Annotated in this window: 202 protein-coding genes, 1 tRNA gene, 10 pseudogenes, 1 riboswitch and 2 other annotated features; of the genes and pseudogenes, 97 read left to right on the top strand and 116 right to left on the bottom strand. The window is 60.6% G+C overall.

Annotated features, from left to right (window positions below):
• Nucleotides 1-893: 893 nt before the first annotated feature.
• The 7 genes from FBX97_RS28915 to FBX97_RS28885 all read left to right on the top strand — a co-directional run bounded on the left by FBX97_RS28915 (nt 894) and on the right by FBX97_RS28885 (nt 7,441).
• A complete protein-coding gene (locus tag FBX97_RS28915) occupies nt 894-1,316 on the top strand; it encodes a hypothetical protein (protein ID WP_141839315.1) in 423 nt (140 codons plus the stop codon).
• Nucleotides 1,271-2,041, top strand: coding sequence for a conjugal transfer protein TraL (locus tag FBX97_RS28910; RefSeq protein WP_185748799.1), 771 nt, complete (start codon nt 1,271-1,273; stop codon nt 2,039-2,041). The genes FBX97_RS28915 and FBX97_RS28910 overlap by 46 nt, the downstream gene beginning before the upstream one ends.
• Before the next feature lies 1 nt (nt 2,042).
• The gene (locus FBX97_RS28905) at nt 2,043-2,618 is read left to right on the top strand and encodes a hypothetical protein (protein WP_141839311.1); all 576 of its coding nucleotides are present in this window, start codon (nt 2,043-2,045) and stop codon (nt 2,616-2,618) included.
• Nucleotides 2,619-3,296: 678 nt separating this feature from the next.
• Nucleotides 3,297-3,725, top strand: coding sequence for a hypothetical protein (locus FBX97_RS28900; RefSeq protein WP_141839309.1), 429 nt, complete (start codon nt 3,297-3,299; stop codon nt 3,723-3,725).
• A 322-nt stretch (nt 3,726-4,047) separates the two neighbouring features.
• Nucleotides 4,048-4,638 carry a hypothetical protein gene (locus FBX97_RS28895; RefSeq protein WP_141839307.1) on the top strand — a complete coding sequence of 197 codons (591 nt, stop codon included), beginning with the start codon at nt 4,048-4,050 and terminating at the stop codon, nt 4,636-4,638.
• 219 nt (nt 4,639-4,857) lie between these two features.
• Entirely contained in the window at nt 4,858-6,933 is a 2,076-nt protein-coding gene (locus FBX97_RS28890) for a DUF2325 domain-containing protein (RefSeq protein ID WP_141839304.1), read from the top strand.
• A 262-nt stretch (nt 6,934-7,195) separates the two neighbouring features.
• On the top strand, nt 7,196-7,441 hold the full coding sequence (locus FBX97_RS28885) for a hypothetical protein (protein WP_141839302.1): 246 nt from the start codon (nt 7,196-7,198) through the stop codon (nt 7,439-7,441).
• 399 nt (nt 7,442-7,840) lie between these two features.
• On the opposite strand, the gene FBX97_RS29790 is transcribed toward FBX97_RS28885, so the two are convergent.
• Together FBX97_RS29790 and FBX97_RS28880 are read right to left on the bottom strand one after the other, a co-directional pair.
• The gene (locus FBX97_RS29790) at nt 7,841-8,008 is read right to left on the bottom strand and encodes a hypothetical protein (RefSeq protein ID WP_185748798.1); all 168 of its coding nucleotides are present in this window, start codon (nt 8,006-8,008) and stop codon (nt 7,841-7,843) included.
• A gap of 266 nt (nt 8,009-8,274) precedes the next feature.
• Entirely contained in the window at nt 8,275-8,955 is a 681-nt protein-coding gene (locus FBX97_RS28880; protein WP_141839300.1) for a hypothetical protein, read from the bottom strand.
• Nucleotides 8,956-9,320: 365 nt separating this feature from the next.
• On the opposite strand from FBX97_RS28880, the gene FBX97_RS29910 reads away from it, so the two are divergent.
• Nucleotides 9,321-11,252: a cold-shock protein gene (locus FBX97_RS29910; RefSeq protein WP_221631894.1), complete on the top strand. Its 1,932-nt coding sequence runs from the start codon at nt 9,321-9,323 to the stop codon at nt 11,250-11,252.
• Nucleotides 11,253-11,677: 425 nt separating this feature from the next.
• Here the strand turns inward: FBX97_RS29910 and FBX97_RS30330 are convergent, their stop codons facing one another.
• On the bottom strand, nt 11,678-11,800 hold the full coding sequence (locus FBX97_RS30330; RefSeq protein WP_255517673.1) for a hypothetical protein: 123 nt from the start codon (nt 11,798-11,800) through the stop codon (nt 11,678-11,680).
• Nucleotides 11,801-12,851: 1,051 nt separating this feature from the next.
• Here FBX97_RS30330 and FBX97_RS28870 point away from each other — a divergent pair.
• Complete coding sequence (locus tag FBX97_RS28870; RefSeq protein WP_185748797.1) at nt 12,852-13,871, top strand: tyrosine-type recombinase/integrase; 1,020 nt, start codon at nt 12,852-12,854, stop codon at nt 13,869-13,871.
• Nucleotides 13,858-14,718, top strand: coding sequence for a hypothetical protein (locus FBX97_RS28865; RefSeq protein WP_141839295.1), 861 nt, complete (start codon nt 13,858-13,860; stop codon nt 14,716-14,718). Before FBX97_RS28870 ends, FBX97_RS28865 begins: the two co-directional genes overlap by 14 nt.
• Before the next feature lie 147 nt (nt 14,719-14,865).
• On the opposite strand, the gene FBX97_RS28860 is transcribed toward FBX97_RS28865, so the two are convergent.
• Complete coding sequence (locus FBX97_RS28860) at nt 14,866-16,206, bottom strand: replication initiation protein (RefSeq protein ID WP_185748796.1); 1,341 nt, start codon at nt 16,204-16,206, stop codon at nt 14,866-14,868.
• A gap of 3,111 nt (nt 16,207-19,317) precedes the next feature.
• On the opposite strand from FBX97_RS28860, the gene FBX97_RS28855 reads away from it, so the two are divergent.
• From FBX97_RS28855 to FBX97_RS28795, 12 genes and pseudogenes are all read left to right on the top strand, one after another.
• Entirely contained in the window at nt 19,318-20,433 is a 1,116-nt protein-coding gene (locus tag FBX97_RS28855; RefSeq protein ID WP_141839291.1) for an AAA family ATPase, read from the top strand.
• Between the two features lie 35 nt (nt 20,434-20,468).
• Nucleotides 20,469-21,524 carry a ParB/RepB/Spo0J family partition protein gene (locus FBX97_RS28850; protein ID WP_141839289.1) on the top strand — a complete coding sequence of 352 codons (1,056 nt, stop codon included), beginning with the start codon at nt 20,469-20,471 and terminating at the stop codon, nt 21,522-21,524.
• Between the two features lie 1,193 nt (nt 21,525-22,717).
• Nucleotides 22,718-23,182, top strand: a complete 465-nt coding sequence (locus tag FBX97_RS28845; protein ID WP_370457379.1) for an exonuclease domain-containing protein — start codon at nt 22,718-22,720, stop codon at nt 23,180-23,182.
• Between the two features lie 8 nt (nt 23,183-23,190).
• The gene (locus FBX97_RS28840) at nt 23,191-23,373 is read left to right on the top strand and encodes a hypothetical protein (RefSeq protein ID WP_141839285.1); all 183 of its coding nucleotides are present in this window, start codon (nt 23,191-23,193) and stop codon (nt 23,371-23,373) included.
• 27 nt (nt 23,374-23,400) lie between these two features.
• Nucleotides 23,401-23,973 (top strand): annotated as a pseudogene (locus FBX97_RS28830) (hypothetical protein).
• A 745-nt stretch (nt 23,974-24,718) separates the two neighbouring features.
• The gene (locus FBX97_RS28825) at nt 24,719-25,147 is read left to right on the top strand and encodes a hypothetical protein (protein WP_141839279.1); all 429 of its coding nucleotides are present in this window, start codon (nt 24,719-24,721) and stop codon (nt 25,145-25,147) included.
• Between the two features lie 3,501 nt (nt 25,148-28,648).
• Nucleotides 28,649-29,989 carry a TolC family protein gene (locus FBX97_RS28820; RefSeq protein WP_255517672.1) on the top strand — a complete coding sequence of 447 codons (1,341 nt, stop codon included), beginning with the start codon at nt 28,649-28,651 and terminating at the stop codon, nt 29,987-29,989.
• Nucleotides 29,986-31,521, top strand: coding sequence for an efflux RND transporter periplasmic adaptor subunit (locus tag FBX97_RS28815; RefSeq protein WP_141839276.1), 1,536 nt, complete (start codon nt 29,986-29,988; stop codon nt 31,519-31,521). Before FBX97_RS28820 ends, FBX97_RS28815 begins: the two co-directional genes overlap by 4 nt.
• The gene (locus FBX97_RS28810) at nt 31,518-34,685 is read left to right on the top strand and encodes an efflux RND transporter permease subunit (RefSeq protein WP_141839274.1); all 3,168 of its coding nucleotides are present in this window, start codon (nt 31,518-31,520) and stop codon (nt 34,683-34,685) included. Before FBX97_RS28815 ends, FBX97_RS28810 begins: the two co-directional genes overlap by 4 nt.
• A gap of 78 nt (nt 34,686-34,763) precedes the next feature.
• On the top strand, nt 34,764-34,997 hold the full coding sequence (locus FBX97_RS28805) for a heavy-metal-associated domain-containing protein (protein ID WP_141839272.1): 234 nt from the start codon (nt 34,764-34,766) through the stop codon (nt 34,995-34,997).
• Nucleotides 34,998-35,055: 58 nt separating this feature from the next.
• A complete protein-coding gene (locus FBX97_RS28800) occupies nt 35,056-35,262 on the top strand; it encodes a heavy-metal-associated domain-containing protein (protein WP_141839270.1) in 207 nt (68 codons plus the stop codon).
• Nucleotides 35,263-35,353: 91 nt separating this feature from the next.
• Nucleotides 35,354-37,726 carry a heavy metal translocating P-type ATPase gene (locus FBX97_RS28795; protein ID WP_141839268.1) on the top strand — a complete coding sequence of 791 codons (2,373 nt, stop codon included), beginning with the start codon at nt 35,354-35,356 and terminating at the stop codon, nt 37,724-37,726.
• Between the two features lie 75 nt (nt 37,727-37,801).
• Here FBX97_RS28795 and FBX97_RS28790 read toward each other — a convergent pair whose 3' ends face one another.
• The 5 genes from FBX97_RS28790 to FBX97_RS28770 all read right to left on the bottom strand — a co-directional run bounded on the left by FBX97_RS28790 (nt 37,802) and on the right by FBX97_RS28770 (nt 40,652).
• Nucleotides 37,802-38,245, bottom strand: a complete 444-nt coding sequence (locus FBX97_RS28790) for a DUF411 domain-containing protein (RefSeq protein WP_141839266.1) — start codon at nt 38,243-38,245, stop codon at nt 37,802-37,804.
• 80 nt (nt 38,246-38,325) lie between these two features.
• A complete protein-coding gene (locus tag FBX97_RS28785; RefSeq protein ID WP_141839264.1) occupies nt 38,326-39,264 on the bottom strand; it encodes a copper resistance D family protein in 939 nt (312 codons plus the stop codon).
• Entirely contained in the window at nt 39,264-39,629 is a 366-nt protein-coding gene (gene copC / locus FBX97_RS28780) for a copper homeostasis periplasmic binding protein CopC (RefSeq protein WP_141839262.1), read from the bottom strand. The genes FBX97_RS28785 and copC overlap by 1 nt, the downstream gene beginning before the upstream one ends.
• 80 nt (nt 39,630-39,709) lie before the next feature.
• Entirely contained in the window at nt 39,710-40,075 is a 366-nt protein-coding gene (locus FBX97_RS28775; RefSeq protein WP_370457378.1) for a copper-binding protein, read from the bottom strand.
• Between the two features lie 181 nt (nt 40,076-40,256).
• The gene (locus tag FBX97_RS28770) at nt 40,257-40,652 is read right to left on the bottom strand and encodes a DUF2946 family protein (RefSeq protein WP_141839260.1); all 396 of its coding nucleotides are present in this window, start codon (nt 40,650-40,652) and stop codon (nt 40,257-40,259) included.
• A gap of 808 nt (nt 40,653-41,460) precedes the next feature.
• Here FBX97_RS28770 and FBX97_RS28765 point away from each other — a divergent pair.
• The 6 genes from FBX97_RS28765 (at nt 41,461) to FBX97_RS28740 (ending at nt 46,936) form a co-directional block, all read left to right on the top strand.
• Nucleotides 41,461-43,347: a copper resistance system multicopper oxidase gene (locus FBX97_RS28765; protein WP_141839258.1), complete on the top strand. Its 1,887-nt coding sequence runs from the start codon at nt 41,461-41,463 to the stop codon at nt 43,345-43,347.
• Nucleotides 43,344-44,432, top strand: a complete 1,089-nt coding sequence (locus FBX97_RS28760; RefSeq protein ID WP_255517671.1) for a copper resistance protein B — start codon at nt 43,344-43,346, stop codon at nt 44,430-44,432. Before FBX97_RS28765 ends, FBX97_RS28760 begins: the two co-directional genes overlap by 4 nt.
• A gap of 85 nt (nt 44,433-44,517) precedes the next feature.
• Nucleotides 44,518-44,856, top strand: coding sequence for a four-helix bundle copper-binding protein (locus FBX97_RS28755; RefSeq protein ID WP_141839256.1), 339 nt, complete (start codon nt 44,518-44,520; stop codon nt 44,854-44,856).
• Nucleotides 44,857-44,925: 69 nt separating this feature from the next.
• Nucleotides 44,926-45,597 (top strand): PEP-CTERM sorting domain-containing protein, encoded by a 672-nt coding sequence (locus FBX97_RS28750; RefSeq protein WP_255517670.1) that lies wholly within the window; start codon nt 44,926-44,928, stop codon nt 45,595-45,597.
• Between the two features lie 31 nt (nt 45,598-45,628).
• Nucleotides 45,629-46,351 (top strand): DUF305 domain-containing protein, encoded by a 723-nt coding sequence (locus tag FBX97_RS28745; RefSeq protein WP_075796147.1) that lies wholly within the window; start codon nt 45,629-45,631, stop codon nt 46,349-46,351.
• Between the two features lie 90 nt (nt 46,352-46,441).
• Nucleotides 46,442-46,936 (top strand): DUF305 domain-containing protein, encoded by a 495-nt coding sequence (locus tag FBX97_RS28740; RefSeq protein WP_255517669.1) that lies wholly within the window; start codon nt 46,442-46,444, stop codon nt 46,934-46,936.
• A gap of 74 nt (nt 46,937-47,010) precedes the next feature.
• Here the strand turns inward: FBX97_RS28740 and FBX97_RS28735 are convergent, their stop codons facing one another.
• From FBX97_RS28735 to FBX97_RS28725, 3 genes are read right to left on the bottom strand one after another with little or no spacing between them, the layout of a single operon-like run.
• Nucleotides 47,011-48,402: a copper oxidase gene (locus tag FBX97_RS28735; protein ID WP_141839252.1), complete on the bottom strand. Its 1,392-nt coding sequence runs from the start codon at nt 48,400-48,402 to the stop codon at nt 47,011-47,013.
• Nucleotides 48,399-49,769: a TolC family protein gene (locus FBX97_RS28730; protein ID WP_141839250.1), complete on the bottom strand. Its 1,371-nt coding sequence runs from the start codon at nt 49,767-49,769 to the stop codon at nt 48,399-48,401. The genes FBX97_RS28735 and FBX97_RS28730 overlap by 4 nt, the downstream gene beginning before the upstream one ends.
• On the bottom strand, nt 49,766-50,089 hold the full coding sequence (locus FBX97_RS28725) for a hypothetical protein (RefSeq protein WP_141839248.1): 324 nt from the start codon (nt 50,087-50,089) through the stop codon (nt 49,766-49,768). Before FBX97_RS28725 ends, FBX97_RS28730 begins: the two co-directional genes overlap by 4 nt.
• A gap of 623 nt (nt 50,090-50,712) precedes the next feature.
• On the opposite strand from FBX97_RS28725, the gene FBX97_RS28720 reads away from it, so the two are divergent.
• Nucleotides 50,713-51,870, top strand: a complete 1,158-nt coding sequence (locus tag FBX97_RS28720; protein WP_141839246.1) for an acyltransferase family protein — start codon at nt 50,713-50,715, stop codon at nt 51,868-51,870.
• Between the two features lie 122 nt (nt 51,871-51,992).
• Entirely contained in the window at nt 51,993-52,421 is a 429-nt protein-coding gene (locus tag FBX97_RS28715) for a DUF4440 domain-containing protein (RefSeq protein ID WP_075796154.1), read from the top strand.
• A 61-nt stretch (nt 52,422-52,482) separates the two neighbouring features.
• Here FBX97_RS28715 and cadR (FBX97_RS28710) read toward each other — a convergent pair whose 3' ends face one another.
• From cadR (FBX97_RS28710) to FBX97_RS28645, 14 genes are all read right to left on the bottom strand, one after another.
• On the bottom strand, nt 52,483-52,923 hold the full coding sequence (cadR, locus tag FBX97_RS28710; protein ID WP_075796155.1) for a Cd(II)/Pb(II)-responsive transcriptional regulator: 441 nt from the start codon (nt 52,921-52,923) through the stop codon (nt 52,483-52,485).
• Between the two features lie 92 nt (nt 52,924-53,015).
• Nucleotides 53,016-54,074 carry a cation transporter gene (locus FBX97_RS28705; RefSeq protein ID WP_075796717.1) on the bottom strand — a complete coding sequence of 353 codons (1,059 nt, stop codon included), beginning with the start codon at nt 54,072-54,074 and terminating at the stop codon, nt 53,016-53,018.
• A gap of 96 nt (nt 54,075-54,170) precedes the next feature.
• Complete coding sequence (locus FBX97_RS28700) at nt 54,171-57,377, bottom strand: efflux RND transporter permease subunit (protein ID WP_141839244.1); 3,207 nt, start codon at nt 57,375-57,377, stop codon at nt 54,171-54,173.
• Between the two features lie 36 nt (nt 57,378-57,413).
• A complete protein-coding gene (locus FBX97_RS28695) occupies nt 57,414-58,637 on the bottom strand; it encodes an efflux RND transporter periplasmic adaptor subunit (RefSeq protein WP_075796157.1) in 1,224 nt (407 codons plus the stop codon).
• Between the two features lie 3 nt (nt 58,638-58,640).
• Complete coding sequence (locus tag FBX97_RS28690) at nt 58,641-59,915, bottom strand: TolC family protein (protein WP_141839242.1); 1,275 nt, start codon at nt 59,913-59,915, stop codon at nt 58,641-58,643.
• A 56-nt stretch (nt 59,916-59,971) separates the two neighbouring features.
• Nucleotides 59,972-61,903, bottom strand: coding sequence for a cytochrome c/FTR1 family iron permease (locus tag FBX97_RS28685; RefSeq protein WP_075791031.1), 1,932 nt, complete (start codon nt 61,901-61,903; stop codon nt 59,972-59,974).
• Nucleotides 61,904-61,926: 23 nt separating this feature from the next.
• Entirely contained in the window at nt 61,927-63,165 is a 1,239-nt protein-coding gene (locus FBX97_RS28680; RefSeq protein ID WP_075791032.1) for a sodium:proton exchanger, read from the bottom strand.
• Between the two features lie 100 nt (nt 63,166-63,265).
• Nucleotides 63,266-63,694, bottom strand: coding sequence for a hypothetical protein (locus FBX97_RS28675; protein WP_141839240.1), 429 nt, complete (start codon nt 63,692-63,694; stop codon nt 63,266-63,268).
• A 648-nt stretch (nt 63,695-64,342) separates the two neighbouring features.
• Complete coding sequence (locus FBX97_RS28670) at nt 64,343-67,309, bottom strand: Tn3 family transposase (protein WP_141839238.1); 2,967 nt, start codon at nt 67,307-67,309, stop codon at nt 64,343-64,345.
• A 90-nt stretch (nt 67,310-67,399) separates the two neighbouring features.
• Nucleotides 67,400-67,963 carry a recombinase family protein gene (locus FBX97_RS28665; RefSeq protein ID WP_075791073.1) on the bottom strand — a complete coding sequence of 188 codons (564 nt, stop codon included), beginning with the start codon at nt 67,961-67,963 and terminating at the stop codon, nt 67,400-67,402.
• 255 nt (nt 67,964-68,218) lie between these two features.
• The gene (locus FBX97_RS28660) at nt 68,219-69,013 is read right to left on the bottom strand and encodes a sulfite exporter TauE/SafE family protein (protein WP_053821759.1); all 795 of its coding nucleotides are present in this window, start codon (nt 69,011-69,013) and stop codon (nt 68,219-68,221) included.
• A gap of 11 nt (nt 69,014-69,024) precedes the next feature.
• Complete coding sequence (locus tag FBX97_RS28655) at nt 69,025-69,462, bottom strand: DUF6691 family protein (protein ID WP_053821758.1); 438 nt, start codon at nt 69,460-69,462, stop codon at nt 69,025-69,027.
• 10 nt (nt 69,463-69,472) lie between these two features.
• Nucleotides 69,473-69,904: a YeeE/YedE family protein gene (locus FBX97_RS28650; protein WP_053821757.1), complete on the bottom strand. Its 432-nt coding sequence runs from the start codon at nt 69,902-69,904 to the stop codon at nt 69,473-69,475.
• Nucleotides 69,905-69,916: 12 nt separating this feature from the next.
• The gene (locus FBX97_RS28645; RefSeq protein ID WP_053821756.1) at nt 69,917-70,225 is read right to left on the bottom strand and encodes a metalloregulator ArsR/SmtB family transcription factor; all 309 of its coding nucleotides are present in this window, start codon (nt 70,223-70,225) and stop codon (nt 69,917-69,919) included.
• A 124-nt stretch (nt 70,226-70,349) separates the two neighbouring features.
• Here FBX97_RS28645 and FBX97_RS28640 point away from each other — a divergent pair, with 124 nt between their 5' ends.
• The 4 genes from FBX97_RS28640 to FBX97_RS28625 all read left to right on the top strand — a co-directional run bounded on the left by FBX97_RS28640 (nt 70,350) and on the right by FBX97_RS28625 (nt 73,673).
• The gene (locus tag FBX97_RS28640; protein WP_053821755.1) at nt 70,350-71,099 is read left to right on the top strand and encodes an MBL fold metallo-hydrolase; all 750 of its coding nucleotides are present in this window, start codon (nt 70,350-70,352) and stop codon (nt 71,097-71,099) included.
• Nucleotides 71,100-71,127: 28 nt separating this feature from the next.
• The gene (locus FBX97_RS28635) at nt 71,128-71,556 is read left to right on the top strand and encodes a beta-lactamase hydrolase domain-containing protein (protein WP_053821754.1); all 429 of its coding nucleotides are present in this window, start codon (nt 71,128-71,130) and stop codon (nt 71,554-71,556) included.
• Between the two features lie 478 nt (nt 71,557-72,034).
• A protein-coding gene (locus tag FBX97_RS28630) for an IS3 family transposase (protein WP_141839235.1) occupies nt 72,035-73,179 on the top strand; the annotation gives its coding sequence in 2 pieces (ribosomal slippage) (nt 72,035-72,293 and nt 72,293-73,179; 1,146 coding nt in all).
• Nucleotides 73,180-73,196: 17 nt separating this feature from the next.
• Nucleotides 73,197-73,673, top strand: a complete 477-nt coding sequence (locus FBX97_RS28625) for a TlpA disulfide reductase family protein (protein WP_255517676.1) — start codon at nt 73,197-73,199, stop codon at nt 73,671-73,673.
• A 342-nt stretch (nt 73,674-74,015) separates the two neighbouring features.
• Here the strand turns inward: FBX97_RS28625 and FBX97_RS28620 are convergent.
• A protein-coding gene (locus tag FBX97_RS28620; RefSeq protein WP_141839230.1) for an IS3 family transposase occupies nt 74,016-75,238 on the bottom strand; the annotation gives its coding sequence in 2 pieces (ribosomal slippage) (nt 74,016-74,950 and nt 74,950-75,238; 1,224 coding nt in all).
• Nucleotides 74,844-74,960: a sequence feature (AL1L pseudoknot), on the bottom strand. It overlaps the preceding gene by 117 nt.
• A gap of 92 nt (nt 75,239-75,330) precedes the next feature.
• Between FBX97_RS28620 and FBX97_RS28615 the strand changes: the two genes are divergently transcribed.
• From FBX97_RS28615 to FBX97_RS28560, 12 genes are all read left to right on the top strand, one after another.
• Nucleotides 75,331-75,921 carry a hypothetical protein gene (locus FBX97_RS28615; RefSeq protein WP_141839228.1) on the top strand — a complete coding sequence of 197 codons (591 nt, stop codon included), beginning with the start codon at nt 75,331-75,333 and terminating at the stop codon, nt 75,919-75,921.
• Complete coding sequence (locus tag FBX97_RS28610; protein WP_185748794.1) at nt 75,921-77,450, top strand: hypothetical protein; 1,530 nt, start codon at nt 75,921-75,923, stop codon at nt 77,448-77,450. The genes FBX97_RS28615 and FBX97_RS28610 overlap by 1 nt, the downstream gene beginning before the upstream one ends.
• Nucleotides 77,451-78,510: 1,060 nt before the next feature.
• Nucleotides 78,511-79,089 carry a DUF6328 family protein gene (locus tag FBX97_RS28605; RefSeq protein ID WP_185748793.1) on the top strand — a complete coding sequence of 193 codons (579 nt, stop codon included), beginning with the start codon at nt 78,511-78,513 and terminating at the stop codon, nt 79,087-79,089.
• Nucleotides 79,086-79,517, top strand: coding sequence for a flagellar basal body rod protein FlgB (gene flgB / locus FBX97_RS28600; RefSeq protein WP_141839225.1), 432 nt, complete (start codon nt 79,086-79,088; stop codon nt 79,515-79,517). The genes FBX97_RS28605 and flgB overlap by 4 nt, the downstream gene beginning before the upstream one ends.
• Nucleotides 79,517-80,974 (top strand): heavy metal sensor histidine kinase, encoded by a 1,458-nt coding sequence (locus FBX97_RS28595; RefSeq protein ID WP_255517675.1) that lies wholly within the window; start codon nt 79,517-79,519, stop codon nt 80,972-80,974. The genes flgB and FBX97_RS28595 overlap by 1 nt, the downstream gene beginning before the upstream one ends.
• A gap of 67 nt (nt 80,975-81,041) precedes the next feature.
• Nucleotides 81,042-81,407, top strand: a complete 366-nt coding sequence (locus FBX97_RS28590; protein ID WP_141839220.1) for a hypothetical protein — start codon at nt 81,042-81,044, stop codon at nt 81,405-81,407.
• Nucleotides 81,408-81,525: 118 nt separating this feature from the next.
• Nucleotides 81,526-82,836: a TolC family protein gene (locus FBX97_RS28585; protein ID WP_141839217.1), complete on the top strand. Its 1,311-nt coding sequence runs from the start codon at nt 81,526-81,528 to the stop codon at nt 82,834-82,836.
• On the top strand, nt 82,833-84,065 hold the full coding sequence (locus tag FBX97_RS28580; protein ID WP_141839215.1) for an efflux RND transporter periplasmic adaptor subunit: 1,233 nt from the start codon (nt 82,833-82,835) through the stop codon (nt 84,063-84,065). Before FBX97_RS28585 ends, FBX97_RS28580 begins: the two co-directional genes overlap by 4 nt.
• A 14-nt stretch (nt 84,066-84,079) precedes the next feature.
• On the top strand, nt 84,080-87,271 hold the full coding sequence (locus tag FBX97_RS28575) for a CusA/CzcA family heavy metal efflux RND transporter (protein WP_141839212.1): 3,192 nt from the start codon (nt 84,080-84,082) through the stop codon (nt 87,269-87,271).
• A 332-nt stretch (nt 87,272-87,603) separates the two neighbouring features.
• Nucleotides 87,604-88,533 carry a cation diffusion facilitator family transporter gene (locus FBX97_RS28570; RefSeq protein WP_141839210.1) on the top strand — a complete coding sequence of 310 codons (930 nt, stop codon included), beginning with the start codon at nt 87,604-87,606 and terminating at the stop codon, nt 88,531-88,533.
• Between the two features lie 20 nt (nt 88,534-88,553).
• Nucleotides 88,554-91,202, top strand: a complete 2,649-nt coding sequence (locus FBX97_RS28565) for a heavy metal translocating P-type ATPase (protein ID WP_141839208.1) — start codon at nt 88,554-88,556, stop codon at nt 91,200-91,202.
• Complete coding sequence (locus FBX97_RS28560; protein ID WP_141839206.1) at nt 91,199-91,918, top strand: ZIP family metal transporter; 720 nt, start codon at nt 91,199-91,201, stop codon at nt 91,916-91,918. Before FBX97_RS28565 ends, FBX97_RS28560 begins: the two co-directional genes overlap by 4 nt.
• A gap of 21 nt (nt 91,919-91,939) precedes the next feature.
• On the opposite strand, the gene FBX97_RS28555 is transcribed toward FBX97_RS28560, so the two are convergent.
• The 3 genes from FBX97_RS28555 to cadR (FBX97_RS28545) all read right to left on the bottom strand — a co-directional run bounded on the left by FBX97_RS28555 (nt 91,940) and on the right by cadR (FBX97_RS28545) (nt 93,314).
• Nucleotides 91,940-92,182, bottom strand: a complete 243-nt coding sequence (locus FBX97_RS28555; protein WP_141839203.1) for a hypothetical protein — start codon at nt 92,180-92,182, stop codon at nt 91,940-91,942.
• Nucleotides 92,183-92,203: 21 nt separating this feature from the next.
• A complete protein-coding gene (locus FBX97_RS28550; RefSeq protein ID WP_141839201.1) occupies nt 92,204-92,803 on the bottom strand; it encodes an SIS domain-containing protein in 600 nt (199 codons plus the stop codon).
• A 94-nt stretch (nt 92,804-92,897) separates the two neighbouring features.
• Nucleotides 92,898-93,314 (bottom strand): Cd(II)/Pb(II)-responsive transcriptional regulator, encoded by a 417-nt coding sequence (gene cadR / locus FBX97_RS28545; protein ID WP_141839199.1) that lies wholly within the window; start codon nt 93,312-93,314, stop codon nt 92,898-92,900.
• A gap of 128 nt (nt 93,315-93,442) precedes the next feature.
• Between cadR (FBX97_RS28545) and FBX97_RS28540 the strand changes: the two genes are divergently transcribed.
• On the top strand, nt 93,443-95,701 hold the full coding sequence (locus tag FBX97_RS28540; RefSeq protein WP_255517668.1) for a cation-translocating P-type ATPase: 2,259 nt from the start codon (nt 93,443-93,445) through the stop codon (nt 95,699-95,701).
• A gap of 605 nt (nt 95,702-96,306) precedes the next feature.
• Nucleotides 96,307-97,541: pseudogene (locus FBX97_RS28530) on the top strand (IS3 family transposase).
• Nucleotides 96,588-96,704 (top strand) — a sequence feature (AL1L pseudoknot). Its footprint overlaps the pseudogene before it by 117 nt.
• 1,692 nt (nt 97,542-99,233) lie before the next feature.
• Here the strand turns inward: FBX97_RS28530 and FBX97_RS28525 are convergent.
• Nucleotides 99,234-99,590, bottom strand: a pseudogene (locus FBX97_RS28525) (transposase); the annotation flags it as partial.
• A 213-nt stretch (nt 99,591-99,803) separates the two neighbouring features.
• On the opposite strand from FBX97_RS28525, the gene FBX97_RS28520 reads away from it, so the two are divergent.
• From FBX97_RS28520 to FBX97_RS28500, 4 genes and pseudogenes are all read left to right on the top strand, one after another.
• Nucleotides 99,804-100,106: a putative quinol monooxygenase gene (locus FBX97_RS28520; protein ID WP_066419950.1), complete on the top strand. Its 303-nt coding sequence runs from the start codon at nt 99,804-99,806 to the stop codon at nt 100,104-100,106.
• A 247-nt stretch (nt 100,107-100,353) separates the two neighbouring features.
• Nucleotides 100,354-100,527, top strand: coding sequence for a hypothetical protein (locus tag FBX97_RS28515; protein ID WP_185748792.1), 174 nt, complete (start codon nt 100,354-100,356; stop codon nt 100,525-100,527).
• A 13-nt stretch (nt 100,528-100,540) separates the two neighbouring features.
• Nucleotides 100,541-101,635: pseudogene (locus tag FBX97_RS28510) on the top strand (IS3 family transposase).
• Between the two features lie 202 nt (nt 101,636-101,837).
• The gene (locus FBX97_RS28500) at nt 101,838-102,842 is read left to right on the top strand and encodes an LLM class oxidoreductase (protein WP_141839197.1); all 1,005 of its coding nucleotides are present in this window, start codon (nt 101,838-101,840) and stop codon (nt 102,840-102,842) included.
• 91 nt (nt 102,843-102,933) lie between these two features.
• Here FBX97_RS28500 and FBX97_RS28495 read toward each other — a convergent pair whose 3' ends face one another.
• Both FBX97_RS28495 and FBX97_RS28490 read right to left on the bottom strand, forming a co-directional pair.
• Nucleotides 102,934-103,926: a zinc-dependent alcohol dehydrogenase family protein gene (locus tag FBX97_RS28495; protein WP_221631893.1), complete on the bottom strand. Its 993-nt coding sequence runs from the start codon at nt 103,924-103,926 to the stop codon at nt 102,934-102,936.
• Between the two features lie 9 nt (nt 103,927-103,935).
• Complete coding sequence (locus FBX97_RS28490) at nt 103,936-104,940, bottom strand: zinc-dependent alcohol dehydrogenase family protein (RefSeq protein ID WP_141839195.1); 1,005 nt, start codon at nt 104,938-104,940, stop codon at nt 103,936-103,938.
• 119 nt (nt 104,941-105,059) lie between these two features.
• Between FBX97_RS28490 and FBX97_RS28485 the strand changes: the two genes are divergently transcribed.
• Both FBX97_RS28485 and FBX97_RS28480 read left to right on the top strand, forming a co-directional pair.
• Complete coding sequence (locus tag FBX97_RS28485; RefSeq protein ID WP_141839193.1) at nt 105,060-105,485, top strand: helix-turn-helix domain-containing protein; 426 nt, start codon at nt 105,060-105,062, stop codon at nt 105,483-105,485.
• Between the two features lie 114 nt (nt 105,486-105,599).
• Complete coding sequence (locus tag FBX97_RS28480; protein ID WP_141839191.1) at nt 105,600-105,947, top strand: LysR family transcriptional regulator; 348 nt, start codon at nt 105,600-105,602, stop codon at nt 105,945-105,947.
• 277 nt (nt 105,948-106,224) lie between these two features.
• On the opposite strand, the gene FBX97_RS28475 is transcribed toward FBX97_RS28480, so the two are convergent.
• From FBX97_RS28475 to FBX97_RS28465, 3 genes are all read right to left on the bottom strand, one after another.
• Complete coding sequence (locus FBX97_RS28475; RefSeq protein ID WP_091877584.1) at nt 106,225-107,364, bottom strand: glutathione-independent formaldehyde dehydrogenase; 1,140 nt, start codon at nt 107,362-107,364, stop codon at nt 106,225-106,227.
• 175 nt (nt 107,365-107,539) lie between these two features.
• The gene (locus FBX97_RS28470) at nt 107,540-108,469 is read right to left on the bottom strand and encodes an IS5 family transposase (protein WP_141839189.1); all 930 of its coding nucleotides are present in this window, start codon (nt 108,467-108,469) and stop codon (nt 107,540-107,542) included.
• Nucleotides 108,470-108,704: 235 nt separating this feature from the next.
• A complete protein-coding gene (locus FBX97_RS28465; protein WP_185748791.1) occupies nt 108,705-109,079 on the bottom strand; it encodes an STAS/SEC14 domain-containing protein in 375 nt (124 codons plus the stop codon).
• 957 nt (nt 109,080-110,036) lie between these two features.
• Here FBX97_RS28465 and FBX97_RS28460 point away from each other — a divergent pair.
• The 3 genes from FBX97_RS28460 (at nt 110,037) to FBX97_RS28450 (ending at nt 112,462) form a co-directional block, all read left to right on the top strand.
• On the top strand, nt 110,037-110,351 hold the full coding sequence (locus tag FBX97_RS28460) for an autorepressor SdpR family transcription factor (protein ID WP_141839185.1): 315 nt from the start codon (nt 110,037-110,039) through the stop codon (nt 110,349-110,351).
• On the top strand, nt 110,348-110,917 hold the full coding sequence (locus tag FBX97_RS28455; protein ID WP_141839183.1) for a hypothetical protein: 570 nt from the start codon (nt 110,348-110,350) through the stop codon (nt 110,915-110,917). The genes FBX97_RS28460 and FBX97_RS28455 overlap by 4 nt, the downstream gene beginning before the upstream one ends.
• Before the next feature lie 135 nt (nt 110,918-111,052).
• Nucleotides 111,053-112,462 carry a S9 family peptidase gene (locus tag FBX97_RS28450; RefSeq protein ID WP_141839181.1) on the top strand — a complete coding sequence of 470 codons (1,410 nt, stop codon included), beginning with the start codon at nt 111,053-111,055 and terminating at the stop codon, nt 112,460-112,462.
• A gap of 180 nt (nt 112,463-112,642) precedes the next feature.
• Here FBX97_RS28450 and FBX97_RS28445 read toward each other — a convergent pair whose 3' ends face one another.
• Complete coding sequence (locus FBX97_RS28445; protein ID WP_141839179.1) at nt 112,643-113,089, bottom strand: hypothetical protein; 447 nt, start codon at nt 113,087-113,089, stop codon at nt 112,643-112,645.
• Nucleotides 113,090-113,176: 87 nt separating this feature from the next.
• On the opposite strand from FBX97_RS28445, the gene FBX97_RS28440 reads away from it, so the two are divergent.
• From FBX97_RS28440 to FBX97_RS30325, 3 genes and pseudogenes are all read left to right on the top strand, one after another.
• The gene (locus FBX97_RS28440; protein WP_141839177.1) at nt 113,177-113,536 is read left to right on the top strand and encodes a MerR family transcriptional regulator; all 360 of its coding nucleotides are present in this window, start codon (nt 113,177-113,179) and stop codon (nt 113,534-113,536) included.
• Nucleotides 113,537-113,706: 170 nt separating this feature from the next.
• Nucleotides 113,707-114,510, top strand: a complete 804-nt coding sequence (locus FBX97_RS28435; RefSeq protein ID WP_141839175.1) for an IS5 family transposase — start codon at nt 113,707-113,709, stop codon at nt 114,508-114,510.
• A pseudogene (locus tag FBX97_RS30325) lies at nt 114,468-114,650 on the top strand (hypothetical protein); the annotation flags it as partial. The gene FBX97_RS28435 and the pseudogene FBX97_RS30325, both read left to right, overlap by 43 nt.
• 100 nt (nt 114,651-114,750) lie before the next feature.
• Here FBX97_RS30325 and FBX97_RS29785 read toward each other — a convergent pair.
• The gene (locus FBX97_RS29785; RefSeq protein WP_185748790.1) at nt 114,751-115,056 is read right to left on the bottom strand and encodes a hypothetical protein; all 306 of its coding nucleotides are present in this window, start codon (nt 115,054-115,056) and stop codon (nt 114,751-114,753) included.
• A 307-nt stretch (nt 115,057-115,363) separates the two neighbouring features.
• Here FBX97_RS29785 and FBX97_RS28425 point away from each other — a divergent pair.
• Nucleotides 115,364-115,795 (top strand): annotated as a pseudogene (locus FBX97_RS28425) (NAD(P)H-dependent oxidoreductase); the annotation flags it as partial.
• A 117-nt stretch (nt 115,796-115,912) separates the two neighbouring features.
• Here FBX97_RS28425 and FBX97_RS28420 read toward each other — a convergent pair.
• The 4 genes from FBX97_RS28420 to FBX97_RS28405 all read right to left on the bottom strand — a co-directional run bounded on the left by FBX97_RS28420 (nt 115,913) and on the right by FBX97_RS28405 (nt 120,025).
• A complete protein-coding gene (locus FBX97_RS28420) occupies nt 115,913-116,863 on the bottom strand; it encodes a LysR family transcriptional regulator (protein WP_141839173.1) in 951 nt (316 codons plus the stop codon).
• A 76-nt stretch (nt 116,864-116,939) separates the two neighbouring features.
• Entirely contained in the window at nt 116,940-117,584 is a 645-nt protein-coding gene (locus tag FBX97_RS28415) for a c-type cytochrome (RefSeq protein WP_141839171.1), read from the bottom strand.
• Between the two features lie 10 nt (nt 117,585-117,594).
• Nucleotides 117,595-118,881, bottom strand: a complete 1,287-nt coding sequence (locus tag FBX97_RS28410; RefSeq protein WP_141839169.1) for a molybdopterin-dependent oxidoreductase — start codon at nt 118,879-118,881, stop codon at nt 117,595-117,597.
• 163 nt (nt 118,882-119,044) lie between these two features.
• Nucleotides 119,045-120,025, bottom strand: coding sequence for a malate dehydrogenase (locus FBX97_RS28405; protein WP_141839167.1), 981 nt, complete (start codon nt 120,023-120,025; stop codon nt 119,045-119,047).
• A gap of 202 nt (nt 120,026-120,227) precedes the next feature.
• Here FBX97_RS28405 and FBX97_RS28400 point away from each other — a divergent pair, with 202 nt between their 5' ends.
• On the top strand, nt 120,228-121,388 hold the full coding sequence (locus FBX97_RS28400; protein WP_141839166.1) for a TDT family transporter: 1,161 nt from the start codon (nt 120,228-120,230) through the stop codon (nt 121,386-121,388).
• A gap of 2 nt (nt 121,389-121,390) precedes the next feature.
• On the opposite strand, the gene FBX97_RS28395 is transcribed toward FBX97_RS28400, so the two are convergent.
• The 3 genes from FBX97_RS28395 to FBX97_RS28385 form a co-directional block, all read right to left on the bottom strand.
• The gene (locus tag FBX97_RS28395; RefSeq protein WP_141839164.1) at nt 121,391-122,017 is read right to left on the bottom strand and encodes a uracil-DNA glycosylase; all 627 of its coding nucleotides are present in this window, start codon (nt 122,015-122,017) and stop codon (nt 121,391-121,393) included.
• 16 nt (nt 122,018-122,033) lie between these two features.
• Entirely contained in the window at nt 122,034-122,759 is a 726-nt protein-coding gene (locus FBX97_RS28390) for a substrate-binding domain-containing protein (RefSeq protein WP_229473719.1), read from the bottom strand.
• Between the two features lie 107 nt (nt 122,760-122,866).
• Nucleotides 122,867-123,877 (bottom strand): YeiH family protein, encoded by a 1,011-nt coding sequence (locus FBX97_RS28385; RefSeq protein WP_141839160.1) that lies wholly within the window; start codon nt 123,875-123,877, stop codon nt 122,867-122,869.
• A gap of 102 nt (nt 123,878-123,979) precedes the next feature.
• Here FBX97_RS28385 and FBX97_RS28380 point away from each other — a divergent pair, with 102 nt between their 5' ends.
• Nucleotides 123,980-124,876, top strand: coding sequence for a LysR family transcriptional regulator (locus FBX97_RS28380; RefSeq protein WP_141839158.1), 897 nt, complete (start codon nt 123,980-123,982; stop codon nt 124,874-124,876).
• On the opposite strand, the gene fetB is transcribed toward FBX97_RS28380, so the two are convergent.
• Together fetB and FBX97_RS28370 are read right to left on the bottom strand one after the other, a co-directional pair.
• Entirely contained in the window at nt 124,873-125,664 is a 792-nt protein-coding gene (gene fetB / locus FBX97_RS28375) for an iron export ABC transporter permease subunit FetB (protein ID WP_141839156.1), read from the bottom strand. The two genes, FBX97_RS28380 and fetB, sit on opposite strands and share 4 nt — an antisense overlap.
• Nucleotides 125,661-126,302 carry an ATP-binding cassette domain-containing protein gene (locus FBX97_RS28370; RefSeq protein WP_229217788.1) on the bottom strand — a complete coding sequence of 214 codons (642 nt, stop codon included), beginning with the start codon at nt 126,300-126,302 and terminating at the stop codon, nt 125,661-125,663. Before FBX97_RS28370 ends, fetB begins: the two co-directional genes overlap by 4 nt.
• A gap of 71 nt (nt 126,303-126,373) precedes the next feature.
• On the opposite strand from FBX97_RS28370, the gene crcB reads away from it, so the two are divergent.
• On the top strand, nt 126,374-126,760 hold the full coding sequence (crcB, locus tag FBX97_RS28365) for a fluoride efflux transporter CrcB (protein ID WP_141839154.1): 387 nt from the start codon (nt 126,374-126,376) through the stop codon (nt 126,758-126,760).
• On the opposite strand, the gene FBX97_RS28360 is transcribed toward crcB, so the two are convergent.
• The 4 genes from FBX97_RS28360 to eno form a co-directional block, all read right to left on the bottom strand.
• Nucleotides 126,757-127,131: a DUF190 domain-containing protein gene (locus tag FBX97_RS28360; RefSeq protein WP_141839152.1), complete on the bottom strand. Its 375-nt coding sequence runs from the start codon at nt 127,129-127,131 to the stop codon at nt 126,757-126,759. The two genes, crcB and FBX97_RS28360, sit on opposite strands and share 4 nt — an antisense overlap.
• 8 nt (nt 127,132-127,139) lie before the next feature.
• Nucleotides 127,140-128,456, bottom strand: a complete 1,317-nt coding sequence (locus FBX97_RS28355) for a voltage-gated chloride channel family protein (protein WP_141839151.1) — start codon at nt 128,454-128,456, stop codon at nt 127,140-127,142.
• 59 nt (nt 128,457-128,515) lie between these two features.
• A riboswitch (Fluoride riboswitch) is annotated at nt 128,516-128,581 on the bottom strand.
• Nucleotides 128,582-128,709: 128 nt separating this feature from the next.
• Nucleotides 128,710-129,336 carry a histidine phosphatase family protein gene (locus FBX97_RS28350; protein WP_141839150.1) on the bottom strand — a complete coding sequence of 209 codons (627 nt, stop codon included), beginning with the start codon at nt 129,334-129,336 and terminating at the stop codon, nt 128,710-128,712.
• Between the two features lie 20 nt (nt 129,337-129,356).
• Entirely contained in the window at nt 129,357-130,643 is a 1,287-nt protein-coding gene (gene eno / locus FBX97_RS28345) for a phosphopyruvate hydratase (RefSeq protein WP_141839149.1), read from the bottom strand.
• 128 nt (nt 130,644-130,771) lie between these two features.
• Between eno and FBX97_RS28340 the strand changes: the two genes are divergently transcribed.
• On the top strand, nt 130,772-131,494 hold the full coding sequence (locus FBX97_RS28340) for a 2,3-diphosphoglycerate-dependent phosphoglycerate mutase (protein WP_141839148.1): 723 nt from the start codon (nt 130,772-130,774) through the stop codon (nt 131,492-131,494).
• 25 nt (nt 131,495-131,519) lie between these two features.
• Here the strand turns inward: FBX97_RS28340 and FBX97_RS28335 are convergent, their stop codons facing one another.
• From FBX97_RS28335 to FBX97_RS28315, 5 genes are read right to left on the bottom strand one after another with little or no spacing between them, the layout of a single operon-like run.
• Entirely contained in the window at nt 131,520-132,935 is a 1,416-nt protein-coding gene (locus FBX97_RS28335; RefSeq protein ID WP_141839147.1) for a cytochrome D1 domain-containing protein, read from the bottom strand.
• The gene (locus tag FBX97_RS28330; protein WP_370457380.1) at nt 132,922-133,305 is read right to left on the bottom strand and encodes a DUF305 domain-containing protein; all 384 of its coding nucleotides are present in this window, start codon (nt 133,303-133,305) and stop codon (nt 132,922-132,924) included. The genes FBX97_RS28335 and FBX97_RS28330 overlap by 14 nt, the downstream gene beginning before the upstream one ends.
• 56 nt (nt 133,306-133,361) lie before the next feature.
• Nucleotides 133,362-134,183: an anti-sigma factor gene (locus tag FBX97_RS28325; RefSeq protein WP_141839146.1), complete on the bottom strand. Its 822-nt coding sequence runs from the start codon at nt 134,181-134,183 to the stop codon at nt 133,362-133,364.
• Nucleotides 134,180-134,698, bottom strand: a complete 519-nt coding sequence (locus FBX97_RS28320; RefSeq protein WP_141839144.1) for an RNA polymerase sigma factor — start codon at nt 134,696-134,698, stop codon at nt 134,180-134,182. Before FBX97_RS28320 ends, FBX97_RS28325 begins: the two co-directional genes overlap by 4 nt.
• A gap of 12 nt (nt 134,699-134,710) precedes the next feature.
• Nucleotides 134,711-135,142, bottom strand: coding sequence for a nuclear transport factor 2 family protein (locus tag FBX97_RS28315; RefSeq protein WP_141839142.1), 432 nt, complete (start codon nt 135,140-135,142; stop codon nt 134,711-134,713).
• Nucleotides 135,143-137,616: 2,474 nt separating this feature from the next.
• On the opposite strand from FBX97_RS28315, the gene FBX97_RS28305 reads away from it, so the two are divergent.
• Together FBX97_RS28305 and FBX97_RS28300 are read left to right on the top strand one after the other, a co-directional pair.
• The gene (locus FBX97_RS28305; protein WP_141839140.1) at nt 137,617-138,378 is read left to right on the top strand and encodes a hypothetical protein; all 762 of its coding nucleotides are present in this window, start codon (nt 137,617-137,619) and stop codon (nt 138,376-138,378) included.
• Complete coding sequence (locus FBX97_RS28300) at nt 138,375-139,640, top strand: tyrosine-type recombinase/integrase (protein ID WP_141839138.1); 1,266 nt, start codon at nt 138,375-138,377, stop codon at nt 139,638-139,640. The genes FBX97_RS28305 and FBX97_RS28300 overlap by 4 nt, the downstream gene beginning before the upstream one ends.
• A 403-nt stretch (nt 139,641-140,043) precedes the next feature.
• Here the strand turns inward: FBX97_RS28300 and FBX97_RS30505 are convergent, their stop codons facing one another.
• Together FBX97_RS30505 and FBX97_RS28290 are read right to left on the bottom strand one after the other, a co-directional pair.
• Complete coding sequence (locus tag FBX97_RS30505; RefSeq protein ID WP_141839136.1) at nt 140,044-142,320, bottom strand: VIT and VWA domain-containing protein; 2,277 nt, start codon at nt 142,318-142,320, stop codon at nt 140,044-140,046.
• A complete protein-coding gene (locus FBX97_RS28290; RefSeq protein ID WP_141839133.1) occupies nt 142,317-142,790 on the bottom strand; it encodes a helix-turn-helix domain-containing protein in 474 nt (157 codons plus the stop codon). Before FBX97_RS28290 ends, FBX97_RS30505 begins: the two co-directional genes overlap by 4 nt.
• Before the next feature lie 192 nt (nt 142,791-142,982).
• On the opposite strand from FBX97_RS28290, the gene FBX97_RS28285 reads away from it, so the two are divergent.
• From FBX97_RS28285 to FBX97_RS28270, 4 genes are all read left to right on the top strand, one after another.
• On the top strand, nt 142,983-143,489 hold the full coding sequence (locus FBX97_RS28285) for a hypothetical protein (protein WP_141839131.1): 507 nt from the start codon (nt 142,983-142,985) through the stop codon (nt 143,487-143,489).
• Nucleotides 143,486-143,860, top strand: a complete 375-nt coding sequence (locus FBX97_RS28280; protein ID WP_141839129.1) for a hypothetical protein — start codon at nt 143,486-143,488, stop codon at nt 143,858-143,860. The genes FBX97_RS28285 and FBX97_RS28280 overlap by 4 nt, the downstream gene beginning before the upstream one ends.
• Nucleotides 143,861-143,900: 40 nt before the next feature.
• Nucleotides 143,901-144,557: a hypothetical protein gene (locus tag FBX97_RS28275; protein ID WP_141839126.1), complete on the top strand. Its 657-nt coding sequence runs from the start codon at nt 143,901-143,903 to the stop codon at nt 144,555-144,557.
• 326 nt (nt 144,558-144,883) lie between these two features.
• Entirely contained in the window at nt 144,884-145,963 is a 1,080-nt protein-coding gene (locus tag FBX97_RS28270; RefSeq protein ID WP_141839124.1) for a hypothetical protein, read from the top strand.
• Between the two features lie 386 nt (nt 145,964-146,349).
• On the opposite strand, the gene FBX97_RS28265 is transcribed toward FBX97_RS28270, so the two are convergent.
• On the bottom strand, nt 146,350-147,006 hold the full coding sequence (locus FBX97_RS28265; protein WP_185748789.1) for an SGNH/GDSL hydrolase family protein: 657 nt from the start codon (nt 147,004-147,006) through the stop codon (nt 146,350-146,352).
• A gap of 109 nt (nt 147,007-147,115) precedes the next feature.
• On the opposite strand from FBX97_RS28265, the gene FBX97_RS28260 reads away from it, so the two are divergent.
• A complete protein-coding gene (locus tag FBX97_RS28260; protein WP_141839120.1) occupies nt 147,116-147,316 on the top strand; it encodes a hypothetical protein in 201 nt (66 codons plus the stop codon).
• A gap of 70 nt (nt 147,317-147,386) precedes the next feature.
• Here the strand turns inward: FBX97_RS28260 and FBX97_RS28255 are convergent, their stop codons facing one another.
• From FBX97_RS28255 to FBX97_RS28245, 3 genes are read right to left on the bottom strand one after another with little or no spacing between them, the layout of a single operon-like run.
• Nucleotides 147,387-148,196: an NADAR domain-containing protein gene (locus FBX97_RS28255; protein WP_185748788.1), complete on the bottom strand. Its 810-nt coding sequence runs from the start codon at nt 148,194-148,196 to the stop codon at nt 147,387-147,389.
• Nucleotides 148,197-148,253: 57 nt separating this feature from the next.
• Nucleotides 148,254-149,168 (bottom strand): hypothetical protein, encoded by a 915-nt coding sequence (locus FBX97_RS28250; RefSeq protein WP_141839116.1) that lies wholly within the window; start codon nt 149,166-149,168, stop codon nt 148,254-148,256.
• Nucleotides 149,169-149,226: 58 nt separating this feature from the next.
• The gene (locus FBX97_RS28245; RefSeq protein WP_141839113.1) at nt 149,227-149,541 is read right to left on the bottom strand and encodes a hypothetical protein; all 315 of its coding nucleotides are present in this window, start codon (nt 149,539-149,541) and stop codon (nt 149,227-149,229) included.
• 339 nt (nt 149,542-149,880) lie between these two features.
• On the opposite strand from FBX97_RS28245, the gene FBX97_RS28240 reads away from it, so the two are divergent.
• The 3 genes from FBX97_RS28240 to FBX97_RS29780 all read left to right on the top strand — a co-directional run bounded on the left by FBX97_RS28240 (nt 149,881) and on the right by FBX97_RS29780 (nt 153,649).
• Nucleotides 149,881-151,986, top strand: coding sequence for an AAA family ATPase (locus tag FBX97_RS28240; protein WP_141839110.1), 2,106 nt, complete (start codon nt 149,881-149,883; stop codon nt 151,984-151,986).
• 260 nt (nt 151,987-152,246) lie between these two features.
• On the top strand, nt 152,247-153,371 hold the full coding sequence (locus FBX97_RS28235; protein WP_141839108.1) for a hypothetical protein: 1,125 nt from the start codon (nt 152,247-152,249) through the stop codon (nt 153,369-153,371).
• A 107-nt stretch (nt 153,372-153,478) separates the two neighbouring features.
• Nucleotides 153,479-153,649, top strand: coding sequence for a hypothetical protein (locus FBX97_RS29780; protein WP_185748787.1), 171 nt, complete (start codon nt 153,479-153,481; stop codon nt 153,647-153,649).
• Nucleotides 153,650-153,890: 241 nt separating this feature from the next.
• On the opposite strand, the gene FBX97_RS28230 is transcribed toward FBX97_RS29780, so the two are convergent.
• From FBX97_RS28230 to FBX97_RS28210, 5 genes are all read right to left on the bottom strand, one after another.
• Complete coding sequence (locus FBX97_RS28230) at nt 153,891-154,466, bottom strand: hypothetical protein (protein WP_141839106.1); 576 nt, start codon at nt 154,464-154,466, stop codon at nt 153,891-153,893.
• A 129-nt stretch (nt 154,467-154,595) separates the two neighbouring features.
• Nucleotides 154,596-155,102 (bottom strand): YqiA/YcfP family alpha/beta fold hydrolase, encoded by a 507-nt coding sequence (locus FBX97_RS28225; protein ID WP_141839104.1) that lies wholly within the window; start codon nt 155,100-155,102, stop codon nt 154,596-154,598.
• Nucleotides 155,103-155,488: 386 nt separating this feature from the next.
• On the bottom strand, nt 155,489-156,493 hold the full coding sequence (locus FBX97_RS28220; protein ID WP_255517667.1) for a YafY family protein: 1,005 nt from the start codon (nt 156,491-156,493) through the stop codon (nt 155,489-155,491).
• Nucleotides 156,494-156,579: 86 nt separating this feature from the next.
• Entirely contained in the window at nt 156,580-156,768 is a 189-nt protein-coding gene (locus FBX97_RS28215) for a hypothetical protein (RefSeq protein ID WP_141839102.1), read from the bottom strand.
• Between the two features lie 5 nt (nt 156,769-156,773).
• A complete protein-coding gene (locus FBX97_RS28210; protein ID WP_141839100.1) occupies nt 156,774-157,151 on the bottom strand; it encodes a hypothetical protein in 378 nt (125 codons plus the stop codon).
• Nucleotides 157,152-157,967: 816 nt separating this feature from the next.
• On the opposite strand from FBX97_RS28210, the gene FBX97_RS29775 reads away from it, so the two are divergent.
• Nucleotides 157,968-158,546: a hypothetical protein gene (locus FBX97_RS29775; protein ID WP_185748786.1), complete on the top strand. Its 579-nt coding sequence runs from the start codon at nt 157,968-157,970 to the stop codon at nt 158,544-158,546.
• Between the two features lie 508 nt (nt 158,547-159,054).
• Here FBX97_RS29775 and FBX97_RS28195 read toward each other — a convergent pair.
• Nucleotides 159,055-159,324 carry a hypothetical protein gene (locus tag FBX97_RS28195; protein WP_141839096.1) on the bottom strand — a complete coding sequence of 90 codons (270 nt, stop codon included), beginning with the start codon at nt 159,322-159,324 and terminating at the stop codon, nt 159,055-159,057.
• A 735-nt stretch (nt 159,325-160,059) separates the two neighbouring features.
• Between FBX97_RS28195 and FBX97_RS28190 the strand changes: the two genes are divergently transcribed.
• From FBX97_RS28190 to FBX97_RS30495, 3 genes are all read left to right on the top strand, one after another.
• Nucleotides 160,060-161,253, top strand: a complete 1,194-nt coding sequence (locus FBX97_RS28190; protein WP_141839094.1) for a hypothetical protein — start codon at nt 160,060-160,062, stop codon at nt 161,251-161,253.
• A gap of 49 nt (nt 161,254-161,302) precedes the next feature.
• Nucleotides 161,303-161,515, top strand: a complete 213-nt coding sequence (locus FBX97_RS30500; protein ID WP_141839092.1) for a helix-turn-helix domain-containing protein — start codon at nt 161,303-161,305, stop codon at nt 161,513-161,515.
• A 180-nt stretch (nt 161,516-161,695) separates the two neighbouring features.
• Nucleotides 161,696-161,863, top strand: coding sequence for a 5'-nucleotidase (locus tag FBX97_RS30495; protein ID WP_141839361.1), 168 nt, complete (start codon nt 161,696-161,698; stop codon nt 161,861-161,863).
• A gap of 156 nt (nt 161,864-162,019) precedes the next feature.
• Here FBX97_RS30495 and FBX97_RS28175 read toward each other — a convergent pair whose 3' ends face one another.
• Nucleotides 162,020-164,821: a hypothetical protein gene (locus FBX97_RS28175; protein WP_141839090.1), complete on the bottom strand. Its 2,802-nt coding sequence runs from the start codon at nt 164,819-164,821 to the stop codon at nt 162,020-162,022.
• A gap of 160 nt (nt 164,822-164,981) precedes the next feature.
• Here FBX97_RS28175 and FBX97_RS28170 point away from each other — a divergent pair, with 160 nt between their 5' ends.
• From FBX97_RS28170 to FBX97_RS28160, 3 genes and pseudogenes are all read left to right on the top strand, one after another.
• The gene (locus FBX97_RS28170; protein ID WP_141839088.1) at nt 164,982-166,244 is read left to right on the top strand and encodes a hypothetical protein; all 1,263 of its coding nucleotides are present in this window, start codon (nt 164,982-164,984) and stop codon (nt 166,242-166,244) included.
• The gene (locus FBX97_RS28165) at nt 166,241-167,425 is read left to right on the top strand and encodes a M15 family metallopeptidase (protein ID WP_141839086.1); all 1,185 of its coding nucleotides are present in this window, start codon (nt 166,241-166,243) and stop codon (nt 167,423-167,425) included. The genes FBX97_RS28170 and FBX97_RS28165 overlap by 4 nt, the downstream gene beginning before the upstream one ends.
• A 228-nt stretch (nt 167,426-167,653) precedes the next feature.
• Nucleotides 167,654-168,130 (top strand): annotated as a pseudogene (locus FBX97_RS28160) (IS5 family transposase); the annotation flags it as partial.
• Here FBX97_RS28160 and FBX97_RS28155 read toward each other — a convergent pair.
• The 15 genes from FBX97_RS28155 to FBX97_RS28085 all read right to left on the bottom strand — a co-directional run bounded on the left by FBX97_RS28155 (nt 168,117) and on the right by FBX97_RS28085 (nt 186,821).
• Nucleotides 168,117-169,267, bottom strand: a protein-coding gene (locus FBX97_RS28155) for an IS3 family transposase (RefSeq protein WP_141839084.1) whose coding sequence is annotated in 2 segments (ribosomal slippage) — nt 168,117-169,030 and nt 169,030-169,267 — 1,152 coding nt in all. Because the reading frame shifts where the segments join, the coding sequence is not laid out codon by codon here. The pseudogene FBX97_RS28160 and the gene FBX97_RS28155 overlap by 14 nt on opposite strands.
• 596 nt (nt 169,268-169,863) lie before the next feature.
• A complete protein-coding gene (locus tag FBX97_RS28150; RefSeq protein ID WP_255517674.1) occupies nt 169,864-171,165 on the bottom strand; it encodes an MFS transporter in 1,302 nt (433 codons plus the stop codon).
• Nucleotides 171,166-171,949: 784 nt separating this feature from the next.
• Entirely contained in the window at nt 171,950-173,008 is a 1,059-nt protein-coding gene (locus tag FBX97_RS28145; protein WP_141839082.1) for a porin, read from the bottom strand.
• A 147-nt stretch (nt 173,009-173,155) separates the two neighbouring features.
• Nucleotides 173,156-174,115: a DMT family transporter gene (locus FBX97_RS28140; protein ID WP_141839081.1), complete on the bottom strand. Its 960-nt coding sequence runs from the start codon at nt 174,113-174,115 to the stop codon at nt 173,156-173,158.
• Complete coding sequence (locus FBX97_RS28135; protein WP_141839079.1) at nt 174,112-175,302, bottom strand: Gfo/Idh/MocA family protein; 1,191 nt, start codon at nt 175,300-175,302, stop codon at nt 174,112-174,114. Before FBX97_RS28135 ends, FBX97_RS28140 begins: the two co-directional genes overlap by 4 nt.
• Before the next feature lie 10 nt (nt 175,303-175,312).
• The gene (locus tag FBX97_RS28130) at nt 175,313-176,275 is read right to left on the bottom strand and encodes a PDR/VanB family oxidoreductase (RefSeq protein ID WP_141839077.1); all 963 of its coding nucleotides are present in this window, start codon (nt 176,273-176,275) and stop codon (nt 175,313-175,315) included.
• A 56-nt stretch (nt 176,276-176,331) separates the two neighbouring features.
• Nucleotides 176,332-177,189 carry a carboxylating nicotinate-nucleotide diphosphorylase gene (gene nadC / locus FBX97_RS28125; RefSeq protein ID WP_141839075.1) on the bottom strand — a complete coding sequence of 286 codons (858 nt, stop codon included), beginning with the start codon at nt 177,187-177,189 and terminating at the stop codon, nt 176,332-176,334.
• Between the two features lie 48 nt (nt 177,190-177,237).
• Nucleotides 177,238-178,227 (bottom strand): ABC transporter substrate-binding protein, encoded by a 990-nt coding sequence (locus tag FBX97_RS28120; protein WP_141839073.1) that lies wholly within the window; start codon nt 178,225-178,227, stop codon nt 177,238-177,240.
• Between the two features lie 34 nt (nt 178,228-178,261).
• A complete protein-coding gene (locus FBX97_RS28115) occupies nt 178,262-179,584 on the bottom strand; it encodes a Rieske 2Fe-2S domain-containing protein (RefSeq protein WP_141839071.1) in 1,323 nt (440 codons plus the stop codon).
• 337 nt (nt 179,585-179,921) lie between these two features.
• Complete coding sequence (locus FBX97_RS28110; RefSeq protein ID WP_141839069.1) at nt 179,922-180,497, bottom strand: MarR family winged helix-turn-helix transcriptional regulator; 576 nt, start codon at nt 180,495-180,497, stop codon at nt 179,922-179,924.
• A 107-nt stretch (nt 180,498-180,604) separates the two neighbouring features.
• The gene (locus tag FBX97_RS28105; RefSeq protein WP_141839068.1) at nt 180,605-181,375 is read right to left on the bottom strand and encodes an ABC transporter ATP-binding protein; all 771 of its coding nucleotides are present in this window, start codon (nt 181,373-181,375) and stop codon (nt 180,605-180,607) included.
• A 17-nt stretch (nt 181,376-181,392) separates the two neighbouring features.
• Nucleotides 181,393-182,220: an ABC transporter permease gene (locus tag FBX97_RS28100; RefSeq protein ID WP_255517666.1), complete on the bottom strand. Its 828-nt coding sequence runs from the start codon at nt 182,218-182,220 to the stop codon at nt 181,393-181,395.
• A gap of 17 nt (nt 182,221-182,237) precedes the next feature.
• Nucleotides 182,238-183,164, bottom strand: coding sequence for an ABC transporter substrate-binding protein (locus tag FBX97_RS28095; protein WP_185748784.1), 927 nt, complete (start codon nt 183,162-183,164; stop codon nt 182,238-182,240).
• Between the two features lie 341 nt (nt 183,165-183,505).
• Nucleotides 183,506-185,308, bottom strand: a complete 1,803-nt coding sequence (locus tag FBX97_RS28090) for a thiamine pyrophosphate-binding protein (RefSeq protein WP_141839064.1) — start codon at nt 185,306-185,308, stop codon at nt 183,506-183,508.
• A 43-nt stretch (nt 185,309-185,351) separates the two neighbouring features.
• Nucleotides 185,352-186,821 (bottom strand): aldehyde dehydrogenase family protein, encoded by a 1,470-nt coding sequence (locus tag FBX97_RS28085; protein ID WP_141839062.1) that lies wholly within the window; start codon nt 186,819-186,821, stop codon nt 185,352-185,354.
• A gap of 215 nt (nt 186,822-187,036) precedes the next feature.
• Between FBX97_RS28085 and FBX97_RS28080 the strand changes: the two genes are divergently transcribed.
• Nucleotides 187,037-188,257, top strand: a complete 1,221-nt coding sequence (locus tag FBX97_RS28080; RefSeq protein WP_255517665.1) for a citrate/2-methylcitrate synthase — start codon at nt 187,037-187,039, stop codon at nt 188,255-188,257.
• A gap of 201 nt (nt 188,258-188,458) precedes the next feature.
• Here FBX97_RS28080 and FBX97_RS28075 read toward each other — a convergent pair whose 3' ends face one another.
• From FBX97_RS28075 to FBX97_RS28060, 4 genes are all read right to left on the bottom strand, one after another.
• The gene (locus FBX97_RS28075) at nt 188,459-189,388 is read right to left on the bottom strand and encodes an IS5 family transposase (RefSeq protein WP_141839060.1); all 930 of its coding nucleotides are present in this window, start codon (nt 189,386-189,388) and stop codon (nt 188,459-188,461) included.
• 345 nt (nt 189,389-189,733) lie between these two features.
• On the bottom strand, nt 189,734-190,774 hold the full coding sequence (locus FBX97_RS28070) for an IS110 family transposase (protein ID WP_141839058.1): 1,041 nt from the start codon (nt 190,772-190,774) through the stop codon (nt 189,734-189,736).
• 112 nt (nt 190,775-190,886) lie between these two features.
• Nucleotides 190,887-191,537, bottom strand: a complete 651-nt coding sequence (locus FBX97_RS28065) for an SGNH/GDSL hydrolase family protein (protein WP_141839057.1) — start codon at nt 191,535-191,537, stop codon at nt 190,887-190,889.
• A gap of 82 nt (nt 191,538-191,619) precedes the next feature.
• On the bottom strand, nt 191,620-192,111 hold the full coding sequence (locus FBX97_RS28060; RefSeq protein WP_141839055.1) for a putative molybdenum carrier protein: 492 nt from the start codon (nt 192,109-192,111) through the stop codon (nt 191,620-191,622).
• Between the two features lie 133 nt (nt 192,112-192,244).
• On the opposite strand from FBX97_RS28060, the gene FBX97_RS28055 reads away from it, so the two are divergent.
• The 4 genes from FBX97_RS28055 to FBX97_RS28040 all read left to right on the top strand — a co-directional run bounded on the left by FBX97_RS28055 (nt 192,245) and on the right by FBX97_RS28040 (nt 193,871).
• Nucleotides 192,245-192,445 carry a hypothetical protein gene (locus FBX97_RS28055; RefSeq protein WP_141839053.1) on the top strand — a complete coding sequence of 67 codons (201 nt, stop codon included), beginning with the start codon at nt 192,245-192,247 and terminating at the stop codon, nt 192,443-192,445.
• 14 nt (nt 192,446-192,459) lie between these two features.
• Complete coding sequence (locus tag FBX97_RS28050) at nt 192,460-192,978, top strand: YqiA/YcfP family alpha/beta fold hydrolase (protein WP_141839051.1); 519 nt, start codon at nt 192,460-192,462, stop codon at nt 192,976-192,978.
• Nucleotides 192,979-193,089: 111 nt separating this feature from the next.
• Nucleotides 193,090-193,350, top strand: coding sequence for a hypothetical protein (locus FBX97_RS28045; RefSeq protein ID WP_141839049.1), 261 nt, complete (start codon nt 193,090-193,092; stop codon nt 193,348-193,350).
• The gene (locus FBX97_RS28040; protein ID WP_141839047.1) at nt 193,347-193,871 is read left to right on the top strand and encodes a Sir2 family NAD-dependent protein deacetylase; all 525 of its coding nucleotides are present in this window, start codon (nt 193,347-193,349) and stop codon (nt 193,869-193,871) included. Before FBX97_RS28045 ends, FBX97_RS28040 begins: the two co-directional genes overlap by 4 nt.
• A 343-nt stretch (nt 193,872-194,214) precedes the next feature.
• Here FBX97_RS28040 and FBX97_RS28035 read toward each other — a convergent pair.
• The 5 genes and pseudogenes from FBX97_RS28035 to FBX97_RS28015 all read right to left on the bottom strand — a co-directional run.
• A pseudogene (locus tag FBX97_RS28035) lies at nt 194,215-195,272 on the bottom strand (IS3 family transposase); the annotation flags it as partial.
• A gap of 218 nt (nt 195,273-195,490) precedes the next feature.
• Entirely contained in the window at nt 195,491-196,387 is an 897-nt protein-coding gene (locus FBX97_RS28030; protein WP_141839045.1) for a transporter, read from the bottom strand.
• Nucleotides 196,388-196,699: 312 nt separating this feature from the next.
• Nucleotides 196,700-197,002, bottom strand: a complete 303-nt coding sequence (locus FBX97_RS28025) for a 2Fe-2S iron-sulfur cluster-binding protein (protein WP_141839043.1) — start codon at nt 197,000-197,002, stop codon at nt 196,700-196,702.
• Nucleotides 197,003-197,073: 71 nt separating this feature from the next.
• The gene (locus FBX97_RS28020; protein ID WP_141839041.1) at nt 197,074-197,829 is read right to left on the bottom strand and encodes an alpha/beta fold hydrolase; all 756 of its coding nucleotides are present in this window, start codon (nt 197,827-197,829) and stop codon (nt 197,074-197,076) included.
• Nucleotides 197,830-197,922: 93 nt separating this feature from the next.
• Nucleotides 197,923-198,861 carry a catechol 2,3-dioxygenase gene (locus FBX97_RS28015; RefSeq protein WP_141839039.1) on the bottom strand — a complete coding sequence of 313 codons (939 nt, stop codon included), beginning with the start codon at nt 198,859-198,861 and terminating at the stop codon, nt 197,923-197,925.
• Between the two features lie 159 nt (nt 198,862-199,020).
• Here FBX97_RS28015 and FBX97_RS28010 point away from each other — a divergent pair, with 159 nt between their 5' ends.
• From FBX97_RS28010 to FBX97_RS27995, 4 genes and pseudogenes are all read left to right on the top strand, one after another.
• On the top strand, nt 199,021-199,887 hold the full coding sequence (locus FBX97_RS28010) for an FCD domain-containing protein (RefSeq protein WP_221631891.1): 867 nt from the start codon (nt 199,021-199,023) through the stop codon (nt 199,885-199,887).
• Between the two features lie 44 nt (nt 199,888-199,931).
• Nucleotides 199,932-200,228 (top strand): annotated as a pseudogene (locus FBX97_RS30310) (DDE-type integrase/transposase/recombinase); the annotation flags it as partial.
• Nucleotides 200,229-200,369: 141 nt separating this feature from the next.
• Entirely contained in the window at nt 200,370-205,433 is a 5,064-nt protein-coding gene (locus tag FBX97_RS28000) for a diguanylate cyclase domain-containing protein (protein ID WP_141839037.1), read from the top strand.
• A gap of 69 nt (nt 205,434-205,502) precedes the next feature.
• A pseudogene (locus FBX97_RS27995) lies at nt 205,503-206,512 on the top strand (IS3 family transposase).
• A gap of 42 nt (nt 206,513-206,554) precedes the next feature.
• Here FBX97_RS27995 and FBX97_RS27990 read toward each other — a convergent pair.
• Nucleotides 206,555-207,034 (bottom strand): hypothetical protein, encoded by a 480-nt coding sequence (locus tag FBX97_RS27990; protein WP_141839035.1) that lies wholly within the window; start codon nt 207,032-207,034, stop codon nt 206,555-206,557.
• Nucleotides 207,035-207,099: 65 nt separating this feature from the next.
• Between FBX97_RS27990 and FBX97_RS27985 the strand changes: the two genes are divergently transcribed.
• From FBX97_RS27985 to FBX97_RS30440, 3 genes are all read left to right on the top strand, one after another.
• Nucleotides 207,100-207,612 (top strand): hypothetical protein, encoded by a 513-nt coding sequence (locus FBX97_RS27985; protein ID WP_141839033.1) that lies wholly within the window; start codon nt 207,100-207,102, stop codon nt 207,610-207,612.
• Between the two features lie 80 nt (nt 207,613-207,692).
• A complete protein-coding gene (locus FBX97_RS27980; RefSeq protein WP_141839031.1) occupies nt 207,693-208,364 on the top strand; it encodes a hypothetical protein in 672 nt (223 codons plus the stop codon).
• On the top strand, nt 208,354-208,623 hold the full coding sequence (locus FBX97_RS30440; protein ID WP_304599203.1) for an HGGxSTG domain-containing protein: 270 nt from the start codon (nt 208,354-208,356) through the stop codon (nt 208,621-208,623). Before FBX97_RS27980 ends, FBX97_RS30440 begins: the two co-directional genes overlap by 11 nt.
• Before the next feature lie 49 nt (nt 208,624-208,672).
• Here FBX97_RS30440 and FBX97_RS27970 read toward each other — a convergent pair whose 3' ends face one another.
• From FBX97_RS27970 to FBX97_RS27925, 11 genes are all read right to left on the bottom strand, one after another.
• On the bottom strand, nt 208,673-209,692 hold the full coding sequence (locus FBX97_RS27970; protein WP_185748783.1) for a hypothetical protein: 1,020 nt from the start codon (nt 209,690-209,692) through the stop codon (nt 208,673-208,675).
• Nucleotides 209,693-209,749: 57 nt separating this feature from the next.
• A tRNA-OTHER gene (locus tag FBX97_RS29770) sits at nt 209,750-209,852 on the bottom strand.
• Complete coding sequence (locus FBX97_RS27965; RefSeq protein ID WP_255517664.1) at nt 209,841-211,016, bottom strand: MFS transporter; 1,176 nt, start codon at nt 211,014-211,016, stop codon at nt 209,841-209,843. The genes FBX97_RS29770 and FBX97_RS27965 overlap by 12 nt, the downstream gene beginning before the upstream one ends.
• 47 nt (nt 211,017-211,063) lie before the next feature.
• Nucleotides 211,064-211,900, bottom strand: a complete 837-nt coding sequence (locus FBX97_RS27960) for an alpha/beta fold hydrolase (protein WP_034303221.1) — start codon at nt 211,898-211,900, stop codon at nt 211,064-211,066.
• A 2-nt stretch (nt 211,901-211,902) separates the two neighbouring features.
• A complete protein-coding gene (locus tag FBX97_RS27955; protein ID WP_034303223.1) occupies nt 211,903-212,094 on the bottom strand; it encodes a 2-hydroxymuconate tautomerase in 192 nt (63 codons plus the stop codon).
• A gap of 23 nt (nt 212,095-212,117) precedes the next feature.
• The gene (gene dmpH / locus FBX97_RS27950) at nt 212,118-212,906 is read right to left on the bottom strand and encodes a 2-oxo-3-hexenedioate decarboxylase (RefSeq protein WP_141839029.1); all 789 of its coding nucleotides are present in this window, start codon (nt 212,904-212,906) and stop codon (nt 212,118-212,120) included.
• On the bottom strand, nt 212,903-213,934 hold the full coding sequence (dmpG, locus tag FBX97_RS27945) for a 4-hydroxy-2-oxovalerate aldolase (protein ID WP_034303227.1): 1,032 nt from the start codon (nt 213,932-213,934) through the stop codon (nt 212,903-212,905). Before dmpG ends, dmpH begins: the two co-directional genes overlap by 4 nt.
• Before the next feature lie 16 nt (nt 213,935-213,950).
• Nucleotides 213,951-214,862, bottom strand: coding sequence for an acetaldehyde dehydrogenase (acetylating) (locus FBX97_RS27940; RefSeq protein ID WP_050469171.1), 912 nt, complete (start codon nt 214,860-214,862; stop codon nt 213,951-213,953).
• A gap of 46 nt (nt 214,863-214,908) precedes the next feature.
• Nucleotides 214,909-215,691 carry a 2-oxopent-4-enoate hydratase gene (dmpE, locus tag FBX97_RS27935; RefSeq protein WP_141839027.1) on the bottom strand — a complete coding sequence of 261 codons (783 nt, stop codon included), beginning with the start codon at nt 215,689-215,691 and terminating at the stop codon, nt 214,909-214,911.
• A gap of 2 nt (nt 215,692-215,693) precedes the next feature.
• Nucleotides 215,694-217,148, bottom strand: a complete 1,455-nt coding sequence (locus FBX97_RS27930; protein ID WP_141839025.1) for a 2-hydroxymuconic semialdehyde dehydrogenase — start codon at nt 217,146-217,148, stop codon at nt 215,694-215,696.
• A gap of 23 nt (nt 217,149-217,171) precedes the next feature.
• Complete coding sequence (locus tag FBX97_RS27925; RefSeq protein ID WP_034303235.1) at nt 217,172-217,603, bottom strand: heme-binding protein; 432 nt, start codon at nt 217,601-217,603, stop codon at nt 217,172-217,174.
• Nucleotides 217,604-217,755: 152 nt separating this feature from the next.
• Here FBX97_RS27925 and FBX97_RS27920 point away from each other — a divergent pair, with 152 nt between their 5' ends.
• Entirely contained in the window at nt 217,756-218,661 is a 906-nt protein-coding gene (locus FBX97_RS27920) for a LysR family transcriptional regulator (RefSeq protein ID WP_050469173.1), read from the top strand.
• 48 nt (nt 218,662-218,709) lie between these two features.
• Here FBX97_RS27920 and FBX97_RS27915 read toward each other — a convergent pair whose 3' ends face one another.
• The 10 genes from FBX97_RS27915 to FBX97_RS27870 all read right to left on the bottom strand — a co-directional run bounded on the left by FBX97_RS27915 (nt 218,710) and on the right by FBX97_RS27870 (nt 226,831).
• The gene (locus FBX97_RS27915; protein WP_141839022.1) at nt 218,710-219,654 is read right to left on the bottom strand and encodes a catechol 2,3-dioxygenase; all 945 of its coding nucleotides are present in this window, start codon (nt 219,652-219,654) and stop codon (nt 218,710-218,712) included.
• Between the two features lie 30 nt (nt 219,655-219,684).
• Complete coding sequence (locus FBX97_RS27910; protein ID WP_221631890.1) at nt 219,685-220,734, bottom strand: aromatic ring-hydroxylating dioxygenase subunit alpha; 1,050 nt, start codon at nt 220,732-220,734, stop codon at nt 219,685-219,687.
• Nucleotides 220,735-220,890: 156 nt separating this feature from the next.
• A complete protein-coding gene (locus tag FBX97_RS27905; protein WP_034303239.1) occupies nt 220,891-221,835 on the bottom strand; it encodes a catechol 2,3-dioxygenase in 945 nt (314 codons plus the stop codon).
• A gap of 28 nt (nt 221,836-221,863) precedes the next feature.
• Nucleotides 221,864-222,241, bottom strand: coding sequence for a 2Fe-2S iron-sulfur cluster-binding protein (locus tag FBX97_RS27900; RefSeq protein ID WP_141839018.1), 378 nt, complete (start codon nt 222,239-222,241; stop codon nt 221,864-221,866).
• A 1-nt stretch (nt 222,242) separates the two neighbouring features.
• Nucleotides 222,243-223,307, bottom strand: a complete 1,065-nt coding sequence (locus tag FBX97_RS27895; protein WP_141839016.1) for an NADH:ubiquinone reductase (Na(+)-transporting) subunit F — start codon at nt 223,305-223,307, stop codon at nt 222,243-222,245.
• A gap of 9 nt (nt 223,308-223,316) precedes the next feature.
• Nucleotides 223,317-223,679 (bottom strand): phenol hydroxylase subunit P4, encoded by a 363-nt coding sequence (locus FBX97_RS27890; protein WP_050469175.1) that lies wholly within the window; start codon nt 223,677-223,679, stop codon nt 223,317-223,319.
• Nucleotides 223,680-223,736: 57 nt separating this feature from the next.
• Entirely contained in the window at nt 223,737-225,254 is a 1,518-nt protein-coding gene (locus FBX97_RS27885; RefSeq protein ID WP_141839014.1) for an aromatic/alkene/methane monooxygenase hydroxylase/oxygenase subunit alpha, read from the bottom strand.
• Between the two features lie 36 nt (nt 225,255-225,290).
• Complete coding sequence (locus tag FBX97_RS27880) at nt 225,291-225,563, bottom strand: MmoB/DmpM family protein (RefSeq protein WP_034303245.1); 273 nt, start codon at nt 225,561-225,563, stop codon at nt 225,291-225,293.
• Nucleotides 225,564-225,585: 22 nt separating this feature from the next.
• Complete coding sequence (locus tag FBX97_RS27875) at nt 225,586-226,578, bottom strand: aromatic/alkene monooxygenase hydroxylase subunit beta (RefSeq protein WP_141839012.1); 993 nt, start codon at nt 226,576-226,578, stop codon at nt 225,586-225,588.
• A gap of 19 nt (nt 226,579-226,597) precedes the next feature.
• Nucleotides 226,598-226,831, bottom strand: coding sequence for a phenol hydroxylase subunit (locus FBX97_RS27870; protein WP_034303249.1), 234 nt, complete (start codon nt 226,829-226,831; stop codon nt 226,598-226,600).
• A gap of 288 nt (nt 226,832-227,119) precedes the next feature.
• Here FBX97_RS27870 and FBX97_RS27865 point away from each other — a divergent pair, with 288 nt between their 5' ends.
• Complete coding sequence (locus tag FBX97_RS27865; protein WP_141839010.1) at nt 227,120-228,931, top strand: sigma-54-dependent Fis family transcriptional regulator; 1,812 nt, start codon at nt 227,120-227,122, stop codon at nt 228,929-228,931.
• Between the two features lie 253 nt (nt 228,932-229,184).
• On the opposite strand, the gene FBX97_RS27860 is transcribed toward FBX97_RS27865, so the two are convergent.
• Entirely contained in the window at nt 229,185-229,463 is a 279-nt protein-coding gene (locus FBX97_RS27860) for a hypothetical protein (protein ID WP_141839008.1), read from the bottom strand.
• A gap of 143 nt (nt 229,464-229,606) precedes the next feature.
• Between FBX97_RS27860 and FBX97_RS27855 the strand changes: the two genes are divergently transcribed.
• Entirely contained in the window at nt 229,607-230,647 is a 1,041-nt protein-coding gene (locus FBX97_RS27855; RefSeq protein WP_141839006.1) for an IS110 family transposase, read from the top strand.
• Nucleotides 230,648-230,686: the final 39 nt, after the last annotated feature.

Genomic DNA, 230,686 nt, shown 5'->3' with positions numbered 1-230,686 from the left:
CCGCAGGCGGACATGTCAGCACATGCCGGGGCGATCATCGCTACGTCAGCTGGTGGCGGCTATTGTGTGAGTGGCTCTGGACGCCACAGTCTTGCGATAGGCCGTACGGCCGTGCAGATCAATTCCGCAGAAGTGGGAAGAAATCGTGACAGAAAGCTCTTTCGCCAGTCTGGTCCGGCGAAAAAGATGGAATTTTAAAATTTTTTGCGCTTCTCTTACCTACTGGTTTCCTGAGCTCGGCGGGGCTTGGAATCCAGGCTCTGCCTGGGTTGTGGGGGTAGCGCTCAGCTATCACGTCTGTAGAGAGGCATCAAAGTAGCTGCACGCGGTAAAGCGCTTCTTTCGTAGCTTCTGTCGTATGGCAGGCAGGACCGCTGTATGGCTGACCTGCTTCCGGGCCGTCGAGACAGAAATAGTCGCGTACCACAGCGTTCCAGAAGGATGACTAAAACTTGGCTCGCCGTAGCTGCGGCCGAGAAGACTTGCGCAAAACTCTCCACTCCCAAAGCGGCGGAAAAGTTTGATGGATAAGCTGCCGCTTAAGCGACGACCAAATATAAACCATCTGCTTTCGGCCGTCAAATCGAATGCTAGCGAATATACATGAGCATTTGCCGATTTTCGTCATGAAACGCGTTGTACGATCACTCCGTGTACACAGAACACACAACAAACAGACACCAAGCAGACATGGAATGAACATAAGACGGACACGTTTTGCCGCAATAGACAAACTATAAACATGGGTTGGACAGGAAATAGACAAATTTTAGACATGCAATGCTCGGCCCCCGGGACTGGGCGCGGTGCGACAACTTCAACCACAATCCAGGCGCCGCATGCTGTGTATTGGTGAACGAAGTTGGCGCGTAAATATGACTCGGACAGTATCTATGATAAATATGATAACAAAAGGCATTCCATCCGAAAAGCGATCAGTGCTGCGGCGTTTGCAAGAAGTGCTGCCGCAGATTGAGGATGGCTTGGCCAATGGGTATTCACATAAAGACATGCATGCGGCGCTGGGGCAGCTTGGAATTTCCATCTCGCTCACGTATTACCACCGTGTCCTAGCGATGCTCAGGAAAGAGAAGAGAGAAAGCACGGCTGTTGTCCCGGAGACAAGACAACGCGTCAAGGAAAACCGACGTTTGACTGGCAGTACTGGAGCTGATCTGAAAGCTCCTGATTTATCTGTAGCATTCAACGAAGAATCGGTTGCGGCTACCAGTAGTATCGTCGAACAGCCAAGTGAACCTAGGGAATTCAAATGGGACGCCAAGGCTGCAGAAAAGGTAAATTGGAACGATTTATAGGGAGTGATATGAAGCAATGTAATTTTGTCTGCATGGGGAAAGGCGGGGTTGGCAAGTCGTTCGTCGCTTGGGTTTTGGCCCAGTATGGGATCCATATGCGACGAGACGGATATTTTGCCGATACCGATCCAACTAATGCGACCTTTGCCGGATACGGTGGTTTGAACGTTCAGCACATCAATATTTTGAACAGCGAGATGAAGATTGATGAGTCGAAATTCGATGGATTGATGGATCAACTTTTGCAGCGCGAGGGTTATAGCGTCGTGGATACGGGCTCACCTTCTTTCCTTCCGATGATGAACTACGTGGTCGAAAGTGGTGTTTTCGACGTAATGAAAGAGGCAGGCCATCAAGTCGTCATCCATACACCGCTGGTTGGCGGACCTGCAATGCAGGAAACGGTACTTGGTCTTAAGTCGATTTTTGAGTCCACGAATACTGACGTTGTCGTCTGGGAAAACGATTATTTTGGTCCAGTCGAGCAAGATGGGCAGCGCTTCAGCGACTCCAAGATTTACGCGAAATATCGCTCCAGAATCCTGGGCGTAGTCCGCATCAGGCAGCGCTCAGCGGATACCTTCGGCAAAGATATCCGCTCGCTGCTGTCTCAGCGTCTGATCTTCAATGATATGGATACGGCCGATTTCTACATCATGCAGAAGCAGCGGCTGACGATGATTCGGCGCGAGCTTTTCGAACAACTTGAAGCTATCGGCCTTTAGCATGATTGAGGTTCGAGAGCGAAAGCGGCTTGCGCAAGATGTTTTTTCGCTTACCGGGCAGAGGCTCGACGAGGATGATCCGGTTACCGTCGCCGCCTTGTTTTATGCTCAGCTGCTCCGGGAGGCCAGCGAGTCAGCAGTGGAGCAGACACAGTCCGTTAATCGTGAGGCGGCCGCTGCAGTCCAAGAGGCCATGGCGCTATGCCGGAATTTCGAAGCTGAACGTAACGCTTTTGCGACCGAGATGGCTAAAGAACGTACGCGGCGTGAAGTCGAATACGCTATAGAACGACGGAAGCTCGTGGCGGAACTCGACGGGAAAATCCAGCGATGTGTGAAGATTGCCAGTCGTAATAACGCGGCCGGGGCACAGTCAGACTGGCTGCCATGGCCGGTTTCGCTCGCGTTCACGCTAGGGATGTTTGTATTCGCGGCCATGGTAACGGTTGCTTGTGATTTCAACTTCTCATGGGTTCAGGACGCCAAGATCGGGCGGGCGTTCATTCGCGCAACACCTGACCTTGACCCAGGGACGCGGGCCAAGTTGCTTGGTCGGCTCGAGAAACACCGTAAATGATCTTTATCCGTGGCTTGAACTGGGTCCGTCCGTTACTTACTCGAGTTCGACGTGCGTAAGTTCCTGGTATGTGGTGCAGGTATCAGCCTGCACCACTCCTGAAGCTGCGGAATGTCTGCAAACCAAAGGTTCGATAACCGAGACCCTGGGATTTGTGCGTCAGCTTTCGTGGCTACTTGGCCCGAAGGGCCTTGGAATCAACATGTTAACGATGCGAATGTCGAGGTCACCGATTCGAGCTGAGCCCTTAGACACGTGTCCATGCGGCCTGCGTGTTGGCAACTGCCACGAAACACGCTAGTCGCTGACCTGACACTGCCAGGTTGTCCCGGTCCTCCCGGCAGGGCTCGATAGAACATTTCGAAGACGCTCACGCTGCGAAAACAGAAGGCCGGAGGTTGCCGCTGACGCCGGGGACATATGTCCCCGCGCTGCCCGCTTTTGATGAACGTTGAGCATGCCGCAGCCTTGAACAAGCGCGCAGCCGATTCCGATCCAGACCGATGAATGGAAGGACGTTTAAACGTAATTGACGATCATAGCCGTGATGCTCGGCGGCACCCTGCCTTGCGCGGCGATTTTTCCTTGGTACCTTCTGTACATGAATGAGCACGCAACACGTGTGCAGAACCCAGTCGGAGGGATGTGCCCTCCAGCTAACGTAAAACGAGGAAAGCCATGCAATTTGAGAACGCAGATCACGCTCGGATCATTGGAACAGACTGGGCAACCCAGGAGCGCCAAAGCACATTGCGGACGCTTCACCGCGCCAAGCTGCCGCCAAGAACCGCGGAATCGAGCGGCTGGAGTAACGATATGGCCGGCCGCGACCGGCGCTCGGTCCGCGCGTGGCTACGCGGGCATGGCGACCTCCGAGCCGCTTGGTGGGGCCTGTATAGCCGGGTCTTCCTCGCCGTAGTACCAGATGCCGACCTTGAGCGAGCGATGTACTCCTTTCACCGGAGGCACCACGCGCTTACGCTGTCTTGGCTCGGCTACCTGGCCGCCGTTCGGCAAATGAGAGTAGATATCCAGGAAAAGGGCGTGCTGGCAGCATTGAAAACGCTGTCGAAGACAGATAACTATATAGGGGAAACGCTGCGTTGATTGCCCTCAAGCTTACCTAAGGTGCGAGCTGCTTCGGCCGGACTACAGCGCCCCTATTATCGATTCGAGCAGGAACTGGGCTGTCGAAATGCCTGCAGGGAAGCGACCGATCGAGCTCCCGCTGCAGAATTGCGAATCCTCACGAAAATGGCATCGCTTTTGAAGCAACTGATCACGCCCAGGAGCGTATTGTGGATGACATCGCAGTGCGATGAAAACGAGCGCGAGTGAGTAAAGGGCGACTGCGTCATATGTGCCGCTCACTTCGCTTTGGGTTAGAGAAGGCGATGTTGAATGAATTTTTCGATGACAGGAGAACAGATTGCCTAGCAATGAATTCGACCAACTGGATGGTGTCACCATAGGTCTTCTGATGCGCGGACTCGCCACGAAGCCGGATATACCCGTAAAGTTTATAAAAAGTCTTTCCAGAGAGTACGCAGAAATTCCGGGCTACCGGTTTTCTTGGGGTGCAGTAAGCGAAGTGTCGAGTCCAAGCGACCCGGACGATGACGAAAGCCCGCTTGTCTTGCGGTTTGAGTTCATGCCGATAAGCCTACTGCTTGTATTCCCGGAAAGTGGGCAACTTGAAGACTTGTTCATGTGGATGTACGAAAATCACCCTCTGTATGACCCTGATTTTGACTGTGATGAGGGAAATAACCATTGGTCGGTTATTTCGTTCGCAAGTGGCGGGGGCGAGGGCGAAGCTCTCCGGGACTGGGTTGCGGATGCGTTCATTCCATTGATCTGGCCCGACCTTCTGGCGGAGGCAACAAAGATTGTCGAGAAAAAGATTGAAGCTGCAATCTCTCAGTCTCCGGACGGTACGTTTGAAGAGTTACTTGTAGAGCGACATCGTTACCAGCTGTGTGATGATCCAGCTAAGCTTTCGTTTAACTTGGATAAGTAATCGTATCCGCAAATTCGATATCAAAGCTCTGCAGACTTTCGGGATCCTGTCCCGAAAGCCAATCGTTATTCTAAAGACAGCCCCCTCCAAAGCCCAACGGCCTGATTCGGTAATGTCGAGACATCACGGTCTTTTGGGCCGACCTACGGCAAAACCTGACTTGCGTCAAAAAAGAGTGATTGTCTAACGGGGGTGTACCAACTACCTTGAGATCGCAACATGAGCTTTGAATTCAACAGTAACGACACTCTGCTCAATGATTTTCCGAACCCCATCCGGTTCGAAAATTTTTTCCTTCTCCTCGCTTCGGCTCCCACGGCGGCTGGCGGCATCAATGCCTTGGTGACGGCCAAGGCATTATTCGCGGCGCATGACGACAAGACCGCCGCGCTGACGGTCGCCGTTGCGGCGCTTGTTCTAGGCATCGCCGGCAAGCTGCTGGTCCAGGTTCTTTCGCAGATGCGGTTCTACCTGGGTCGCAAGTTCCCGCTCGGACTGGCAGTGAAACTCCCGCTGACCGAGGTCGGGATCGCCCACGGTGCGGAAGCGATCATGGAGACCATGCGCACGGCGCGCTCGATGACTTCAGGGGAATACTTGGGCTGCTTCTTCATAACTCCATTTTCTCAAATAATGAAGCCTCTACAAACCCGGGGCGGTTCACATCCTGAACCTGAGCAGCGATGTCCACGCCCGAGGGCATCGATCGCTACAGCTGACTGTGGCAAGTTTTTTGCGACCGAAATAAAGGAGATTCTTGTGGTATCGATATGCAAGGTACGTCACGTTCGTGGCATGGGCGCCGCCATTCAAGCTCAAGGCATGCGTCTAGGGACATTCATAAGCACCAAGGAAGAGCTGGCCGCTCGCAAGGCGTGCGTAAAAGCGTTGTGGAATGAGATGGATGAGGCTAGCGATGACCCCGCATTGGATGGGCGTGGAAACGATGGCCGTGCGATCCGATCGCTTCAATCGTACTATACCGCGCTCAACGGCGAACGGCCCGACTTGGAACGAAGCGTTCGCGCAAGCGCCCGATGGGAGGAATATAACGCTGAATTAAGAGCGTGCCAGGAGCAGGACGAGCGGTTGCGCACACGGCTGCCAGGACTTGCATGGCAAGCGGCGAAAGAGTGTGTCTCATCGATTTCGACAGATGCCGTTCGATGGCTGCAAGTTGGCGACAAGGAGTTTGTGTCGGAAACCGTGTATCACATCGTTGAAATCGGGTTGGCGAATCGGTTCAGAAACCCGGCAGATTTGCGCATAAGCTCGGACATGGACCTAACTTCGGACCGATTCTGGCGCCAACTCATCCGCAGTGGCGGCGGTGCGAAGTATTTCGTGTGTCATGCCGTGGCCACTGCTATGGTTTATCACTTTTCAGAGGTAGCCAATACGGTCCAAAGCCGGGGCGGCGATCTTGACGTGTTCGTAAACCCGTTGTTGATCAAACTGCTGAAAAATCCATGCAATGTGTGGACAGACCGGTATCAGCCGATCGTGATCGCCCTTGCTCATACGCCGGAACCCCATCGAGAAAATCTTGTGGTACGACTGAATGAGCGACACAGAGCGATGCACGGTATCTACGAGTACGCGCAGGAGCAATGCGACGCTGCCGGACACGAAGTGAGTTTGCTCGAAAAGCAGACGGCTACCCTGCGCAAGCGCGTGACTACGGCAGAAGCGGCCTTCGCCCAGGTCCAGGCAAGTAATCGGGCGTTGCAGGAAAGCTTAAAGCGCGCAGCGTCCAAAACTGCAGCTTCCGCAACACCGGAGGGACAAGAGCGCGCAGTCGAAAGCTACGCCAGGTCGTTACGTGAAAAAAGCACTCATCTCGAAAAACTCCGGAATGCTCTCGCCAATACGACTGATGAATTGGCGCGTACGCGCGAATTCCTTAGCGTTGTGCTGGAGCCGCCGTCCGGTGTGACGTTGGCGCCGGTCGAGGTTCGTCCTAACACGCATCCGGAAAAATGGCGCATTGTATTCGTTGGCGGACACGAGCGCTTGCACTCCAAGCTGCGCAAGCAAATGCGCAATGCCGTCTTTCTGCATCCTGACCAAAGTCACTTTTCGCCAGAGGTATTCAACGGTGCCGATGCAGTCGTGTTCTCGATTGGCTACTGTAGTCACGCGCTGACGTACCGTTCCGCGAACGAGGTTCGCCGGCGCGGCCTACGGGCAGGCTACAGCAATTTCTCGAACGTCGAAATTGTGCTTGAAGAGATACGTGCGATCTTGTTCCCAGGCGACGGCCCTGGTCAGCTTGAAGGTGGCGTAACAGCATGAATTCGCACTAGTTGGTCAACTGCAAAACCTACCGCGGCGCTTGAAAAGAAGTTCACTTCTCGGCGACGCTCAAGGTGGGAGTCTGGCAATGGTTGAAGTTCGCATTGATACCTCCAGACGGCGACGTAAGGCCCCAGATGACAGAGTGCCAATGTTCGCATATGAACAGGTCAATAGCTGCCGATAAAGGTGAGCGAAGGTCGACTTGCGTGAGGAAGATCCAATTCTACAATGGAGTGGTTATGTTCCTATTGGGGGTTTTATGACTGACTTCAACAATTTGACCGATGCGGACTTTGATGAATGGCTGCGTCGGCAGGCCGACGATATGGCGATACCGGACGACGAATTGCTGGCAGAAACGGTCAGCAAGGCGATCAGGGAAGATATGCCAGAGGCGAAGGCACAATGGCTACTCGACGTCGCTAACTTGTGTATGGCCATGGCGGAGAGAGCCCTGGGATGTCAGGCCCCGATCGTTACGTGTCTTACTTTGACGCGCCATTGAACTTCCCTCAGCAGGGTCATACAACGCTCAAAATGCAGCTTCGGTGATCAGCTTGCGTAGCCGAGAAGAGACTGCAAGACAGCAATGATTGTGATGAGCTACCCATGACATGTAATGATGCACCGGCCTCAGAAACCTGCTTTGCTTCAAGAGAAGCACGATATCCCGAATCGGGCAACATCTTAGGACGTTCGGGGACACGTGTCCCCCAAAGGAAACGAGTCGATGATGTTTGCCCACGCGGCCCCCTGAACGCGGCACATCGGGCACATCGATCAGGTCATTTTCAGCCGCATTTCCGTTTCAGTACCGTTTTAATACGGCGCTTCCACAATTGACATTAACAAACATACACCTCATAAATACCAACCCTTCAGATACGCCGCGGGCTATGCAAACTCAGCCATTCGCGCCGGTCTTGTCGATGTGGTACATGCAATCCGGGGTAAGGATTCCGTACAGGCCGGGGCGTTCGCTCGGCAGGACTTTCTCGATTGGCGCGTTGTTCAGCAAAGGGCTGACGTTCTGAATGATGTCGTTCTCGCCTGTGCTGCCTGCGTTGGCCAAGCTGGCTGCCAAGACGGTGACGGACAAAGCTGCGTGGATGACGGTGCGGCCTTTTATGGGAACTCCAATTCTGGGTTTGATAGAGCGCGTCGGCGGCGATCTTGACCTTCTGGGGGCCGCGTGGCTCCCAAATTCACGAGCATCGCGCGCGGTGGCGCTGCTTGGCGGGTTGCCGGTTCGTTGGCATGTGGGCGGAGATTTTCGGGGCCGCGTGGCCCCCAAATGAAAAATGCCCACACCCGAGGGCATGGGCTGCGTGGTGGCGATTACTGGACCGTGACCATGATGTTGACTGCGGTGCCGTTCGCATCGTGCACCGTGATCGTCGCCAGGCCTGCGGCGACGCCGGTCGCGGTGAAGGTCGTACCGGTCTGGCTCACCGTGATCACATTCACGTTGCTGCTGGTGACGGTGTACGGCGACGCGCCACCTGCGATCGTGTAAGTGGGCGATGCGCCGACCGCTACCCTAATCGAATCGGGGGAGGTAGTGTAGAGCAGTACCGTCGCGGCGCCGCGCTGTACGGTTGCGGAGACCTTCACCGATGCGCCAGTCGAGTCGAAGGTCACGACGTCGGCCACGCCGGCGCTCAGGCCAGTCACGCTCAACGTGTTGCCGCTGGCGCTTGCCTTTGCCACGCTGCAGTTACTGCTCGTTGCAGTGAACGGGCGGCCGACACCGCGCTGGATTGTGTAGTTCGGCGCTTCGCCCAGTCCAATCGAAATAGAGGACGGTGCAGTCATGTAGAGAGGCACGGCCGCGTTATCGCTGACGTTCGCCGTGACGACGACAAGCGAACCCTTCGCATCACGAATGTTCAAGACCGCTTTGCCGGCGACGCCTTTCGAACGAACCGTCATCACCCCGCCGCTTACCGACGCGTCGACGATATCGGCGTTCGCGCTGGTGATGTCGTAGGGAGGCGATGGTGTACGTTGCCGTCGCATTCGTCGGCATGAAGAACGCTTACGGCGCGGTCGTGTAGAGGCTGGCCGCTCGATCGCTTCCCGAGACGGTCAGGTCGTACTCGGCCGAGACGCCGAGCGAGTCGTAGACGACGATAGTCGCGAAGTGCCGGGATTCGCCGCCGTGACGGAGACTGCGCGCGCACCGGCGGAGACGGCCACCCCGTTCGGATTACTGGATACGGCAGTGAGCGGGCCGATGCCGCCATTGATTTTTATTGCGCCGTAGTGCCCAGTTCGCGGCCCAAGGTTGTAGCTGAGCTTCAACGAAAGATTGCCCGCACTTAGGTTGCGCTTGAGAAATTGAATGGTCTACTAAAGTATTACCTCACCAGAAAGACCATACGATGAGCTTTGAATACAACCAGGACGACGCCCTGCTGAATCAGTTTAAAAACCCGTTCCGCTTCGAGAATTTTTTCCTCTTCTTTGCGGCCCTTGCTTCTACCGCCGGCGGCATGACCGCGCTGATGACCGCCAAAGCGCTTTTCCAGAACCACAACGACAAAGTGGCGGCAGTTGCCGTTGCTGTCGCTACACTGGTGCTGGGCGTCGCCGTCAAAATGTTGATTCAGGCGCTCTCTCAAGTACGGTTCTACCTTGGGCGCCGCTACCCCCGCGGTCTTGCTGGCGAGCTTCTGGTAACTGAAACCGGCGTCGGCCACGGTACCGAGGAAATCCTTGATCTGCTGCGCCACCGCGCGATCGACTTTCCGGAGCCACACGGTGCGCTCAATGGCGTACTGTATTCGATGGTGAAAAGCCTGGTGACGTCGCCCACGGAGGTGCAGGCGGCGGCCGTGCAGCACTTCCATTCACTTATTGGAATGATCGCCCTGTTCGCTTCCCTGGTCGTTTCCTTCTTTGCTTTTGAAGGCACGGCTTACGAAGGTGTGGCGTCGTGGATTTTCCTGCCCATGAGCGGCCTGTCCTTGGTCATGCCATTCCTCAATCCAGGCCGTCTGAACGTCCAGTCCACCGAGAGCACTGCGCCGGTCGAGACTGGCGACAAGGCACTCTGGAAGCTCATGGCGCTCGTGATCTTCTCGATCATGGCCCCGGTGATGATCCCGCGTGTTGCGCCGCATATCGAGATTGCCCCTATGTGGATCGCCCCTGCCCTGCTACTGGTCGGTTCCATGGTCGCGTCCTGCCTGTTCTTCTTCGCTATCGTGTCGCGTCTCGATAGCGCGGCCCGCACCAGCGTGTCTTGTGAGCAGACGACCATCGCCATGAACTGCCCGCCGGCGCAGCTGTGGACCGAAATGAGCCGCAACTTTCAGGATTCGTGGGAGCGCGGTATTCCGAATCGGGCCTATGCGAACATCCCGCCCGATGTGTCCGAAGATGAGCGCGGTTCGTTCGGCGGGTTTGTGCTGGAAGAGACGCAGCCGGTCCCGACGTCGACGCTGCAGTTCTCGGGCTGGGCTGACGCATTTGCGATGCGTTACTCTCGCTTTCTGATTCTGCTCGGCGCGTGGGGCGTTGCGATGGCTGGCGCATGCGGTTGGGCTGCAGCCTACTTCACGGCGCAGTTCGCCAGCATGGCGCGCATGGAAATCAGCCGTAGCGTTCTGATCGTGATGGCGCTTGGTATGGTCGCGGTCCTGAGTTTCCGCATCGGTCACCTGTTGTGGTCGCGCATGCAGTTCAAGTCGCGTATCTTTTGGGTCGAAACGTCCGGCACCTACCAGACCTCGACCATCAGCGTGGGCAACCAGTTCCGGGGTTCGGCCTCGTCCAGTTCGACCCTGACTCGCGTGCAAGATGCAACGCTGCGCGTATGGGTCACCGATATCGTGTCGGTCGTGTTCGGCAAGGACGGCAAGCGCAGCATCATTGCGATGGCGCCGGCGGACAGCGTCGCAAAGAGCCTTGCTGATCGCCTGATCAACTTTGCCGCGCAGCAGAGCGCCATCGCCACCCCAACGGCCAGCGCTGACTTGGCACGCGCCGCGTCCATCGGCGGGCTTGATGCGGCCGTTCGCTCGGCAACTGCGAGGGCAATGACCGGCCGTCAGCCGGAAGCGCTGTCGACCGCTGGGGCGGGTCTGCAAGGCGTGATCGGTGCCGTTACGCGACAGGACGGCCGTGTGAAGTTCTTCGATAGCGCAAAGGGCTATGGGTATATCTTGGCCGACAGCGGCGAGGAATACCTCTTCAACAAGAACAGCTTCCGCGGCGCTGCGCCGCAAAAAGGCGACCGGGTTGAGTTCCAGGCTGAGCACGGACCGAAGAGCATGATGGCGAAGCGTATGCAGGTGACTGCCAGCGTCTAAATTTAGCCCGTACAGACGAAAACAAACGGCCAGCTCGAGTGAGCAGGCCGTTTGTTTTTGTGCGGTCTGATAACAGGTCGCCAGGTTGTTTCAACGCCACTTCCGAACCAGCGGCGTCACCCTCCACGACAGCCCATTGAGGGAACTGGCCGTGGCGAAGGGAACGCGCTTAGAACCGCGCTTGACCCTCTGCGAGCCGTCCTATCGGAATCTTAGCCGGACAAGCTCACTCGTGCCCAAGGTGCGCGAAAGCGTCGCGTGGATTACGGGCTCGCGCTCACGCATCTGCCTGCGTGACGGCTGCCCCTCGCGGCGCGACCAGGATTGCCCTGGGAAGCCGGTAGCGGAGAAAAGCAAACGGCCCTGTCTATCGAGAGGGCCGTTGTCGTTGCACTGCCAGGGCGTTACCCTGGAGACTTGTAGGGTTAATCCGCCGAGCTACCGTAGGCGTTGCGAATGATGATGTTGCGGATCGCCAGGATCGGCGCAAGCTGCGCGCGGAAATCGCGGGCAAGCATTTCTTTTGTGTACAGTAAAAATTCTTTCATTTTTTCACTCCCTCGATCACTCTATGTTTTGATCGGAATGTAGCACTGAACATCTACAGTGTCAAATGAGAAAGAGATACACAAAGCCTGATCGACGCGGCGAACAAGTGTATGGTCATAGACGACAAGACCTTGGGTTTTCAAGTTCCCGTCGCCACGTGTCCGACCCTAGCTCGCCATTGATTAAGCGAGCAAGGTCATGCGTGCAGTGCTACGGACCGCGCCGCCATGCGTTCGCGTAGGCAGCGAGGGTGACAACCGCCACGACCGCGATCGCGTCGGCTCACCCTGCAGCTACCGCCTTCGCTCGCAAAGCGTCGACCTGTCGTTGAAGGCGGTGACGCGCAGTTCATTGGTGTTGCCGACGTCCTCTTATCTGACCAGAATTCACTCCAGCTCGGTCAACTGCACACTGTTCACTCATACGTTTTCGATTGTGTCTTTTCTGTTGACGGCGGTGCACGCTCACCTGGTGGCTGAATCGTTCAAGCTTAGCCACGGCGTTTTCCGGCTCGTATGCGAATGCACCAGCGTATGCGATCGTATTCGTTCTGATCGCGTCCTCTGGGGTGCGGCCGGCGCCCCAGAGGACTGCAAAGCGGGCCAGAAAAGCCAGTCTTTTCGACGGCCCACTGTACAGGGCATGACATGATTTTTAGGTCTACGGCCTTCCCACATATCCGCTGTCGAGGCCGTCTCCCGAATGGTTCAGCTAGCGTCAAAAATGAAACTAACGCACAAATAAGATCAAACAGAGACGACCCTCCAGATACGCAGCTAGCTAATCACACTTTGCTCTCCACCTACTCGCTCGCCATCGAGTGCTAAAAAAGCAAAGAAAACAAAAAGAACAAAGCGAGCAGAAAGAACCCTCAAGTCCGGTACCGGCGGCCACCAGCAGCAGCGTCACCTTCGGCTACGGTAAGTAGCATGTTCGTTAGTTTCATTTATGGTATCATCGTGGTATTCTCCCTTTCAAAAAGCTCTGCTAGATAGCGCCTTCGGTGCCGGCCACCTGGCCACAACTTTCGGCGCAAAACACGAGGTGATCATGCTCGATGCGAAACAGTGGGACGCTGACCCGGTGACCTCGTTTGCCGCCTTCGTCCGGAGTACCGAATTTACGCGCACCAGCCATCGCCTGGGCAAAGCCGACCCAGCGCCAGTGTCCGTGAAGTCGGCCGCCATCTATGGCTTCATGTTCAGCAAGTTCGTGAAGTGGCTGGCCGCTGAGAAAAGACCCTTCTCCCACGTGGGCGAGCAGGACTTGGTGCGCTTCGTCAGCCAGCTGCGGCGCCGCGGCGAACAAAACAGCGACATCACCGAGCGTTACCTACGCCTCCTTGAACGATGCTACGCCCATTTGAAGATTGCACCGAACCCGGCAACGTCGGCGATCAAGCTGGCCAGCGAAAATCGGTACTTGGCCAAGAACCAAGGGACCGAAGCGCTGGAGCAGGAGCAGATCGACGCGTTCGTTGCCGCCCTGCCCTCCTTCGAGCCGTCTGGCCCGAACCGGGCCGGCCGCCCGCCCAAAGCATGGAAGCGCCGACGCGACCACGCCGTCCAGGCCACGATGCTGTTCGGTGGCCTGCGTGTGGCCGAGGCGATCGGCCTGCACATTGACGAGGTTGATGATGCCTTCAACCACGGCCCGATCCGCCTGAAGATCAATCCAGAAGACAAACACGACACCAGCTATGAGCATGAGACTGTGGTCTGCGAATATGGCGCCGACGCTCTGCGCCGGTGGCTGGTGGAGCGGATGGCGGAGGATGCAGAGGGCTACCGTATCCTGCAGGGCGACCTGGTATTCCCGGGCGATCACACTGGCAAGCCCATGTCGAAAGTGACGCTCTGGCGCCAGGTGAAGGCGACGTTCGCCCGCGCCGAGATCGACGTCAACCGCAGCGGTGGCCGGACCTTGCGCAATACATTCGCGTCACGAGAATTGAAGAACGGGCGCACGAAGGCCGACGTGAAGGAATACCTCGGTCTAGCCCTTGAGCGGTCCGCCGAGATCTATGAAACCGCGAAACCGAGAAAGAAGAAGTCCGATGAAGGTGTCTGAAATCACGAGCATCCTCGCCCAGGCTGCGCTTCCAGCTCTCTCGCGGGACCAGCTGCTCGAGCTGGCCGGGACTGAAGCCGGTAAGCGGTTTCAAGCCGTGCTGGTGGCGTTCGGCGCCGGCGATCGCCACCAGCGCGACGAGCTCGAGGCGACGGTACACGTTCTCGCCCCAGCACTGCGGGCTACGCTACGCCGGCTCGGCAGTACGGCCACTGTCGACCAGCTGGTAACGACAGCGTGCCGTGAACAATGGCGCTTCTTCGATGCCATCGACGCGATCGCGCAGCAGACGCCGCGCGCCGCCGGCGCCCGGCAGTACTTGGCCGAGCAGGGAACCATCCCTACGGCGCAAACCACGCGGTCGATACCTGTCGCCCCGCCCTACTACTCTTTCAAGGTATTCGGCACCGCGGCCGCACTGTGCATCGCCGAGGCGCAGACGCAGGCCACAAGCCAACACACGGTGAACATCGAGGGCGCCCTCGCGCTCGCTGGCGCTGGGCCGAGGACTTTCGACTGGCCGAACAAGATCGTGGTGCAGCTGACCGTCCAGGAGGCCTACCAGGTGCTGGGACTGTTCGAGAACAGGATCCGCTCGCTCAAATTCGATGGTCACGGCCGGGCGCACGACAAGTCCCTGGGGATCGAATTTCAGGAGTCGCACTACTTCGTGCGTCTCATCCAGCGCGGCCGGCCTGCGGTTGCGGTGCCGGTGCGTCCGGTGGACGCGATTCCCATAATCTCTCTGCTCTACAAGCAGCTACTTCGAAATGAACCTCATCTTCGTATTGAGGACATTCGCTGTATGGTCGAACGGATGGCAGAGATGACAGCGTTGAAGCGCTGAGGATGCGCTCAGAATCTATGCTCAGAAGCGGTTGCAATTCGACGCCTTGATCGGACGTCTGTATTCACTGTTAAGTCCATGTGCCACTTCTAGGTCCGTCAGACTCCAGTCCACCGCAACGAGCGCTTTGCAAGCACCTATCGATGCCTAGCGATTGATGCTGATTGCCCCGGACGTGACAGCAAACTCGAAGATCTCCTGTGCGGTCGGCTCACCCCAGTACTTCTTGGCCAACCAGCCGTAGAAGGGCACCATGAGACGCGCGGTGCGCTTGCTGGCAGTGGCAGGAATCAGCGCAACACTCACCTCCTGCAGCGCGTTGTATTCCGCGACCGCGGCTTCCCGATCCTCATCCGGCATCTCCACGAACATCGCGGCGGCGTCGTCATGGCGCTTTTTGCTAAACCGTGCCTGGATGTCCTTCATCGCCTCGATCTCGCCTCCGCCGCCGGCGATCGGCTTCTGCGCCGGCGCCTCGGGCGCGTACTTGCCTTCGAGGGCGCGCTTCAGGTAGGCCGCAGGGCTCTTGATCGCCGGCTTGGTCTTGTCGTTCACGCGCTCGGTTGTGAACTGCCAGCCCGCCTCGACGTCCTCGAGAGAGTAGGAATCGAGAATCTTCTTGCGGTCGCGCGGCGACACGCCCAGGTTTTCAAGGCGCTTGTCCCACTCGGCCCGGCCCCCGCTGCTGGCGTCCTTGTCCCCATCCTGCTCCAGCTTGAAGATGTCCTTTTCCTCGACCGTGAACTGCAGGTACTTCACGCTGCGGCCACCGTCGCGGTTCTCGTGCAGCGTGATCGCGAGATCCGACTTCTCGTTGATCTCGAGGATCGCTGGCTTAAGCTTTTCACGCTTGAAAATCTTGTACTCGTTGAGCACCGACTTCTCGTTCACTTCACCATAGATCACCCAGCGCCACTCCTCCCAGCCCATCTCGTTGGTCAGCTTCGAGGGATTGGTGCGAAAGCGGTTCACCCACTCGTACAGCGCCGCCGACGCATCGAGCCGGAACGCGCGCTGGATGCGCAGATCCAGCCGCGCATAGATCTTCGGCTCCAGCAGCATGGGCTTGATCTGCGGGGAATACGAATAGTAGATCTTGTCGCGGTCGAACCCGACGAAGGGCAGCAACACGCACGAGCCCCAGATCGAGTCCCCGTCCTGCCGAAGGTAGTCCCACTGCACCGTCAGCTTTTGCATGGCGGTGAGCGTATCCTTCAGGTGCTTTCGGTTGGGGGACGTATAGTTGATGGTACGCATGAGCTCGACGCGCGAGATCGAATAGGTATCGACCTTCTCGCCCGGATTGCGCGCCTGCTCCTCGAGCGCGTGCTTGAGCATCGCGTTAAAAGCCAAGCGCTGCGTCTTGCTCTGAATTCCGCCCGTGATCGCCATGTGCACCGCCTGCACCGGCTTTTTGAGGATCTCGGGCTTCTGCTCGAACAGCAGGGCCAGCGCCATCTGCGAGTTGTTGGGGTCGTCTCGGCTCATCGACATCATAAGGTGAACTATGATCACGTATTGTTCACCTTGGCATGTTCTACGTCAAATTTTTATTTTGTCAATGGTCGCATTGGCGCATCAACGCAGGCGGTACGGGCCGCCCACGCAAACGCGCGCGAAAGGTGAACCCGCGCGATATGCAAAGGGACCTCCTATCAAAACAGGACACCTTGGACGCCCCCGCCCGAGGCCCCCCCTGGCGCTTTATTATCCCTGGCCCCGTGCCCGCACACACTCCGCCACGGCACCGCCTCCTATCAGAAAGGATCACCTGAGCTCCCACAGGGCCTCGCCGGCGCAACCTGAATATCAAAAACCTTCACCCATGTGGGCGTTTCGCATGGAGCGGCAATCGTATATGCGGGGTGCCGTGCTGGAGCGGGTACGGTGCGGTCGACCGCGCGCCGTCCATCTATCAAAATCATTCACCAGTAAGCGTCTCGTTCACCGAATGAATGCCTAGGGAGGCGATCGCGATCAAATCGGCCAACGTCCTATCAAAATCGTTCACCTCTCTGACGACAACGCTACGTGCGGTCGAACAATCCTCCCATGCCATCATCCTTGCCCATCAAAAACCGTCGCCTATGCGCCTACGATCCCTACAAGGCGGCAACACGGCTCGAACGTGGCGCCGATGGCAGGGAATAGTCGCGCGAACACCCGGACCTCGGATCGCCGCGGGACACCGATGGACTGCCAAAAAAGTTCACCCGAACCCGGATGCACACTGGACACCCGCCCCCCAGTGAGCGCCCGCTCTCAGGCTGAACCGCCTCCTTGCTTGGTCGGCAAAGTTTGGCCCCTAGCCGTGGCGCGGTGCGAGAAGACGACGCTGAAGATAAAAGTCCGAAGCGGCGCCGACTAGGGCGCGTCACAGGTGAACTGTAAACCTATCAAAAATCTTCACCCCAGAGTGAATCCACCACACGTTGGCAAGGTGGCACCTGGAATCTAGCTGGCTGTCATGGGTATTTATGGCGGTCCAGGTGGCTCGCCGGCGCATTCGGTGACCGGGTGGGAGTACTATCAATAAGGTGCACCTTGTATCGATGCTGGCAACCAGCTGGCACCGCCTATCAAATTAGATCACCCAAGCCTAAGGGTCGATTATGTGAGCCTCCCATCGATAGCGAGCACTTACGTCGTGATGCCAGACACGATAACGTACAGCGAGGATCGTCGAACAGCCCTATCAAAATAGCTCACCCGGCCATGCGCACGGCACCCGTCAAGCGACGAGTCCGGGTATTCGGTGGCCCATCCAACGTCCACCCGGCCATCAAAATCCTTCACCTTTACCAGCACGCGGGCATAGCGCGCTGCAACCGCGTCGGGAAAGCCACGTCGGATCGTGCGCCAGTCCGGTGATGGGCCGGGCCAGCCTATCAAAAAACAGCACCTTCGATCGCTGGAACACGACTTTGGCCAGTTCTCCGGGAGCGTGACGTTTGCTGCGGGTGCACATGCCTATCAAAAGCGCCGCCTATCAAGTCCTCCCCCATGACAACCGGGCAACCCTATCACGAAAGTTCACCTCTCTTGCCCCTGTCCAAACTGGACGGCCACCGACTACATGTCGTTACCGGACCGTTGCTGCCATCTATCAGAAAGATTCACCTGACAGAACTGTTTTTTACCCGAGCGCGCAGCGGTACCGATTAAGGTGCCCCCTGAACAGGAACCCGGTCATCCAGGCCACGGCGACCGGATGACCTATCAACAATCATCAACCTCGTCACCGGCAGCAACGGATGCAAACCATCGAAGCCGTGTTACCGCCACCGTTCTCCAGCATCGCGCACTTCACATGGGATGGGCTGCCGGTGCCATCAAAAGCCTTCACGACGCGTCATCAGGCGCGGCCAAGATGACGCAGCGCGGTCGCAAAGGTGGTGAGGCTCCTGCGGAGACGGAAGCGTGCGCAACACGTACATCCAGACTATCAAAATCCATCACGTCGTCGACTCCAACGGTCCGCAAGGCCTCGCGACAGGTGTGGAATGGACAAGGACTATCACAGACCTTCACCTTTAACCACAAGCAATCCATGCCCCGCACAGCGAGCTCCTGTAATGGCGAACCAAATGGGTATCAAGGACGTTCACCTTAAGCAGCGGATGGAGAGCAGCCTGCCGGGCCGAATGGGCCGCATATATAGCCAGGTTGTCCAAATACACGGTTTGCGACGTGAACGCCCTGGTCGTGCAGCGTGCGATTCGTGCGCCGACTGCTCCCCTGGCGCCGGGCCGACGTGGTCCGGCTTGCTCCTCGGTGGTGAAGTATTTTGATAGCGGAAGCCCGCCATGGCGAGGAAAAGCGTGGCCCAGCTGGTTTCGGCCAGGTGAAACCTATCAAAAAGGTGCACTTCGAGATCACTTCGCATGCCTCGACGAGTCGATCCCCCCCGGGAACCTCGTCCGCAGAGTTTGCAACGAGGCAGAAAGGGGCGACGCGGTCAGAAGCTATCAAAAACACGCACCTCGACGCTACAATTCCAGTCGAGACTATCAAAAAAGCACACTGTCCAGGCTTCGACCATTAAAAGCATACCCGCTGGCAGCGCGACGAGCACCTGACGGCCGGCTAAAGGAGAGGTAGACTTGAGCGACACGGATCCAAACAAGATCGTTTCGGGCCGCCCGGGCACGGGATTTACCGCGTATAGAGGGGACAAGCGCGTGCTCGAGGGCGCGCCGCGTACTAGAGGGGAATAAATAGACGCTTATCCACAGGATTTATCAAAAACATTGCCCTCTTGAACATGTTCACATCCCTTGCCTATCAAAAGCCACCCCGGCCGCACATATTCACATCCCCCAGATATCAGGACAGTTCACCTCGTATACAAATCCACACCCGTATTCCGGCTAAAACCCGCATGCAACGCGCCCTTACCCGGAATGAATGTATACAAAAAGTTTTGTAAGTCATTATTAATTACCTGAACCGCCCACTCTTCGCGATCGTGCGTGGCTACGCTTACGTCCCCGTAAGACAAACTTCGCTGCGAGGTTTTTTACTATAATCTAGTATTTTTCCTTGCACAAAGGCTGAGATTTTGTAAAAATTAGCATATCGAAATTTAGGAGAAGCCTCATGAAGCGCAAAACCTTCAAAGTCCAGGCGGTCGCAAAGCTGTTGGGTATCAGTGTCGATTCCGTTCGCCGCGACTCGGACGAGGCAGGCCTTGAAATCGAACGACAGGGCGGTGTAGGACCGAAAACGCGCCTGTTCACCATCGAAAACGTCTACGACCTGGCAGCCTATCGAGCCAGGAAATACGGCGTCACCGCCAAAGTCAAACGCATTCTCTCGATCTACGCACCCAAGGGCGGCGTCGGCAAGACAACCCTGTCATCGAATATAGCCTGCATCCTTGCGCTGCTTGGTTTGCGCGTCCTGATCATCGACCTCGACTTTCAGGCCAATCTCACCATCTCGTTCGGCTATGACCCCGAGCTAACTCCAGAGGAAGCGACAGCCAGCGGCCTGCCGGTCGACACCTGCGTGAACTATCATTTTGGACACCTGCTGCCACAATGGCAGCAGAATGGACCTACGCAACCCCTGTCCGCGGTGATCAAGAAACCATTCGGGGAAAACGGTCCACACCTGATTCCGTCCGAGGTCACGCTGGATCGCCTGGAAGCCCTGTTCACGGTCGATGCCATCCTGGGCAAGAAGCCGGAACTGGCGATCGCGCGCTGGCTCGCCGAAGGCCGTTCTGGCAAGAACAAGGACCTCGACCTGTCGCAGTACGACGTCATCATGTTCGACGCGCCACCTGCAAAGAACCAGACCACGCGCGGAGCCCTGCTGGCCAGCGACCTGGTGGTGGCCCCGGTGTCGATGGAAAAATACAGTACCAAGTCGGTGTCCTACCTGGCCGGCGTGCTGGGAGAGATGCAGGAAGAGTATGGCAAGTACCCGCAGCTGGCGATCCTTGGCAATTTCTTCGACGACTCCAGGGTGCGCGTCGCGGCCCAGGTGATCGCGCTAACCAGCAAGTATCCTGACGCCTGGATGAATAAGACGGTACGTACCAGCGAGGAATTCAAGAAGGTGCTCGACGACGACGACGGCCTGCCGCTGGCACTGTCGCGCCCAAGCAGCACTCCGGCTGACGAACTGCGTGCCAGCACCAAGGAGCTGGTCGACAAGTTGGGCATCTTCGGCGCCAACCCGAAGACCGATACCTTGCGCGCCGCGTGAGGGATGGCAACCCTGTCTGACCATCAGGAGAATCCGTGAGCAAAGCACACCAATCCGAATCCGCATTCAACGCCACCCTCAAGGACAGGCTCCTCTCAGCGACGACGAGTTCGCAAACGATGCACATGACGTCGCCGCCAACCGGCGCATCGAAGTCCTTGGAAGACCTTCTGCGCGACGATGCTCCAGAGACGCCGGCCGCCGTGCCCGCGCCCGCGCTTGCCGCGCTAACGAGCGTCCCGGCACCTGTTGCCGATGAATCGAACCTTGTGCGGAAGATCGCGCTGCAGGACATCGTCGATTCGCCTTACCAGCCGCGCAAGCGCTACGACGAGACCAGGATCCAGCTGCTGGGGGAGACGTTGAAGGCCCGTGGCCAGGACGAGGCCATCGTGGTCCGTCGCCTGCCGTCGGGGAAGTACGAACTGATCTCCGGCCACCGGCGCACCCGCGCCGCGCGCCTCATCGGCTGGTCCGATATCGACGCCCGGGTGCGGCCGTTGAGCGACCGCGAGGCCGAGCTGGCGACGCTCACCAGCAACGAGAGCAACGAGGAACTCAGTACCTACGAGCGCGCCAAGGCTTACCAGGAGGCGCTCGACCGCGGATTCGCGACCGACCAGAAAGGCGTCGCCAGCCTGTTCGGCTGCTCCCAGGGCCGCGTGTCTCAATGCCTGAGCTTGTTGCAGTTCCCGACCCCGATCATCGACCTGCTCGAGAAGTACCCCGGGTTGCTCAAGACGCGTCACGCCCGCGTGGTTAAGGAGGTTCTGGCCAGGCACCCCCTGGCGGTCGATACGATCGCGGCCAGCGTGGAAGTGTTGATCGACAAGCCAGAGATGGATGTCGACGAACTGCGGACCGCACTGTCGAAACCGTTCGAGAAGAAGCGTGTCCGGACCAAGCCGCCCGAGCCTAGGATGATCACGGACAAGAACGGCGTCTCCGCGTTTAAGGTGCAGATCACGGAGCACGAGATCGTGATCAAGGTCGAGAACGGGGTGGATGTCGAGCTCGCGTCAAAGCGTGCGATGGCCGCGCTGCGCGAGTTTGCCGGGACGCTCGAGATCGCAAAAAAGAAAACCGTTTAAAAACAATAACTTAGCTTCTTAAAAAAGCGGCCTCGAAAGAATATTATCTAGTAAAATCAAGCACTTACGAACAAATATTAACGGTTAATATGTGGGCGCCTCCGTGGCGCCCTATGTTTTTTATCGACACACCAACACGTTTGGATTTCGCGGCCGCGGTCCGCGCCCGACGGCGCACAAATTTCAGTGTCGGCGTGTATCACACCGATACACGGTACCTACGCCGGTCAGTCGAACGGTCGGCGTAGCCTTGGCGACCGAATACCACAGGGATCTGTTGAGCGCTTATCACAGTGTCATCGCCAAGGACCAGCCAGTCCGTCTGACGTGAGGCCGTTGGCCCACACCGATCGCACGGAGTGAAGGCGACAACGACGGCATCCGCGATTCTGCTGGCCGTTCCGCTGCGGGTGACAAAAACTCGGCATAAGGATTGTTCGCTGGCCCACCCTCGATTTGAGCTGTAGGCAAACGCTGATTCCTGATCTGCATGAACGCTTGCTGGCAAACGAATAGAACAAGTGCTGGCTTGATGTCCGGGTCTTCCTCCACACCCGGGACGACAACGCTTCAATCCTTATGAGTATCGCGACACGGAGACAAGCTTCCGCGTTCACATCGGACGCCAGAGAAAGCACCTCATATGCACCATGTTGCGAAGTCGCTTCTTCGTTTGCCCGGGAGCCTCCCGTCGAGCCCTCGGTACTCCTCTTTGATAGATGCATAGATGCGCTTCATCCTGCCGTTCATGACGACACTGCTTCGGAAAACAAATCCCGTGGAGGTTACTCATCGAGACATGTTTGAGGCTCGTGGCGGGAAAAGGATGTGCTTCCGGCCTACTGCATCACGGGTCCGTTGGCGCCGCATCGAAAACTAGGTAACGTGAGCCTCCATCGCGGAAGGAAAATACATCAGGTCTGAATGCGGCTGATACACGCGTCGCCTAAAAGAGTTCATCGCTAACATTGCCTTGCGGCTGACTCTACCAGTCCTGTTGCCATCACCGGTGCCCCATCCGAACGGGCACTTAACGGTGGCTTATCGTGAAAAAATGAATTCCTTTAATAATCAATGACTTAGTGTTTTATATTTCAGTATATTTCGACAAATATCCTTACAAATCAAAGACTTATTAAAAAATATTAACTGTTAATATTTCATCGGCTGTTCAACATGTACCCACAGCCCACGTGCCTCACTCTGGTGTGTGCGAAGACACGGTGTCGCCGGCCTATAATGTCCAGGTGCCCAGCCCCAAAGGCTCACATGAACACTTTGCTAGTCATGATTATGAGACGACTGGCACGGATCCCATCCGCGACCGTCCAGTCCAGTTCGCCAGCGTCCGTACGGATATGGACCTGAACATCACCGGCAAGCCAACCACGTTCTATTGCAGGTCGTCTCCCGACCATCTGCCGGATCTGTTCGCCTGCCTTGTCGCCGGTATCACGACCCAGTTCTGCCAGCAGGTCGGTTCGCCCGAGCTGCAATTTGTCGACCAGGTTCATCGCCAGCTCGGCACTCCGGGAACCATCGCTTTTGGCTACAACTCGATCGTGTTCGACGATGAAGTCACCCGCGTCATGCTTGACGAAACCTCATTGATCCCTGCGCCCGCGAATGGAAGGCTGGTTACGGAAGATGGGACCTGATTCATCTGGTGCGCGCCACCTATGCGCTGCTCCCGGATACCCTGGAGCGGCCCCTCGACGTCCACGGCAGGATATCCTTCAAGCTGGAGCATCTCGCTGCAGCGAACGAATTACTCCACGAATCCGCGCAAGACGCACTGTCGGACGTATATGCCACCATTGCGCTCGCGCGGGTCATCAAGGATCGCTAGCCCTAGCTGTATGCGCACTGCTTTTCGATGCTGGACAAGAACCAGGCCATGCGGGAAATGGATGTGATGCTTAAAAGACCGTTTATCTACGTCTGTCGCAGTGTCATGAAGGCGGCAGGCATGCGCATCATGCTTCCCGCCGCCCTGCATCCGACCAACCGGAGCGAGGTAATTGCCTGGGACTTGTCGCAAGAGCCGCGCTAGCTGCTGGAAATCGAGGCCGAAACCATTCGTCGGCGCCTCGTCACCAAGCGCAAGGACCGCCCCGAAGGGTTCGATCCCATGCCGATCCATTGCGTCGCTGCGAATAATTGCGTCGCTGCGAATAAAGCGCCAGCGGTATTTAGCGACCTGAGCGCCTTGTCGCGCGCGAGTGCTGCCGCACTCGGCCTTGATTTGGACCAGGCCTTGGCGAATGTGCCCGTCATGCAGGGTGTACTGGATGAGGTCGACCTGCCCAGGCTGCTGCAGGTCGTCCTCGATCGTGACGCTCCCGCCTGCGACCCGGAGGACGCGCTCTATGCCGACTTTATCACCAGTGGTGACCGGCGCATGCTCGATCAGCTTCGGGCGATGGATCCGGTCAACTGTCCTCGATAAGATCCGTCTTCGCCGATTACAGGCTCGATGTGGTATTCCTGCGCTATAAGACGCTCCACTATCCCTAGTCCCTCTCGCAACGCGAACAGGACAGGTGGGAGGAGCATCGCTTCCGCAAGCTGATCACAGGCGATTGCGGCAACCGCGCGGTGTCGATGGTCCGTGCGTCGGCCGCCCGGTGTCGGCGTGAGCTGTTCGAATCGACCGACCCTGTCGATCCCGTGAAGTACGGGGTTCTGGACGATGTATTAGCTTTCACGAGCAATCTGGCTGCGGCGATCGACCCTTTCGGAAACGTCGCGCCGGTTCCGGTAGCCGAATCCCGGATAGAAAGCGCGGAGACCACTCCACTGGCGCCGAGGCCACTGCAGCCCGACCTCTTCGGTGGCCAGGACGCGACCCCGGGTTCACGTCGGACCCGAGGTCGCCGCCGTTGATCGGACGCTCGGCGACAATGGCAGGATCGCTCCTGCTTCGAAGGAGGGCGATCCTCGGCGGCGTTATGTATCCCTCCGCTTTCCGTGGCATGCCCACATTGTCGACGGCCCTGGTCTCGGATGAACCTCCGCGGACTCAGGACATCAGGCGCGGCACGGCGCAGCGCGGCAAGGACGCCTGTCGTTGTCGGCCCACCTTATGCTGACGTGTCACCTAATCCGACGAGCCTCGCATCGGCGCAGTAGACAGCGGTAAGTCTTTCCGCAAGCTTCTCCACGATGAACCTGCCTGCGTATCGGCTACCGGCGTGCATCTGGAACTTGATGTAGAGGCGGCCCTGGTCGCTGGCATCCAGCAAAAAGTCATCGGCCATGCTCTCGTCCCCGTGCGGATGTCGAACGTCGAGGCCACCGATAAGACTTTTCAGCTCGTCCGTCGCCTGGACTCGCACCGAATAGTTGTTCGCGAGTACTTTCGGATCGTCCGCATCGAGACCCATGCTCCGGCGCGCGAGCGCACGTATCGCTTCCCCGAGACGCAGCGTCAGCTCACCAGGAGCATGTGCGACAACGCCTGTCGCATAGCGTACTGCCCCTGTGCCGTCCCGATCCGGCAAAGTAATGGAATCGAACAGATTCGTGATATCCCTTTCGCGAAGGACGGTTCAGTAACGTGGATCCAGCGCGCCCAGGCCGACACCATCGGCCGCATTATCGATGAGACTGCGCTTTTGTAGCTCACGATAGGCGGGGTCTGCTTCGAGTTCCGTACTTGGAAACCGTAGTTCCCGGTCGAGCCGCTGGCTGTCGTAATCCTGAATGCGCGGCGCCATGAACTCGTCACGGGACGAGTCCACAGTCGGCCACCGTTTGTGGTACCCCGCAAATACCTTGCACAAGCTGATGTAGTAAGACAGGTCCTTTGTCGCACCTTGTTGGCCCAGCGGGATTTCAAGTTGTGACGACGAGACCCGCGCCGGACTTGCTTCCCGCTTCACGGCCGCTCGCCCTCGGACGATTCCTTGATGTCGATAACGAAACACGAAAGTTTTGAGGCCGGTCGCCCGGTCGAGACACCCACTGGCACGCCTTGTCATGGACCCGTGACGTCCCGGCGTACCAGTGGCATGCGACATCCGAGGCTGGATCGGGACAATGCCAGCTTGCCTACGTTTATGCGACTTGCATGGATTGACGACAGATGCCTGAATAGCCCCGGGGCCCGCGATCTTGAATTGGATCGTGCGGACGATGTACGACCTAAAGCCGCTGTCCAAGGCGATGACAGGCCACTCGAGCTGGTCACGCCGGCAATTGCAAGCGACGTCACCGATATTCCTTAACACGAGCAGGTCAGCCAGCAATTGGGCGGGACCAGCGGCGTGCACTTCGCCTCGGTCGTCCTGTATCTATCCATCCGCCGGCACAGTACGATACCTGTCCAGCGGTTTGTGGTGCTATATGTGCGGCGGCGCGGCGTCCGTGCTGCACGCGCTACATCTTGACGACCTCACCCGGATCTATGGCTGGACTCATCCGCGTCTAGTAGAAGAGTTGCACCGCTTTGACGCATTGGCCGGTGACCGCGTGGAGTTGTTCGGACGCATGGTGTTCAATGGCGCCCGCGGGAACGACGATAACCACATGCCAATCACGCCGTCAGCTATTGTTCCGATGAGCGGCGCCGGCATCTGGCGCCGGCCTTCGATGTCGTTCCCAATCCGGTGAAATCGTCGCGGCACCTCCAGACAATGATCGGGGAGGCGGTCTGGCGTCTCCCATAAGTCCGTGCTTGCCTGCGCCCACCGATTCGGTTTCTTCAGCCAGACCAATGCCGCTTACTATCCTGACACACGACTGCAACGCATCCTGGGCGGTTTCGATAGCGTCGCGGCGTGGCTCGACGACAGTGAAGACGCCACGGCGCCTCTATATGCAACTGTCGACGAGGCGGTTTGACATCTCCCGCGAGGCCGTCCTTTCTGACGCCCATCGATTCGGTTTCTCCAGGCCGATGCCGCTCATCTCGACACGCTACTGAAGCGCATCCTGGCCGGCTTCGATAGCGTCGCGGCATGGCCCGACGACGGGGGCAGGTCGAGATGGCCGAACGCCTCAGGCATAACATCGCGATCCTGCGCGACGAGGTAAGGTATTCCAGTTCGCAGGAAGGTCAAGAATAAACTTTCGGTATGCCCACCGGGTCAGCTATCCACAATTTCTGTGGAAAACTCGCTTCCGTAGGGGAAGAAAGCCAGTTCCCAGGCCAGTTTCGCTGGGATGCCTACAGAATGGGCAGAAAATTGCCGGAGCAGTGCTTGATCGTTCAACTTGAGCCATGTGACCGACGCTGCCTTGGTGTCGCAATAGTTCAGGGGTGCGTATCTGCACTTCAGGACCGGTCCGTCGGGCATCGAAAAATTCGATTAGGCGACTGCCTGGCATCGCGCTATGTGAGTCCGCGGCACCCGCTTGTCGGGTATGAAGCCCGCCAGGCTCGCCCCAGCTTGCGTATCCACGTGTGGTGTGCGGCCGATGCCATCCATGGGCATTAGGACTCGATACGGCGTGCAAAACGCAAAGCCGCGTAAATGGGTTCGACTCCCGCGCTCGCCTCCAGCGGATCAGCAAACTCGACATTAGAAAATGTAATGTCGAGTTTGTGGTAGAGCTTTATGAGATATGGGTTCGGCGCATTTCAAGTATCACGAACTGTCATTAGACAGTTCTTGTGCGGCGCAGCATGATGCTCACGTTTTCTCTATCTTCCTCCAAGAAAATGGATTCAACCCGCCTCCCGGTGGGTATTTTTTTGCCCGCTTCTATCGTGCTTCAAGACCGCGGCGTCCAGTGTTGTCGATTCGCTTTGGCGCTAAGCGTACTGGACTTGCACAGCTCTAGGGAGAACGCCAGCGCTTGGCCAAGCCGACTCGGTCGTTCTCGCATTGACGTGTGTTTGCTGTTGGTCTCTCGACAAATTTTCGGGGCCGTCGGGTCTGCGCGGCTCGTAGTTTAGTTCTTCCGACAGAGTCCAGCCAGAATGTATTGGAATGCCACCATCGGGTATGAGCATTCTTCCACGACAGCGATCGGCTTTGATGCCGTGATGTGTCACGGAAAATCCGTTGATTCCAGTCGTCGGTTTCTGCGCCTGCGGAACTAATCCTTGACCTGTCCAAGCCATCGTCAACGATCTCGCCCAGTCACCTGTGGCTCCAAGTTTGACGTCACTCGGTCGCTGCGCAAAATCTGCTGCGTCAGCCGGCTTACGGTTCAGCCCTGCTCCATCCGAAAAATTATTGCCATTATGCAATCAATTTCTTCCGGCAGCTGGTCATTTCCTGCCCACCCGCCGGCGCCGTCCGATGAAGTAAAAGTGGGACTGTTCATTAAGTAAAAATGAGACTTCTTGAACAAATGAAGTAAAAGTGGAACTGTTGACGCATTGCATGTAGGCGTTCGTTAAGGCAGATGCGTCGCTGGTTCATCGCTGCGGCAAGCGTGTCTTATCGCGCAGCTCGACGGAGCGTCAGTTCAATTCGAACTTCTCTGTCATTAAGCGAACTGAGAGTTAGAACAACAAACCGGCGTCGGCTCCCCCTGCTGGCTTAGCCGGGGAAGGCCGTCTGCCTATCAGGCATGGATTTGACATTATGGGAATAATGTCTACGGCGAGCGCAGTTGCCAGTGACGTCGTTTGGACACCTTGCAGCGCCCGCTAGCACAACCCCGATTGCGCTCATATAATGTGACGAATCTGTTATCAACCAATGCGCTATCCTCGCCGAATCCGCCTCCTGAGCGCCGTTGTCGCGCTGTTGAGCCTCCTGTTCATGCAGGTGGCCCTGGCGGCCTACGCCTGTCCAACTCTGATTCCGGCACAAAGCACACCGATGCTGGACAGGTCCGGCCAGCCGATGGTGGATTGCCCGGAGGCCGACAAGCAAAGTCCCACACTGTGCTACGCTGACACGCACAAACAGACCGTCTCGCTCGAGAAGCCGACTAGTCCTTCGGTGATGCCTTTCGTCGCGACCGGGTTTGCGCTGTCCGTTCTGTGGCCAGAGGATAGGGGCGCGATGCCGACGCCTCCTTTAGTCTTCCTGCACGCCTCCGGCACATCGCCACCGATAGCGATACGCCACTGCTGTTTCCGTCTATAGCCTTCAGTTGCCGAGTCATCGTTCCGCCGCGTTAAGTACGCGGCGGTGCCGTTCTTCGCACTCTGGAGCTATTACATGCATTTCCTTCACCTCACAAGGAGGCGCACCCCGTGTCGCCCCGACGTGTTCGGCTCGACGCTTGCGCTCGCAATGCTGTTGTGCCTTGCCTTACCCAATGAACAGGCCGCGGCCGCCAGCGCAGGCCTGACGCTGGTCGAGGCGCAGCAGCGCGCACTCGAGCGCTCGCGCACCTTGCCTACACAGGACGCCGCCATCGCCGCCGCTCGTGAGCTGGCGGTAGCGGCCGGCCGCCTGCCCGACCCCGTGCTGCGCGCCGGCATCGACAACCTCCCCGTCAGCGGTTCCGACCGCTTCAATATCGGTTCCGACTTCATGACCATGCGCAGGATCGGCGTCATGCAGGAACTGACCGCGTCCGACAAACGACGCCTGCGCGCCGCCCAGCTGGAGCGGACGGCCGACAAGGCCTCCGCCGAAAAGGAAGTGGCGATCGCGCGCGTCGAGCGGGAGACCGCACAGGCCTGGATCGACCTATATTTTGCGAAGCAGATGGCCGACCTCGTCCATCAGCAGGTCAGCCAGGCGCAGCTCGATCTCGAGGCGGCAGAAGCCGCATACCGGGCCGGGAAGGGCAGCCAGGGCGATGTGTTCGCGGCCCGAGGCCGTATCGGCGCCGCCCAGGACAAGGTAAGCGAATTCGACACCCGCGTGAGAACAGCGCAGAGCACCTTGGCGCGCTGGACCGGGCCCGATGTCGACGTCGCGCCCGAGAGTCTTCCAAGTATCGACCAGGTCCGGCTCGATCCGGAGTCCATCGACAGCCAGCTCGCGCACCACCCCGAAATCGCTGTGCTCGACCGCCAGGAAGAGATCGCACGCACGGGAGTGCAGCTCGCCGAGGCGAATCGACATCCTGACTGGTCGGTCGAGGTGTCGCTGCAGCACCGGGGGCAGGGTTACTCGAACATGCTATCCGTGGGGGTGTCGGTACCGCTTCAGTGGGACAGGAAGAACCGCCAGGACCGCGAACTAGCAGCAAAGATCATGCAAGCCGACCAGGTCAGGGACGAGCGCGAGGAGATGCTGCGCACCCATGCTGCGGAAGTGCGGGTGATGCTGGACGAGTGGCGCAGCGGCCGTGAGCGCCTTGCCCGCTACAAACGCGAGCTCGAGCCCCTTGCTCTTGAGCAGAGCGCGGCCGTTCTCGCCGCCTACCGTGGCGGCAAGGCAGCCTTGGCCGAGGTATTGGCCGCGCGCCGCAACGAACTCGAGGTCCGTCTTCAGGCTTTACAGCTCGCGGCCGAGACAGCGAAACGCTGGGCGCAGCTGAACTTCCTTTATCCATCGGGCCGCAGCATGCCGCCTTCCATGAACCAGTCGGAGGCCAGGCCATGAACCGCCGCGTCATCATTTCACTCATCGGCGCGCTGCTTGTGCTCGGGTTGACCGGCGCCGGCGCCTATCGCCTCGGGATTCGGGCGGGCGCACACGGCGCAGCCCCGGCAGCGGCCGCCGTCCCCGGAACCGATAAAACGGGGCGTAAAATCCTGTACTGGCACGATCCCATGGTCCCCGGCCAGAAGTTCGACAAGCCCGGCAAATCGCCCTTCATGGACATGGACCTGGTGCCCGTCTATGCGGACGAAGCCCAGGCGGAAGGCGGCGTGGCCATCAGCCCGGGCATCCAGCAGAATCTCGGCATGCGCATTGTCGAGGTCCGGAAGGGCTCCCAGGCCAGTACCCTGGACGCGGTCGGCAATGTCGCGTTCAACGAGCGCGATCTCGTGCTGCTGCAGGCGCGCAGCAACGGCTACGTGGAAAAGCTGTTCGTGCGCGCGCCGCTCGATCCGGTGCGCAAGGGCCAGGCCTTGCTCCAGCTGTACGTGCCCGACTGGGTGGCCGCGCAGGAGGAATACCTGGCTATCAAGCGCATGCCGCCTGGCGCCGATACCGCCGGCCTGCTCGATGCGGCCCTGCAACGGATGCGGCTGACGGGCATGACTGAGGCACAGGTCAGGCAGGTGAGTGCGCGGTCGCAGGTCATCACCCGTATCACTGTCACGGCACCGATCGACGGCGTCGTCAGCGAGCTGGCGGTACGTGAAGGGATGGCGGTTACGCTGGGGGCGCCGCTGTTCCGGATTAACGGCCTACGTACAGTCTGGGTCAATGCCGAGGTGCCGGAGAGCGCGGCGGCGCTGGTCCAGCCCGGGATGGCCGTCAAGGCAACTAGCCCGGCTTTTCCTGGTACGGAGTTCAGCGGCAAGGTCGAGGCGCTGCTGCCGGAAGTGACCGCGTCGACGCGCACCCTGAAGGCGCGGATCGAGCTGGCGAACCCCGGAGGGGAGCTGGTGCCGGGCATGTTCGCGACCATTCACATGGCGCCGGCGCAAGGCCGTGAAACGCTGCTGGTGCCGTCAGAAGCCGTGATCCAGACCGGCACCCGCACCGTCGTGATCACGGTGTCCGATCAAGGGAGGTTCGCGCCAGTGGAGGTCGCCACGGGTGCCGAGGCGAATGGGCAGACCGAGGTCGTGAAAGGCCTGAGTGCAGGCCAGAAGGTGGTGGCCTCGGGCCAGTTCCTGATCGACTCCGAGGCGAGCCTGCGCGGTACCCTGCAGCGCCTTGGCGGAGTCGCCCCCGCGGAGCCCATGCCCACCATGCCGACGAAAACCCCCACGCATCGCGCCACCGGCAAGGTGGAACAGATAGCCAAGGACGAGGTGACGATTTCGCATGGACCGGTTCCCACCCTGAAGTGGCCGCCGATGACCATGGGCTTCGTGCCACTGGCCGGCGGTCTACCGAAGGACATCAAGGTCGGGGATACCGTGCAGTTCGAATTCCAGGCCTCGGATGACGGGACGTTCAAGGTCGTCTCGATCTCCCGCGCCACACGCGCCGCCGCACCTGGAGACGGCAAATGATCGCGCGCCTGATCCGCTGGTCGATCGCCAATCGCTTCCTGGTGCTGCTGGCCACCGTCGGACTCGTGGCTTGGGGCATCTGGTCGGTGCAGCGCACGCCGGTCGATGCGCTGCCGGACCTGTCGGACGTGCAGGTGATCATCCGCACGACCTATCCAGGCCAGGCGCCGCAGATCGTCGAGAACCAGGTAACCTACCCGCTGACCACGACGATGCTCTCGGTGCCGGGTGCCCGCAGCGTACGCGGCTACTCGTTCTTCGGCGATTCCTTTGTCTACATCCTGTTCCAGGACGGGACCGACCCCTACTGGGCGCGCTCGCGGGTGCTGGAATACCTGAACCAGATCCAGTCGCGCCTGCCGCCGCAGGCCAAGCCGGCGCTTGGGCCGGATGCGACCGGTATCGGTTGGGTCTACGAATATGCGCTGGTCGACCGCACCGGCAAGCACGACCTGTCGCAGCTGCGCGCCCTGCAGGACTGGTTCCTGAAGTATGAACTGAAGACGGTACCGAACGTGTCCGAAGTCGCGAGCATCGGCGGCATGGTGCGCCAGTACCAGATCCAGCTCGACCCTGACAAGCTGCGCGCCTACGGGATTACACACGCTACCGTGGTCGATGCGGTACAGAAGGCCAACCAGGAAGCCGGCGGCTCGGTGCTGGAACTGGGCGAGGCCGAGTACATGGTCCGCGCTTCCGGTTACCTAGCCTCGCTCGACGACTTCCGGCACATCCCTCTACGGACCGGCGCCGGCGGCGTGCCGGTGACGCTCGGGGACGTCGCGCGCGTGCAGGTCGGCCCGGAGATGCGGCGCGGGATTGCGGAGCTGAACGGGGAGGGCGAGGTTGCCGGCGGCATCATCGTCATGCGCTCCGGGAAGAACGCGCTCGAGACCATCGGTGCCGTAAAGGCGAAGCTTGCCCAGCTCAAGGCCAGCCTGCCGGCGGGCGTGGAAGTTGTTCCGACCTACGACCGCTCTGGCCTGATCACGCGCGCGGTGACGAACCTGGAGCACAAGCTGGTCGAGGAGTTCGTCGTCGTCGCCGTGGTCTGTGCGCTGTTCCTGTTCCACCTGCGCTCGGCACTGGTGGCCATCGTCTCTTTGCCGCTGGGGATTCTCGCAGCCTATACGATCATGTATTACCAGGGCGTGAACGCCAATATCATGTCGCTGGGCGGCATCGCGATCGCGATCGGCGCGATGGTCGACGCGGCCGTGGTCATGATCGAGAACGCGCACAAGCACCTGGAGGCCTGGAGCCACCAGCATCCCGGCAAGAAGCTCGAAGGCGCTGCGCACTGGCAGGTGATCGAGCAGGCGGCCGCCGAGGTCGGGCCGGCGCTGTTCTTCTCGCTGCTCATCATCGTGTTGTCGTTCATTCCCGTGTTCGCGCTGGAGGCCCAGGAAGGAAAGCTGTTCGCGCCCCTGGCATACACCAAGACCTACGCGATGGCAGCAAGCGCCGGCCTGGCGGTGACGCTGATTCCGGTCCTGATGGGTTACCTCATCCGCGGAAAGATTCCGCGGGAGGATGCGAACCCGCTCAACCGCTTCCTGATCCGCGCGTACCGGCCGCTGCTCGATGCCGTGCTGCGCCACCCGAAGGGCACGTTGGCGGTCGCTGCCTTGATCGCCATCGCGACGATCTGGCCGGTCAGCCGGCTAGGCGGCGAGTTCATGCCACCGCTGGACGAAGGCGACCTGCTGTACATGCCGTCGGCCCTGCCGGGTATCGGCGTCGGCAAGGCCGCCGAACTGCTGCAGCTGACAGACCGCCTGATCAAGACGGTTCCCGAGGTCCAGACCGTGTTCGGAAAAGCCGGCAGAGCGGAAACCGCGACCGATCCCGCCCCGCTCGAGATGTTCGAGACGACCATTCAGTTCAAGCCGCGCGACCAGTGGCGCGCCGGGATGACGCCGGATAAGCTGGTCGAAGAGCTCGACCGGGTCGTCAAGGTGCCGGGGCTGTCCAATGTCTGGGTGCCGCCGATTCGCAACCGCATCGACATGCTGGCGACTGGCGTGAAGAGCCCGGTCGGGATAAAGGTTGCGGGAAGCAGCCTGCAGGAGATTGACAAGGTCACGGGAGCGATTGAGGCTGCGGTGCGCAAGGTCCATGGCGTCTCGTCGGCACTGGCCGAGCGCTTAAACGGCGGGCGCTACATCGACGTGCAGATCGACCGCGCTGCTGCGGCCCGCTTCGGCATGAACGTGGCGGACGTGCAAAGCGTGATTTCCGCTGCGGTCGGCGGCGAGAATATCGGCGAAACGGTCGAGGGCTTGCAGCGCTTCCCGATCAATGTGCGTTATCCGCGCGAGGTGCGCGATTCGCTGGAGAAGCTGCGCGAGCTGCCCGTGCTCACCGGAGCGGGGGCCCAGATCCGGCTCGGCGACGTGGCCGTCATCCGCATCAACGATGGCCCGCCCATGCTCAAGAGCGAGAACGCTCGCCTGTCCGGTTGGGTATATGTCGACGTGCGGGGACGTGACTTGAGGTCGGCGGTACGGGAAATGCAGCAGGCCGTCGCGAAGGAGGTGCGGCTGCCGGCCGGGTATTCGGTGTCCTGGTCCGGACAGTTCGAATACCTCGAGCGCGCAGTTGCGAAGCTGAAGGTGGTCGTGCCGGCGACGCTGGCCATCATCCTTGTGCTGCTGTACCTGACCTTCGGCCGCTTCGACGAGGCTGTGCTGATCATGGCGACCCTGCCGTTCGCGCTGGCCGGCGGAGCCTGGCTGTTGTGGCTGCTCGGGCACAACTTGTCGGTGGCGGGCGGGGTGGGCTTCATCGCGCTTGCGGGCGTCTCGGCCGAGTTCGGCGTGATCATGCTGCTGTACCTGAAGCATGCCTGGGAGGCGCGCCTAGCGGAAGGGAAGGGGAGCGAGGCCGATCTGGTCGACGCGATCCGCGAGGGCGCCGTGCTGCGCGTACGGCCGAAGGCGATGACGGTCGCGGTGATCATCGCCGGCCTGGTGCCGGCCATGATCGGCGATGGGGCCGGGTCGGAGATCATGCAGCGGATCGCGGCGCCGATGGTGGGGGGAATGATTACTGCACCGCTGCTGTCGATGTTCGTCGTGCCAGTAGTCTACTTGCTGCTTCGGCGCCGAGGCTTGCGTCAACAGTCCGGGCATAAAAACGCCGCGTGGGAGCGAGCAACTTAGTAGGTAGGTCTCGGAGTCCTTGACCCTGACATCGTTGGAAGGTTTACGCTTCCTTGAACTTAAATATCAGGAGGCTATATGGTCGAATTTCGCGTGAATGGCATGCGTTGCATGTTCTGTGCCTACCGGCTGAAAGGGGCAATTCGGACAATCGATCCCTGTCTACGGGTTGGCATCGATTTGAGAACGAGCATGCTAAGTGTCGAACAGCCGGCGGATGTCACGACAGTCGAGCGAGCATTGAAACGCCTTGGGCAGCTTGCCGAAACAGCTTTGGCCGGACAGGGCGGAATCACCGCGAATCAGGCTTGACCTTCCCATCATGGGAAGGTCTAAAGTGCAGTCAGAGCAATCAAACAGGAGGAATGCCATGTATGCGCTCAAGGTAGAAAAGATGTCCTGTGGCGGCTGCGCCAACCGGGTTACCCGAACCGTGCAAGCCCTGGATCCGGAAGCCAAAGTCGAGGTCGTGTTAGAAGACAGGCTGGTCCGCGTGGAAAGCGTGAAAACCTTGGATGCGATTGCCGCCGCGATCACCGCTGCAGGGTTTCCTGCGAGCGATATGACGGCGGCCTGAGGCCTGGAGCGTGCCGGATGAATGCCGGCACGCTCCAGCCTCGCGTTTGTCCAATGTAACTACCAACAACTCGACCGGGAGAGGTTTTGGTATGAACGATCAGTCACATCACCAGTACCACGGCCGCGAGCATCATCATGATCGCGGACATGACCACGGTGTTCACCATGCAGACGGAACTGGCGACAAGCCGTTCACCGATCCGGTCTGCGGAATGAAAGTCGGCGCCGATCCTGTCAAGAAGATTCGGCACGAAGGGCAGACCTATCATTTCTGCAGCACCAAATGCATGGACAAGTTCCGTGTATCACCCCAGCAAGACATAGACCCCGCTCCCCATGAACCGGCCGCTGCCGCTCCGGAAGGCACGATTTACACCTGTCCGATGCACCCAGAAATCCGGCAGCCGCAACCGGGGAATTGCCCGATTTGCGGCATGACGCTCGAGCCAATGCTGCCTTCGCTGGAAGAAGAGGAGAATCCGGAACTCGTGGATTTCAAGCGGCGCCTCTGGTGGACCCTGCCTTTGACTGTCATCGTGACCGTCCTTGCGATGGCGGGACATCGAATATTTAACGGCGGCCTGCCCGGGCAAAGCTGGATAGAGTTCGTGCTGAGCACCCCGGTGGTGCTGTGGGCTGGGTGGCCATTCTTTACGCGTGGGGTGCAATCCATCAGGAATCGCAGCCCCAACATGTGGACGCTGATCGGACTTGGCGTAGGCGCAGCCTACGGCTATAGCGTGGTGGCAACCGTCGCGCCCGGCTTGTTTCCGCAAACCTTCGCCATGCATGGCCGCATCGGCGTGTACTACGAGGCGGCCGCGGTCATCATTTCGCTGACTCTCCTGGGCCAGATACTGGAATTGCGCGCGCGCTCACAGACATCCGCCGCAATCAAATCGCTGCTGGGCCTGGCGCCAAAGACGGCGCGCCGCATCAATGCGGACGGCACGGAAGAAGACATTCCGCTGACCCATGTCCACGTCGGCGATGCGCTCCGTGTGCGTCCCGGTGAAAAGGTCCCGGTCGACGGCATCGTCTTTGAGGGCGAGGGCGCAGTCGACGAGTCCATGCTGACCGGCGAGCCGGTGCCTGTGACCAAGCGACCTGGCGACCAGGTGATCGGCGCCACTATCAACGCCAGTGGCAGCCTGATCGTCCGGTCGGAAAAAGTGGGCTCGCAGACCATGCTGTCCCAAATCGTCCAGATGGTTGCCCAGGCACAGCGATCGCGTGCACCGATGCAGCGGCTGGCCGATGTGGTAGCCGGCTATTTCGTGTTGGTTGTGGTCACGGTCGCCTTGCTGACGCTGGTAGGTTGGGGGATCTTCGGTCCGGAGCCAAGCTGGGTGTATGGCTTCGTCAATGCCGTCTCGGTCCTGATCATTGCTTGCCCGTGCGCACTCGGGCTGGCGACGCCGATGTCCATCATGGCGGCCACCGGGCGCGGCGCCACACAGGGCATCCTGTTCCGCGATGCAGCGGCCATCGAGGGCATGCGCAAGATCGACACCCTCATCGTCGACAAGACTGGCACGCTTACCGAAGGCAAACCCGCGTTCCAGGCGGCCGCCCCGGCGCCCGGCGAGGATGAACAAGAGGTGTTGCGGATCGCCGCCAGCATTGACCAGATCAGCGAACACCCGCTGGCGCACGCAATTGTCGCCGAGGCGCGCAGCCGCGGACTAGCTCTGGCAAAGCCAGAGAGCTTCGAATCGTCGAGCGGCATCGGCGTGCGAGGGCTGGTGGAGGGCAAGCGTATTGCTTTGGGCAATACAGCCCTCATGGATATCGAAAAGGTCGATTGGAAGCCGCTCGCCGCCCAGGCGGAACGCTGGCGTCTCGAAGGCGCAAGCGTCATGTACCTGGCGGCCGATCGGCGGCTCCTAGGGCTCGTCGCGGTATCCGACCCGGTCAAGCAGACCACGCCGGAAGCGCTGGCAACGCTCAAGGACGCCGGCATCACGGTTGTCATGGCAACCGGCGACGGCCTCACTACTGCGAAATCGGTCGGTGCAAAACTCGGCATCGCGGAAGTGTATGGCGAAGTCAAGCCGCAGGACAAGCTGGCACTCGTTGAACGCCTGCAGGCGCAAGGCAAGACGGTCGCGATGGCCGGCGACGGTATCAATGACTCCCCGGCCCTGGCCAAGGCCAATGTCGGTATCGCGATGGGGACCGGAACCGACGTCGCGATCAACTCAGCACACGTCACCCTGGTCAAAGGCGACCTGCGCGGCATCGCACGGGCGCGCCTGCTGTCGCTGGACACGGTGCGGAACATGCGCCAAAACCTGGCCTTCGCCTTCGTGTACAACGCGCTCGGGATTCCCTTGGCTGCAGGTCTGCTTTATCCGTTTACCGGCCACCTCTTGTCGCCGATGATTGCGGCGCTCGCGATGAGTCTGAGCTCGGTATCGGTCATTAGCAATGCGCTTCGCCTGCGCGGCACAGGGAATTAACTGCAGGTGAGAGACGCATTGTCCGCGACTGGCTGGTCCATACACTGTGCTTGAGCTGACGAGGCTAAGGATGCCTTACTCGTAATGCTTGTAGACAGTCGTACTTCCGTCATTGCGAACTAGTAGCACGTCATACGGCATGTGCGTCGGCCCCTCCATTCCCGGAGAGCCAGGCGGCATGGCCGGGACCGCCAGCCCCTTCGCTTTTGGCTTTGCAGCGAGCAGCCGCTTGATCTCGGCGGCTGGCACATGCCCTTCGATCGCATACCCACCAACGACTGCGGTGTGGCATGAGCCGAGCCGATCGGGAATGCCCATTTTCTCGCGGGTATCGGATGGATTGGCGACGTCGTGCGCATTGACCTTGAAGCCGTTGGCCCGCAGGTGCTTGACCCATGCTTCACAGCAGCCACAGGTTGCGGACTTGTAGACCTCGACAGCTTGCGTCGCTGCGCTGGCTGCCATCGGAAGACCGATCAGGGCGGCGACCGCAAGATTCTTGAATTTTTCGATAAACATAATTTTTCTCCAGAGTGCCGGCAACCGACGGATGCGATCGGCTGCCGGCGTGAAAACAACCACCAGTCAGCTGGAAGTTCTTACATTTGTTCACCCGGGGGCGATGTCGATGCAAGCCAGGCTGCCAGAACGACGACTGCAAGCAAGACAAGCGCTTCGATCCACAATATGCGCTTGAAGCGCATCGGTAAAACTTCAGGGGCGGCATTTCCTGATGACTCAGGTGCGAGCCATGGCGGCATCACGAAAAAGCGATTGATCCCACCCAGCATCGCCGCAACGCCAACGAGCAGCAGCTTCGCGACGAGCGTGTTGCCATACGAGTTGCCGACCAGGTTGTCGAAGCCGCCCAGGTTGCGCCAGCTTGCATACAGGCCTGTAACGAAAATGCCGGACAGGGCAAAGGTCGCCGAACTGGACAGGGACGCCACGTACTCTGCGCGTGCACGCCTGTCGGCCTCAGTCATGTTTTCGGTTGCTCTCAACATGACTCCGCCAGCAAGGAACACTTCGCCGACCCACAAGCTGATCAGGCCCAAGTGAATCCAATCCGCCAGCAGGGGCAGGCTGAAGTCCCCTTCGCTGGCGGCGTGGCTGACCATGCTCCGCGTGTACCAGAACACAGCGAGCGACGCCAAAGTCAGTAGTGCAGAACTCTGGCTCCGATCGCCGCACATGCAAGTCCCAACGGTAGCCATGGCCAATCCGAACATCCCAATGGACCATGCAAGGCCAAGGTGTGTCGAGGTCAGCATCGACCAGGTGGCGCCAGCCGCTTCAGAAACGGGGACTTCGGCCATGGTTGCCGATTCCAGCCACAACAGCACGGCGTTCGCGGCCAGAGCGACCACGACACCGGCCAACGCAGCCTTGCAGACGGACTGGCGGCGCGCGTCGGCCCATCTGGATACGTCACGGCCAATCCACAAGCGGGAAACGCTCGCTCCCGTGACGAGGGCTACTGCGAGGTTCAGAAGGGCAGTGACGAGGTGCTGGACAGCTTGCAGATCCAGCCCCATCACTTGACCTTGAACGTGACTTCGCCCTTTGCCTTATGGCCGTCGTGGGTCATCGTCGACCATTGGATGTGATACTCACCCGAGGACAGCGCTGGCAGCGGCGCCGTCATGACGGTCGGATCAGCCTTATCGACGGTGGGCGCGGTGACCGGAATCTCGTTATTTTGAGGACCCGTCACTTTAATTTTGCTGAACGCCGGCTCGAGTGCCTCGTTGAACTTGAGGCGCACTTGCTTCGGTGTACCCGCGAGTGTGCTGCCGGCCTGGGGATCCGAAGATTGCAATTTGGCGTGCGCGAATGCGGACGAAGTTACGGTACTCGCGAGAGCGAAGGTGGCCAAAGCCAGAATACGTTTGGTGGACATGTTTTGCTCCTGATTTTTTAGGTCGAGGTATCGATGTGCGGCGTCCGGCCGCCGGTAGTGACGGCAGGACGCCGGCAGCTTCAGTTGGCCGTTTCCAGTTTGGTCACCGTGAAGGCGCCGTTGATGCGCTCGACACGCAGCCGGATTTTGTCTCCAGCTTTCACTTGGTCAAGCATCGCCGGATCCTGCACCTTGAAGGACATGGTCATGCCAGGCATGTTGAGATTGGTCAGCGGCCCATGTTGCACCGTCAGCTTGCCGGTGTCTTTGTCGACTTTCTTGATCTCACCATCGGTCAGCGCATTCGCATCATTCGGCGAAGCGGTAGCCGTAGCGTTATGCTGACTGTGGTCTTGCATCTGCATTTGTGCCGAAGCGTTGGCGGTTGCCAGTGCGAGGCCGGCGGAAACCATGAGGGTGCTGAACAGGGAAGACAAACGAGTCATTTAATACTCCAAAACAGTCAAAATTTAATTGCAGTGGACGCGCGACGGCGTTTGCCGGTCTGACGCAGTCCGTTTCAGTTACAGATAAAGAAGGGCTGTGTACGCTGAAGTGCCGGCGACGAAGGCGTAGCCAGGTATGTCCGTGCCTTGACACGAACGAAGCGTTCAGCAGCGCGAAAGGTCAGACGCGTGGAGGTCGCTCTAGGAGCGCAAGGTAGACCGATGGCAAGAGATGCCGGTCAAATGGAATGGTCGTTGACGAAGAAGCAGTTGCCGGCAGCACGGCAAGAAACGAAGGCGCCATCGACAAGCAGGAGCCGCATGTCGCACAGGTAGCACATTTGCCGGCCTGATGATGAGACGCGGGATGATGGTCGGCCTGCATGTCCGGACCTGCATGCTCAGCATGGACGTGAGCACTGGACATGTCGGCGTCGTCGGTCATCGATTCGTGGTCGTGACTGTCCTGTGCCGCCACTGGCGCCACACAGAAGGACATCGTCGCGGAAGCGAAGCCTTGGAGCGGCACCGCCAGCAACGTCATCCAGACGATCAAGACTTTCAGTATGGCTTTCACACGTCGATTCTAGCATATGCGAAAGTATCGGCAATCCCATCGGCAGGTAAGCTTCGAACGTTGCGATGCCGTATCGTGCGGACATGTCATTTTTGCATGTGCTAGATTGATTACATGCGCCCATTCGTTCGAGTCCTCATGCTATGGATACTGATCGTGTCGCTGCCCATGCAGGGCATCGCCGCCACGATCACATCGCCATGCAGAATGGCGCATACCACGTCGGCAAGCTCGGAAGCTGCGGTCATGGATGACTGCGACGAGCATGAGATGGCGATGTCGATGACCCAGTCGACCGCACAAGCGCACGCCAGCGTCGCCGCAGATCATGATATGCCCTGCGATAGTGGCGCCCACCAAAAGCATTCTTCCTGCCGGGCGTGCAGTGCCGGCTATATCGGCGCCTCGGCGCCCCCGCCGTTCGCAGTTGCTGGGTTGCCAGCAGAGCAGTTTGCAACTGACTCCGTTTCCCCAATCTCCTCCTTCACGGGCTGGATCCCATCCCGCATAGAGCGACCGCCACGCGGTTGACTTCCCAGGTGGGCTGAACGCTCTCCCGGCATCCGTCGGAGACGTCGCGCATGCGGGATGCACGCGACATGCCATCGACCGATGCCTGCCAGCCATTCATCTTCATTCGAATTTCGATATCGACGAAACACGCGCGGAGCCCGCACGCTTTGGGAGTGCGCGCAGGCCGCATCCGCCACGTAGCTGCGCAGCGAGGTTTGCTGCGAGTGCGCCTGCGTGCGCGACGCGGGCCCGTACTGCGGCAATTGTTTCATCACTTCATCTAGGGGAATACTTCATGCAGCAACGTGTTTTTGAGGAGAGCGCCGTGAACCGGTGGCGACGACGGCTCCTGCAGGGCGCAGGGGCCGCCGCCCTCGCCGGGCTGGTCCCAGCCAGACTGCTGGCAGCCGGTCAGGCCGCGCAGCCGATCTTGCGCGGCACCGAATTCGACCTGGAGATCGTGCCGGCGCCGGTCAACTTCACTGGCGCACCGCAGGTCGCCACCGCGGTCAACGGCCAGGTTCCTGGGCCGGTCCTGTACTGGCGCGAGGGCGACACCGTGACGCTGCGCGTGACCAACCGGCTGCCGGTCACGAGTTCCATTCACTGGCACGGCATCCTGGTGCCGGCGGAGATGGACGGCGTGCCCGGCATCAGTTTCACCGGGATTCCTCCGGGCCAGACCTTCACCTATCGCTTCCAGGTAAAGCAGAGCGGGACCTACTGGTACCACAGCCATTCCGAATTCCAGGAGCAGAGCGGCCTGGCCGGTTCGATCGTGATCGAGCCGAAGAACGGCGAACGGGTGAAGGCGGACCGTGACTACGTCGTCATGCTGTCGGACTGGGTCGATGGCGATCCTGCCAAGGTCTTTGCCAAGCTCAAGAAAATGAGCGACTTCTTCAACACCAACCAGCCGACCATCGGCCAGTTCCTGGACGACATACGGAAGAACGGCCTCGGGGCCGCGCTCGACAAGCGCAAGATGTGGAACCAGATGCGCATGTTGCCGACCGACTTCAGCGACGTGACCGCCAGCCGCAACCTGGGCGTGAGGATGGCCTACCTGATCAATGGTACGCCTACGGACAGGAACTGGACCGGCTTGTTCCGTCCGGGTGAGAAAGTCAGGCTGCGCTTCATCAACGGCTCGGCGACGACGATCTTCGACGTTCGCATTCCGGGTCTGAAAATGATGGTAATCGCCGCGGACGGACAGGACGTCGAGCCCGTGCCGGTCGACGAATTCCGGATTTCCGTTGCCGAAACCTATGACGTGCTGGTCGAGCCAACCGGCGACCAGGCCTACACCATCTTCGCGCAGTCGATCGGGCGTTCCGGTTTTGTGCGCGCGACGCTGGCGCCTCGCGCGGGCATGTCTGCCCCGGTGCCCGATATGGATCCGCCCCAGTGGCTGGCCATGCAGGACATGATGGGCGCGATGGCAATGGGGAGCATGGGCGGCATGTCGGGAATGGGCCAGGCGGCGCCGGGCAAGGAAGGGAAGGCGCCGCACGACATGCACACGATGGAGGGCATGCACGACATGCCGGGCATGTCCCATGGCGGAATGGCGGGGGGCCACGGGCAGATGCAGATGCCGATGCAGCACGCCGGCCATGGCGGCGGCCACACGACGCCAATGGCCCAGGGCACGCCTCCGAAAGTCACCCACGCCCGCACCGAGTATGGCCCGGGTGTCGACATGCACGTCGACATGCCTCGCACCAATCTCGACGACCCCGGTATCAATCTGCGCAACAACGGGAGGCGCGTGCTGACCTATGCCGACCTTCACACGATCGGCGGACCGGTCGACGACCGTGAGCCGACCCGCGAGATCGAATTGCACCTGACCGGCAACATGGAGCGCTTCATGTGGTCCTTCGACGGCCAGAAGTTTTCGGAGTCCAAGCCCGTCCACTTCAGGCACGGCGAGCGGTTGCGCATCGTACTGGTGAACGACACCATGATGAACCATCCGATCCACCTACATGGCATGTGGAGCGAGCTCGAGTCGCCGAGCGGGGAGTTCCTGGTCCGCAAGCACACGATTAACGTGCAGCCGGCCCAGCGCGTCACTTACCGGGTGACGGCCGACGCCCCAGGCCATTGGGCTTACCACTGCCATCTTCTTTATCACATGGAAGCAGGCATGTTCAGGGAGGTGGTCGTTTCATGAAAACCGCAACGACGAAAACCGGTGCAGCGGTCGCGCTGCTGATCTTTGGCCTCGTGGCGGCGGACGCGGCATCGGCTCAGACGACCGAGCCGCCGAAGGAGGGCGGCACCGGCCAGGCATCCGGCACGGGCCAGTCCAAAACGATGGAAGGAATGGATCATTCCCGGATGGACCACACGCAGATGGAAAAATCGCAGATGGACCAGCCCGGGATGGATCACTCGCAGATGAATCATGCGGGTGACGACCGGGTGCAGGACGCCAAGCCGGCGCCGCAACAGGGCAAACCAAGCATGGACCACAGCATGGGACAAGCGATGGGCGGCATGGGCGGAATGGGCCACGACATGAAGATGGGCCCGATGCAGGGCGGCAGTCCACCGCCCGACGCCCGCGATCCGGACGCCTATGCCGAAGGCACGAGCTTCGCGCACCTGCCAGGCAACGAGATGAACGACGAAATGCGCTTCGGCCGGATCCTGCTCGACAAGTTCGAATACGCGAAGGGTGACGGCGAACATGGCCAGAATCTAGACGCCGAAGCATGGTACGGGAACGACTACAACAAGGCCTGGTTCAAGGCCGAGGGTGAGCGGCGCGGAGGGCACCTGCAGTCCCTGCGTACGGAAGCCTTGTGGGACCGCACCTTCGCGACCTTCTGGAGTACCCAACTCGGCGTACGCCACGACAGCGGTGGCGGCGATTCGCGCAACTGGCTGGCCTTCGGCGTGCGCGGCCTGGCGCCGTACTGGTTCGATACGGAAGCGACCGCCTACTGGTCTGGTGGAAGGCTTGCCGTGCGTTTCAACGTGCGTTACGAACTGCTGTTCACGCAGCAGCTGATCCTCGAACCCGAAGTCGAGGCCAACCTGTACAGCCGCTCCGATCCGGCCAGGGGCGTGGGCAGCGGACTGTCCGATCTCGAACTTGGCCTGCGCCTGCGCTACGAGATCCGGCGCCAGTTCGCCCCTTATGTCGGCGTGACCTGGGCGCGCAACTTCGGCGACACCGCCGACTATGCGCGGGTGAGGGGAGATCGAAACAAGAGCACGCAGATCGTTGCCGGCGTGCGGATCTGGTTCTGACCACGAAGCGGGGTGGCCATGACCATCCCGCACTATCCATAGGGACGTTTTGAAGAGGTATTTTCAACCATTCAAGGAGAACGTCATGCAACAACAGTATCAATCATGTATCGATGCCTGCAACGCCTGCGCTGACGCCTGCGACATGTGTTCGACGGCCTGCCTGCAGGAAGACGACGTCAAGATGATGGCGCGCTGCATCGCACTCGACATGGACTGCGCACAAATCTGCCGGCTGGCTGCCGGCTTCATGGCCCGTGGCAGCGAATTTGCCGGAGCGCTCTGCCAGCTTTGCGCCCAGATCTGCCAGGCGTGCGGTGACGAGTGCGCCAAGCACCAGATGCAGCATTGCCAGGATTGCGCGGCCGCTTGCCGACGATGCGCCGAGGAGTGCCGCCGGATGGGATCGGCCGCGGCGGCTTGAGGGTTTGCGTTCGCGATAACAATGCCTTCCTGCAGGAAGCGGGAAGGCGCATACGAAAGGAACCGCAAAATGAAATCCAGTCTGTCCCTCACACGGAAGCTGCTTGCCGCATGCGCCGTGACGATGGCGGCTTCCGCCGCACATGCAGACATCACGGTCTTCACCGACCGCGCTGCCTTTCTCAATGCGGTGTCCGGCTCGGCCACCGACACCTTCGACGACCTGGCCATGGTAGAAACCGGCAGCCCCCTGAGCCGCCTGGCCGGCGCCTACACCTATCAGGTAAGTGCAGGACCTGGCGACGGCGGCTTTTACCCGTCGGGAAGCGGGGGCGATATCTGGCTGAGTGGAACGATGTCCAGCGACGTCATCACGTTCAACGCGTTCTCGTCCGGGGTATTCGGCTTCGGTGGAAACTTCTTCGGAACCGATTCATTCGGCGCCTTCATGCCGGACCGCACCATCGTGCTAAGCGCGGTGTCCGGTGCGGACAGCGAGACATTCACGCTGTCGAATGCTTCACAGGACGCGTTTGTCGCGTTCCTGTCGGATCGTCCGCTCACCTCTGTGTATTTCCAGAACATGGAGGACGACGGCACCGTGTACTGGGCAGCGGCGAACAATGTCGTTATGGCCGTGCCCGAGCCGGCGACGTGGTCGATGCTGTTGGGCGGACTCGGCGTTGCTGCTCTGGCTCGCCGGCGCAGCCTCACATCGAAGCAGGCAAAGACTGTGGCTTGAACCTCGCATCACAACCATACGGGAGAGAAAGATGAAACGCACTAATCTGTATTTCACGCACGCTGCAACGCCGGTATCGCGTTGCCGCACCTTGGCCACGCGTGCACTCGCGGGTTTGGCGCTCGTGGCGATCACGGGAACGGCGTCCGCGGACGGCCCGGGTCGCGGCTCGACTGCGACGTTCGAGAAGAACTATCTCGTCTTTATCATCGACCACCATTACTCGGCATTGCGGATGACCGAGCTGGCAGCCGGCACGGACACGCAGCGCAATGCGCCTGTCAGCAATCCTGGCGAAGGGACGTCGCCGACACCTGGCTACGGCGCCACCGTGGCCAAGGCGAGCGATGATCAAATTCGCTCCATGTCTCGCCAGGCTAATCGTACGCAGCGGGAAGAAATCATGCGGGCCCAGCGCTTCTTGCGCGACTGGTACGGAATGCAGCACACGCCCCAGCTTACCGCCGACGGCCAAAGGATGATCGCTACCCTCGAGAGTACGCCGGCCGGCGCACAGTTCAACCAGACCTTCCTGCGCACCTTCAGTAACCATCATCTCAGCGCACTCGCGCCCAGCCTGCACTGCCAGGTCAAGAGCGACATCGACCACGACTCCCTCCATCGCTACTGCGAGAACATCGTCGTGACGCAGAAGAACCAGATCAACGAGATGCGGCACATGCTGTGCGAGCAATTCCGCGATTGCGGATTCATGCCCGCTACCGGCGACAAGAGAAAGGATCAGGACTTCTGAAAGGCTTGCTCGCGCTAACCGGCAGCATCGGGCGCCGGGTCATGTTAACCCGGCGCTGTTTTACGTCGATTCGTTTTAAAGGAGAAATCAATGCAAGATTCGCCTGCACCCCACCGCAGCAATACGATGGCAACAATGAAATACACAACCTTCGCTCAGATGATCGCGGCTGGAACAATCATCATGTTCGGGCTGATGTATCTGAATGTCTATTCAGTCGACCACATATTCTTCAGCGAAACAAGAGCGTTCATGGCACTCATCATGGGCGCCACGATGGCGATCGTGATGCTTGCTTTCATGTGGAAGATGTATCCGAACAAAGGCGTCAACGTAGGAATCCTTATCGGAAGCCTGGTGGTATTCCTTGGTGCGCTATGGCTGGTGCGCAGCCAGGCGACGGTGGGCGACGTGGCCTATATGCGCGCCATGATCCCCCACCACTCCATTGCTATCCTGACCAGCGAACGCGCCAACATTACCGACCCGCGGGTTCGCAAGCTCGCCGACGGGATCATCGCTGCACAGAAAAAGGAAATTGGCGAAATGAAGGAATACATCCGGGATCTGGAGCGAAAGAACTGAGAGGCCAGGCGTGGTGCAGTGTGCCGACACGATGTTCATGCCGGCATTCCGTCATGCTGCTAGTGTGCTTTGCCTTAATGCTCCGCATGCCCCGAGGGTTTGCGCACCTGCAGCTCGACGTCGGGCTTGCTGGTGGCCGGCATCAGGCTGCGTCCAGCATCGCTGCTGCGTGCAGGCTCAGGCAACTGACCAGTCCATTCGTAGGCGACCGTACCCGCCGGATGCTTGTACCAGCCCGGGTCGCTGTAGTCGCCACGCTTCTGGTCCTTGCGCACCTTCAGCACGGTGAACATGCCGCCCATCTCGACGCCGCCGAATGGCCCGTCGCCAGTCATCATCGGCAGAGTGTTTTCCGGGATCGGCATTTCCATGCCTCCCATCGAGCCGCCCTTGTCGCCCATGACCATGTAATCCGGCACGATCTTGTTGATCTTCTCGGCAATGCCTCGGTGGTCAACGCCAATCAGCGTCGGCACGTTGTGGCCCATCGCATTCATTGTGTGATGTGACTTGTGGCAGTGGAAGGCCCAGTCACCCGGGTCGGTGGCGATGAACTCGATCGCCCGCATCTGGCCGACGGCGACGTCCGTGGTCACCTCCGGCCAGCGCGAGCCGGGCGGGGTCCAGCCGCCATCGGTGCCGGTCACCTCGAACTCATGACCGTGAACATGGATCGGGTGGTTCGTCATCGTCAGGTTGCCGACACGGATGCGCACACGGTCGCCTTGCCGTACCGGCATCGTGTCGATACCCGGAAAGACCCGGCTGTTAAAGGTCCAGAGGTTATGGTCCAGCATCGTGTTGACCTTCGGGGTATAGCTGCCCGGTTCGATGTCGTAGGCGCTGAGCAGGAAGACGAAGTCGCGGTCGACGGCAAACCGCCCGATGTCCTTCGGGTGCGTCACCCAGAAGCCCATCATGCCCATCGCCATCTGGGTCATCTCGTCGGCATGGGGGTGGTACATGAAGGTACCCGGGCGCTTCGCCACGAACTCGTAGACGAAGGTCTTACCCGGCGAGATACCCGGCTGGGTGAGACCGGTCACGCCATCCATGCCGTTCGGCAGGCGCTGGCCGTGCCAGTGCACGCTGGTGTGCTCGGGGAGTTTATTGGTCACGAAAATACGCACCCGGTCACCCTCGACGACCTCGATGGTCGGGCCCGGGGACTGGCCGTTGTAGCCCCACAAGTTGACCTTCATGCCGGGAGCGAACTCGCGCACCACCGGTTCGGCAACCAGGTGGAACTCTTTCACGCCGTTGTTCATCCGCCAGGGCAGGGACCAGCCGTTCAGGGTCACGACCGGGTTGAACGGACGCCCGGTGGCGGGTGGCGGCGGCACATGGGTCTTTGCATTGTCCATGACCATCGCTTCGGGCAGCGATGCTGCGCCCACACGGCTGACTGCGGCAGTGCTTACCGCGACGGCGCCGGCGCCTTTGAAAAAATCTCGACGGGAAATCATTGTGCTGTCCTTGAATCAGTATTGCCGCCTGCATTCATGGCGGTCTGAAGATTGGTGTCGGCGATCCAGAAATCGCGCTGCGCCGCGATGGAGGCGTTGACGGCCGCAAGCTGTTCGCGCGATTCGGCAAGCAATTCGAAGGTGCTCGCCAACATGTCGTTGTAGCGGAGCAGCACCTCATCCGCGATCTGCTTGCGCAGGGGAACGACCTCGTCGCGGTAATGGCGGGCGATGTCATAGGTGGTGCGATAGCTCGCATAGGCCTGGCGCACTTCGGAGCGCGCTTTCACGGCGATGTCGCCGGTACGGTAGACCGCCTGCATGTACGTTGCCTGTGCCCGCGCCACGCGCGCGCCGCCCCAGTCGAACAGCGGCAACTCGAGCGATACCTCGTAGCCGTTCTCGCGGGGCGCGCCGGTCGTGCTCTTGTTGGCGTAACCCGCATCGAACACGTTGATGAAACCGGTCGCTTTGGTCAGGCCGAGCGCCTGTGCCGTCGCCTGCGCATCCTGGCGCGCGATGAGGACGTCGAGCCGCTGCGACAGCGCGGTCGCTTCGGCATTGGCCGGCTGGTCTGGCTGCGCGGGCAGCTCAGGCAGCCGGTCAGGCAGGGTGAATGCGAGGGAAGGGCCCCACAGGCCCAGCAGGCGGACCAGTTCCTCGCGTGCGGTCGTGGCCTGCAGGCGCGCTTGTGCCTGCTGGGTCAACGCGTCCTGGTAGAAGGCGCGCTCGCGCGCGGCGTCGAGGGTGCTCCAGTTGCCTGTGGCGCGCATGCGCGCGGCAAGCTCGGCGGCCGCCTCGGCCGATCCACGTACCGTGTCCGCGAAGCCCGCTGCCTGCGCCGCAGCCACGGCCGAGTAATACGCCTTGCGCGTGTCGGCCGCCAGGTTCACAGCCTGCATTGCCGCCTGCAGCTTGGCTTGTTCGAAGCGCCGACGTTCGATGCGGGTGCGGGCCGGCAGGGTCACGAGCGCTGCCAGGTCGAAGGACAGCCCCCGGTCGATTTCGGTCTCGCCACCCCCGCGTACCCGACCAAAGCTGAAGCCCGGGTTCGGCAGACGCCCAGCCTGGACGAAGTCCGCTTCGGCGATCGCGAGCGCGGCGAAGGACGCCTGCAGGCCCTGGTTGTTGAGCAGGGCAATGCGCACCGCAGCGTCGGCGGTGAGCGGCTTGGCGAGCAGGGCGGTCACTTCGGCCCGCGAGTCTTGGTCCCGCTTCAACGGTGCCGGCTGGGCGATGCGTTCCTGCGTCATCCGGGCGACATCATCGAGTCCGCCGTCTTGGGAAAAGCTCGCGCAGCCTGTGAGCAGCGCGGCACTGACCGCTACAGCCAATCGACGCAGGCCAGGTCGTACAGGTGAGTTCATTGGTGCGCTCCTTCGTGTTCGTGCTTGCCGTGCATGTGTTCTGGCGTGGAGACCTTCTGGGATACGCCAGCAGTGGACTGTTCGCCCGATACGGAAGCTTCTGCTTCCTCGCCGAGGACGACGCGGTTAGCGCGAGCCCAGCGTTTATCGGGCGCTTGCGGCGCTTCCTTCGACGCGACGACATTGGCGAAGACGGATTGGTACTGCAGGGGCGCGACAGGCGCATTCGCGTCGGCGGCGGACGGCAAGGTCTGCTGCGCTTGCGCGCAAGCGAGCAGCGGCACGCCAGCTGCGAACAGCAGCAGGGGTGAAAATTTCATGGTTTGTTTCGTGTTGATTGAGGGCTGCACCAGGCAGCCCGGATGCGCGCCGTCAGCGCGCGCGGAAAAATCAAACGAGATCGAGGCGTGGTGGTCGCTCGAGGGCGGGAGGGACGAAGGACGTCATCGCGGCTTCCGCAAGAGCGTGCAGCGAGGAAGAGAACGGCGGTGCGTGGAAGGTGGGCAGTAGTCCTGGAGGCGCGCAGGCGCCAACGCAGCAACTTGCGCAAGCGGCGCACTTGGCGTGTGACGAAACCACTGTCTTGGAGTCAGCCTCGGTGCAGTGCCCTCCGTCCGCTTGCGCGGCGGCCCGATGGTGTTGGTGGCCGGTCATGACCACTGTTTCGTGCACGGCCTGTTCAGGCTGCCCGACCGCCATCGCAGCGCCGCCCTGCAGGGACAGCACCGTGATCGAAAGCCACAGCAGAAGGCGAAAGATCGTGCGCATCATCCAAACATGGTACCGCAAATCAAGAGAATGCATCAAGGCAGCGCTTTTGGCGCTTCGGACCGGATAAGACCAGCAAGGCCCTGCAGGCGTCAACTGCACTTGGGACTAGTCAGGACATCAACAATGGTTGGGTTATATCGTTATTCGGGTTTGTTCACACAGCGAGGCTGTCATGCCGAAAATCACCATTCTCGAAAAGACGAATCTGCAGGAAGACTGTTGGCACTCGATGTTGATCTCCCTGTTGAGGGGCCTCGCAGCGCTGGTGGTGGCCGCAGCACATTTGCGTGCCCAGATGTATCCCGGCTTCGGCACAGTAACGAACCCGCCGTTGCTGTTTCAGGGCTTGGCGTTCGGCGCCGGATTCGCTTACCTTGCCGTGATCGTCTTTTTCGTGCTCAGTGGCTGGCTGGTCGGCGGAAGCTTTCTCAATAAGCTGGACTCGGACCGCGCGTTCCAGAATTACACGATCGACCGGGTCTCGCGCCTGTGGGTCGTGCTTGTGCCGACTTTCCTCGTCGTGTTGCTTGCAGGTTCTGCCATCGGCGCCCTCGATACGGCGCGCGTGTCGTTTTCGACGTCCGAGGCGTACTCGATGAGCGCGTTTTTCGGGAACATGATTGGCCTGCAAACGCTCATCGTCCCCCCGTTCGGCGGCAACTTCCCATTATGGAGCCTCGCCAATGAAACCTGGTACTACCTGCTGTTCCCGCTTCTGGTGCTGGTGTTTCGCGGCAGGACAATCGCGACACGGGCCGCGGCGGTGTTGGCGATCGGCGCCATCTTCCAGTTGGTGCATGGCAGCATATTGATTTATTTTTCGATATGGCTGTTAGGCGCTGCGTTCTCACGGGTGAAGATCGAGGCGGGTCCGCTCTGGCGCTGGGCCTTGCTGTTCCTGTTTGTCGGCAGCGCCATCGTCATCCGGCTGGAGGGTAAAACCGACATCACGCCGGAAGGCTTTCCGCAGTACCTACTTTTCAGCCTGCTGTTCGTACTGTTCCTGTCGAGCATGCAGTTCAAGCGCCGCCTGGGGCCCAAGCTGGACTGGCTGGACCGGACGGGACGGTTCTTCGCGAACTTTTCATTCACCTTGTACGTGCTGCACGTGCCAGTGATCCTCTTGATGGGGCATCTGCTCGCTTCGATGTTGGGTCTCGGCCAGCTCTCGCCCTACCGGTTGTCCCATTACCTCATGTACGCCGGCATGTATCTGGTGCTCGTTGTCGGCGCTTACCTGTTCTATCTGCCTTTTGAGTCGAACACGCCGCGTGTGCGTCAGTGGCTGAAGATGCAGCTATTTGGACGTGTTCGTGCAGTTCGGACGTGATCGGGAATCCAATTGCCGCCGAGGACGACAAAGTATGGAGGTAGGACTGGCGAAAATCTTGAGCTGCTTACCCGTCTCTGGTGTAATGTCAGGCTTGTAATTTCCGTCCATAAGGAGCCTCGATGCGCCGACTGTTTTGCCTCGCCTTTTTTGCCGTGACATCACTTCCCGTCTTCGCCGCCAGTCCGACCGAGGTCGTTGGGGAGTACCATGCAGCGGTCGCCAGCGGTGATACCGCAAAGGCGCTGTCGCTACTCAGTCCCGCAGTCCAGATCTTCGAGAGTGGCCATGTCGAGCAGTCCAAGGACGAATACGCAGGGCACCATCTTCCCGCCGATGTCGCTTTCGCAAAGAACACAAGCCGGAAGGTGGTGAAAGGAAGCGAGCGGATAGGTGGCGACATGGCCGTCGTCATCCAGGAAACCGAGACGCAAGGCACGTATAAAGGTTCGGCGGTTCGCCTAATCGGGACCGAAACCGCAGTCTTGGAAAAGAAAGGTGAGGGATGGGTCGTTACGCATTTCCACTGGTCGTCCCGGAAAGTGAAGTAGAAGAGTTGCTGCAACGGCACGGGTAGCTTTCGCGTTACCTTTCATGGTGCTCGAGCTTGCTTCAACGCTCAGCGACGTGTTCACTTCTGGGACCGTCTGACGAAGAGGTTTCGCCCAGTTGTTTGAGGATTTCACACCGCGCAGCGGGACGCGCAGAATCGCATTGCCTACGCAGTTCGGAAAGCTCGGCATGCAGGGTACGAAGGTCTGCAATCTGCCGGTCGATCTCAAGAATATGCTGGTCGACCAAATCGTTCACTCCGCCGCATGTCATGTCCGGCCGATCCTGAAAACCTAGCAGAGTCTGCACTTCATCCAACGATATTCCTAGCGCGCGACAACGGCGGATGAAGTGCAAACGATCAGCATGGCTGGCGTCGTACAAGCGGTAGTTCGCATGCGACCTGATCGGCGCCGGCATTAGCCCCTTTTGCTCATAGAATCGAATCGTCTCGGGTTGGCAGGCCGCGAGCTTCGCCAGTTCGCCAATTCGCATGTTCATTTTACACCTCATGTTAGGCCCTCGAGTAGCCATAAGGATTCGAGTTCGTTCTTTCGCCTTCCTGCCACAGGAAGCAATCACGGCTTACGAATTCAGCGCAGTTGGAGGATCCTACGCGCCCCATTGAGGACCACCAAGCCGATGATAATACCGATGACCAGGTCCGGATAAGGCGAACCGGTCCAATTCACCAGTACACCGGCCACGATCACTCCAAGGTTGGCCACAACGTCGTTCGCGGAGAAAATATAGCTTGCCTTCATGTGGGCGCCGCTGTCGCGCTTTTTGGTAATAAGTACAAGACAGCTCACGTTTGCCGCCAGGGCGAGCAGGCCAATACCCACCATCAGGAGCGATTGCGGTTCGCTGCCGTACACGAAGCGCCGGACGACCTCGCTGAGCGCTCCGATCGCCAAAGCCATCTGCAACCACCCGGCAATATGAGCGGACCGCGTCTTCAGATGCGCCGCACGGCCGACTGCATACAGCGCCAGTCCATAGACTGCAGCGTCGGCGAACATATCTAACGAGTCGGCAACCAGGCCCGCCGACTGTGCGATCCACCCGACGAGCAGCTCGACAAAAAACATGACGCCGTTGATCGCCAGGAGCAGGCGCAGAGTCCGCGCCTCCGCCCCATCCTCGTCGCTTGAATGCCGTGAGTGATCCGGATCGGTGGTCGCCGCGCTCGAACTGCGCAGGCTGGCGCCCAGCCTGAGGGGCAGGAGCAGTTCGAGCACGTGCTCGGCCGATCCGGTATGCATCACCTTCAGCTCCCTGTTCGGCAAATCGAACGACATCGACAGTACGTGGAGGTCATCGTTGCACGCCATCCTGATGAGGTTCTCTTCGGATGCGCAGTCCATCTTGGGAATGGTGAACACGCTTTCCCATCGTGGCCCTTCCGAGGACGAACTTTCAGGAGTCAAAGCTGGTTGTGAAGCCTTGAGTACAGCGCCCAGGTTCAGCGGGCGCAGCCGACTCAATATCGTTTCCGCTTCACCCAGATGTACCACCGTAAGTTCCTGTTTGGATAGATCGAACATTAACGATCGAATGCCAGAACGGTTGCCAAGTGCCATGCGGATCAAGTTTTCTTCGGATGGGCAATCCATCTTGGGAATGGAAAAAGTGCTTTCCAAGTAGGTCATCGTAACGCTGGACATAGCTTGCTATTGATTCATGTAGGTTATCTGGATGTCGAGCTTACGTGATTGCAGATTCCGAGTGCGTGCACGAAGCCGTCCTCATTTTTTCGAGACTGACGTTCTACCTCTCTCCGTCATGGCAGACGTGTTCGTCGGCCGTGCGAAGCGAGCACAAAGGGCAGGAAGGACGAACAGAGTCAGCAAGGTGGCCGAAATCAACCCGCCAATGACCACTGTTGCCAGCGGACGTTGAACCTCCGCTCCAGCGCCTGTCGCCAGGGCCATCGGTACGAATCCCAAGGACGCTACCAGGGCAGTCATCATGACCGGACGCAGGCGCCGCACCGCGCCTTCGCGTACTGCGCGCTCCCAAGGCATGCGTGTCGCGAGATCGTCGATCGCGCTCACCATCACCAAGCCGTTGAGCACTGCCACACCCGACAGGGCAATGAAACCCACGGCCGCAGTGATAGAGAACGGAAGTCCACGCAGCCATAGGGCAGCCACACCGCCGACCAGGGCCAACGGTACTCCAGTGAAAATGATCGCGGTCTTGCGCCAGGAGCCCACCGCCGAGTACAACAGCGACAGGATCAAGACGAAACAAAGCGGCACGACGATCGCGAGGCGGGATCGTGCGCGCTCCAGGTTCTCGAACTGGCCACCCCATTCGAGCCAGGTACCGGCCGGTAACCGCACCTGCGACGCGATGCGCGCCTGCGCTTCCTGCACCACGCCGGCGATGTCACGACCGCGAACGTTGGCTTGCACAACCACGCGGCGCTTGCCGTTCTCGCGGCTGATCTGATTGGGTCCCTTGGCTGCAACCAGCGAAGCCACCGACCCCAAGGGGACGAAGCCGCCCGCCGGGGTAGGAACAGGCAATTGCCGCAGACCGTTGATGTCCTGCCTTACCGCATCGGGAAGTTTCACGACGACCTCGAAGCGGCGATCGCCTTCATACACGATACCTGCTTCCTGTCCGGCGAGCGCCGCAGCCAGTGTGCCGTACACATCCTGGGCCGTCAGTCCGACACGGGCCATGGCGTCCCGGTCGAGCCTTGCATCGAGAAGGGGAAGTCCTGCCACCTGTTCGACCCGCACATCGGCCGCTCCCTCGGTCTCACGCAACTGGGCGGCAATCCGTTCGGCCGTCTGGGTCATCGTCGTGAAGTCGTCACCGTAGACCTTGACCGCGATGTCTCCTCGAACGCCGGCCAGCAACTCGTTGAAACGCATCTGGATAGGCTGTGTCAGCTCATACGTTTGACCGGGAAGAACGGCGACAGCGCGCTCAATCTTCTCGACCACCTCGGCTTTCGACATGCCTGGTTCTGGCCACTCGGAGCGCTCTTTCAGGATGATGAAGGTATCGGTACCGTTGGGCGGCATGGGGTCGGACGCGAGTTCGGCGGTGCCGGTGCGGGAAAAGACCAGTTTGACCTCTGGAAGCTTCGCCACGGCTTTCTCGATCGCGAACTGCATCGACTGGCTTTGGTCCACCGAGGTTCCCGGAATACGCCAGGCTTGCAGCAGAACGTCTTTTTCGTCGAGTGTTGGCAGGAATTCCTGGCCCAGCGTCGTAAACAGCAGCAGTGCCAGACCCAGGGCGCCAACACCGATGCCACCTGTCAGCTTTGGCCGTGCCACGGCACGGTCGAGCCAGGTGGCGTAGCGCCTTGTCGTTCCCGCCACGAACCGGTTCTCCTGTTCCTCGACGTGTTTCGACAGCCAGAGGGCGATCATTGCAGGCACAAAGGTCAGCGACAGGACGAATGCGAACGCGAGCGCCAGAATGACCGTTACGGCCATCGGCATAAACATCCTTCCTTCGACCCCTTGGAACGTCAGCAGGGGAACATACACCAGCATGATGATGCCCTGACCATAGACACTAGGCCGGATCATCTCCCGCGCGGCGGTCGCTACCACTTCAAGGCGTTCAGCCTTGGTCAGTACGCGGCCGGCGTCGTGCTGCCGATCAGCGAGACGTCGCAAGGCATTCTCGACGATGATCACGGCGCCATCAACAATCAGCCCGAAGTCGAGCGCACCGAGGCTCATGAGATTTGCGGTCACGCCGGCCCGCAGCATGCCGGCCGAGGTCAGCAACATCGTTATGGGAATGACCGCAGCCGCGATCAGCGCGGCCCGGATATTGCCGAGCAGTGCGAACAGCACCACAATGACCAGCAGCGCACCTTCTATCAGGTTTTTGGCGACAGTGTGGATCGTTGCGTCGACGAGCCGGGTTCGATCGAGTACCGGCTTGACGATAACGTCAGCTGGTAACGAGCGGGCAATTTCCTTCAATCGTGCATCGACCGCGGCGGCAACGGTCCGGCTATTTTCTCCTATCCGCATGACGGCGGTACCGAGTACGACTTCGTGGCCGGACTCCGACGCAGAACCAAAGCGCACTGCATGGCCAACGGTAACCTGTGCGACTTGCGAAACGAGGATAGGTGTGCCGTTACGCGTGGCGACGACGATCTTGCTGAGATCGTCCACCGTGGTGACGCGTGCATCGGCCCGCACCGTGAGCGCTTCACCGTTACGTTCAACGATTCCGGCGCCTGCGCTGGTATTGTTGCGTTCCAGCCCCTCGGCCAGGGCGGTCATGGTCAAGCCTGCCGCCGCGAGTCGTTGCGGATCGGGCATGACCACGTACTGCTTGACGTATCCCCCCAGGACATCGATACCGGCAAGCCCTTTCGTTGTCTTGAGCTGCGGTGCTACGATCCAGTCCTGGATCGTACGCAGATACGTCGTTTTCTCGACCTCGTTATGCAGCCGGGTGCCTTCTGGCGTCACGTAGCTGCCGTCCGGTTGCAGGCCGGTCTTCGCCCCGGATTCGTGTCGGCCGGAAAACTCCACTGTCCACATGTAAACGTCGCCCAGACCGGTGGCGACAGGCCCCATGGCAGGAGCGACACCTGTAGGCAGATCGCGTTCGGCGGAGCGCAGGCGCTCAGCCACCTGCTGGCGGGCGAAGTAAATATCCGTGTCTTCCGAGAACACAGCCGTGACCTGAGCAAAACCGTGCCGGGTCAGCGAACGCGTGGATTGCAGCCCCGGAATTCCTGCCAACGCTGTCTCGATAGGAAAAGTTACTTGCCGCTCGACGTCGGCCGGTGACAAGGCGGGAGCCGACGTATTGATTTGTACCTGGACGTTGGTAATGTCGGGCACGGCGTCGATGGGAAGGCGCGACAGAGCGACGGCACCGGCCAGGGCCGCCAACAAGCTTGTGAACAGTACCAGCCAACGACGGGCTACCGCGAAGGTGACGATGCGAGCAATCATTTCAGGCCCCGTCCTCGCATCCGTGGAAGCGTCATGTTAATCATCATCACCACCTTCGCCTTTGCCCAGCTCGGCTTTCAGTACATAGCTGTTGGTCACGGCGACGCGCTCGTCACCCGTCAAGCCAGAGACGACCGTGACATAATTGCCATTGGACGGGCCGAGCGTGACAGGCCTGACTGCAAAGCCGTCATTCGTACGAACGAAGACGGAAGGCTTGTCCTCGACCGTCTGCAGCGCGTTCTGAGGGACAGCCAGGACAGTCTTTCCGTTCGGATGCTCCAGCAGGACGGCAGCGCGAACTGTTTCACCCACCCGCCAGAGACCTTGGGCATTCGGCAGGGTCGCCAAGGCCTGCACCTGACGCGTGTTTGCGTCGATCACCCGCGATACGAAGGCGATATGTGCAGTGCCATTGCGGGTCGGCGTGGAGACGTCCACCGCGGCGCCCACATGCACACGACTGGCATCCTCGGGGGCCAAAGCCAGCGCGACCGACACTTCGGACAAGTCGGCGATACGGAAAAGCTCAGTGTTGGGTCCAACGACGTTGCCCAATACCGCTTGGCGCGCAACCACGTAGCCTTTGATGGGGGAGCGCACCACAAGACGGTTCAAGGGGCCACTCCCGCTGCCTCCGGCAGCAGCCAGTCGCTGCTCGGCGAGCCGGTAACGTGTCTGCCCTTCAGCTGCGGCAGCCTTGGCAGCGATATAGTCTTGTTCGGCTGACACTTTTTCTTTGAACAGCCGCTCTTCGCGCTGCAAGGTGCCCCGCGCGAGTTCGCGGTCTCGCCGTGCCGCTTCCAAATCCGCTCTCAGCTGAGCCGCCTCGCCACTTTCGACGACCGCGAGCACATCACCACGATTTACTGGCTCTCCTAAATTACGGTGCAGGGCGGTAATCCGACCACCAACGGCGACCGCAACCACTTCGGAGCGTGAAGGACTCGCATCGATCATCCCTGGCGCTTCGACCGAGTCGGTGGCGATCTGACGTACTGGTGCTACCTCGATGCTCGATGCGACAAGTTGTGCATTCGTCATGCGAATGGTGTCGGCTTTACCCTTCTCGGAGGCTTCACCTTTCTCAGCCGACTCCCGTTTCTCTGCCTCTTCAGTTTTGTCATTCTTGCGCTGTTCGCCCGTGTGTTCCACATGCGGTTGTTCGGCAGCTGGTTCCCTGCCAGCCTGCGGTGATTTGGAGCACGCTGCCAGCCATAACAAGCACGCGTAGATGAGGGGACGGTAAAACTTGGGCATCAATCAGTCCTTATAAATTGGGTCGAGGTGTCCGAGCAGTCGCGCCAGACGAGCGCGGGCGTCGTGAAACGTGGCCAAGGCGTCGATGGCAGCTTCCTGCGTCTGTGACAGAGAGCGTTCGGCCTCAATCAGATCGAGTTGCGAAAACTTGCCCTCGGCGTAGCCGATACGCGCGATACGCGCCGCCTCCTGGGCCGCAGCTAGCTCGGGACCGCTCGCAGATATGGCGCTCGCCCTAGCGTCAGTGACGTCGGCCCGGGCAGATGCAAGGGCTTCAGCGAGGTCTAGTGCGGCAGCGTTGCGTTCTGCTTCCGCCTTGTCCAGTTCGGCCCTCGCACGGGCCACCTCTGCATCGCCCCGGTTGAACAGGGGAAGTGGAATCGATAGCGCGACGACTGCTGCGGTGTCGCTTGTTTCCTTTATCCGGCGCGTACCTGCGCTGACGGTCAGGTCTGGGATGCGGGCGCGACGCGCGCTATCTACGCGCGCACGGGCAGCCGCCACCTGGGCCTCGGCGGCCGCGCGTGACAGCGAGCTTTCTGGCGCATCGATCCCGGCTTCTGCACTCGTATCGTCGAACCACGGCGCCACGATTGCCAATGGTTGTGTTGCCCCGATTAATCGGGCCAGGTTTGCTCGCGCCACTTCTGTCGCACGCGCGGCACGACCTGCGTCGACATCCGCTCTGAGACGCTGGGCGGACGCTCTCTGTTCGTCGATAGGGGAGACCTTGCCGGCACCAACGCGAAGGTGTGCGACGCGTTCAGTCTGCACTGCCAGTTCCCGCCGTTGATCCGCTATCCTGAGACGCCGTTCGCTTGCCGCGACGGCAATGAACGCCTGGGTTATTTTTAACGTCAGGTCTGCTTTGGCGACGGCAACACCAATTTGTGCCGCCGACTGCTCGGCTTGTGCGACCCGAGTGCGGGAACTACGTTTCCCGCCAAGTTCCAGCGGCATCGCGACAGAGTAGGTCGTTTCGCTTCCGCCGAACCGTGCATAACGACCTGTGCCAAGAATGTTTTCAGCTTCCACGGATAATGTCGGGTTTGGAAGCAATCGTGCGGCCTGCACTGCAGCGTCGGCACTATCGACCGCGGCCTTGGCGCCCTGAACCCCAGGTGCACTTTCCTGAGCGCGTGCAACAGCTTCCCGCAATGTGAATGCCTGTCCAGTCGCAAATACTGTTTCAGCATGAAGCGGCTGTGCCGTCGACAAGACATTGGATAGTATCGCTATGAAGAGGAATTTCGATATGTTATGAGAGCAGTTCGCCATGCAGAACCTTTACGTACGGATATTCGCTATTTATAAACTCTGCAGTTACTGGAGGGTCAAGCACTTTCTGCGTTCAAGTTTTTTCTAGAGCGCAGATTGTATGTAACGGAAATAATTACGACGGCGACGAGCAGCAGTTGGGCTGTCAAGGTCTGCAAAGACGGGTAAATACCAAGAATCTCGATGTGCGGAGCGCTAACCGCCGTGTTCTCGAATATCCCCACTTTTTGCAGAGCGGCCACTCCCTTTCCGATCAATACCGTGGCGAGCACCGCAACCAGGGCTGAGCTGAATGCGAAGAACTGGCTTATCGGCAGACGCGCAGACGACCGCAGCAGGACGACTGCGATCGCGCTTAAAATCGCGATTCCGCACCCCAGACCTGCGAGCATGTACGGACCGTTCCCATCGCTCCACAGAGCCGCGTAGAACAGTACTGTTTCGAAGACTTCACGATAGACGGTCACAAAAGACAAGGTAAACAGCATTAATGCCGAGCTCTTTGTCAGTGCCGAAGATAGCTTGTCGCGCACATACGCCTGCCAGCGGCCGGCAAGACTCTTCTGGTGCATCCAGATTCCCACCGTGAGCAGGACAATAGCGGCAAACACGGCGGAGAAGCCCTCTGTCATTTCGCGGCTGGCGCCAGACACATCTACAAGATAGGTGGCCACTCCCCAGGTCGCGGCGCCGGCAGTCAATGCGGCGACCCAGCCCGCGTGAATGTACGGCAGAACATCGCGACGATCAGCCTTCTTCAGGAAAGCGATCATTGCAACTACCACCAGCAACGCTTCTATGCCCTCCCGCAGCAGGATCGTCAGTGCACCGATGAAGGTCGAGAGTGGATCGCTGGCTCCGCCAAGCGCCGCCTGGGCTTCGGTCAACAGGTCCTGAAGGCGCTGCTCGATAACCCGCGCTTCGGCTGGTTTTCCCGACGTGATAGCGCTTCGAAACGCGCCCATCGTCGTTTCGATGTGGTTGAACAAAGATTCATCCTTTGCCGCAAGTGCAGGTTCTACCGGCTCGAATCCATCGAGATAGGCAGACAGTGCCAGCCGCGATGCGCCTTGCATATCGCCTTTGTCGATAGCCGCCACGCTCTCTCGCAGCTTCGCCTTCGCCAATGGCAAGGTGTCTACGGTAGCGGCGCCTGCCGACGCCGGGGTTGACCGCAGGTACGCTACTAGCGGGCGAGCCACGTCAGCGCCAACGGTCGACACGAGGTTCGCTTCGGAGAGTTGGCTTAGCTTGGCTAAATCCGGCACGGCGGCGTGTAGATTCGGGCGCGACGCCCAAAGCGCTGCACCGGCCTGGCGGTCGTTGTCGCTGTACGAAAGTGATGAAGCGAAGTAGGCGAGTGCCCATCGGTCGTCATCGGACAGTTGGGCAAAACTGGGCATGGACGTACCTTGCACCCCATGCGTGATGATCTGCTGTAGTGCGAAGACACTTCGTTCCCGCGCCCTCGTATGGTCGGCGAGGACAATCGGCGGTGGACTCAGTGTCACTGACAGCGGCCCGTCGGAACGGCCAGACACGCCATGACATGCCGCACAGTTCGACTGATACAGTTCTGCGCCACGCTTCAGGTCGGGCAGCCGAACCGGGGCCATTGGGATTGGATAGATTGTGACGAGAGCAGCGGCTAAGGCGCGTGCTTGCGCCGAAACCACCTCGGCACTTGCTTTCTGGTCAATAGCGAGTCGAAGCTTATGAGCATTGGCAACCAGATCCTGCGACGGTGGCGGAGCCAATTCACCTAGTTGGCGCTCGGCGGCAGTGGCGAACTCCTGCATCTCGGCATACTCGGCGGCGCTCGAAACCGTGCCATCCTTAACCGCCTTTCTATAGTCGACGGCTAGATAGTCCAGTAGTTGCCAGATCTGCTTGGCCTTCGTCTGTGTCGACTGTTCGTCGGCATTGGCCATCGAAACGGATAAGAACAGCCAGGAGACGGCAATAACAAAATTACGAATCAAGTACATAAAATTTACGAAAAAATTGCTGCTTATTGGATGGGGGCGGGACCGCGGACAACTGATCTGATCACTGAAGCGAGACCAGGAAGTTGCTTAAGGAATAAGGGGACAGACAAGCCTAGATATACCCAGGCCAATATGGTCAATGAAGCGATAACCTTTCCTTCGTCGTGCTGAAACACGAACGCGATCGCAATCTGAGCGGCAAACAGCAGGATCAGAACCATCCCGCTCCATAGCGAGAAGCGAAGGCGTAAAAGCAGTGAAAGCGCAAAAATTGACTGCGCAGCGGTCAAGAAAAACTCCTCGTGCTGTCGCCCGTCCAGGCGCAACCCGATGACATCGCCGGCACCGAAGCTCATAGCAAGGGGAAGCATCCCAACCAAGAGGGTCCACTGATTAATTTTGTCGCTGATCATGGTTGTCAGCGCATTGGCAGCACGTCGGGAAAGCACAAAGAGGATGGCGATTGAAATCGATGGGGCCTCACTGGCGATCGGCGCGATCCATTGAATGAGCAAAAACTCGTCGATGCCGATTTGCCGTCCGGATGCGACAATAGCTTCGGCGAAGGGTTCAGCTGACATCAGGATGGCGAATGCCGCGAACAACCCGAGGCCTGCCATCCAGGCCCACTGGGCGCAAAGCGGCAGTGCCGACAGCGCAGCGGCGGGTCCTGGCTCCTCATCCTCTTCGGCCGCTTCGCTGTTCTCTGCTTTTGGAATGCGGCCCACCTGCCATATATAGCATGCGAACACGGCGAACAAGACGGCAAAATCGATCAGATCGATCCGGTTTTTGAAAAGGATTACAAATCCATACACGCTTGCGAGCAGCAGGAAACCAATTTCGAGCCTGTTCGCGGAGCCGAGCACGATGTGCCGCTCTCGATTACGCCACCAGTGCAGCAACATGATCGTAGGCCAGGCAAGACCGACGAGCATGCGATTGGCCCCGGTCATATTGGCGGCAGCATAATGGACGTAACTGGACTCTGGAGCTTTACCCGCCTGAAACGCGTAGTACATATCGACAGCGTATTCGGGCAACACGGTGACCAGAGCAACTGCCGCGAGAATCAAGCCTTGGGAAATGTGCTTCTCAGCCGTCTCCGCTCCCCACGAGAGCATGAACCCGGCGGCTACCACTGCAATACCGAAAGTCGAGGCAGCAGCAAGAGGTGACAGCTTCCACCCTGTCATTCGGACGAAAAGCGCGGGAACAATAGCGGCGAACGCGATGCCAACAAGCATCAAAAATCGTTTCATCTGTGAACTCCTGTCTTGCCACATGCGGGGTAACGACACAATTTGGTAAGTGCCTGACCAGACTCGTCGGCGTTGCCGAAGTAACTGATGCTGCGACCGTTCACGAAGCGGGCTTCAATATCTGGATTACTTGTGGCACCGTGCCATCCTTGCAGAATGGCGGTGAGATCTCGACCTTGTCGTGGACATGGAGTTTTATCGAAGCAGGGACCAACGCACTTACATATCGATAAGAGCGAAAGTGAGACACCGAAATTTCGGCATATCGGTTTTCTGCTATTTGCTCGGCGCTGAGCCCGGCAAGACACTTGGGGCGATCTTGCTGCAGTTTCTCCACAGTATAAAACTCGGTTACCCACCCGGTTTTACTGTTTGGCCCCAGTCGTGGATCAGCACACCCCGCCAAACCAATCAGCGTAACCAGTCCAAGGGCGTGAATTGTTATGTTTGTCATCATTGTTCCTTCATCGATCGGCGTTCCACCGTGCGTCATGTACAAACGCACGGCAGTACAGGTGATGTCACGCATGGTGACAACCTGACGGTACCTAGCAAGGAATTAAAACGACTAGGTCAGCGAGATCTCTCGCACGAGCCTTGAAAGAGCGTAGAAGAAGGCACGCCGTCAGCTCAGCTGACGTGACGCCACTGGGGCCGGATTGGCCCGTCTGGAATGTATGATCGATACTCGAGGAACGTCGATGGGAGGAGTATCGATACCTGAGCAGGCGAAGGTGCGACACCGAGCGTGCTCACCGGAAGCGGTGCGGCAAAGTGACAGAACACGTGGCATCCGGCACAGCAGCCCATCTTGTACTTGCTATCCTCACCCGTGAATGACGCAGGTAACTCAGACGCCGTCGAGGCACTCAGCGCTGGGGACGATGCAGTGCTGAACTCAGCCAGTTCACGCACGCCTGCCACCGCTGCCCACGTAGTGTGAAGCGGTATCAATGCCATCAGCAGGATGAGTAAAAGGCGTTTCATACAAAGCGATTATACACAAGCACACCCAAGATGCCCGGAGTGGACTTCCGCCCACTGCGCTAAACATTCCTTGCCCCTAGCAAAATTTCGCCGAGCCAACAATCTTCATAACTTCGCCGATTTTCCTTGACTCTGAGGTCGCTACAGGGGGCGAACAGGGAAAACGGAAAAAATCGGGCGCTAAGCCCTATCACCGCTCCTTGAAGTCCCGCAGCGGCCGGTATTTCCCCTCATCGACCTTCCGGTTCTGCCTCCAGACGTAATCCCCGGTCAGGTTGATGTGCTCCCAGCCCAAGGGCGACAAGAATTGCAGCAGGCGGGCATCGGGGAGCTTGCCCGACTCGCGCAAGGCCTGCGTTGCCCTCTCCAGATAGACCGTATTCCACAGCACGATGGCGGCTGTCACCAGGTTCAGGCCGCTGGCGCGGTACCGTTGTTGCTCGAATGTCCGGTCGCGGATTTCGCCCAACCGATGAATGAAGACCGCCCTGGCCAGCGCGTTGCGCGCCTCCCCTTTGTTCAAACCGGCGTGCACGCGGCGGCGCAGCTCGACGTTCTGGAGCCAGTCCAAGATGAACAACGTGCGTTCGATCCTGCCCAGCTCGCGCAGCGCGATCGCCAAGCCATTTTGCCGCGGGTAGCTGCCGAGCTTGCGCAGCATGAGGGAGGCCGTGACGGTCCCATGCTTGATCGAGGCGGCCAGGCGCAGCACGTCGTCCCAATGAGCGCGCAGGTGCTTGATGTTCAAACTACCGCCGATCATGGAGCGGAGTGCCGGGTGGTCCGCTACCTTGCCGGGCACGTACAGCTTGGTGTCGCCCAGGTCGCGGATGCGTGGCGCGAAGCGGAACCCGAGCAAGTGCATCAGCGCGAACACGTGGTCCGTGAACCCGGCAGTGTCAGTGTAGTGCTCCTCAATGCGCAGATCCGATTCATGGTACAGCAGGCCGTCCAGCACATAGGTTGAATCGCGAACGCCGACGTTGACCACCCTGGTGCTGAAAGGGGCGTATTGGTCCGAGATGTGGGTGTAGAACAGCTTGCCCGGCTCGGCGCCGTATTTCGGGTTGATGCGGCCCGTACTCTCCGCCCGTCCGCCGGCGCGGAAGCGCTGGCCGTCCGACGAGGACGTCGTGCCGTCGCCCCAGTTCTCAGCGAACGCATGCTTGAACTGGGCGTTGACGAGATCGGCCAGGCCCGCCGAATATGTCTCGTCCCGGATGTGCCAGGCCTGCAACCAGGACAGCTTCGCATAGGTCGCCCCCGGGCTGGATTCCGCCATCTTGGTCAGGCCGAGATTGATCGCGTCGGCCAGGATCGCCGACAACAGCAGCGTGCGGTCTTTGGCCTGTTCGCCGCTCTTGAGGTGGACGAAATGGCGGGTGAATCCGGTCCAGTCGTCCACGTCCATCAGCAGCTCCGTGATCTTGATACGAGGCAGCAGGCCGCCGGTGATGTCGATCAGCGCCTGGGCCTCTTCCGGAACCACGGCATCCTGCGGGCTGATCCGCAGTCCGGTTTCGGTGATAATCGCGTCGGGCAGTTCATTGGTCAGCGCCAGGTGGTTGACCTTGGCCAGTTGCTGTTCGAGCAGCAACAAGCGGTTATGCAGGTATTGGTCACAGTCCTGGTTGACCGCGATCGGCAGTTCGCACGCTGTCTTCATGGCACCGAATTTCGCCGTCGGCAGCAGGTATTCCTCGAAGTCGCGGAACTGGCGCGATCCCTGGACCCAGATATCGCCGGACCGCAGCGAATTCTTCAACTCCGACAGCACGCAGATTTCGTAGAAACGGCGGTCAAGCCCCTCGTCGGTAATGACGAGCGGCTTCCAGCGCGCCTTGACGAAAGTGATTGGTGCGTCGTCGGGCACCTTGCGCGCGCCGGTCATATTCATTTCGCGCAGCACGTCGATTGCGTCGAGCACCGCTTGCGCGGCCGGCGCCGCCTTCAGCTTGAGCCCATCCAGGAACTCGGGTGTATAGCGGCGCAGCGTGCTGTATTGGTCGCCGACCAGCGACAGGTGGTCGAACGACTCGGGCTGCGCCAGCTGGCCGGCCTCGGTGACGCTCAGCGCGAACTCAGACCATGGAAGGATCGCCTCGATCGCGGCGTATGGGTCGCCGCCCGATTCCTTGGCTTCAACCAGTGCTCGGCCGACCTTCGAATACAGCCGCACCTTGTCGTTGATCGCCTTGCCCTGCTTCTGGAAGTCCTGCTGATGCTTGTTCTTGGCGGCGCTGAACAGCTTGATCATGATTCGGTCGTGCAGGTCGACCAGTTCGTCCGTCACGGTGGCCATGCCCTCGATGGCCAGCGCCGCCAGCGTCGCGTAGCGTCGCTCATCCTCGAACTTGGCCAGGTCGCGCGGCGTCATCTGCGCGCCTTCGCGGGCCATCTTCAGCAGCCGGTTCTGGTGGATTTGGCGGCCCAGCCCGTCCGGCAGGGCGAGCGACTGGAACACTTTGAGGCGTTCGATGTGCTCGCGCATGTAGCGGGAATTGGGCTTGAGCGGCGACTGGCGGAGCCACACGAGCCAGGTAATGCTCATGTCAGGCGCGACGTTGAGCAGGTTGTCCAGGGAGCGCTTGTGGTGGCGCTCCAGCGGCTCGATCAACGTGCGATAGAGCCGCCGGTTCGCCCTCGTCACGGCCTCGGCGCAGGCGCGCTCGATGACGGTCAACGCCGGCAGAATGATGCGCTTCTGGCGCAGCGTTTCGAGGGAATGCGCAGCCAGGATCATGGCCTTGTCGGTCTGCATGGCGAGGTCAGCCAGGCTGTGTACCAGCTTGCGGAAATCAGGCAGGCCAAACACGGACAGCCCGAGGTAAGCGCGCAGCTCGTGCAGGTGCTCGTTGCGCGTTTTCTCCCGTCCGCCATATTCCGGCCAGGCGCCGGCGTCGCCGCGCACCTGCTTGGCAACCCAATGGATCACAGGATCTGGCAGCATGGTGTCGCTGGCCAACGCGTAGCCAGGGTAGCGCAGCAGGCACATCTGCACGGCGAAGCCGAGGCGGTTTGCGGCGCCACGGCGTTGCCGGATCAACGCCAGGTCGGCGTCCGTGAAGCTATATTGTTGGATCAGATCATCCTGACTTTCGGGCAACACGAGCAGGCTGTCGCGTTCAGTATCGGAAAGCAGTGAGCGGCGTGGCATTTGTTCGATTTCTTGGAAATCTGATGAAAGAGAAGCACATGGAGCAGAGAATCCGGGCTCAGGGCTGTCCGATCATGAGTGCATGAACGTTCATACGGTGCGCGTTTTTAGGTACTGGTAGAGGGTTTCTCGACTGATGCCAAGGTCGCGGGCCACGACCGCTTTCGGCTCGCCGGCGGCGACCCGAGTGCGTAGCTCAGTCACACGCTCGGGCGCGAGCGCTTTTTTGCGGCCACGGTAGGCCCCACGTTGCTTGGCCAGCGCGATCCCCTCGCGCTGCCGTTCACGGATCAGGGCGCGCTCGAACTCGGCAAAGGCGCCCATGACCGACAGCATCAGGTTCGCCATTGGCGAGTCCTCACCGGTAAAGGCCAAACACTCCTTGGCGAACTCGATGCGTACGCCGCGCCTGGTCAGGCTCTGCACAAGGCGCCGGAGGTCATCCAGGTTGCGGGCCAAGCGGTCCATACTGTGCACGACCACGGTATCCCCCTCGCGCACGAAGCCCAGCAGCGCTTCCAGCTGCGGCCGTTGAGTGTCTTTGCCCGATGCCTTGTCGGTGAATACCCTGTCGACTTGTGCATGTTCGAGCTGCCGGTCCGGGTTCTGGTCGAAACTACTGACCCTGACGTAACCGATTCGTTGGCCCTTCAAGGAACCTCCTTGTTGTGAATGTCAGGCTGAAATCTATGAGCCTTCCGGTCAGGTGTCAATAAAATGTTTATATGACTCTATCCTGACGCATTTTGCAGGGCCCTCCTGACGCCTAATTGGGGTGTAGCCTAAGCTCACATGCTTAGGTGACGGCGAAAATGCGAACGGGGTTTCTTAATGCTGTTCTACGAACGAGTGATTCTCTGGCCAAGAGAGCCAGCAGGAGCATATGGGTTGTGTTATCGATCGTTTCCTCTACAGTGATTTAAAAGTCATCATTGCAGCGACCCCGAGACATATCACCCCGAAAGCAGCTTTCAGATACTTTTGCGGAAGCCGCGAGGTGAGCACACTGCCGACTCCCATCCCGACTATGCTTCCTGCTGCGAACGGGAGCGCGACACCAAGGGGAAATTTTCCTGTAGATAGGCTGGCCGCTACGCCAGTTAGCGAAACAAGTGCGATAACACCGAGCGAGGTAGCGACGACCGATTGCACCGCTAAATCCGTGAAACGCTGCAAGGCCGGCACCATGACGAACCCGCCGCCTACCCCGAGCAAACCGGACAGAATGCCCGCAATGGCACCTGCGATCGATAAGGCGCCGGCGCACTTGCTCGTCCAGATAAACCGTCCACTCATGTCGTCCCGAATGCAGGGTCGATCCAGAGTAAGAGAGGTGGACTCGACACTGCGGCCGACGATTTCACGGAAGGTTTTATATGCGACCCAGGCGAGAATAGCGGCAAACAACAGGCTGAGCAGTCGCGTGTCCAAACGGTGAGCCAACCATACACCGAGTGGCGCGAGCAGGATGCCAGTGCCGGCAATGAGCACGGTCGCGCGGTAGCGCACAATCCCAGCCTTTAAGCCCATCAAAGCACCTGCTGCGGCAGAAACACCGACGGCGAGCAGGCCAACGGGGCCGGCTTCGGCGATCGTTAAGTGCATGCCGAAGACAAGAAGTGGGACCGCGAGAATGCCTCCCCCAGCTCCTGTCAGACCCATGACAATACCTACCACCGCCCCCAAGAGAAGACCCGTAATCATCACAGCCCCGGTTACGCGGCCGGTGATGCGGCTTTGGCTTTTGCTCGTTCGAGCAGTTCAAACAACGCCATTCCGACCAGCATGGCGATGAAGAACAGCAAGGGTTTGGCGCCGCCTTGTGCGAGCGATGCGAGCGCAGGACCGGGACAATAGCCGGCCAGGCCCCAGCCGACGCCGAACGCGAGTCCGCCGAGCACGAGACGGCGGTCAATTTGCGTAGCCGTCGGCAAGCGCATGGCGTCGCCCAGGATCGATCTCGGACGTTTGGCCGCGAACGGAAACACCAGCGCGCCGACGACTACAGCGCCGCCCATCACGAACGCAAGCGACGGGTCCCAGTTTCCGGCCAGGTCCAAAAAGCCGAGCACCTTCGCGGGGTCGCTCATGCCGGACAAAATAAGCCCCAAGCCGAACAACAGGCCGACCAACAGCGACATGAAGATTTTCATTTTTGCTCCCTTAGCCGACAAGATGGCGAACAACGTAGACGGTCACGAATCCGGCGGACATAAAGGCTACGGTAGCCACCATCGAACGCGGGGAGCGACGCGACAGCCCGCACACGCCATGTCCGCTAGTGCAGCCCGAACCGTAACGGGTACCGATCCCTACCAGCAGTCCGGCCAGGATCAAGACCGGGTAACCGGCCTCGATGTGCACTTGGGGCAGGGGAGCGATGCTTGAAAACACGAGAGGAGAAAGCACTAGGCCGCCCACGAACGCAAGACGCCAGGCGATATCGCCCCTTGCGGGCGTTAACAGGCCACCCACGATGCCACTGATGCCCGCAATTCTTCCGTTAAATACCAAGAACAGTGCCGTGGCTATTCCGATCATCAGCCCACCCGCCAGCGACGTCCAGGGCGTGAAATTGTTCCAGTCAATCATCATTACAGCCTCCTATTACGTTGGGCAGTAAAGTTGGTACAACACCTGTAGCACTGCCAGTGCCTCACTACTGGAGATGCTGTAGAAGATCTGCTTGCCCTCACGGCGCGTATTCACTAGTCGCTCTTCGCGGAGCACGGTCAGCTGCTGTGAAAGCGTAGGCTGCAAGATCCCAGTGATGGTTTCCAGCTCTTTGACCGAGAACTCGCCCTGCGTCATCTGGCATAGCAAGAGCATACGGTCGGGGTTGGACAGTACCTTCAGAAGCTTGCTAGCCTCCCCAGCTGCGGCATGCAGTTTCACTAAATCAATTTGCTTTGGCATGGCCACGTAGATCCGTTTAAAAGTAACACTTTACACGAACATTATACCATAACATAATATATTAAACGTAGAGACGATGATCCATGTGTCGAACTCTGATCACGACGACTATTAAGGAGCGCCCATGATTTTTAGACAACTGTACGAACCCCTGTCGAGCACTTATACCTATCTGCTGGGGGACGAGGACACGGGACAGGCAGTCCTCATCGATCCCGTGATTGCGACCATGGATCGGGATCTGGCCGAGGTGCACAGGTTAGGTCTGACCTTGGCTTACACGGTCGATACCCATATCCATGCCGACCACATCACCGCAGCTTTGGAAATGAAGCGTGCCGTGGGTAGCAAGATTGCCGCGCCTGCCTACGATCAGTTGTCATGTGCCGATGTCGGCATCGAAGAAGGCAGGCCATTTCAGGTCGGGGGTATTACTTTGCAGCCCCTGCATACCCCCGGCCATACCGACGGGCACTTTGCCTATCTTTTAAATGACCGCGTATTCACAGGCGACGCCTTACTTATCGAGGGGTGTGGCAGGACTGACTTTCAAAACGGTGATGCCGATGCGCTCTACAAAAGCGTGCGAGAGAAGCTGTTTGCTTTGCCCGACGAAACCTTGGTCTACCCGGCGCACGACTACCAGCAGCGTTTTGTCTCCTCGATCGCGCAGGAAAAGAAGCGTAATCCCCGCCTGGGCGGGGAAAAGACGCTCGAAGAGTTCAGGGACATCATGGCCAAGCTGAACCTTCCATACCCTAAGTTCATTGACTACGCTGTCCCGGGGAATAAGCAATGTGGCGTCTGTCCCCCAGACCTGCCAGAGAACTTGGCCAGCTATTGCCGCCAGATGACCCAGAGCCCGCAGGGCTGACGTGCCGCTAACCAACGGAGAAATTGAAATGACAAACTTCAAGCAAATAGGGGATGGCCTGTTCATCGGTCCCCAGCCTTCGGGGCAGGATTTGGTGGAGGCGAAGCAGCAAGGCATTCACACCGTAATTGACATGCGTACGCCTGGGGAAACGGCCACCTCGAACGCCGAGTTGGTCAGGAACAGTGGACTGGATTACTTCAATGTACCAGTCAACAAGACAGCCCTGTCAGAGCAGCAGATTGACGAGTTAAGTCAAGTAATGCAGAGAACACAAGGGCCGCATTTACTGCATTGCGCCACTGGCACGAGGGCCGCGTTGCTGCTCGCGCTTAGTCGTGCAAAGCAGAATGGGTGGACAGCGGAACGCACGTTCGAGGAAGCGCAAACCATGGGGTTCAACCTTCAGGGTTCCGCTGATTTCGCCAGCTTCGTCAGGCAAGTCACGGCCAAATAGATGTTCATTCGCAACTAGAACTGCAAGTTAAAGTTCACAAATTTCGATTCAGGGAGCCACTTTTTGGATGCTGTACGATTTGGGCCGCTCGTCGTCCCTGTACAAGTAGCACTACTCTTAGCAGGCATAACGCTTGCCCATTCTGTTGCCGCGTGGTTCCGCACGAGGCGCGGTGTCGATCCGGGCCCCGTTCTTTGGAAGATGATCGTGTTCGGTTTCCTCGCCGGACGCTCGATCTTCGTATTAAGACATCATGAGATTTATTCCAATGCTCCATTGTCGATCATCGACTTTCGTGATGGAGGCTTCGACAACCTGGCCGGTTTCGCGACGGCCGTTTTGGTTGGCATGGAATTGTCACGGCGCTCGACGACACTACGTAGGCCGCTTCTGACTGCAACCTTGACGGGTTGCTTTGGCCTTCCCCCACCACGACGGACACTTTCGATAGGTATGATGTCCCTATCGGAGGTATTACATGGCACGTGAAAGACGGGTGTTTTCAGAAGAGTTTAAGCGCGAAGCAGTCAAGCTGGTAGGCCAGCCCGGCGCGAGCAAGGCGGCGATAGCCCGTGACCTTGGCATCGGTGCCAATTTGCTGGGACGGTGGTGCAGAGATGCCAATGTCGATGCAGAGGTCGCAGTCGGGCGCGAGAAGGTATCGGCCCAAGAATATGAGCGCATGCGGCGTGAGCTGGCGAAGGTCAAGACGGAGCGCGACATACTAAAAAAGGCGCTCGGCTACTTCGCAGCCGACCTCAAGTGAAGTACGGCTTCATCGCCAAATATCGAACCATCTGGCCTACGCGAATGATGTGCCGTCTACTCGGCGTATCGAGCAGCGGCTTTTACGACTGGCTTGGGCGGCCGGCAAGTGCGCATGAACGCGAGAACGCCCAGCTCCTCAAGGCAATCAAGCACAGCTACGAAGCCAGCGATGGCACATATGGTTCGCCGCGCGTAGTGCGAGACCTTATCGACGCTGGTTTTTCCTGCAGTGAGAACCGCGTGGCACGACTGATGAAAGCCGCGGGTATCAAGGCTCGCCACAAGCGGCGTCGGGCACCAGGACAACTTGACGCACCTATTCACGCGATTGCGCCGAATCTGCTGGACCGGCAGTTTGCAGCCACTGGACCGAATCAGAAATGGGCCGCGGACTTTACCTACGTTTGGACCGGCGATGGCTGGCTATTCGTCGCTGTCGTCCTCGACCTGTACTCACGGCGTGTGGTGGGCTGGTCGATGCAACCGACGATGACGGCGCAACTGGTAATGGATGCACTGCTGATGGCTATTTTCCGTCGCGGCCGTCCCCGTGCAGTGCTGCATCATTCGGACCAGGGCTCGCAATACACGAGCGAGGACTTCCAGCGCCTGCTCGAGTCCCACGGCATCGTTTGCAGCATGAGCCGTCGCGGTAACTGCTGGGACAACGCCGCAATGGAAAGCTTCTTCTCAACGCTCAAGACTGAACGTCTGAGCAAAAAGCATTACCGGACCAGGGATGATTTACGCGCTGATGTGTTCGACTACATTGAAAGGTTCTACAATCCACGCCGGCGTCATTCCACGCTCGGCTATATCAGCCCAGTACAGTTTGAAAATCTAAAATGCGCCTAACGGAAGTGTCCGTGACGATGGGGGAAGGCCACTTTGTCTTTTTCGGAGGAAGTGCGCTGAATCATGCCCTTACGCCGGTGGGTGTGCCTGTCCCGACAATTGAGGTACGCCGCCTCGACAACACAACTGTGCCGCTCAGTGCCTTTGTGGGCCGCCCCTTGATTATCAATCTTTGGGCAACTTGGTGTCCGCCGTGCCGACGTGAGATGCCTGTATTAAAGGCTGCACAGCTAGCCCATCCAGAAATCCACTTCGTGTTTGCGAATCAAGGAGAATCAGCAGCAACCGTACAAAGCTACCTCGACGCGAATGGGTTACAAATGCCAAATATCGTTCTCGATCCGGCCAAGCAGGTAAGTGCCCGAACTGGTTCGTCTGGTTACCCCACAACGCTGTTCTATGATGCTCAAGGCCGGCTATACAAGCGGCATATGGGTGAGCTTTCGCGCGCAACACTAACCGAGAAAATCGACAGCTTCTTCGGCTCTCGCTGAGCACTGGGATACCGCTGCTGTTTTATGTCAGCTCTGATGTTCGAGATGATGACATGGCCAGGCTGCCGCCGTTACTGCATGAGCACATCAACATGCTTGGCCAGTATTCCTACTCTGTGTTGGAAGCAGTAGCCAAGGGCTGGCTGCGGCCACTGCATAACCCAGCAAGCAACGAAAAAGTCAGGAGTGGCCTTAACCTGGTTTGCCGTTCCGCTGCACCTCGACCCCTCATTATGTCTTAGCGCCTGATTTTTTCCGTTTTCCCTCTTCACCCCTTAGAAAAGCATCCGGAACGAGAGGATTTGAATCGCCCCGGCTTTCGTGGAGGCCGGTTAGTGTGAGTCAGACCGGGAGGGCCTGACTGCTCAACTGCTTGTAATAGTTTGCCTCAGCTTCTGCCGGCGGTATATAGCCGAGTGGTTCAAGCAGACGGTGGTGGTTGAACCAGGAAACCCATTCCAACGTAGCCAGTTCGACGGCCTCACGCGTTTTCCAAGGAGCGCGGCGGTGGATCAGCTCAGCCTTGTAGAGCCCATTGATGGTTTCGGCCAAGGCGTTATCGTAACTGTCGCCCTTGCTGCCCACAGACGGCTCAATACCTGCTTCCGCCAGGCGCTCGCTGTACTTTATCGACACATATTGCGAGCCCCTGTCGCTATGGTGGACCAGCTCGTTCCGTTCGGGCTGACGCGCGTACAGCGCCTGCTCCAAGGCGTCGAGGACGAAGTCGGTCCGCATCGAGCTGCTGACGCGCCAGCCCACGATGCGCCGGGCGAAGACGTCGATCACGAAAGCGACATAGACGAAACCCTGCCAGGTCGAGACGTACGTAAAATCGCTGACCCACAGTTGGTTTGGCCGCTGCGCCTTGAACTGGCGGTTGACCCGATCAAGCGGGCACGGCGCCTTTGCATCGGCAACCGTCGTGCGCACAACCTTGCCACGCATGACGCCACGCAGGCCAGCCTTGCGCATCAAGCGCTCCACCGTGCAGCGAGCCACTTCGGTTCCCTCACGTCGCAGTTGGCGCCACACTTTGTCGGCACCGTAGACTTGCATGTTCGCCTGCCAGACCCGCTCGATGTCGACACTCAGCACGTCATCACGCTGAACACGGGCACAGCGCAACGCCGGGTTGCGTTGCCGCGCCGCGTAACGCCAGTAGCCCGACGGCGCGACCTGCATCACCTTGCAGATCGGCTCGACACCGTAGGCATGGCGGTACTGGTCGATAAATGCCCTCACGGTTTGAAGTGGCGGCCGAGCTCCGCCTGGGCGAAAAATGCACTCGCCAGACGCAGGATCTCGTTTGCCTTGCGCAGCTCGCGCACCTCTCGCTCCAGCGCCTTGATGCGTTCCTCTTCGGCCGTGGTCGGCCCTGGACGCTGGCCGGTATAACGCTCTTGCTGGCGTACCCAGCGACGCAGCGTCTCAGGTGTGCAGCCGATCTTGGCCGCGATGGATTCGATTGCCGCCCACTGCGAGCTGTACTCGCTCGCGGCCTCGCTGACCATGCGCACGGCGCGCTCGATGACTTCGGGGGAATACTTGGGTTGCTTCTTCATAGCTCCATTTTCTCAAACAATGGAGCCTCTACAAAATCCGGGGCGGTTCACACATCTGCGTGCTTGCGGATCGCTCTAGGAAAGACTGGATTGTGTTTTTCGCGGACGAGGCGCAGAAGCTGCAGGTGATCGAGTACGAGTGGTTGCGGGACTTGCACGATGCACTGGAACTCAAGGGTATCCGGATGATTACGATCCTTGTGGGCCAGCCGCAGTTGCTTGACCAGAAGTCGGCACTCAGAAAGTCCATGAACACGCAGATCGTCCTGCGATTCATGGTTACGGAAATTCGCTTTGGCGGCATCGTATCGGCCGAGGACGTAGCGACATGTCTGGCCGCCTACGATGAATCATGCTATCCGCCAGAGAGCGCATGGACCTTCACAAGATTTTTCTACCCGCGGGCCTTCGCCGCGGGCATGCGTCTGAGTACATACGCTCACGCACTGTGGAAGGCGTTCGAACGCGCACACAAGGCAGCCAACCTGGGAGAGCGAATCGAGATCCCGATGGCCTATTTTGCCAGGGCCGTCGAGCATGCGCTGTCTGAACATTCGGCGGGCGATTCGGACGGTTTTGGTTTCTCGCCGGCGATCTGGGACGAAGCGGTCCTGGAATCGAACTATGTCCTCGCATGCGAGGAAATCCGCCTCGGGTTGCCGTTACCGGATTGGCGGTCGTGATGAGGATCTACGAGGATACGCCACCTCGAAATCCTAAGGAATGGTGCTGGCACCGCAGCTGGTTGACTGGCCACGACTCTGCATATGCTCTGCTGATGAAGTTCGCGTTCCTCAATGCGCTGACTGCACGTGAACTGGCCCAACTCTTCGCCTCACGCGAGCGCGGTAAGCGCACCCAGCTTCTACGAACTCTGCATTTTGATTTGCGCAACAGTGAGAATTTCGATCTTGCCGCCATGGCACGGGCATTTGGCACCGATATGAAGACAGTGGAGGGCGCGTTTCTGGACCGTCGCTTTACCAACCCGCTCGCATCCGATGGAGACCTCAAGTGGTGCGAGGAGTGCCTGGCCTACGGGATGCATTTTCCGGGATTGCAGATGGACTCGATTACCCGATGCCCGCATCACAACGTCCTCCTACGAAAAACCTGCCTGGAATGCGAACAAGCAATCCCGTACACGTTCGCACCAGCCAACTTCAATAAACCGTTCTGCTGTCCCAACTGCCAGGCCGAGATGGGATCACATTTGAAGGTAGCGCGGTCCAAACTTCCAGCATTGCCGCCAGAGTCGGCCACCAACATCGAGCGAATGAACCGGTTCATCGAAGCCTACTCGGCGAGAGTCGAGCGACAGCCTGCATTCCCTCATCCGGATATGCTAACTCTTCCCTGTGCCGAACCCGGAGAGACCGGCGCCTTTCGAGTCTTCGTCGAGCTAGTGGTCGAGGCGTTGCGGACTACAAACAGCCGACATCGGGCAAATGATGGTCTGATCGTCGCGAAATGTGGTTGCGGCGGCCGCCGTCCGTACGAACAGATGCATGAACACTTCAAGTTGGTTGACGATGCTGCGTTTCCGTTCGGAGCGGAGGCCGAACTGACTGTTGCCATACAGGTGTATCGTGCGCTTCGGCGCCGGCACTGGATAGCGTTACGCAACCACCGCGAGTGCGTGCGATCTGCCTGCCGACATTTGTGGTGGGACATGCGAGGGCAGAGGACCACAAGCTTCTGCGCGAAAGCTGGGACCTATATCCGGTGGCGCATGCTTTGGGAGGGGTGCGGCTCTCCACGATATCTGCAGGCCCGACGGAAAACGCCATATTTCGGCATTCTTGGATGGCTACAAGCTAGACCTGCCCCTTATCCTGATGCATGGGAGGACGATCAAAAAGCCTGGATGCTGTCCCACATCTTTGCCAGCGTCTGCTTGGCAAGTTACGACGCGATCGACCGGGCGGCCGAGGAAACGCGTGAATCAATGTGCTGGAGCACAGCGGCCGAAGCCCCGTTTGCTACAACGCACTGGGCTTTACGTGATGGCGAAGCCGGCATACCAACGACTTTGTTTTTACCGGCACGGCGCCCGAAGGGTACCGATGATGCATCGGCCACTTCATCGGCGCAGCACCATGCATGGCATTGCGCCCGGGTTCGGCAAATTGCAGAATCCAAAGCAAAACATCCGACTACCCGGGCCGACGCCATTATTACGAATAACCGTTTCGAAGTTAGACCGACGTAATCAGAACCTGACTCTGTCCGACGCAACATGAGCGGGCAAGTCACGCGTCCACTACTCACTGCGTCAGCCGACGGGCGGAAACGCGAGGTGACAAAGCAGGGCTCGGCAAATCGACATGTACCGTCGCCCGGTCGCGAGGTGTGACGCGCGCTCCTGAAGCGACGTCGCCGTTTCGCCTGTTTGATATCGGGTCGGCTGTTGGGGCGTATGGAGACCCTGAGAGACGCACGCGTCACATTTATTGCAGCAGCCAAGAACTTCCCTTACGTGATTATTGTTCTTATCACGTAAGCGTCCTCTAAAACTCCTTTACAATCAGTCTTGCCGAGGTACTGGCACTAACTCACCAATGCCACAAATTTTGGTCGCAATGTTCAAGTACTACCTTCGCAAAGCGGTGAACCGACCAGATTGGCACGTGAAGGGGGTACGATCCCATGTGCTAAACTCAAAGGATGGTTCGTCACATACTTTACTCGTTGCTTGTAGTGATAGCGCTTCAGCTAAGCTGGAGTGTCGTCACCGTATACTGCATGCACGAGACTGGGATTTCGGCGAACCACTTGGGTCACCATGAGCACAATTCCAGTACGGAGGAGTTGTCGCTGGCGGCCAAGGACGGACAATCTACTGTCAAGAAAAGTGCTGTGCACGATGCGCATTGCGCGTCATATGCGAATCTTGCGCTCGCCGCGCCCGATTCACTTGAGGCGCCTCCCATCACATTGACCTGTGCGAATGCTGCGATCGGAGCAATCGTTCCACCCACGTCCATCTTCCCCTCTCCCCCAGAACGTCCTCAGTGGATCAGTCTCGCCTGATCCAGCGGCTGCTCCTTTTTTGTTCCTTCTTTGACAAGCCCAACCTTGCATCTTTGACTGTGCAATAGGGATGCCGCTGGCTATTTCTCATCAATAGCCCAAGGAGTTCCTATGCAATTCATTGAAACCGTGCAGGGCGAATTGTCTCTGCACGTAAGAGTGCCCTGCGCTCTAACCAAAACGCTTTTACGAAACTGGTTTGACGCTGCTCTGACTTTTCCCAAAAAAGGAGAACAGCCATGAGCATCAAGCAAGTCGAATATTCGGAGCAGTTGTCGAACGTTGAGCGGTGCAATGTCGCTGCTGGCGACCACGATGAAGCGGACATGACCGAAATGCTCAACGAACTGCGCGTCCTGCTGCCGGGTGCCCAGCTTCTAACCGGCTTCCTCATTACCTTGCCCTTCAATTCGGGCTTCAAGGAAATCGTTCAGTCCGAAAAATGGATGTTCATTGCGGCTTTCCTGTGTTCCCTGTCTAGCCTCATTTTATTCACAGCGCCTGCCGTGCAGCATCGGATGCTGAGGCCGCTAATCGATCGCATTCACTTCAAGGATGTCGCCAGCAGGCAGATGCTGGCGGGAGCTGCGTTCCTTTCACTAGCGTTGGTCCTGTGTGCGAATCTCGTTACTGCAGAAGTCCTGGGGCATCCGCTTGGTGGTGCTGTAGCAGCCCTAGTGACTTCGCTGATCCTGGTGATATGGTGGATTTACCCTTTGTGGCTGCGTGTTTTTCGCAGGCCGCGAGTTCCAGGAGCGCGCGGAATCTCACCAGACGATTCGTCCTTTGAACGCCCCGCTTCGCAGGAGGAGAAATGAGCAATGCGAAGAGCGAGGGCTTGGGAAGGATTTTTGCCCCATTAAACAATAAGGACGAGTTCTGGGAGCAGGCGCTCAGGATATCTGAACAACGATTGACTGTCCTGGCGTCGAATATTGCAAACGCTGACACGCCGAACTACAAAGCACGGGATATCGACTTTAGATCGGCACTCCAGCAGGCTCTTGCTGCCAGCGAAGCCACGGCCGATGCCACTGAGTCGGGCAGCATGCTTCCCGCGAAGTCCGAGTTTGTCGTGCCGGTCGTCTATCGCGTACCGGTACAAGGAGCTATCGATGGAAACACCGTCGATATGGATGTAGAGCGTACGGCATTTGCGGAACAGGCTTTAAAACACGAGTTCTTCTTGCAGAAGGCGATAGATCAATACAAGGAAATCGCCACATTGTTCAAGGGGATGACGTGATGGTGCGTTCTATTTTTGACCGTCATAACAAGACGCCCGGCAGTTGGTCGCTGACTCTGCGCATGAGCGTTTTCGCAAGCCTCGCTCTCACCATCATCGTGCTCGCCGTTTCCGCGATGATGTATTCGGAACTGGTGCGCCAATTGCAGAGCAAGGAAGAAGCCGAATTGCTCGACAACATGCAGATTCAGCGCGACACGCTCGAACATCTGCTTGGCCGCAAATTCCCGCCGACTCAATGGCAGTACGAGTGGCGCGAATACCAGGAACAGTCTCACAAATTCGCTTGGCAGCTGTTGGCGCCGAATCGATTCGTGCGCAACGAGTCCCCACACCTTTCGGCGTTCGTTACAGCGCTGGCTGCGCCGGTGCGGCCCGGGCAATACGTTCGTATCGACGGACCACGGCAAACTTGGCTCGTGTTCGATATGGCGGTAGAGACGCGCGGTCCCGAAGCACTGGAGATTCATGGCCCATCCCTTGGTCCGAAAGGCACTGTTCTGCGAGGGATAATCGACATCACGCAAGATCGCCTGTTACTAGCGGCCTACCGGAACAAACTGGTGGCTGTCATTGGCGCTGCCATACTGGTATCGACCTGGCTCGGGTGGCTGCTTGCACGCCGCAGTCTGGCGCCAGTGCGGGCCATGTCGAAGGAAGTCGGACGCATCAGCGCCGAAAAGCTCGACGCGCGCATTGCCCAGCAAGGCTGGCCTATCGAGCTGCAGCTTCTCGCTGAAAGCTTCGACAACACGCTGGCGCGACTTGCAGGTTCGTTCGAGCAGTTGAGCCGCTTTTCTTCGGACATCGCGCACGAGTTCAGGTCCCCGGTCAACAATCTCGTCGCTGCAGCCAGCGTGACACTGGCGCGCGCGCGGACCCCGGCGGAATACCAGAAGACACTCGAAGTCGTTGTAGAGGAGGGCAGCCGGCTGTCGCACATGGTCTCCAGCATGTTGTTCCTGGCCCGCACGGACAACGCCGAACAGCACATCCACCCGGAGATACTTTCAATTGGTCGGGAGTTCTACAAGCTAACCGAGTTTTATGGTGTGGTAGCAGAAGAGCAAAATGTGAGGCTTGAAGCGCAGGGCGATGGCGAACTGGTGGCGGATCCGCAGTTATTTCGCCGGGCTTTATCCAACCTGTTGTCGAACGCATTGCGCTACACGCCACCAGGAGGCACCGTGCGCTTGAGCGCTGTTTGCGCAGGTGACCGCGTGACGATTTCGGTCAGCGACAATGGTGCCGGTATCGCACCGGAGCATCTTCCCTTCCTCTTCGACCGCTTTTATCGTGTTGATGCCGCACGCAGTACGACGGACAGTACAGGACTTGGACTGGCGGTAGTACGCTCGATCGCGCTGCTGCACGGTGGCGCGGCAGGCGTCGAGAGTACAGTGGGAGAAGGAAGTACCTTCTCCCTGCACCTCCCGCGCCCGCGGCCGGCACCGTAGATTTTTCGAGATATATATCGCGCGACTGAAAAACGCTTCGTGTTCACCGTGTTATACTGATTTGATCATGGCCCGTAAAATCTTTCACATGTTTATGTTCGTAGTGGCATTCCAGCTCAGCTGGAACGTCATCACGTCGTATTGCATGCACGAGACGGGCAGGGCTGCCAACCACCTCGGACACCACCAGCACGAATCCACCTTGGAAGAGCTGGCAGCGGCAGCCAAAGACAAGCCGGATTCGTCGAAGAAGGTGAATGTGCACGATGCGCACTGCGTCTCTTGCGCCCACCTTTCACTTGCTGCGTCTGATCTTGTTGAATTGCCGTTCGGCGTTAATGACGTCGAACGTACCCTTGCAGGCACGGTCCTCGCACCTGCATCCGCATTCTCTTCTCCTCCCGAACGTCCTCAATGGGCTGGTCGCGCTTGATCCGCGGCTGACCCGACCATTGCACTTCTCTTTTAGATAGTAAGCATCTCCACGTAGCGCTACGCCTGCGTGGCCGGGCTGCCGTCGGCTATTTTCCTTCATAGTCTTCGGAGTCATTATGCAATCCAGGCACTTTGTGCTGGGAGCGGCACTGCTGTTGCAGGCCGTCTTCCCTGCTGCCCATGCAATGGGGCAGCAAGCTTTATCAGTTTTACCGGCAAGCGTCGGGCAAACCAACGTATCCGCACCGGCGCTCACGCTCGAGCAGGCCATCGGTCTTGCGTTCTCCAGCAATCCGTCGCTGCGTTCCGCAACACGGGCAATCGGCATTGCGGATGGCGCCGTGCTGCAAGCCGGCACACGTCCAAATCCCGAGCTGTCAATCTCAAGCGAGGGAACCAACCGGAATACGCGCACGGAAACCGCGCAGCTGAGCCAGGTGTTCGAACTCGGCGGGAAACGTTCAGCCCGCATCGCGGTCGCGCAGCAGGAGCGCAGTATCGCCCTAGGCCAGCTTGCCATCCGGCGCGCCGACTTGCGTGCTGACGTTATCACCGCCTACATGGACGCCCTGACGGCGCAGGAGCGTGTGACCTTGGCCCAGGCCTCGGTCGACCTTGCGCACAAGTCGACGGATGCTACCAGCCGGCGCGTCGCCGCCGGCAAGATATCGCCGGTAGAGCAGACGCGCTCGACCGTTGCCGAGGCCGCGGCCCAGCTCGAGCTGAACCAGGCGAATGCCGACCTGGCGCTGGCCAAGCGCCGCCTGACTGCCTTATGGGGCACGACGGAACCGCTCAAGCAGGACTTGCAGGAACCTCAAGCCGCTTTCGTACAGCTGCCGCCGTGGAGCGAACTGCAATCCAGGCTTGATAGCGCACCTCAACTGCGCGTCGCGCAATCGCTGGTGACGGGCCGCGAAGCGCAGGTGACGCTCGAGCGTGCACAGCGTATCCCGGACCTCACGCTCAGCCTCGGTTCCCAGCGCGAGCGTGAACTCGGACGCACGCAGGGCGTGGTCGGTATCTCGGTGCCGATCCCGCTGTTCAACCGCAACCAGGGCAATCTATTGTCCGCATTGCGCCGCGCCGACCAGGCGCGTGACGACCTGGAAGCCGAGCGGCTTGGCTTGAACCAGGCCCTGGCCGACGCCTACCAGCGCGCGGAAGTGGCCAGTACGCAGGTGACGTCGCTGCGCGAGCAAATCGTACCAGCAGCGCAAAGTGCATACGACGCCGCCGCTACCGGCTTTGCACTGGGCAAGTTCGCATTCACTGACGTGCTTGATGCCCAGCGCACGCTATTCCAGTCCCGTACTCAATACCTGCGCGCGTTGGCAGATCGTTATCGCTCGATCGCCGACGTGCAGCGCTACGTGCCGCCTGAAGCTGGCGCGAGCATCAATCCTATCGAGGGAAAATCCCAATGAAGTCCATTACCGAAACCAAATCCTGGAAACCCGTGATGCTTGTCGTCATCATCGGCGTCGTTCTGGCTGTCGCCATCATGTTTTGGAAAAGAGACGCTGGCACGGGTGCTAGCGAAGGCGCAGAACGCGCCGAAGCGCAGGCGTCTGCCAAGGAAGGCAAGGGCGGGCAGGCTGCGGAAGAAGGCGGCCACGAAAGCGAAGAGGGACTGGTCCGGCTGACCGCGCCGCAGATTGAGCAGGCCGGGATCAAGACCATGACGGCAGCCGCGGCGACAGTCGCGACGACCGTTCAGCTTCCGGGCGAAGTCCGTTTCAACGAGGACCGCACGGCGCACGTCGTGCCGCGCCTGCCCGGCGTGGCCGAGGCGGTTCCTGCGGAACTGGGTCAGACCGTCAAGAAGGGCCAGGTACTGGCCGTGATCTCCAGCCCTGAGTTGGCGGAGATGCGCAGCACCTTGAATGCGGCACGCACGCGCCTCGACCTGACGCGTACTACCTACGAGCGTGAAAAAAAGCTGTGGCAGGACAAGATCTCGGCCGAGCAGGATTACCTGCAGGCGCAGCAAGCCTATCAGGAAGCTCAGATCGCAGAACGTAATGCCCAGTCGAAGCTGACCGCGCTGGGTGTCACGCCGGCGAGTGGTGGTCTGAACCGCTACGAACTGCGCGCCCCCTTCGACGGCGTGATCGTGGAAAAGCACATCAGCCTGGGCGAAGCCGTCAAGGAGGACGCCAACGTCTTTCTGCTGTCGGATCTGTCGCGCGTGTGGGTGAACGTGATCGTGACACCGAAAGATCTCGGCTTCGTGAGGGTCGGCGAAACCGCGACTGTGAAAGCCGCCGCGGCCGACCTGGTCGCATCTGGCAAGGTCACCTATGTTGGCGCGCTGGTCGGTGAGCAGACCCGCTCGGCAACCGCTCGCGTCGAACTGGCCAATCCATCGATGGCATGGCGTCCGGGCCTGTTCGTCAACGTGGAACTCGTCCAGGGTTCGAAACACGCTGCCGTGGCGGTCAGCAATGACGCCTTGCAGACCGTCGAGGAAAAGCAGGTTGTGTTCGTCAAGGTCGACGAGGGTTTCAAGGCGCAGCCCGTCACCGTGGGTGCCAACGACGGCAAGTTCGTGGAAATCCGCGAGGGCCTACGTGCCGGCGCCGTGTATGCCGACAAGGGCAGTTTCGTCCTCAAGGCGGAGCAGGGCAAGGACGGCGCCGAGCATGGCCATTGATAGGGAGAATAGCCATGTTTGAACGAATCATCCGATCAGCCATCGAGAACCGATGGATCGTCATGCTCGCCGTCCTGACGATGGCAGCCATTGGCGTGTATAACTATCAGCGCCTGCCGATCGACGCCGTGCCGGACATCACCAATGTCCAAGTGCAGATCAATACCTCGGCCCAGGGTTATTCGCCGCTCGAGGTCGAACAGCGCATCACGTTCCCGATCGAGACAGTCATGTCAGGCCTTCCCGGCCTCGAACAAACCCGCTCGCTGTCGCGCTATGGATTGTCGCAAGTCACCGTGATCTTCAAGGACGGAACGGACGTCTATTTTGCACGCCAACTGGTCAATCAGCGCATCCAGGAAGCGCGCGACGGCCTGCCGCAGGGCGTCTCGCCGACCATGGGACCGATCTCGACCGGCCTCGGCGAAATCTATCTGTGGACCGTCGAGAGCGAGCCGGGCGCCAAAAAGCCTGACGGTACGCCCTACACGCCGACTGACCTGCGCGAGGTGCAGGACTGGATCATCAAGCCACAACTGCGCCAGGTCCCGGGTGTCACGGAGATCAACTCGATCGGCGGCTACTCGAAGGAGTACCACATTACACCGGACCCGGCGAAGATTAGCTCGTACAACCTGACGCTGGCTGCAGTCACAGAAGCGATCGAACGCAACAACGGCAACGTCGGCGCCGGCTACGTCGAACGCCGGGGCGAGCAGTTCCTGGTGCGGGCACCAGGTCAGGTGCAGACCTTGGACGACATCCGCAACACCATCGTCAGCAATGTGCGCGGCGTGCCGGTGCGCGTGCGCGATGTGGCGACCGTGGGTCTGGGGCGCGAACTACGCACCGGCGCAGCCACCGAGAACGGCAAGGAAGTCGTGCTCGGCACCGTGTTCATGCTGATTGGCGAGAACAGCCGTGTGGTGGCGCAGGCGGCCGCGGAGAAGATGGCCGCCATCAACAAGACCTTGCCGCCCGGCGTCAAGGCCGTCCCAGTCTACGACCGCACGGCGCTGGTGGACAAGGCGATCGCCACGGTGAAGAAGAACCTGCTCGAAGGCGCGGTGCTGGTCATCGTGATCCTGTTCCTCTTCCTCGGTAATATACGCGCCGCCATCATTACGGCGATGGTGATCCCGCTGGCGATGCTGTTCACCTTCACCGGCATGGTGACCTACAAGATCAGCGCCAACCTGATGAGCCTCGGCGCACTCGACTTCGGCATCATCATCGACGGCGCCGTCGTCATCGTCGAGAACTGCGTGCGGCGGCTGGCGCACGCGCAGGAACACCACAAGCGCGAGCTTACGCTGCGCGAACGCTTCCATGAAGTGTTCGAGGCCGCGCGTGAAGCACGCCGACCGCTGCTGTTTGGCCAGCTGATCATCATGGTCGTGTACCTGCCGATCTTCGCCCTATCCGGTGTGGAGGGCAAGATGTTCCACCCGATGGCATTCGCCGTCGTGCTAGCACTGGCCGGCGCGATGATCCTGTCGATGACCTTTGTGCCTGCAGCCGTTGCGCTATTCATCGGCAAGCGCGTCTCCGAGAAGGAAAACCGCATGATGACGATGGCGCGCAACGCCTATGCGCCCATGCTGGACAAGGTCCTGGCCAACGGGCCAGTGGTGGTCGCCTCGAGTGTGGTTCTGGTGGTCCTTTCCGGCTTGCTGGTGTCGCGCCTGGGCAGTGAATTCATCCCGAACCTGAACGAGGGCGACGTCGCGATTCAGGCACTGCGCATCCCGGCTACCAGCCTGACCGAATCGCTGGAAATGCAGAAGAAGCTGGAGGCCGGTCTGAAAGCGAAATTCCCTGAAATCGACCGGGTATTCGCGCGCACAGGTACGGCGGAAATCGCATCCGATCCGATGCCGCAGAATATCTCGGACGGCTACATCATGCTCAAGCCGGAATCGGCCTGGCCGGCGCCGAAAAAGACCCATGCGGAACTGGTCGAGGCGATCCAGAAGGAGGCTGAGAAGTACGTCGGCAATGCCTTCGAATTCTCCCAGCCGATCCAGCTGCGTTTCAATGAGCTGATCTCGGGCGTACGCAGCGATGTCGCGGTCAAGGTGTACGGCGACGACATGGACGTGCTGGCACGCACCGGTGCGGAGATTGCAGCAGTCATGCAGCGCATCCCGGGCGCATCCGAAGTCAAGGTCGAGCAGACCGGCGGCCTGCCGATGCTGTCAGTGAATATTGACCGCGAGAAGACGGCCCGTTACGGCCTGAACATCGCCGACGTGCAGGACGCCATCGCCACCGCGACGGGTGGGCGCCAGGCCGGCACCATGTTCGAAGGTGATCGTCGCTTCGATATCCTCGTACGCCTGCCCGAAGAACTGCGCAGCGATATAGACTCGCTGCGCCGCTTGCCTATCGCGCTGCCAGCCGGCGAGACGAACGTCGGCGCTGCGGGTACCAGCACCGGCAGCGCCTCCTATGTACCGCTTTCGGAAGTCGCCACGCTGTCGTTTGCGCCGGGGCCGAACCAGGTCAGCCGCGAAAACGGTAAGCGCCGCATTGTCGTCAGCGCCAACGTGCGCGGACGCGATGTCGGCAGCTTCGTGCCGGAGGCGCAGGCCGCAATCGAACGTTCGGTGAAGATCCCGGCGGGCTACTGGACTAGCTGGGGCGGCACCTTCGAGCAGCTGCAGTCGGCGACCCAGCGTCTGAAGCTAGTGGTGCCGCTGGCCTTGTTCCTCGTGCTGACACTGTTGTTCGTCATGTTCGGCAACCTGAAGGATGGCCTGCTGGTGTTCACCGGCATCCCGTTCGCACTGACCGGTGGCATCGTCGCATTGTCCCTGCGCGGCATTCCATTGTCGATCACGGCGGCGGTCGGATTCATTGCGCTGTCTGGTGTCGCGGTGCTGAACGGCCTGGTCATGATTTCGTTTATCCGTACCTTGCGCGAGCAGGGCATGGGACTTGACGAGGCGATCGTGCAAGGAGCGCTGACGCGTCTGCGGCCAGTGCTGATGACGGCACTGGTGGCATCCCTCGGCTTCGTGCCGATGGCGCTTGCGACCGGTACAGGCGCGGAAGTGCAGCGCCCACTGGCCACGGTGGTCATCGGCGGCATCCTGTCGTCGACGGCGCTCACCCTCCTGGTACTGCCGCTGTTGTATCGCATGGTCCACCGCCGCGCCGAGGAGGCTGAGATCGCCGAACTGGCGCAACCGGTGCCTCAGTGAATCCAGCCGGATGGCGCACGTTGGCAAACGTCGCCATCCGGCCATGTCCAGACAAGAGTAAGAAGGCATGAACATGTCTGACCGTCATGAAGTCCCACCCGATGTCTTGTGGGTCGTTCTTGGAACTTCCGTGCTCACGATGGTGACCGTGTTGCTCTGGCTTGCGGTGCTGGATTACCTGGAACGGAAAAAGCGACCCCGGAATTCAAGTACAAAAAACAAAAAGGGAAGCGTCCTGAAAAAGTCGCACAAGACCGGCCGGCGTCGCTAGCGTGTTCGACGAAACGCCTACGGTCATCTGACGATAGCTCGTATTCACGCAAGGAGGTAATGTGGCAGCAGGACATTCTCATTCTCACGCTGGTAGCAATACCAACGAACGGTCGCTGTGGCTGGCTCTGGGCCTGACATCGACATTTCTCGTCATCGAAGTCATCGCCGGCATATGGAGCAACAGCCTCGCGTTGCTATCGGATGCCGCGCATATGTTCACCGATACGACTGCGCTAGCGATCTCTCTCGCGGCCATTCGAATCGGCCGACGCGCGGCCGACAAACGGCGTACCTTCGGCTATTACCGCTTCGAGATCCTGGCGGCGGCATTCAATGCGCTGCTGCTGTTCGGCGTTGCAGGCTACATTTTGTACGAAGCTTACATGCGCCTTAAGAATCCCCCCGAAATCGCTTCCGGGACGATGTTGATCGTCGCCATCGCCGGTTTAGTCATTAACCTGATGAGCATGAAGCTGCTTGCCGGAGGCAAGGAAGGCAGTCTGAATGTGAAAGGCGCCTATCTCGAGGTCTGGAGCGACATGCTCGGTTCCGTCGGCGTCATCGTCGGTGCGTTGTTGATCCGCTGGACCGAAGCCCAGTGGATCGATTCCGCTATCGCCGTCCTGATCGGGCTATGGGTGATTCCGCGCACCTGGATTCTGCTGAAGGCAAGCCTCAATGTACTGCTTGAAGGTGTGCCAGACGGGATCGATCTCTCCGAAGTCGACAAGGAGATCAGGAGTATTCCAGGAGTCGACAACTTGCACGATCTGCACGTCTGGGCCATCACGAGCGACAAGATCAGCTTGTCTGTCCACGTGGTATGCGATGGAGACGCACGCGACTTCCAAGACTTGCTGCAAAGCGTGCGTCGGCGCCTGGCGGACAAGTTCGAGATTCATCATTCGACGGTACAAGTGGAGCGCACGCCCTGCGAGCAGGCCGGCGAGTCGGATAACCACGTCTTCGCCGAAGGCGCCAAGGATTGAGTCACGAGAAAGGAAAGCAAATGGAAAAGTCGAAAAAAGTGCGGCTCGAACTGCCGCTGGTTCTTCCCGACGTCGATGATCCGCGTGACCCGTGCATAGGACGGCTGATCGGGCTGCTGAACGGACGCCCCGGACTGGAACACGTCCATGTGAAAACGTTGGAAGGAGAGCCGGCGTCGTTATGCCTGCATTACGATCCGGCGGTCGTGAGCGTCGCACGGCTGCGCGAACTCGTTACCGCCGCCGGCGCCCAGATCACCGAAAAGTATGCGCACTATGTTGGCATCGTACCGACAGCCTTGCATCCGCGCGGCGCGCGTCTGTTCGCGGAACGCCTGCGGTGTATTCCCGGTGTGCTGGAAGCGGAAGTATCCGGAGCCGGCAGGATCCGAATCGAATACGAACGCGCGGCGGTGCCGCGGGCGCAGCTCGAAGGGCTGGTGCGCTCGCTCGGCGCCGAGATGACGGATGGAGAAGCGTCGGTCACCGCATCCGGGCACGCGGGCGAACATGCGCACGACGGACAAGCGGACCATGGGCATGGACATGAGCATGAGCATGACGGCAAGGAGCATCGTGCGGACCACCAGCACGCACATGCCGGCAAGGACGGTCACGCTGGTCACGACCACGCTCACGGGGGGATTTTCGGTGAGCATACGGAATTGATCTTCGCGGTCCTGGCAGGCGTTTGTGTGCTGGCAGGCTGGCTGGTCGAGCGCAGCGATTCCGCGCCGGACTGGGCATCGCTGGCATTGTTTATCGGTGCATACCTCTTCGGCGGATTCTTCACTACGAAGGAAGCCATCGAAAACCTGCGCGCACGCCGCTTCGAGATCGATACGCTGATGTTGGTGGCAGCCGTCGGCGCCGCGGCGCTGGGCAACTGGGCCGAAGGCGGCCTCCTGCTGTTCCTGTTCAGCCTCGGCCACTCGCTTGAACATTTCGCAATGGGCCGCGCGCGCCGGGCAATTGAAGCACTGGCCAAGCTGGCACCGGAGACGGCGTTGCGCAAACGCGGCGACTCGACCGAGGAAGTGCCGGTCGAGTCGCTCGCACCGGGCGATGTCGTCCTGGTCAAGCCGAACGAAAGGCTCCCGGCCGATGGCGTCGTAGTAAAGGGCACGTCCAGCGTGAACCAGGCGCCGGTCACGGGCGAAAGCGTCCCAGTCGACAAGTCACCGGTCCAGGACGGCAAAGCCGCCATCGGTGCATTCGACCGGGTCGATGCCGCCAACCGCGTCTTTGCCGGCACCATCAATGGCGCCGGCGCGATGGAAGTGATGGTCGCAAGGCTTGCTTCACAATCGACCATGGCTCGCGTGGTGCAGATGGTGGCGGAAGCAGAAGCGCAGCGCTCGCCCACTCAACAGTTCACCGACAAGTTCGAACGCGTATTCGTTCCGGTCGTCCTGGCGCTGGTGGGCCTCTTGATGCTCGCCTTCCTGGTGGTGGATGAGCCGTTCTCCGCTAGCTTCTACCGCGCGATGGCGGTGCTGGTGGCCGCAAGCCCTTGCGCGCTGGCGATTTCGGTGCCGAGCGCGGTGCTTTCCGGCGTTGCGCGGGCAGGACGCAGCGGTGTCCTGGTGAAAGGCGGCGGGCCGCTGGAAAACCTGGGTAGCCTCGATGCGATCGCCTTTGACAAGACCGGCACCTTGACGGAGGGGCGACCGAAACTGACCGACGTGATTCCGGCCGAGGGCGTGAGCGAAGCGGAATTGCTGGCCGTGGTCGTTGCGGTCGAAGCGCATAGCGATCATCCGCTGGCGGCCGCCCTGGTCAAGGGTGGCACTGAACGGCTGGGCAAGGGTGGAGCTGGCGTACAGGCGGACGACGTACGCGGACTGATCGGGCGCGGTGTCCAGGCCAGCGTCGATGGCGAAACCACCTATATCGCCAAGCCGGTATTGTTCGATGAACTGGACGACAACCGCCTGCCTCCCGACCTGGTACAAGCCAATACCGGGCTGGTGGCGTCCGGCAGGACGACGATGGTCGTGCGCAAGGGGCAGCGCTACCTGGGCGTCATCGGCGTGATGGATACGCCGCGGCCGGCGGCGCAGGCGGTGATGGCGCGGCTGCGCGAAATCGGTATCGAACGCCTGGTCATGCTTTCGGGCGACAACCAGCAGGTCGCCGATGCGGTGGCGCGCACCGTCGGCCTGACCGAGGCCCGGGGCGACCTTATGCCGGAGCAGAAAGTCGAGACGGTCAAGATGCTGCGCGAGCGCCAGGGCAAGGTGGCGATGGTCGGAGACGGCGTCAACGACGCGCCGGCCATGGCCAACGCGACGGTCGGCATTGCGATGGGCGCGGCCGGATCAGACGTGGCGCTGGAGGCCGCGGACGTGGCCCTGATGAGCGACGATCTCAGTCAGCTACCGTTCGCTGTCGGCCTGTCGCGCCGCACGCGGCGCGTGATCAAGCAGAACCTCTGGGTCAGCCTCGGCGTCGTAGCTGTCCTGATCCCGGCCACGATCTTCGGGTTGAATATCGGCACCGCTGTCCTTTTCCACGAGGGCTCTACGCTGCTCGTGGTGATCAATGCCCTGCGCTTGCTTGCGTATTCGGACGAAGGCCTAGCGAACACAGGCAGCAGCGCCGCAACGGCCGGTGCGTCGCTCTCCGCAAGCGTGCAAGCGGTGGATTCATCGAAGGCATCATCGTGACCGCGGACCTGTCGACCGTCCTGAAGTACGCGGCGATGCCGGCAATCGCCGTCGTACTTGGTGCACTGGCATCGCTGGTCAGGCAGCCGAGCGCCGGCCTGCGCAGTGCGATCCAGCACTTCGCAGCCGGTACCGTGTTCAGTGTGCTGGCCGTCGAACTGCTGCCCGACTTGATGCACCGACGCCTGCCATGGCCAACCTTCATCGGATTCACCGTCGGTGTTGCTTTCATGCTGGCGCTGAAGTGGTTCGGTGAAAAAGGAGAGAGCGAGAACGCCGGACGCAATACCCGCAGCCTGGTGACTGCCATGGGCGTCGATACCAGCCTCGATGGCGCGTTGATCGGACTGTCGTTCGCCGCAGGCGCAAAGCAGGGTCTGTTATTGACCATTGGCCTGGTACTGGAACTGCTGTTCCTCGGGGTCTCGTGCGGGACATCGCTGCGTGGCTCAGGCCAGTCGGGATTTAAGGTCGCCGGTACCGCGGGGCTGCTCGGTCTGACAGTGTTGGCCGGTGCTGGCCTCGGAGCGCTAGCCCTGAATGCGGTCGCGCCAGTCTATGTCGACGCGCTGCTGTCCTTCGGCGTGGCCGCGCTGCTTTATCTGGTCACGGAGGAATTGCTGGTGGAAGCGCATGAAGAGCGGGAGACGCCCGTGCAAACTGCGATGTTCTTTCTAGGCTTTATCCTGCTTTTTATGATCGATATGCTCGTCTGAACTGATCCTGTACCTGCAAGTTCAGGCCGGGCCGCGTTCGACATCACCGGCATTTCTTTCTTCGCCGCTCTCGATGTTGACGCGGCCGGTCGGCGCGTCCTGGCTTTCGACGCTGCCGATCGCAGGTTGCGCACTACTGTCGGTATGCTCAACATCCGTATCGACGTTCATGCTGCCCGTCGTCTCGACGTCGGTTTCGCTCTCCGGACTGGTGTCGTCTTCGGGAGCAGGGGCTGGAATCGTGGTGCGTTTTTTCGTCGCCATGATGTTCTCCGAAATTCAGGTTTAACGCTGTTGGCTTGCGTAATTCTCGGGGAAGAGTTCGCGTTCCACCAGTTCGATCAGGATATGAATGACCTTGATGTGAAGCTCCTGCGTACGGTCCGCGTAGGCGCCCCCCGGACAGCAAATGCAGACGTCGCACAGGTCTTGCAAAGGGGATCCGGGCTTTCCTGTCAGGCCGATGACGCGAATGCCTCGTTCACGCGCAGCCTGTGCGGCCAGCAGGATCGAAGGACTCTTGCCGCTGGTGCTGATCGCCAGTAACACGTCGTCGCGGCGGCCATGCGCCTCGATATAGCGTGCGAATACCTGGTCGTAACCGAAGTCGTTTGCAACACAGCTCATGTGCGTCGGATCGCTGATGGCGATGGCTGCGACGGCAGGGCGGTTGCGTCTGAATCGACCGGTGAATTCCTCGGCAAAATGCATCGCATCGCACATCGAGCCGCCGTTCCCGCATGAAAAAGCCTTGCCCGATTGACGGAACGTGGCCACCAGTAACTTGGCGGCATCGGCCACATTGTCGAGATTGCGCTCGTCCTGCACAAAGCTGTCGAGTGCCGACCGTGCCTCGATGAGATTGTTCCTGATTTGCTCGATCATAGGTATCCCGTTCATGTGCATTGATTTTACTCGGACATCGGACAGTCCCCGGTCCCAGTAGAGCAACGCGAATAACGCTGTTCGCCTCGATTGGCTAAAGCTGGTTCGCCGCTCTGGCGGATGGATGGGCCAGATCGTGAAGAATGGCGCAGTCGCGGATGGAAGCGGGCAGGTTGCATTTGCAGCGAAGCTCGACGAGTTTGGCTTTCAGGGTCGTCAACGACGTCATCTGTTCCTGGATGCGCTGGATATGATGATCGAGGAGATCGTTGATTTCGTTGCATTCCTGTGCCGGTTGTGCCTGCAGAGAAAGCAGCGTGCCGATCTCAGCCAGCGGCATTTGAAGGGTCCGGCAGTGTCGGATGAATTGCAGCCGCTCGAGATGCTGTGTGCCATAGGTGCGATAGCCTGACGGTGTTCGTTCCGGCTCGGGCAGCAAACCGATCCGTTCGTAGTATCGAACCGTTTCGACATCGCAACCCGCTTCCTTGCTCAATTCCCCAATACGCATCGCTCCTCCGAATTCGCTTAACCCTGTAGCCGCTACAGACTGGGAGGAGCATACGATAGATCAGGCATTGATGCATCTCACACTTGACCCTGTAGCCGCTACATGGTTTTGAATATGCAGGAGTCCACATGAAAGTAGAGGAAACAATGCAAAACGCGCCAGAGCAAAATTCGGATTTATGCATGGGAGCATGCTCGAACTCGCCGGATGCAGGCCTTTCCTCAGCCATGGATTCTGGCTTGAAGGACAGCGCACTGCCGCAGTTACTGCAATGCCATATCGCGAATATGTGCTGCCCGACGGAAGAGCGTCTCATCCGAAACAAATTGGAGGCAATGCCGGGAGTGGACCGGCTCAACTTCAACATGATGCGCCGCATCCTTAGCGTGCATCACCGCCTTGACAGTGAGGATTCGCTGCTGCGTGCACTCGATGCGATCGGGATGCATGCCACGCTGGTGCAAGCCGATGCCAAGGCAAGTCCGAGCGCGGTAGAGGATGCGCCGCTCGATACCTTGCAAAAAGCGTTGCTGGGCGTTTCCGGTCTGGCGGCGTCAACTGCCGAAGTGCGTGCATGGACCGGACATTCCGACGCCTCACCGCTGGTGATCGCCCTGGCCACCATCTCGATCCTGAGCGGCGGCGTGCCGACCCTGCGCAAGGGCTGGATCGCCCTCAAAACCCTCACGCTGAACATCAACTTCCTGATGAGTCTCGCCGTGTTCGGCGCCATCGTGCTGGGCCAGTGGCCGGAAGCGGCGATGGTCATCTTCCTGTTTGCCGTTGCCGAGATGATCGAGTCGATGTCCTTGAATCGCGCGCGCAATGCGGTACACCAGCTGCTGACGATCGCGCCCGACACGGCCAGCGTGCTGGGCCCGGACGGCAGCGTGGAGATGCGGCCGTCGGACCAGATCGAGGTCGGCGCGCTTATCCGTGTGAGGCCCGGCGAGCGCATCGCCCTGGATGGGGTGGTCGACGATGGCATGTCGGCCGTGAACCAGGCGCCGATCACGGGCGAAAGCATGCCGGTCGAAAAGCAGCGTGGCGATGTCGTATTCGCCGGGACGATCAACGAACACGGCGTGCTGGATGTACGGGTGAGCGCCAACAGCGGCGACAGCACCCTGGCGCGGATTGTTCGTGTGATCGAGGAGGCACAGGGCCGTCAGGCGCCCACCCAGCGCTTCATCGATCGCTTCGCGCGCTGGTACACGCCGGCCGTCGTAGTAGCCGCACTTTGCATAGCCGCCGTGCCGCCGCTGGCATTCGGGTTGCCTGCCGGCGTCTGGCTGTATAAGGCGCTGGTGATGCTGGTGATTGCCTGTCCGTGCGCGCTTGTGATCTCGACACCGGTGACTGTGGTCAGCGGTCTGACGGCTGCGGCACGGCGTGGCATCCTGGTCAAGGGTGGAGAATTCCTTGAGGCGGGCGGCAAGATCGCCGCGATCGCACTGGACAAGACCGGCACGCTCACCCAGGGCAAGCCGGTAGTAATGACGGTCGAGGTCCTGGCGGCGGCCCGGCCGGACGATGTCCTGCTACTGGCCGCAAGCCTGAATGCCAACTCCACCCATCCGCTGGCGCATGCCATGCTGGAAGCGCGGCCGAAGGGGCGCATGATGCGTCAGGTGCGCGGCTTTACCGTGATCCCTGGGCGCGGTGTACGGGGCGAGATCGGCGGCAAGACCTATTACCTGGGCAACCAGCGGCTGTTGGACGAGCAGGGCGCCGATAACGCTCATGTCTCGTCCGTGCTTGAAGGTATCGAGAGCCGTGGACAGACGGGAGTGGTGCTTTTTAACGCAGAGGAAACGCTGGGGGTGATTGCGATGGCGGATACGCTGCGACCTGAGGCGGCGCAAGCCATTACTGAACTAGCGGCACTTGGTGTGAAGACGGTGATGCTGACCGGCGACAATGCCCGCACCGCAGAGGCGATTGCTCACGCGGCCGGCATCATGGAAGCACGTTCCCAGCTTCTGCCGGAAGACAAACTTGGTGAAATCGAGCGTCTACAGACGTCATTCGGCGTGGTCGGCATGCTCGGCGACGGCATCAATGATGCGCCGGCACTAGCCCAAGCCAATGTCGGCTTCGCGATGGGGGCTGCTGGCAGCGACACTGCAATCGAGACCGCAGACGTGGCGTTGATGGATGACAATCTACGTAAGCTGCCACAATTCATTCGCCTGAGCCGTAGTACGCGGCGCATCCTGGTGCAGAACATTGCTGCGGCGCTGGCTATCAAAGCGGTATTTTTTGTCATGGCGCTCAGCGGCATAGCAACATTGTGGATGGCAGTGTTCGCGGATGTCGGAGCGAGCTTGTTAGTTGTGGCCAACGGACTGCGGCTCCTAGGAATGTCGACAGAGCGAGACAAATAAGCTGACTTCGAACAAATATCCTGTGTACTTACCGATTATCTTTCGCTGCATTAGATCTGAAAGAAAATCTGCTGTTAGATGTGAAGTAACTCAAGATTGAAATATTGTTGCAGCAGTAAAGGCTTCTCGCGATATCACATGCCATTAGGGATGTGGCATGGCCTCGTCGACTGAGAAACCGTCTTCGAAACATTCTTTTCGAAGCCACCCCGTAGTTGGCATTTTTTCTACCAAGAAAGCTGTCGGCTTGATAATATATTCCCTTAACTTTTGCAGTCTGCATTCAGGGGAATACTGTGTCTTCGAAAAGTGACTTTGAGCGGTTTACTGCTTGGCTACATGAACCGGAAACTCAAGCGTCGCCAGACGTTCGGCGGTTGGCTAATCTTGTCCTTGCTAACTTTGACGAACTCGCACTCACTTCCCGCCATCGAAGCCAGCGTTCTATCTACTTGGCTGATCTTGCGCGCAGGTCACTCGCACAGACGCCTGACGGCGCACCTGAAATGCAAGCCGTAGCAGCCAATATAACTTGGCCTTGGTGGCGACTACGACTGAACCGCCCCGGATTTGATGGAGGCTCCAACTCTTGAGAGAATGGAGCTATGAACAAGAAGCCAAGCAAATTTTCGCCGGAAGTCCTGGAACGTGCAGTCCGTCTGGTACGTGAGCAGCGTAACGAGCATCCGTCGCTCTGGGCGGCAGTCGAGTCAATTGCAGCGATGATCGGCTGCACGCCGCAAACGCTGCATGAGTGGGTCAAGCGCGACCAGGTTGACCAAGGTGAGCGCGCAGGCGTGACGACAGACGAGCGCGAGCGAATCAAAGCCCTGGAGCGTGAGAACAAGGAGCTGCGGCGGGCCAACGAAATCCTGAAGCTGGCGAGCGCGTTTTTCGCCCAGGCGGAGCTCGACCGCCGTTTGAAATCCTGAAGGCCTTTATCGATCAGCATCGCGACACCTTCGGGGTCGAGCCGATCTGCAAGGTCTTGCGGATTGCCCCGTCGGGTTATCGGCGCCATGCCGCACAGCTTCGTGATCCGTCGAAGTTATGCTCTCGGACGAAGCGAGATGAGATCCTGTGCCCGGAAATCAGCCGCGTCTGGCAAGCCAACATGCAGGTTTATGGTGCCGTCAAAGTCTGGAAGCAGATGAACCGGGAACGCATCGTCATTGCTCGCTGCACGGTGGAGCGCTTGATGAAGCGGCTGGGGTTGCAAGGTGCTGTACGCGGCAAGCGAATCCGGACAACGATTCCAGATGCTGCCGCCCTGCGTCCGCTGGATCGGGTCAATCGGCAATTCTCTGCTGATCGGCCAAATCAGCTGTGGGTGTCGGATTTCACATACGTCTCGACGTGGCAGGGCTGGCTGTACGTGGCCTTCGTGGTGGACGTGTTCGCCCGGCGCATTGTCGGCTGGCGGGTTAGTTCGTCGATGACCACTGATTTCGTTCTGGATGCGCTTGAACAGGCACTGTATGCTCGTTAGCCCGGTAACGATGGAACTTTGATCCATCACTCCGATAGAGGCTCGCAATATCTAAGCATCCGCTACACCGAACGCCTGAGCGAAGCCGGTATCGAACCGTCAGTTGGTAGTCGGGGCGACAGTTACGATAACGCGCTGGCTGAAACGATCAACGGCTTATACAAGACAGAATTGATTCATCGTCGGACCTGGAAGACTCGGGAATCCGTGGAGTTGGCGACCCTGGAATGGGTGGCCTGGTTCAACCACCATCGACTGATGGAACCAATCGGCTATATCCCGCCCGCCGAAGCTGAGGCAAACTACTATCGGCAGCTCAAAATCGTCGCCGATGAAACCGCATTAACTTAAACCAACCAGCCTCCACGATTTCCGGGGCGGTTCAGGGTGGCACGCTCCAGTCAATTATATTGATTGCCTGGTCTGGAAGGCCAAGAAGCAATTATGGCGCGACAGGCGTTCTCATCGCATGCCAAAATTAATCTCAGCCATGTTCTTGAGGTCCAGACGATCTGCTTTTTGTTTTTACACGGTCTGGGCCGAACTCGGACCTTTGCTCGGAGTAGTGTAGAAGTACCATTAGCTATTCGGCAAGCAACTTGGCAAGGAAGCGCCAAATTGTTATGGGATTAGAAGATGACTGTGTCATGTCGATATCCACATTTTCTGGGGATAACCTTTGTTCATCAAGTGCGTGAGCCGCTCCCCAGGCGGATGTACTCGGTATGCCTGCTGAACGGGCAGGGCGGTATCGCTAGTGGCTCTTGAATCAAATTGCACGGTTTCCAGATACAGAAGCTGTAATGGGCCATGTCTGCCTGGCGCAATCGCAGGGTGTTAGATTGTCAGTCCGGCAGAGTAAAAAGTGGGAGCGGTCCAAAACTTAGTTTTTGATCTTGCGCCTGTTATTGATGCCATAAGCGTAAGCGTCTCGTCCGGAACGATTGCTTCGTTCTAGCTCGACATTAGAAAATATAATGTCGAGTTTGTAGTTACGAACGTGAGAGATGGGGTTGGTTGATCACGGATATCACAAATCGTCATTGGACAATTGTTGTGCAATGCAGCATGATGAACATGTCTCCTCTATCTTCTTCCAAGAAAATAGATTCAACCCGCCTCCCGGCGGGTATTTTTTTGCCCGTTTCTCTCCTGTCTCAAGACTGCAGTGTGCAGTGTTCTTGATTAGCTTTGGCGCTAGGGATGCTGAAATTGCACGACCCTAGGGGATTGCTTGCGCTAGGCCAGGCCGAACTCGCTCGATCACACATCGCCTTGCGTTTGCTGTTGGTCTCTCGACAATTTTTTGAAGCCGTCGGGTTTGCGCGGCCCGCCATTTAGTTCTTCCAATAGAGCCCAGCCAGGAAGTATTGGAATGCCAGCCTCCGGCTGAGCATTCTTCCACGACAGCGATCGCATGCGATGCCGTGATGTGTCACGGAAAATCTGCCGATTCGAATCGCTGGTCTCGGTACCTGCGGAACTTATCCTTCGCCTGTCAATTCATCATCAACAATCTCGCCCGGCCGCCTGGATCCGAGTGTGACGTCACTCGCTCGCGACGCAAAGTCTGCTGCGTCAGCTCGCTTACGGATCGGTCCCATTCATTCGAAAAATATTGCCGTTATGCAATCCTTTGCCCTGGCCGTTGGCCATTTTCCGTCCCTAAACCCCGTCGTCCGTTGAAGCAAAAATGCCGCACTTTGTGAAGGAAAAATGCCACTTCGCGGGTTGAGCCGGTCGCGCCCGCTGTAGCCAACGTCTGGCTCAAGGCGAACGGCCGAGATCGACCCAGAGCAGACGTTAACGTGTTCGCGATTCTGCGGGACGGCGTAGCCAACGTAACATGACACCGAGCAGCCACGCTTGAAGCAGACCACACAGCGCCATGCAGAAGATGGGAATATACGGTGCCGACAGAAGTTGGGGCCAAACTAGAAATAAAATCTCAAGAAATTGCGACAAGGGAAGAGTCAAAAGCATTAGAGGGGCTTTGTTGCGTAAATCGAGCGAAGGCCGAGCTAACGCCATTTGTAGTTCGTTTTATAACACTGGGACCGTAACTGGAGTACCCAGCCGAGTGAACCGGTTCAGCACGGCAGCCCGCACTTGTAACTCGGCAACCTGACGGTCAAAGTCGCGCGCCATGACACGCTCGCCCAGCAGCTTGAAGCAGCGCATCTTGGTTTCAACAAGGCTGCGCCGGTGGTAGCCGCTCCATCTCTTCCATATTGCCCGTCCCACCCTTGTTGTCGTCCGCAGAATGTCGTTACGTGCATCGGCACCGCAGCGGTTTGCCTTCCAGGGCTTGGCGTTCTTACGGGTCGGGATAATGGCATGCGCGGCGCGCAACGCGATGGCTTCATGACAGTCCTTCGTATCGTAAGCGCCGTCGCTTGCCCTGTGAGCAACATCGCCATATACTATACTGAAACGCTTTTACCATACGGTATTGGCTGCGCATTCAATCGGTATCGGTCCTTCGCTAGCGAACTGCTTTCGGGCACGTGAAGAAAGTCGCTTCGCCGCAAGTGGTGGCGGTCCGGTCATCATTGCATTCGGCTCGCTGGAAAATGCGTGAATTGCTGTCTGTTTAATAATAGGAGATATGTCATGGTCAAACTCGCGTTGTTCGTTCGTCTTGAAGCCAAGCCAGGTAAGGAGAAAGACGTAGAAAGCTTTCTGTTAAGTGGTCTTCCCCTCGTTCAGGCAGAGCCAGCTACTACAGCTTGGTTCGGCATCCGCCTGGGGCCGTCAACCTTTGGCATCTTTGACGCGTTTCCAGATGAGGCTGGGCGGCAAGCTCATCTTTCCGGCGAAGTCGCGGCCGCGCTCATGGAAAAAGCGGGTGAGTTATTCGCCCAGCCGCCGTCAATCGAAAAGGTTGACGTTCTTGCGGCAAAGCTGCCGGGCTGAGCAAGCCCGACAAGTCGCTCAAGTCGACGGCTCACTGGCGGCGCCAGCGAGTCGTAGCTTGGCGCGGGCGTTGAACGACCGCTTCATGGAATCGGCAAGGACTGCTTGCGGGTCGATAGTGGTCGGTCTCAACACTTTTGATGAAAGGCGTCTTTGACGCGGTCATGCTCTCGAAGGAGCTGTTCAAAACGGTATCCGAGCAATCTAAGTTAAGCTTGCCAAGCCTCTTAACTTTGCAAAAGAACCGATGGATGCCGTACCTGTTCGCCGCCTGCATGCGCAGCGCTGGCGCCCCCTTACCGCAGGCGAGATCGCCATGGCATCGCTGCTGTTCCGCGACGCCATCGATTACATGCGCGTGCGCATCCACGGTAATCCCCCCACAAAAAGAGCGCGTTTAGAAGTAGAATTTTCTACTTAACAGAAAGCTCTAAATGAAGACGTGCCGCTTTACCGACAGCCAGATCATCGCCATCCTCAAGCAAGCCGAAGCCGGCAGCCCCGTACCCGAGCTGTGCCGCGAGCACGGCATCAGCAACGCCACGTTCTACAAGTGGCGCGCCAAGTACGGCGGTATGGATGCGTCGCTGATGGCACGCATGAAGGAACTCGAGGACGAGAATCGGCGCCTGAAGAAGATGTATGCCGAGGAGCGCCTAAAGGCCGAGATTGTCGCAGAGGCGTTGACAAAAGTAGTGCCATCTCAGCGGCGAGAGATGGCGCAGTGAGCCGTGACACAGCGGTCAGCCACGATTAACCTGGCGTGCCGGGCGTTTGGCATCAGCCAGACCTGCTACCGATACAAGGCCAAGCTGGACGCGAAAAACAGCGTCATCGCTGATTGGCTGGTGCGATTGACGAACAACCAGCGCAACTGGGGTTTCGGGCTGTGCTTTCTGTACCTGCGCAACGTCAAAGGCTTCAAATGGAACCACAAAAGGGTTTACCGGATTTATCGTGAGCTCGAGCTGAACCTGCGCATCAAGCCGCGCCACCGACTAGTGCGCGAGAAGCCGCTGCCATTGGCCGTGCCGACCGCGATCAACCAGAGCTGGTCCATGGACCTCATGCATGACCAGCTTGCCGACGGACGCAGCATCCGCCTGTTCAACGTCATCGATGACTTCAACCGCGAAGGCTTGGGTATCGAGGTCGACTTCTCGCTGCCATCCGAACGTGTCATCAGGTCGCTGGACCGAATTATCAAATGGCGCAGCACACCGGATGCGATCCGTTGTGACAACGGTCCAGAGTACATCAGCGCCGTGACCTTGGCTTGGGCAGCCAGACGTGGAATCCGCATCGATTTTATTCAGCCCGGCCAGCCTCAGCAAAACGCTTATGTCGAGCGCTACAACCTGACCGTGCGATATGACCGGCTGGCTCACCACCTCTTTGAAACGCTCGACCAAATCCAGGAATTTGCCACTCGCTGGCTGTGGACCTACAATCACGACCGGCCCAACATGGCACTCGGCGGCATTACACCACAACGAAACTTGCTCTTGCCGCTTAACCTCTACTTTTAGCTCGCTCTAAAAACGGGGAGATTACCATCAAGCCAGTGATCGACAAGGTCTAAGCCTTCCAGGACACGGTGCAGGCCTACGAGCACCTGGCGCGCGGTGCGTTTGGCAAGGTCGTGATCAAGGTAGCCGACTGATTTTGGCCCCCAGCCGGCCGGAAGCCCTGGCCGGCGATACGGCCAAATCCACGCACAAGGAGCAAACAATGGACGACACTACAGTACCGCGCGAGTGGCCCTTTTCCGAGTACGTCGAGCATCATGCTGGTTTCCGGCGAATGTTCGCGCCCGGCCGGCTGACACTCGGATTCATCTTGCCACTGGAGGCATACCCCGATATGCCGGCGCCGACGATGCGCGATCATGTCACCGTCATGCGCTACGCCGACCAGGCAGGCTTTGCAGGTGTATGGGCGCGTGACGTCCCACTATTCGATCCGATGTTCGGTGACACCGGACAGCTGTACGAACCGTTCACCTATTTAGGCTTCCTCGCCGCCAGCACCCAGAGCATCGCACTGGCCACAGGCAGCGCGGTAATCACCCTGCGCCATCCGCTGCTGCTGGCGAAACAGGCTGCATCGGTCGACCAGCTTTCCGGCGGCCGCATGGTACTTGGCATTTCGTCAGGCGATCGCCCGAGCGAGTACCCCGCATTTGGCATAGAAGGCGATTTCGAGACGCGCGGCGAGCGATTCCGCGATGCGTTCGGGATGTTCCGGGCCAGTTTGCAGGAAGCGTTCGCCGTGCACGACTCCGAACGTTTTGGCAGGTTGGATGGGAGTCTGGACTTGCTCCCAAAGCCGCCCCACGGACGAATTCCGGCCATCGTCACTGGACGCAGCCGCCAGGATCTGGAGTGGATTGCGCGGCATGCGGATGGCTGGCTTTACTACTTCGTCAATCCCGAACACTTGGCACCGATCGTGTCGACATGGCGCGACGTTGTGCAGCGGGAGACGCAGTCGGGCATCTTCAAGCCGTTTGCCCAAGGCCTGTTCTTCGACCTGGCTGACGACGCAAATCACCCCTTGATGCGCATCCATTCCGGCCTGCGGGTCGGGCGCAACAGGCTGATCGACTACCTCGGCGGCTTGCAGCAGCTGGGCGTCAACCATGTCGCCTTCAATCTGAAAGCATCGCGCCGGCCGGCTACCGAGGTGCTGCAGGAGCTTGCCGAATTCGTCCTGTCGGCGTTTCCGTCGAACTGATCATCAACAGCGATCGCCCCGTCCAGTAATGCTGTCGGACGGGGCGAAGTCTTGCCGCGCTTCCACGCTGAGCAAATACGTTGCAGCGCTCTCAAACTGTCATCACGATCTTGCCGAACTGCTGGTTCGATTCGAGGTATTCGTGCGCTGCCACGACGTCACTCAGCGAGAAGACCCTGTCCACGAGCGGCCGGAGGATACCGGCTTCGATTCCTGCCGAGATAAAAGTCCGGACGCGCTGCAGCGCTGCTGCATCCTCGGTCACTTCCGTGTACACGAAACCACGCACAGAAAGACTGCGCTTCAAAGCCAGCTTTAGCGGAAACGGCGTCGCATCGGGACTGAGTGCGCCGTGCACGACAATCGTTCCGCGCTTGGCCATGGCCCCTGCGAGCTGGTTCACTTGCGGACCGCCGACCGCGTCGAACGCGCACTGGATCCCGTACGGCGCCAGTTCGCGCAGGCGGCTCTCCAACGGCTCGTCTGACGTGCTGATGACGGCTTCGGCCCCAGCAGCCAACAGTGCATCGCGCTTTGTGCTGGTCAGTGTCACCGCGATGGGCCGCGCACCTACCTGGCGTGCAACCTGTATCGCAGCCAAGCCTACGCTGCTTGATGCAGCGGTGATGGCAATCCAGTCTCCTTTGCCAAGTCCTCCGGCCTCCACGAGACCGCCGTATGCGGTCAGATAGGCCATCCACAGGCCAGCTCCCTCCACCGCGGACAAGCCGGCCGGTTGCGGGACAAGGTGGGTAGCGGGAATCAACGCATGCTCGGCATAGGTGCCATATCTGCCGAGCTCGAACCCGGGCAGGACGCCGACCATGTCGCCGACCGCGAATCCTTGCACCGACGGGCCAAGTGCAGCGATCATGCCAACCGCCTCCAAGCCCAGCATGGATGGCAGTTGCGCCGTCTCGAGATACTGGCCCATGCGGAACATCTTGTCCGCCCGATTCAAGCCGATCGCCTGCACCTCGATGAGTACTTCGCCATCTGCGGCCTCAGGGACACTGCGCTGCTCCAACCGCAATACACCCGGGCCGCCAAGTTCATGAAATCGAACCACCTGCGACATGGTCATACCCATCCTTCAGGAAGCGACGTCGATCACGATCTTGCCAAGGGCCTTGCCGGCCTCCTGAGCGTCATGCGCGGCATGCGTGTCGGCCAAAGTGTAGCGCCGTTCGTCGACCAAGGGTTTCAGTTTGCCCTGCTCCGCCAGGCGGGTCGCCTCGCGCAGGATGTCGCCATGGTGGGCTCGTCCTTCACCGCTCAGCATGGGGAGCAGCACGAAGATACCGGACAATGTCACGCAGCGCAGAGAGCTTGGCGCCAGATTGTGCTCCGCGAAAGCGTAGCAGCTGAGAACGTGTCCATAAGGCCTGGCCGCAACAAGTGAGTCGTCCAGTGTCTGTCCGCCGACGGTGTCATAGACCACGTCGAAGCCAACGCCATTTGCATACTTCTCGACGTAGTCCACGACCTTGGCGTCGCGATAATCGATGGGCGTAGCGCTGTAGCCTTTGATGACGGCGTGCTTAGCCGCCGAGGCAGTCGCATACACGTCGGCGCCGAGCGCACGGGCGATCTGCACTGCCACGTGACCAACACCACCCGCGCCGCCCTGGATCAGCACGCGCTGGCCAGCATGTACGCCGGCACGGTCGACCAGACCTTCCCAAGCGGTCAGAAACACCAGCGGCAACGCAGCCGCTTCGCGCATACTAAGGTTCTTTGGCTTCGGTGCCAACAGGCGAGCGTCGACGGCCGCATATTCGGCGAGCGTTCCCGGAATGCCACGCACGCCGCCAGCCAATCCGTACACCTCGTCGCCGACCTTGAAGTCGCTCACGTCTTCACCGACCTCGACGACCGTGCCTGCCAGATCGGTGCCGAGAATCGCAGGCAGTTCGGGCATGGCATACGGCGCTGCACCGGTGCGGATCTTGTAGTCGATCGGATTGACGCCGCTGGCAGCGATCTGTACCAGCACTTCGCCCGCTTTCGGTGCTGGCCGGGTCACCTGGGTATCGATGAATTTGCCGTCGGCGTAGTCGTTCAGGACGAGTGCGCGCATGGTGGCTTGGGTAGTCATGTATTGGTTCCTTGTGAATGTGGCCCTTGGGGGCAAACTGAATGTGGGGTAATATTGATCCATAAGGCCCCGCCTGTAAATTAGGCACTTTTTAGGATCATAGGCACCTATAGGTAACCATGGCTTCCACCGTTCGTCATCCTCCCGGTCCACTGGTCATCAGTGAAACCTGTCCACCGCGGCGTATCCACATGCTATTGACGCCCAAATGGACGTCCATGGTGATCTACGTCCTTAGTTTCGGTCCGCTACGGACTGGCCATTTACAGCGCAGCATGCCGGGAATTTCGAAGAAGATGCTCACCCAGACCTTGCGCGAGCTCGAAGCCGACCAGCTGTTGTCGAGGAAGGTGCACCAGGTGGTTCCACCCGCAGTCGAATATTCGCTGACGGAGCTTGGACAGAAGTTCGTCGAGCCTTTGCTGGCACTTTACGATTGGGCCGAAGCCAATTCCGTACTGCTCGATACGGTAGAACGCAACAGAGCAGCTTCCGGCCAAGCCGAGATCGTCGAAGATGAAAGCGAAGCCTTGCCGCTTTCCTGAATCGCCGAGCTGATTGTTGTATTCGACGATAACAATTCGGACTCTATAATCGGCTTTTGCCGGCGCCTGGCCGCACGCGGCCAGGCCGTACCCACTACCAAGAAAGATGTGTCGATGGAGCCGCTTCAATCGATGCGCCTGTTTTCCAGGCTTGCTGAACTCCAGAGTTCTACGAAGGTCGCTGAAGCGCTGCAGATGGGCCGCCCCCAAGTGACACTGGCCATCAATCAATTAGAAGCATCGCTCGGCGTGCGTCTGTTCCAGCGCACGACGCGCAAGGTGAGCCTCACCGCGGAGGGCGAGGCGTTCCTGGTCAGGGTCGCAGGGATTCTGGGCGAGGTCGATGAAGCGGTGACCATGTTCGGCGCGCCGGGCGACATCGTACGCGGGCGTCTCCGGATCGATATTCCTTCCACCCTGGCGGTGGAATCCTTCATGGATTCATTGAAAGCTATGGAGTGATGGAATTTACAGCGGGTCGGGTAACTGACCTGATATGGTAAAAATACCGCGTGCCTTGTTAGATTGACTTATTGAAGTCGTCTGCTACGCGGGATCATTGGAAAAAGTCGAGCTTTGAGACGATTTAGGAAGTAGCAAACTGCTTCCGCGCAATCTTCTTTCCTTAACTTCCCGAAATGAAAGAAAATTGCGCGAAATAACCATTTATTGTAAAACCTATCGCCTGCTTTAATTTTGTGAATCGTCTTTTAGCATGCGCCAATAAATAATATTTTCTTTATTTATTAGGTTTCAGCACGACTTTGGTCCACCCTTCGGCACGTTTATCAAAATTCCGATAGCCAGTCGGTGCATCCTCCAGTGCAAGCTCGTGTGAAATGATCTGCGAGGGCGCCGCTTTACCTTTATGAATCAATTTTGCCAAGTAACGGTTGTAATGCTTGACGTTGGCTTGGCCGGTGCCAATCTTCTGACCCTTGAACCAAAAATTGCCGAAATCGAAGGCAATCTTGCCTTCCTTTTCCAGCGCGTCTGGACCTTTCGGATCCTGCGGGAGGAATACACCAACCACGCCGATGCCGCCAGTGGCCTTAACCGTCTGCACCAAGTTATTCATTGTCAGATTTGGGACTTCCTTACCGTGCTTGTCGCAACACTGGTAACCAACGCATTCGCAGCCGCAGTCGGCGCCCTTGCCGTTGGTAAGGTTCAAGATCTTCTCGACGCCGGCGCCTTCGGTATCGTCGATCGCCACCGCGCCCAGCTTTTCGGCCAGTGCCAAGCGGTCCTTGTGCGTGTCCACGACGAAAACTTCGCTTGCGCCTTTAATGAACGCAGACATGGTCGCCATTAGGCCGACCGGGCCGGCGCCGTAGATCACGACCGATTCGCCCGGCTTGAGGCCAGCCAGTTCGGTGGCGTGGTAGCCGGTCGGGAAAATGTCCGACAACATCACGTAGTCATTTTCCTTTTCCTTGGCGTCTTCCGGCAGCACCAAGCAGTTGTAATCGCCAAACGGCACCCGTAGCAGTTCGGCTTGGCCACCGCTGTACGGGCCCATGCCGGCAAAACCGTATGCAGCACCCGCTGTGCCTGGATTTGCCGTGAGGCAAAAACCGGACAAGCCCCGTTCGCAATTTTCGCAAAAGCCGCAGCCGATGTTGAACGGCAGACAGACAACGTCCCCGACCTTAACGCGCTCGACGGCATTGCCGACCTCGATGACTTCACCCATGTTTTCGTGGCCCAAGATACGACCCGTTTCCATGTTGGTACGGCCTTCGTACATGTGTAGGTCGGACCCGCAGATGTTAGTTGTCGTGATACGGACCAAGACGTCAGTCGGCTTTTCAATCTTGGCGTCCGGCATGTCTTTGACCTGGACGTCGCACGGGCCATTATAAACGAGTGCCTTCATGATTTTCCTTTCAAAACGAGGGTAAATTCATCGCTAGCAGCGACGTTAGGGGGAGAAAGAATATAACGAAATTCTTCACAAAGCCGCACTGTTGAACGCTGCAAAGATTTACGCCTCGGTCGGCTTTGTTGCGTAAATCGAGCGAAGGCCGAGCTAACGCCATTTATAGTTCGTTTTATAACACTGGGACCGTAATCGGAGTTCCCAGCCGAGTGAAGCGATTTAGAACGGCAGCCCGCACTTGTAACTCGGCAACCTGACGGTCAAAGTCGCGCGCCATGACACGCTCGCCCAGCAGCTTGAAGCAGCGCATCTTGGTTTCAACAAGGCTGCGCCGGTGGTAGCCGCTCCATCTCTTCCATATTGCCCGTCCCAGCCTTTTTGTCGTCCGCAGGATGTCGTTACGTGCATCGGCGCCACAGCGGTTTGCCTTCCAGGGCTTGGCGTTCTTACGGGTCGGGATGATGGCGTGCGCGGCACGCAACGCGATGGCTTCATGACAGTCCTTCGTGTCGTAGGCGCCATCCCCACTGACGCTGGCAATCTTCTCGTCAGCAGGAATCTGGCCCAGCAGCGCTGGCAGGACAGGTGCGTCGCCGACACTGTTGTCGGTGACCTCCATGGCCCGGATCTCGAGCGTGGACGCATCGATCCCGAGATGCACCTTGCGCCACTGGCGGCGGTACTCTGCACCATGCTTCTTCGTCTTCCATTCGCCTTCGCCCAACATCTTGATACCCGTGCTGTCCACCAGCAGATGCAAGCCTGTCGTGGTCGGCACGGCGCCAATGGCAACCTGCAGCGTCTTTTGCCGACGGCTCACCATGCTGTAGTCCGGCGCCGGCCAGTCGAGCCCAGCCAGGTGCAGCAGGCTTTGCGTCATCCCCATGGCCTGGCGTAATGGTAAATTGAACAGGCACTTGATGCTCAGGCAGAACTGGATCGCCTCGTCGCTGAACGTCTGGCTACGGCCGCGCTTGCCACTTGGCCTGCCGTGCCACTTCATCACTGGATCAAGCCAGATGAGCAGCGAACCGCGGGCCTTGAGGGCTTCGTCGTATGTCTTCCAGTTGGTCGTGCGGTACTTCTGTGGAGCTGGTTTCATCCTGCTCAGGCTACCAGACCTACGCCTTCTACGCTGGCCGAGCCTGATTTACGCAACAAAGCCCATCCGACCTATCATTCATTTAGCGCTCCTAGAAGAACATGAGATCTGAGTGCGTTTGCTACGACCGCTCCTGGCCGATCTGGGCCGGTCGAGCCAGCATAACATGTTGCCGAGCCAACAAAATCTCGGACTGTCACGACAGGCAGCTCCCGACCCGAAGCGGACGGTTTGTTCACGTCTCAAGCCACTGCAAGGCGTGGCTGAGATCGTTATAGAAAACACGGTAGTCCCCCTCACCAAATTGTCCGAAGGCGATCCGCGACAGATAACCCAATCGTGTATTCGGAACCAAAATGGCTTTACGGAGAGATTGGTCAGCGAACAGTTGCCTTGTCTTTTCGTCTAATTTTTCTTGCAATAGTGCGATGTCAATGTCGGGTGATTCCATTTCCAATGCGTCGTAGAGAACGCGCGTGTATTCGGTATCTCGTAGTAGCTGAATTACGCGCTCATGTATTTCTTTGAGCATGCTTTCAGTTAATTCCCCTCTCACTCGAACCACAACAACATTACCGAGAGGTTCAATCCAAAGTTGACTGTTTAGCATGTGGTCAAGTAATTATTTCAGAAATTGCAATTAATTTGCTGCGACTGCTCCTGGCCGAATCCGGTCGTTCGACTCAGCTTAGCAGGTTGCAGAAGCGAAAAAGTCACGAACGGTCACGACAGGCCGAAACCGACCCAAAGCAGACAGAATCTCAGAAAAACTTCACGATTAGCGTGGTGAAGGCTACTACGATCAGCAGGACGCACACCCACCCTTCCCAGCTAACTGGAGTACGGCCAAAACCAAATTTTCTCGGGCCAAACCACGGCTTACTCATACGTTAATGCTCCTATCGATTTCACTTTATGACGACGACCGCTCTTGGCCGATTGCTGCCTCTAAGTACGTCTATCAAAACCTGGACCTGTTCAGATCGCCCCGAGACGCTGTCCCGGCACACAAGGCCGGCGAGATAGGACGTATTGAGCATCACCCGCTAAGCACGACGTCCTTTCCTAGGCGTATCCTGTCATCAGCCGCGCAGTCGAGTGAGCCCGTCATGCCGACCGAATGCTCCTGGCCTCCGTTCTGCTTGGCGATGAGGAGCACGTTTTCCTGGTCAAGGCAGTGTGAGTTTGGCACTGTATTACACCCCGCTGCTATAGACGGCGCCTACAATACAGCTCCAGTGTGGTGCTTCGGCCTTGGCACCAAGCTTCCATGACGGCAGGCGCTGCAGCCCAAGGCGTGAGTGCTGCGGCTCAGGTTGTGCACGTCGACACAGGTGGCGAACGGATTCGGGTCGCGTGGATCGGACATCTGGAGGCTGCCGCAACGGCTGAGCGACAGTCGGCAGGGGTGCCCGAAGCATATTGCGGGTGAACGCTGAAATCGAGCGCCTGCCAATGCTCGGTCGGCTCATGAGCTTCCCTCATCACAAACCCAAAGCATCGTTAAAGATCAAATGCATAACAAAAGGCCTTGACTATATTTAGTCAATTAGCTAAACTTGGAAACATGAACAAAGTATTCAAAGCCTTGGCCGACCCAACTCGCCGTCAAGTGTTGACACTGCTGAAAGATGGCCCGCTTACGGCGGGCGAGTTAGCTGACCATTTCGACGTTTCCAAGCCGACGATGTCGGCGCATTTTGCCATTCTGCGCGAGGCGGATTTGATCGACTCGTCCAAGCTTGGCAAATCTGTTGTGTATTGCCTGAAGCTTTCGGTGCTTGAAGAAGCCCTGGCTGGATTTGCCAGTTTCCTAGGCATCGATGTAAAGGTACGCGATCAAACTGTTGCGCCAGACTCCTGGCCTGAAGGAAAGCGATGAAAACGATAACTGGCAAATTGGCTCTGGTAGTCAGCGCATGGGTTGTGTTGGCCGGCGGTTATGTATGCTATGCGAACCCCACACGACGGTGGCAATGCGTGCTGGGAATGGCTGTGCTAGGCGCCATGTGGCTGATCCGCCATGTTTCCCGCGACAATACGCAAGCGCGAATCGAGGCCCGCCAGAAAATCACGCAATCAATTGTCTATGCGGGCCTGTTACTGGGCGTAGGATTGTTCGAGGCGTTGGGGTGGATCACGGCATCCGGTGAGTTCCGCGTTCGCGCTTGCCAGTTTCTCGCGGGAGCGTTCGTCATGGTGATCGGCAACGCCATCCCGAAGAAAGCCATTGCTTCACGACGCCGCGCCGCGCTGTTGCGGGCTAACGGCAAGGCCTTTGTCTTGGGCGGCTTGGGTTATGCCCTGGCCTGGCTGTTTCTGCCGCTGGCTTACGGCAACGAGGTGGCACTATCGATCATGCTACTCACCTTCGCGTACATCGTGTACAGAATCGTTTCTTGCTTTGCCCACAGTGACCAACCGATTCCCCCAACCGGCCCAGCATAAGCCGTCACAGAAGGCGCGCCAATGGTGGGCGTGCCTCCTGCATTCCTGAACTTTCTTATCCCTTAATCCGGGCACGACCAGACCAGAAGCATTTCCCGGGCTGCGGCCGTGCACGTAAAAAAGCGAGCATAAATCATGACCTTATTTCGTTTGTTGAAAGGCGTCGTTGCGCTTTGGCTGTTGACCGCGACGCTCGTAGTCGGCAACGCCTCAGCCGAAGACGCGGCAGGTGACTGGAGCGGACTGCTAGCTGGTCAACTGCACCTCATCGTACATGTCACAAAGGACGCCAGCGGCCACTATGGCGCGACGCTGGAAAGTCCGGACCAAGGCAAATTTGTCCTGCAGGCCGACAAAGTCGCCGCTGACGTCGATCATTTCAGTTTTGCGATAGCCAAGATCGGCGGAAGCTTTACTGGAACCTGGAACGCCGAAAAGAACGGCTGGGTTGGCACATGGAGTCAAGGACAGTCTATCCCGCTCGTCCTGTCACGGATGACGAGCCGGGCAGCGGCCTTGGCGCCTGCTAGGCGGCCCCAAGAAGAGGCGATCGCTGCCGGGCCGCGTCCTTACCGACAGGAGGCAGTCACCATCGTCAATGCCGCGGCGGGGATCAAGCTCGCCGGCACCTTCAGCATTCCGAATGGCGCCGGCCCGTTTCCAGCGGTCGTCCTGATCTGCGGATCCGGGCCCGAGACGCGCGACGTAGACATCTTGGGCCACAAGCTCTTCCTCGTGCTCGCCGATGCACTCAATCGTCGCGGTATCGCCGTCCTGCGTTACGACAAGCGCGGCGTCGGCGAATCGACAGGCGATTACGCCACGGCCACATTCACCGACTTCGCCGCCGACGCCGAATCGGCGCTTGGATTTCTGATGTCGCGTCCCGAGATCGCGGCGGGTCGTGTCGGCCTCGTCGGACATTCGGAGGGTGGCGCAGTGGCGCCTTTGGTCGCCGTACGCGATCCGGCAGTGCGATTCGTCGTCCTGATGGCCGCGCCAGGGATGCGGATTGGCCAGCTACTGCGACTGCAAAACGCGAAGATCGCGAAGGCGTCCGGGGTGCCCGACACCGACATCGCGAGCAGGTTGGCGTTCTTCGACAGGTTCTACGTCGACCAGGCTAGCGCCAAGGGCGACGAACAGGCCCTTGCCATCGCCAAGGCGGACATCGCACAGGCGGTCGCCGACAAGATTATCCCGGCCACCAGTGCCGACGCGCTCGCCACCCTGGTCACCAGCCCTTGGGCGCGCGAAGCTTTCGCCTACGACCCCATCCCTGCGCTGCGCCAACTGAAGATACCGGTGCTCGCGCTGAATGGAAGCCACGATCTTCAGGTGCCGGCGGAAGAGGACCTGGGACCGATCAAGGTGGCACTGCAGGGCAATCCACGGGCGACGATCGCCGAACTGCCGAGTCTCAACCACCTGTTCCAAACCGCGAAGCTGGGAACACCAGCTGAATATGGCGAGATCGAAGAGACACTCGCGCCGGCCGCACTCAAAGCGATTGCCGATTGGGTAGTGGTGCATAACGAACGATAGGCATGCGAGTGCTCTTGCGCTCAGCGGATTTCAGCACGATGGATATTTGTGGCACTACCGACAAGTGACGACGCCATCATCGCAATTTCTGGATGCTTTCGAAGGCAAGGGTCTTCGATCTGACGTCGGCGGTAGGTCAGCTGCACGCAGAGTACTTGCAAGCGCTTTGATCGATGACCATCAGCGGTATGAATCTAAACATCCAGCTTGCGCGACATTGTTGCCGCAACTGGCATCGCTAATTGGTAAAGATTGCGAGATACCGAAAGCGACTTCGATTACGAAGAAGGCCCATATGATCGGGTGAGCACCCTGGCCAAGGGCGTATAGCTGCCATGTGGCGAAGAGGAAGCGGCCGGCCGCGTCATATCGTCCGTACTCGACCCGTGTGTTACGTAGCCGCAGGATCGCCCAAACCGTGACGATCGAGCCGAGCAAGTTCGCCATCAGCATCTGGGCAGGCTCGAACGCGGGGAAGCGTGCTGAAATGCCGAGTAGACCCGAGAGCGTATTCAAACCAGAGTGAATGGCTGAGAATGTCCACGGTGAGGCGAAGCCGGCAGTGACCAAGAGGTCGTACCAGGCGCTAGCACGAACGATTCGCAGATAGGTGGAAGTACCGACCATATTATTCTCCGTTGTCAATCATGCCGACAAGCGTAAATCCTGGAGTACACTCCAAGGTCAAGCATAAAATTCACGGAAGAGGCGCAAATGAGAATCGGTGCAGTGGCCCGGGCCGCTGGAGTGAGTCGCGACACACTGCGTTTCTATGAGAAGCTGGGCCTGATTCGCCCGACGCGAGCCGAAAACAGCTACCGCCGCTATGCGCCGGAAACGGCTCAACTCGTCAAGTACATACGCACTGCGCAAAAACTCGGTTTCAGCCTGGCCGAAATCGGTGCGAGCATGCCTACGGTGTGGAGCGCGTTGGATCCAGATGCGGCAGTGGCCGAACTCCTGGCGGCGAAAGTGAAAATTATCGATGAGCGAATCGCGGAACTGCAAGGCCTCAAGAGAGAGTTGCTGAACCGCGTCAGCCAGCAATGCCCCATGTCATCGGATTATTCTTGAGTGCAAGGTGGTCGCGGTCGTCGACGGACAGCGGTATTTTTCGGTTGCGGTTACTCAGCATGACGCGAACGGCTAGCAGCAATCGAATATATGTTAGGGGCGATACATCCGTAAGCAAGCCACGGTGTTGACGTTAACATAGATGGCCTTTTCTTAGCCGGACTGATGCCATGGCAAAAGCACTTATTCCCGACGAGCTCTGGTCCGTTATTGCAGCTCATCTCCCGGAGCACCCACCGTCTCCAAAAGGTGGCCGACCACGTGTCGGTGACCGGGCGACACTGACCGGGATTATGTTCGTCCTCAGGACTGGAATACCATGGGAGTATCTGCCGCGTGAGCTTGGATGCGGTAGCGGAATGACTTGCTGGCGCCGTCTGCATGAATGGACTCAGGCTGGTGTCTGGCAGAATATTCACGAGGCGATACTGCGCCGGCTCCGCGAATACGACCAGATCGTGTGGGATCGAGCCTGCATTGATGCCGCCAGCGTACCTTCGCCGAGGGGCGGCGAGCATACCGGACGGAACCCAACTGATCGGGGCAAGCTTGGCTGCAAACACCACATCCTGGTCGATCAACGTGGTTTGCCGTTGGTAGCCCAGATCTCAGGTGCGCAAGTTCACGATTCCCGGCTGCTCATACCGATCGTCGAGGCAATCCCGGCCATCAAGGGACTGGCAGGCCGCGCTCGCAAACGTCCAAGGAAACTGTATGCCGACCGTGCTTATGCGTCACGAGCGCACCGCGACTGGCTGCGTCGGCGAGGTATTGCTGCACGCATCGCGAGGTACGGCGTGGAGTCACGCGAACGGCTTGGCCGTTGGCGTTGGGTCGTTGAACGGACCCTTGGGTGGCTTCACCGGTTTCGCAGATTGCGAATCCGCTACGAGCGCCGCGCGGACATTCATCAGGCCTTTCTCTTGTTGGCCTGCTCGCTCATCTGCTGGCGGTACGTCGACCGGTATTGTTAGAGATACTTAGGCAATTGCGCTTGCGTGGGCCCAGCGGCGCCCATGATGAGTTCCTGCTGGCGGCCACCGTGCAAAATCTTCGTCGAATGGCTAAAAACCTGATGCCGGCACCGCGAAACGATAATCTAGTGATGAGTTAGCAAAATCAGGATGGGCCAGCCGCTCGTCCTTCCTGTACAGTTACTTCATCAAGGACTGCTGGATGCCCAAGAGTTTTTCAACACAATAGACCCAAAGCAGTCATTCATTAGTCGGCTTTAAAGACCTATCAACCTGAATCTGCTCAAGGTAACGAGCCAAGCCCTTATAAAGACTGCTGTCTTCGATTGAAAATACATCACTTAAACCGGGCTCGCTAATCCGTGCAGCGTTGTAAATGAGCTGCCCAAGCCGCAGATCGGGCTCAAGTGTCCATACTTCGCGCAGCAGTTTGAGTACCTCGTCAATTCGGGCAGGATCGCGCATCGTGGGCATTCCGGTAGGCGTTAAAGGTCCAGTGACCGCTTCTGGCCGAACTCGGCCGTCCAATGCTTCAATGTATGCCATACGTTGTCTGCGAAGCAACTGCCTAGAGAAACGAAACATCCGCTTCACCACAGATGACTTATCCCCACGGCATCGCACTTGAAACCGTGACGTGTCATGCAAAATCAGGCTCCCGGCCTGGGTGTACCTGGCTCGGGTTGTGTGGCGGTCTCTGCCCGCGAGCGCGGGTGTTGGGGCGACCGGGCAGCCGAGTTCACCGGCTCGAGAGTCGTCCGATGAAGTAAAAGTGAAACTTCTTATGAAGTAAAAGTGAAACTCGCCGGAGAAATGAAGTAAAAGTGGAACTTCTCCGCCGACTTAGCCCTCATGGTCGGAAAGCCAGGTGTGGTGTAGTCCTGAGCGTCATGGCGCGATTACCGCGGTGATGAAGAACCAGATCGACTGGATTCCGCTGGAGATGGGCGCGATCAGGCCGAGCCAGGGACGCACGCTGGCAGTTATGCAGGTATGCGGCGGCTCACAGTCCTTCAATGTGGTGAATACCCTGCGCCTGCTGGGACGCTGGATGCGTATGTTCACGATCCCGAACCAGTCCTCGGTGCCAATGGCCTACAAGAAGTTCGACGACGCTGGCCGCATGCGCCCGTCCGCCTACTATGACCGCGTGGTCGACGTGATGGAAGAGCTGTTCAAGATAACGCTGCTGATGCGTGTGCGGACGGACTACCTGACGAACCGGTACAGCGAACGTAATGAAAAAGCGCTGAAAGCCATCAACCGTCAGATCCAGAAAATATGAGGCGACTGCGGGAGGATGCGTATTTCGACGACAATTACCTGAAGTTCATCTGGGAGCGATAGCAGAGGTCGATACCGCGTAAGTCATCCTCTTTTCGATCTGGCTCGAGGTGCAGCGTCAACCATATTCATGGGCCTGGCCCGCAAGCTTGCGCCGCACCCGCCTGCTTGCCGTCGTGCGGCACAAAGCCAGGAAGCCCAGGAGTCTGGTCGACAGCACCTTGTTCCTGTGGTGAATGATGAAGAAGTTGCGCTTGAGGGCGGGCAGCGAGGTTCGTACCACTACCAGCCGACCGCTCGCGAGGAAATCCTCGACCACGAGCCGGGACAGGCAGGCCAGCCCCAGTCCATGCGCGGCCGCATGCTTGATCGCCTCCGCGTTGCTGAATTCGCCTGCCGAGCGCAAGCTGTGCAGGTGAGGGACGAGCGCCTGCTCGACCGCCTCACGGGTTCCCGAACCGGGTTCGCGTAGTAGCCAGCCGGCGTTGCGCAAGGCCTGCAAGGACACGGTCCCGTCGCTGGCGGCACCGTCGGTAAGCAGCGGGTGGCCGGCGGCGGCAACCACCACAAGGTCGTCTGCTATCCACGGTTCGACCTGTAGCTGCAGGTCATGACATGGCCCTTCCACCAAGCCGAGATCCAGCTCGAAATTCGCGACCGCCGTTGCGATGTCGGACGTATTTGCAATGGTGACGCGAGGCGGGCCCTGGGGCGACGCGGCGAATGCCTCCGCCAGTATCGCCGGCAACAGGTAGATGCCGATCGTCGTGCTGGCTCCGAGATGCAGGCCGAGGCCTGTCAAGCTGTTCTGCTCGGCGAACTGGCGTTCGATCGTCGTCGCTGCGTCCAGCATCTGGCGCGCCTGGGGCAGCAACAGGCGGCCGTTGTCGTTGATGAGCAGGCGCTTGCCGACCCGGTCGAACAGCTGGACGTCGAGCATCGCCTCGAGCTCGTTGAGGGCTGCACTGGTCGCGGATTGCGACAAGGCCACCTGGTGAGACGCTGCCGTGGTGCTGCCCGATCCTGCGATGGCGAGGAAGATCTGAAGCTGGCGAAGGGAGAGGCGCATCGTTGGCGGGCGTCGAGTTGTGCTGACGCCCAATTATATTGAAACCACGCCGCTTGCCAAAACGCTGCGCATTTCCCTATTGCTTCAGAACGAAATCGGCCAGCGCACGCAATTCCTCGGGCTTGAGCTGGGGGAAGGGCGGCATCGCCGCCTGTCCCCATTTGCCCGAACTGCCGCCATGGATGCTTTTTTCAAGGAGGGCTTGCGCCCCGGGATTGCCGCGGTATTTTGCGGCCACCTCATGGTAAGCCGGTCCGACGATCTTCTTGTCGATTGCATGGCAGGCCAGACAGTTGTTGGAAGCGAGCAGCGCTTGTACGTCGAGCCCCTTTCCCGCCGCCGGCTTCGTAGCGCCCGATGCCCACGCGAGCCTGAGTTCTGCCGGCAAATCGGCTTCCTTCGCGCTGCCATAGGTCACCGCGAGATAGGCGCCGATGACCTTGACGTCGTCATCGGTGAGCGGGGCGCCATACATGTGCTGCATCTTGCCGACTTCGCCGGTCCATTGGACTAGGGTCATGCCTGGCGGCTGGTACTTGATGTAATCGGCGGAATGACAGGTAGCGCATTTCTGCGTGGCGATGACATAGCCGGGCAGGCGCGACGACTTGAGCTGCGCTGTCTCGGCAGGAAGCTTGAGTGTATGAACTTCGGCGTACGCCGGCGCGGCCATGCCTGCAACGAGCAGGAAAACAGGCAAGAAGGATTCGATTCGTTTCATGGGCGCCTCCTCAGGCGATGGTCACGGGGTAGGATTCGATCACATGGCGGCGATAGCCCCCCGGGTTCCAGGTCGGGTCCGCCGGCTGCACTTCGCCGGCACGGTTGGTGGCCCTTACCATCAGGACAGTCTGGCCGCGTGCGGCGAAGCTTACCGGCAGGCGCCACTCGCGGAACGAATAACGCCCGAGGTCGGCGCCGAGTTCCGCCGCCCGCCAGGTCTTGCCGCCATCGATCGAAACATCCACGGCCTTGATGCCCGCGCCGCCGTCGAAAGCGATACCCTTGAGCTGGACCGTACGGCCGGCGGGCAGCACGCCGCCGCTGGTGACGCTGGTGATAAAACTGCGCACCGGCAGGGTCGAGATCGGCCTGGTCCTGGACGGCGTGGTGCCGGGTGCCACGCACAGGCAGTCATTGTCTGGCACGCGATAGGCCGTCGTCATGAACAAGGCATCGTGGCCTTCGAAAGGCTTGTCGAGCACCTCGATTTCGGACAAGTGCTTGACCCAGTAAGTGCCGAAATAGCCGGGAACGATCAGCTTCAGAGGATAGCCGTTCAGGTAAGGGATGTCCTGGCCGTTCATGCTCCAGGCCAGGAGTACGTCGTGGCCAAGCGCGTGTTCGATGTCCAGCGTTTTCCTGAAATCGGAGGTCGACGGCAGCACAGGCTGGTCCAGGCCGTTGAACATCACCTGTCGTGCATTGGCGCCGACGCCGGCCTTTTCCAGCACTGTCTTGAGCGGCACCCCGACCCAGCGCGCATTGCCCATGGCGCCGTTTGCCAACTGGGCACCGAAGACGCGCGGCGACGAGAACCCGCGGCTGTTGCCGGAGCACTGGTTGACAGCCACGACTTCGACAGGCTCTCCCAGCGCCTTGAGTTCGGAAAGCGACAAGCTCAGGCTGCGCTTTACCGCACCCTTGACCTCGAGCCGGTAGGTCTCAGGATCGATCGACATCGGCAGGTTCGCCAGATGGTAGCGCACGAAGAACGCGTCATTGGGCGTGATCGCCCCGTTGTTGAAGACCTCGAACGGTGTTTCGAGGTGCGGCGGACGGGTCGTGACGCGGATCAAGGGACGCTTTTGCGGATAACTGACCAGTTCGCGCGGGCCATCGGCAAACGAGACCCCGTCGTCCTTGGCGATGGCGGCAAGGCTGGCGCCCGGGGCGGCGGCCAACCCAGCGGCAATGAAACCAGTGTGCCGAATGAAACGGCGGCGTCCCTCGAAAGGGCGCGCGCTATCGTGGGGACCTGCAGGTTTGGCGGTGTCGTCGCCTGATCTTCTTGTCATGGCTGTTGTCTCCTGTGATTGACCGGGCGCCGGGTTCCCGGCGTGATGGTCAGCCTAATATACGTCGCATTATTATTTCTACAAAATTGCTGGATAAATTAAAAGTCGGAATTCAACCTGATATTTTGGTAAATTCCGTACCGAGGATGACAATTTACGGAGGTCAGTCCAGCAGATGCCGAATGGCGTCGCGCTCCTGCACCAATTCATCGACTGCCGCCTGCAGTTTTTCGCGCGCGAAGGTATTGATGTCCAGGCCACGGATCCGATTTGCCTGGCGCCCGTCGCAGACGACCGGCACGCCGAAGAAGATGCCTTCCGGGATGCCATACCCGCCGTCCGACGGCAGCGCCATCGAGACCCAGCGCCCGCCGCTGCCCCTCACCCAATCGCGTACGTGGTCGATCGCGGCATTGGCCGCCGATGCAGCGGACGACTGGCCGCGTGCTTCGATGATGGCTGTGCCGCGCTGGGCCACCGTCGGGATGAACACTTCTCGGTTCCAGCGCTCGTCGCGCAGCGCGAACGAGGCAGATTGGCCATCGACGAGGGCGAAGCGGTAATCGGCATACATGGTGGGCGAGTGGTTGCCCCAGACTATCAATTGCGAAATACTGTCGACACTCTTGTCCAGATGTAGCGCCAGCATGGCCTGGGCGCGGTTGTGGTCAAGCCGGATCATCGCGCTGAAGCAGGATGGATCGAGGTCCGGCGCCGCGTGCATGGCGATCAGTGCATTCGTGTTGGCAGGATTGCCGACGACAAGTACCTTGACTTCACGCTTGGCGACCGCGTTCAGGGCGCGTCCCTGCTTGGCGAAGATCCCTGCATTGGCGGCAAGCAAATCCTTGCGTTCCATACCTTTGCTGCGCGGCTGTGCGCCGACAAGAATGGCGATGTCGGCGTCGCGGAAGGCGACTTCCGGATTGTCGGTCACCAGGACTTCCTGCAGCAGTGGAAACGCGCAGTCTTGCAACTCCATGTCGATACCACGCATGGCGCCCAGGGCATGTGGCAGGTCGAGCAACTGGAGAATGACAGGCTGATCGGGGCCGAGCAGGTCACCGTTGGCGATACGGAAAAGCAAGGCATAGCCGATCTGGCCTGCGGCGCCGGTAACTGCAATGCGAGTCGGGGTTTTCATGTGCGCTCCAATAGTGTTGAGTGAAAGTTACAACTTCAGTGTATTGAGCCGGGAACTAGCTGTAAAACGAATAAAATGAGTATTATCAAGCTAAATATCAGCTTGATTTTCTTGCTGTCCGTCGTGTTTCATGAATTAGGCATTTCGATTTAAGCTACGGTTGCCAGCGCATGCTGCGCGCTATATTCAAAATTGGAGAGCCATGTCTTTCAGCGAAATCATCGCCACCTCGTCGGGTCTCAAGCCTTTAAGGCAATTGAGCAGTCCGATTGAAGCAATCAGGCAATTCACACCGAATTGGTTCGCCGTGACGATGGGTACCGGTATTCTCGCGCTCGCGCTCGCACAATTCCCTTATGCCGTTTTCGGGCTGCATCAGCTTGCCGAAGGCCTTTGGCTGCTCAACATCCTGCTGTTCGTCGTGTTCGCCGCGATGTACGGCGCGCGCTGGCTGTTGTTCTTCGACGAGGCAAAGCAAATCTTCGGGCACGCGACGGTATCGATGTTCTTCGGCACCATCCCGATGGGTCTGGCGACGATCATCAACGGTTTCCTGGGGTTCGGCGTGGCGCGCTGGGGGCAGGCCGCGGTCGCGGTAGCGCAATGCCTGTGGTGGATCGACGTCGCCATGGCGCTGGCCTGCGGCGTACTGATTCCGTACCTGATGTTCACCCGCCAGCAACACAGCATCGACCAGATGACTGCGGTGTGGCTGCTGCCCGTGGTCGCAGCCGAAGTGGCGGCCGCCAGCGCGGGCCTGCTCGTGCCGCACCTGCAGGACAGCGCGGCGCGCTTCACGGTGCTCCTTACGGGTTATGTGCTCTGGGCTTATTCGGTGCCCGTTGCACTCAGCATCCTCGCGATCCTGCTGCTGCGCATGGCGCTGCACAAGCTGCCGCACGAAAGCATGGCGGCATCGAGCTGGCTGGCCCTGGGCCCGGTGGGTACAGGCTCCCTGGGCATGCTGGTGCTCGGTGCGGATGCGCCTGCGACGTTCGCCCTGTTCGGCATGGAAGAGGTCGGCCGGGTCGCATACGGCCTGGGGGTCGTGAGCGCACTGCTCCTGTGGGGGCTGGGCCTGTGGTGGATGCTGCTCGCGACACTGATCACCTGCCGCTATTTCCGGAGCGCGGTACCCTTCAACCTTGGCTGGTGGGGGTATACATTTCCGCTCGGCGTATTTGCCGTGACCACGCTGCGGCTTGCCAATGTATTCGATTCGCTGTTCTTCGACATCGCCGGCGCGCTGCTCGTAGCGGTGCTGGCCATGCTGTGGCTGGTGGTCGCGTGGCGCACGGCGAATGGCGCCTACCAGGGCAAGCTGTTCGTCTCGCCTTGTATTGCTTCGCTGCAGCGCCCGTGAGCTTAGGTGGTACGGCGCCAGGCGCCGGCAACCCCGCGCGCCTGCGCCAGCGTGTCCACGATCTGCCGCGCTACGTGAGGGCCGGCGCAGACAGCGAGCGGACTCGGATGTGGCATCGACAGCACCTGGATATCGGGCCGGCTGGCGCGGATGGACGCTTCGGCGCGCCTGGCCGTGCGTCCCGCGCACACCACGACGCGCAGCTCCGGCAAGAATCCGAGGACGTCGTCGAGCAGCGCGATGCCGGCGCGGATGTCGCCGGCGCGCAGCTGCATCGGTGGGCCATCGACCGGCGGCAGCCAGGGAACCGTGTTCCAGATCACCGTCTCTTCGCGCGCCACGCAGGCCTGCGCCAGGAAGAGCTTGAGGTTGCGCTGCGCCGGACCGGGATTGTCGCGCGACACGAAACGCGGCCGCATCGCCTGGCGCGCCGGCGCTTCCAGCAGGACCAGGATGCGGGCGAAGGTGCCGCCATCGCGCGGATCGAACCACGGCATCTCGCGCATGCCGCCGGCGTGGCTTTCGACCCAGCGGTTGAGCGCAGCCACTGGCGCGGTATGGCGTTCGCGGTAGCGGCGCGTAACTTCCTCCGGGTCGTCGAGATTGCGTTCCTGCGCTTGCCCGGTCATGGCAGGACGCGCGCCGTCATTTTTGCCATCCCCATTTGGTGAAAATCGCGCTGCCCTGCGGCGACTGCAGGAAATCGACGAACTGCTTCGCAGCCGGGTTGCCGCTGCCGTGCTCGGTCAGGGCGACGCCGGCATCGCGGTAGATCGCGTAATCCGGTTCGATCGACACGACGTCGGCGAGTTTGGGGTTGGAGACCTGCCAGATGTTCCAGATCAGCCATGCATCGATGTCGCTGCGGCTGGTCCAGGTGTCGCGCGCGATCGCGCTGTTGGCAGCATAGCTGGCGATGTTCGTGCGGATCTTGCGCACTGTATCGAGATTGCCTTTCCTACCCGCCATGTCCTCCCAAACGCCATTCTGGCCAGCCCCGTTGACGACCAGGATGCGCACGCCGGGTTTGACGAGGTCGGCGACGCCATGGATATGCTTCGGGTTGCCCGGACGAACCAGGATCGACAGCGGACGCAGGTAGAGCGGCGTGATGCTGGCTTCCTGGATGCGGCCGCCCATCGCAACGGTGAAGTCCGTCATCATGGTTTCCGAGCCGCTGTAGATCACGTCGGCATCCTGCTTCGCGCGTTCGATCCAGCCCGGTGTCGGGCCCGCCGTCACTGTCACCTTGATGCCGTGCTCCTGCTCGAAGGCGGCAGCCGCTTCCTTCATCGCCGGCGCGGGACCGCCGGGGCCGTACACCAGTACCGGCTGTGCGGCACAGGCGATGCCTGTCATGAGCGCGAACATCGCGCCTGCAGCGAGTCGGCGAGCGGTGTTATGACAGAGATATGATTTCATTGGATTTTTCCTTTTTTTAGTTGGCATAAATATAAGTCGGGAAGAGGGCGCTGTGCCTATACACCCAGCAACTTGATCAGAGCAAAGCTGACCACGCCCAATCCTGCGAGTGAGCCGATTACCACCGAGGCCACCTTGGCGCCGGCACGCAGTACGGCGCGGGCATCGACGCCCAGTCCGAGGGCCGCCATCGACATGATGGTCAGGAAGTTCGCCGCGTCGTGGGCAGGCGCCAGTGCAGCCTGCGGAATCCAGCCCATCGAACGCAGCACCAGAAGCAGCAGGAAACCGACGATGAACCACGGCACGAGGTGCGACAGCGCAGGGCGTGCCCGGCCGCTACCGCGTCCGAACATCGACAAGACCAGCACGACCGGACCCAGCATCAACACGCGCACCAGTTTCACCAGGGTGCCGATGTGGACGCTCGCGGCCGATACCGATGCGGTCGCCGCCAGCACTTGCGGCACCGCATAGACGGTCAAGCCGGCGAACACGCCATACTGCACCGGGGTGAACGACAGCAGTCCTACCAGCAGCGGCAGGCCCAATACGACGCCCACGCCAAGCACGGCGGTGAAGGCGATCGAGGCGGCGACGTCCTTGCCGTCGGCATCGATCACCGGCGCCACTGCAGCGATCGCGGAATTGCCGCAAATCGAATTGCCGCATGCGATGAGGATCGCCATCTTCTGCGGCAGGCCCGCGCTGCGCCCAATGAAATAGCTGAACACGATCGCAACCACGACCACCGCCGCGATACCGCCGATGAGGCCGAGGCCGTTGGCCAGCAGCGCACCGGCACTGACCGAAGCGCCCAGCAGCACGACCGCGATCTCGAGCAGCAGTTTGGCGCCGACATGGATGCCTGGATCGAAGCGCGGGTCGAGGCGGTGCAGGGTGCGGATACCGGTGCCGATGAGAATGGCCAGCACCAGGCTTTCGAGCCAAGCGCGGCCGAACACGTGGGTTTCGGCCACTTCGAGCAGATAGGCAGCTGCCGTCACCGCAGCACAAAGCAACAGGCCGGGAACGGCGGCGGACAAATTGTTCACTTGATTCTTCATTATTTTTCTCATATTCATATACGTCGATGTAATAAGTATCGCTGTACTGAATTGTTTGGTCTATTTTAAAATTACGAACATATCTTTCTAAAATATTGAACGATGACATTGGATCAGTTGCGTATATTCGTCGAGGTCGCCGAACGCCAGCACCTTACCCAGGCCGCCGCCGTTCTCTTCCTGACCCCTTCGGCGGTCAGCACTTCCATCAAGTCGCTGGAAGAGCGATACGGAACGGCGCTGTTTCACCGTGTCGGCCGGCGCATCGAAATCAGCGACGCGGGACGAATTTTTCTCGTCGAAGCACGCCGCGCGCTCGCGAGCGCCCAGGCAGCCGAGGCGGCGCTGGCCGATTTGGGCGAGCTCAGACGCGGGTCGCTAACGATCCACGCCAGCCAGACCATCGCCAGCTATTGGCTGCCGGCCTTGCTGGTACGCTTCCGCCAAGCATGGCCGGGAATCGATTTGCACATGGAAGCGGGCAATACCGAGAGCGTCGCCGAGGCCGTGCTGCAAGGCGGCGCCGATCTCGGTTTTGTGGAGGGAAACATAGAACCGACCGGCCTGGAGGAGGAGACTGTCGGCGAAGACAATATGGTGGTTGTGGTTGCGTCCGATCATCCCTGGGCCGACGGCAGGACGCTGACGGCCAGAGAACTGGAAGCTGGACAATGGATTTTGCGTGAAGCCGGTTCGGGCACGCGGTCCGCTTTGGAGACCGGACTCGCCGCGCTCGACGTGGCGGTCGTCAATCTGCAGATCGCACTCGAACTTCCCTCAAATGAGGCGGTGCGCAGTGCGGTCATGGCGGGACCGTTTGCCACCGCGATGTCGGAACTGGTCGTGGCGCCGCATGTGCAGGCCGGCTTGCTGGCACGGGCGCACTGCGCGCTCCCGGCGCGCAGCTTCTCGATGCTGCGCCACGCCCAGCGGCATCGCAGCCGCGCCGTCGCCGCCTTCGAAGACATGGTGCGGACCAGGAAGCGGCCGGATAACTAAGCCAAGAGGTCCAGCCGCAGCCTGTCGCGGTCGTCGCCAAGTGCGCGGCTGGCCAGCCAGACCACGCCGCCGGCGGCCAGTCCGCTGCTCCCGGCCAGCAGGAACAGCAACAGGATCTGGTATTCGACGGCGCCGAGCGGATCCATGCCGGCGAGGAGCTGGCCGGTCATGATGCCCGGCAGCGTGATGATACCCGCCGCGGACATCTGGTTGATGACCGGGATGAGGCCTTTACGCACCGCATCGCGCATCAGCGGCGCAAGCGCTGTGCGCAAGGATGCACCCAGGGCCAAACGGGCTTCGATCTGATTGCGCGACACAACCACGCCGCCGAGGAAAGCGTCGAGGGCCAGACTTGCCGAATTTAGCACGCTGCCCAGCACGATGCCCATCAACGGGATGGCATAGCGCGGGTCGTGCCAGGGCGTGGGGCGGATGGCCGTCATCAGGGCCAGCACCACCGTGGCCAGGCTCGACAGCGCTACCACTGCGCCCGCGATACGGTAGTTGCCCCAGCCGGCCAGGCGCTGCGTCGGCCTCGTTGCGACTTCGCGCGCGGCAGCGGCGATCATGAGGCAGGCGATGGCCAGCGTCAGCGCCGGCGCGTCGGAACGGAATACGATGCGCAGCACGAGGCCGACGAGCAGCAACTGCAGCACCATCCTCAGACTGGCGACAAGCAAGGGCCGATGCAGGCGCAGGCCGAAGGCGATCGAAACCGCCGCATCGAATACGACCAGACTGGCCGCGAGCGCCATGTCCGACGCCGACAGTGCAATCTGGCTCATGCCACCTCGAGCCGGCCGCTCGCCATACGCAGGCACCGCTGCCCGAGGCGCTCGGCCTGTTCTTCTGAATGCGTCACGACCAACACCGACGTGCCTCGTTCGAGTTCCGAACGCAGTAGGGCTTCGAGAGCTGCGGTCGAGGCGGCGTCGAGCGCCGAAGCGGGCTCGTCTAGCAGGAGGACACGGGGCCGGCAAGCCAGGGAACGGATGAGCGCGAGGCGCTGGCGTTCGCCGGTCGACAGCAGCTCCAGGTCGGTATCAAGCGCAGCGGCCCGCAGTTTCAGCGCATCGGCCAGTGCCTGCGCCCGCTTCTGCTCCGATGCCGGAAGGTGCGCGCGCGCGGTCGCGTCCCACCAGGCCGGCTCGGCTGCTTGATAGACTACCATCGAACGCCATGCCGGCGCCGTCCAGCTTGCGCGCTGTGCGCCGTCCAGCAGCACCGTGCCCTCGTTGGGAATCAGGTCCGCGATCATGCGCAGCAACACGCTCTTGCCGGAACCGGATTCACCGACGATGGCGATGCATTCGCCTCGCCCCAGGTCCAGGTCGACCGGGCCGGCATGTGCCGAGCATAGCGCACGCAGTGCAAGACGAACGGATGGATCGAAACGAGCAAGGGAATGGAAAGACATGGGCATGGAGTATAGCCGGGTGCGGCTGCCCATAGTGCCGTGTTAAGGTGGCAAGGTACATTACAAATGGGACATCGATGGAGTTTTCTTCCGTATTCGCAGTCGCCACCGGCGCTGCGCTGGGAGCGCTCGTGCGCTGGTGGACGAGCGTGGCTTTGAATTCGCTGTTTCCGGAGATTCCACCCGGTACTCTGCTTGTCAATCTGGTGGGCGCATACATCATCGGGGTGGCGATACCTTGGCTAACCGAAACGCCGTCGCTCGCGCCCGAGATCCGGTTGTTCGTCGTCACCGGCTTCCTTGGCGGCTTGACGACCATGTCGAGTTTCGCCGGCGAGGCGGTGATCCTGCTGCGCGCCGGCCGCTTGGCCATGGCAGCCGGTGCAGTGCTGCTGCACGTTGCCGGTTCGCTTGTCATGTGCACGCTCGGCATGGGGACGGCCGCATTACTGATGCGCCGCTAACCGGCGCTTGCGTGCGTCGCCTTGCCCTCGGTTGCGAGCGGCAGCTCGCATCGCAACAGCACGGCCTGCACCGCGTGCAGTTGCGCATGGTGTTCGAAAAGGAACGCGCGAAGCGCTTCTTCCGTATCGACCAGTTCGACGCATTGCGGGTGGCGCCCTGCCGTTCCTTCCACGTGGGCGTGGGATGGCTTCTCACCCGGCAGGTAGCCGCTGCCGACATGGAACAGCAACGCCTGGCGGATGCCGGCGCGGCGTGCCTGCGTCAGCAGTTGGTGGGCGAGCTGCGGGGGACTGAGATGGTGCCACAGACGGGTGGCGCGGGCACGGGCCGACATCGGGATGTACAGGCGCAGGACGGCAAAATCGTTCATCGTGTGGCTCACTGTTCAGGACGCTGCGCTGCCGGCCTCGCGCGTTCGCGCGCACGGTAGGCATGGAGTTCGGACAGACGCAGGTCCTCGGGAAGCGCGCGCCGGTGCTTGGCCCGGCCGATGCGCTGGGCGCGGTAGATGCCGGTGTGCCCCGAGAACAGGTAGCTGACGACGCAGGCGAGCGCTGCGTACGGCGCGATCTCGCCGCCGAACAGTTCGATGGCCATGACGGTAGACGCCAGCGGCACGTTGGCGGCGCCGGCGAACACGGCGACGAAGCCGAGCGCGGCCAGTAGCGGGAAAGGCAGGTGCAGCAACGGCGCCAGGGCGTTGCCGAGCGTGGCGCCGATATAGAACAGCGGCGTCACTTCGCCGCCTTTGAAGCCACTGCCGAGTGAGACGACGGTAAACGCCAGTTTGCCGATCGAGTCTTCGAATCCCAGCGGCTGCTGGAACGCCTGGACGATGACCGGAATGCCGAGACCGATATAGCGCTGTGTCCCGCTCAGCCAGACCGCCAGGGCGACGATTGCGCCGCCCAGCAGGGGGCGTGCCGGACCGTACGGCACATGGCGCTTGGCCGTGTCGCTCAACGTGTGCGTCAGCGTCGCGAAGAGCATGCCTGCCATGCCGAACGCGATGCCGGCGACGACGACCGCAACCAGGCCGGTCGTACCGACAGCCGGTACCGCGCCGAGCACATAATGTGTGTGGTGGATACCCCACCATAGTCCCACGCGGTCGGCGACGATGGCGGCGACGATGCAGGGCAGGATCGCGTCGTAGCGCATGCGGCCGATCGCCAGTACTTCCAGGCCGAAGATCGCGCCCGCCACGGGCGTGCCGAACACGGATGAGAAGCCGGCGCTCATGCCGGCCATGACGAGTACCCGGCGTGTATCGCGGTCCAGACGCAACATGTGGGCGATTTGGTCGGCCAGCGTGGCGCCCATCTGCACCGCCGTGCCTTCGCGACCTACCGATGCGCCGAACAGGTGCGACAGCACGGTACCGCCAAGGACCAGCGGCGCCATCCGCAGCGGGATCGTTTTCTTCGGGTCGTGGATCTCGTCGATGATCAGGTTGTTGCCGGCCTCGACATCCTTTCCGAGGCGATGATAGATCCACCCCACGGCGAACCCGGCCAGGGGGAGCAGCCAGATGATCTGCGGTGACGCGACACGGATTTGGGTGACGCGCTCGAGTGCAAACAGGAAGAATGCGGACGCGGAGCCGGCGAGTGCGGCCGCGATGACGGAAAGCAGCAGCCACTTCGCCATGTAATGCAAAAGCTCGACTTGTTCGGGTGTGTGATCAGGTTTCATCGGTCCAGTGAGTGAGCCCAGCTGGTCCGGATCGAGGCATGCGCCTACCTTCCCGGCCGGGAAAGGTAGGCATCATCAGCTCGGGATTGAGCGGTTACGGGAGGAATGCCATCTCCAATTAAAGTCAATCATAGCAAGGTTTGCTTGTTCCGCCAAATCATCGCGCGGCGTCCTGAGCGCAGGCGACGCCGAATTCGACCTTTTAACCTGCTGTAAAAACTTCGATCCACTCGTCTTCCCGCCATTTCCTTGTTTAAACGCCAATCAGGTGACCGGTTTCGTTAATGCGTTGGATGACGAACGAATCGTCCTCGAACGTGCATTCATTCACGCAGCAAGGCGTCTGCCGGAGTTGCCAATAATGACTGAGAGAAAGCCCAAGGCAATGCAACAACAGCACACGGTTGACGCTGTCGTGCCCGACCAGGACGACGGTCTGGCCGGCGTGTTTCAAAAGCACGAAATGGAGGACACTCATGACGCGTACCAACACCTGTGCGAGCGTCTCGCCGCCGGGTATCAAGGCCATGTCGGGTTTCGAAAACCACATCCGTGCCGGCCCGGGCCACAAGGACTCGACACGATCGTGCGTCAAACCTTGCCACTGGCCGTAGTCGATGTCGGCGAGCTCGCCGAGAACGCTTGCAGGCGCGCCGGTTGCGCGCTCGATCGCCGTGCCCGTATCGATGCAACGGGATAAATTGCTGGTGTAAATGGCATCCGGCTGCCAGCCACGCGCCACGCGCCGTCCCAGCGCCTCCGCTTGGCGCCGTCCGAGTTCGGAGAGCGGGAATTCGGCGCATCCACGAAATCGCGGCGGATCGATGCCATCGACGTGGCCATGACGAACGACGACGATGCGTGTAACCAGGCGCGTCATCGGGCTAAGCTGTTTTCAACCTACCCGCGCACGAACGCATCGCGGCCGGCGTAAGAGGCATCTCGACCCATCGCTTCTTCGATGCGCATCAGCTGGTTGTATTTTTCCACGCGCTCGCCGCGCGCAGGTGCCCCGGTCTTGAGGTGTCCTGTACCGAATCCGACCGTCATATCGGCAATGAAGCTGTCGACCGTTTCGCCGCTGCGATGGGAGACCATGGCGCCCCAACCGGCACGGTAGGCCAGTTCGACTGCGGCGCGCGTTTCGGTGAGGGTGCCGATCTGGTTCGGTTTGATCAAAACGGCATTGGCGACGTCTTCCTGAATTCCGCGTTCGATGCGTTTGACGTTGGTCACGAACAGATCGTCGCCAACCAGTTCGACCTTTTTGCCCAGCCGTTTGTTCATCATGCGCCAGCCGGCCCAGTCGTCCTCCGCCAATCCGTCTTCCAGCACGGCGATCGGATAGCGTTCGATCCATCCCTCGTACAGGTCGACCAGCCCGGCCGCATCGACCTTACGGCCCTCGCTGCGAAGGTGGTACAGGCCGTCCTCGTAAAAGCCGGACGACGCCGGATCGAGCGCCAGCACGATGTCGTCACCGGGTCGATAGCCTGCCTTTTCGATCGCTTCGAGGATTAATTCGACGGCCTCGGCGTTGCGCTTAAGGATAGGCGCGAAGCCGCCCTCATCCCCGACCGCCGTGTTGTAACCACGCTCCTTGAGGATGGTGCGCAGGCGATGGTAGATCTCGGCGCCGTAGCGTACGCCCTCGGCGAACGTGGGGGCGCCGACGGGGGCGATCATGAATTCCTGAAAATCGGTCGCTTGCCAATTGGCGTGTACCCCGCCGTTGAGGATGTTGAACATCGGTACCGGCATGCGTGGAGCGTGCGACGCGGACAGGGTACTGAACAAGGGCAAGCCCGCCGCCGCGGCGGCAGCGCGCGCCACAGCCAGACTCACGCCCAGAACGGCGTTCGCCCCCATCCTGCTTTTGTTCGGCGTACCGTCCAGCGCAATGAGAAGGGCATCGATGCCTTTCTGGTCGGTCGCGTCCTTGCCGGCAACGGCGGTGGCGATCTCGCCATTGACGTGGGCGACGGCATTCTTCACGCCCTTTCCGTCGTAGCGGCGCGGCTCGGCGTCACGCAGTTCGACGGCTTCATGAATGCCGGTCGAAGCGCCCGAAGGCACGGCGGCGCGACCGACGACGCCGCATACCAGGCGCACGTCGACTTCAACCGTCGGGTTGCCGCGCGAGTCGAGGATCTCGCGCGCATGGATGTCTTGAATGGCAGGATTCATAAGAATTTCCAGGGTGAAAGCCGGCATCGAACGCGTGCCCGGATAAGTTTGCGGTTACTCTATCCCAGTTCGTCCGGGGGTTGCGCGCGACCCGGCCGGGACGCAGCCGATCCGAGGAGTGAGGCGCCATGCACCGACTGATTTTGATCCGCCACGGCGAGTCCGCCTATAACGCCGATAACCGCTTCACGGGGTGGACCGATGTCGACCTCACGCCGCTCGGCATGGCGCAGGCGCGGGCGGTGGGCGCGACGCTGCGCGCGGCGGGCGTGGCGATCGACGTCGCGTTCACATCGATGCTCAAGCGCACCATCCGCTCGCAATGGATCATCTGCGAAGCAATGGACCGCATGTGGCTGCCGATTGTGCCGGACCCGCGCTTGAACGAACGCCATTACGGTGCCCTGACGGGGCTGAACAAGGCGACGGCCGAACGGGAATACGGCGCGGCGCAGGTCGCCGCCTGGCGCCGCTCGTTTGCCGTGGCGCCTCCGCCGATGGCGCTGCAAGATGCGCGCGCGTATGCGGATGATCCGCGTAACCGCGGTGCCCGGGCAGGCGAGATCGTGCTGAGCGAAAGTCTGGAAGATGTGGTTCGGCGCGTGCGGCCGTTTTGGGAAGAGCTGGCGGCGCCGGCGCTGCGCGAGCGACGGGGCGTCGTCATCCAGGCGCACGGCAACACCATCCGCGCGCTGATCAAGCATCTGGAAGGAATGAGCGACGACGACATCGCCACGCTCGACGTGCCGAACGCCACGCCGGTCGTCTACGAGTTCGACGCGGATATGCACGTGCGCCGTCGGTACGACATGCCGGCCGTGAGCGACGAAGGCCGGCACTCGCTGTTCTGATCGGGCCGGCGGCCGAGCCGTGTTTCTAGCGCACGCTTGCCAGGACGGCTTTGGCCGGGTCGGCCGGCGCATCGCCTTCCATCACCAGGATGCGGCTGGCGCCGGGATCCTTGGCCGACAGGGCGCTCGCAACCTCGCGCATCGGGCCGATGGCGGTGCCGTTTGCCATGCCCTTCGGATTGGTCTTGAAGCGCGCCACCGGCATCGCCTGACCGCTCGCGTATACCGAATACACGGTGTCCGGCTTCAGGGAAAACAACGACACCTCCAGCGCATCGGTCAGCCCCAGGTTGCGCGCCACCACGAAGCCGGTGGCGCCGCCGCCGGCCGGGCGCAGTGCGATGTTGACGGGCTCGGCGTTGGCGCGCGGCACCAGGTTGGTCGTGCCGGCGCCGGCCGGCACCGCGTGCGAGACGTAGACCAGCGCCTGCGGCGCCTGGCCCACCGGCGCGTGCGCCACCACCTTGTTGGCGGCGGTGTCGATGACGTCCACGCCGTCGCCGTTTTCCAGGCCGACGTAGACGCGGCTGTCGTCGTCGGAACGCCAGACGCCGTGCGGCAGGGCGCCGGTGGGAATGGTCGCCACCAGCGCCGGCGCGTCGCCGGTGCTGTACACCTTGACCACGTTCTCGCCGCCGACCGTCACATAGGCGCGCACGCCGGCCGGGGTGCGCGCGAACGCCAGGTGGTTCGTGATCAGGCCGGTGTCGATCACGCCCTTCACCGATTGCGTCGCGACGTCGATTCGGGTGACCTTGCCCACGTCCTTGTGCGTCATCCACACTTCCTTGAAGTCCGGCGAGAATTGCAGGAAGGGCGAGAACGGGCTGGTCACGGGGATGTGCTTGACGACCTGGTGCGATTTGACGTCGACGACATCGACCACCGGGTTGAAGCTCGAGACGACGAAGGCCAGCCTGCCGTCCGGGTGGAACATCACCATGCCAGGCCCGCCGGTGGTCTGGATGCGACGCGTTTCCTTGAAGGTGGCCGGGTCGATGACGGAAATATAGTCTTCGCCTCGCACCACCACCCAGACCTCGCGTCCGTCCGCCGTGAAGAAGCCTTCGTGCGGCGAGCGGCCGATGTAGGTGACGCCCTTGACCTTGTTCGTGGCGGTGTCGATGAAGGTGACGGAATTGGAACCGTTGGCGATCGCGATCAGCGTCTTGTGGTCCGGCGAGAAGCCCAGGCCGTGCACGTTGACCTCGCCCTTGTACAGCGGCGAGAGCACGTCCGGGCGCAGGTTGCCCAGACGGATCTGGCCCAGCAGGGTGTTGGTGGACGGGTCGATCACCGAGACCGTGTTGCTGTTCTGGTCGGCGGTGTAGACGCGGTCCTGGGCGCTTGGGAGGGCGTGGGCGGGGGTGAGGGCGCCGGCCAGTACGATGGCGAGTGCGGCGGCACGGATGGTGGTGCCGGCAAATTTAGTGCGTTGCATGGACTTCCTTATCGGTATGGGTGGTCGTGCCGGCGTCGTGGCGTTGCAGCCAGGCCCGCATGACATTGATTTCATTTTGTTGCTCAGCGATGATGCCTTGCGCCAGGTTGCGCAATTCCGGATCGGTGCCGTGCACCAGGATGGCCTTGGCCATGTCGATCGCGCCCTGGTGATGCGGGATCATCATCGTGACGAAGTCGTGGCCAGGGTCCCCGTTCATCGGCGCACGGCGCATGTCGTCGTCCATCACGGCCATGGCGTCGTCGGCCAGGGCCGCGTACGGCTTGGCGCTGCTGGCGACGAAGGCGGGCGGGGCGGCGCTTGCGATCGTGCTCGCATGCGCGTGCATGTGTGCGGGCATGAACGGCATGTCCTGGGCGGCGCAGGCGCCGGCCCACAGGCAGGCGGCAAGCAAATACATCGGTTTCAAACGGGTCCCTCCAGTTGTTCGTAGACGGCGGTCGCGACGCGCGCGAGTTCGCCCTTGTCGATGCCGGCCGACAGCGCATAGCCGAATTTGCCGTCGATCCAGTAAAACACGTTGACCGGGCCTTCCTTGGCGAACCGGAAGCCCGTGTCCTTGTTCTGCGCCTGCTCGGTCGAGACGTACAACGTCAGGCGCTGGCCGGCGCCGTCGTGGTACATGAATTGCGCCACCGGCCCGCTGGCGCCGGGCAGCAGGCGCCCCCCGATCAGTTCGTAGCCGAGCTTGCCGAGGTGCGGTGGATGGATTTTGCTGCCCAGGCGCTTGGACAGCCATGCCACCAGCTGGTCTTCCTGGTCGGCGCCGACTTCCACCGGGCGCCGCACGTCCGGGCTGTAGACCACGTGGGCGATGGCAGCCTGGTGTGCCAGGCCCGAGAATGCCGGCTGGGGGAAGGGCGCGCCCGCCTCGATCGACGCCAGACGATGATCGCGTTCGGCGGCGCCGCGCAGGCTCCAGCCGCCGCCGCCGCCGAGCAGCGCCAGCGCCAGGCCGGCGGCCAGCGCCTGCCAGGGCCAATGCCGTACGTCGCGCAGGCCGGGGCGGGCGCGCAGCGGCGCGGCCAGGCGCGCCGGCAGCGGTTCGTCGAGCACGGGGTCGAACAGCGCGTGCAGCGCGTCGTTCTGACCGATCCACGCCCGCACGCGCGCGGCGTCGTCCGGGCGCGCGGCCAAGTAGGCGTCGACCTCGGCACGCCGGGCCGGCGCCAGGCGACCGTCGGCGTAGGCGTGCAGATCGGCTTCGGTGATCGGTAGGATGCTCATTTCACGACTCTCAATGGAACGACGGGCGCGCGGCCGTCCATCAACGCGCGCAATTTCTCGCGCGCGCGAGACAGGCGCGACATCACGGTGCCGACCGGGACGCCGAGCAGGCGCGCCACGTCTTCGTAGCGCATGTCCTCGAGCCCGACCAGCAGCAGGATTTCGCGCTGCTCTTCGGGCAGCAGGCGCAGCGCGGCGTCCAGGTCGCGCAGTTCGAGGCCGGCGCTCACGTGTTCCTGCGCGGCCGGCAACGGCGTGTCGTCGTCCAGCGGTTCGGTGTCCAGGGCGCCGCGCCGGGCCTGGTCGACGCGCAGGTTGTGCATGATCGAGAACAGCCAGGCGCGCATATCGCTGCCGCGCCGCCAGCCGGACAGGGCGGTCCAGCCGCGTTCGACCGTATCCTGCACCAGGTCGTCGGCGGCGGCGCGATCGCCGACCAACGCGCGGGCATAGCGCCGCAGGCGCGGCAGGCAGGCCAGCAGGTGGTCGGCGGGATCGTCCGGCACGAAGGACATCGGCGCGCCGGCTCAGTAGCCGCCGGCCGCCAGTTTAGGGTCGACCTGCCAGGTTTCGTTCACCAGCTTGCCGTCGCGGTAGGTCAGTACGTATCGCACCTTGACTTGGACCTTGGCGTCGAATTGCACGGCAGCCGTCACGGTAGCGCCTTTCGGATTAGCCGACTCGCTCGCGTTCAGGACGGTAACGCGCGCAGGGCCGGCGGCGGCATTGAATTTGTCCCATACCGCGCCGATGGATGCAGTCCCGTCGTAGCTGCCGTCGAGCGGCCCGCCCACCCAGATCAGCCGCGCGTTGTCGGCATAATCGCGCAGGATGGCAGCGCGGTCCGCGGCGCCGATTGCGGTGAAATGCGCTTGCGCGGCGTCCAGCGCCGGGCCGGCCATGGCATGTGCGGCGGTGCCTGTACAGGCGATTGCGAAGATGATGTGCTTGATGGTCATATGGGCTTCCAGTCAGAATATCGCTAAAAAAGGCCGCGAGAAACATGTTCTCGTATGGATAAACGAGTCCGGTCGTGTTTTTATTCCGTTCTCGCGCAACTTTTTTTCGTATATTGCCGATGCAGGCGTGGAACGAAGCAGCTTAGCTCACGCTCTGCGCTGGCGTGCGCCGATGCAGCGTCCGGCTGACGCGATAGCCGATAATTTCATCTTGATCCTCGTGCCGATCTGTTTACGATGCCGCTGCGATTAGGGACCTGCTCATAATCGATACCTTCATCACGGACAAGACCGGCATGCTCACCGTGGGCAGCCCAACGTCTCATTCGGGTATGGCTGCCCCCGATGGCAGCGCGCAGGACGTACCGCGCATCGCGGCCAGCGTTACCGGAATAGCGAGCATCCGCTGGCCCACGCGATCGTCGTCGCGACATGAAAACGTGGCTCGACGCTGTAAAAGCCGGCTCGCTTTGAATCATCCAGCGGCGATGGCGCGCGGATTTGTGGAAGACAGCTGTAAGGGCCGGCTATCCAGCGTGAATCAGCGACGACTACTCGGACGCTTCACATCTGTTCGCCGGGAGGCGACGTTGACGCTAGCCAAGCGGCGAGTACGACAAACGCCAGCAGTACGACAGCTTCTACCCAAAGAATACGCTTGGAACGCGCTGGGAACCAGGAGCGCTGCACGGTAGCGCACCACCCCGGCGCGCAACCCGAGGATGGCGCCCAGCGCCGCCGCCATCCCTACGGCCATCAGCCTGATCGGGCCGGATTGTGCGACGCTTATGTAGCTTCCGAACACGAGCAATGGAACTGCAAATATGCCTCCGCCGGCGCCTATGAGCGACAGGATCATGCCGACTGCCAGGCCGAGCGACAACGGAATCAACATAATGACGCCTCAGGCCGCGCGCAGCCTGGAATATTTATATAAATAAATAGATTGTTTGTGCTTGAAGAGGATGAGAACGACAGGAAGGCCATCGGACGGCGCCGTCAACCACCGCGCCGCTCGTGATCCCTAAGCCCGGCGCAATCAAGTGCTGATGCTCTGCATTCATTTCGTCCAAGTGCCTTGACACGAGCCGCGCTCCGTCGCCGGCAATGGAGATGTGGATGCCACGTCGAAAACGCGCCAGTTCCATGTCCTTACTAAGGCCGATCAGCGAAAGGCTGGGTGGATGAACGGGGAGGGGGCACTTCGGGCGTCATTCGGGACGAAGAATGACAGGTTATGCCGTAAAGCCTCTTTCGATCGGCTTTCAAGGGGGGGCCGGCTTGTCGAGTGAAAGTTGTCGCAGCTTTAGCCGGCATTACGGAAGAGTGACGAGACCGCGTAAGACAGGCGCCCCAAATATCTGACATTATAGAAGTAATGACATATGTAACATGCGATGCATCAGCATCTTAACGTATTCCTTAATATTATCCACTTCGAACTTGACACTCTCAAATCGACAATATTTTTGGTAATGTCGAGTTTGCTGCGTAGTCGTATGAGACATGGGTTGGACGCATTTCAGGTATCACGAACCGTCATTGGACAGTCCTTGTGCGATGCAGCATGATGCTTATGTCTCCTCTATCTTCCTCCAGGAAAATAGATTCAACCCGCCTCCCGGCGGGTATTTTTTTGCCCGTTTCTCTCCTGTCAGAAGAGCTCGGCGGCCAGTGTTCTTGATTCGCTTTGGCGCCAGGGTACTGGACTCCCATAATCCTAGCGAAAAGCCAGCGCTTGGCCAAGCCGAACTCAGTCGTTCACACATCAACGTCTGTTCATTGTCGGTCTCTCGACAATTTTTCGAAGCCGTCGGGTTTGCGCGGCCCGTCGTCTAGTTTTGCGGACAGAGGCCAGCCAGGGTGTATTGGCATGCCAGCATCGGGCCTCAGCGTTCGTCCTCGACAGCGATCGCCTGCGATGCCGTGACGTGTCACAGAAAACGTGCCGATTCTGGCCGCTGGTCTATTTACCTGCGGAACTTATCTTTGACCTGTCCAGAACATCATCAACAAATCCGCCCAGCCGCTTGGCTCCGATGTTGACGTCACTTTGTCGCTGAGCTACGCCCGCTGCGCCAGCTGGCGTGCGTCCTAGTTCTGAACCATTCTATTTTATTGCCATTATGAAATCTATTTCCTTGGTTGGGCTGGCCCGTTCCCGTCAGGTCTCGGTCGCGAAAACGCGCCCGTGAAACGCTGAAACCGTTCGGCAAATCTACTCAACATAACGCGGGCTATGTTGAACAGAACCCGGGTGTGAAACAAAAACGCTTTCGCAAAAACTTTCGACTTAATACTGGCTAAGTCGAAAGTTGGGTTTTGACACTTGTTTTAATACCGGTTAAGCTACCGCTACACTGTTCAGCTAACGTTGTGGTCTCTGTGTTCACTCTTCCCGTTAAAGCATTCCAAACGCGTCGATTGCACCCGGTACGCGGCGTGGCAATTTTCGATCGCGTCACGGAAACACGATGAGCCGTCCGCCCTTTTCATTGTCCGACGACCAAGCGCGTGAGCTCGTGCAGCGCGTCGTGCCCTTGCTCGATCGCCATCCAGTCGATCCACGCGACCATCGGCCGTTCCTGCGCGCCTTTATGCGGGCCGTTTATGAGGTGACCAACAAGCTGTATGGGCCTGACATCTATCGACGACTGCTGCGTGCGTATGCCCCAGGTCGTAATCCGTCGACGTCGACCATCGCCATCGAAAAAGACGCGCTCGAGCGAGAACTCACGGTACCGACGCCGTCGCTACCTGCTGGATCAGTCCAACAGCCGATGGTTGCTGCGGTGCCGGATATCGCGGCCATTCGCGCGATGTTCACGGAATCGATGCCGCAGTTTGCGCGCCTCGCTGCCCAAGCCGGTCGCGATGCCCAAGTCGACTATTTGAATGCCAGGCTGCGCGAGGCCGAGCGTGCGACCAGTGAAGCGCGTGCGCAAGCCGCACGGCTTGCCAGCGAGGTGCAAGCGCAGACCGCGCGTGCTGACCTCCTCGCCCGTGAACTGGCAGCGAGTCAGGCCATCCACGCCCAGCAGCAACAGACGCTCGCTGGACTGACCGAAGAACTCAAGGGACAACGGCTGTTTGCGATGCAGTCGATTGAGATGGGACGTGCCGAAACGCGGTTTGCGAAGGAACGCTCAGCGGAACTGCAATCCAAAATCGATCGGCTTGAAATGACGATCGATCAGCTGCGCATGGCGCGCGGCGTTCACGGAGGGATGCGATGAGAGACACGTCTGACGAACTGGTAACTACAAGCGACAATAGCGTCGTCGTTGCGGCGACCTGGCGCGCGGTCGAAGTATGGCTGGACGGCGTGCGTCATAACGGTGGCGACTTCAGCGAAGAGACAGCGAACACGTACAGCTACCACATTGCAAAGTTCCGTTGGTACTGCGACCGGATCGGCGTTTCTCCTGTTGACTGGAACCAAGCCCACGCCAACGCGTTTATTACGTTCTTGCGCGACCTGCCTGCCGAATGCCTCTGCCGCAAGATCGAAAGCGGACGGACTCGTAAAGGTCCGGACGGCAGTGAGCAGCCTTTGCTGCGTTTTGCCAAAGCCGACGAACCTGGTTACACCCCCTTCCGCACTACCCCATCGGCTGGTAGTCGCGACGACATCCTGCGCTGCATCCGCGCCCTCTTTAATACGCTGCACGAGGATGGGATCATCCGCCGTAACCCGATGGCGCGTGTCAAAACGCGGAAATCGCGGCGGCTCAATGCGGAGCGGTCGCTCGATCTCGACTTGTACGCGTATGTGGTCGAGTACCTCAACGCCCTGCCCGTTGTTGACGACAACGCTGCACGGCTACGCGCGCGGGACCAGTTCGCGTTCGTGGCGTTGCGCGAGTTAGGTCTGCGCGCCTCTGAACTGGTCGGCGCGCGTATGCGCGATGTGTATCCATTAACCGATCCAAAAACTGCGCGTACCTATTGGATATTAAGAGTCGACGACGAACACGCTAAGGGGAGCAAGGGGCGCGACGTGCCAATGACACGGTCCGTGTTCGAAGAATTGATGACGTACCGCGGTGCATTCGGACTGACGGCGGTACCGGAACCGGGCGAAGACTATGGACTGCTGCTTTCGGTGCAAACGAAGAAGGTCGCGATCGGCAGTCGGTTGGTTACTGAAGCGAAGTCGCGGCGCTACTTCCGCGCCTGGGCTAGCATCACTTCGCGCAAGAGCCTATATCTGATTGTCAAAAATCGGCTCGACCAGGTGGCGGTCTCTCTCGAGCGAAACAACCGGGGTAGTGAGGCTGCACAGTTACGTGAGGTGTCTCCACACTGGTTGCGTCATACGTTCGCCAAGGCTTTAATTGTGCGCGGCCGCGATATCCGTGTGGTGGCCGAGTCCTTAGGCCACGCCAGCGTGACAACAACCATGGCATATACCCGGCAGAGCGCGCTCGACCAGATCCGTGAATATGTGAAAGATAGTGATGATTTGGCGACGCAAGGGGCGAAACCTATTGAGTGAATCTGCATACGTGTGCACGCCTTATTTGCTATGGTGAATCCGGGCGCGAACGGCGTGCGGGTTCGGTTCTGGCCGGAGCACCAAAAAACTGTATCATCACGTACCACAACGTACCGGAACCCGTGATTCTCATGGAAGACGCGGTTTTTTTGTTGTGCCGAGCCGTGCTATCAAAAACCGCCACATACCATCAAAAAGATGGTCGCGTTGTTGGTACCAAAAATACCCTCAAAAATCGGTACCATCATGGCCCTCAGTGTAGGGCGGCGTCTAGTCGGTAGATCGAACGCCAACGAAGACCAATTTCAGCCTGCAGCTTGCAGCCTTTGCGAAATACCGACGCGTAAGTAGGCAACGCACATGACCCTTGTTGCATCCCCTGGGACTCACCGTCCCGCCCGGTCTAGTCAGCGGCGCGCCGCAGCCAGGCGGGCATTTCCTGCAACGCGACGCCGCTCCGGGCATGAAACGCTTCAAGCACGATGTGTCGCACCCGCTGCTCGAGCCCGGCAGAGGCGGGACGAAGGCCAGCGACCAGTCGTCGAAGCACATCAAGCGCCCGCCGAGCGAAACTGTCGTTTCCGAACTGTCTCACTAACATAGCAATGAAGGCGTCGGTAATGTCCTGCTCGGCATAGCCGGCTTCGACCAGTAGACGCAGCGCTGCCGTCACATGCACAGGCAGGTATGCGCTGATCCCGTCCAGCGTTGTCGGGACTGCAGTGTCGCCACTGCCGGCTTCCGGCGCCAGCGCCTCGACAAAGCGTCGCAGTGCGTCGCGGTACGCGTACTCTGCATCGGGTACCTGCTTACGCAGGAACGCCGGGATATCGTAGGTCTCAACCCCGTTTTGGCTTACCCGCAGCATCGCCGAGCTCTCCTCGCGCCGCCAGACGGCAGGCATCGCCGGCGTTGCTCCATGGCGGCTCGCGCGCAGCGTCGGCGCGGCTGTGCTGTCGGTGGCGTTTCCGGATCCACGCCAGCCGGCTGGCAGCGCATGGGTGACGCGCCGCAGCGCCGGCATGTCTGTCGCCTTTTCCGCGTCGGGCCGTTCATGCACCAGCACGAGGTTGGTGGTCGGGCTGACCAACGCGTACTGTAGCCCCAACGCGTGCCGTTCGGCGGCAGTAGAACCGGTCATGCGCGCCGCCGCGGCTACCCGTGCAAGGGTTGTACCGTCAACGGTCACGCCTGCCGTCGCCGCGTCGGCGTGGTGTGCTACCCCATCAGGATTCTGTGTCCATCCGAGGGTGGCGCGGCGCGGTGGCTGCGCCGCGAAACCTGCAAAATGGTGGACGGTCTCCCCTGCTAGTACGACCCGCCCGGAGCGGGTTTGCCATTCAGGCGCGATGTCCCAGCTAACTGTCACGTCGCGTACTGGTGGCTGGCGCATGCGCCGGAACATGCGCAGGATCGCACCAGGGATCTCGGTATGCGCCGCAACGCATTCGCACGCGCCGCCGGTCCGGCTCGCCAATGCATGCAGCAGGCCGGACGCCGGCGCGCTGCCGATGCCAACCGCGAACACACGCTGCCCGGCCTGTTCTGCGCGCGCCACGAGTTCGTCCGCTTCCCATACATCGCCGTCGGTCACCAGGAGGACGTCGGCTTCGAACGGCTGCGCCAGCGCGAAGGTCGACGCCAGTGCGGCGGCGAGTTCGGTGCCGCCCATGTCGGCTCGGGTCTCCGCAATCCATTCGCTGGCCTTCTTGACCGCACGCGGCGTGGCTGCCATTAGCGAACTACTGCAATGGTTCACGTCGCTGCCGAAGCAGCTGAAGCTGAAGCTGTCGTCCAGCTCCAGGTGCGCCAGCACATCGTGCAGCGCCCGGCGGGCGGCATCGATCCGGTCCCCGTTCATCGAGCCCGAACAGTCCACCAGGATCTTGAGGTTCAGGCCCGCATTGGCCTTCTGCTCGCACTCTGGCGGACAGAAGCTGGCAAGCGCCACATAGCCTTCGCCATCGCGACCGAGGGTCGTCAGGGATTTCCCCGCGAGCCCTTCTGCCAGCACCACCACGTCACGGTCGAGACGCGCGTCGCCAGCCAGGGCCAGGACCATGGTGCCCTCATGGGCACGCGTCGACAACGCGTGTGAAGGCGAACTCAATGCGGCGCCTGCCATGTCGCCATGAAGCACCAGGCGCAAAGAGAACGGATGGGCCTGCAGTGGATCGTTCTTGACGAACTGATGGGGCTGCATGCCGGTACGTGCCGGATTGCCGTAGCGCGGCCCGATGACCGTCGGGACCACGATCCGTACCTGTCCCTGGGTGAATGACAGCAATTGCGCATACCTGAAGCGTACGGTGGCGCGCTCGTGCGCCAGCAGGTTGCCGACGCTGACGGTGTACATGCCATCGCCGGCACGCTCCACCATGACGGCCGAGTCGCCGGCTTCTAGCGCCCCTTCGTACCGGCGTTCGCCATCGGCCTTGGCGGTAACGGTCCCTTTCAGGACCTTGCCGCCGATGTGTACCTCGACCTCGAGCAGAACCGCGTTCCACGGCACCGGGAACGTGTAGACGGCCTCGATGTTGTCGTCGCCAGGGTTCAGGTAGCACTGCTCGATGTCGAGCTCGAACAGCAGCCCATGCACGCTACCTTCGGCGCGGACGGATTGCAGGACGGAGCCAGTGTCGACGGCAGACGGCGCTTCGGGAAGGTAGATGGCACTCATGCGGGCGGGTCCTCGTTTCTGATCTTCTGGTAGGCGGCCGTGACGGCCGCAAAAAACTGCCTGGACTGTTCGGACGACATCTGGGCGACGGCCGGGTTCAGCTTTACCTCGACGCCGTCGGCCACCACGAAGTGGCTCCAGACCTCGATGGTGCCAGTACGCTCGCGCTGGCGCGGCGGCGGGAGGCCGGCGCCGCTGATCAGCTCGCGAACACGCTCCAGCGACAGCCCGGCTTGCGTCCAGTGACGGATGGCGAGCAGCTGTTCGAGGTGCTTGCGGTGATAGCGGGCGCCTCTCGTCTCCCCTGCCGGCCTGTCGACCAGCCCGATCTGGATGTAGTACCGCACCGTGCGCTTCGGCAGATCGGCCAGTGTGCACAGTTCGTCGATGCTGAACTCGCGCGTCGCGGCATCTGCTAAGGCACCCGTTGCGGTGCCTTCCTGGGAATCGGTGATTTGTATGTTCGCCATGTTTGTGACATTAATTTATGACACTAAAACTGTCAATATATAAATCCGAAATTTGTTGTGCCGTCGAGTAGTGCCGGAACCACGCCAGCGTGCGGACGTCGAAACCCGCTTGCCTGAGCCTCGCGAGAAGCGTAGTATTCAATCTAAGCAATATAAACAAGCAAATATTGCATACGATACTGCGAGGAAATTTTGAAGGCAATTACATTAGTCCAGTCGACGCAGGAAGCGATTGAGAACATTACACTGTTCAACTCTCTCCTCCAGGATGAAAAAGGCCGTTCGCACTTGGTCAGGCTCTTACCCCATGTTCAGTCGTGGTATGCCGTGAAGACAGCCGAAGGGTACCGCTTTGGACCCAGCAAATTCATCGGCTACGCTGGCATGAGCGCGGAACTGTATGCCAGCGAGACTGGCGCGGGAGGTCGTCTCGACGGGCGCGTTACCGAAAAAAAACTGTCGCCTTGGGCAGTCCCGGTGAGTGAGGAAGACGCCAGGTTCGCCCAGTTGAATACGGCGCTGGCGCGGTTTTGCGCAGCCTACGGCACGTTTCCGAATAGCCGCTCCAGGATCTCGATATTCGAGCCCTCCAAAAAGGAGGGCGTGACAGAGATGGAGCAGGTACGAGCGCTCTGTGTGCTCATCGGTGCGTTGTCGGAGAAGGGAAAGCGCGAATTGAAACGCCTAGCGTTCGCATGAACAGGCTGTCACCGCGAGGAACGGCGCACTTCGAGGCACGGATTGGGCAGCGGATCGGACTTCAAACCGATCCTCGCAGTGTCCAGGCGATGCTGGCCGGGCGCGACGATGCGAGAACCAGGCTGTTTGAGCGCTTCGCGGAAAAAGTCAGGGCACACGCTCCGTATTTCGATGGCGAGACAGTGGATGCGCATTACCGGCGTCTCGAACTCGGTACACGCGTCAAGGTCATTCGCCTGCCTCGTCAATGGCAACCACGCGCCGCGCGCTGGCTGTTGCACGCGCTCTTGGTATTGCTGACAGCGGAAACGCTCATAGCGCTTTACCAGGATAGTTGCAAGACAAGCCGGCTACGAAGGAAGCGCAGCTGACCAGGCATATTACGTTATTAAATTTGTAGGGAGAGGGATCATGAAAGGACTCGTTTCTTGGAAGTCGGACCATTTGCGCGAGGAATGGGATGGAGAGGTAGAAATATGCGTAAAGCAAGGCAGTAATATTAATCTCGTGTTCAGCTGTACCGACTTGGGCGAGGGACAGATCACCTTGGCCGATACCGATGAGGTGCAGGTCGTCACGAGCCGTTTCCTGTACTACGGCCAGCAGGTGGCGACGCAGGTGGGTGTTCGCGGACGCTTCTCGCAGCACGCCGACGCATTGGTTTTCGAGGGAGCGTGGACAGACCCGATCGATGGAACGGGCGAGTGGAAGTTCACGATCGACCTGGACACCGATGCGATGCCTGAACTCCGCCACGCCGCAGCCTCGACGGACAAGGACGCGACGTCCGGTGAAGAAAGGTCGTTCAATGACATGTTGTCACCCGGCCAGGTCACCGAGTGGTATCCCGTCGACGTCGAGCCGGCTCGGCCTGGGCTGTACCAGGTCCTGCTCGAGCGCCAGGCTGGAACGGTCGAGTATGCGAACTGGAACGGGGCCGAATGGAGCCTGAAGGCGCCAACGGCAAATGCGTCGTCTAGCATCCACCCGCGCATGAATGCGGGAACAGGCGATATAAAGTCCTGGCGTGGCCTGACCGAGGCTGGCGCGATGGCGCTGACCTGGTAAGAGCAATCGGACAGCTGCGAAGTCGCTGATCGCCGGCGGGCATGTACCGCGCTGGCAAGGCGTTAGTGTCCCCGCTTGAACCTCGCTTACACGCTTCGGATGTCGAGTAGCTGCAAACAGCCCCGTTCACCTTGTTGGAATCAACGCGATCATGGTCCGGCAGCCCGCGCCCAGGCACGCCGGAGGACCGCAAGCATGCGGCCTGCGACATGCCCTGTCGCCACGCCGGCTAACATCAGGGCTGCCTGGCCATGCCGGGTCTACGGATGACACCGGTACCGACATGGTCGCCACCTTTTCAGCCACCGCTCACAGGAATTCACACGATGTCCGACCTACGCTGGTATCTCCCGCTTGAAGAGTGCAGCACCCTCGACGGCATCCGCAGCCAGTGGCAGACGCTGCTCGAACGGAGCCAGATGGCACCGTGGCACAACGCCCCGCGCTACGGCGACGCGATGCTGTCCTTCCTTGGCGCTTGCACGCTGGCGCCACAGCTGAAGCTTGCCGCCGTCCTCGCCTGCGGTTCGGCATTCGACTTCGATTTCCGGCTCGCGGTCGGGCTGCTCAAGGAGCAGGTCGATGCCTTGGACACGCCATGGCCAGCGCAGGTCAGCGGCGCGGTCAGCGACAATGGCCCTGCCCTGCCGGTCGACAGCGCCGATCCGTGGCTCCGCGCCTTCATCGCCGGACGCCTGGCCGGCCTGCGCGAAACCTTCGGGCACGACGGCCTGCGCGCGGACGACTGGCGCGCTGCGTTCTGGAACCGCTACCTGGAGATGGCCTGCCGCCATGCCGATACCGGCGGCGTGGCAACGGCGCTGGCGCAGGGCGCCGATCCGCGCGCGGATAGCCATGCGGCCGTCCTGGTGCCGGCGAAAGGCGTGCACGGGCGCTTCATGCCGGAGTCCGGGCCCCTGACGCCGGACCGGACCGATGTCGACTACCAGCGCATCCTGCTGCAGCTGGTCGATGGCGGGCTGCCGCTTGCGGACATGCTGGAGGTGGCGCTGCCGCCCGCTGCGGCTGCCGACAACACGGACATGCTCGGGTTCCTACTCGCGCAGGGCGCCGATATCCGTGGCGCGGGCGGTCCGGCGCTGGCCGCTGCCGCCAGAAGCGCGGCCGGCGACGCGCTCGGCTGGCTGCTTGCCATGGGGCGGACGTTCATGCCGGCGGAGAAGCGGCGCTGCTTGCCGCCGTCGCATCGCTTGACGAAACCATTGTCGGCACGCTGCTCATGGCCGGAGCTGACCTGGCCGAGTGCGCGGACGCCGTCTTCCGCATCGCGCTGTCGTCGCGGCCATACGACCTGTACTCGGACGAATCCGACTTGGTCGACCTGCGCGCCGGCATGCTGGCCTGCTTGCTCCGCCACGGTGTCAGGCCCGACAGCACGGAGCTAGCCGGGTTCCTGCGCCGGACGCCGCACGCAAGGAAAGTGATCGCTGTCGCCGCTGCGGACCGCACGATCAGCGCCGACGGGGCCAGGTTGCTGGGCAACTTGGCGATAGAGGCCTAGGTGGTGGAGTGCGTTGCGGAGCCCGCAATGCCCAGCGTAGAGAGATACGAAATACGCCAACGTGCGGTCGCCACAAGCGGTAGCCAACGCATGTTCGGTATTGTCGGGTCTGTGGTTCCACGCTGATGATCGCCCGACAGCCATGCAGTCACGGCCGTGCCTCGGTCCTGTCATCAACCATCTTGCTTCGGCAAGCTGGGGGCGCTCCTGGTTTCCTATGAAAGGCGGCAGCGCGGAAGGGCATGACCGCGGGCGCAGGCGATGAAAACGTCACGAAGAGCTCGTTCGTGCGGGGCCGTACACGACCGTATGCCTGGCGGCCGGATCTTGCCCGCGCACCAGTTGTGCGATCGCGTCAGCGATCTTGGCGCCACCGGCGCTAGATGGCTCGATTGGCGAGACGGCCGCATAATCGTCCGGGTGGTCGCAGACCAGGCGCAGGTCAAGCACCGGCAGGCGGTGCACCGCCGCTTCGCGCAGGATGACGTCGTTGAAAGGCGCCAGTGCCGTGCGCAGTCCCGGCGCGAGCCCGGGCACGCTGTCGTAGATGGTGGCCAGCGCCAGCGGCGTGCGCCTCGACAGCAGCAAATTCACCATGCGCCGGTAGTCGCGCCGGAAGCCGGCCTGCCAGTCGGCGAGCATGCCCGCCGCCTCGATCACTGAGGCTACCTTCGACTGCATGGCGCCGACGAGTCCAAGGACATCGTTGCCGCCGCAGCTGACCACCAGCCAGTCTGCCGCCGGCAGGGTGTGCAGCTTTGCCACCTGCTCCAGCATGTCCGCCACCACGCTGCCGTCGCGTGCCAGCAGCGATACCCGGTCCGCCGGTCCAAGCACCGACTGCAGCCGGGCCTGCACGTGCGTGCCTTCGACAACGTAGGGAGCGTTGTCGAAGATCGAATCCCCCATCAGAACAATGTGCCCCATCCGCGCTTCCTCCATCAACAGACGGCAACATGGTCGCATATGGCCGCGACATATCGTGTCGCATGCCTGCGTAGACTCTGGCCCATGACCTGAAAGAAGGAGCATCGCCATGAACCGCCAAACCCTGACCGATGCGCGCCGTCACATCATCGGCTACATCGACACTGCCTCCGACGGCAAGCAGACCGCCAGGGATGCACGCCATCACATCGTCGGCCACTACGATCCGCGCACCAGAACCACGCGCGACGCGCAATTTCACCTGGTCGGGCATGGCAACCTGCTGCCGTCGCTGCTCGCCGGCTGCTAGCGCAAGCCGGACGACCGGCGGTTGCGCCAGGGCCACCATCCCGGCGCCGGCCGCCTGGGGCAGCGCCGCATCAAGCCGCAGGCCTGCCGCGCGATAGCGCGGGATCCCGTGGTAGGTCGAGGCCCAGAGCCGACCTTGCCCAGTCCAGAAAGCTGGCACGCGCCGGATCGTCGATATCGACGTCCCAGTAGTGGCGGCGCATTAGTGCGTACAGTTCCGCCATCACCTCGTCCTGGGGCGAGCTCCGGATCTGCGCCATCCAGGCGTCGTAGGTCTCCTCGCTGAAATCCGCAGATTCCAGATCCCATGCCCAGCAGCCGCTGATCCGTGTACGCAGCGAAACGGGTTCGGCATCAGGGTTGTCCTCGACTGCAGGATCGGGGCGCGGCGCCAGCATGTCCCGCGTTCGCATCAACGAGATTCCCTCCAGGTTGCGGCCGATCCATGCCGCCTTGTCCCCGAGATTCCAGCCCTCTGCCAGCAAGGGCGCGCTCCACAGGGTGCCAGGATGGGTCGTCGACACGATCAGTTGCGCGCCCGTGCCAAGAAGGACGTCAAGCATCCCCGGATCTGCCTGGAATTTGTTGGAGTTCGCCGTGACCAGGTCGAACCGCAGGTTCCTGAGCCATCTTTCCTGGCCTGCCTGCTCCGTGTCCACCGCGTCGAGATGGCGGGCGATTGCCTCTAGCTCGGCCGGCTCCGCCACTGCCAGGATGCAGTCGGCGCTGCCATACAGCTGAAGACGCATCGCCTTCATGTACAGCAGGTAATGCCAGGCGCTCAGGAAGCGGTTTCGCAGGACCTTGAATGGTGTCGGGCATCGTAAGGACAGCAGGTCGCTGGTGCTGTCGATCACGACGATTCCCGGTTCAGTACGCATGTGAATGTCCTCCATGATGGCCAGTCCGCTCCTGAAACGCGGCGTGTGCCGGCGCGTTCAGACTATGCTCGATGATGAGCCCATTGCAGGGTCGATTGCACACCCCAGCTCCCTGGCCCGCGTGAGAAAACGCTCGATATTCCCGATGCCCCATTGGTTGCTCACGGCGGCAGGACCATCCTGTAACTCGATCAGCTCGCCCGGATTCAGGTAATGGCGCCGCCAGCCTAACCTCGCATAGATATCATTCGCCTGGTCAGCCGTGGCAACGACGCCGCCCGATCCCTGCAGCGTTTTCGGAAAGGTTTTCTCCAGCTGTGCAAACGTGGTTCCGGGGTGCAGTTCGGCAAAGCGCTTCACGACTGCCAATACTAGACGGCCCTTGCCCAGGGTTTTGCCTTCGAACAGGTACTTTGTTAAGTCTTTCGTGCCCAGCAATTTGAAGTAGGAATCGGTCGTCACCAGGACGGTCCCATCCGAAGCCCGGAACCGTTGCAGCGTCAGCGCAGCGACAGGAATTCCGTCGAGAGTCTGGTATCCCGCCCGGAGCTGGTTGGCCAGCGCAGGTTCGATCGATGAGCCGACCAGGATCCCGATCCATTTCGGATTGGGAAGGGAATCGGCGCTGAAAGCCTCGTGGTACCTCGACACCAGCCGCGCCCTTTGCGCCAAGTAGCCTTCGAGCTGGGTGAGAGCAGCCTGGTCCAGTTGATGGAGTTTGAGTTCGACGATCGCTGCGTACTCCTGCGAGTAGGTGGCCAGGATGTCGATGCGGCCGTCTCTTTCCCTGTGCTTCTGGCCGAACTCAAGCGGGACTTCAGCGTCGATAACTTCGACATTGGTGAAGACGTCGTCGTCGAGGGCCAGCACCTGCTCGTTGTCGATCAGATACGCTTCCATTGAGAGTTCTCGCTTGAATGGGAATGCTTCAAGCTGCACGTCGTTCGCGGTGATATGGCGGTAGATTCGCATGAATTTTTTCTCAGTTACTCGGTTCCTTGCAGTGGCGGGCCGGCGCCAGGAACCAGCTCTACAAGCTCGTCCTGCAAGACGTAGAAAATTGCTGTACGCACCTGCAGGCCTCGCCCTCATACAGGGCGACATAACGTTCCAGCTGCGCGCGGTAGCGCTCCTCGGCGTGCCGTTCCAGGAAAGCGCGCGGCTGCGCGTCATCGCAGCGAACGGTCTTGTAGTCGATGATCCAGCGCTCTCCGCCAGCGACAAACGTCCGGTCGATGATATGGTTTGCCAGTCCGCTGCGCGGCATCCGACTGGTCAGCGGCGCCTCGGCATGTGCCTGCGCATGGTCACCCAGGATCCACCGTCCGGTGTCCGAGCGCAGCACCGTCTCCAGCGCCCTTAGCGCGCGCTGCGCAGCGTTGGCCGCTACCTGCCCGTGAAAATCCTGGCTGCGCAGCCATGCTTCGCAGGTGGGTCGTCATACTGAAGACTGAAACAAAGCGAATTGATTTCCGAGAAGAAAGTATGGCGAATGCCTTTTGGTTTGTCCATGCTGCTGACCTGAAAACGCTGGAGCGCGCCGGATCGCATGCGATTTACGGATTTTGCGTTGTCGTCGCGAGACGGCGCACGCGCGTCGGCCGGCGCCGAGGTCCCTCAATGGGGGTGCGACGTAATCCGTCGCATCGCGCTTTATGATGACTTTCTCTTAAGGAGGAGCTTCATGAAAAGTCGCCGTCGCAATACCGTCCCCAGTCTTCCTGTCAGGGAGATCGAATCCATTACCGAACTGTGGATGCTGCGTATCCTGGTTCCGCTGGCTGGTCATAAGGTGTTCGTGATGCGTAACGGATTTTCGGAAGATGCTGTCGCCCGTTCCCTCGGGGTCGGCGACTGGCTGGACAACGACGAGCTTGACTTCGACAGTGCCGCGGTCCGTACCCGTCTGCGGGAACTGCATGTCGCCGCCGAAGCACGTGCAGCCCGGCTTGCGCTGCCACCGGCACTGCAGGCCAACATGGTCCGGCTTGCGGAGCTGGTCGGGCTGTCGGAAGTCGACTGCCGCATCCTCGAGTTCGCCGCAGTGCTCCACCATGATCGCGTGCTCGATGACTGCGCGGACACGCTCGGCCACTTGAACACGGTCAAGATCGTGGACGCGCTGGCCACGGTCCTTGGCCTTGACCGGCGTTGCGTGCAAAGCGCGCTCGGCTCGCAGGGCGTGCTGGCACGCTCGGGCCTGCTGGCGATCGACCCGGGCAGCAGCGGCTATCTGCGCAGCAAGCTGGACTTGCTGTCGGACAGCTTTGCCGACCTGATCCTGGGAGGGGCAGCGGATCCGCTGACCCTGCTGAGGGACACGGTCAGCCCGAGCGCCGCGCCGCGGCTGACCCTGGATGATTACGGCCACATCGACCAGTCGCTCGCGCTGCTGCGGCCCTACCTGCAGCAAGCGCTGGCCAGTGGGCGCGCGGGCGTCAACATTTTCGTGCATGGCGCGCCGGGTACGGGGAAAAGCGAGTTTGCGCGGGCCATGGCGGCGGTGCTGGACTGCGAACTGTTCGAGGTGGCGAGCGAGGACTCCGATGGCGATCCGGTGCTGGGCGAACGCCGGCTTCGTGCCTATCGCGCGGCGCAAAGCTTTTTCGGGCAGCGCAACGCAATGATCCTGTTCGACGAAGTCGAGGATGTGTTCAACGACGGCGACCGGATGTTTGGCCGCATGAGCACGGCGCAAAAACGCAAGGCCTGGCTCAACCGCACGCTGGAACAGAATGCGGTCCCGACGCTGTGGCTGTCGAATTCCATCGACGGCATCGATCCGGCGTTCCTGCGGCGCTTTGACATGGTGATCGCTATGCCGGTCCCGCCACGCGCCCAGCGTGAACGCATCGTGCGCGATGCCTGCGGCGACGCGCTGGAAGAGGCGGCGATCCGTCGCATCGCCTCTGCACCGCAACTGGCGCCGGCGGTCGTCAGCCGCGCGGCCGACATCGTGCGCACGATCGGCGCACGGCTCGACCCGGCCGGTGCCGGACGCGCGGTCGAGTTCCTGATCGACCAGTCGCTCGAGGCGCAGGGACACGCGCCGCTGCGCCACGCAGACGCCGCACGTCTGCCCGCCGAGTACGACGCCGCCCTGCTGAATGCCGACGCCGACATGGTGGCGCTTGCCGACGGGCTGGGCAGTTCCCGCAGTGCCAGGCTCTGCCTGTATGGGCCGCCCGGTACCGGAAAAACCGCGTATGGCCGCTGGCTTGCCGAACGTCTCGAGATGCCGCTGCTGCTCTACACCGCGTCCGACCTGATTTCGAAATGGGTCGGTGAAAGCGAAAAGAACATCGCCGCGGCCTTCCGCCGCGCCGAGAGCGAAAATGGCGTGTTGCTGATCGATGAGGTGGACAGCTTCCTGCAAGACCGTACGCACGCCCGCCAGTCGTGGGAAGTGACGATGGTGAATGAAATGCTGACCCGGATGGAAGCATATTCCGGGGTGTTCATCGCTTCGACCAACCTGATGGAGGGCCTGGACCCCGCAGCGCTGCGCCGCTTCGACCTCAAAGTGTGCTTCGATTTCCTGACCCCGGCGCAGTCTGCTTTGCTGCTCGACCGGTACAGCCTGAACCTGGGCCTCGCGCCGGCGACCGCGCCTGACCAGGCGCGGCTGCGTATGCTGCGCAACGTCACGCCGGGCGACTTCGCGGCGGTGGCACGGCAGCACCGCTTCCGTCCAATCACGTCGGCTGCGGGATTTGTTCAGGCCCTTGCGCAGGAATGCATGCTGAAGGCCCCTATTTCTCCGGGAATCGGCTTTTTGCGCCAGGCCTGATGGCCTGCCCGTCACCCGGCGCGGTACCGTTAGCCTGTAGCGGCGCCGCCCGTATCGTGCATACCGGTCACGGCCTCCCTGAACAGTGCATGATGTATCGGTGCGCCGTGTTCCACGCAATCCCGTGTGACGCAGCGCGCCGGCGCTGACTGGGCCGGGTGGCGGCATGCAGCATGTTCTTCCGTACGGCTTCTTCCCAGCATGTGCCGGCCAGACGGAACCCCTATGTCAAACGGACTCATATGCCTGAACATGATCGTATGAACAGCGTGCCCCAGATAAACGGGATCGCGCCGGACATTTCGCAACTGTCGAATCGTGAAGCGGAGCGCATCCTTGCCCAGGTCGAGCTGGCCCGGCTGGCGGAAATCGATCGTTACTGGGCCCTGTGCCAGACTGATCCCGAGCGGGCGGCAAGGACAGCGGACGATGGCGCGCCGGTCATGCACGATCTCCTCGCCCTCGCGTGCAATACGTTTTCGCCCCCGAACCCCGGTGCCATTGACAGCCTGTCTAAGCTGACAGCGCGGCTGGTGGAAGTCGATGCGATCCGTGAAGCGTTGCCCGGCGAATTGCCTGACCCGCTGCGCATTGAAGCGGTCGACAGCTTCTGGGAAGACGGCATGGTCGTAGCGCTCAGAACGGTGAACGGCGAGCCTGTGCTGGTCATCCGGTTTGACGGCCCGCTGTTCAACCCAAGCACCGTAACGGATGATGCGCTGGCCGCGGACAGCAACGTGTTCGTTGTCTGCCAGAGCGGAGGTGACGCTACGCGTAGCGCGTACGAATTCCTGACGGCCTATGCCATCGGTAGCGTCACCAGCGGTGGACAATGGAAAAACGTCCAGCTCGACCTGCCGTCGCGGAATGCGCTGATGCGCGACCTCGACGCCATGGAGGCACTGGCCGTACATGGAAGCCTGAGTGACCTGCGCTTCAACACCAGACCGTTGCCGGCTTTCCCGACGACCTGTGACGCGGTGATTGCCCGGCTCCAGGCACACAGGGCGGCACTTCGCCTGCGCGGCGATATCACGCCCGAGCGGCAGGCGATCGTTGACGGCCGTACTGATCCGCTGCACCGGCGTGCCGGGGAGCTGCGCCGCCAAATGGCGGGCATGGAGGACGAGCTGTATCGGATCCGCTGCCAGATTGCGGAAGTCGAGGCTGCTGCGCTGGAGGAGGAAACCGGCTTCGCCAGGGGAGCCCGCATCCGTCATCGATGGACCGGCGACGAAGGCACGCTCGATATTGTCCACACGAGTGGAACGGCACGTTTCACCCTGTGCCGCACGGGACTGGACGTGACGGGCGACATTCGGCGGGGCGAGTGGGGAAAAGTGACAGCGCCTGCTCCGACCGGCCCGGGCAGTTCCGTGGCATAGCGTCGTGGTGGGGCAAATAAATCCCGCCTTGCTGGCGCGACAGGCCGATTCGCCACACTGCCACATACGTGTGGCCGGTCAGGCACACACTAATCCAGAGACGACAAATGTACATTCTCATTCTGACGCTGGTATTGAACCGGACCATGCCGGCGACCATGGCAACCGCCGAATTTACCAGCAGGGAAACCTGCGAAGAAGCGGTGGGCGCCTGGAAACTGCAGGCCAGAACGACCTTCAACAATGCGCTGGTGACGGCGATATGCAAACCGAAATAAAGCACGTTTCATTGTGCAGACGCGCCGGATGAGGGGCCGACCGGGTGTCGTGCGGCATCCAAGCAGTACGGCCGAGGTTGCCGGTACTCTCTGAACGGGACGACCGATGCCTAGGGCTGGATCTACATTGTTCCGCCATCAGGTCAAGTGCGGGGAGCGGTAACGAATTCGTTTTCTGCGCCCGCTCCACGGGGAAAGCATGGCGGTCACCGGAGCCGTATAAACAGCCCTATCGCCGCGCTCACACCGGATGCAGAATGTAGCTGTTATCCCCTTCGAGTTCAAACAGGATTTCGCCAGCGGCGCAATCTGGCGCATCGGACCAGACCGTCACCATGACAGCGAGCTTGTCGACGAACTCCCGCAGTGGTGCATTTCCTTCCATCAGACCCATGATTTCACCACGGGTGACGCCAGGCAGGAACAGCGGCGCGAGGGCGAGCCTGTCAGCGGACCCGGGCGGGTGCCTTTTCGCCAGCCAGTCGTGCACAAACTTCTGCAGGTTCCTGACGTCGCGATGGTAGCGGGCATCGGCAACGGACAGCTGGAAGGTTTTGGGCGGGGTCTGACATTCGACGCGACCGACCACGAAACCGTCCCGTGGCTGGCCGACGCCGGCTGCGCCGTCAAGGGCAAGTTCGACTGTCGGGCTGGCGTAGACGGCATGGCGCCGCGAAGGTCTCGCGTCCGGCCGGCAAAGCTCCCAAATATTGTCGACAAAGTAAGGCACATTCGCGGGCAGACGGGTGCCAGGGTGCCGGGTGTACACATGCCCGGGCTTGTAAGTGTCAAGACGGACCGCGCGATAGATTTGCATATGCATTCTCGGTTTGGATTGTTCTGAAAAAGTCGATGGACGCCTTCAGGCGCCTGATCGTACAGCTGACGGATTCGCATGCAGGGAAACTCGACCACCAATCGATGCCGGCAAATCCGTCCATGTGCGCTATGCAAACTTCCCGAGGAAGCTCGAAAACAGCTCGCACAGCAGGGGAATCTGTGTGGACAGCCGATGGTCGCCCTGGACCAGGTGCAAGGTGCAGCCGCTCGAGCGCGCGAACCGGACGGCATGGTCGTAGGGGATGACGTCGTCATCCCAGCCGTGCACAATTTCGGTATTTTCATGCGGGACTACGGGCGCCTGGCTCGGGTAGCCCGCCATGTGCACGGCAGGCGCGAGCAGGAACAGGCCGGATGCCCCAAGTTGCCGGGCGGCCTCGGCTGCCACCCATCCCCCCATGCTGGAACCGACCAGTAGCAGGAGGCCGCGTTCGTCACGGCAGGCCGTCACAAGCTGCTCCAGGCGCACTGCCGGATCGGTCGTGTGCGAATAATCAAGGCTGCAGGTGCGCCAGCCGGCACTGCCAGCCACCTCTGACAGGGCTACAAGCTTGCGCCCGCCAGGTCCGCTTTCCTTGCCGTGTATAAAATGAACCAAGCCTTTCCGGGTCAACTCTGCCTCCTGAATGACAACGATTTAATGCGTCCGTAACGTAACGGACCGGACAGTGCCGCCGACTATTTGCGCGCCATCTCAGCGCCTCGCACCGTGCAACTTTCCGTCAAAGGCTGCATGCCAGCGGCACCCTGTCGGATGCTGCCTGTCACGCGATGGCTACCATACCGGTCTATCGGCCGGGATGCACAGCTTACCGTGATATGCGACGGAATGCGTCGCACCAGCACGCGCGCGGTCGTCGGTAGATGACTGACGCAATGGCGCCATCGGCACGGCGTTTTAGGTGGCATTAACGGCCCAGGCCTCGGCGCTATCAGGCGGTCCGCCGCGGCGGATGGCAACGCCCTGCCCAGCTGTATCGGACCGGCGTGAAATGCTACCTATTGATACCGCGCTGCCATGCGCATTGCCGTGTCTTTCAGTTCGGCGCGCAGGTTTTCCGGACCGTGCACTTCAATGGCTGCGCCAAAGCCGGTAAGCCAGAATACGAGCGAGCGGGTGGCAGCAACGGTCGCGGTCACGTGAACCGATCCGTCCGGGCAGGACTCCAGCACCTGGTCTTCAGAGAGCGGCGTTTCAAACAGGTGTTCTGCGACCGGCCGCTGAAAAGTGGCGCGCAATACGATCGGCGGACCGGTGAGAAAACCAAACGCACCTGAGGCGATGAACGCGTCGATGTCGAAAGCCGTGTCCCGCCTTGCTTTCTCGTAGATGACGGTCGCTTCACGTATGCGGTGCAGCGCAAGCGTACGGACGCCGTCGTACTCCGCAAAGGTGCAGACCAGATAGATGATGCCGCCACGCTGCACGATTGCCAGCGGATGAACGACCGGATACAGGGTCGCCTGCACTGCATCACGTTTCTTGTAGCGCAGGGTCAGCTGCAGGTCTTTCATCAGCGCGAGGTAGACGGTACGCTGGCAGTCTTCGTTCATTGCCGGCGGCAGCAGGGGCTGCAGCGGCGCGATGCTGCGCACCTTGTTCAGCCAGGCTCTCGAGGTCACGGATTCGCCCATCGCGTTGAGGACGCGCGCAGCGCAGAGAAACTGTGGTTGCAGCGCATCCAGCGCGGTAGGCGGGAGCTGGTTGCGCAGATGCTGTTCGACCAGTTTCAGTGTCAGCGCGTCGGGTATCGACAGCCCTGGCAGATCAAAGCCGGACGCATCCCGCTGCCAGCTCCAGCCGTACGGCTTTTCGCGATCGTCGGACACGAGAGGAAACACGGTCGACAGGTCGATCAGGTCGCGCTGGATCGTGCGCGCCGTAACGTTAAAATCCGCGTCCCGAAGCTGCTGCTGCAGGTCCCTGACCGCGATTTTCGCGGGTGCGCGCGGAATCATCCGCAGCATGGTCCATTGACGGAAGAGGGTCAGATTGGCTGGCACGGAATGTTCACCGGTTGGCGGGCTGGTCTGTTTATGAAATCGCGGGTTCTGGCAGGCAGGAATACCCGTATGGTGCCAGGACGGGGTCAGAGAAGGCCTTCATTCTTGAGGGATGCGATCAGGGCTTCGCCTGTTTCCGGTTCGCTGAAGTCGTCGTCGGTCACCATCGCCGCTTCCAGAAGAGTCCGTGCATCGAGACCGCCTGCATGCCGACAGATATCGTCCACGACTGCATGCGCGCGGTTCAGGACTTCGGTCAGTTTTCTCGTGCCCATGGTGCTTATCTATGCCCACCTTCGACGACCGGATCGGTGTCTTCTTCCCAGGAGACGGCGAATGCGATACCTGCCCAACGGGCATGTGTCATGTCCCATGGATTACCCGGGTCTTTTCGCGGCCGTTTGAACCCGTAGATCATGCACGACAGTCGCTTCTCCAGGAGGCGCTGTACTTCCCTCTGGCAGTCTGCATTGCAAAGCACTGGCGCGTAGCTGAAGAAGTCGCGATCTTCCCAGGGGGACTCGAGGCTGAAGACGCGCCAGTAATACTTGTAGAATCTGGGATTGCCTTGGGGGCCGGACGGCCCGCTGCAGATCGAGACCGAAGGTTTTCGCCAGCCGCCGGTGCCGCCAAGGTTGCGATAGGTCGGACGCATCATGGTTGTTCGGACGAAGTGGATACCCGCTTTGCGACGACGCAGCCGGGCCGCCTCAGGCTGCCGGTCCGGTCCCACACCGCGCGTTGCGCGAACGCGTCGTCATCTGTTCGTAACGCTCCCTCACGGTCACCGGGTCCAGCGTATGCGCGGTATTCGCGATCTCTGCAAGGCTTACTCGAAGTACCTGTGTCAGGCGTCGCCGTAAGATAGTCTAGGCCGATCTCCCCAGCTTCGATGCGGCTGACCTCATCAGGAGGCAGTCCTGCCCTCACCGAAAGATCCTGGGGCGACACCCGGCACCGTTCGCGCAGGGCCTGCAGCCCAAGGGAGATTTGAAAATTCGAGATCATGATCATAGGGTACTGTAGGCCTAGTCCTACCGCAATATGTGCTGCAAAATTCGGTGCCGCACAGCAACACCAAGTGGCTGACAGAGAGCATTACCCTGGCATGCACGCCCACGAGACAGGATTTTTATTATTCTTACTTTGTGGAGCAAGATCCGGGAAACAGGCGCGTGCGGTGGTTCTCCAATCAGGCATGGTCAGCATATGCGCTGATGCGACGTATTGGGTCGCATCGAGCCTGCCTGGTGATCCGGCGCCCGGCGCCTGCATGAGACTGCACTTACGCAGCCTGCCGTTCAGCGACCGGCAACTGTACGAGTGCCAAGCTTCCGCATCTGCAAGGCAAGTCCGGCAAAAGCTGGACAGCCTGAATCCCATGCCAGCCGAAGGTGGATCGTATAGGATAGGGACAGCCGATCGGTGGCGCACCATTTCTCAAGATATTGCAGGCCGGGCCTGGAGCACGCACATGACAGAAGTAGATGACATCCCTCCTGACAGCGGGGTTCCACGCATACTGGTCGACGATATCCTTGTAAACTTCCGTCTGCCCCACTCCAGTGTGCACGGTCCGGCGCACTGGGCGCGGGTTCGCCTGAACGGACTGCTGATTGCCCGGGAAAGCGGCGCCGACTTGAAGGTCGTCGAACTGTTCGCCTTCCTGCAAGACAGTCAGCGCTTCGATGACGGCGCCGACCTGGAGCACGGTCCCCGTGCCGCAGAATATGCATTATCGAAACACGGCGTCCTGTTTGACCTGGAACCCCGCCAGCTGAGGGCGCTTGTAGCTGCATGCCGCGGGCACACGCGCGAACGTCTGTCGGATTCGGTGACCGTCCAGACCTGCTGGGATGCGGACCGGCTGGATCTGTTCCGGGTCGGGATACGGCCGGACCGCTATTATCTCGGCACGCCGGCAGCGCGCAGCTCCGAACTGATGCGTGCGGCAATTGTACGGAGTTCCAGGTCGGCGGTACACGCCATTGCCGGCGACCACGACCTGGGTGAGCACCATGATCATCGCCCCACCGACGATCCCGATTGCTGAGGACGTAGCAGCGTCACGGGCCGGGATACCCGTCCAGTTCCAAATGCGATGGGCAGGATCGGCGACAGCCACCACAGAGGTACGCCACCGACATGACAACTTACCATCCCCATCCCGACAGCAAGGGGCGTCAGGTCCTGCTCGCCGTGATCTGGCTTAGCGCCGGTTGATAGCCCGGTTCTCCACAGAAAATGTGGATAGATAAACTCATCGCGCATGGCAGTATGTTGTCAGTGATGGCGCGCTTGTTGCCTCGAGTATAACTTTTGGACAACGGTAAATGCCCTCCTCTGTTGCCCTCGAGTAGTACAGCTGACTTACGCAACGTCGAACAGTATGGCAGCAGTTCAGAGAGCGTGCGTAAGGCGATGGGTTATCGGGCGCAGCAGGAGTAAGTTACAGTGCTTCCACGATTGCGCATCCAACGTAAGCTGCGAACAGATGTGCACCAAGCGTTACTTTCGCTGGCCTGTGCGCTCATCTGTTGGCGATATATCGTATGGTTTTGTTAGGTACTTTTGTTCGTTTCGGCAGCGATCCGAGCGTCAAGCTGCGCTTCGTCACGCAAATTTCGAATAATCAAGGCGGTCGCAACTAGCTGATCGTAAGCAGCTTTTACGTACGTCGTATAAGGCCTTTCCTGATCAAGCCTTGAAATTGCCATATGGAGGGTCGGGCCTTGAAGCCCTCGCTGAACCAGATCCATCCTGTCAGCGTTTCTAGCATCTGACGCAAGTTTGTCGACAGTCGCAGCAAATAATAATTCTTGGTACTCCATTTGTTACCTTTATGTTTTCCGAAGTTATAACGGGACAATGGTCCGCTTTTGGCCGTTAGAGACGGTCGAGCCAGCATACCAGGTTGCCGAGCTTACAAACTCTTAGAAAGCGAAAAGGACGAGCTCGACGTTGGACCGTTGGAACATCAGAGAAAACTGCAATGAAGGAAAATCAATAAGGCTGGCGTAACGCGGTTAACACCGAGGCTCGGCACTAGCTACCGCGCCCGACAAACCTTGGCGCGCTGTCTCGGCACGGCCGGCGAAGGATTCATACGCAAGCGACTACTGCCGGTAATACTCTAGCCCGCCCCGTAGACTGAAGGGGTCGAAAATGTCGGCGGCTGCGTGACAGGGTCAGCTGCTGTATCTGCAGAGCGTACTATGGCGCTAGGCGACCACCAATTTTCCACCGCGGCTTCTGGCGGCGTGCAGCTGCACGTCCAAGCCACGTTGTCCGGCAGGGCCGTGGACGGGCATGGCCAAAGTGAACGATGCACCATGTAGCCGGTGCGTAACAGCAGAATGCAACTGTGGACATCCACTCGTTGCCTCAGAACAACGTCTTCTTCATCTTTTCCGACAACATTTCACCAATATTTATTGGATGTATGCCACGATGGATGAAAAGCCCCAGCGGTATTCCGCCACGCATAAGAACTGCATTTTTTCAGTTCGGAGAATGTACCACTAATGCAATAGTGCTTGAAATGATATATATATAATTAAATTTCTATGTCCTTTTCCACTACACACGTTCTGCTGCATTCGCTGACCGAGCAAACAGCGAGGGATGCTCTTTTCACTTTTCTGGCCAATGGTGATTTTACGCACGCGGATGTAATAAACGAGGCGCAAATTCTACGTTGCCGAAAGTACCATATTTCGCTTCACAGGTTTCAAGGTCGATATGCCGCCCAATACTCTGCGCTAGTCGGAATTAACGGAACAGAAACCTATTTTGAAACTCGTCGGGTTCAATACGGTGAATGGGGTAGCGATTTCTATGAAGAACAGGTTGCCAAGGAGAGGGAAATTACCCGGTGGCATCCAGTAACCGGAAATCATGTCGGGGATTTTGATCTCTATGTATACGGCGGAAAAAACGTCTCGAAGCAGGTACAGTCTGTATTTGAATGTATTCCGACTTCCTCGGGTTGGCGTACGGTCGGACAAAGCGACATTGCCAAGCTTGATGTGGAAGCTAACCATTCGAATTTTGCCGCTTCGCTTCAAAAGCGTGAGCCCGACCTGGGGAACAGGATCCGCACGGATATCGTGGCCGGTCTCGCAGGTGATCATGTCAAGGACGTACGGCTTTCATACAGTCTTGAGAAGGACGAATCAGTGGTACTAAATCCCGTCTACCATATTGAATTTCAGTATCGGCAAAAGAAATACAACTTCTGGATACATGGATGCGATCCATGCCAGTGGGCGGGGGATGCGGTGCCTGTCGATCAGAAGGCGAGAGCAAATGCGGGAGACGCGTGGTGGACTGCGCGTATCTGCACAATTGCCGTTCTCGCTGCCCTCTACAAAAGCTACGAGCATGTGACCGGCCCGAAACTCGCGATCGCAGCTTTCATCGTTTTCGTTTCGTGGATTTATTCGAGCGTTAAGCATCAGAAAATACTCGATGATTCCAAGACAGCACGACAGGAAGCTATGGCGCGCCGGCTCGCTACACCAGATGGGAAGCCCAAGAAAGTCGCTGAAACGGGCACAGCAGCGGGTAGTGCCGCCACACAACCCGTACGACCTAAACAACCAGCAGTAAAGGCAGAACCGCTTGTGGCCGTCCAGTTACCCCAAGTGCAGCCGGCAAAAGCGCCGGACGATATGCGCTCGGGGGAGGGTAAAACGCTTGTCTTACCAAATAGAGTTCGTAGTATTCCACAGGTATTGGTCGCCAAGTATCAAGACTAGAACTAGGCGGTGAGCGCTTCGAAGCTGACAAACTCTATGACTGTAAGGTGTGGCCGCTCCGTACCCAAACGAACTCAGCCCTGATCAGAGATTGCGCGAAGCGCGCACGCGCTTGACTGCCGGAGCGCAAGATGTAGCCCAAATCGCTTATCAGCTTGGTTACGAAAGACCATCTCAATTCACCCACGAGTATACGCGCCTGTTCGCCCCCCTGCGCCATGACTTACGCGCACAGCAGGTACCTGTACAGACATCTGCATAAGCTTCTATGAACCTGTTGTGCGATTAAGCTTCTTGTTGATAGCGGACCCTACAAAAAGTCTGAAAACGGCCAGAAGCGGACGTATAAGAATAACGAAGCCAATGATATATCTCGAATGTTCGGGTGTGCGTTTTGGTTCCTAGCTCGACCAAAAGCATATGGTAGTCAGCCACCCTCGACCTGGTAGTTACCTATGAACTGAAGGTAGACGAGGCGTGCTTTTTGGGCGGCTTGAACAAGGGGCCATTCCTGACCAGTTTTGGCGCCGATGTGTTCTTCGATAACAGCAGTGCAGTTGCGATTAAGCCGCCGAGTACGTGTGCGTTGGTCACGTTCCCCATGGTGTGAAAAATCCCCCGGTGGCGCGCGCTACGCTACGTCTCGTGCAGGCTGACGCACGCAGGGTCGCGGTGCACTGAGCTAGGGAGATCGCCGACACCCGCCCCCTCTCGCGTCGCATCCCCTACCAACATAGGCGCGAACATGGATTGGTGGGGGCGCGGCTTAAGCGGCGATGATCAAGGGGATAGCGGCTTGGTCGCCCACCTGCGCGATCGGCACAAATCCAGGTGGCACTGCAAGATCCGTGAGTTTTGCCATGATCGTGATGAAGCTGACGAAAGGCCAGGCAATGGGCTCATCCTTTGCACCAAGTAGACCAATGCCCAGCCAGGTCTCGCTCACCAAAGCGACGGGCGCCAGCGCCTCTTGCATCCGGCGCATGATGGGTTCGAGCATTTGCCGCGCGGCCTCTGGATTTGACTGCGCCGGCATGGCTTGCAATTGGTTCACTGCCTCGATCGCGAGGTTACGTAGGCGCAGCGGAGCTTGCACGGTCGCCGATAAGCGTTGGTAGGCCATGAAGCGACGAGCGCCAGGGCTGAAAAGAACGCTTTCGGTCGCCTCAATCCCCAGCTTTCCCGCCTCGTAGGCAGCGTCATAGCGGGTAACATAACGCGTCGGAAACCGTTTGAGAAAGCCAAGAATCGTCGATTCGTCGGCATTCTCGGCATCGTCCCGAAGAGAGGCAAGAGGATCGCTGAAAAAGAGAGAATCCTGGGCGTAGCGCCGTCGGAATTGTGCAAGGGCGATCTCGAGCGACACCTTGTCGATTTCGTCCGGTTGGCGAGCGGCGAAGGCTGCCCATTGTTGTACGCTCAAGGCGACGGGCACCGCGATCGTGAGCGACTTCCAGAACCGGCGCGCGCCATCGGCATCGCTTGTAGGGGGCGCACCGAGCAATAAGCCGATGTCATTGCGTTGCATGCCGACCGCGTCGGCGTACGTGTTGAGTAAATCTTGAACTTTCGCTCGATCGGTGTTTTCTTGTTTCGCCGTAAAGGCGCCGTCCAGGGATACTGCCAAGCGTCGTGGCGCCGTTGGGCTACTCAGGAGTTCGAGTTGGACGCGCAGGTTGGCGGTGCGATTCTTCCACGGGTTGGCGATTGCCGTTTCGACGCCCGCTTCCGCTTTCACCGCGATGAGATCGCCCGTCACCAGGTCGGCCCTTACCGCGACCTTGCTCAGCCAGCTGCTGCTGCTCGAGATCGAGATGCCGAAGAAATTGAGCGTTGCCCGCTGCTCGCTCAGCGCTGCACCCGTCGACAATAGCCAGCCTGTCGCATCGGCGAGGGCACCGCTGGCCAAGCCCGCTTGGACCAATTCCGGCAAGGCGAGCAACTGTCCGGCGCACAGCATATGAAAGAGCTGCTCGGCTTCCGCGGTGATGTTGTCGTCGGCGCGGAACCATACCTCGAAAGCGGCCTCGGTCGTCTTGCTGGTCGAAGCAACGGAGGACAAGGTCAGCACCACCTTTTGACGCTGGCCGTCGCCCATCGCCTCTAGTAGGCGAGTCCGCAAAGCGGCGTAGCGATCGATGGCCTTCTTGATCGCGCTGGACGCCGCATTGGCGTCGAGCTGGGCCGTGATAGCGTCAAACTGCGCACCCAGTTCACCGAGGCTCTTTAGTACCTTGTCGACCTCAGTGTTCGCCTTCCCGACGATGAACTTCGACAAGGATCCAAGGGCGTCGCTCAAACCCTTGGTCGCCTCTGACACCGCGTTGTCGACGAGTTTGGCGAGGTCGCCGTCCTTGGTGACAAGGTCTGCGCTCTTACCCAAGACTTGCGTTAGCCACTTGGTCGCAATGTCTTTGACCTTCGCTTTGCCGTTCGCGATGTCGCTCAGCGCGTTATCGAGGGTGTCGGTGAGGCTAGCTGTGAGCTTCTCGACCAAGGCATCGCGCAATGCCTCTGTCGGTTCGCCGCCGACGAGCAAACCGACCACGGACTCCAGGGCACCATCGAGTTGGTCTTCGATCAGCGTGCGCACGTGATTCGCGACCGAGGTACCAGGCTGGGTCAAGGCATCGAGTAATGCGCTATCTGGCAATTCAGGCCAGGCGGCTCGCAGCAAACGCTCAGCATTCGTGACGATGGGAGAAAAGTCGGCGCCGGCGACCAGATCGAACGAGAGCTTGCGGTCATTTTGTTTGAGGTCGTGCAGTTTGACGCGCAGGCCGAGCGTTTCGACATGCCCAGGGACGGTGCGCGCTTCGACCATGGCGCTGATTTTCCATCGACTCGCATGGGATGCATTGAAGCCGGCTTTGAGACCGAGCGATAGGCCAACACTGGTCTCGCTGCCGTCCAAGCTCACGGTCCAGCCGACCGCCGTTTTCGCCGCACTGACATCAATGGCGAGCTGCGCTTCGCCATCGAGTTCATATTCCAGGCCAAACCAATCCGTCCGGTTACACAACCGCAGCATGCTTTGCACATCATGCGGCCAAACAAAATGGTGCCCCGCCGTTTCCAAGGCCGACAATAAAGCTTCGTCGTCCTTGGCTTGGATGTACCAGCGCACGACCGCACTGCCTTTCCCGTCGGCCGCGACACCGGCACTGCCCCGAGGGAGCTTTTTAGCGTTCACGCCGAGCTTGCCACTTGCCGCGATATTGGCGCCATACACGATCAAGGTATGGCCTTTATCGGGGGCGATGGGCAGTTGTGCTAAATCTTGCTCGGTCAGCAGGTCAAGCGATAGCGCCGCGTTCGCGGCGATCGACGCGGTCCACGTCCACTTGCTCGATAGGGCGTCCTCGTTGACGGTCGATTGGTCTAGAAGGGGGAGTGTGAGCTCAGCAGCGCCGGTTTTCGCGAGGTTGGAACCCACTTTTTGGACTAGCAGCTCCCACTGGCCGTGTGGCGCGAGTGTTTTCAGTGCGGCCGGCAATGCTTGGCCCGGGGAGTTGATCAAGGTCTTCAAGTTCTGCAGCGTACCCGCATTGAGTGTAACCAAGTTCACGACTATCCCCTGTGAATTATAGTTACATAATAATAACATTCAAGCATCTCTTCTTGTAAATATATTGATTGCAATATTGAAAACACAGTCGTAAGATCGCAGCGCTGAGAAGAGGTTGGGCCTGCGGGTACTGCGTGGATGCGTTTATGTCGGAGGAACCATGTTCAATTCAGAAACGCTGGAAGTCGGCATCGGCATGGCGTTCTTATTCTTGCTGATGTCACTGATCTGTACCGGCATCAAGGAATGGCTCGAGAGCCTGTTGAAATGGCGTGCCATGGACCTCGAACGGGCCTTGCGCACCCTTCTCGACGACAACAAGGGCCAGTTGTCCGCCTATTTTTTTTCCCATCCCCTGATTTCGTCGCTCTTCCAAGGCAAGTACGATCCCGCTCGCCTCAAGAACAGCACGCTTCAGCGTTGGTTCAACTACACCGATGCGATGCACATGCCACTGTCGGCGCGCCGCAATCTGCCCTCGTATATTCCGTCCGACCAGTTTGCTAAGGCGTTAATCGACATCGTGGGCCGGGGGCCTGCCAGTGTCGACGACGAGGATCCCCCGCAACTCTTGACCCTCGAGCAGCTGCGCGAGCGCGCAGCGGCCTTGCGTTCGCCCGTCTTAAGGCGCGTCGTGTTGACGGCGATTGATCATGCCGATGGCAACCTAAAACAAGCGACCGACAATTTGCAGCATTGGTTCGATAGTGCGATGGATCGTGCCTCGGGCTGGTACAAGCGCCGTACCCAAACCATTCTGTTCATACTCGGTCTTAGCGCTGCGGCAATCTTGAATGTGGACTCGCTCTACATCATGGGCCGCTTGACCGCCGACAAGACCTTCCGTGAAGCGGTAGTGAACGCGGCGGCGAAAGCACAGGATCCGGCCGCGGCCAACGCGGTCGCGCAAGAAGGCTTACGCGTCGCGCAGCAAGCCCGCAAGGAGTTGAATGACATCGGCATGCCAATGGGGTGGGAGAAAGACAAAAATTGGCCGATGGAGCTGCGACCCATTCAATTTCAAACCTGTGACCCGAAGACAGTGCCTAACTGCGCTTCCACGAAGATGCTGTCGTTGTACTCGGTCGTTCGCCTGTTGCTTGGCTGGCTGATCTCCGCCTTTGCAGTGATGCTGGGCGCACCCTTCTGGTTCGATGTGCTGAACAAGTTCATGGTGGTCCGATCGACGGTGAAGCCGCGTGAAAAATCGCGTGAGGAAGACAGTAAGGACCGCGAGGACGACGCGACGCGGGCAGCCCAGGACAACGCGGAAAACAACCAAAACAATCCACTTTCGCATCCGCCACCAGGTAATCAACTGCAAAATAACGTCCCGCAACCGAATACCTCGCAAGCGCCGCCAAGCTTTGTCCCCCACAGCTGGCGCGATGGCAAAACGAACACGACGGAGATTCCATTGTGAGCGCCGGATCGAACAACTCGGAACTGATGGTCAATTGCGATCTGGGTCGCCTCGCGCCAAGCTTCGCGATGGCGGTACAAGCCGCGCTCGAGGAGTGCAATAGTGCCCTCAATGGCCTGGATGCGATGGTGTATGAAGGCTACCGCTCGCAGGCACTGCAAGCCATCTATTACCAGCGTGGCCGCACTATTATTCCGCCAAAGGACACTGTCACCAACGCGCCAAGCAACCTGCACAGCTGGCATGGCTACGGGCTGGCGGTGGACGTTGTGCATCGAACCAAGTACTGGTCGCCGCCTGGAGGCGATGCGTGGTTCCGTCGGGTTGCCGCGATCTTCAAAAAGCACGGCTGCGCGTGGGGCGGTGATTGGAAGCAGGCGGATTTGCCCCACTTCCAGTGGGGTCGTTGTCCCGCCAGCCCATCCGACGCTGCGCGCTCGCTCATTACCGCGCAAGGAAGTTCGGCAGTATGGGAATATTTCAAGGCCACTGCGGGCGATCCACTGGCAGTTGTCTTCGCCGAACCGGACCCAAAACCGGCAGCGAACACGGTGACGCTCGGTACCATCAATGATAAAGGTTATGTTTGCCAGATCTATCAGGACAACGACAGCCGTGTGTACTTCACGGCGGATGCGGACATCGATGCCGACGGTGCGAACGGACAGAACGGCCAAGCGGTGGCGTATCGTGCTGATGACACGGGAACCGAAAAGCTCGCTAATGGCGGGATGCGAATCGACGGCGGCAAAGTGATATGCGAGAAGGCTTGGGCGCGCGACGTCGTCATTCTTGGCGCGGACAACGAGCCCAAGGTCTTTCGAGACGGCGTAATTGCCTCCACCACCTGGTACCGGCACCCAGGCAAGGCGCCCGATGATCCGAGCGCTTATGTCGATGCCGAGACCGTCCCCTACATCGTTGTGCCGCCACTAGTTGTGCAAAAGACGGTAGGGATCGTGCGCGGCTCGAAGGCCCGCGTCACGTGGAACGGCAAAAGCGTCGACTGCGTCGTCGCCGACAAAGGCCCGTCGGACAAGATCGGTGAACTGAGCATCGCGGCAGCGAGAGCGCTAGGCATCGACCCGAGTCCGAGAAATGGCGGCCATCATGCGACCAACGTGTTCTACGAGCTGTGGCCCGGAACCCCTGCGCCTGGCTTTGTGCTCCAAAAAGCCTGAGTAATGGAAGTTCGTTACGCTAAGCGTTCGAGACTGTAGCAACAGCCCCAAGCTCAACCCGCACAGTCGTCTTGCCAGTCCACAAACAGACCTGAATCTCGGCATGGACGAGTTCTCGAGGGTGTGGTTGCGACTGTGGAAGTTTCAGAATGGCGAGTGGAGCCAGGTGTCTGTGCAACCTGTGGAGCACACCGCAGCCGCTCAGCCTGGCAGATAGACCTCCAGCTGGACCCGACTGACCGAGGAAAACTCGGCAGCAAACGCCACGTCATCGTAGATGCAAGGGGCATTCCGTTGGCCATTACGGTCGCCGGAGCGAACCGGCACGATTCCATGGCATTCGAGCACACGCTGGATGCAATCCCAGCGGTGCCTGGACTGGACGGTCGGCCGAGAAAGCGGCCCGGTAAACTGCACGCCGACAAAGGCTACGATTACGCGCGGTGCCAGCGCTACTTGCGAAAGCGAGGAATCACGGGACGCATCGCTCGCAAAGGCATCGAAAGCAGTGAGCGCTTGGGCAGGCATCGATGGGTGGTCGAGCGAACGCATGCCTGGTTCGCGTGCTTCGGTAAGTTGCGCATCCGTTTTGAGCGTAGCCTAGACGCTGATGCTGCGTTACTTTCGCTAGCCGCTGCCATTATCTTTTCACGCTTTATCGATGACTTATGTTTGAATCGCCACGGCTTTCCTAGACACTCCTGAGCCGCTGGAAATACTGCTTTTCGTACTCGACTGGCGACAGGTCATTGCTGAAGCTGTGCCGGCGCTTCGGATTGTAGAACATCTCGATATAGTCGAAGATGTCCTGCCTGGCCTCGTCGCGGGTAGCGTAGATTCGACGACGAACGCGTTCTCTTTTCAGCAGTTGGAAAAAGCTCTCCGCGACAGCATTATCGTGACAATTGCCGCGTCGGCTCATGCTCTGCTCGAGATTATGCGCCTTTAGAAAATCGCGCCAGTCGTAGCTGCTGAACTGACTACCCTGATCCGAATGAACCATGACGGTTTGCTTTGGCTGACGTCGCCAGACAGCCATCAGCAATGCGTTCAAGGCGAGCTCGCGATCCATTCTCGATCCCATCGACCATCCGATTACCTGACGGGAAAACAGGTCGAGCACTGCGGCCAGGTACAACCAACCCTCATGGGTACGGATGTACGTGATATCCGTGACCCAGACCTTGTTTGGCTCAGTCACATCGAACTGCCGCTGCAAATGGTTTGGCGCCACCACGGAGGGCGCGCCGCTGCGTTTGAAACGGCGCTTGCCATAGCCGGTCTGTGAGCGCAAACCAGCAGTACGCATGATTCGGTGAACACGATTGATGCCGCATTGCTCGCCCAGGTCGCGCAGGTCGTCGGACACTTTTCGATAGCCGTACACCGCGCCGCTTTCCAACCACGACTGTTTGATGTGCCCGAGCAGACGCCGATCTTCCTGGTCCCGTTGACTTTCTGGCTCGGCGCACCAGGCATAAAAACCGCTGGGATGCACCGTCATCATCTTGCAAAGCCTTCGGATCGAATGCTCATGGCGAGCATCGCGAATGAAGGCGTACCTTACCCGGACATCTTGGCAAAGTACGCGGCGGCCTTTTTTAAAATGTCGCGCTCCTCGGTAACGCGTTTCAATTCGGCCTTCAGGCGCTTCATCTCCGCCTGCTGATCGTCCGTCTTCTGACGCTCGGCTGGTGGTGCGCTGTAGCGTTTTACCCATTGATACAGGCTGTGCGAGCTCACGCCCAGCCGTGCAGCAACCTCCGTGGCCGCGTGGCCGCGCTCCGTCACCTGCTTGACTGCTTCAATCTTGAATTCTTCGGGATACCGCTTGCCGCTCATGACTTCTCCTTGAACCTTCAATTATAGGCTCAGGAGTGTCTACTGAACTCGTGGCGATTCAAACCTTGTCGTTGATCCAAGCATTAATTGCACGGCTATGCTACTCGCAACAAGACTGTGCTGATCCAATCGTTCACATTCTGAATGGACCGCCACCAGGTTAGCTAGCACCCACAGCGCAAAGCCATCTCTGACACTCGACAGTACGGAGTATTTGCCGAAGGTCATGACGTTAAACATACCAATCTGGCGTTCGTCTCCGCCGTCATCTTCATCTCGACTACCTTGCATACGGCCTTGATGTCCCTGCACATCATGACCGACTGCATCGCTTGAGCACAGTACCTAGGCACAAGAAACACGCAAGCTGAACAACAAGGCTTCCATCGTTGGGTACTAAATGGTGCGACGGTCCACCTGTCCCTACTCGCCGCGCACCGGTAACTGCTACTAGAGATTAAACTGGCTGTCGCCATTGGCAAGGCGGGCGGGGCCGCCCGACGCAGATCGACCCGATCACGCTGGTGCCAGACAGCAGCACAATGAACTCCGCCACGTCAGCATGGCGCTCCGCTTGTCGTAGCCAGAAGTTTGGCCTAATCATCGTTGACCGGTTTTGTTTTGGAAGGCACACCGAGTAGCACTGCCAACCCGCCGCTTATGACCAATCCCGAGATAATTATCAGGCCAATTGTCAAGCTCCCCGTCAGCGTTTTGATCCAGCCAAGCATGATAGGTGCGCAGAATGCTCCAATCTGGCCAATGCTACTGATGATGCCGATCCCGCTGGCTCTGGCTTCCTCCGACAGGTAGGCGGGAGGAATTGACCAGATGATCGCGGCCGCAGAGAAATAGGAAACCGAGATGAGGCCCAAACAGATGATAGCGGCGGCCGAGTTGGTCGACATGGTGGCCAGCGCAAGGCCACCCAAACCGCCAAAACAGGTACAAGCGAAGAAATGCCAGCGACGTTCCAGCGAAAGGTCGGAGCTCCGCGCGATCATGAGCATCCCGAGCGCACCGATTATGTAAGGCAAGGCTGACAGCAGGCCGACATTTAGCACATTGTTGACCCCGGATTGTTTGATGATCGTCGGCGTCCAATAATTCAGGATGGTGCCGCATAACGGGACCGTACTCCATCCCCAGGCAAGAATATATACGCGCGGATCGCGCAGGGCCATTCCGATTCTGTGCGCAGACTTGGTCTTCTTGTCCGCGGCGCGGGTATCTGCGGCGAGCGCGTCAGTGATAATTTTCTTCTCGGCGGGACTGAGCCACTTCGCCTGTTCCGGTTTATCGACAAGGTAGAAGTAAGCCACTACACCACCAATCACAGCCGGCACCCCCTCCAGGAAGAACAACCATTGCCAGTTCCGGTAGCCCATGACACCGTTAAAGTTGTGAAGGATCCATCCCGACAGCGGGCCTCCGATGACGCCAGCGACCGCGATCGCGAGAAGGAAACGGGAAGTGATGCGAGCGCGCCGCTCTGCCGGAAACCAGTAGGTCATGTAAAGGATAATGCCCGGCCAGAAGCCAGCTTCTGCGGCACCTAGCAAGATACGTGCGATATAGAACTGCGTTGGCGAGGTCATGAATGCCATGGAAGTCGAGATGACACCCCACAACAGCATGATACGGGTTACCGTCTTGCGTGCTCCGACCTTTTCCAGCCACAAAGTGCTTGGCACTTCAAGCAGGATGTAGCCGATAAAAAACAGGCTGATCCCCAGTCCGTAAGCGGCGTCGCTCATGCCCAGATCCTGCTTTAGTTGCAGTTGAGCAAAACTAACATTGACGCGGTCCAGATAATTGAGCACCCAGCACACGAAGAGGAAGGACATCAATCTCCATGTGACTTTCTGGAAGGTCGCTTCCCGTGCCTTATCCGACATCGACTCGCTTACAGGTGGCAAGGAGACGTGTCGCACACCGCCTAACTTCAAATTTTCGTTCTCCATCCTGGTCTCCTGTTATCGGTACTTATTTAGCGCTATGTGAACTCAGGCGCACAGCTACGAACGGCACCCTGTCAAAATGGACGGAAAGACTAGAACTGCATGGCGCAGTCGAGCTATCTCGAACGCAGGCACGCTGAGCGCCACGTTGTAGAGGAAACAATCCGATGAGTGCGAGCCAGCACCGCTGGACGAGGCATTTTCCAACTCCTGAGTGGCACAATCCGCCAGGGGCTTATGGCAGGTTCGTCACAGTGTACATTAATATTAGAGATCTAAGTATACTTTTATCTTAGATCTCTAAGCATTCAGGATGCCATTGCGGAGTTCCCGATCATCGCACGCTATCCCGTACGGATATTCAAGCGTGTCATCGCGAAGTGGCCGGTCATTGAAGCATCCCGACCCTGAATCATCATTGCCTTCAACTAAGGCGCCCTCCACAAAGGCATGCAGGCTAGCGTATCGTTTTTTGGGATCGCGCCGGTAAGAAAGCGATACGGGGTCGATTCTGCGACGGAAGCAGCAATGGATCGGCTTTACGTAATGTTTCGATCCGCTGCCGAGCAAAGACCGAAACGGCAGGAATTACGATGCCTGCCGGTACGGTTTCTTCGGCCTCCGACAAATGCTATAGAGAAATGGTTTCGTGTAAAAGTCCATCGAAACACAAATCCGCCGATGTCGGACCCACCGCCATCCGGCACCAGCGAAATGATTTTTAGAAACGGTGGCGTATGCCGAGGATGACGCCTCCTTGACGGTCGCCCGGATTCACGGCACCGCCCATGCCCATGCTTGCCTGGTCCTGGTTGCGCATGAACGCCAGCTGACTATACAGATCGGTACGCTTCGACAAGGCGTAATTGGCAAGAAAGGCTAGCATGGTGGACTTGTTAGCGGCTCCTTCCGGATCGTTGACGTACAGTGTCGGCGTCACGGTGAACGCGGCAACCGGGCTGTATTGCGCACCAACCCAATACAGGTTGGTATCGCGGCTGGACGCGGGCGTCGCCGCAGTCGTGCGCTGGTAGGAGGCAAACAGTTTCACCGACGGGAAACTGATGGCGCCGCCCACCGCTTTGCGTTCGGTGGTATTACGCTCGGTCGCGATGGACGTACCATTCTGGCGGTCATAGACGACCCCAAACTGCGCCTTGCCCAGCACATAGCTGACGTGCATTCCCGTTTCCTTGCCGACGCGGTAAGCCCCCGGCACTTCGCTGCCGCCGGCGATCGTGCCGTCGAGCCCGAAGCTGTACTGTGCGCCGACACTGAACCCGCCGAACTTGCCGACGTACTTGACCGCATTGTCGGCACGGCCGACATAGGCAGCGTCGAACACGACGGCGGAGTAGCGGCTTGCCGTGATCGGATCATACTGTACGCCATAGTCGTAAAACGTCGTGGCTTCCCGTCCCAGCTCGATCTCGCCGAGGGTTCTGTGATTCAGGCCGACATAGGCGTGGCGGCCGAACAGGCGTCCGTTCTGTCCCAGGGTACCGCTGTCGATCGAGATGCCGCTCTCCAGCGCGAAGACCGCCGTGAGGCCGTCTCCCAGGTCCTCGCGTCCGCGCAGGCCGAAGCGGGAACTCTGCGCGCTGCCCGACTGTACGCGGACCATGCTCTCGGTGGCCGAGCCGACGCCACCGACGCGGACCTTGTCGACGTACTCGACGCCGGCGTCCATGAGACCGTACAGCTGGACGTTGTTCTGGGCATGGGCGGCTACGGAAAGTGCCGTCATTGCAACTACGGTGCTTGTTCTTGCGAAATGCATTACAGCTCCTCGTTATGATTATGACTGCTTCGCTTGTCCGCCGGCTCATCCCCCTTCTGTGGAACGAACGGACCGGCGGGTCTCCTCCTACATCGTTTGCATGACGGCCGGCGCCCGGACTGTACGGTGCAGCCGGCCGCTTCGGTCCTATCGCGAGAGTGTCAGCGTGGCCACGCCGGCGAGCACCATGCCCCCGCCCATCCAGGCCCGTGGCGACAGTCTTTCTTTCTTCTCGAACAGGTAATACCCGCACGGGATGACCAGCAGCGGGGTACTCAGGGTGATCAGGTTCGACAGCGCCACTTCGATGTAGCGCAGCGACCAGATCGAACAGATCTGCGCCGCAATGGTGAGGACGCCGCTCGCCAGGTACAGCATCACGCCGCGGCGGTCGGCTGCGCGCAGGCTCGCCGGCACCGTGCGGATGTCGGGACTGAACGCAGCATGCAGCAGCAGCCCGGTCGAGGCGCCGAGCAAGGCACCGGCCAGCGGCTGATTCCAGTCCCGGATCGCGGCCCCGCGCACCACCGTGCTGATCGCATACGCGATCGAGCCGCCGGTGCCGAGCACCAGGGTGGATTCCTTGAGGCGCGCGGACAGGGCAGCGCGGGTACGGGCGGCCGTGCCGCCGATTGCCGGCGCCAGGCGACGCGGCCGCGAGAACATGCCCGGCACGTAGCCGATCAGGGCCAGGCCGAGAATCGTGAAGGCGATCGCGCCGAGCCGGGCCGGCGACAGCGCTTCATTGAGCGCGACCCAGGCGATCAGCGCCGCGAATCCGGGGCTGCTGACCTGGAACAGACTAGCCTTGGCCGATCCCATGCGCACCACCGCCTCGAAGAAGAACCAGCGCCCCAGATAGGTCGAACATGCCCCGCCGAGCATGAACAGGAGCACCGCGCGCCACGACCAGCCGATGCCGGTTCCGGACAGCGTGAGCTGGCCTGCCAGCAGCAGGCCGCAGAACAGCAGGTTGACCCCGACCGAGATCAGGAAGCCGAGGTTCAGGCTGACGCGCTCGGCGCCCTGCTTGATCACCAGCACGTTGGCCGAAAACATGCACAACGCGGCGCCGGCCAGGGCGATGCCGAACGAATGCGGCGTCATGCCCGGGTCGGCAGCACGACGTCGCGTTGCTCTCGGCCCGACGCCAGCAGTGCCAGGCAGACCTCCAGGGTCGCGCGGGCCCAGGCGCCGTCATGCAGCGGCGGCACGCCATCGGCCACCGCTGCGACCAGTTCGTCGATGACTTCGAAGCGCGGCACCGCCGGCGCGGGCAGCGGATGGTGCTGGCGCACGTCGTCGCCGTAGACCAGCACGCCGGACGGCAAGGGACGGATGTCGGCCCGGTCGCAAGTGACGATCAGCGGACCGAAATGCTGGTGCAGCGCGGGCGTGCCGGGCGCCGCGCCGGCGGCCGGCGGCTTGTAGTCCGGTCCGCCGTAGGTTCCGGCGGCCTTCAGGCGTGCCTCTTCCCCGGGCGACTCCAGGGTACGCAGGCGGCGGCGCGCAGCGCCATGGTTCTCCGGGTCCTTGGCATTGCCCATCTCGCCGATCCAGCCTGTCCATTCGTCCGAATCGAAGTGCGCATAACCGCTGTACGTGAGCGAGGCGAACGCGCCGTCCTCGAACCACAGCATGGCGCTGTAGGCGCCCTCGGTGGGGCGGGACGGGTCCCAGGCCCCCAACGCAGCGCGCACCCGCGTCACCCTGCTGCCGGCCAGCAGGCGCACCACGTCGATCTGGTGCGCGGCCTGGCTGAACACCGCGCCGCCGCCTTCGTCGGTCATCAATTCCTCCGGCCGCCGCGGGCGGAACAGGAAATCGGTATAGTTCAGCGCATGGATCATCCTGACCTTGCCGAACTCGCCGCCGGCCACCAGCGCGCGTGCTTTGAGGTAGGGCGAGTCGAAACTGTGGCAGTGGCCGACGATGAGGTGCACGCCGGCTTCGGCGCAGGAAGCGATCATGCGGTCGCACTCGTCCAGGCTGAGCGCCATCGGCTTTTCGACCAGCACGTGCTTGCCATGGCGCGCCGCGACGCGCGCGTGCTCGGCATGGAACTGGTGCGGGCTGGCGACGTAGACGGCGTCCAGCGCCGGGTCGGCGGCGAGCTGCTCGATCGTCTCGTAGACGCTGGCCGAAAAGTCCTTCTCGAACTGGGCACGGGCGGCCGGGCGCGGATCGCAGGCGGCGACCAGCTCGATCCTGGCGTCGGCCAGGAAGGTCGGCAGCATCAGCGAGAATGCGCGCCCCAGGCCCGCCACGCCGAGGCGGATGGTAGATTGTGTCATGGCGGCGCCCTCAGAGATCGATGACGATCCGGTCGGTCTTGGCGCGCGAGACGCAGACCATGATCTGGTCGTCCATCTCTTCGGGCATCAGCACCATGTCGCGGTGATCGGCCACGCCCGAGACAAGGCGCGTGCGGCAGGTGCCGCAGGTGCCGCTCTCGCAGGAGGTGCGTACGTCGCAGCCGCCTTCGCGCAGCACGTCGAGAATGGTCTTGCCGACCGGGACTTCGAACGTGCGGCCGCTGGCAGCCAGTTCGACGACGAACGGCTTGTCGTCCTTCTGGGCTGCGCCGCCCTGGACGAAGCTCTCGAAGTGGACGTTTGCGCTGTTCCAGTGGCCGGCCATGTCGCGCACCGATTCCATCAGACCGCGCGGGCCGCAGCAGTAGATGTGCTTGTTGCTCGGACGCTCCAGCACCGGCCACAGGTCGAATGCCTGCGCGGCATCGCCGCAGTCGTGGTGGATCACCACGTTCTTGCGCAATTCGGGTGCACTCAGCTCTTCCAGGAATGCCGTGGTCTCCGGCGACTGGGTAAAGTAGTACAGCTTCCACGGCGCCGGCGGTAGTTCGCCGAAGGAGCGGATCATCGACAGGATCGGGGTGATGCCGATGCCGCCGGCAATGAAGATGTAGCCACCCGCACTATTGACGAGCGGGAAAGCGTTCTCGGGCATCGACGTCGGCAGGATATCGCCCTGCTTCGCTTCGTCGACCATGCTGACCGAGCCGCCCTGCCCGTTCGCATCGCGCTTGACGGTGATCACGTAACGGCCCGGGTCGTTCGGGTCGTTGCACAAGGAATACTTGCGCAGCATGCCGTTCGGCGCCCGCACGCTGACGTGCGACCCGGCCGTGAACGGCGGCAGTTCGGTCCCATCCTGGGCCACCAGCTCGAAGGTGCGAATGCCGTTCGCGGCATCGGTGGCGCTGGCGATTCGCAGTTGCATCATCGCTTCAGTGTTGACTTGCATATTTTGTCTCCTCTCGATGTTGGCATCGCGCCGCTCGGGCTGTCGGTTGGCGCCGCTTACAGCAGGCGCAGCGACAGGTCAATTGCGCTGATGTCCTTTGTCAATTTGCCAGTCGAAATGCGGTCGACACCCGTGGCCGCGATCGCGCGCACGCTGTCGAGGTCGACGCCGCCCGACACTTCGAGCACGGCGCGGCCGCCATTGAGCTCAACCGCGCGCCGCATCGCGTCCAGCGTGAAATCGTCGAGCAGGATACTGGTGGCGCCGGCACGCAGGGCTTCAGCCATCTCGTCCAGGTCCTCGACCTCGATCTGGATGCCGGTGCCGGAGTTCAGCGCGCGCGCGGCGTCCACCGCCGCGGCGATGCCGCCTGCCGCCTTGATATGGTTTTCCTTGATCAGGATCCCGTTCCACAGCGCCATCCGGTGGTTGGCGCCGCCGCCCACGCGCACCGCGTATTTCTGCGCCTGGCGCAGGCCGCCCAGCGTCTTGCGGGTATCCAGCAGCCGGCAGCCCGCGGGATTGGGCGAGACACCCTCGATCGCCTGCACGTACTGGCGGGTGCGGGTCGCCACCGCCGACAGCATCTGCAGGAAGTTCAGTGCCGCACGTTCGGCGCTGAGCAGCGCGCGCGCCTGGCTGGCGACGGTGCACACGACCGCGCCGGCGGTCACCTGGCCGCCTTCGCCGAAGTGCCATTCGATACGGGCGCCGGGGTCCAGTGTCCGCAGGCACGCGTCGAACCAGGCACTACCGCAAAGCGTGGCGGCCTCCTTGGCCGTGACCTGGGCGGTGGCAGCCGTTTCAGGGCTCACCAGCTGCGCGGTCCAGTCGCCGCGGCCGATGTCTTCATACACCGCGTCGCGCACGTTGCGCGCGCGCGCCGCCTCAAGGGTTTCGTTATCGTCAAACATAATCTTTACCTGTCGGGCCGGGCATGCCGGCCATGGGCACGCTGCCGCTTAAATCTTGTATGACTCGTAGGTCGCCGGATGGAACAGCTCGTCCACCGACAGCAGGCGCGACGACAGGCCCTGTGCATGGTGCGCCTGCACGAACGCCTCAAGCGTCTTGTGGGCCGGACCGACGCCATACGACCAGTAGTCCTGGCCCATCAGTTCGCGCGCTGCCTTCAGCTGCTCTTCGACGAATGGCAGGGTGACCTTGGTGGCCGAGGTGTCGGCCAGCTTGTCCAGCGCCGCTTTCTTCGCTTGCTCGAAGGCTTTCATCACCGCGCCCGGCAGCCATGGATGCTCGGCCGCCAGTTCCTTGCGTACGCCAACCACGTGCATGATTGGGAACACGCCGGTGCGCTGGTAATATTCCTTGGCAGTCGCGGTCGGATCGTCGAACAACCAGCCCACGTTCGGGTTGCGCGCCGCCGCGCCGCCGGGCGGACGCGGGGCGATGAAACCGTCGATCTCGCCCTTGTCCAGCATGTCCGAGATGGTGCGGTCGGCAGGCGCGCTTTCCATCTCGACGCCCGGGGGCAGCTGCAACTTGATTTTCTCGGGACGCCCCGGCTCGTCGATCCCGCCGCGCACCCAGGTCACGTCTTCCGGCGCCACACCATAGTCGTTCTGCAGAATCGAACGAGCCCACACGATGGCGGTCAACTGGTACTCGGGAATGCCGATGCGGCAGCCCTTCAGGTCTTCCGGACGCTTGATGCGGTCCTTGCGCACATAGATCGAGGTATGGCGGAAGGCGCGCGACAGGAAGACGGGAATCGCCACATACGGGCTTTCTCCCTTCGACGCCTTTACAAGATAGCTCGACAGCGACAGTTCGCTGATGTCGAATTCGAGGTTGCGGAATGCGCGGAAGAAAATCTCCTCCGGCGAGAGCGTCATGTAAACCGGATCGACACCATCGATCTGCACACTGCCGTCGAGCAGCGCGCGGGTACGGTCGTAATCGCCCATGGCGACGGAAAGCTTGAGTTTGGCCATGCCAGTGTCTCCTGTGATTATCGTGATGCCGGATTCAATCGTTCGGTCCGCCCGTGTTGTACGAAGGCTCGAGGGCGGCGACCGGCTTGGTCCAGATGTATTCGGCTTCGAAGTTGCGCCAGTCGACCGTCTTCGGCACGATGGCCTGGTACGAGACGTCGCTGGCCGGGATCTTCAGTTCGCCCGTGCCGATGGCCACGCCGGCTTTCTGGAACTCCTCGATGGCGTCCAGCATGCGCCGGCGGAACTCGACCACGGCGATGTCGCTGGCGCCCAGGCGCTCGTCGCTGCGGTTGGCGATCGGCCCCATCGTCAGCCACATCGCCACATCCTGGTTGGGGAAGCCGGTGATCCCGGTGAAGTTACCTGCCTTCATTTTCTCGCGGTCTTGCAAGAAGTTGTTCTCGATGGTGCGCAGCGAACGGTAGTTCCGGTCCAGGTCGACGCCGACCTGCTGGCCCAGGAACTTGCGCCAGGTTTCGGTTTCCGGGGTCTGCGATGGATGGCCCCAGGCGAGGAAATAGAACGCGGTACTGGTGTCGTCCCGCGGCACGTTGATGTTGGCGACGTTGTACAGGTTGTTCGGCGGAATCAGGGCCGTCGCCGGCGCGACGAAGATGGTCGAACGCACATAGTCGTGGGTGGCGGCATTGGTGATAGGACGGCGGATCGCGGCGTAGCGGAAGCCGTAGCCGGTGCGCTGGACCTGCATGCGCGGCGCCTTGTCGGTCGACGGACGCAGCCAGTTCTTGTCGTTGGCTTCGGCGCTGTTCACGCGCGCCGGCACGAAATCCGAGGAGTGCAGGCTCGAGCTGTGGGCGGAATCGATCGCGCCTTCCAGGATCTGCGCCCAGTTGCAGGGAATCAGGACCTTGGCGATGCTGACCCGGGTATCGGCGGTCGGCGCCCAGGCCGGCGGCGCGAACTCCGGCACGCTGTCCGACGGGCCCATGTAAGTCCAGACGAAGCCGCCCCACTCCTTGGCCGGGTAGGCCAGGTGCTTGACCTTGTTGGCCATGCAGCTGGCGGGCGGCTCCGACGCCATCTCGATGACGTTGCCCTCGACGTCCATCTTCCAGCCGTGGTACAGGCAGCGCAGGCCGCCATCCTCGTTACGCCCGAGCGCCAGCGAGGCCTTGCGGTGCGGGCAGTATTCGTCCATGACGCCGACACGGCCTTCCGTGTCGCGGAACACGACCAGGTCTTCGCCGAACATGCGTGCACGCACCGGAGTGCCATCCGGCTCGCTGACCTCCTCGATCAGGCAGACCGGCTGCCAGTGACGGCGCATCAGTTGGCCCATCGGAGCATCGCCCTCGACGCGGCACAGCAAATCGTTTTCTTCTTTGGTCAGCATGTCTCTCTCCAGATAGTCGGTGCCGGCAGCCACGGTTCTGCTGTCAAGCAGGGTTAAGTGCAGATCCAATAAACTTAGATCTCTAAGAATAAGTATAGGAGTTGAGACAGGGTTTGTCTAGAAAATTAACGGTATTTTTCGCGTTGGTCAGCCGCTCGAACCAGAAGCACGGGAAACATGCTGAGGCCGGGCACAAGGCCGGACTTGTCCATGCGGGCAAACGACGGCACGTGCGTGCCGCGTTCGGGCTCGACGCAGGAGGCGTAACGACAGGGGATAAAATGCGGAAACTGGCCGGGAGGCCGGCCTTGGGGAGGGCGCAACGTGCGCCGATGACTTACTTGGTGGCGGCGCTGCTGCGCGAAACGATGTTGCCGAGTTTTCGGGTAGAAGGCATCTTGCGCTCGGTATCGCCCGCCTCGCTCTCGTCAGCCGCCAGGTTCTTGATCATCGCGAGCAACACCTTACGTGTGGTACGAATCTCTTCCTCGGTAATGCCGCGCATGCTGATCTCGTTGACCTCGATCGCCAGCGGGACCAGCTTGCTTTCGAGCGCCCTGCCCTGCTCGGTCAGGAATACATACATGTTCTTCTTGTTCTCCGGCGCCTGGCGCCGCTCGATGTAGCCGAGCTTTTCCATCCCGGTCAGCGCGGCGTAAGTGGTCGGCTCCATCACGCCGGCAGCCTCGCTCAACGCACGCTGGGTCACGCCATCCTTCTCCCACAGGATACGCAGGAAGGTCCAGTGGCCGAACGACACGTCATATTCAATCAGCCGGATCTGCAACGCACGCACCAGCGCACGCGTGGCGTCCTTGATCAGGTGGGCAAGGCGATCGTCCAGTCCCTCGTCCTGCCAGTGATTGAGGATAGCCCGGGTTTCGTTCTTGACGACTTTCTTGTTGCTGCTCATATCGTGATCGCTGCGTTATCGGAAGCAGAATTATAAGCCAACGAAAACGGCCCTGAACCTGGCCCGGGGCGCGCACGTGTCAGGCCTGCGCGCCCGGGCACGGTTCGTCAAGCCTCGGCAAACTGGCTCAGGCTGCGCTCGAACGCCGCCAGCACGTCGGTTTCGATCGCATGCATTTCCGGGCTGCCGTACACGCGCGGATGCGGCAGGTCGACCTCGATGATCTGCGCGATCCGGGTCGGCTTGGGCGTATAGACGACGATGCGATCGGCCAGGTAACAGGCTTCGACGATGTCGTGCGTCACGAACACGACCGTGCGGCGATCCTTGAGCCAGGCCGCTACCAGTTCCGAGCGCAGGCGGCGCGCGGTCAACTCGTCGAGCGCGCCGAACGGCTCGTCCATCAACAGCAGGTCCGGATTGCGGATGTAGGCGCGCGCAATGCCAACCCGGTGCTGCATGCCGCCGGAGATCTGGTGCGGGTAAAAACCCTCGTACCCCGACAGGTTGACCAGCTCGAGCACATTGCGGATGCGCTCGTCCTCGTCGGGCACCGCCCGGCCCGACTCGGCCCGCAGGGCAAAGCGCAGATTCTGCTCCACGGTGCGCCATGGCATCAGCCGCGGCTGCTGAAACACGTAACCGTAATGCGGCTTCTTCTGGGCGACCGGCACCCCGCCCACCTTCACCTCGCCCGTGGTCTCCTTCAGCAGACCGGCGATACAGTTGAGCGTGACTGATTTCCCCGAACCGGACGGGCCCAGAAGACACACGAACTCGCCGTTTCCGACCTCGAAGCTGACATCGTCGACTACCATCAATGCGCCGGTCGGCGTGTCGAAGGTCTTGGTCAAGCGATTGATTTCGATGCTGCTCATGATGTCGTCCTCCGCGCTCAGGCTTTTTTCCAACGGGTTATGAAGGCTTCGATCGGCTTGATGACCAGCCACTCGGACAACAGCATCAGCAGGACCAGCCACAGGGTCCAGGCAAACACCTCGGACGGACGGCTGAACTCCCAGCCAACGAACAGCTTGTAGCCGACGCCGCCGCCGCCGGCCCCGCCAGCGAACAATTCGGCCAGCACGCTGATCTTCCAGCACATGCCGAGCATGGTGCGGCTGGCGCTGAGCAGATACGGCGTCAGGCTCGGGAACACGATGTGGCGCAGCACCATCAGACGGCTGGCGCGCACCGATTGACTCATACCCAGCAATAGATTGTCGACGTTCTTGAGACCGGCAGCCACGTTGAACGAGACGATCGGGAAAGCGGCGACCACGATCGTGAACACGACCGAGAACGGCGTCAAACCGAACCAGATCAGCGCCATCAGCGCCCAGACGACATACGGCACCGTCTGCACGAAGTTCAGGATCGGGCCGGTGAATGCGTCGAAACGCGCCAGCGCGAAACCGATCAGGGTGCCCACGATGGCCGAGATCACGGCCCCGATCAGCACCGACTTGATGGTGACCAGCGTGGCCGGTATCAGCACACCCTCTTCATGCAGCAGGCCGATCGTCTTGAAGATCTCTCCCAGCGGAGGAAACACATAGGCCGGCTGGGTGGTAGAGATGACCTGCCATAGCGCGACCAGCACGATGTACGGCAGGAGGGCCATGGCGACGTATTTGGAACGCTCTCCCCACACCGATGGCTTGGGCCCAACCGGGATGGGTGCGGGACGAGATGCGGCAGCGAAGGTGGATTGCTTCATCATGGTCTCGGCTCCCGGCGTTATGATTTGATCCAGAACTCGCTGGCCTTGGCAGGCATGCGCAGCTGTTTGGCCTCGAGCATCCGGTCATACAGGTTCTGCGCGGCCTTGATGGTGGCGGCGTCGTTCTGTGTCTTGATGACGTTGGGAATGTACGGCACCAGCAGTTCCTTCACTTGCGCCGGGGTGAGCTTGATTTCAGGCATCACTTCGGTAAGCGCCTTGGCGGCGGCATCGGTGTTGTTGCCCAGGTTAGCCAGCGTCTGTTCCATCACGGCGACGAACTTGGTAGCGGCAGCGCGGTTCTTGGCGACGAAATCCTTGCGGCCCGAAATGACCAGCGCCAGGAACGGTTCCTTGTAGTGCGCCTGATAGATGTCGCCCGGCTTGAACACGACCTTCACGCGCCCGCTCTTGAGCGCCGGTGTCAGGTACGGCTCGTACAGCGTCGCGGCATCGATGTCCTTCTTTTCGAGGGCCAGCAGGATCGCCGACGGCGGCAGCGTGGACACCTTCATGTCGCGCATCATGTCGACGCCGCTTAGCTTCATCGCGGCATAGGTGGCACCATAGTTGGTTCCCGACAGCGATACCACGCCGAAGCGCTTGCCCTTCAGGTCGGGCGGCCCCTTGAGGGGCGAGGCCGCGGGCGCGACCACCGCCCAGATATCGGCGGGGGTGACGGCGCGCAGCACCTGCACCGGAACGCCCGATGCGAACAGCTGGGCCGCATTGATAGCGCCCATGTTGACGTCCATGTCGATCGCACCCGCCTTGAAAGTATCGTACTTCTGGTTGGACTGGACGAAATTCTTCAACTGGATGTCAAGGCCGGCGCGCTTGAACGAGCCATCCTTCATGGCCAGCGCCAGCGCCGCGGCCGAGACATCGCTCGACACGGTACTGCCGACCACGATCCTGACTTGGGCTTGGGCTGGCAGTGCCATGGCGGCACTGGCCAGAACGGTGGCTACGGTTCGCAACGCAAGGGTTGCGAACCTCTGGAATCCATACTTCATGTGGTGTCTCCTCGGCTGTCTTTGATTGAATAGATATCTAACCGGCCTGATCCGATCGGTCGTAGGTCACCAGGATCTTGCGCCCCGATGTGAGCTACCTGCCAAATAGCGGTATCGACCAGATTTTATTTAGATCTCTAACAAAAAATATAGAGTATGCCGTTGGCTTTGTCCAGCAAATCCGCGACGGACTCGAAGCGTGCAATCTTGGCAGTCGTTATTATTCCCACATTGCAATATTCATAAAGATCCTGACAGCTTACCGCCTCTCAACCGACGGTTTTCGTCATGCCGGCGCTCATCGACGGCGCGTAGCCGGGCCGCACTTGAACGTCAACCAGCACCGATCTTCCCGAACGGACTTTCGCGATCGCGTCGCTCAGCACGGACACCAGTTCGTTGCGCGTCAAGACCGGACCGATGCCGTCGAAGCCCTGGGCGCGCGCCATAGCGGCCAGGTCGACGCATGGCTCGCCGATGCGCTGGCCGATCCAGCGGTTCTCGACCGGGCGCCCGCGGTCGCGCGCGACCCGTTCCTGATGCACCTCGTCGTTGAAAAACGACTGGTTGTTGGCGACGATGACCAGCATGGGAACCTCCAGGCTGGCCGCGCTCCACAGCGCCGTATTCCCCATCAGGAAGTCGCCATCGCCAATGATGGCAACCGGCAGGCGATCGCTGCCTTTCAATGCCATCGACGCGCCGACCGCCATTCCAGGTCCGGAACCGATACCGGCCCCGCCGTCGTAGCCGAGGTAGTCGAGCGGATGCTGGAAGTGCCAGAGGTCACCGCTCCAGCCGAGCGGCAACCGGATCAGGCAGGCCGTACTGCCTGCCAGGCAATCACTCAGACTATCGGCCAGCAACGCCATGCTGATGTCGGTTCCGCCATCGTCGACCGCGCGTGCGCGCACGGCTGGCGCCTCGGCGCCGGCACGGAGCGTGCCGCTTTCGCCCAGCACCGCCAGCAGCGCCCTTACCACACTGGCAGGCTCGGCCGCGGCGTACAAGTCGCACGGGGGCAGGTCCTGATGGTCCAGGCTGGATGCGTTGTGCAGGTTGTGGTCGAGCGAGACCTGCAACACCTTGGCCGAGATCTCGTCGTCGCCCCACGCCTGCTTGAGCGCCCCCTGCAGGTCGACCCAATCAAGGCTCAGGATCACGTCGGCCCGCTTGAGTGCAGCGGCACCCTCAGGACTGAAGAAGATCGACGGCGCATGGGGATGCAGCGGGTGCGCCGTCGGGAACGCGGCGCCTACCTTCAGGTCCGTGAAGACCTGCGCCTGCAGCCTCTCGGCCAGTGCGATGCGCTCGCGCCATTCGGACTCGTCGCGCGACACCCTTCCGACCAGCAGGACCGGGCGCCGCGCGCCGGAGAGCAGCTGCGCCATCTGCCCGATCAGCTCGGGGTCGGCGTGGGGCGAGGGCGTCGGCGCATAACGCCCGACATCGGGCAGCACCGGCGCGCCATCGAGCGGTGCTTCCTGCATGCTCACGTCCAGGCACACGTACACCGGCGCCTTGGGCACCGTTTCGGTGATCTGGCGCGCGCGCAGCAGCGAGGTGAAGCTGGCCAACAGCGAGACCGGCTGGTCGTCCCACTTCACGAAGGAGCGCACCAGCGCGCCCGCATCCTGGGAGGTATGGATCCAGTCGATCCAGGGGCGGCGCTTGGCGGCGTCCACCGGGCCGTGCGCGCCGAGGATCAGCATCGGCACCCGGTCGCACCATGCATTGTAGATGGCCATGCTCGCATGCATCAAGCCAACATTGCTGTGAAGAATTACAGCCAGCGGCTTGCCGGTGACTTTGGTATAGCCGTGCGCGATCGAGACGGCGTGTTCCTCGTGCAGGCACAAGACAATCTGCGGATCCCGGTTGCCGTTGTAGTTAACCAGGCTGTCGTGCAGTCCGCGGAAGCTCGATCCAGGATTCAGGCAGGCGTAGGGAATATCGAAGCGGCGCAGGAGGGCCGCGATCGCGTCGCTGCCCCACCATTTCTCGAAAGGGGTTGCTGTCGGAACATCACGGCGAAAGGGGGCGGAGGTTTGGTTTTCAAGCATGACGGTCATGTTGGAGGTCTTTGCTGGTTGCCGGGGGTTTGCCGGGTCCGGTTCAGAGCTGGATGTTGATGCTCTTCAGTTCCGTGAAGTCGAGCAGTTCTTCGAGGCATTCCTCACGCCCCATGCCCGAATGCTTGCTGCCGCCGAACGGTACGCCCAGGTAATGGCGGCCGGTCTGGTTGACCCAGACGAAGCCGGCATCGATCCGGCGCACTGCCTGGTGGGCGCGCTTCAGGTCGCGGGTCCAGACCGAAGCGGTCAGCCCAAACTCGGTACCGTTCACCTGGCGAAACAGTTCTTCTTCGTCGCTCCAGCGGAACACGGACATCACCGGACCGAAGATTTCTTCACGCGCGATACGCATGTGCGGCTGGACATCGGCGAAGATCGTCGGCTGCACGTAATAGCCGCCGCGCAGTGCTGGCTCGTCGGGCTGGACGCCGCCAAGCACCAGACGCGCGCCCTCCTCCCCGGCCGAGGCGATGAACGACAGCACCCGGTCGCACTGGGCACGGCTGACCAGCGGGCCCATGGTGGTGGCTGGATCGGTGGGATCGCTCGGACGGTGCATCATGGCTACCCGCTCCGCGATCCGGGCCAGCACCTCGTCGTGGATCGACTCGTGAAGAAAGACCCGGCTGGTCGAGCCACAGGACTGCCCCGCCCAGGTGAAATTCATGCCGCGCACCGCGCCGGCGACCAGCGCGTCCATGTCGGCATCGGGATAGGCCACCAGCGCGTTCTTCCCGCCCAGTTCGAGCAGGGCCGGTTTCAGCGTCTCCGCGGCGCTGCGCAGGATCGCCTTGCCCGTGGCGACGCTGCCGATCAGCGTCACCTTCTTGACCAGCGGATGGGAAGCGAGCACCTGGCCGCATTCCCTGCTCCCGGTCAGCACATTGAACACGCCCGGCGGGAACACGCCATCCAGCAGTTCCGCGAGCTTCAGGCACGCCAGCGGCGCCTGGTCGGGTGCTTTCACGATGACGGTATTGCCGGCGGCGAGCGGCGCCGCGATCTTGGCGGCCGCAAACATCAACGGATGGTTGTAGGCGACGATGCGGGCCACGACGCCGAGCGGTTCGCGCACCGTGTAGTGAAGACTGTCCTCGGCCACGGGAATGGTATCGCCCTTGATCATCGGAATCAGGCCGGCGAAGTACTCGAGGGAGCTGGCCGCCACGTGAGCGTCGGACAACATCTCCGCAACCGGGTTGCCGGTATCGATCGCATCGACCAGCGCCAGTGTTTGCGCGTTCGCGCGCAGGATCCCGGCCGCCTTGCGCAGGCATGCCGCACGCTCCGCCTGCGCCAGCGCTTTCCAGGCCGGGAAGGCACGGTGCGCGGCCTCGATCGCGACCTCGGTGTCACGCGCCCCGGCCTGGGCGACCGCGACGATCGGCGCGCCGGTGGCCGGGTTGATCGTTTCCTGATAAAGCGCATCGATTGGCGCAGCCCATCGACCGTCGTAGTACAGATCGAGATGGCTTGGCAGGCAGTCGGCGAGGTGGGCAGGAAGATGCATTGTCGGGCTCCGGTTATGGGTGACTAACGATGTCAGCCACGATATGCCGTCCATTCACGTTGATCAAGCTTGATTGCACGATCAATGTGAATACCCTTTTCACCCCGGCTGCGGCACGGTATAGTCGCTGCTCTGCCCGATCCGCTTCCCCACTATTTACCGTGGCCCGTCAACCGCCTGCCGTTTCCAAAGATTACTTGTCCGCGTGCGATGCAGTGGAGCTGCTCGACGTGCGCATGCAGACACTGTATGCCTATGTCAGCCGGGGCTTGGTACGCAGTATCACCCAGCCCGGGCGCAAGGAGCGGCTGTACGCGCGAGCCGATATCGAGAAGCTGAGGGCGCGCTCGCAGGCACGCGCCGGGCATGGCGCGGTGGCCGCCTCGGCGATGCACTGGGGCGAACCGATCATTCCGACCTCGATCACCCAGATCACGGCCGCGGGGCCTCTCTACCGCGGGCAAGCGGCCATCCAGCTGGCGCGCAGCGGCACTACCTTCGAGGAAGTCGCCGAGCTTCTCTGGACCGGCAAACCGGGAACGCCCGGCCTGCGCTGGCCGCGCCACCTCCGGACCGACGGCTTGCGACGCTTCGCGGCATCGATCACGCCGCCGGCTTCGAACGACCAGTTGATCGAACTGTTCGCGCTGTTCACGATGCAGTTGGGCTTGACGCGAGGACATACCGCCAGCCAGCCGGGCAGCCACGACACGCTCGACGCTGCACGCGAACTCATCCAGACCATGGCCGGCTGCTTCGGCTATGTTTCGCAACAGCGTGCGTTCTACCAGTTGCGAAAAGGCGAATCGATTGCCGCCAGCCTGCTGAGCGCGCTCGAGATTCCGGTTACCGCCGAAAACCAGGCAGGCATCAATGCGGCATTGGTGGTGATGTCCGACCATGAGCTGTCGCCAAGTAGTTTCGCAGCACGCATCGCGGCGTCCAGCGGCGCGACATTGCATAGCTGTGTGGCGGCGGCAGTGTGCGCCAATTCTGGCGACCAGATGGGGCGCCTGTACAGCCAGGTCGAACAGTTCCTGGCACGTACTACCACGCGCGGCGCGCTGCTTCGCCGCGCCAGCGATCTCCAATCGCGCGGCCTGGCAGTGCCGGGGTTCGGCCATCCGCTGTATCCGCAAGGCGATCCGCGTGCGCGCCTGTTGCTCGACCTGATAGAGCGGCGTGGGGAACGCAGCAAGCGCCTCGATGCAATCGCGAAATTCATCGCCGATGTACAGGAGCAGCATGGCCTGTATCCGCGCCAGGAGCTGGCGCTGGTATTGCTGTGCATTGCAATGGAACTGCCCAGGAACACGGCGGGCGCCCTGTTTACACTGGCGCGCACGGCAGGATGGGTCGCGCACATATGCGAGCAGTGGCTGGCGGGCGCCCTGCTACGGCCGCGCGCTAAGTTCGTCGGGTTGTTTTGCCACTGACTGCCGACCGTGCGTGCGCTTGCCGGCCATTATCCTCCGGCACATAGCATCCCGACGTTAAGGGGCCGCTGAAGGTTATACCGCCTATCGGCTTTAATGGAATGGACGCATCCTTCCTAACACGAGATTTAGGTGCCAAAGTGGATGGGCTTTGTTGAGCAAATTGAGCGAAGGCCGAGCTGACGCTATTTGTAGTTGGTTTTATAACACTGGGACCGTAACCGGCCTGCCCAGTCGAGTAAAGCGGTTCAGCACAGCAGCTCGCACCTGCAGTTCGGCGACCTGACGGTCGAAGTCACGTGCCATGACACGTTCACCCAGCAGCTTGAAGCAGCGCATCTTGGTCTCGACAAGGCTGCGCCGATGATAGCCACTCCATTTTTTCCAGATCGCCCGACCCAGCCTGCGCGTCGTGTGCAGTATGTCATTGCGCGCCTCGGCGCCGCAGCGGTTCGTCTTCCAGGGCTTGGCGTTCTTGCGCGTCGGGATGATGGCATCTGCGGCGCGCAAAGCAATCGCCTCATGGCAGTCCTTCGTGTCGTAAGCACCGTCGCCACTAACGCTGGCAATGCGCTCGTCGGCAGGAATCTGATCCAGCAACGCTGGCAGGACAGGCGCATCACCGATGCTGTTGTCGGTCACTTCCATGGCCTGGATCTCGAGCGTGGACGCGTCGATCCCGAGGTGTACCTTGCGCCATTGGCGGCGATACTCCGCCCCATGCTTTTTCGTCTTCCACTCGCCTTCGCCCAGCATCTTGATGCCCGTGCTGTCCACCAACAGATGCAGCCCTGTCGTGGTCGGCACTGCGCCGATGGCGACCTGGAGCGTCTTCTGGCGTCGGCTGACCGTGCTGTAGTCAGGTACCGGCCAGTCAAGGCCAGCCAGGCGCAGCAGGCTTTGCGTCATCCCCATGGCTTGGCGCAGTGGCAAATTGAAAAGGCACTTCATGCTCAGGCAGAACTGAATCGCCTGGTCACTGAACGTCTGGTCGCGCCCATGCCTGCCGTTTGGCTGGCCTTGCCACCTCATGGTCGGATCGAGCCAGATGAGCAGCGAGCCGCGTGACTTCAGCGCTTCGTTGTATGTCTTCCAATTGGTGGTACGGTACTTCTGCGGAGCCGGTTTCATCCGTTCAGGCTACCAGACCAGCAGATTCCTCGCTGATCAAGACCTGGTTTGTGCAACATACATGGACGCATCCTGGTTTGCCAAGCTTTCGATTCGTGATGTCCAAGAGAGGTAGATTGCAGCCATACATCCGGACTTTGGTCGAGGCGTAGCCTCTGTCCCTGATGGAATTTGCTGACCGGCTCCTGATCAAAGCCACGAGCTTGATGCTCCTTGTTGCACGCAGGGTTTGCCGGTCACGGTCTGACCTGTCTTGCCATCACATCTTGATCGCCTGAGCAATCGTTGGAAGGATGCTTGCCAATCCTCCTTGAAGTCGGTTGAGAAGTAACTTGGCCGTGCGGATTACGTGCCTGCCCCAGCGGAGACGTAATCCGCACGGAACCGTCTTTCGTCATGCATGAGAAGTGCCCATACCCGGCGCGCGTTCTTGTTGGCCAGCGCAACAGCCGCGATATTCTTGTGTCGCCGCGACAGCAAGTGCCCGAGCCAACTGGTGGCAGTTTCGACCTTGTGTTCGGCGTGTCGAAGCACAGCACGCGCACCATGGATCAGCAGCGCGCGCAGGTAACCGTCGCCTCGTTTGCTGATGCCCAGTAAAACCTGCTTGCCACCGCTGGAGTGCTGCCTGGGCACCAATCCTATCCACGCAGCCAACTGCCGGCCATTCTTGAAGCAGCGCGCATCACCGATCGAAGCGACCAGTGCGCTTGCGGTAATCGGACCAATTCCTGGTATCTCGGCCAGTCGGCGGCTGGCTTCATTTTGCGCGTGCCAGAGTTGGATTTCTTTCTCCAAATCCTGAACCTGGCGGTCCAACTCCTTCAGATTCTCGGCAAGCCGCTGCAGCAGACTACAGAAACTGCCGGGTAACTGTCCGGCCGACTCATCAGACAGCGATGCCAACCTGGGGCCAAGATTGCAAAGTCCCTTTGGAATGACGATCCCGAATTCAGCCAGCAGGCCACGGATCTGATTGGCCTGAGCGGTCCTCGCCTTGACGAATCCCTGTCGTGCGCGGTGGATCGCCAGCAACGCCTGCTGCTGCTCTGTTTTGATCGCCACGAAACGCATATTGGGCCGGGTGACCGCTTCACAGATGGCTTCGGCGTCGGCCGCGTCGTTCTTGTTTGTCTTCACGTAGGGCTTCACGAACTGCGGCGCCATCAGCTTTACGGTATGTCCCATCTGGCTCAGCTTGCGCGCCCAGTAATGGGCGCTACCGCAGGCTTCCATACCTATCAGGCAAGGCTCGAGCTTTATGAAAAATGTCAGCATCTCGCCACGCCTGAGCTGCCTGCGTAGGCAGGGCTTGCCATGAAGATCGACGCCATGTACCTGAAACACCGCCTTGGCCAGATCAATGCCGCATGCACTCAGCTTCATCTCGGACGCTCCTTTCTGGTCGTGGACACCTTACACATCCACTTTGGCACCTAAATGCCGTGTTAGGAAGGATGCGTCCATTCCATTAAAGCCTTTGGGAACTTCAAAACGCTCAAGGTGCCGCGCTGCCGTAGACCACGGTCCGAGGGGCGAGCGGCGCTTGCTCGCGCACGAGTTGCGCGATCGCGGCGGCGATCTTGCCGCCGCCTTGTGCCGAGGGCTCGATCGGCGATACGGTCGAGTAATCGCCAGGCGCATCACAGATCAGGCGGAGGTCGAGTACCGGTAGGCGATGCGTCGCCGCTTCACGCAGGATCACATCATTGAAAGGTGCCAATGCCGTGCGTAGTCCTGGCTCAAGTCCCGGTACAGCGTCGTAGATGGTCGCCAGCGCTAGCGGCAGGCGCCTGGACAGCAGCACGTTGACCATCCGACGGTAATCACGCCGGAATTGGGCTTGCCAATCCGCGAGCAAACCGGCGGCCTCGATCACCGAGCCTACCCTCGACTGCATTGCGCCAACGAGGCCCAGCACGTCGTTGCCTCCACAGCTCACCACTAACCAGTCAGCCGCTTCGGGCAACTCGGGCAAGCGCGCCACCTGTTTCACCATATCTGCCAACACGCTACCGTCGCGTGCCAGAAGCGACATCCGATCGCGCGGCGCCAGCATCGATTGCAACTGGGCTTGTACTTGCGTCCCGGTGGGGACATAGGGGGCGTTATCGAAGATCGAGTCCCCCAATAAAACGATATGCGCCATCCACGCCTCCTCTATCAACAAACCAACACATCCTGCCATGTCGACGCGACGAATGACGTCGCCTCGCGGGGCTCATCGCCTGTCAATCCGCGCTGTCCGGGCCGGTACGCACGGCCTGCGACAGCACCTCCCGCACCAGATCGCCGATGCCAGGCGCCGCTGATTCGCGCTTGCCAGCGACATTCAAGGTCTTGACCGCATGCCGTACGAGAAAGCGTGCCACATACTTCGGATGCACACCGGGCCGCACATGCAGCCAGGGCTTGCCCAACTTTTCCGCGAAGGTGGCGGTACGTTTCGAACCGCCGTCGAGGCTGTCACTCAAGGTAAAAATGAGCGTCGCGTCGCTATCGCGCACATTCCACTCGGTGCGCTGCAAGTAGCCTGCGGTCGGGGTCTCTTGGAGCAGGTAACGCTCCGACAGCACCCCATCCTCGGTCTTGCGGCCGCGCGGGCACCAACCGCCGTGACGTATCCCGCGCTCAATCGCCCAGTCAAGCGCGGCGCGGTCGGCCCCGCTCTGGCCGCCCGACACTAGCATGAAGCTGTCGCCGGCTATAAACACCTCGTCCATTTACTCTCCATATCGTTTCGACAAGGCGCTAGCTTAGCCGTCGCTGGCGACAAGCTGCGTCGCAGCGTCGACGCGACGTCAGCTGTCGCGTCGGCGCTTATCGTGTTCAACACATCCACACAAGGAGACCAGCATGAACAGGCAAACCCTGAGCGACGCCCGCTACCACACGATCGGCTACATTGACACCGCTGCCGACGGCAAGCAGACCGCGCGGGACGCGCGCTGCCACGTGGTCGGCTATTATGATCCGCGCACGGACACGACCCGCGACGCCCGCCATCACATGGTCGGGCATGGCAATCTGCTCGCCTCGCTGATCGCCTGCCGCTAACGGAGTATCCGATAATGACGACTGGACTAGTTCACTTCATGCATGGCAAGGAAAGCGGTCCGAGCGGCGCCAAGATCGTGGCGCTGGCCAAGGTTGCGCGGTCGCACCATTGGGAGGTGGCTAGCCTCGACTACTCCCACACCGTCGATCCAGCGGCCCGCCTGGAACAGCTGCTGGGCGCGTGTGCCGATGTGCGTGGTCCCTTGCTGCTGGTCGGCTCCAGCATGGGCGGCTGGGTGGCGGCCGAGGCCGCGGCACGTATCGGCGCGCGCGGGGTCTTCCTGATGGCGCCCGCTCTTGGCGTGCCAGGTTACCCGAGCCAGGCGCCCCAGGTGCCCGCGACGCTTACCGAGATCGTGCATGCTTGGGATGACGAGGTCATCCCCTGCGAATACGCCATCCGTTTTGCGCGCCTGCGTCAATGCACCCTGCACCTGGTGCAGGGGGACCATCGCCTGAACACCCGCATCCCCTTGCTGCGCGAGCTGTTCAGCGCCTTTCTATTGCGCTGCGCCGCGAACCACGCGAGCTAATCGGCACTCGCACAAAAGCGTTGTGCGTTACGACACCCGTTGTCGGCAGGCGCGCATCGTATCGAGGCGTCCGCAGCAAGTGACGGGCCCGCATCATCGAAAGGAACAATTATGAATACCAATGTGCCCAACCACGGCATTGGCGCAGCAGACCCCCTGCTGCCGCAAGCAGCAGCCTGGATCGAGGCCTTGCGCGCTCAAGGCGAGGACATCCTGCTCTACCCAATTTCACGCTTGCAGCGCGAGTTCAGGATCGGGTATTCCCGCACCTGCGCACTGGTCGAAGCGTTGGCGCTGGACCAGTACTGGACCATCGCGTTCGCCGAGGACGGTACCCGATATGCGCGCCTGCGTTTAGGAGAAGCCGGATGAACGCCTCACGCCACCTGTCGGCGAGCACCGAAGCAGCCATCGAGCGCGCCGCTACACTGATTGCCGGGGCCGATGCCTTGGTGATCGCCGCCGGCGCCGGCATGGGCGTCGATTCGGGTCTACCCGACTTTCGCGGTAATGGCGGGTTCTGGAAAGCCTACCCGGCACTGGCGGCCGAAGGGACTTCCTTTATGGAGATCGCCTCACCGGCCGCGTTTCGTAACAACCCACGCCGGGCCTGGGGGTTTTATGGGCACCGCTTGGCGCTGTACCGTGACACCACGCCGCACGCCGGCTTCGACATGCTTCGCAAGTGGGGAGAGGCGATGCGGCATGGTTACTTCGTTTTCACCAGCAATGTGGACGGCCACTTTCAAAAAGCGGGCTTCGATCCACAACGGATCGACGAATGTCATGGCACGATCCACAAGCTGCAATGTCTTGAGCCGTGCTCGCCTGCGCTTTGGTCAGCCGCCGGGTTCGATCCGGTGGTCGATACAGCGCGCTGCGAGCTGCCCTAGCCGAATCGAGTACATCTTCGAACTGATCGCGCGCGAAGATGGTGGCGCTGCCGAGACGCCCTCCGCGCTGCACGCGACTTTCCACTTCTGGCGCCGTCGCTTGGAGGCGCCCGGCACCAATGCAAGGAGCGAATGGCTGAAGGTCAAGCAATACTTCATGCGCTTGCACGAATGGTTCCGTGACCGCACGCTCTATCACTTGGTCGGCTACCTCGTCAACGATGGCGCCGACATGGCCGCGATCCGCTGATCCGCTTGGATTCCCTGGACACTTTGAAGACAAAATTTCGGTCTGTTGAGATCCCGTTTTATGCCCCTTCAGCTGCCGTCTCCCGGGCGAAGGCGGTGTCAGGTTTTTGAGAGCTGTGTGAGGACGGCTCTCATTGTAGTCCCGGCGCCAGGCTTCGACGGCGGCCTGGGCCTCGGTCAGCGATGCGAACCAGTGAATGTTCAGGCATTCGTCGCGTAGCGATCCATTGAATGTCTCTATGAAACAGTTATCGGTTGGCTTGCCGGGCCGGCTGAAGTCGATTTTCGTCTGGTGGTGGTACGCCCATAAGTCGAGCAATTGTCCCGAGAATTCGCTGCCGTTGTCGACGAACAGGCATTTCGGTGCCGGACGTCGTTCGACAATGCGGTTAAGCGCCGCGACGACGTCGTCGCCGCGCAGGCGATGACCGACGATGATCGCCAGCGATTCCCGACTGTGGATATCGATGATCGTCAGCAGCCGGATCTTTGTCCCGTCGGCCAATTGGTCGGCTACGAAGTCCATGCTCCAGGCGTCGTTGATGTAGCGCGCCTGCATGCGCGCCTGCCGGGGCATGGTCGTCTTGCTGCGCTTTTTGGGCCAGGAGCGCAGTTGCAGCTCTTCGAGGCGATACCAGCGATAGGTCTGGTTGACGCCAAGCTGGAAACCCTCGCGCTTCAGGAGGATGTGCAGGCGGCGGTAGCCCCACCTCAGGCGCACCTGTGCTAGCTCTTTCAAACGCTGCCGCAACGGCAGTTTCGGGTCCTTCCGACTGTGCAGGTATTGTGTACTGCGCACCTGTTTCATCAGTCTGCAGGCCCGCGCCAGCTTCAGGCCGTAGTGGCTCACGATGTACTTCACCACTTCCCGTTTCAGCGCGGGCCGCTCCACTTTTTTGAGGCGACGTCCTGCAGGATCGCCTTGTCCAGGCTCAGCTCGGCGACCAGCTTTTTCAACCGCGCGTTTTCTTCCTGCAGGATCTTCAGCTCGCGCACACCTTCGACCTGCATGCCCGCGTACTGCTTCTTCCAGCGATAGAACGTCTGCTCTGAAATGCCCAGCTGGCGCACGATATCACCTACTGCCATCCCCAGCTCTGCCTGCCGGAGAATCGAGACAATCTGCTCTGCTGAGTACCGTTTCCGTTTCATGGCCGCACTCCTTCTCGAAGGAAAAAGTTGGACCAAAACTCATCCAGGAAGTTGCCCAGTTTTGCCGGGGCAGATCAAGCGAGTGGAACGACACCTCGATCGTGGCTGACGTCGTGACGATCAAGTTTCACCCGGTGGCCAGCCAGTAGGCCGCCCTGCCGGACGCGGCAGGGCGGTGCTGCGTATGACAGCACCGCCTCGTGGCGAGGAGCGCGGGCTTATAGCGGAATGGTGGCCTTGATCCAGAACGCCCGGCCCTGGGCGCGATTACGCACACCGGATTCCGTTTCGAACTTCGCGGTGACGAAGAAGCCTTTTCCGGTGTCGTACTTGATCGACGGTCCGATGGCGAATGCGCGGCCCTTGTTGCCCACGTCCACGCCATGCAACTCGTCACCCGTGGTTTGGCGATACACATAGCCACCGACGCCCAAGACCCAGTTCGGCGCGACTGCGTAGCCGAGTGAATAGTCCATGTGCGCTTCCTGGCCCGAGCGATAATCGGTGTCCTTGTTCTTGTGGTTGAAGTCATACATCAGCTTCACGTCGCCGTTCCACCCTGCCGGATCGATGTAGCTCGCCGTGTAAACAGGCTCGATCGCCCAGTAGTTGCGACCAGGGTTGGCGAGCCGGTTGCGGTCGTAGGAACCGGTCGGCGTGATGATGTCGACCGCAGCGACGCTGTGCAAATGCTCGCTATGGTGATAGCCAAGCGCGAGTGCGCTGATCGTGATGTCCCCCAGGCCGCGCTTGTGCGAGCCCGCCCCTGCCACGTCGACGTGGAGATCGACCAATGGCACGATGATCGCATGGGCGACCTGGCCGCCGAACAGGGTATTGCCCGTCACCCAGACAAAGCGCGGCGAGATGGCCGTCGCGCGCACGCTGAAATCGACCGGCAGCGTGTTGCCGGCGCCATCCTTCAGTTCGTCGCCTGAGTAGTGGTTGATGAACGCAAGCGTATAGAATCCTGGCGGCGGCATCGCCCCGGTCAGGTAGTTTTCCGCCCCCATGGGATAGCTCGAACCGCCGCCCTCGGTCGCCGAAGCGGCAGTGGCCACGAGTGCCGCGCCGGCCAGCAGCACACGGCCCATGTGCAAGTATGGGTTCTTCATTGCTCCTCCAGTTTTATCGTTGTTAAAATCGTTGAGTGGTGCGGCGCGGCCCTCAGTCAGGCTTCGTCCAATGAAGTAAAACTGGAACTCGGGAATTCCACATGGCTTTGTTGCATAAATCCGCAAGTCATTGACTTTATTGAATAAAAATTTCGATGCTAAATTTATAATTCAATGAAAAATCAAAGGCTTATCGTTTATTTATGCAACAAAGCCCCCCTGGGTTGCCCGATCTCGTAGGTCATTGGCGGCCTTGCCAAGACCGCACAATGCCATGCGCAATATCGATCGCCTTGAGGATTTGCTTGAACGTTACCTAGATAGGCAACGCGCAAGCTTGCCGATAACGCGAATCGAAAGATCAGTGACCGGTGTAATACGGCAAGCCAGCACGGTGCCGTTACGCTCTTCTTCCTCACTTATGCATGCCCGGCTCATCTTTGCAGCAATGTAATGTCCGCTGATGACAGAAATTTTGCATATGCCGCAACCGCCACCACGGCATCCCACTGGAATACTGCGACGGCCTGTCGCAACCATTCCTCCCAGCAAAGTAGACGACTGCGAGCATGAAAAAATTTCTCCAGTCGGCTCGACTTTGATTGAATATCCCATGGCTTCTCCTGCAAGTCAAATCACTGATTAACTCCAACATGAACTTCATATCAGGTGGGAGGATTGTCTCACTAATAAATGGAGACCAATATTTCCGCCAAGGCTTTCGGCGCCGAGAAAAAAGGTGAGTGTGAGGTGTCAAGCGAAACAACTTTTTCGCACGGCATCGCCTCAATGTAGCGCGCTTGCATGCTTGGAGTAATAGCCTTGTCCCTCAGGCATTGTATATACGCCCGCGGCACGCGACCAAATCGCTCGTCGGTTAACATGACTGGAGTCTTTCCGGGTAGTGCAGGCTCTGGCACGGCGTTGTTTAATGCAAATACGACGTCGGCATCGCCACAGTCTGCATAAAAGACCTCCTTGACATGTTCCGGCTTCAACCATGAGATTCCTTTTTCGGCATCCCGTACAACTGCTTGCGGAATGAGCGAAGACGCATCGCTAGCAATCATCTGAGAAGAAGTTTGCCCCGACTGCAGGAGAATTCCTGCAAGGTAGACAAGACCCGCAATCCGGTGCGGGCGCGCCTCTGCCGCAAGTGAGATCGATACGCCGCCGAGACTATGTCCTACAAGGACTATTGGCCCTTCCGTCGCGTCGATCGCATCGACAACCGCAGCACAATACGCTGCTTGCGAGATGAGTCCAATTTCTGTGCTGTTTTTGTCGTATTTAAGGCCGTGGTTCGGGAGGTCGATCGCAATCGCGTGATTGCCACTCGCGATAATTTCAGGCACAACTTTCGACCAACACCATGCGCCATGCCACGCACCGTGTACGAGGATGTAAGTGCGTGGAGATTCGCGCGATATGAGTTTGCTCATGATAACTTGAATTCAAGGATATTTAAGAAAGCCTGCGGCACGGCTTCGCCCAGCGTGGGAGCTCGCAGGCCCTTTCGTCATGGTGAAACGTGGTTACGTAACAACTTCCTTGAAGCGGTCGTGGAGAACGCGGGTATGATAAAAGATCGCGCGACCGAACTCTTCCCCAGTCCAGCGGATCTTCGGCCGGTCGGGATAGTGAAGATAGCCGCCAGCGAATACTTCATTGCGATTGCCAGAAGGGTCGAAGAAGTAGATCGTCTGGCCCCGCGTCACACCGTGTCGCGTGGGGCCAATATCCAGCATGACGTCTTTTTTCGAAATAATGTCGGCGGCTCGCAGCAATTCACTCCATGACTGTGTGCCAAAGGACATGTGATGCAGTTTGCCGGGCTCGGGATAAGCGAGGAATGCAACGTCGTGGGGTTTGTTTGAGCAAGTCAAAAACGAGCCCACAATCTGTTCCTGGTCATGTTCACCGACGATAATCTCTTCGGCGACCTTGAAGCCGAGCACATCGCAGAATAATCTTACGGTCTCTTGGATATGCGTTCCCGAAAGCGCACAATGATCGAAATGCGTTGGGGACATGCCGCGCAAGCCGTCCGGCCACGGCGCCGGATTCAAATCCCCGGTAGCGATGCCCGCTGCGGTCTTGCTCGCAAACAGCTCGAAGAGGTGACCTGACGGAGCACGGAACTGAAAGCGGCGCCCAGTCTCACGCAATTCGCCAGCCGGCATCCACTTCAAATCCGTCGCAAGCCCACTCCCTTCAATCGACCCGGCCAACGCATCAAGCGTCGCCTCGCTGTCGACGCGGAAGCCCATGTATTCGAGTCCGGGAGAGTCGGCCTCGTGCACGATTACACTGTAAGCATCATGTTCATCCCAGCATTTGAAATAGACGCGACCTTGCTCGTCCCGTCCCGTTTCCATCAATCCTAAGGTGTCTGTGTAGTAAGCCACCGCCGGCTCCAACTCCAGCACACGGATAGCCGCGTGTCCCGGACGCATAACGCCTGTAATTGCCATGATCTCCTCCGCCTAGATTTCTATAAAGAAATTTCTTCTTGCACTATCGAACTCAGTGCGGCCGAGTTTCGCGAGCGCTAAATGGACGATACACAGAAAAACGATTTATAGCAATAATATCGAGATTTTCTCAAATCTAGGTTATTACATGATCGTGGTATGATCGTTCACGATATGCTTGGTGTGTCCTTACAAAGCTTGTCGGCTGTAGCGACGGGCGGCCTGAGCTCAACGATAGCGCCTGGACACGAGTGCCCTTTTTCTAAATATGTTGATATGAATACATTGTTCGATTCCGCTACCAGCGAAGAGTCAGCGAGCGAAGCTCGCACCTCGGTGATCGCGTGTTATAGGGTGTTACGCAGAGGTATCCTTGATGGTGTCTTTCCACCGGGAGAGAAGCTGCGGCCTGAATTCTTGCGCCATACTTTGGGGACCGGAACGAGCACACTGAGGGAAGCTGTGTCGCTTTTGATAGCGGACGGGCTGGTCATAGCACAGCCACAGCGCGGCTTTCGCGTGGCAGCCATGTCACTCGAGGATCTGAAGGACCTTACCGAGTCGCGCGTATTGGTTGAAACAAAAGCGCTTCGCGATTCGATAGCACTCGGTGGCGATGCCTGGGAGGCGGATGTCGTGGCGGCATTGCATCGCCTTCGGCGTGTCGAAGAAGCGCTAGAGATCAACAAGGACGATGCCGCGCTTTCGAGCCGGGAGGAGCGCAATTACGTTTTTCATAAGGCATTGATCAGCGCGTGCGGGTCGCCCCGCCTCCTCAACCTATTTGAAGTGTTTTACGCGCAGGCTGAGCGTTACCGACGCCTTTCGGTAGCGTTTCATGCTACACAGCAAATTGCTACACCCCCGCGCGACGCCCAGACGGAACACCAGGAAATCGCGGACGCAGTGTTGCGACGTGATTATGATACCGCCGGGGCCAAGCTGGAGAGGCATATCCGGCTAACCTATGAATTCGTTCAGCATTTTCCAGCCTCGTTTTTCAAGCGAGACGACACCCGCCGCTAACACGGTGGCGAAAGCCTCGGAAGGGTACTGTCAACTTACCGTAGGGCCATACGCTCGATGTCCTTGTGCAAAGCCGGCGCGACCGGCAGGCAGCCCAACGATTCTTCCGTAAGCTTCTCAGGGGCTTGTGGGCCACGGGTTCTGATCACTGACAAATTAAAGAGCTACTCTGCAGCCAGGCTTCAGCTTATGCCAGGCGTCGAACACCGCCAGCACAAGGGCTCAACAACCCTGCCGAGCTGTCGCACCAACCGACGCGACAGCGAGAGCGGCAGATGCGCCGTTACAAGTCACCCAGGCATGCGCAGCGATTTCTGTCGGCACACGGGCCCATCACCAGTCGCTCCCGCCGGCATCGAGGTATCAAGCCTCTCGGTTAACCAACAATGATGTCCTGATATAATGCTTGCCAGTAGGTAAGCATTCCATTCCGTATTCCGTGTCTCGCGTCAGTTACCATTGGCACGCCACGAATTCCGCCCATGAGCTTCCTCTTCGACCATGAGATCATCGAACAGTTGCATGACAGTGCCCGCTCGCTGGTCTACCGCGCCCGCGCCCGCGCCGCCGACGGTACCGCGCTGATCGTCAAGCTGCCCAACCAGGAATTCCCGTCCTTTCAACAGCTGGCGCAGTTCAAGCGCGAGTATGCGATCGCCCGTCGATGCCGTCATCCAGGCGTCGTGCATCCGCTCGCGCTGCAGTTCCACGGCGGACGCTGGATGATGATCCACGAAGATGTTGGCGGCGTTTCGCTCGACAGGGTGCTGCACGCGCGGGCGCCGGCTCGCCAGGCGCCATCGCAGCCGGCGTTGGCGCTGGACGATTTCTTCGACATCGCGCTACAGCTGTGCGCGGCGCTGGAAGAGGTGCACCGGCATGGTGTAATCCACAAGGACATCAATCCGTCCAACCTGGTGTGGAATGACGAACGGCGCCTGCTGCAGCTGATCGATTTCGGCATCGCCTGCGAGCTGCCGCAGGAAGACCAGGGCATCGTCCATCCTCGCGCCCTTGAGGGCACGCTGCGCTACATGGCGCCGGAGCAGACCGGGCGAATGAACCGCCGTGTCGACTACCGTGCCGATTTCTATTCGCTCGGCGCGACGTTCTACGCACTGTTGGTGGGAACGGCGCCATTCGATACGCGCGACGAGATGGAGCTGGTGCATTGTCACATCGCACGCAGCCCGGACTGGACGCATCCGGTGCTCGCCGGACTGCCGGGCTCGCTGTTGGCGATCGTCCAGCGGCTGCTGGAAAAGAACGCCGAGCAGCGCTACCAGAGCGTGCAAGGCCTGTGCAGCGACCTCGAGGCCTGCCGCGCCGGGATGGCCACCCCGGCGCCGGCGCAACCACTCGCGCTGTCCGCCCACGACGGCCGTTTCCTGGTGCCGCAGACCTTGCACGGGCGCGAGGATGCGATCGCCGCGCTGCTGGCGACGTTCGAACGCAGCGCCGAAGGCGGCCGCGAGATGCTGCTTGTGGCCGGCTATTCGGGCATCGGCAAGTCGGCGGTGGTCAACGAAGTGCACAGGCCGATCGTCGCCCGGCGCGGCTGCTTCATAGCGGGCAAATTCGACCAGTTCCAGCACGATGTGCCATACGCGTCGCTGATCCAGGCCTTCCAGGGCCTGGTGAACCAGCTGCTTGCCGAACCCGAGGACGTGCTGCAGCGGTGGGCCGGCAAACTGCGCAGCGTGCTTGGCAGTGGCCTGGGCGTGATGGTCGAACTGATCCCCCAGCTGGCGCTGGTCGTCGGCCCCACCGAAGCGGCGCCGGTGCTCGCGCCGGAACAGGCCCGGCTGAGGCTGAGCCGCGTATTCCCCCGGTTCGTCGACGTGTTCGCCACACTCGACCACCCGCTCGTGCTGTTCCTCGACGATCTGCAGTGGGCCGATGCGGCCACGCTGCGGATGATCGAGCTGCTCATGGTCCCGCGGGGAGACGAGGCCGTGCATGGTCATATGCTGGTCATCGGCGCCTACCGTGACAATGAAGTCGATGCCGTCCACCCTCTCATCGGGCTGCGCGACAAGCTGCTCATGGACGGGGTGCGCTTGTCCACGCTGGTACTGGACGCACTGACGGAGCCGCAGGTGGCGCAGGTGGTGTCGGCTACCATCCGCGTGCCCGTCGAACATTGCGCCGCACTGGCCCGGCTGTGCTTTCGCAAGACCGGCGGCAACCCGTTTTTTCTTAGCCAGTTCCTGGGCTCGATCCACGACGCCGGCCACCTGCGCTACCAGGCGCCTGACGACTGCTGGAACTGGGACCTGGCCGCGATCGAACAGGCAGACTATACGGACAACGTGGTCGAGCTGCTACTCGATAAAATCCGCCGCCTGCCGCCGGCGGCCCAGCGCCTGCTGCAACTGGCCGCGTCAATCGGTGGGCGCTTTACGCTCGACACGCTCGCGCTGGCTGTCGAACGCTCCGCCTGGGACACGCAACAAGACCTGTGGCCAGCGCTTGACGCGGGCTTGATCCAGCCGCTCGACGGGCGCTACAAATACGTTGGCGCGGACGGCGACGAAAGCGGTGTCGGCTACCGCTTCCTGCACGACCGGGTACAGCAGGCCGCCTACCTGCTCGCCGATGCCGGCGCGCGTGCAGCTAACCACCTGTATATCGGCCGGCTGATGCTTCGGCACGCGACAGCGGACGCGCGGGAAGGCAAGCTGTTCGAGATCGTGGAGCAACTCAACGCCGGCCGTGCGCTGCTCATCGACGGCGGCGAGCGCGTGCAGCTGGCGGAGCTGAACCTGCGCGCCGGCGCCAGGGCGCGCCGCGCCGCCGCGTTCCAGGCCACGCTGGCGCACATGCGCATCGGCCTCGAGCTCCTGCCGGAGCAGGCATCGCACACGCACGCCGGGCTCTGGCTCGACCTTCAGCTCGGCGCCGCGGAAGCGGCCTACCTGTGCGGCCAGTTCGATGCCGCCGAGGCGATCTATCCGCTGGTGCGCGCGCGCAGCCGCACGCCGCTCCAACAGGTGCGCTGCATCGCAGTCCAGGCGCACCAGTACCAGTTGCAGGGGCGCCTGCTTGATGCCATCGCCGTGCTGCGCGACGGCCTGGCGCTGCTGGGCGTGGTCATTCCGCACGAGACAGCACGACTGAAGGCGCGTTTCGATGAGCTCCTCGCCGACATCGAGCGGCTGCACGATGCGCGCGCGCCCGACGAGTTACTGGCGGCCGCCGAGATGTGCGACCCGGAGGCGGTGGCGGCGCTGCAGCTGATGCACGGGCTGTGGATGGCGGCCTACTACGCCGGCCAGCAGGACCTGAGCGGGCTGATGGTGCTGGCGATGACCCACCTGTCCATGCGGCAGGGAGCCAGCGATTTCAGCGCCGTCGGCTACGTCGCCTACGCGATGCTGGTGGCGATGCGCAGCGGCGATGCCGGACGCGGCTATCGCTTCGGCGCGATGGCGCTGGCGCTGGCCAGGGGCCGCGCCAACCTGCAGACCCGGATCCAGACGGCGCTCATGTTTGCCGCCATGGTCAGTCATTGGACGCAGCCGCTGCGCAGTTCCGATGCGCTGTACGAGGAAACCTTCGGCTGGGCGCTGGAAATCGGCGATTACGTGCAAGTCGGCGTGGTGGCGGCCGTGCGCGCGACCGACCGGATCATCCTCGGCGACTACCTGCCGCAGCTCATGCACGACATCGAGCGCGACCTGGCGCTGATGCGCGCGAACGGCCAGCAAGCCATGGCCGATTGCTGCGTCGCCGCCGCGATCGAGCCGATCAAGTGCCTGATGGGGCTGGCGGCGCGCAGCGACAGCGATGACGATGCGAGCTTCAACGAAGCGCGCTTCCTGGAACGATACGGCGACTCTTCCCTGTACCGCGCGTACCTGTTGCAGGGGAAGATCCGCAATGCCTACCTGTTCGATGGCCCCGAAGCCGAGGCGCTGGCTGACCAGCTCGGCGAGGTGACGCAGATCATGCGCGGCCAGGCCAAGGTGCCTGAGTCGACCTTCTACGCCGCGCTCATCCTGATCCGCGTGCTGCGGCGCGATCCCGGACGCACCGATGCAAATGCGGTATTGGCACGGATCGAAGCGCTGCAGGCCAGCTTCGCGCGCTGGGCCGAACAAGGCCCGGACGACATCCACGCCAGGCATTGGCTGGTGCGGGCCGAGATGGCGCGCTACCGGCAGGACTTGCCGCTGGCGACGCGCTGCTACCAGCAGGCGGTCGACGCCGCCGGCCGAGCCGGCTACGTCAACCTCCAGGCGTTGGGCAACGAACTGTGCGGCGAATACTGGTTCGAGCATGGCCAGCCACGCGTGGCCGTGGTGTTCATCAGGGACGCCATCGCGCGCTACGGCCAGTGGGGCGCCGAGGGCAAGGCGGCGCAACTGCGCGCACGGCATGGCGCCTTGCTGCCGAGTGTGGACGCACGCACGACGCCATCGCACACTGCATCCCATACCCAGGGTACCAGTGCGCTGGACCTGGTCTCGCTGCTCAAGGCGACGCAGATCCTGTCGAACGAAGTCGGCCTGCGCAACGTGCTGCAACGCCTGATTTCGATCGTGCGCGAGAACGCCGGCGGGCAGGTCGCGCGTCTGTTGCTGCTGTCCGAGGGCGCCTACCGGCTCGAGGCCGATAGCGATGGCGACGCCGTCACCGTGCTGCAATCGCGCCGGCTCGACCTCGACGCCGCCAGCGATCCGCAGTTCCCGCTGTCGGTGCTGCGCTACGTCATCCGCACCGGCGCCGAGGTCATCGAAGACAATGTCGCCGGCGCCTCGCGCTTCGCTGCCGATCCCTATGTCCGGCAGCGACGGCCGCGCGCCGTGATGTGCCTGCCGGTCCGGCACGGCGGCCGCACCGACGGCGTCCTGTACTTCGAGAACCGGCTGGCCGAAGCGTCGTTCACCGAAGAGCGCATCGAGTTCCTGCGCATGCTCGGTGCGCAGGCGATGATCTCGATCGCCAGCGCACCCCTGCACGACAGCCTCGAGCAACGCGTTGCGGAGCGCACTGCGCAACTGGAGGAGGCCAACCGCAAGCTGGCGGCCCTGGCCATCACCGACGGTCTGACGGGCCTCGCCAACCGGCGCCGTTTCGACGACGTGCTGCACGCCGAGTGCGCGCGCGCGGCGCGCGAAGGCCAGCCGCTTGCCGTCATCATGCTCGACGTCGACCACTTCAAGAAATTCAATGACCGCTATGGCCACCAGGCCGGCGACGCCTGCCTGGTCCGCGTCGCCCATGCGTTGGCGGACGGCGCACGGCGCGCAAGCGACCTGGCGGCGCGCTACGGCGGCGAAGAGTTTTCGATCGTACTGCCGAACACGGGCGCCGATGAAGCGCGCCAGATCGGCGAAGCGCTGCGCGGGGCGATCGCAACACTGGGGATCCCCCACGAGGGCGCGGCGGCGGGCCAGGTGACGATCAGCGTTGGCATCGCGGTCCAGCTGGGGCGCCTGGCCGGCGACCCGGATGCGCTGATGCGACAGGCCGATGCCGCGCTGTACCGCGCCAAGCATGCGGGGCGCAACCGCGTGGTGCTCAGCGGGGATGAAAAGTGATCGGCTCTGAAAAATAGTAGCCAGCAACAACGTTAGTTTTCGGCGAAACTGTCCTTATGAAAAGGGGTTTTGCATGAAAAGAAACGGTTTGCAGTCGAGCAGATTGTTGCGGTCCTGAAGGAAGCGGAAGCAGGCCTGCCTGTTGCCGACCTCATCCGCCGTATCGGCATTTCTGAGCAGACGTTCTATCGATGGAAGAAGCAGTACGCGGGTCTCGATAGTGACCAGGCCGGCAGCTCAAGCAACTGCAGGAAGAGAACGAGCGTCTGAAAAAGATCGTCGCCGAGCCTGTCGCCTGGTCGGGATGGCGCCACGTGTCCACAGCTACAAGAACTGCAAGGATCCACAAACGGCACCACGTCAGCGCATGAGGGAATTGGCGATCACGCGGATGAGGTACGGCTACCGCAAGATCGGCGTGCTGCTCAAGCGCGAGGGTTTCCGTCTCAGTAGCGGGGTCAATGTACCGGATCTACCGGGAAGAAGGTTTGGGCTTGCGTTACCGGCCCGGGCGTCGATCCAAAGCGCAGGTCACCCGACCACAACGAACACCAGCTGTGCGCCCCGATCAGGCATGGAGTCTGGACTTCGTCGCCGACCAGCTCGCCAACGGGACACGGTTCCGCTGCCTGACTATTGTCGATGTATTTACCCGAGAGTGCTTGGCGATTGAAGTAGGACAGCGCTTATCAGGTACCGATGTCGTGGCCGTGCTTAACCGCGTCGAGCAAAACGGCCGGGTTCCCGGAACGCTGTTTTGCGACAACGGCAGCGAATTCACCAGTCACATCCTCGACCTCTGGGCCTACCACAACAAGGTCAAGATTGAGTTCAGCCGCCCCGGGAAGCCAACTGACAATGCCTGCATCGAGTCCTTCAACGGCACGTTCCGAGATGAATGTCTCAATGCCTACTGGTTTGAATCCCTGCGCGATGCCAGAATGCAGATCTCGTCCTGGCAGCAGGAATACAATGAGAGCCGTCCTCACAGGGCTCTCGGAGAAGTAGCACCCGCCGAATTCGCCCGCCAGTACACCCGAAAGCTCGAATCTGGCATCAAATTTACGGCCGACGACTAACTCTGAAGTTGGCTACAAAAAGCCGGGCCGGTCACTGTAGCATCAAGCATGCTCGACCCAAGCTTCGTCAGTCCATCCGTTTTCCTTCAAGAACTCACCAAACACTTCGGCCCACTCTTCTTCTCCACCCAGCGGAGCGTCGACGTCCAGTCGTTCCAAAATAATTCGGGCGACCTTCGGTTTGTTGGGGAGACGCGCTGCTCGATCAAGATAATCAAAAAAGCTTACGCGAAAATCCTGGTACGCCTGTACATCCTCCCATATTTCTGGCATTCCGCCCGAAATGAAAGGCTCGGCAAGCCTCTTGAGCCGGGCTGTATCCTCGAGGTAACCAATAACGCGCGCAACGAATCTTTCAAAGAATTCCTCATTGAAAGGATTACGTTCAAGTTGATCTAGGTGTTCGGTCGGGGCGAACGGCAGCCACGGCCTGCGCCGCACCAACGAGGACAAACGCAGATCGGTCTCGACGCTACTGGCCGATCCCGAGTGGGCATCGTGGAGCCAGGAAATGATCGCCAAGGCCTGCTACGTCTCGACCGGATTCGTTTCCAAGATGGTGGACCGCATCTCTTCACAATGAAGAGATGCGGTCCACCACGAAGACTGTCACCCGCAACGGCAAGAGCTACGAGCAGAGAACCGAGAAGATCGGCAAGACGCGCAAGGCAAATGTCGCTACAGTGCTGGCGTCGCAGGGCAATGCCCCCGCTCTCGAGGTCGCCACCCAACACCTGACTCCCGAACAGGCCAGCGAGGCCGTCGCCGGTCTTGAAGAACTGCTGGCCGAAAACGCGGCGCTGCGCGAGGAGCTGGCCAGTTATAAGGCTCAGCTCGCTGACGTGCTGGAAGAACTGAACGACATCAAGAACGACATGGCCGTGACACTAGCCGACAACGAAATGATGGCCCGTGTGTTCGAGGCCAACGACCAGGTGAAGGCGTCGATGGCCGAGGTCGAGCGCTACCGTGCGGTGGCCGAACAGGCTGGGCGCAAATTGGCTGCACGCTCGCACGAATTCAACGAGCGCGCCCGCAACGTCAGATATTGGAAGTCCCGCGCTGACAAGGCCGAGAAACAACTGGCGGTGACCGACTAATACACGCAACTGGTCGACGTCGTGGTGGGAAAGCTTGTCGACAGCCGTGGTGAGAATGATGCAAGGACGTCATGAGGGACATGATGAAAGAGGAAATGAAGGGCGCGATCCTGCAGCAGCAGGAAGCGTACATTGCTCAGAAGTCCGCTGCGGCGGCCGAGGCCGCGGGATGCCAAGAACAAGCCTCGACGTTCCAGATCGAAGCTACGTATCACAGCGCTGCGGCCTTGGCACAGCTACAACCTGCCGCGCTGCCGCCGGTTGTCGCGGGCGAGGCCGTGCCGGATGAAGCACAGCTCGCGTCGAACGGCGGTGGCTGGTCGGTGCGCGATACGCTTGCGACACCGGACACCCCCGCCCTAGCTGCTTCGTTTGTACGTACTGAACTACTGGCGCAAAGGCGTCTCGATATCTTGGCTCTCGGCATTGACGCCGCCGCCGCAACCGCTTGCAGCGACCCATTGACGAAGATGCTCGTACATCAGGCCGGGCTCGCGCATGCCGCCGCCTTCAAACTGGTCGACCGCGCCATAGACCAAGACAGTCCGGCTGAAACGGCACGGCTAATGAACTCTGCGGCCCGCATGATGGGCACGTTTCAACAGGCGATGGTGACGCTGCACCGCCTACGAAATGGCGGTCAGCAAACGGTCACGGTGCAGCATATCAACGTGAGTGCCAACCAGACACTCGTGACTGGGTCGATGGCCACCGGGGCAGAGCTGTCACACGGGGGTATAGGTGAACGATAAAAACAACCCCTTGCAGCCACAACAGTCTCCGCGTTGTGGCGCGAAAACGCGCTCCGGGATGCCCTGCCGGACAGCCACGGTCCGAGGAAAGAAGCGATGCCGCATGCATGGTGGAAACAGTCCTGGCGCGCCGCGAGGTAATCAGAATGCGCTAAAAAGCGGCGCCTATACCAGTGCTGCCAAGGCACAGAGGCGCGATGCCCGGGTGGTCTTGAAGCGTCTACGTGAATTAATCGCCGAAATCGAAAAATTGGTGTGATGCAACCCAGAAGCTGGAATACTGATTGGCTCTGTACACGCTACAGGTTTTATACGGCCTGGATCTGCCCGGCTTCGTCGGCGCCACGCCACCCCGTTACAACAACGAAGCGGTCCCGGCACCAGCATGCTCCGTGTGCCGCAAGGCGTTCTTCGAGCGCTCTCGCCAACGGCGTACCGCATTGGGCCAGAATGTCGACGATGGCTTTTAGTTCTGCCCCGTCGAGCACTGCAGGCGAGACGGGTGCGTCTAGTACCGCCTTGCCAACCCAGTTGCAGACGCGCTCCCCGACCCCGTACTCAATCCAGAACTCGGCATTTGCGCCCTGCATTTGCCACCACGCCACCACTGCACGTGCCATGAACTTCAGCCGATCCGCGTGCGGCTCGACCTCCAGCAGGCTGAGGAATGCGAAAGCGACGAACATAGACCCGGATGCCTGCTCCGTTAATGGCGCGAGCAAGGACAGCAGCAAGGCAGTACGCGCGGCCCCGAGGGGGTGAACGTAGCAGCAAGGGCCTTGTCCGATGTTGTGTTGCCCCATGAACATCGCAGCAACCGCTCCGGCAACATGAAGTTCTATTCCCGAGGAGCACTTGGATGCCGAGCGGCGCCATCTCTGGGTCGCCACGAGCTGCTGCGCCAGCGTCTCGCGGATTGATACGGCTGTGCTGTCCGACACCACCTTGCCGTCCAGCCACAGCGGATCCAACGCATGCAGCACAGCTTCCATGGCATCGAACAATGGCTCTTCCGGCAATTGAGCGAGGGGTTTAAGCACATACTCTTCAATTCCCCCGTCGCCGATCGAGACCGCTGCTGCGAGCGCGGCTGTGAAGTAGGCATCGTTCCACTCGAACGACAGGTCGCCTGGCTCCTCATCGGGTCCACAACCTATCCCATTGGCTCCAGCGGTCCAAGCCCAGCAATGACGCACCAAGGCACAGAGCAAATCGGGCCGAGTCGCACGCCAGAGTTCGACCGCGAGCGACAGCCATTGCGCCGCTGCGCCCGCGTCCAGCGCAAAGACGCGCGACAGTACATCGGATTGCTTTTGTCTCGGCTGCAACTCGCCTGCAAACCTCTCAACAACTCATTGATGCAAACGGTTCAAGGCGAACTTGGGTGGTGCGGCTGGCTGGGATCGAACCAGCCCAATCGTTGCGAGCTCAATCCTGATCAACATCGCGCCCAGGCCTGTGAGAAACCCATTTTCTTCAACCAGCCGCCAGCTTGCGCGCCCGCAGCCGCGCGAAATTCATCGCCACCGCCACTGCCCCCAGTGCGCCGGCCGCAATCACCGTCGTGGTACCGATCCCCTCCACCAGCGCCCCCGCCAATGCCATCCCGGCGGATTGCCCGAGCAGGAAGCAGGACGAAAAGGCCGATACCGCCGCGCCACGCCGTTCCGGCGCCATCTGCGTGGCGTTGATTTGCAAGGTGTTATGCAGCATGTAGAACCCAAGCCCGGCCAACAGGCATCCGGGAATCGCCCACGGCCACGAAGGCGCCAGCGCCGCCAGCAACATGCCCGCACCCAGAATCGTCCCGCCCCAGCGTGCCAGGCCCACTTCCCCAAGGCGCCTGACCAGCATGCCCGAGGTCGTCGCAAACAGCACCCCGCCCAGTCCGAACAGCATCACCAGGCTGCCGGCCTTCGACAGCGATACCCCGTGCAGGCGATGCAGGTGCGAAGCAATGAAGGGGAAGGCGCCATACACGAACGCGCCTTCCACGAACACCGTCAGCAGCACCACGCGCGCCCAGCGCGAGGACAGCACATGGCCAAACTCGGCGAGCATGCGGCGCACCGCGTGGCCTTCCGCCTTGCGCACCTGGCGCGCGCGCTCGGGCAGGCGCCGGTTCATCGACAGCAGCGCCACCGAGAGTGCGGCGAACGCCAGCGCAATGCCAAAGAACGGCGCGCGCCAACCCAGGTAGTCGGCCGCCAGTCCGCCCACCATCACGCCGGACGACAAGCCGCCAATCTGCCCCAGCAGGAAGCGCGCCAGGACCGGCTGGCGCCGCTCGTAAGGCACCACATCGCCGATCCACGCCATCGACAAGGGAATGGTCGCGGCGGCAGTGGCGCCCGCCAGCAGGCGCGCACCCAGCAGCATCGGGAAGCTTGGCGCCAGCCCGCATAGCGTCGCGGTGAACGCGCAGGCCACACAGGCCCAACCGACTACGACGTACTTGCCGAAGCGGTCGCCCAGGGGGCCGAAGAACAGCTGCGACGCACCCCATGCGATGGCGAAGCAGGTGATGACCGCCGATGCCACGCCCAGCGAAACGCTGAACTCGCTGGCCAGGTTCGGCAGCTGGGCGTCGGCCACGCGCGACGACATCGCGCTGCAAAACGCCGCCAGCGACAGCCACAGAATGGCCGTCACTGGAATCGTGGTGGCCGCCGCCGGCGCCTGATGAGCTGGTACTTCTGTCAGTCTTCCCCCTCGGCGAAAAAGTCGCCAACCAGCTGGTTGAAGCGCGCCGCATGCTCGATCTGGGTCCAGTGACCGCACTGCCCGAACACGTGCAGCTGCGATTTCGGAATCAGCCCGAACAGCTGGTACGAGCTCTCCAGCGGTATTACTTTGTCCTCGCGGCCGTGGACCACCATGGTCTCGTGCGGCAGCGCGCGGATTGCTTCCACCGGGCTCGCCAGCCCATCGACGCCACGCTGGCGCGGCGCCGGGAACATTTGCGAAAACGCTTCCTGGAATCCAGGCCGGATACTCGCCTCGTAGCGCATCCGCGCCAGCTCGTCATTGACCAGGTTGCGGTTGTACGCGAACACGTCGAGCAGGCCACGCATGTTGTCGAGCGACGGCGTGTAGCCCCACACCCGGTCGAGGCCCTCGGTGATCGGAAACGCGATGCCGGCGCTGCCCATCAGCACCAGGCGGTTGACCCGCTGCGGCGCGCGGATCGCCAGCGCCAGCGCCAGCCCGCCGCCGAACGAGTTGCCGACCACGTGCGCGCGCTCGATGCCCAGCGCGTCCATGAAGTCGATGATGTGGCTGACCCAGGTGTCCATGTTGTATTGGACGCCCGCCGGGCGCTCGGTGTAGCCGAAGCCCACCATGTCGGGCGCCAGCACGCGGAACTGTCTGGCCAGCGCCGGCATGGTCAGGCGCCAGTTGGCCCAGCCGGTCACGCCCGGGCCGGAACCGTGGATCAGCAGCACCGGCGCTCCCTCGCCCTGCTCGTGGTAGTTCGTCTTGACGCCGTTGGCAACGACGGTCTTGCCGATTTCTGGGTTCGGATTGGTCGTCATGATCAGCGCCCCAGGTCCTTGGCGCTGACGCCGCCGATACCCCAATTGGTGTTCGGCACGTCATGCATCCAGACGCGCACGTTTTCCTTCGGCGCACCCACCGCCTCGGACAGCGCCTGCGTCACCTTCTCGATGACGGCGCGCTTCTGTTCCTCGGTCCGGCCTTCCAGCAGATAAATCTGAGCGAACGGCATGATGAATTCCTTTGATAAGTATTTTATACGAAGCGCATGCCAACACTGCCCATGCCCTGAATCCGCAGGCAAACCGAATCGCCGGCCTGCACCGCCACCGCTTCCGTTATGCCGCCCGACAGAATCAGGCTGCCGGCCGGGATTTCCTCGCCGCGCGCACCGAGATGGTTGGCCAGCATCGCGATGGCCGCGGCCGGGTGGCCCAGCACGGCCGCGCCGGCGCCGAAGGCCACCGGCTCGCCATTCTTTTCCAGTACGATGCCGGCCGTGCGCAGGTCTACTTCGCCCACAGCGACCGGGCGGCCGCCGACCACGAAGCGCACTGCCGACGTGTTATCCGCAACGACGCTCTTCAGGTCGAACTTGAAGTCGCGGTAGCGCGAATCGATCACCTCGATCCCCGGCATGACGAAATCGGTCGCCGCCAGCACCGCGCCGATGTGGCAGCCGGGGCCCTTCAGTGCGCGCTTGGTGACGAAGGCGATCTCCGGCTCCGCCTTCGGGTGGATCAGCTGCGCCACCTTGCACTCGCCGCCGTCCGGCACCGCGAAGGAATCGGCCAGGAACCCGAAGACCGGTATTTCGACGCCCATCTGCTTCATCTTTGCGTGCGAGGTGAGGCCGGCCTTGAGGCCGACGATCTTGCCGCCGCGCGCTACCTTGCGGCGCCTTATCTCGTCCTGGATCGCGTAGGCGTCGTCCCAGTCCATGCCCGGATAATCCTCAGTGATCTTGGTGGTGTCGCGTGCCTCCAGCTCGCAGTCTTCCAGGTGCTGCGCGAGGCGTACGATGGTTGCGTGGTCGAGATTCATGCTGCCATCCTCCGCTCGCGCGCCAGGGTCATCGCGGTGTCCTCGATCATGTCTTCCTGACCCGCCACCATGCCGCGCCGCCCCAGCTCCACCAGGATGTCGCGCGCCGACACGCCGTACTTCGCCGAGGCGCGCTTGGCGAACAGCAGGAAGGTCGAGTACACGCCGGCATAGCCCAGGGTCAGCGCGTCGCGGTCGATGCGCACCATGTGGTCCATCATCGGCAGCACGATGTCTTCGGCCACGTCCATGATCTGGTACAGGTCAACGCCGGTCTCGATCTCCATGCGGTTGCAGACTGCCACGAACACTTCGAGCCGGGTATTGCCGGCGCCCGCGCCCAGGCCGTTGGTCGAGCCGTCGATGCGCACCGCGCCCGCTTCCACGGCGGCCAGCGAATTGGCCACGCCCATCGCCAGGTTGTCATGGCCGTGGAAGCCGATCTGGGTCTCGGGCCTGAGCACGGCGCGCAGCGCGGCCACGCGCTCGGTCACGCCGTCCGGCAGCAGGTAGCCGGCCGAATCGGTCACGTACACGCATTCGGCGCCGAACGACTCCATCAGCTTGGCCTGCCCGGCCAGCTTCTCGGGGGTATTCATGTGCGCCATCATCAGGAACCCGACGGTGTCGAGGCCCAGCTTACGCGCCACCGCGATGTGCTGCTCCGCCACGTCGGCTTCGGTGCAGTGGGTCGCCACCCGCACCGTGTGCAGGCCGCAGTCGTGCGCCGCGCGCAGGTGGTCGACGGTGCCGATGCCGGGCACCAGCAGCGCCGACACTTTGGTGCGCTTGAGGTGCGGCAGCACCGCGTTGAGGTACTCGACATCGCTATGCAGCGGAAAGCCGTAGTTCACCGAGCCGCCGCCGAGGCCGTCGCCATGGGTGATCTCGAGCAGCGGCATGCCGGCTTCGTCGAGACCCTTGGCCACCGCGATCATCTGCTCGATCGTGATCTGGTGGCGCTTCGGGTGCATGCCGTCGCGCAGCGTATTGTCATGCAAAATAATCTTCCGGCCTTTAAGGTTCATCTCTTCTCTCCTTGGGTCAGGCGGCCACGCGTTCGAGCGTGAGGCTGCCGTTCAGCAGTTCTTCGGCAAACATCTCGGCGGTGCGGGCGGCGGCCGCCGTCATGATGTCGAGGTTGCCGGCGTATTTCGGCAGGTAGTCGCCCAGCCCTTCCACTTCAAGGAACACCGATACGCGGTTGCCGTCGAAGACCGGGCCGTTGACCAGTTTGTAGCCGGGCACGTATTTCTGCACGTCGGCGATCATGGCGTGGATCGAGGCGGTGATGCGCTCCTCGTCGGGCGCCGACTCGGTCATGCAGTGCACGGTGTCGCGCATGATGATCGGCGGCTCGGCCGGGTTCAACACGATGATCGCCTTGCTCTCCTTTGCGCCGCCCACGTCGCGAATCGCGCCGGCCGTGGTGCGGGTGAATTCGTCGATATTCTTGCGGGTGCCGGGACCGGCGGAGCGCGACGCGACGGTGGCGATGATTTCGCCGTACGCCACCGGCTGCACGCGCGACACCGCAGCCACCATCGGGATCGTCGCCTGGCCACCGCAAGTGACCATGTTCACGTTCATTTCGCTCTTGCCGACCAACGTCTTCAGGTTCACCGGCGGGATGCAGAACGGGCCGATCGCGGCCGGCGTGAGGTCGATCATCAGCACTCCCAGCGCGTTGAGCTTGCGCGAATTTTCGGCGTGGACATAGGCGCTGGTGGCGTCGAACGCGATCTGCACACCGTCTTCGATGACGTGCGGCAGCAGGCCGTCAACGCCGTCGGCGGTGGTCTTGATGCCCATCTCGCGGGCGCGCTTTAGGCCGTCCGAATCCGGGTCGATGCCCACCATCCAGACCGGTTCCAGCACGGCGCTGCGCTGCAGCTTGGCCAGCAGGTCGGTGCCGATATTGCCCGGCCCGATCACTGCGCATTTGATTTTTTTCATGGAAGATGCTCCGATAAAGTCGTTAGGTAAAGCCAGGTCCTGGACGTCAATGGAAGCGCACCGAGCAGCCGCCAAGGCCGCCGATGCTGACGCGGAAGCTGTCGCCGGCCTTGGCGGGGAACATCGCCGCCAGTGCGCCGGACAGGATGACTTCGCCGGCCTTGAGCGGAATGCCAAGCGCGCCCATGGTGTTGGCCAGCCACGCCACCGCATTTACCGGCGAGCCGAGGGCCGCGGCGCCGGCCCCGGTGGCGATGATTTCGCCGTTGCGCTCAAGGACCATGCCGCACAGCGAGAGGTCGATCTTGCGCGGATCGACCGCCTGGTCGCCCAGCACGAACACCCCGCACGAAGCGTTGTCGGCCACGGTGTCGCCGATCTTGATCTTCCAGTCGCGGATGCGCGAGTCGACGATCTCGAAGCACGGCATCACGCATTCGGTGGCGGCCAGCACCTCGGCGTTGGTCACGCCGGGGCCCATCAGGTCCTTCTTGAGGATGAAGGCGATCTCGCCCTCGGCCTTGGGCTGGATCAGGGTGTCGATCGGCACCGACGCGCCTTCGTTGTAGATCATCCCGTCGAGCATGTAGCCGAAGTCGGGCTGGTACACGCCGAGCATGTTCATCACGGCGCGCGAGGTGACGCCGATCTTCTTGCCGATGATGCGTTCGCCGGCTTCGACCCGGCGTTCGATCATGCGCTGCTGGATGCGGTAGGCATGTTCCACCCTCAGCTCGGGGTGGCGCGCGGTCAGCGGATCGATCACCGAACGCGTAATCAGAGCCTGGTACAGTTCGTCGCCGAGCTGGGTAATGAGTGTCTTGTCCATGGTCACAGTTTGATGCACACGTTTTTAAGTTCGGTATAAAACTCGAGCGAATGGACGCCGCCTTCGCGCCCGATGCCCGACTGCTTGGAGCCGCCAAACGGCGTGCGCAAATCGCGCAGGAACCAGGAGTTGACCCAGACGATGCCCGCTTCCAGTACGCCGCCGAGGCGATGCGCGCGCTGCAGGTTGGTGGTCCACACCGCGGCGGCCAGGCCGTAGGGGTTGTCGTTGGCGCGGCGGATGACTTCTTCTTCGCTGTCGAATGGGGAGATGTGGCAGCACGGGCCGAAGATCTCGTCGCGCATCACCGCCGCGCTGTCGGGCAGGCCGGTCCAGATGGTCGGCTCGACCCACGAGCCGGCTTCCAGTGCGGCCGGCATGTCCGGAACCCCGCCGCCGGTGACGACGGTGGCGCCCTCTTCCACCGCCTTGCGGTAGTACGACAGCACCTTGTCGCGGTGCTCCTGCGAGATCAGGGGGCCCATCTTGCTGGCCGGGTCGGCGGGCAGGCCGGGCTTCATGCTCTCGGCGCCGCGCTTCAGGCGGCTGACGAATTCGTCGAAGATCGGGCGCTCGACGTACACGCGCTCGGTGCCCAGGCATACCTGGCCGCAGTTGGCAAAGGCGGAGCGCAAGGTGCCTTCGATGGCAGCGTCCATGTCGCAATCGGCAAAGACGATGGCGGCGTTCTTGCCGCCCATTTCGAGCGACACAGGACGGGCGCCGTCCGCTGCGGCCTTCATGATGGCCGCGCCGGTGCGCGTCTCGCCGGTGAAGGTGATGGCGCTGACGCCGGGGTGGGTGGTCAGGAACTCGCCGGCGGCGTCCGGGCCGAAGCCGTTGACCACGTTGAACACGCCCTTCGGCATGCCCACCTTGTTCATCACTTCGCCCAGCAGGGCGGCGGTCTGCGGCGTTTCCTCGGAAGGTTTGACGACGACCGTGTTGCCGCACGCGAGCGCCGGGCCGAGTTTCCAGGTCATCAGCAGGAACGGCAGGTTCCACGGGCAGATGACCGCCACCACGCCGACCGGGCGGCGCAGCGAATAGTTCAGCGCGCCGCGTCCGTCGGGGGTGGCCATTTCGAAGAATTCGGACGGCACGTTCTTGACCACGTCAGCGAAGATCTTGAAGTTGGCGGCGCCGCGCGGCACGTCGACGTGGCGGATGAAGTGGGACGGCTGGCCGATGTCGCTCATTTCGGCTTCGGCGAAATCGTCGAAGCGGCGGGTGATTTCGTCGGCCACCGCGTACAGCATGTCGACGCGGTCGCCGACCGCCAGCTTGCCCCAGGGGCCGTCAAGCGCGCTGCGGGCGGCGCGTACCGCGGCATCGACCTCGGGCTTGCCGGCGGCCGCGACGCGGGCGATCACCTTGCCGTCGTACGGGGTCGTCTTGTCGAACCAGTCGGTGGTTGCGACAAATTCGCCGTTGATGAAGTTAAGTATTTCTTTCATTGGTAAGGTCCTTGGATTCGCGGTTACGACTCGAGCGACGCGGCGGCCAGGCCGGCGCGCGCACATGCTTCATCTTGTTCCTCGGAGGCGCCCGAGACGCCGATCGCGCCGATCACGGCAGCGCCGGCCCGGATCGGCAGCCCGCCGCCAAACATCACGAACCGTGGGCGCAGGGGAAGGCCCTGGCGCAGCGCGGCCGACTCCTGCTCCAGCACCTTGCCCCACTGGCTGGTCGGCAAACCGAAGCTCAGCGCGGTGTAGGCCTTGTCCTCGCTGATACCGATCGAGTGCAGCGGCGCACCGCCCATGCGCAGGAAAGCGAGTGGATTGCCGCCGGCATCGACCAGGGCAACATTGATCCTGACGCCCAGTTCGACGGCGTGGCGGACCGCGCCCACGGCGGCGCGCTGCGCCGCTTCCCACCCAAATTCCTGCTGGTCTGATCCTGGTGTCATGTGCTGCCTCCTTGACTACGATCCTATGGAGCGCGTTTCATTCTGTAAAATACTAAATAGGTCTTGATTGATACCGAATAGGTATGGCTTTACGTTGCGCAATCGATGCGCCTGGGGTATAACTTTGCAGTCTCCTTCCTCGGTCAATTCCAATGGACCTGCGTCAGATCCGTTACTTCCTGGTGCTCGCCAGCGAGCTCAATTTCACGCGCGCCGCTGGCCGGCTGCACATTTCGCAGCCGCCGCTGACGCGCCAGATCCAGCAGCTCGAGGCGAGCATGGGCGTGGTGCTGTTCGAGCGAACCACGCGCGGCGTGGCCCTGACCCCGGCCGGCGCGGTGTTCCTGGAGGAGGCGCGCAAGATCGTCGACCTTACCGACCAGGCCACCAACAAGACGCGGCTGGCGCACCAGGGGCAGCTGGGACGGCTCGACATCGGCGTGTTCGGCTCGGCGATCCTGAACGTGATTCCGACCCTCTTGATCGAACTGCGCAAGACCCATCCCGACATCGTCATCTCGCTGCAGAACACGACCAAGATCCAGCAGGTCGAGGCGGTGCGCGAGAAACGGCTCGACATCGGCTTTAACCGCGTGTTCCCTGAGGTGGAGGAGCTGGTGGTGGAGACGGTGATGATGGAAAGCCTGTACGTGGCGATGCACAAGGACCACGAGCTGGTGCGGCGGCGTACGCTGGCGGTCAGGGACCTGAACAACCAGCCGCTGATCCTGTTCCCCAACAACGTGCGCCCGACCTTTGCCGACAACGTGGTGTCGCTGCTGCGCGACGAGGGCTTGACGCCCAACGTGGTGCATGAGGTGGAAGACGTGATGACCTGCATTGCGCTGGTGTCGGCCGGGCTGGGGATGGCGGTGGTGCCGGAATCGGCGGTGAACCTGCAGCTGCCCGGCGTGCGCTACCACCCGCTGCGCTCGGCGGAGGCGAAGGTCGACCTGAGCTGCGTGTACCGCGCGGACAATGCCTCGCCGGCGCTGATGGGGTTTCTCGACATCGTACGCAAGGTACGCAGCCGCAAGATCAAGCTGGTGACCGAGTAGACCCGTGCAACGCGTGGGTGCTCGTGCCCACGCGTGCCTCCGTCCTGGTCAGGTGCAAACAGTCGTGAAGCTTTCCTCCAATACCCCGGTGTGATAGAAGATACTGCGCCCGGCCTGGTCCTCGGTCCAGGTCACGACCGGCTTGTCGCGCTGCGCCTGGTAGCCGAGCCCCGCAAAGGTCTCATTGCGGTTGCCCGACGGGTCGAAGAAGTAGATCGTCTCGCCGCGCGTGAGGCCGTGGCGCGTCGGCGCCACGTCGATCCGCACCCGGTTCTTGGCCATGATGTCGCCCGCCTTCAGGATGTCGTGCCACGAATCGAGGAAGAACGACAGGTGGTGCAAGCCGGCGCGCTCGCCGCCGACGAAGGCAATGTCGTGCGGCTTGCTCGAATGCGACAGGAACGACGCCAGCTGGAACGCGCCGTCCGGTCCCACCGTGATCTGCTCGGTCTGGAAGAAGTTGAGCGCCTCGATGAAGAACCGGGTGTTTTCCGCGACCTTGTTGATGCCGTTGGCGGGGTCGAATTCGCACATCAGCAGGCAGTGGTCGAGCCAGTGCGCGCCGGCACCGCGCACGTCGTCCGGCCAAGGGTCGGGGTTGGTCGAGCCGACGTCGGTGCCGACGCATTCCTTCTGCGCAAACAGGCGCATCTCGTGCCCGCTGGGCATGGCAAACCGGAGCATGCGCCCGCAGTCGGGCAGGCTGCCTGCCGCCAGGTGCTCGACCGCGATCCCGTGCGCGCCGATCCGCTCGGCCAGCGCATCGAGGTCGCTGTCGCGCTCGACCTTGTACGCCACATGGTTGAATCCCGCCTGGTCCGATGGCGTCAGGATCACCGAATACTTGTCCCACTCGTCCCAGCATTTGAGGTACACATTGCCCTCGGCGTCGGTGTGGGTGGTCTTCATGCCGACCACGTTTTCGTAATGCTTCACCGATGCCGCCATGTCCATCACCTTGATGCTGATGTGGCCTATCCGCATGACACCCATTTCTGTCTCCTTTTTTGTAATTCGGTTGCGCTACTGCGCGAGCGCGTCGGGACGCTGTTCTTCCTTGATCAGTTTGGACAGCAGCCTGCGCACCTTGACCGGGGCGATATCGTTCGTCATCAGCACCGGCTTGAGCGAGAAGAAATCGGTGGTGCCCATTTCCTCGTGCGCGGCGGTGATGACCGGACCGTCCTCGTTTTCGAACGCGGCATGCATCGCCTTGATCTTCATGTCGTTGTAGCCGGCGTCGTCCTCGATATGGTTGCGGCGGGTGGCGAAGAAGTAGTGCGTGCTGTTCTCTGTCTCCGGCGTGGTCGTGTGCAGGTCGTACTGGCCGACGCAGTTAGCGAGGTCGAGCGCGCCGTCGTTCTGCACGGCCCCCACCGACAGCTGGATGTTCGCTGGCGGCGTCCACGTGATATCGAAGAAGTGGCGCGCTTCTTCCTTCGGTTGGGGAAGGTGGTCGGCGAAGATCAGCATCGCCGGCGTCTGCTCCCACTCCCAGCGCGCCGAGATCGACCGCGCGCCTTCCTTGATCTGTGGGACTTTTGGCGACAGCTTGCCGCGCGTGGTGATGATTTCGCCATGCAGATGATCGATATGGCTCAGATCCATCACGTTATCGATGATCAGCTCGTAGTTCGCCTTCATGTGCATGTAGGTGTAACCGACGCCGTGGGGGTGGCCCTCGTCGAGCGGGCCGAAATCGGGCAGCCTGGCCAGGTCGGCGGGCTGGTCGCCCATCCAGATCCAGAGCATGCCGTGCCGTTCTTCCAGGGGAAAGCTGCGCACCACGGCTGCCTGCGGAATGCGGCCTTCGCCATGCGGGTTATGGGTGCATTTGCCGGTGCAATCGAAACGCAGCGCGTGGTAGATGCAGATCACCTGGTCGCCGTCGCGTTTGCCCAGGTGCAGCGGGGCGAAGCGGTGCGGACAACGGTCGTGCAGCGCAACCGCGACGCCGTCTTCCTTGCGATAGATCAGTATCGAGGTGTCCATGATCTTCCGGTGGAACAGCTCCACCGGGCCAACTTCAGTCGATAAGGCCGATACATACCAGGCATTCTTGAGGTAAGCCATTGTCTGTCCCCTTATGGGTCCCTTGGTCTCGGGAGTTAAAAAAATCATATCTATGACCGCATTTCATATCCAATACCAAATTGGTCGTCATTGATACCGCTGAGGTATCAATCGCCCAGGCAAAAAAAAAGCGCCGCAGAAGCGGCGCGGACCAGGTCAGGTATAGACGGTCGTGAAGCTCTCCTCCAATACCCCGGTGTGATAGAAGATACTGCGCCCGGCCTGGTCCTCGGTCCAGGTCACGACCGGCTTGTCGCGCTGCGCCTGGTAGCCGAGCCCCGCAAAGGTCTCATTGCGGTTGCCCGACGGGTCGAAGAAGTAGATCGTCTCGCCGCGCGTGAGGCCGTGGCGCGTCGGCGCCACGTCGATCCGCACCCGGTTCTTGGCCATGATGTCGCCCGCCTTCAGGATGTCGTGCCACGAATCGAGGAAGAACGACAGGTGGTGCAAGCCGGCGCGCTCGCCGCCGACGAAGGCAATGTCGTGCGGCTTGCTCGAATGCGACAGGAACGACGCCAGCTGGAACGCGCCGTCCGGTCCCACCGTGATCTGCTCGGTCTGGAAGAAGTTGAGCGCCTCGATGAAGAACCGGGTGTTTTCCGCGACCTTGTTGATGCCGTTGGCGGGGTCGAATTCGCACATCAGCAGGCAGTGGTCGAGCCAGTGCGCGCCGGCACCGCGCACGTCGTCCGGCCAAGGGTCGGGGTTGGTCGAGCCGACGTCGGTGCCGACGCATTCCTTCTGCGCAAACAGGCGCATCTCGTGCCCGCTGGGCATGGCAAACCGGAGCATGCGCCCGCAGTCGGGCAGGCTGCCTGCCGCCAGGTGCTCGACCGCGATCCCGTGCGCGCCGATCCGCTCGGCCAGCGCATCGAGGTCGCTGTCGCGCTCGACCTTGTACGCCACATGGTTGAATCCCGCCTGGTCCGATGGCGTCAGGATCACCGAATACTTGTCCCACTCGTCCCAGCATTTGAGGTACACATTGCCCTCGGCGTCGGTGTGGGTGGTCTTCATGCCGACCACGTTTTCGTAATGCTTCACCGATGCCGCCATGTCCATCACCTTGATGCTGATGTGGCCTATCCGCATGACACCCATTTCTGTCTCCTTTTTTGTAATTCGGTTGCTATCGGTTTTGCTCGTTTGGCGCCGCTGACGAACGCAGGAAGGCTTTCTTCATCTTACCCACCACTTCCAGCTCCACTTCGCAGTCGGGCACCACGCGGCATGCCAGCACCACGCCCGCTGCTTCTTCCTGCTCGGTTACGTGGGCGCGGCTCATGGCGCCCGACTTGTGGACCTCGCCGGCGCGGATCGCCACCTTGCACACGCCGCAGCCGCCGTTCAGGCAGCCCGCCGGAATGCATTTGCGGCCGATGCGCGCCATGCCCTGCAAGATCGTTTCGCTGCTGCCGCACTGGTAGGTTTCGCCGGTTTCGCGGACCCGCACCGTGTGCTTGCAAGCCGCCGCGTCGAGCCCTTCGGTTGTCGTCAGGGTTCCCATGTCAGATCGCCTTGAACAGTGGGCTGCGGCGCGCGGTCGACTCGGAGTCGGCGGCGGAGATGAATTTTTCCATGTACATATCCCTTTCGAACAGGCGGCCGCGGATCAGCGTCGTGATGCAGGCGTCGATCATTACCGGCGGGCCGCACATGTAGGCCTTGTGCTGGCGGAAGTCACCGCCGAAGTGGCGCGTCGCCACGTCGTGCACGAAGCCGGTTTCGCCTTCCCATGCGTCGCTCTCGGCCGGCGCCGACAGCGCCGGCACATAGGTGAAGTTGGGATGGCGCGCGGCCAGGTCGCGGAACAGCTCGTCGTCATACAGCTCGGCACGGTGGCGGGCGCCGTAGACCAGCGTGATGGCGCGCGTCTCGCCGCGCTCGAGCAGGTCGAGGATCATCGATTTGGGGCTCGACAGGCCGGTGCCGCCGGCCAGGAACAGCAGCTTTTCGGGCGCCGAGCGGCGCACGAAAAAGCGGCCGTAGGGACCGTTCAGGCGCAGGCGGTCGCCTTCCCTGAGCTGGTTGTGGATATAGCCGGTGGCCTGGCCGCCGGGCACGTTGCGGATATTGAGCTCGATCATCCGTTTTTGCGACGGTGCGTTGGCGAGCGAGAACGCGCGCGGCTGGTCCAGCCCCGGCACGTGCAGGTTCACGTACTGGCCGGCCTGGAAATCGATGCCGTCGCCATCGAGCTCGATGTACACGCCCTTGGCGGTCGGGGTCAGATCGACGATCTTCGCCACGGTGCCGGTGAAGTCCTGCATCGGATGCATCTCGGCGTCGGGTTCCTCGTCGATCTCCGCTTCGATCACGATATCGCACGAGGCGGTCGCTACGCATGCCAGGCACTTGCCTTCGTCGCGCTCGAAATCCATCAGCGCAAACGGCGAGGCGTCGCCGATATCGACTTCGCCCTCGACCACCTGCACTTTGCAGGTGCCGCACAGGCCATGCAGGCATGCGTGGGGGATGTAGACGCCGGCGCGCAGGGCGGCGTCGAGCAGGGTCTGCCCGGCCTCGACCTCGACGGTCTGGCTCAGGGGTTCAATACACATTCTCGCGTTCATGCCAGCTCCTCAGAAACCCGTGTTGCCGATGCCGTTCAAGCCGGGGGTTGCGAGGCGCAGCAGCGATTTGTGGGCGACGCCGTTCTCGGCGATGCTCCTGTCCATGTCGGGCGTGAAGCGCGCGCCGTCGAGCGACCATTCGGTCGCGGCCCAGTCGATCCTGGCGAAATCCGGATGGGCGCCATACACCGACGGCAGCAGGTCCTTGACCAGCGCCCCGAACGGCATCTGCGGCGGCAGCGGAAAGGCGCCGGCGAACGGGAACATCATGTGCTCGTCCCATCCGATGTACACCACCTGGTTGCCGTGGAAATTCTCGACTGCGTCCGCGTTCGGGCCGCTGTAGTTTTCGTATGCTGCTTTGACTGCCATGGTTGTCTCCTGATTGTGTGGTACTTGCGCCGGACGATCCGCGGCCGGCGCCTGGTGTCACGCTGCCTCGTCGTCCTTGTTCAGGCCCTTCCACTCGTTCCAGTTGGCGTTATCGCGCGAATGCAGGAACTCGCCGGGGTCGTTCTCGGAGAAGTGGTAGTACTTGAGGACATCGGGAATCGTCGGGCCGCCGCAGTTGCCCTGGAAGATCTGGTGCGGCGGCAGCCAGGCCTGCACATATTTTTCGGGCTCGTGGTCGAACACCGACTTGCAGCCGTCCGAACAGAAATGGAATTTGTCGCCGTTGTAGGTGCTGTGCTTGTACACGCGCTCGGTCGGCTTGCTGGTGTCGGTATAGACCATCGGGATCTGGCAGGTCTGGCACAGCTGCGGCAGTGCTTGGGAGTAGAAGCGCTTGCCGGCCTTTTCCTGGGCGCGCAGGTATTCGAAGCGCGGGCGGTAGTACTTGTCGAAGGTGTTCGGGTATTTTTCGGACAGCCAGTCCAGCTCGGAGTCCTCGGGCACCCAGGTGTGGAAGCCGGCGGCGTTGCCGACGCTGTAGAAGGTCAGCCACAGCTGGTGGGTGATGTGTTCCTTCTCCTCGACCGATTTCTCCCAGAACTTGGGCATCGTGATGCCGTAGCGTCCCAGGTCGTCGAACAGCGCCTTGCCGTTCTGCTCGAAGTACATCTCCCAGCCTTCTTTCCACGACATCACGCGCTTCGGATGCATGTAGTCCATCATCATGCCGACGATGCCGAGCAGGCGGTAGCCGCGCCAGAAGTACTTGTCGATCCAGCGCTGCACGATGGGCAGGTTGTCGGGGTGCTGCTCGAGGATGAACTTGATCACCTCCAGGCCCAGCGTCATGTGGCGCGATTCGTCCGACTGGGCCGAGAAGCCGAAGTTCACGGTGGCCATGTCGCCGTTGTAGGCGGCGCCCGACATGAAGGGCATGAACAGCAAGTTGGTCAGCACGTACTCGAACGAGAACGAGATGGCGGTGACGAATTCGAACGGGCCGGCCGACAGCGCGTCCTCGAAATACGATTTCGGCACCGACAGGTACCAGGCGCGGTCGTACATGTGGAACGGGTCGTGCAGGCCGTCGAAGTACTTGTTGTACTGGCTGATGGTGTGCAGCTGGGTCTGCGCGTGGCGCAGTTCGTCGATCGACTGCATCTGCGAGGCGACCTGGGCACCGACCCCGGGGAAGGCGCGGCCGGCCATCGCAAAGCCGCGGTGGGCGCCGTATTCGAGCGGGGTGACCGCCGTCAGGAAGATCTTCAGGCTGTTGATGTAGCGCGCGTCCGACACGCCGAGGTGTCCGTTGTTCTGGGTGAAGGCGTCGATCACCGCGTACAGCTTGCGCTCCTTTTCACCCTGGTATTTCCAGTAGGCGTCCATGGTCAGGCGGAACGGGTCTTCCCACTTGCTCCAGTCTTCGATCTTGATGCCTTCGAAGTCGCACAGCGGGAATACCTCGGACTGCGACTTGTACGAAAAATCCCAGGCCAGGTCGCTGGTCATGGTGGTGTACTTGTCCTTCAAACTCATTTTCTTGGCTTGGGCCACGATTGTCTCCTTTGATGTTTTGAGGTTGCGCCTGGGTCAGACGCGTTCCAGCGCAAAGTAGTCGTCGGTCTCGTCGATATTTCCGGACAGCGACACCAGCGTCAGGTGGATGTCCTGCGGGTCCCATGGGCGGCCGATGCGCTCTTCGACGCTTTCACGCTTGACCACCAGGCGCCCGGGGGCGTCGATCTTGTAGAGGCCCGGGTACTGCGTGATCGTGGCGTGCGGGTTGTCGGCCTCGATCGACTCGCGGATCGGGCGTGCTTCTTCGTTGTCCTGCAAGGCCAGGAAAACCATTTTTTCAGTCATGTTCTGTCTCCGCTTTCAGGTATTAAAGGCCGCTCTTGGCCAGGCGTTCGGCCAGCTGGCCGGCGCAGGCATCGAGTTCGGTGCCGGCCTGGGTGCCGAACGCCGCCGCGGCGACCGGCTGCAGCGCCTGCAGTACCTGCGGCTGCCACTTGCCGACCCACTGCGCCAGTTGCTCCTTGTTGGCCGGCGATTCGGCGGCGGCGATCTTCAGCACCGCGCCAGTCCAGCGAGCGTGTTCGTCGAACCACTCGCTCATGAACTCGGTCAGCATCGCGAAGCTGGTCTGCCCCGATGCGCTGGCCAGGTTGCCGAATGACTGGTACACCAGCGGATACAGCAGGCCGTCGAGCACCACGTTCTGCGTCACGAACAGTTCGAACCAGTCTTCGGTGACCAGCATGTTCTCGGCCAGCGCGCGCATGCCCTGCCACGCCGGGTCGTTCTGCCATGCGGCCTTGGCGGTCTTGAGTGCGGTGTCGGTGCCGTCCGCCAGCATCAGGCCGATGCGGGTGATGTACTGGGCAATCCCCAGCCGGTCCATCGCGCACATCATCGTGGCCTGGGTGACCGACACACCGTAGCCCTTGGCCGACATCGCGCAGTTGTTGAGGTTGGCCGCGTACTCGAGATGGCGCAGCGGCAGCAGCAGGTACTCGATTTGCGCGCGCAGTCCGGCGGGGATGGTCGCCAGCATCTGGCGCTTTTCGACAAAGGCAAAGTTGCGTTCGGCCGCATCCTGCTGCTTGCTGCGGGCGATGGTCCAGGCACCGTAGTAGTATTGGCGTGGGTCCAGCAGGCGATACCAGTCGGCCATCTCGATCGCGGTGTTGCGCTTGTCGAAGATGGCGCGGTCCTTCGACCACAGCGGCTGGTAGTGGAAGTTCGTTTCCGGCTGCAGCCCAATGGTCGCCTCAAGGTAGCGCGAGGCCGGCTTGTCGGTGCCGGTGAAGCGCGCCACGGCGTCGAAAGTATGGCGCAGCGGCTTGATGTTCAGGCTCTTGATGTCAACTTGCATCCCATGTCTCCTTGTAAAATTATTTGATCCGGCGCAGCGGAATGCCGGGCTCGGACGGCGTGATCAGGCCGGGCGCGCCAGTGTCGATGAAGCGGACCTGATTGATTGCGCAAAACTCCTGAAAGGCGGCTGCGGGCAGGATCAGTTCCACGCACAGGTCGCGGTCGGCGACGAAGAATTCGAACTCGATGAAGCCGTTTTCCGTTTCATTGGTAACTCTTACCCAGCGGTTATTTGCATTGACTTCGGACATCAGCCGCCCCTATATTGAAAAAGACAAATAAGAAACCGACATATGCGGTATTCATCTAACGCATAGCAAACGGTGTGCCAGTTTGATTCCTCAAGTGCGTTTGCTGCACCGCAAGCACGGCAATATGATTGGGCGCGGCCAAGTCAATACGGAGCATGGATGCTGCGAACGCACAAAGTTGTCCATGAGTATCAATTAGTCAATTCATGAAATTCGCCCAAAAGCGCATGTCATCAAAAGCTTAAAAAAAAAGGCAGTGCTGGCGCCTGAGATTAGAACGAGGAGACCATGCAGTCGAAATCCACAGTGGCCGACGCCGGGGCCGGGCCGGGCGTGAGCCTGCGCCTTCACATCCCCGACAAGATCGAGGACAAGATATTTCCAAATATTCGCGACCTGTCCGAACGGCTGCATTTCAGCCCGACCGACGGCCGCATCTGGCTCGACGACAGCCGCATGATCCTGCTGCGCACCGAGGCCTTCGGGGCCTTGCGCCAGGAACTGATCGAATCGCTGGGGGTCGAGTCGGCGCGCGGCCTGCTGACCCGTATGGGCTACCTGGCCGGCTCCAAGGACGCGGCGCTGGCGCGCAAGGTGCGGCCCGGCGACAACCAGACCAATATGTTCATGGTCGGTCCGCAAATGCACGGCCTCGAAGGCGTGGTGCGGGCCGAACCGGTGCGGCTCGAAATCGACAGCGCCACCGGCCATTTCTATTGCGAGGTGGTGTGGAAGGATTCGTCCGAGGACGAGTCGCACATCTCGATCTACGGGCTGGGATCGGAGCCGGCCTGCTGGATGCAGACCGGCTACGCCAGCGGCTACAGCAGCGCGTTCATGGGCAAGCGGATCCTGTTCCGCGAAGTCGAATGCAGCTCGACCGGCGCCGCCCATTGCCGCGTGATCGGAAAGCCGGTCGAAGAATGGGACGATCCGGAACTGGACATGAAATATCTGGAGGCGCAACCGTTGCAGCAGCGCCGTGGCGTGGCGCCGGGCAGCGCGCCACAGCCGGCATCTGGCGCGCCTTTGCCAGCTGGGGGCGGCAGCGGCGGGCATGCGGTGGCAATCGGCGCCTCGGCCGGATTTTTCGGCGTGATCCACCGCATCAACCGGGTCGCGGGAACGCGCGCCACCGTGCTGCTGCTCGGCGAAAGCGGCGTCGGCAAAAGCATGTTCGCCTGCGAAGTGCACAGCAAGAGCCCGCGCGCCAACAAGCCCCTCATCCAGCTCAATTGCGCCGCGATGCCAGAGCAACTGATGGAGTCGGAATTGTTCGGGGTCGACAAGGGCGCCTACACCGGCGTCAACGAATCGCGCCCGGGCCGGTTTGAAGCGGCCGACGGCGGCACCATCTTCCTCGATGAAATCGCGTGCCTGAGCCTGACGGCGCAGGCCAAATTGCTACGCGTCCTGCAGAGCGGCGAACTGGAACACCTGGGCAGCACCAGGACCCGCAAGGTCGACGTGCGGGTGGTGGCCGCCACCAACGAAAACCTGAAGGTTGCGGTCGAAGAGGGCCGGTTTCGGAAGGACCTGTATTACCGCCTGAACGTGTTCCCGATCCTGATTCCGCCGCTGCGCGAACGGCGCGCCGACATCCCGCTGCTGCTCGAAAAACTGCTGCGCGAGCTGTGCCAGCGGCACGGGCGCCAGGTTTCCGGCGTCACCAACCGCGCCATGCAGGCCTTGCTGACGCACCAGTGGCCGGGCAATATCCGCGAACTTGAAAACGTGCTCGAGCGCGGCATCATCCTGGCCGACGAAGGCGGTGCGATCGATATCCCGCACCTGTTCAGCGTCGACGAAAGTCCGGCCAACTCGACGCAGCTGGGACTGGCCGAGCTGGCCGCGCTGACGCCGGCGATGCCGAGCCTGGCCGAGACCACCGGCCTGGGGCCGGCGAGCGGCACCTCGATCGACGAATGGGCGTCGGGCGTGATCGCGCGCCAGCAGTCCACGCTCGGCCAGATCGAGGATGCGCTGATGCAGGCGGCGCTGAAGTCGGCGCACGGCAATATCAGCAAGGCCGCCAGCCTGCTGGGCATCACGCGCGCGCAAATGGATTACCGCACCAAGAAATTGCCGCAGCCGCGCTGAGCGGGAGATCGGGCCGAGGGGCTGGACCGCGCTACCGCCACTGGGCCCTCTCAGAGCAGCTTGTCGAGGGTATCGGCAAGTTGCGCACGCGGCGCCGGTGGCGAGTCCTTGTGAAGTACGGCCAAGCAGTCCACGGTGCCCTCAATGAATTTGTCGCCGGCCTTCTCGTCGCAGTAGAGTCCCATCTTCTTCTCACATTTCGGCTACCGGCCGGCGCGGGGTGCGATCCGCACCAGGTTGTTTTCCGGTGCGATTAAGGGAATGGGACAGGCGATGCGGAAAGTGCGTGCTCGCCTTCGTTCGTCAGGTCGGACGGGTCCTCACCAATTGGAACGAGCGCAAGGACCACGCCGGTTTTCGGCGTGTACGCGCTCAGTTTAGGCAATGGATCGCCGTTGTAGCTCCCTTCCAGTAAAACGGCGTCAACAATCTCACAAGGCCAGCCGTGGGACAGGCCAGCAACGGGCGTTTCGGGTGCAATCCCAGCCGCGAGAAGTTCGCCCAGGTACTGATGTGCTTGCTTCAAATTCATCGCTCTTTTCCTTCCAGCTCAGGCGCGTTCGATGAAGGATGGTTCAGCATGGCTTTAATGGAATGGACGCATCCTTCCTGAAACGGCATCGACGTGCCAAAGTGGATGTGTAAGCGATCCACAACCAGAAAGGAGCGTCCACCATGAAGCTTAGTGCATGCGGCATCGACTTGGCAAAATCGGTATTCCAGATACACGGTGTCGATCTTCACGGCAAGCCGTGCCTGCGCAAGCAACTCAGGCGCGCAGAACTGCTGATGTTTTTTGTGAAGCTCGAGCCATGCCTGATTGGCATGGAGGCTTGCGGCAGCGCGCACTATTGGGCACGCAAGCTGAGTGAGATGGGGCACACCGTAAAGCTGATGGCCCCGCAGTTCGTGAAGCCCTACGTGAAGACGAACAAGAACGATGCAGCCGATGCCGAAGCCATCTGTGAAGCGGTGACCCGGCCTAACATGCGCTTCGTAGCGGTCAAGACAGAGCAGCAGCAGGCGTTGCTGGCGGTCCACCGCGCGCGACAAGGATTTGTCAAGGCAAGGACCGCCCAGGCCAACCAGATCCGTGGCCTGCTGGCTGAATTCGGGATCGTCCTTCCACAGGGGCTTTGCAATCTCGGTCCCAAGTTAGCATCGCTGTCCGATGACGCTACCGGACAGTTACCCGGCAGCTTCTGTAAACTGCTGCAGCGGCTTGCCGAGAATCTGAAGGAATTGGACTGTCAGGTTGGCGAGCTGGAAAAAGAGATTCAGCTCTGGCACGCGCAAAATGAAGCCAGCCGCCGACTGGCCGAGATACCAGGAATTGGCCCGATTACCGCAAGCGCATTGGTGGCGTCGATTGGCGATGTACGCTGCTTCAAGAATGGCCGGCAGTTAGCTGCGTGGATGGGATTGGTGCCCAGACAGCACTACAGCGGTGGCAAGCAGGTTTTACTGGGCATCAGCAAACGGGGCGACGGTTACCTGCGTGCCCTGCTGATCCATGGTGCGCGTGCTGTGCTTCGACACGCCGAACACAAGGTCGAGACTGCCACCAGTTGGCTCGGGCACCTGCTGTCGCGGCGACACAAGAATATCGCGGCTGTCGCGCTGGCCAACAAGAACGCGCGCCGGGCATGGGCACTTCTCATGCATGACGAAAGGCGGTTCCGTGCGGATTACGTCCCCGCTGGGGCGGGCACGTAATCCGCACGGCCCCGGTAACAAACAACCCACATCAAAGAG

The organism is Herbaspirillum sp. SJZ107 (assembly GCF_006715485.1).
Lineage (GTDB): Bacteria > Pseudomonadota > Gammaproteobacteria > Burkholderiales > Burkholderiaceae_D > Telluria.
This window is presented reverse-complemented; position numbering and strand designations above follow the sequence as displayed.

What these genes read in the sequence shown, in the direction of transcription:
- FBX97_RS27980 (WP_141839031.1), top strand. Translation starts at nt 207,693, where the DNA reads ATGATGAAAGAGGAAATGAAGGGCGCGATCCTGCAGCAGCAGGAAGCG.
- FBX97_RS28660 (WP_053821759.1), bottom strand. Translation starts at nt 69,013, where the DNA reads ATGATTACGGGTCTTCTCTTGGGGGCGGTGGTAGGTATTGTCATGGGT.
- FBX97_RS28695 (WP_075796157.1), bottom strand. Translation starts at nt 58,637, where the DNA reads ATGCCCAAGTTTTACCGTCCCCTCATCTACGCGTGCTTGTTATGGCTG.
- FBX97_RS28050 (WP_141839051.1), top strand. Translation starts at nt 192,460, where the DNA reads ATGACGACTGGACTAGTTCACTTCATGCATGGCAAGGAAAGCGGTCCG.
- cadR (WP_075796155.1), bottom strand. Translation starts at nt 52,923, where the DNA reads ATGAACATGCGAATTGGCGAACTGGCGAAGCTCGCGGCCTGCCAACCC.
- FBX97_RS28765 (WP_141839258.1), top strand. Translation starts at nt 41,461, where the DNA reads ATGCAGCAACGTGTTTTTGAGGAGAGCGCCGTGAACCGGTGGCGACGA.
- dmpG (WP_034303227.1), bottom strand. Translation starts at nt 213,934, where the DNA reads ATGAACCTTAAAGGCCGGAAGATTATTTTGCATGACAATACGCTGCGC.
- FBX97_RS28900 (WP_141839309.1), top strand. Translation starts at nt 3,297, where the DNA reads ATGCAATTTGAGAACGCAGATCACGCTCGGATCATTGGAACAGACTGG.
- FBX97_RS29910 (WP_221631894.1), top strand. Translation starts at nt 9,321, where the DNA reads ATGAGCTTTGAATACAACCAGGACGACGCCCTGCTGAATCAGTTTAAA.
- dmpE (WP_141839027.1), bottom strand. Translation starts at nt 215,691, where the DNA reads ATGGACAAGACACTCATTACCCAGCTCGGCGACGAACTGTACCAGGCT.
- FBX97_RS28890 (WP_141839304.1), top strand. Translation starts at nt 4,858, where the DNA reads ATGAGCTTTGAATTCAACAGTAACGACACTCTGCTCAATGATTTTCCG.
- FBX97_RS28590 (WP_141839220.1), top strand. Translation starts at nt 81,042, where the DNA reads ATGGCCCGTAAAATCTTTCACATGTTTATGTTCGTAGTGGCATTCCAG.
- FBX97_RS28870 (WP_185748797.1), top strand. Translation starts at nt 12,852, where the DNA reads ATGCTCGATGCGAAACAGTGGGACGCTGACCCGGTGACCTCGTTTGCC.
- FBX97_RS28790 (WP_141839266.1), bottom strand. Translation starts at nt 38,245, where the DNA reads ATGTTTATCGAAAAATTCAAGAATCTTGCGGTCGCCGCCCTGATCGGT.
- FBX97_RS28135 (WP_141839079.1), bottom strand. Translation starts at nt 175,302, where the DNA reads ATGACACAATCTACCATCCGCCTCGGCGTGGCGGGCCTGGGGCGCGCA.
- FBX97_RS28340 (WP_141839148.1), top strand. Translation starts at nt 130,772, where the DNA reads ATGCACCGACTGATTTTGATCCGCCACGGCGAGTCCGCCTATAACGCC.
- FBX97_RS28335 (WP_141839147.1), bottom strand. Translation starts at nt 132,935, where the DNA reads ATGCAACGCACTAAATTTGCCGGCACCACCATCCGTGCCGCCGCACTC.
- FBX97_RS27895 (WP_141839016.1), bottom strand. Translation starts at nt 223,307, where the DNA reads ATGAACGCGAGAATGTGTATTGAACCCCTGAGCCAGACCGTCGAGGTC.
- FBX97_RS28820 (WP_255517672.1), top strand. Translation starts at nt 28,649, where the DNA reads ATGCATTTCCTTCACCTCACAAGGAGGCGCACCCCGTGTCGCCCCGAC.
- FBX97_RS29780 (WP_185748787.1), top strand. Translation starts at nt 153,479, where the DNA reads ATGTACATTCTCATTCTGACGCTGGTATTGAACCGGACCATGCCGGCG.
- FBX97_RS28330 (WP_370457380.1), bottom strand. Translation starts at nt 133,305, where the DNA reads ATGCCGTTCATGCCCGCACACATGCACGCGCATGCGAGCACGATCGCA.
- FBX97_RS28475 (WP_091877584.1), bottom strand. Translation starts at nt 107,364, where the DNA reads ATGAAGGCACTCGTTTATAATGGCCCGTGCGACGTCCAGGTCAAAGAC.
- FBX97_RS28755 (WP_141839256.1), top strand. Translation starts at nt 44,518, where the DNA reads ATGCAACAACAGTATCAATCATGTATCGATGCCTGCAACGCCTGCGCT.
- fetB (WP_141839156.1), bottom strand. Translation starts at nt 125,664, where the DNA reads ATGAGCCAGATTGCACTGTCGGCGTCGGACATGGCGCTCGCGGCCAGT.
- FBX97_RS28305 (WP_141839140.1), top strand. Translation starts at nt 137,617, where the DNA reads ATGAGCCGTCCGCCCTTTTCATTGTCCGACGACCAAGCGCGTGAGCTC.
- FBX97_RS28725 (WP_141839248.1), bottom strand. Translation starts at nt 50,089, where the DNA reads ATGAAATTTTCACCCCTGCTGCTGTTCGCAGCTGGCGTGCCGCTGCTC.
- FBX97_RS28010 (WP_221631891.1), top strand. Translation starts at nt 199,021, where the DNA reads ATGATCGTTCACGATATGCTTGGTGTGTCCTTACAAAGCTTGTCGGCT.
- FBX97_RS28800 (WP_141839270.1), top strand. Translation starts at nt 35,056, where the DNA reads ATGTATGCGCTCAAGGTAGAAAAGATGTCCTGTGGCGGCTGCGCCAAC.
- FBX97_RS28000 (WP_141839037.1), top strand. Translation starts at nt 200,370, where the DNA reads ATGAGCTTCCTCTTCGACCATGAGATCATCGAACAGTTGCATGACAGT.
- FBX97_RS28740 (WP_255517669.1), top strand. Translation starts at nt 46,442, where the DNA reads ATGCAAGATTCGCCTGCACCCCACCGCAGCAATACGATGGCAACAATG.
- FBX97_RS28260 (WP_141839120.1), top strand. Translation starts at nt 147,116, where the DNA reads ATGAACCGCCAAACCCTGACCGATGCGCGCCGTCACATCATCGGCTAC.
- FBX97_RS28275 (WP_141839126.1), top strand. Translation starts at nt 143,901, where the DNA reads ATGAAAGGACTCGTTTCTTGGAAGTCGGACCATTTGCGCGAGGAATGG.
- FBX97_RS28265 (WP_185748789.1), bottom strand. Translation starts at nt 147,006, where the DNA reads ATGGGGCACATTGTTCTGATGGGGGATTCGATCTTCGACAACGCTCCC.
- FBX97_RS28775 (WP_370457378.1), bottom strand. Translation starts at nt 40,075, where the DNA reads ATGACTCGTTTGTCTTCCCTGTTCAGCACCCTCATGGTTTCCGCCGGC.
- FBX97_RS28240 (WP_141839110.1), top strand. Translation starts at nt 149,881, where the DNA reads ATGAAAAGTCGCCGTCGCAATACCGTCCCCAGTCTTCCTGTCAGGGAG.
- FBX97_RS28580 (WP_141839215.1), top strand. Translation starts at nt 82,833, where the DNA reads ATGAAGTCCATTACCGAAACCAAATCCTGGAAACCCGTGATGCTTGTC.
- FBX97_RS28130 (WP_141839077.1), bottom strand. Translation starts at nt 176,275, where the DNA reads ATGCAAGTCAACACTGAAGCGATGATGCAACTGCGAATCGCCAGCGCC.
- FBX97_RS28640 (WP_053821755.1), top strand. Translation starts at nt 70,350, where the DNA reads ATGATTTTTAGACAACTGTACGAACCCCTGTCGAGCACTTATACCTAT.
- FBX97_RS28355 (WP_141839151.1), bottom strand. Translation starts at nt 128,456, where the DNA reads ATGAAACCTGATCACACACCCGAACAAGTCGAGCTTTTGCATTACATG.
- FBX97_RS28865 (WP_141839295.1), top strand. Translation starts at nt 13,858, where the DNA reads ATGAAGGTGTCTGAAATCACGAGCATCCTCGCCCAGGCTGCGCTTCCA.
- FBX97_RS28635 (WP_053821754.1), top strand. Translation starts at nt 71,128, where the DNA reads ATGACAAACTTCAAGCAAATAGGGGATGGCCTGTTCATCGGTCCCCAG.
- FBX97_RS28320 (WP_141839144.1), bottom strand. Translation starts at nt 134,698, where the DNA reads ATGTCCTTCGTGCCGGACGATCCCGCCGACCACCTGCTGGCCTGCCTG.
- FBX97_RS28420 (WP_141839173.1), bottom strand. Translation starts at nt 116,863, where the DNA reads ATGCGCCTCTCCCTTCGCCAGCTTCAGATCTTCCTCGCCATCGCAGGA.
- crcB (WP_141839154.1), top strand. Translation starts at nt 126,374, where the DNA reads ATGGAGTTTTCTTCCGTATTCGCAGTCGCCACCGGCGCTGCGCTGGGA.
- FBX97_RS28055 (WP_141839053.1), top strand. Translation starts at nt 192,245, where the DNA reads ATGAACAGGCAAACCCTGAGCGACGCCCGCTACCACACGATCGGCTAC.
- FBX97_RS28855 (WP_141839291.1), top strand. Translation starts at nt 19,318, where the DNA reads ATGAAGCGCAAAACCTTCAAAGTCCAGGCGGTCGCAAAGCTGTTGGGT.
- FBX97_RS27930 (WP_141839025.1), bottom strand. Translation starts at nt 217,148, where the DNA reads ATGAAAGAAATACTTAACTTCATCAACGGCGAATTTGTCGCAACCACC.
- FBX97_RS28370 (WP_229217788.1), bottom strand. Translation starts at nt 126,302, where the DNA reads ATGCCCATGTCTTTCCATTCCCTTGCTCGTTTCGATCCATCCGTTCGT.
- FBX97_RS28575 (WP_141839212.1), top strand. Translation starts at nt 84,080, where the DNA reads ATGTTTGAACGAATCATCCGATCAGCCATCGAGAACCGATGGATCGTC.
- FBX97_RS28065 (WP_141839057.1), bottom strand. Translation starts at nt 191,537, where the DNA reads ATGGCGCATATCGTTTTATTGGGGGACTCGATCTTCGATAACGCCCCC.
- FBX97_RS28190 (WP_141839094.1), top strand. Translation starts at nt 160,060, where the DNA reads ATGTCCTTTTCCACTACACACGTTCTGCTGCATTCGCTGACCGAGCAA.
- FBX97_RS27875 (WP_141839012.1), bottom strand. Translation starts at nt 226,578, where the DNA reads ATGCAAGTTGACATCAAGAGCCTGAACATCAAGCCGCTGCGCCATACT.
- FBX97_RS28380 (WP_141839158.1), top strand. Translation starts at nt 123,980, where the DNA reads ATGACATTGGATCAGTTGCGTATATTCGTCGAGGTCGCCGAACGCCAG.
- FBX97_RS28230 (WP_141839106.1), bottom strand. Translation starts at nt 154,466, where the DNA reads ATGCAAATCTATCGCGCGGTCCGTCTTGACACTTACAAGCCCGGGCAT.
- FBX97_RS28195 (WP_141839096.1), bottom strand. Translation starts at nt 159,324, where the DNA reads ATGGAGTACCAAGAATTATTATTTGCTGCGACTGTCGACAAACTTGCG.
- FBX97_RS28215 (WP_141839102.1), bottom strand. Translation starts at nt 156,768, where the DNA reads ATGGGCACGAGAAAACTGACCGAAGTCCTGAACCGCGCGCATGCAGTC.
- FBX97_RS28745 (WP_075796147.1), top strand. Translation starts at nt 45,629, where the DNA reads ATGAAACGCACTAATCTGTATTTCACGCACGCTGCAACGCCGGTATCG.
- FBX97_RS28605 (WP_185748793.1), top strand. Translation starts at nt 78,511, where the DNA reads ATGAGCATCAAGCAAGTCGAATATTCGGAGCAGTTGTCGAACGTTGAG.
- FBX97_RS28720 (WP_141839246.1), top strand. Translation starts at nt 50,713, where the DNA reads ATGCCGAAAATCACCATTCTCGAAAAGACGAATCTGCAGGAAGACTGT.
- FBX97_RS28760 (WP_255517671.1), top strand. Translation starts at nt 43,344, where the DNA reads ATGAAAACCGCAACGACGAAAACCGGTGCAGCGGTCGCGCTGCTGATC.
- FBX97_RS27890 (WP_050469175.1), bottom strand. Translation starts at nt 223,679, where the DNA reads ATGGCAGTCAAAGCAGCATACGAAAACTACAGCGGCCCGAACGCGGAC.
- FBX97_RS28415 (WP_141839171.1), bottom strand. Translation starts at nt 117,584, where the DNA reads ATGAAACGAATCGAATCCTTCTTGCCTGTTTTCCTGCTCGTTGCAGGC.
- FBX97_RS28610 (WP_185748794.1), top strand. Translation starts at nt 75,921, where the DNA reads ATGAGGATCTACGAGGATACGCCACCTCGAAATCCTAAGGAATGGTGC.
- FBX97_RS30330 (WP_255517673.1), bottom strand. Translation starts at nt 11,800, where the DNA reads ATGAAAGAATTTTTACTGTACACAAAAGAAATGCTTGCCCGCGATTTC.
- FBX97_RS28445 (WP_141839179.1), bottom strand. Translation starts at nt 113,089, where the DNA reads ATGGTCGGTACTTCCACCTATCTGCGAATCGTTCGTGCTAGCGCCTGG.
- FBX97_RS28705 (WP_075796717.1), bottom strand. Translation starts at nt 54,074, where the DNA reads ATGACCTACTTGGAAAGCACTTTTTCCATTCCCAAGATGGATTGCCCA.
- FBX97_RS28460 (WP_141839185.1), top strand. Translation starts at nt 110,037, where the DNA reads ATGAACAAAGTATTCAAAGCCTTGGCCGACCCAACTCGCCGTCAAGTG.
- FBX97_RS28045 (WP_141839049.1), top strand. Translation starts at nt 193,090, where the DNA reads ATGAATACCAATGTGCCCAACCACGGCATTGGCGCAGCAGACCCCCTG.
- FBX97_RS28655 (WP_053821758.1), bottom strand. Translation starts at nt 69,462, where the DNA reads ATGAAAATCTTCATGTCGCTGTTGGTCGGCCTGTTGTTCGGCTTGGGG.
- FBX97_RS27910 (WP_221631890.1), bottom strand. Translation starts at nt 220,734, where the DNA reads ATGGCTTACCTCAAGAATGCCTGGTATGTATCGGCCTTATCGACTGAA.
- FBX97_RS28140 (WP_141839081.1), bottom strand. Translation starts at nt 174,115, where the DNA reads ATGACGCCGCATTCGTTCGGCATCGCCCTGGCCGGCGCCGCGTTGTGC.
- FBX97_RS28495 (WP_221631893.1), bottom strand. Translation starts at nt 103,926, where the DNA reads ATGACCATGTCGCAGGTGGTTCGATTTCATGAACTTGGCGGCCCGGGT.
- FBX97_RS28645 (WP_053821756.1), bottom strand. Translation starts at nt 70,225, where the DNA reads ATGCCAAAGCAAATTGATTTAGTGAAACTGCATGCCGCAGCTGGGGAG.
- FBX97_RS27905 (WP_034303239.1), bottom strand. Translation starts at nt 221,835, where the DNA reads ATGGGTGTCATGCGGATAGGCCACATCAGCATCAAGGTGATGGACATG.
- FBX97_RS28795 (WP_141839268.1), top strand. Translation starts at nt 35,354, where the DNA reads ATGAACGATCAGTCACATCACCAGTACCACGGCCGCGAGCATCATCAT.
- FBX97_RS28020 (WP_141839041.1), bottom strand. Translation starts at nt 197,829, where the DNA reads ATGAGCAAACTCATATCGCGCGAATCTCCACGCACTTACATCCTCGTA.
- FBX97_RS28110 (WP_141839069.1), bottom strand. Translation starts at nt 180,497, where the DNA reads ATGAGCAGCAACAAGAAAGTCGTCAAGAACGAAACCCGGGCTATCCTC.
- FBX97_RS28040 (WP_141839047.1), top strand. Translation starts at nt 193,347, where the DNA reads ATGAACGCCTCACGCCACCTGTCGGCGAGCACCGAAGCAGCCATCGAG.
- FBX97_RS28465 (WP_185748791.1), bottom strand. Translation starts at nt 109,079, where the DNA reads ATGCTAAACAGTCAACTTTGGATTGAACCTCTCGGTAATGTTGTTGTG.
- FBX97_RS28565 (WP_141839208.1), top strand. Translation starts at nt 88,554, where the DNA reads ATGGAAAAGTCGAAAAAAGTGCGGCTCGAACTGCCGCTGGTTCTTCCC.
- FBX97_RS28120 (WP_141839073.1), bottom strand. Translation starts at nt 178,227, where the DNA reads ATGGCCAAACTCAAGCTTTCCGTCGCCATGGGCGATTACGACCGTACC.
- FBX97_RS28030 (WP_141839045.1), bottom strand. Translation starts at nt 196,387, where the DNA reads ATGAAGAACCCATACTTGCACATGGGCCGTGTGCTGCTGGCCGGCGCG.
- FBX97_RS27915 (WP_141839022.1), bottom strand. Translation starts at nt 219,654, where the DNA reads ATGGGTGTCATGCGGATAGGCCACATCAGCATCAAGGTGATGGACATG.
- FBX97_RS27920 (WP_050469173.1), top strand. Translation starts at nt 217,756, where the DNA reads ATGGACCTGCGTCAGATCCGTTACTTCCTGGTGCTCGCCAGCGAGCTC.
- FBX97_RS28815 (WP_141839276.1), top strand. Translation starts at nt 29,986, where the DNA reads ATGAACCGCCGCGTCATCATTTCACTCATCGGCGCGCTGCTTGTGCTC.
- FBX97_RS28520 (WP_066419950.1), top strand. Translation starts at nt 99,804, where the DNA reads ATGGTCAAACTCGCGTTGTTCGTTCGTCTTGAAGCCAAGCCAGGTAAG.
- FBX97_RS28255 (WP_185748788.1), bottom strand. Translation starts at nt 148,196, where the DNA reads ATGCGTACTGAACCGGGAATCGTCGTGATCGACAGCACCAGCGACCTG.
- FBX97_RS28700 (WP_141839244.1), bottom strand. Translation starts at nt 57,377, where the DNA reads ATGATTGCTCGCATCGTCACCTTCGCGGTAGCCCGTCGTTGGCTGGTA.
- nadC (WP_141839075.1), bottom strand. Translation starts at nt 177,189, where the DNA reads ATGTTTGACGATAACGAAACCCTTGAGGCGGCGCGCGCGCGCAACGTG.
- FBX97_RS28070 (WP_141839058.1), bottom strand. Translation starts at nt 190,774, where the DNA reads ATGAAGCTGAGTGCATGCGGCATTGATCTGGCCAAGGCGGTGTTTCAG.
- FBX97_RS28735 (WP_141839252.1), bottom strand. Translation starts at nt 48,402, where the DNA reads ATGATTTCCCGTCGAGATTTTTTCAAAGGCGCCGGCGCCGTCGCGGTA.
- FBX97_RS28325 (WP_141839146.1), bottom strand. Translation starts at nt 134,183, where the DNA reads ATGAGCATCCTACCGATCACCGAAGCCGATCTGCACGCCTACGCCGAC.
- FBX97_RS28810 (WP_141839274.1), top strand. Translation starts at nt 31,518, where the DNA reads ATGATCGCGCGCCTGATCCGCTGGTCGATCGCCAATCGCTTCCTGGTG.
- FBX97_RS28270 (WP_141839124.1), top strand. Translation starts at nt 144,884, where the DNA reads ATGTCCGACCTACGCTGGTATCTCCCGCTTGAAGAGTGCAGCACCCTC.
- FBX97_RS28730 (WP_141839250.1), bottom strand. Translation starts at nt 49,769, where the DNA reads ATGAACTCACCTGTACGACCTGGCCTGCGTCGATTGGCTGTAGCGGTC.
- FBX97_RS28290 (WP_141839133.1), bottom strand. Translation starts at nt 142,790, where the DNA reads ATGGCGAACATACAAATCACCGATTCCCAGGAAGGCACCGCAACGGGT.
- FBX97_RS29785 (WP_185748790.1), bottom strand. Translation starts at nt 115,056, where the DNA reads ATGGCATACATTGAAGCATTGGACGGCCGAGTTCGGCCAGAAGCGGTC.
- FBX97_RS28280 (WP_141839129.1), top strand. Translation starts at nt 143,486, where the DNA reads ATGAACAGGCTGTCACCGCGAGGAACGGCGCACTTCGAGGCACGGATT.
- FBX97_RS28625 (WP_255517676.1), top strand. Translation starts at nt 73,197, where the DNA reads ATGGGGGAAGGCCACTTTGTCTTTTTCGGAGGAAGTGCGCTGAATCAT.
- FBX97_RS27855 (WP_141839006.1), top strand. Translation starts at nt 229,607, where the DNA reads ATGAAGCTTAGTGCATGCGGCATCGACTTGGCAAAATCGGTATTCCAG.
- FBX97_RS28750 (WP_255517670.1), top strand. Translation starts at nt 44,926, where the DNA reads ATGAAATCCAGTCTGTCCCTCACACGGAAGCTGCTTGCCGCATGCGCC.
- FBX97_RS28915 (WP_141839315.1), top strand. Translation starts at nt 894, where the DNA reads ATGATAAATATGATAACAAAAGGCATTCCATCCGAAAAGCGATCAGTG.
- FBX97_RS27985 (WP_141839033.1), top strand. Translation starts at nt 207,100, where the DNA reads ATGCGGTCCACCACGAAGACTGTCACCCGCAACGGCAAGAGCTACGAG.
- FBX97_RS27925 (WP_034303235.1), bottom strand. Translation starts at nt 217,603, where the DNA reads ATGACACCAGGATCAGACCAGCAGGAATTTGGGTGGGAAGCGGCGCAG.
- FBX97_RS28470 (WP_141839189.1), bottom strand. Translation starts at nt 108,469, where the DNA reads ATGAAACCAGCTCCACAGAAGTACCGCACGACCAACTGGAAGACATAC.
- FBX97_RS28880 (WP_141839300.1), bottom strand. Translation starts at nt 8,955, where the DNA reads ATGCGACGGCAACGTACACCATCGCCTCCCTACGACATCACCAGCGCG.
- FBX97_RS28540 (WP_255517668.1), top strand. Translation starts at nt 93,443, where the DNA reads ATGAAAGTAGAGGAAACAATGCAAAACGCGCCAGAGCAAAATTCGGAT.
- FBX97_RS28075 (WP_141839060.1), bottom strand. Translation starts at nt 189,388, where the DNA reads ATGAAACCGGCTCCGCAGAAGTACCGTACCACCAATTGGAAGACATAC.
- FBX97_RS27960 (WP_034303221.1), bottom strand. Translation starts at nt 211,900, where the DNA reads ATGACGACCAATCCGAACCCAGAAATCGGCAAGACCGTCGTTGCCAAC.
- FBX97_RS28515 (WP_185748792.1), top strand. Translation starts at nt 100,354, where the DNA reads ATGGATGCCGTACCTGTTCGCCGCCTGCATGCGCAGCGCTGGCGCCCC.
- FBX97_RS28405 (WP_141839167.1), bottom strand. Translation starts at nt 120,025, where the DNA reads ATGAAAACCCCGACTCGCATTGCAGTTACCGGCGCCGCAGGCCAGATC.
- FBX97_RS28455 (WP_141839183.1), top strand. Translation starts at nt 110,348, where the DNA reads ATGAAAACGATAACTGGCAAATTGGCTCTGGTAGTCAGCGCATGGGTT.
- FBX97_RS28090 (WP_141839064.1), bottom strand. Translation starts at nt 185,308, where the DNA reads ATGACCGTCATGCTTGAAAACCAAACCTCCGCCCCCTTTCGCCGTGAT.
- FBX97_RS27940 (WP_050469171.1), bottom strand. Translation starts at nt 214,862, where the DNA reads ATGAAAAAAATCAAATGCGCAGTGATCGGGCCGGGCAATATCGGCACC.
- FBX97_RS28555 (WP_141839203.1), bottom strand. Translation starts at nt 92,182, where the DNA reads ATGGCGACGAAAAAACGCACCACGATTCCAGCCCCTGCTCCCGAAGAC.
- eno (WP_141839149.1), bottom strand. Translation starts at nt 130,643, where the DNA reads ATGAATCCTGCCATTCAAGACATCCATGCGCGCGAGATCCTCGACTCG.
- FBX97_RS28805 (WP_141839272.1), top strand. Translation starts at nt 34,764, where the DNA reads ATGGTCGAATTTCGCGTGAATGGCATGCGTTGCATGTTCTGTGCCTAC.
- FBX97_RS28690 (WP_141839242.1), bottom strand. Translation starts at nt 59,915, where the DNA reads ATGGCGAACTGCTCTCATAACATATCGAAATTCCTCTTCATAGCGATA.
- cadR (WP_141839199.1), bottom strand. Translation starts at nt 93,314, where the DNA reads ATGCGTATTGGGGAATTGAGCAAGGAAGCGGGTTGCGATGTCGAAACG.
- FBX97_RS28595 (WP_255517675.1), top strand. Translation starts at nt 79,517, where the DNA reads ATGGTGCGTTCTATTTTTGACCGTCATAACAAGACGCCCGGCAGTTGG.
- flgB (WP_141839225.1), top strand. Translation starts at nt 79,086, where the DNA reads ATGAGCAATGCGAAGAGCGAGGGCTTGGGAAGGATTTTTGCCCCATTA.
- copC (WP_141839262.1), bottom strand. Translation starts at nt 39,629, where the DNA reads ATGTCCACCAAACGTATTCTGGCTTTGGCCACCTTCGCTCTCGCGAGT.
- FBX97_RS28410 (WP_141839169.1), bottom strand. Translation starts at nt 118,881, where the DNA reads ATGACAAGAAGATCAGGCGACGACACCGCCAAACCTGCAGGTCCCCAC.
- FBX97_RS28105 (WP_141839068.1), bottom strand. Translation starts at nt 181,375, where the DNA reads ATGAGCAGCATCGAAATCAATCGCTTGACCAAGACCTTCGACACGCCG.
- FBX97_RS30505 (WP_141839136.1), bottom strand. Translation starts at nt 142,320, where the DNA reads ATGAGTGCCATCTACCTTCCCGAAGCGCCGTCTGCCGTCGACACTGGC.
- FBX97_RS28685 (WP_075791031.1), bottom strand. Translation starts at nt 61,903, where the DNA reads ATGTACTTGATTCGTAATTTTGTTATTGCCGTCTCCTGGCTGTTCTTA.
- FBX97_RS27955 (WP_034303223.1), bottom strand. Translation starts at nt 212,094, where the DNA reads ATGCCGTTCGCTCAGATTTATCTGCTGGAAGGCCGGACCGAGGAACAG.
- FBX97_RS28500 (WP_141839197.1), top strand. Translation starts at nt 101,838, where the DNA reads ATGGACGACACTACAGTACCGCGCGAGTGGCCCTTTTCCGAGTACGTC.
- FBX97_RS28385 (WP_141839160.1), bottom strand. Translation starts at nt 123,877, where the DNA reads ATGAAGAATCAAGTGAACAATTTGTCCGCCGCCGTTCCCGGCCTGTTG.
- FBX97_RS27880 (WP_034303245.1), bottom strand. Translation starts at nt 225,563, where the DNA reads ATGACTGAAAAAATGGTTTTCCTGGCCTTGCAGGACAACGAAGAAGCA.
- FBX97_RS28860 (WP_185748796.1), bottom strand. Translation starts at nt 16,206, where the DNA reads ATGAGCCGAGACGACCCCAACAACTCGCAGATGGCGCTGGCCCTGCTG.
- FBX97_RS28095 (WP_185748784.1), bottom strand. Translation starts at nt 183,164, where the DNA reads ATGGCACTGCCAGCCCAAGCCCAAGTCAGGATCGTGGTCGGCAGTACC.
- FBX97_RS28885 (WP_141839302.1), top strand. Translation starts at nt 7,196, where the DNA reads ATGACTGACTTCAACAATTTGACCGATGCGGACTTTGATGAATGGCTG.
- FBX97_RS28680 (WP_075791032.1), bottom strand. Translation starts at nt 63,165, where the DNA reads ATGAAACGATTTTTGATGCTTGTTGGCATCGCGTTCGCCGCTATTGTT.
- FBX97_RS28350 (WP_141839150.1), bottom strand. Translation starts at nt 129,336, where the DNA reads ATGACGCGCCTGGTTACACGCATCGTCGTCGTTCGTCATGGCCACGTC.
- FBX97_RS28085 (WP_141839062.1), bottom strand. Translation starts at nt 186,821, where the DNA reads ATGCATCTTCCTGCCCACCTCGCCGACTGCCTGCCAAGCCATCTCGAT.
- FBX97_RS28480 (WP_141839191.1), top strand. Translation starts at nt 105,600, where the DNA reads ATGGAGCCGCTTCAATCGATGCGCCTGTTTTCCAGGCTTGCTGAACTC.
- FBX97_RS28440 (WP_141839177.1), top strand. Translation starts at nt 113,177, where the DNA reads ATGAGAATCGGTGCAGTGGCCCGGGCCGCTGGAGTGAGTCGCGACACA.
- FBX97_RS28145 (WP_141839082.1), bottom strand. Translation starts at nt 173,008, where the DNA reads ATGCATTTCGCAAGAACAAGCACCGTAGTTGCAATGACGGCACTTTCC.
- FBX97_RS28025 (WP_141839043.1), bottom strand. Translation starts at nt 197,002, where the DNA reads ATGGGATATTCAATCAAAGTCGAGCCGACTGGAGAAATTTTTTCATGC.
- FBX97_RS28300 (WP_141839138.1), top strand. Translation starts at nt 138,375, where the DNA reads ATGAGAGACACGTCTGACGAACTGGTAACTACAAGCGACAATAGCGTC.
- FBX97_RS28490 (WP_141839195.1), bottom strand. Translation starts at nt 104,940, where the DNA reads ATGACTACCCAAGCCACCATGCGCGCACTCGTCCTGAACGACTACGCC.
- dmpH (WP_141839029.1), bottom strand. Translation starts at nt 212,906, where the DNA reads ATGAATCTCGACCACGCAACCATCGTACGCCTCGCGCAGCACCTGGAA.
- FBX97_RS28400 (WP_141839166.1), top strand. Translation starts at nt 120,228, where the DNA reads ATGTCTTTCAGCGAAATCATCGCCACCTCGTCGGGTCTCAAGCCTTTA.
- FBX97_RS28250 (WP_141839116.1), bottom strand. Translation starts at nt 149,168, where the DNA reads ATGCGAATCTACCGCCATATCACCGCGAACGACGTGCAGCTTGAAGCA.
- FBX97_RS28450 (WP_141839181.1), top strand. Translation starts at nt 111,053, where the DNA reads ATGACCTTATTTCGTTTGTTGAAAGGCGTCGTTGCGCTTTGGCTGTTG.
- FBX97_RS28100 (WP_255517666.1), bottom strand. Translation starts at nt 182,220, where the DNA reads ATGATGAAGCAATCCACCTTCGCTGCCGCATCTCGTCCCGCACCCATC.
- FBX97_RS28785 (WP_141839264.1), bottom strand. Translation starts at nt 39,264, where the DNA reads ATGGGGCTGGATCTGCAAGCTGTCCAGCACCTCGTCACTGCCCTTCTG.
- FBX97_RS29775 (WP_185748786.1), top strand. Translation starts at nt 157,968, where the DNA reads ATGACAGAAGTAGATGACATCCCTCCTGACAGCGGGGTTCCACGCATA.
- FBX97_RS28150 (WP_255517674.1), bottom strand. Translation starts at nt 171,165, where the DNA reads ATGTCGGATAAGGCACGGGAAGCGACCTTCCAGAAAGTCACATGGAGA.
- FBX97_RS28715 (WP_075796154.1), top strand. Translation starts at nt 51,993, where the DNA reads ATGCGCCGACTGTTTTGCCTCGCCTTTTTTGCCGTGACATCACTTCCC.
- FBX97_RS28650 (WP_053821757.1), bottom strand. Translation starts at nt 69,904, where the DNA reads ATGATGATTGACTGGAACAATTTCACGCCCTGGACGTCGCTGGCGGGT.
- FBX97_RS28395 (WP_141839164.1), bottom strand. Translation starts at nt 122,017, where the DNA reads ATGACCGGGCAAGCGCAGGAACGCAATCTCGACGACCCGGAGGAAGTT.
- FBX97_RS28390 (WP_229473719.1), bottom strand. Translation starts at nt 122,759, where the DNA reads ATGTTCGCGCTCATGACAGGCATCGCCTGTGCCGCACAGCCGGTACTG.
- FBX97_RS28485 (WP_141839193.1), top strand. Translation starts at nt 105,060, where the DNA reads ATGGCTTCCACCGTTCGTCATCCTCCCGGTCCACTGGTCATCAGTGAA.
- FBX97_RS28115 (WP_141839071.1), bottom strand. Translation starts at nt 179,584, where the DNA reads ATGCTGACCAAAGAAGAAAACGATTTGCTGTGCCGCGTCGAGGGCGAT.
- FBX97_RS28435 (WP_141839175.1), top strand. Translation starts at nt 113,707, where the DNA reads ATGGCAAAAGCACTTATTCCCGACGAGCTCTGGTCCGTTATTGCAGCT.
- FBX97_RS28060 (WP_141839055.1), bottom strand. Translation starts at nt 192,111, where the DNA reads ATGGACGAGGTGTTTATAGCCGGCGACAGCTTCATGCTAGTGTCGGGC.
- FBX97_RS28170 (WP_141839088.1), top strand. Translation starts at nt 164,982, where the DNA reads ATGTTCAATTCAGAAACGCTGGAAGTCGGCATCGGCATGGCGTTCTTA.
- FBX97_RS28585 (WP_141839217.1), top strand. Translation starts at nt 81,526, where the DNA reads ATGCAATCCAGGCACTTTGTGCTGGGAGCGGCACTGCTGTTGCAGGCC.
- FBX97_RS27870 (WP_034303249.1), bottom strand. Translation starts at nt 226,831, where the DNA reads ATGTCCGAAGTCAATGCAAATAACCGCTGGGTAAGAGTTACCAATGAA.
- FBX97_RS27860 (WP_141839008.1), bottom strand. Translation starts at nt 229,463, where the DNA reads ATGAATTTGAAGCAAGCACATCAGTACCTGGGCGAACTTCTCGCGGCT.
- FBX97_RS28210 (WP_141839100.1), bottom strand. Translation starts at nt 157,151, where the DNA reads ATGATGCGTCCGACCTATCGCAACCTTGGCGGCACCGGCGGCTGGCGA.
- FBX97_RS28015 (WP_141839039.1), bottom strand. Translation starts at nt 198,861, where the DNA reads ATGGCAATTACAGGCGTTATGCGTCCGGGACACGCGGCTATCCGTGTG.
- FBX97_RS28910 (WP_185748799.1), top strand. Translation starts at nt 1,271, where the DNA reads ATGGGACGCCAAGGCTGCAGAAAAGGTAAATTGGAACGATTTATAGGG.
- FBX97_RS28550 (WP_141839201.1), bottom strand. Translation starts at nt 92,803, where the DNA reads ATGATCGAGCAAATCAGGAACAATCTCATCGAGGCACGGTCGGCACTC.
- FBX97_RS28905 (WP_141839311.1), top strand. Translation starts at nt 2,043, where the DNA reads ATGATTGAGGTTCGAGAGCGAAAGCGGCTTGCGCAAGATGTTTTTTCG.
- FBX97_RS27900 (WP_141839018.1), bottom strand. Translation starts at nt 222,241, where the DNA reads ATGGGAACCCTGACGACAACCGAAGGGCTCGACGCGGCGGCTTGCAAG.
- FBX97_RS28675 (WP_141839240.1), bottom strand. Translation starts at nt 63,694, where the DNA reads ATGCGTGACATCACCTGTACTGCCGTGCGTTTGTACATGACGCACGGT.
- FBX97_RS28670 (WP_141839238.1), bottom strand. Translation starts at nt 67,309, where the DNA reads ATGCCACGCCGCTCACTGCTTTCCGATACTGAACGCGACAGCCTGCTC.
- FBX97_RS27865 (WP_141839010.1), top strand. Translation starts at nt 227,120, where the DNA reads ATGCAGTCGAAATCCACAGTGGCCGACGCCGGGGCCGGGCCGGGCGTG.
- FBX97_RS28235 (WP_141839108.1), top strand. Translation starts at nt 152,247, where the DNA reads ATGAACAGCGTGCCCCAGATAAACGGGATCGCGCCGGACATTTCGCAA.
- FBX97_RS28360 (WP_141839152.1), bottom strand. Translation starts at nt 127,131, where the DNA reads ATGAACGATTTTGCCGTCCTGCGCCTGTACATCCCGATGTCGGCCCGT.
- FBX97_RS28315 (WP_141839142.1), bottom strand. Translation starts at nt 135,142, where the DNA reads ATGACCATCAAGCACATCATCTTCGCAATCGCCTGTACAGGCACCGCC.